General features: G+C 60.5%; 196 protein-coding genes, 1 tRNA gene and 5 pseudogenes (1 of these 202 cut by a window edge). 104 read left to right on the forward strand and 98 right to left on the reverse strand.

The genetic code is table 11. The features are described 5' to 3' along the window. Positions 1–75 precede the first annotated feature (75 nt). The 10 genes from QRN61_RS07645 to QRN61_RS07690 form a co-directional block, all read right to left on the reverse strand. Positions 76–3,102 carry a multidrug efflux RND transporter permease subunit gene (locus tag QRN61_RS07645; protein ID WP_096795129.1) on the reverse strand — a complete coding sequence of 1,009 codons (3,027 nt, stop codon included), beginning with the start codon at positions 3,100–3,102 and terminating at the stop codon, positions 76–78. Between the two features lie 13 nt (positions 3,103–3,115). Beyond that, a complete protein-coding gene (locus QRN61_RS07650; RefSeq protein ID WP_285373506.1) occupies positions 3,116–4,264 on the reverse strand; it encodes an efflux RND transporter periplasmic adaptor subunit in 1,149 nt (382 codons plus the stop codon). Positions 4,265–4,547: 283 nt separating this feature from the next. After that, complete coding sequence (locus QRN61_RS07655; RefSeq protein ID WP_285373507.1) at positions 4,548–5,648, reverse strand: DUF1513 domain-containing protein; 1,101 nt, start codon at positions 5,646–5,648, stop codon at positions 4,548–4,550. A 14-nt stretch (positions 5,649–5,662) separates the two neighbouring features. Continuing rightward, positions 5,663–6,727 carry an imelysin family protein gene (locus QRN61_RS07660; RefSeq protein ID WP_285373508.1) on the reverse strand — a complete coding sequence of 355 codons (1,065 nt, stop codon included), beginning with the start codon at positions 6,725–6,727 and terminating at the stop codon, positions 5,663–5,665. Between the two features lie 26 nt (positions 6,728–6,753). Then, on the reverse strand, positions 6,754–8,181 hold the full coding sequence (locus QRN61_RS07665; RefSeq protein ID WP_285373509.1) for a di-heme oxidoreductase family protein: 1,428 nt from the start codon (positions 8,179–8,181) through the stop codon (positions 6,754–6,756). 317 nt (positions 8,182–8,498) lie between these two features. Continuing rightward, a complete protein-coding gene (locus QRN61_RS07670) occupies positions 8,499–9,842 on the reverse strand; it encodes an imelysin family protein (protein ID WP_134787216.1) in 1,344 nt (447 codons plus the stop codon). A gap of 139 nt (positions 9,843–9,981) precedes the next feature. Further along, positions 9,982–12,033, reverse strand: coding sequence for a putative bifunctional diguanylate cyclase/phosphodiesterase (locus QRN61_RS07675; protein ID WP_096795124.1), 2,052 nt, complete (start codon positions 12,031–12,033; stop codon positions 9,982–9,984). A 354-nt stretch (positions 12,034–12,387) separates the two neighbouring features. After that, positions 12,388–12,984 carry a superoxide dismutase gene (locus QRN61_RS07680; protein ID WP_085745256.1) on the reverse strand — a complete coding sequence of 199 codons (597 nt, stop codon included), beginning with the start codon at positions 12,982–12,984 and terminating at the stop codon, positions 12,388–12,390. Positions 12,985–13,160: 176 nt separating this feature from the next. Further along, positions 13,161–13,763, reverse strand: coding sequence for a LysE/ArgO family amino acid transporter (locus QRN61_RS07685; protein ID WP_027612476.1), 603 nt, complete (start codon positions 13,761–13,763; stop codon positions 13,161–13,163). A gap of 5 nt (positions 13,764–13,768) precedes the next feature. After that, positions 13,769–14,170 (reverse strand): ACT domain-containing protein, encoded by a 402-nt coding sequence (locus tag QRN61_RS07690; RefSeq protein ID WP_027612477.1) that lies wholly within the window; start codon positions 14,168–14,170, stop codon positions 13,769–13,771. Between the two features lie 96 nt (positions 14,171–14,266). On the opposite strand from QRN61_RS07690, the gene QRN61_RS07695 reads away from it, so the two are divergent. From QRN61_RS07695 to QRN61_RS07710, 4 genes are all read left to right on the forward strand, one after another. Further along, positions 14,267–15,160: a LysR family transcriptional regulator ArgP gene (locus QRN61_RS07695; protein WP_095136979.1), complete on the forward strand. Its 894-nt coding sequence runs from the start codon at positions 14,267–14,269 to the stop codon at positions 15,158–15,160. Positions 15,161–15,213: 53 nt separating this feature from the next. Next, on the forward strand, positions 15,214–16,206 hold the full coding sequence (locus tag QRN61_RS07700) for an NAD-dependent epimerase/dehydratase family protein (RefSeq protein ID WP_285373510.1): 993 nt from the start codon (positions 15,214–15,216) through the stop codon (positions 16,204–16,206). A 116-nt stretch (positions 16,207–16,322) separates the two neighbouring features. After that, positions 16,323–17,177 carry an ATPase gene (locus QRN61_RS07705; protein ID WP_285373511.1) on the forward strand — a complete coding sequence of 285 codons (855 nt, stop codon included), beginning with the start codon at positions 16,323–16,325 and terminating at the stop codon, positions 17,175–17,177. A gap of 230 nt (positions 17,178–17,407) precedes the next feature. After that, positions 17,408–18,256, forward strand: a complete 849-nt coding sequence (locus QRN61_RS07710) for a cache domain-containing protein (protein WP_096795121.1) — start codon at positions 17,408–17,410, stop codon at positions 18,254–18,256. 127 nt (positions 18,257–18,383) lie between these two features. Here the strand turns inward: QRN61_RS07710 and QRN61_RS07715 are convergent, their stop codons facing one another. Then, a complete protein-coding gene (locus tag QRN61_RS07715) occupies positions 18,384–19,901 on the reverse strand; it encodes an MDR family MFS transporter (RefSeq protein ID WP_225136145.1) in 1,518 nt (505 codons plus the stop codon). A 79-nt stretch (positions 19,902–19,980) separates the two neighbouring features. After that, positions 19,981–21,174: a 4-hydroxybenzoate 3-monooxygenase gene (gene pobA, locus QRN61_RS07720; protein ID WP_285373512.1), complete on the reverse strand. Its 1,194-nt coding sequence runs from the start codon at positions 21,172–21,174 to the stop codon at positions 19,981–19,983. 177 nt (positions 21,175–21,351) lie between these two features. Between pobA and QRN61_RS07725 the strand changes: the two genes are divergently transcribed. Continuing rightward, on the forward strand, positions 21,352–22,236 hold the full coding sequence (locus QRN61_RS07725) for a helix-turn-helix domain-containing protein (RefSeq protein ID WP_139054289.1): 885 nt from the start codon (positions 21,352–21,354) through the stop codon (positions 22,234–22,236). Between the two features lie 136 nt (positions 22,237–22,372). Here the strand turns inward: QRN61_RS07725 and QRN61_RS07730 are convergent, their stop codons facing one another. Both QRN61_RS07730 and QRN61_RS07735 read right to left on the reverse strand, forming a co-directional pair. Continuing rightward, complete coding sequence (locus tag QRN61_RS07730) at positions 22,373–22,549, reverse strand: hypothetical protein (protein ID WP_007964044.1); 177 nt, start codon at positions 22,547–22,549, stop codon at positions 22,373–22,375. Positions 22,550–22,750: 201 nt separating this feature from the next. Further along, positions 22,751–23,656: a LysR family transcriptional regulator gene (locus QRN61_RS07735; RefSeq protein ID WP_218274154.1), complete on the reverse strand. Its 906-nt coding sequence runs from the start codon at positions 23,654–23,656 to the stop codon at positions 22,751–22,753. Between the two features lie 114 nt (positions 23,657–23,770). Between QRN61_RS07735 and QRN61_RS07740 the strand changes: the two genes are divergently transcribed. Next, on the forward strand, positions 23,771–24,649 hold the full coding sequence (locus tag QRN61_RS07740; RefSeq protein WP_096795117.1) for an MBL fold metallo-hydrolase: 879 nt from the start codon (positions 23,771–23,773) through the stop codon (positions 24,647–24,649). Between the two features lie 45 nt (positions 24,650–24,694). After that, positions 24,695–25,309, forward strand: coding sequence for an NAD(P)-dependent oxidoreductase (locus tag QRN61_RS07745; RefSeq protein ID WP_285373513.1), 615 nt, complete (start codon positions 24,695–24,697; stop codon positions 25,307–25,309). A gap of 123 nt (positions 25,310–25,432) precedes the next feature. On the opposite strand, the gene QRN61_RS07750 is transcribed toward QRN61_RS07745, so the two are convergent. Continuing rightward, positions 25,433–26,314: a LysR substrate-binding domain-containing protein gene (locus tag QRN61_RS07750; protein WP_183784042.1), complete on the reverse strand. Its 882-nt coding sequence runs from the start codon at positions 26,312–26,314 to the stop codon at positions 25,433–25,435. Positions 26,315–26,540: 226 nt separating this feature from the next. Here QRN61_RS07750 and QRN61_RS07755 point away from each other — a divergent pair, with 226 nt between their 5' ends. The 6 genes from QRN61_RS07755 (at position 26,541) to QRN61_RS07780 (ending at position 34,014) form a co-directional block, all read left to right on the forward strand. Beyond that, the gene (locus QRN61_RS07755; RefSeq protein ID WP_285373514.1) at positions 26,541–28,178 is read left to right on the forward strand and encodes a 5-guanidino-2-oxopentanoate decarboxylase; all 1,638 of its coding nucleotides are present in this window, start codon (positions 26,541–26,543) and stop codon (positions 28,176–28,178) included. After that, on the forward strand, positions 28,175–29,626 hold the full coding sequence (locus QRN61_RS07760; protein ID WP_097086001.1) for an aldehyde dehydrogenase family protein: 1,452 nt from the start codon (positions 28,175–28,177) through the stop codon (positions 29,624–29,626). Before QRN61_RS07755 ends, QRN61_RS07760 begins: the two co-directional genes overlap by 4 nt. 217 nt (positions 29,627–29,843) lie before the next feature. After that, positions 29,844–30,947, forward strand: a complete 1,104-nt coding sequence (locus tag QRN61_RS07765; RefSeq protein ID WP_123588622.1) for an ABC transporter substrate-binding protein — start codon at positions 29,844–29,846, stop codon at positions 30,945–30,947. 244 nt (positions 30,948–31,191) lie between these two features. Continuing rightward, a complete protein-coding gene (locus tag QRN61_RS07770) occupies positions 31,192–32,100 on the forward strand; it encodes an ABC transporter permease (protein WP_285373515.1) in 909 nt (302 codons plus the stop codon). Next, on the forward strand, positions 32,097–32,945 hold the full coding sequence (locus QRN61_RS07775) for an ABC transporter permease (protein WP_095668437.1): 849 nt from the start codon (positions 32,097–32,099) through the stop codon (positions 32,943–32,945). The genes QRN61_RS07770 and QRN61_RS07775 overlap by 4 nt, the downstream gene beginning before the upstream one ends. Before the next feature lie 13 nt (positions 32,946–32,958). Next, on the forward strand, positions 32,959–34,014 hold the full coding sequence (locus QRN61_RS07780; protein WP_285373516.1) for an ABC transporter ATP-binding protein: 1,056 nt from the start codon (positions 32,959–32,961) through the stop codon (positions 34,012–34,014). Positions 34,015–34,140: 126 nt separating this feature from the next. Here QRN61_RS07780 and QRN61_RS07785 read toward each other — a convergent pair whose 3' ends face one another. Beyond that, a complete protein-coding gene (locus tag QRN61_RS07785) occupies positions 34,141–35,070 on the reverse strand; it encodes an AraC family transcriptional regulator (RefSeq protein WP_027612494.1) in 930 nt (309 codons plus the stop codon). Positions 35,071–35,500: 430 nt separating this feature from the next. Here QRN61_RS07785 and QRN61_RS07790 point away from each other — a divergent pair, with 430 nt between their 5' ends. Beyond that, the gene (locus tag QRN61_RS07790; protein WP_095136993.1) at positions 35,501–35,854 is read left to right on the forward strand and encodes an antibiotic biosynthesis monooxygenase family protein; all 354 of its coding nucleotides are present in this window, start codon (positions 35,501–35,503) and stop codon (positions 35,852–35,854) included. A gap of 43 nt (positions 35,855–35,897) precedes the next feature. Next, positions 35,898–36,140: a hypothetical protein gene (locus tag QRN61_RS07795; RefSeq protein ID WP_007965872.1), complete on the forward strand. Its 243-nt coding sequence runs from the start codon at positions 35,898–35,900 to the stop codon at positions 36,138–36,140. A gap of 6 nt (positions 36,141–36,146) precedes the next feature. On the opposite strand, the gene QRN61_RS07800 is transcribed toward QRN61_RS07795, so the two are convergent. Together QRN61_RS07800 and QRN61_RS07805 are read right to left on the reverse strand one after the other, a co-directional pair. Further along, positions 36,147–36,776, reverse strand: a complete 630-nt coding sequence (locus QRN61_RS07800) for a flavin reductase family protein (RefSeq protein WP_027612497.1) — start codon at positions 36,774–36,776, stop codon at positions 36,147–36,149. A gap of 259 nt (positions 36,777–37,035) precedes the next feature. Further along, positions 37,036–37,329 (reverse strand): hypothetical protein, encoded by a 294-nt coding sequence (locus QRN61_RS07805; protein ID WP_097085995.1) that lies wholly within the window; start codon positions 37,327–37,329, stop codon positions 37,036–37,038. A 343-nt stretch (positions 37,330–37,672) separates the two neighbouring features. Between QRN61_RS07805 and QRN61_RS07810 the strand changes: the two genes are divergently transcribed. After that, positions 37,673–38,428, forward strand: a complete 756-nt coding sequence (locus QRN61_RS07810; RefSeq protein ID WP_027612499.1) for a COG4705 family protein — start codon at positions 37,673–37,675, stop codon at positions 38,426–38,428. Positions 38,429–38,559: 131 nt separating this feature from the next. Here QRN61_RS07810 and QRN61_RS07815 read toward each other — a convergent pair whose 3' ends face one another. From QRN61_RS07815 to QRN61_RS07850, 8 genes are all read right to left on the reverse strand, one after another. Beyond that, on the reverse strand, positions 38,560–39,879 hold the full coding sequence (locus QRN61_RS07815; protein ID WP_007965880.1) for an MFS transporter: 1,320 nt from the start codon (positions 39,877–39,879) through the stop codon (positions 38,560–38,562). Positions 39,880–40,183: 304 nt separating this feature from the next. Beyond that, complete coding sequence (mifR, locus tag QRN61_RS07820; RefSeq protein ID WP_150368579.1) at positions 40,184–41,515, reverse strand: two-component system response regulator MifR; 1,332 nt, start codon at positions 41,513–41,515, stop codon at positions 40,184–40,186. Next, positions 41,515–43,275, reverse strand: coding sequence for a sensor histidine kinase (locus tag QRN61_RS07825; protein ID WP_285373517.1), 1,761 nt, complete (start codon positions 43,273–43,275; stop codon positions 41,515–41,517). Before QRN61_RS07825 ends, mifR begins: the two co-directional genes overlap by 1 nt. A gap of 83 nt (positions 43,276–43,358) precedes the next feature. Then, positions 43,359–46,040: an RHS repeat-associated core domain-containing protein gene (locus QRN61_RS07830; protein ID WP_285373518.1), complete on the reverse strand. Its 2,682-nt coding sequence runs from the start codon at positions 46,038–46,040 to the stop codon at positions 43,359–43,361. A gap of 23 nt (positions 46,041–46,063) precedes the next feature. Further along, entirely contained in the window at positions 46,064–48,787 is a 2,724-nt protein-coding gene (locus QRN61_RS07835; protein WP_285373519.1) for an RHS repeat domain-containing protein, read from the reverse strand. A gap of 27 nt (positions 48,788–48,814) precedes the next feature. Beyond that, positions 48,815–51,529 carry an RHS repeat domain-containing protein gene (locus tag QRN61_RS07840; RefSeq protein WP_285373586.1) on the reverse strand — a complete coding sequence of 905 codons (2,715 nt, stop codon included), beginning with the start codon at positions 51,527–51,529 and terminating at the stop codon, positions 48,815–48,817. Then, on the reverse strand, positions 51,529–56,061 hold the full coding sequence (locus QRN61_RS07845) for a SpvB/TcaC N-terminal domain-containing protein (protein ID WP_285373520.1): 4,533 nt from the start codon (positions 56,059–56,061) through the stop codon (positions 51,529–51,531). The genes QRN61_RS07840 and QRN61_RS07845 overlap by 1 nt, the downstream gene beginning before the upstream one ends. 192 nt (positions 56,062–56,253) lie before the next feature. After that, positions 56,254–57,777, reverse strand: a complete 1,524-nt coding sequence (locus QRN61_RS07850; RefSeq protein ID WP_027612504.1) for a fumarate hydratase — start codon at positions 57,775–57,777, stop codon at positions 56,254–56,256. Between the two features lie 520 nt (positions 57,778–58,297). Between QRN61_RS07850 and QRN61_RS07855 the strand changes: the two genes are divergently transcribed. The 3 genes from QRN61_RS07855 to QRN61_RS07865 all read left to right on the forward strand — a co-directional run bounded on the left by QRN61_RS07855 (position 58,298) and on the right by QRN61_RS07865 (position 61,262). Further along, entirely contained in the window at positions 58,298–59,404 is a 1,107-nt protein-coding gene (locus tag QRN61_RS07855; RefSeq protein WP_115989017.1) for a GGDEF domain-containing protein, read from the forward strand. After that, the gene (locus QRN61_RS07860) at positions 59,397–60,332 is read left to right on the forward strand and encodes an iron-sulfur-binding ferredoxin reductase (protein WP_285373521.1); all 936 of its coding nucleotides are present in this window, start codon (positions 59,397–59,399) and stop codon (positions 60,330–60,332) included. The genes QRN61_RS07855 and QRN61_RS07860 overlap by 8 nt, the downstream gene beginning before the upstream one ends. 180 nt (positions 60,333–60,512) lie before the next feature. Continuing rightward, positions 60,513–61,262: an enoyl-CoA hydratase-related protein gene (locus QRN61_RS07865; protein WP_285373522.1), complete on the forward strand. Its 750-nt coding sequence runs from the start codon at positions 60,513–60,515 to the stop codon at positions 61,260–61,262. 178 nt (positions 61,263–61,440) lie between these two features. Here the strand turns inward: QRN61_RS07865 and pyk are convergent, their stop codons facing one another. Continuing rightward, complete coding sequence (gene pyk / locus QRN61_RS07870; RefSeq protein WP_003227610.1) at positions 61,441–62,892, reverse strand: pyruvate kinase; 1,452 nt, start codon at positions 62,890–62,892, stop codon at positions 61,441–61,443. Positions 62,893–63,066: 174 nt separating this feature from the next. Between pyk and QRN61_RS07875 the strand changes: the two genes are divergently transcribed. Then, positions 63,067–63,453 carry a tetratricopeptide repeat protein gene (locus tag QRN61_RS07875; RefSeq protein WP_095137006.1) on the forward strand — a complete coding sequence of 129 codons (387 nt, stop codon included), beginning with the start codon at positions 63,067–63,069 and terminating at the stop codon, positions 63,451–63,453. Positions 63,454–63,681: 228 nt separating this feature from the next. Beyond that, positions 63,682–64,041 carry a PilZ domain-containing protein gene (locus QRN61_RS07880; protein ID WP_095137007.1) on the forward strand — a complete coding sequence of 120 codons (360 nt, stop codon included), beginning with the start codon at positions 63,682–63,684 and terminating at the stop codon, positions 64,039–64,041. Positions 64,042–64,188: 147 nt separating this feature from the next. Here the strand turns inward: QRN61_RS07880 and QRN61_RS07885 are convergent, their stop codons facing one another. Beyond that, positions 64,189–64,557, reverse strand: a complete 369-nt coding sequence (locus QRN61_RS07885) for a DUF6124 family protein (RefSeq protein WP_285373523.1) — start codon at positions 64,555–64,557, stop codon at positions 64,189–64,191. Positions 64,558–65,047: 490 nt separating this feature from the next. Here QRN61_RS07885 and QRN61_RS07890 point away from each other — a divergent pair, with 490 nt between their 5' ends. From QRN61_RS07890 to QRN61_RS07905, 4 genes are read left to right on the forward strand one after another with little or no spacing between them, the layout of a single operon-like run. After that, positions 65,048–68,575 (forward strand): hypothetical protein, encoded by a 3,528-nt coding sequence (locus QRN61_RS07890; protein ID WP_285373524.1) that lies wholly within the window; start codon positions 65,048–65,050, stop codon positions 68,573–68,575. Then, positions 68,572–72,204 carry a Tc toxin subunit A gene (locus tag QRN61_RS07895; RefSeq protein WP_285373525.1) on the forward strand — a complete coding sequence of 1,211 codons (3,633 nt, stop codon included), beginning with the start codon at positions 68,572–68,574 and terminating at the stop codon, positions 72,202–72,204. Before QRN61_RS07890 ends, QRN61_RS07895 begins: the two co-directional genes overlap by 4 nt. 46 nt (positions 72,205–72,250) lie before the next feature. Further along, the gene (locus QRN61_RS07900; protein WP_285373526.1) at positions 72,251–76,321 is read left to right on the forward strand and encodes a Tc toxin subunit A-related protein; all 4,071 of its coding nucleotides are present in this window, start codon (positions 72,251–72,253) and stop codon (positions 76,319–76,321) included. Further along, the gene (locus tag QRN61_RS07905; RefSeq protein ID WP_285373527.1) at positions 76,314–80,588 is read left to right on the forward strand and encodes an Ig-like domain-containing protein; all 4,275 of its coding nucleotides are present in this window, start codon (positions 76,314–76,316) and stop codon (positions 80,586–80,588) included. Before QRN61_RS07900 ends, QRN61_RS07905 begins: the two co-directional genes overlap by 8 nt. A 26-nt stretch (positions 80,589–80,614) precedes the next feature. Here QRN61_RS07905 and QRN61_RS07910 read toward each other — a convergent pair whose 3' ends face one another. Genes QRN61_RS07910 through QRN61_RS07935 form a run of 6 tightly spaced genes read right to left on the reverse strand, consistent with a single transcriptional unit; the run spans position 80,615 to position 87,334 of the window. Further along, positions 80,615–81,946 carry a DUF58 domain-containing protein gene (locus tag QRN61_RS07910; protein WP_285373528.1) on the reverse strand — a complete coding sequence of 444 codons (1,332 nt, stop codon included), beginning with the start codon at positions 81,944–81,946 and terminating at the stop codon, positions 80,615–80,617. Continuing rightward, positions 81,943–82,944 (reverse strand): AAA family ATPase, encoded by a 1,002-nt coding sequence (locus QRN61_RS07915; RefSeq protein WP_097085980.1) that lies wholly within the window; start codon positions 82,942–82,944, stop codon positions 81,943–81,945. The genes QRN61_RS07910 and QRN61_RS07915 overlap by 4 nt, the downstream gene beginning before the upstream one ends. Then, entirely contained in the window at positions 82,941–84,104 is a 1,164-nt protein-coding gene (locus QRN61_RS07920) for a DUF4350 domain-containing protein (RefSeq protein WP_285373529.1), read from the reverse strand. Before QRN61_RS07920 ends, QRN61_RS07915 begins: the two co-directional genes overlap by 4 nt. Continuing rightward, entirely contained in the window at positions 84,101–85,648 is a 1,548-nt protein-coding gene (locus QRN61_RS07925; RefSeq protein WP_285373530.1) for a DUF4129 domain-containing protein, read from the reverse strand. Before QRN61_RS07925 ends, QRN61_RS07920 begins: the two co-directional genes overlap by 4 nt. Then, positions 85,635–86,612: a stage II sporulation protein M gene (locus tag QRN61_RS07930; RefSeq protein ID WP_285373531.1), complete on the reverse strand. Its 978-nt coding sequence runs from the start codon at positions 86,610–86,612 to the stop codon at positions 85,635–85,637. Before QRN61_RS07930 ends, QRN61_RS07925 begins: the two co-directional genes overlap by 14 nt. Beyond that, complete coding sequence (locus QRN61_RS07935) at positions 86,609–87,334, reverse strand: RDD family protein (RefSeq protein WP_027612514.1); 726 nt, start codon at positions 87,332–87,334, stop codon at positions 86,609–86,611. The genes QRN61_RS07930 and QRN61_RS07935 overlap by 4 nt, the downstream gene beginning before the upstream one ends. A 181-nt stretch (positions 87,335–87,515) precedes the next feature. Between QRN61_RS07935 and sbcB the strand changes: the two genes are divergently transcribed. After that, positions 87,516–88,946 carry an exodeoxyribonuclease I gene (sbcB, locus tag QRN61_RS07940; RefSeq protein WP_285373532.1) on the forward strand — a complete coding sequence of 477 codons (1,431 nt, stop codon included), beginning with the start codon at positions 87,516–87,518 and terminating at the stop codon, positions 88,944–88,946. A gap of 103 nt (positions 88,947–89,049) precedes the next feature. Here the strand turns inward: sbcB and mvaT are convergent, their stop codons facing one another. Continuing rightward, entirely contained in the window at positions 89,050–89,427 is a 378-nt protein-coding gene (mvaT, locus tag QRN61_RS07945) for a histone-like nucleoid-structuring protein MvaT (RefSeq protein WP_003227581.1), read from the reverse strand. A 338-nt stretch (positions 89,428–89,765) separates the two neighbouring features. Here mvaT and purU point away from each other — a divergent pair, with 338 nt between their 5' ends. Together purU and QRN61_RS07955 are read left to right on the forward strand one after the other, a co-directional pair. Continuing rightward, positions 89,766–90,614: a formyltetrahydrofolate deformylase gene (gene purU / locus QRN61_RS07950; protein ID WP_003227580.1), complete on the forward strand. Its 849-nt coding sequence runs from the start codon at positions 89,766–89,768 to the stop codon at positions 90,612–90,614. Positions 90,615–90,702: 88 nt separating this feature from the next. After that, complete coding sequence (locus QRN61_RS07955; RefSeq protein WP_167797083.1) at positions 90,703–90,879, forward strand: hypothetical protein; 177 nt, start codon at positions 90,703–90,705, stop codon at positions 90,877–90,879. On the opposite strand, the gene gpgF is transcribed toward QRN61_RS07955, so the two are convergent. The 5 genes and pseudogenes from gpgF to QRN61_RS27690 all read right to left on the reverse strand — a co-directional run. Beyond that, positions 90,842–91,861, reverse strand: coding sequence for a glucosaminyl phosphatidylglycerol flippase (gene gpgF / locus QRN61_RS07960; protein WP_285373533.1), 1,020 nt, complete (start codon positions 91,859–91,861; stop codon positions 90,842–90,844). The two genes, QRN61_RS07955 and gpgF, sit on opposite strands and share 38 nt — an antisense overlap. Further along, positions 91,858–92,634, reverse strand: coding sequence for an N-acetylglucosaminyl phosphatidylglycerol deacetylase (gene gpgD / locus QRN61_RS07965; protein ID WP_285373534.1), 777 nt, complete (start codon positions 92,632–92,634; stop codon positions 91,858–91,860). Before gpgD ends, gpgF begins: the two co-directional genes overlap by 4 nt. Beyond that, on the reverse strand, positions 92,627–93,748 hold the full coding sequence (gpgS, locus tag QRN61_RS07970) for an N-acetylglucosaminyl phosphatidylglycerol synthase (protein ID WP_502942580.1): 1,122 nt from the start codon (positions 93,746–93,748) through the stop codon (positions 92,627–92,629). The genes gpgD and gpgS overlap by 8 nt, the downstream gene beginning before the upstream one ends. Positions 93,749–94,003: 255 nt before the next feature. Next, positions 94,004–94,768, reverse strand: coding sequence for a methyl-accepting chemotaxis protein (locus tag QRN61_RS27685; protein WP_371917795.1), 765 nt, complete (start codon positions 94,766–94,768; stop codon positions 94,004–94,006). A 93-nt stretch (positions 94,769–94,861) separates the two neighbouring features. Then, positions 94,862–95,893: pseudogene (locus QRN61_RS27690) on the reverse strand (HAMP domain-containing protein); the annotation flags it as partial. Positions 95,894–96,079: 186 nt separating this feature from the next. Here QRN61_RS27690 and QRN61_RS07980 point away from each other — a divergent pair. Beyond that, positions 96,080–97,567, forward strand: coding sequence for a helicase HerA-like domain-containing protein (locus QRN61_RS07980; protein WP_103367417.1), 1,488 nt, complete (start codon positions 96,080–96,082; stop codon positions 97,565–97,567). Between the two features lie 127 nt (positions 97,568–97,694). Here the strand turns inward: QRN61_RS07980 and QRN61_RS07985 are convergent, their stop codons facing one another. Continuing rightward, complete coding sequence (locus tag QRN61_RS07985; RefSeq protein ID WP_285373536.1) at positions 97,695–98,150, reverse strand: DUF721 domain-containing protein; 456 nt, start codon at positions 98,148–98,150, stop codon at positions 97,695–97,697. A 307-nt stretch (positions 98,151–98,457) separates the two neighbouring features. Between QRN61_RS07985 and secA the strand changes: the two genes are divergently transcribed. The 4 genes from secA to QRN61_RS08005 all read left to right on the forward strand — a co-directional run bounded on the left by secA (position 98,458) and on the right by QRN61_RS08005 (position 104,287). Further along, on the forward strand, positions 98,458–101,193 hold the full coding sequence (gene secA, locus QRN61_RS07990; RefSeq protein WP_027612522.1) for a preprotein translocase subunit SecA: 2,736 nt from the start codon (positions 98,458–98,460) through the stop codon (positions 101,191–101,193). Positions 101,194–101,315: 122 nt separating this feature from the next. Next, on the forward strand, positions 101,316–102,533 hold the full coding sequence (gene argJ / locus QRN61_RS07995; RefSeq protein WP_103367418.1) for a bifunctional glutamate N-acetyltransferase/amino-acid acetyltransferase ArgJ: 1,218 nt from the start codon (positions 101,316–101,318) through the stop codon (positions 102,531–102,533). 180 nt (positions 102,534–102,713) lie between these two features. After that, on the forward strand, positions 102,714–103,346 hold the full coding sequence (locus QRN61_RS08000; protein ID WP_150368601.1) for a glutathione S-transferase family protein: 633 nt from the start codon (positions 102,714–102,716) through the stop codon (positions 103,344–103,346). Continuing rightward, entirely contained in the window at positions 103,343–104,287 is a 945-nt protein-coding gene (locus QRN61_RS08005) for a Nudix family hydrolase (RefSeq protein ID WP_285373537.1), read from the forward strand. Before QRN61_RS08000 ends, QRN61_RS08005 begins: the two co-directional genes overlap by 4 nt. A 130-nt stretch (positions 104,288–104,417) precedes the next feature. Here QRN61_RS08005 and QRN61_RS08010 read toward each other — a convergent pair whose 3' ends face one another. The 3 genes from QRN61_RS08010 to QRN61_RS08020 are packed head-to-tail and all read right to left on the reverse strand — an operon-like array spanning position 104,418 to position 108,005. Then, positions 104,418–105,002 carry a cob(I)yrinic acid a,c-diamide adenosyltransferase gene (locus tag QRN61_RS08010; protein ID WP_285373538.1) on the reverse strand — a complete coding sequence of 195 codons (585 nt, stop codon included), beginning with the start codon at positions 105,000–105,002 and terminating at the stop codon, positions 104,418–104,420. Between the two features lie 3 nt (positions 105,003–105,005). Continuing rightward, entirely contained in the window at positions 105,006–107,042 is a 2,037-nt protein-coding gene (locus tag QRN61_RS08015; protein ID WP_096795093.1) for a sensor histidine kinase, read from the reverse strand. Between the two features lie 45 nt (positions 107,043–107,087). Beyond that, on the reverse strand, positions 107,088–108,005 hold the full coding sequence (locus QRN61_RS08020) for a putative 2-dehydropantoate 2-reductase (RefSeq protein WP_285373539.1): 918 nt from the start codon (positions 108,003–108,005) through the stop codon (positions 107,088–107,090). Between the two features lie 140 nt (positions 108,006–108,145). Between QRN61_RS08020 and QRN61_RS08025 the strand changes: the two genes are divergently transcribed. After that, positions 108,146–108,631 (forward strand): YajQ family cyclic di-GMP-binding protein, encoded by a 486-nt coding sequence (locus QRN61_RS08025; RefSeq protein WP_003227548.1) that lies wholly within the window; start codon positions 108,146–108,148, stop codon positions 108,629–108,631. A gap of 184 nt (positions 108,632–108,815) precedes the next feature. Then, positions 108,816–109,658, forward strand: a complete 843-nt coding sequence (locus QRN61_RS08030) for a mechanosensitive ion channel family protein (protein WP_096795091.1) — start codon at positions 108,816–108,818, stop codon at positions 109,656–109,658. Between the two features lie 218 nt (positions 109,659–109,876). Here the strand turns inward: QRN61_RS08030 and QRN61_RS08035 are convergent, their stop codons facing one another. Then, complete coding sequence (locus tag QRN61_RS08035; RefSeq protein WP_096795090.1) at positions 109,877–111,175, reverse strand: OprD family porin; 1,299 nt, start codon at positions 111,173–111,175, stop codon at positions 109,877–109,879. An 897-nt stretch (positions 111,176–112,072) separates the two neighbouring features. Here QRN61_RS08035 and QRN61_RS08040 point away from each other — a divergent pair. Together QRN61_RS08040 and QRN61_RS08045 are read left to right on the forward strand one after the other, a co-directional pair. Then, entirely contained in the window at positions 112,073–112,498 is a 426-nt protein-coding gene (locus QRN61_RS08040) for an HIT family protein (RefSeq protein ID WP_027612530.1), read from the forward strand. A 3-nt stretch (positions 112,499–112,501) separates the two neighbouring features. Next, the gene (locus QRN61_RS08045; RefSeq protein ID WP_007962092.1) at positions 112,502–112,708 is read left to right on the forward strand and encodes a SlyX family protein; all 207 of its coding nucleotides are present in this window, start codon (positions 112,502–112,504) and stop codon (positions 112,706–112,708) included. Positions 112,709–112,780: 72 nt separating this feature from the next. Here the strand turns inward: QRN61_RS08045 and QRN61_RS08050 are convergent, their stop codons facing one another. Beyond that, entirely contained in the window at positions 112,781–113,383 is a 603-nt protein-coding gene (locus QRN61_RS08050) for a cold-shock protein (protein WP_096795089.1), read from the reverse strand. A 310-nt stretch (positions 113,384–113,693) separates the two neighbouring features. On the opposite strand from QRN61_RS08050, the gene QRN61_RS08055 reads away from it, so the two are divergent. The 19 genes from QRN61_RS08055 (at position 113,694) to nadA (ending at position 128,761) form a co-directional block, all read left to right on the forward strand. Then, entirely contained in the window at positions 113,694–114,164 is a 471-nt protein-coding gene (locus tag QRN61_RS08055) for a Dps family protein (RefSeq protein WP_007912745.1), read from the forward strand. A 186-nt stretch (positions 114,165–114,350) separates the two neighbouring features. After that, positions 114,351–114,686, forward strand: a complete 336-nt coding sequence (locus QRN61_RS08060; protein WP_096795088.1) for a ribbon-helix-helix domain-containing protein — start codon at positions 114,351–114,353, stop codon at positions 114,684–114,686. A 133-nt stretch (positions 114,687–114,819) separates the two neighbouring features. After that, entirely contained in the window at positions 114,820–115,041 is a 222-nt protein-coding gene (locus QRN61_RS08065) for an FmdB family zinc ribbon protein (RefSeq protein WP_003227532.1), read from the forward strand. Positions 115,042–115,141: 100 nt separating this feature from the next. Then, positions 115,142–116,917 (forward strand): aspartate--tRNA ligase, encoded by a 1,776-nt coding sequence (gene aspS, locus QRN61_RS08070; RefSeq protein WP_003227530.1) that lies wholly within the window; start codon positions 115,142–115,144, stop codon positions 116,915–116,917. 127 nt (positions 116,918–117,044) lie between these two features. Next, positions 117,045–117,791, forward strand: coding sequence for a YebC/PmpR family DNA-binding transcriptional regulator (locus QRN61_RS08075; protein ID WP_003227527.1), 747 nt, complete (start codon positions 117,045–117,047; stop codon positions 117,789–117,791). Positions 117,792–117,949: 158 nt separating this feature from the next. Then, positions 117,950–118,477 carry a crossover junction endodeoxyribonuclease RuvC gene (gene ruvC, locus QRN61_RS08080; RefSeq protein ID WP_007962095.1) on the forward strand — a complete coding sequence of 176 codons (528 nt, stop codon included), beginning with the start codon at positions 117,950–117,952 and terminating at the stop codon, positions 118,475–118,477. Between the two features lie 114 nt (positions 118,478–118,591). Then, a complete protein-coding gene (gene ruvA, locus QRN61_RS08085; RefSeq protein WP_003227522.1) occupies positions 118,592–119,200 on the forward strand; it encodes a Holliday junction branch migration protein RuvA in 609 nt (202 codons plus the stop codon). After that, on the forward strand, positions 119,201–120,262 hold the full coding sequence (ruvB, locus tag QRN61_RS08090; RefSeq protein ID WP_007962024.1) for a Holliday junction branch migration DNA helicase RuvB: 1,062 nt from the start codon (positions 119,201–119,203) through the stop codon (positions 120,260–120,262). It begins immediately after the preceding gene. Positions 120,263–120,389: 127 nt separating this feature from the next. Then, complete coding sequence (gene ybgC, locus QRN61_RS08095) at positions 120,390–120,857, forward strand: tol-pal system-associated acyl-CoA thioesterase (RefSeq protein WP_027612533.1); 468 nt, start codon at positions 120,390–120,392, stop codon at positions 120,855–120,857. Continuing rightward, entirely contained in the window at positions 120,847–121,542 is a 696-nt protein-coding gene (gene tolQ, locus QRN61_RS08100) for a protein TolQ (RefSeq protein WP_007912733.1), read from the forward strand. The genes ybgC and tolQ overlap by 11 nt, the downstream gene beginning before the upstream one ends. Positions 121,543–121,565: 23 nt before the next feature. Continuing rightward, positions 121,566–122,018, forward strand: coding sequence for a protein TolR (tolR, locus tag QRN61_RS08105; RefSeq protein ID WP_161794900.1), 453 nt, complete (start codon positions 121,566–121,568; stop codon positions 122,016–122,018). Then, positions 122,018–123,094, forward strand: a complete 1,077-nt coding sequence (tolA, locus tag QRN61_RS08110; RefSeq protein WP_041068568.1) for a cell envelope integrity protein TolA — start codon at positions 122,018–122,020, stop codon at positions 123,092–123,094. Before tolR ends, tolA begins: the two co-directional genes overlap by 1 nt. Positions 123,095–123,111: 17 nt before the next feature. Further along, complete coding sequence (gene tolB, locus QRN61_RS08115; RefSeq protein ID WP_164747834.1) at positions 123,112–124,392, forward strand: Tol-Pal system beta propeller repeat protein TolB; 1,281 nt, start codon at positions 123,112–123,114, stop codon at positions 124,390–124,392. A 52-nt stretch (positions 124,393–124,444) separates the two neighbouring features. After that, on the forward strand, positions 124,445–124,942 hold the full coding sequence (gene pal / locus QRN61_RS08120) for a peptidoglycan-associated lipoprotein Pal (protein ID WP_003178634.1): 498 nt from the start codon (positions 124,445–124,447) through the stop codon (positions 124,940–124,942). 6 nt (positions 124,943–124,948) lie between these two features. After that, complete coding sequence (gene ybgF, locus QRN61_RS08125) at positions 124,949–125,785, forward strand: tol-pal system protein YbgF (protein WP_047296035.1); 837 nt, start codon at positions 124,949–124,951, stop codon at positions 125,783–125,785. A gap of 166 nt (positions 125,786–125,951) precedes the next feature. Beyond that, complete coding sequence (gene queE, locus QRN61_RS08130) at positions 125,952–126,599, forward strand: 7-carboxy-7-deazaguanine synthase QueE (protein ID WP_027612537.1); 648 nt, start codon at positions 125,952–125,954, stop codon at positions 126,597–126,599. Between the two features lies 1 nt (position 126,600). After that, positions 126,601–127,314, forward strand: a complete 714-nt coding sequence (gene queC / locus QRN61_RS08135) for a 7-cyano-7-deazaguanine synthase QueC (RefSeq protein ID WP_285373540.1) — start codon at positions 126,601–126,603, stop codon at positions 127,312–127,314. A gap of 41 nt (positions 127,315–127,355) precedes the next feature. Then, positions 127,356–127,431, forward strand: a tRNA-Lys gene (locus tag QRN61_RS08140). 271 nt (positions 127,432–127,702) lie between these two features. After that, entirely contained in the window at positions 127,703–128,761 is a 1,059-nt protein-coding gene (gene nadA / locus QRN61_RS08145) for a quinolinate synthase NadA (protein ID WP_003227499.1), read from the forward strand. Between the two features lie 136 nt (positions 128,762–128,897). Here nadA and QRN61_RS08150 read toward each other — a convergent pair whose 3' ends face one another. The 12 genes from QRN61_RS08150 to arcD (QRN61_RS08205) all read right to left on the reverse strand — a co-directional run bounded on the left by QRN61_RS08150 (position 128,898) and on the right by arcD (QRN61_RS08205) (position 143,687). Continuing rightward, positions 128,898–129,386: an RDD family protein gene (locus tag QRN61_RS08150; protein WP_027612539.1), complete on the reverse strand. Its 489-nt coding sequence runs from the start codon at positions 129,384–129,386 to the stop codon at positions 128,898–128,900. Positions 129,387–129,483: 97 nt separating this feature from the next. Further along, positions 129,484–129,696, reverse strand: coding sequence for a cold-shock protein (locus QRN61_RS08155; RefSeq protein WP_007934683.1), 213 nt, complete (start codon positions 129,694–129,696; stop codon positions 129,484–129,486). Positions 129,697–130,099: 403 nt separating this feature from the next. Further along, complete coding sequence (gene gcvT, locus QRN61_RS08160) at positions 130,100–131,224, reverse strand: glycine cleavage system aminomethyltransferase GcvT (RefSeq protein ID WP_285373541.1); 1,125 nt, start codon at positions 131,222–131,224, stop codon at positions 130,100–130,102. A 135-nt stretch (positions 131,225–131,359) separates the two neighbouring features. After that, positions 131,360–132,736: an L-serine ammonia-lyase gene (locus QRN61_RS08165; RefSeq protein ID WP_285373542.1), complete on the reverse strand. Its 1,377-nt coding sequence runs from the start codon at positions 132,734–132,736 to the stop codon at positions 131,360–131,362. Between the two features lie 207 nt (positions 132,737–132,943). Beyond that, complete coding sequence (gcvP, locus tag QRN61_RS08170; RefSeq protein ID WP_502942578.1) at positions 132,944–135,796, reverse strand: aminomethyl-transferring glycine dehydrogenase; 2,853 nt, start codon at positions 135,794–135,796, stop codon at positions 132,944–132,946. 11 nt (positions 135,797–135,807) lie between these two features. Then, on the reverse strand, positions 135,808–136,191 hold the full coding sequence (gene gcvH, locus QRN61_RS08175) for a glycine cleavage system protein GcvH (RefSeq protein WP_027612543.1): 384 nt from the start codon (positions 136,189–136,191) through the stop codon (positions 135,808–135,810). Between the two features lie 435 nt (positions 136,192–136,626). Continuing rightward, on the reverse strand, positions 136,627–138,135 hold the full coding sequence (gene gcsR / locus QRN61_RS08180) for a transcriptional regulator GcsR (RefSeq protein ID WP_096795080.1): 1,509 nt from the start codon (positions 138,133–138,135) through the stop codon (positions 136,627–136,629). A 212-nt stretch (positions 138,136–138,347) separates the two neighbouring features. Next, the gene (locus tag QRN61_RS08185; protein ID WP_285373543.1) at positions 138,348–138,710 is read right to left on the reverse strand and encodes a DUF5064 family protein; all 363 of its coding nucleotides are present in this window, start codon (positions 138,708–138,710) and stop codon (positions 138,348–138,350) included. Between the two features lie 62 nt (positions 138,711–138,772). Further along, on the reverse strand, positions 138,773–139,702 hold the full coding sequence (gene arcC / locus QRN61_RS08190; protein WP_096795079.1) for a carbamate kinase: 930 nt from the start codon (positions 139,700–139,702) through the stop codon (positions 138,773–138,775). A 189-nt stretch (positions 139,703–139,891) separates the two neighbouring features. After that, complete coding sequence (locus tag QRN61_RS08195) at positions 139,892–140,902, reverse strand: ornithine carbamoyltransferase (RefSeq protein WP_003227481.1); 1,011 nt, start codon at positions 140,900–140,902, stop codon at positions 139,892–139,894. Between the two features lie 69 nt (positions 140,903–140,971). Next, positions 140,972–142,228 (reverse strand): arginine deiminase, encoded by a 1,257-nt coding sequence (arcA, locus tag QRN61_RS08200; protein WP_150368611.1) that lies wholly within the window; start codon positions 142,226–142,228, stop codon positions 140,972–140,974. Between the two features lie 31 nt (positions 142,229–142,259). Beyond that, on the reverse strand, positions 142,260–143,687 hold the full coding sequence (gene arcD, locus QRN61_RS08205; protein ID WP_183784099.1) for an arginine-ornithine antiporter: 1,428 nt from the start codon (positions 143,685–143,687) through the stop codon (positions 142,260–142,262). A 423-nt stretch (positions 143,688–144,110) separates the two neighbouring features. Here arcD (QRN61_RS08205) and arcD (QRN61_RS08210) point away from each other — a divergent pair, with 423 nt between their 5' ends. Next, entirely contained in the window at positions 144,111–145,538 is a 1,428-nt protein-coding gene (gene arcD, locus QRN61_RS08210; RefSeq protein ID WP_027612550.1) for an arginine-ornithine antiporter, read from the forward strand. 121 nt (positions 145,539–145,659) lie between these two features. Here arcD (QRN61_RS08210) and QRN61_RS08215 read toward each other — a convergent pair whose 3' ends face one another. The 9 genes and pseudogenes from QRN61_RS08215 to gap all read right to left on the reverse strand — a co-directional run bounded on the left by QRN61_RS08215 (position 145,660) and on the right by gap (position 156,521). Continuing rightward, positions 145,660–147,006 carry a CoA transferase gene (locus QRN61_RS08215; protein ID WP_096795077.1) on the reverse strand — a complete coding sequence of 449 codons (1,347 nt, stop codon included), beginning with the start codon at positions 147,004–147,006 and terminating at the stop codon, positions 145,660–145,662. 189 nt (positions 147,007–147,195) lie between these two features. Continuing rightward, a complete protein-coding gene (locus tag QRN61_RS27695) occupies positions 147,196–147,951 on the reverse strand; it encodes a methyl-accepting chemotaxis protein (RefSeq protein ID WP_371917867.1) in 756 nt (251 codons plus the stop codon). Positions 147,952–148,053: 102 nt separating this feature from the next. After that, a pseudogene (locus QRN61_RS27700) lies at positions 148,054–149,409 on the reverse strand (methyl-accepting chemotaxis protein); the annotation flags it as partial. A 331-nt stretch (positions 149,410–149,740) separates the two neighbouring features. Continuing rightward, a complete protein-coding gene (locus QRN61_RS08225; protein WP_027612553.1) occupies positions 149,741–150,136 on the reverse strand; it encodes a YbaN family protein in 396 nt (131 codons plus the stop codon). A 166-nt stretch (positions 150,137–150,302) separates the two neighbouring features. Beyond that, complete coding sequence (locus QRN61_RS08230) at positions 150,303–150,899, reverse strand: biliverdin-producing heme oxygenase (protein WP_103367431.1); 597 nt, start codon at positions 150,897–150,899, stop codon at positions 150,303–150,305. 112 nt (positions 150,900–151,011) lie between these two features. After that, positions 151,012–153,597 carry a TonB-dependent receptor gene (locus tag QRN61_RS08235; RefSeq protein WP_285373545.1) on the reverse strand — a complete coding sequence of 862 codons (2,586 nt, stop codon included), beginning with the start codon at positions 153,595–153,597 and terminating at the stop codon, positions 151,012–151,014. A gap of 122 nt (positions 153,598–153,719) precedes the next feature. After that, entirely contained in the window at positions 153,720–154,685 is a 966-nt protein-coding gene (locus tag QRN61_RS08240) for a FecR family protein (RefSeq protein ID WP_285373546.1), read from the reverse strand. 124 nt (positions 154,686–154,809) lie between these two features. Beyond that, on the reverse strand, positions 154,810–155,328 hold the full coding sequence (locus tag QRN61_RS08245) for an RNA polymerase sigma factor (protein ID WP_285373547.1): 519 nt from the start codon (positions 155,326–155,328) through the stop codon (positions 154,810–154,812). A gap of 191 nt (positions 155,329–155,519) precedes the next feature. Further along, positions 155,520–156,521, reverse strand: coding sequence for a type I glyceraldehyde-3-phosphate dehydrogenase (gap, locus tag QRN61_RS08250; RefSeq protein WP_285373548.1), 1,002 nt, complete (start codon positions 156,519–156,521; stop codon positions 155,520–155,522). Positions 156,522–156,741: 220 nt separating this feature from the next. On the opposite strand from gap, the gene edd reads away from it, so the two are divergent. The 11 genes from edd (at position 156,742) to QRN61_RS08305 (ending at position 170,440) form a co-directional block, all read left to right on the forward strand. Next, the gene (gene edd, locus QRN61_RS08255; protein WP_285373549.1) at positions 156,742–158,568 is read left to right on the forward strand and encodes a phosphogluconate dehydratase; all 1,827 of its coding nucleotides are present in this window, start codon (positions 156,742–156,744) and stop codon (positions 158,566–158,568) included. After that, positions 158,565–159,515, forward strand: coding sequence for a glucokinase (locus tag QRN61_RS08260; RefSeq protein ID WP_285373550.1), 951 nt, complete (start codon positions 158,565–158,567; stop codon positions 159,513–159,515). Before edd ends, QRN61_RS08260 begins: the two co-directional genes overlap by 4 nt. A gap of 177 nt (positions 159,516–159,692) precedes the next feature. Beyond that, the gene (locus QRN61_RS08265; RefSeq protein WP_007917879.1) at positions 159,693–160,424 is read left to right on the forward strand and encodes a response regulator; all 732 of its coding nucleotides are present in this window, start codon (positions 159,693–159,695) and stop codon (positions 160,422–160,424) included. Further along, entirely contained in the window at positions 160,414–161,883 is a 1,470-nt protein-coding gene (locus QRN61_RS08270) for an ATP-binding protein (RefSeq protein ID WP_027612561.1), read from the forward strand. Before QRN61_RS08265 ends, QRN61_RS08270 begins: the two co-directional genes overlap by 11 nt. A gap of 225 nt (positions 161,884–162,108) precedes the next feature. Further along, positions 162,109–163,368: a D-mannose isomerase gene (locus tag QRN61_RS08275; RefSeq protein WP_285373551.1), complete on the forward strand. Its 1,260-nt coding sequence runs from the start codon at positions 162,109–162,111 to the stop codon at positions 163,366–163,368. Between the two features lie 118 nt (positions 163,369–163,486). Then, a complete protein-coding gene (locus QRN61_RS08280; RefSeq protein ID WP_027612563.1) occupies positions 163,487–164,788 on the forward strand; it encodes an ABC transporter substrate-binding protein in 1,302 nt (433 codons plus the stop codon). 231 nt (positions 164,789–165,019) lie between these two features. Further along, a complete protein-coding gene (locus QRN61_RS08285) occupies positions 165,020–165,928 on the forward strand; it encodes a carbohydrate ABC transporter permease (RefSeq protein WP_007917874.1) in 909 nt (302 codons plus the stop codon). Continuing rightward, positions 165,921–166,766, forward strand: a complete 846-nt coding sequence (locus tag QRN61_RS08290) for a carbohydrate ABC transporter permease (RefSeq protein ID WP_007969317.1) — start codon at positions 165,921–165,923, stop codon at positions 166,764–166,766. Before QRN61_RS08285 ends, QRN61_RS08290 begins: the two co-directional genes overlap by 8 nt. A gap of 2 nt (positions 166,767–166,768) precedes the next feature. Continuing rightward, positions 166,769–167,929 carry an ABC transporter ATP-binding protein gene (locus QRN61_RS08295; protein WP_097085915.1) on the forward strand — a complete coding sequence of 387 codons (1,161 nt, stop codon included), beginning with the start codon at positions 166,769–166,771 and terminating at the stop codon, positions 167,927–167,929. Positions 167,930–168,123: 194 nt separating this feature from the next. Next, positions 168,124–169,473 carry a carbohydrate porin gene (locus QRN61_RS08300; RefSeq protein WP_096795066.1) on the forward strand — a complete coding sequence of 450 codons (1,350 nt, stop codon included), beginning with the start codon at positions 168,124–168,126 and terminating at the stop codon, positions 169,471–169,473. Positions 169,474–169,585: 112 nt separating this feature from the next. Further along, on the forward strand, positions 169,586–170,440 hold the full coding sequence (locus QRN61_RS08305) for a D-hexose-6-phosphate mutarotase (protein WP_007969321.1): 855 nt from the start codon (positions 169,586–169,588) through the stop codon (positions 170,438–170,440). A gap of 137 nt (positions 170,441–170,577) precedes the next feature. Here QRN61_RS08305 and QRN61_RS08310 read toward each other — a convergent pair whose 3' ends face one another. Beyond that, the gene (locus QRN61_RS08310) at positions 170,578–171,438 is read right to left on the reverse strand and encodes a MurR/RpiR family transcriptional regulator (RefSeq protein WP_169842436.1); all 861 of its coding nucleotides are present in this window, start codon (positions 171,436–171,438) and stop codon (positions 170,578–170,580) included. A 226-nt stretch (positions 171,439–171,664) separates the two neighbouring features. Between QRN61_RS08310 and zwf the strand changes: the two genes are divergently transcribed. From zwf to QRN61_RS08330, 4 genes are all read left to right on the forward strand, one after another. Continuing rightward, positions 171,665–173,131, forward strand: a complete 1,467-nt coding sequence (gene zwf / locus QRN61_RS08315; RefSeq protein ID WP_097085913.1) for a glucose-6-phosphate dehydrogenase — start codon at positions 171,665–171,667, stop codon at positions 173,129–173,131. Next, entirely contained in the window at positions 173,118–173,831 is a 714-nt protein-coding gene (pgl, locus tag QRN61_RS08320; RefSeq protein ID WP_097085911.1) for a 6-phosphogluconolactonase, read from the forward strand. The genes zwf and pgl overlap by 14 nt, the downstream gene beginning before the upstream one ends. 17 nt (positions 173,832–173,848) lie before the next feature. Beyond that, positions 173,849–174,514: a bifunctional 4-hydroxy-2-oxoglutarate aldolase/2-dehydro-3-deoxy-phosphogluconate aldolase gene (locus tag QRN61_RS08325; protein WP_003227433.1), complete on the forward strand. Its 666-nt coding sequence runs from the start codon at positions 173,849–173,851 to the stop codon at positions 174,512–174,514. A gap of 175 nt (positions 174,515–174,689) precedes the next feature. Then, entirely contained in the window at positions 174,690–175,415 is a 726-nt protein-coding gene (locus QRN61_RS08330; RefSeq protein WP_285373552.1) for an intradiol ring-cleavage dioxygenase, read from the forward strand. A 5-nt stretch (positions 175,416–175,420) separates the two neighbouring features. On the opposite strand, the gene QRN61_RS08335 is transcribed toward QRN61_RS08330, so the two are convergent. Together QRN61_RS08335 and QRN61_RS08340 are read right to left on the reverse strand one after the other, a co-directional pair. Next, positions 175,421–176,602 carry an aminotransferase class V-fold PLP-dependent enzyme gene (locus QRN61_RS08335; RefSeq protein ID WP_183784117.1) on the reverse strand — a complete coding sequence of 394 codons (1,182 nt, stop codon included), beginning with the start codon at positions 176,600–176,602 and terminating at the stop codon, positions 175,421–175,423. A 27-nt stretch (positions 176,603–176,629) separates the two neighbouring features. Further along, on the reverse strand, positions 176,630–176,866 hold the full coding sequence (locus QRN61_RS08340; RefSeq protein WP_003227425.1) for a DUF3820 family protein: 237 nt from the start codon (positions 176,864–176,866) through the stop codon (positions 176,630–176,632). 2 nt (positions 176,867–176,868) lie between these two features. On the opposite strand from QRN61_RS08340, the gene QRN61_RS08345 reads away from it, so the two are divergent. After that, a complete protein-coding gene (locus QRN61_RS08345) occupies positions 176,869–177,036 on the forward strand; it encodes a hypothetical protein (RefSeq protein ID WP_285373553.1) in 168 nt (55 codons plus the stop codon). A gap of 36 nt (positions 177,037–177,072) precedes the next feature. After that, complete coding sequence (locus QRN61_RS08350; RefSeq protein WP_003227422.1) at positions 177,073–177,540, forward strand: ferritin-like domain-containing protein; 468 nt, start codon at positions 177,073–177,075, stop codon at positions 177,538–177,540. A 124-nt stretch (positions 177,541–177,664) separates the two neighbouring features. Here the strand turns inward: QRN61_RS08350 and QRN61_RS08355 are convergent, their stop codons facing one another. Together QRN61_RS08355 and QRN61_RS08360 are read right to left on the reverse strand one after the other, a co-directional pair. Further along, on the reverse strand, positions 177,665–178,135 hold the full coding sequence (locus QRN61_RS08355; RefSeq protein ID WP_003227420.1) for a MaoC family dehydratase: 471 nt from the start codon (positions 178,133–178,135) through the stop codon (positions 177,665–177,667). A gap of 43 nt (positions 178,136–178,178) precedes the next feature. Further along, entirely contained in the window at positions 178,179–179,123 is a 945-nt protein-coding gene (locus QRN61_RS08360) for an alpha/beta hydrolase (RefSeq protein ID WP_285373554.1), read from the reverse strand. Positions 179,124–179,364: 241 nt separating this feature from the next. On the opposite strand from QRN61_RS08360, the gene fadD2 reads away from it, so the two are divergent. Then, positions 179,365–181,053 carry a long-chain-fatty-acid--CoA ligase FadD2 gene (fadD2, locus tag QRN61_RS08365; RefSeq protein WP_027612572.1) on the forward strand — a complete coding sequence of 563 codons (1,689 nt, stop codon included), beginning with the start codon at positions 179,365–179,367 and terminating at the stop codon, positions 181,051–181,053. A gap of 362 nt (positions 181,054–181,415) precedes the next feature. After that, positions 181,416–183,113, forward strand: a complete 1,698-nt coding sequence (fadD1, locus tag QRN61_RS08370) for a long-chain-fatty-acid--CoA ligase FadD1 (protein ID WP_003227414.1) — start codon at positions 181,416–181,418, stop codon at positions 183,111–183,113. A 164-nt stretch (positions 183,114–183,277) separates the two neighbouring features. Here fadD1 and QRN61_RS08375 read toward each other — a convergent pair whose 3' ends face one another. Beyond that, positions 183,278–183,655, reverse strand: coding sequence for a hypothetical protein (locus QRN61_RS08375; RefSeq protein WP_007969330.1), 378 nt, complete (start codon positions 183,653–183,655; stop codon positions 183,278–183,280). Between the two features lie 196 nt (positions 183,656–183,851). On the opposite strand from QRN61_RS08375, the gene QRN61_RS08380 reads away from it, so the two are divergent. The 3 genes from QRN61_RS08380 (at position 183,852) to def (ending at position 185,699) form a co-directional block, all read left to right on the forward strand. Beyond that, on the forward strand, positions 183,852–184,043 hold the full coding sequence (locus QRN61_RS08380) for a CsbD family protein (RefSeq protein ID WP_027612573.1): 192 nt from the start codon (positions 183,852–183,854) through the stop codon (positions 184,041–184,043). A gap of 163 nt (positions 184,044–184,206) precedes the next feature. Beyond that, positions 184,207–185,163 (forward strand): YihY/virulence factor BrkB family protein, encoded by a 957-nt coding sequence (locus tag QRN61_RS08385; RefSeq protein WP_285373555.1) that lies wholly within the window; start codon positions 184,207–184,209, stop codon positions 185,161–185,163. Continuing rightward, complete coding sequence (gene def, locus QRN61_RS08390) at positions 185,160–185,699, forward strand: peptide deformylase (protein ID WP_103522058.1); 540 nt, start codon at positions 185,160–185,162, stop codon at positions 185,697–185,699. The genes QRN61_RS08385 and def overlap by 4 nt, the downstream gene beginning before the upstream one ends. Before the next feature lie 129 nt (positions 185,700–185,828). Here def and QRN61_RS08395 read toward each other — a convergent pair whose 3' ends face one another. Then, positions 185,829–186,248, reverse strand: coding sequence for a GNAT family N-acetyltransferase (locus tag QRN61_RS08395; protein WP_115989054.1), 420 nt, complete (start codon positions 186,246–186,248; stop codon positions 185,829–185,831). 324 nt (positions 186,249–186,572) lie between these two features. Here QRN61_RS08395 and QRN61_RS08400 point away from each other — a divergent pair, with 324 nt between their 5' ends. The 4 genes from QRN61_RS08400 to QRN61_RS08415 all read left to right on the forward strand — a co-directional run bounded on the left by QRN61_RS08400 (position 186,573) and on the right by QRN61_RS08415 (position 190,110). Beyond that, entirely contained in the window at positions 186,573–187,514 is a 942-nt protein-coding gene (locus QRN61_RS08400) for a fatty acid desaturase (protein ID WP_285373589.1), read from the forward strand. A 142-nt stretch (positions 187,515–187,656) separates the two neighbouring features. Further along, positions 187,657–188,448, forward strand: a complete 792-nt coding sequence (locus QRN61_RS08405; protein WP_285373556.1) for a phosphate/phosphite/phosphonate ABC transporter substrate-binding protein — start codon at positions 187,657–187,659, stop codon at positions 188,446–188,448. A 124-nt stretch (positions 188,449–188,572) separates the two neighbouring features. Beyond that, a complete protein-coding gene (locus tag QRN61_RS08410; RefSeq protein ID WP_285373557.1) occupies positions 188,573–189,100 on the forward strand; it encodes a sigma-70 family RNA polymerase sigma factor in 528 nt (175 codons plus the stop codon). After that, a complete protein-coding gene (locus tag QRN61_RS08415; RefSeq protein WP_027612580.1) occupies positions 189,097–190,110 on the forward strand; it encodes an ABC transporter substrate-binding protein in 1,014 nt (337 codons plus the stop codon). Before QRN61_RS08410 ends, QRN61_RS08415 begins: the two co-directional genes overlap by 4 nt. 125 nt (positions 190,111–190,235) lie before the next feature. On the opposite strand, the gene gstA is transcribed toward QRN61_RS08415, so the two are convergent. Then, the gene (gene gstA / locus QRN61_RS08420) at positions 190,236–190,829 is read right to left on the reverse strand and encodes a glutathione transferase GstA (RefSeq protein WP_096795055.1); all 594 of its coding nucleotides are present in this window, start codon (positions 190,827–190,829) and stop codon (positions 190,236–190,238) included. A gap of 99 nt (positions 190,830–190,928) precedes the next feature. On the opposite strand from gstA, the gene QRN61_RS08425 reads away from it, so the two are divergent. From QRN61_RS08425 to QRN61_RS27710, 3 genes and pseudogenes are all read left to right on the forward strand, one after another. Then, entirely contained in the window at positions 190,929–191,819 is an 891-nt protein-coding gene (locus QRN61_RS08425; protein ID WP_285373558.1) for a LysR family transcriptional regulator, read from the forward strand. 406 nt (positions 191,820–192,225) lie between these two features. After that, positions 192,226–193,002, forward strand: a pseudogene (locus QRN61_RS27705) (PAS domain-containing protein); the annotation flags it as partial. A 114-nt stretch (positions 193,003–193,116) separates the two neighbouring features. Further along, positions 193,117–193,545, forward strand: a pseudogene (locus tag QRN61_RS27710) (methyl-accepting chemotaxis protein); the annotation flags it as partial. Between the two features lie 126 nt (positions 193,546–193,671). Here the strand turns inward: QRN61_RS27710 and QRN61_RS08435 are convergent. The 3 genes from QRN61_RS08435 to QRN61_RS08445 all read right to left on the reverse strand — a co-directional run bounded on the left by QRN61_RS08435 (position 193,672) and on the right by QRN61_RS08445 (position 196,378). Then, complete coding sequence (locus tag QRN61_RS08435; protein ID WP_027612584.1) at positions 193,672–194,232, reverse strand: hypothetical protein; 561 nt, start codon at positions 194,230–194,232, stop codon at positions 193,672–193,674. Positions 194,233–194,387: 155 nt separating this feature from the next. Continuing rightward, positions 194,388–195,812 (reverse strand): MFS transporter, encoded by a 1,425-nt coding sequence (locus QRN61_RS08440; protein ID WP_285373559.1) that lies wholly within the window; start codon positions 195,810–195,812, stop codon positions 194,388–194,390. A 125-nt stretch (positions 195,813–195,937) separates the two neighbouring features. Beyond that, on the reverse strand, positions 195,938–196,378 hold the full coding sequence (locus QRN61_RS08445) for a PACE efflux transporter (RefSeq protein WP_027612586.1): 441 nt from the start codon (positions 196,376–196,378) through the stop codon (positions 195,938–195,940). Between the two features lie 121 nt (positions 196,379–196,499). Between QRN61_RS08445 and QRN61_RS08450 the strand changes: the two genes are divergently transcribed. Further along, positions 196,500–197,372, forward strand: a complete 873-nt coding sequence (locus tag QRN61_RS08450; protein ID WP_285373560.1) for a LysR family transcriptional regulator — start codon at positions 196,500–196,502, stop codon at positions 197,370–197,372. A 147-nt stretch (positions 197,373–197,519) separates the two neighbouring features. Here QRN61_RS08450 and gntR read toward each other — a convergent pair whose 3' ends face one another. Further along, entirely contained in the window at positions 197,520–198,551 is a 1,032-nt protein-coding gene (gene gntR, locus QRN61_RS08455; protein WP_047295927.1) for an HTH-type transcriptional regulator GntR, read from the reverse strand. 216 nt (positions 198,552–198,767) lie between these two features. Here gntR and QRN61_RS08460 point away from each other — a divergent pair, with 216 nt between their 5' ends. Continuing rightward, positions 198,768–199,301 (forward strand): gluconokinase, encoded by a 534-nt coding sequence (locus tag QRN61_RS08460; protein ID WP_285373562.1) that lies wholly within the window; start codon positions 198,768–198,770, stop codon positions 199,299–199,301. An 82-nt stretch (positions 199,302–199,383) separates the two neighbouring features. Further along, positions 199,384–200,739: a GntP family permease gene (locus QRN61_RS08465; protein ID WP_097085886.1), complete on the forward strand. Its 1,356-nt coding sequence runs from the start codon at positions 199,384–199,386 to the stop codon at positions 200,737–200,739. Between the two features lie 179 nt (positions 200,740–200,918). Here the strand turns inward: QRN61_RS08465 and alaC are convergent, their stop codons facing one another. Beyond that, positions 200,919–202,136: an alanine transaminase gene (alaC, locus tag QRN61_RS08470; protein WP_285373563.1), complete on the reverse strand. Its 1,218-nt coding sequence runs from the start codon at positions 202,134–202,136 to the stop codon at positions 200,919–200,921. A 139-nt stretch (positions 202,137–202,275) separates the two neighbouring features. Between alaC and QRN61_RS08475 the strand changes: the two genes are divergently transcribed. The 3 genes from QRN61_RS08475 to QRN61_RS08485 all read left to right on the forward strand — a co-directional run bounded on the left by QRN61_RS08475 (position 202,276) and on the right by QRN61_RS08485 (position 204,314). Beyond that, on the forward strand, positions 202,276–202,938 hold the full coding sequence (locus QRN61_RS08475) for a LysE family translocator (RefSeq protein ID WP_285373564.1): 663 nt from the start codon (positions 202,276–202,278) through the stop codon (positions 202,936–202,938). Between the two features lie 68 nt (positions 202,939–203,006). After that, the gene (locus tag QRN61_RS08480; RefSeq protein WP_027612592.1) at positions 203,007–203,501 is read left to right on the forward strand and encodes a GyrI-like domain-containing protein; all 495 of its coding nucleotides are present in this window, start codon (positions 203,007–203,009) and stop codon (positions 203,499–203,501) included. A gap of 324 nt (positions 203,502–203,825) precedes the next feature. Then, entirely contained in the window at positions 203,826–204,314 is a 489-nt protein-coding gene (locus QRN61_RS08485) for a GNAT family N-acetyltransferase (protein WP_097085884.1), read from the forward strand. Positions 204,315–204,449: 135 nt separating this feature from the next. Here QRN61_RS08485 and QRN61_RS08490 read toward each other — a convergent pair whose 3' ends face one another. Both QRN61_RS08490 and QRN61_RS08495 read right to left on the reverse strand, forming a co-directional pair. Then, positions 204,450–205,055: a pyridoxamine 5'-phosphate oxidase family protein gene (locus QRN61_RS08490; RefSeq protein WP_097085881.1), complete on the reverse strand. Its 606-nt coding sequence runs from the start codon at positions 205,053–205,055 to the stop codon at positions 204,450–204,452. A gap of 18 nt (positions 205,056–205,073) precedes the next feature. Continuing rightward, positions 205,074–205,559, reverse strand: a complete 486-nt coding sequence (locus QRN61_RS08495) for a GNAT family N-acetyltransferase (RefSeq protein ID WP_097085879.1) — start codon at positions 205,557–205,559, stop codon at positions 205,074–205,076. 141 nt (positions 205,560–205,700) lie between these two features. Between QRN61_RS08495 and QRN61_RS08500 the strand changes: the two genes are divergently transcribed. Genes QRN61_RS08500 through QRN61_RS08510 form a run of 3 tightly spaced genes read left to right on the forward strand, consistent with a single transcriptional unit; the run spans position 205,701 to position 207,733 of the window. After that, positions 205,701–206,126, forward strand: a complete 426-nt coding sequence (locus QRN61_RS08500; RefSeq protein WP_097085877.1) for a YybH family protein — start codon at positions 205,701–205,703, stop codon at positions 206,124–206,126. A gap of 40 nt (positions 206,127–206,166) precedes the next feature. Further along, positions 206,167–206,511, forward strand: coding sequence for a YciI family protein (locus tag QRN61_RS08505; protein ID WP_007969364.1), 345 nt, complete (start codon positions 206,167–206,169; stop codon positions 206,509–206,511). Further along, positions 206,504–207,733: an RNA polymerase sigma factor gene (locus QRN61_RS08510; protein ID WP_285373565.1), complete on the forward strand. Its 1,230-nt coding sequence runs from the start codon at positions 206,504–206,506 to the stop codon at positions 207,731–207,733. The genes QRN61_RS08505 and QRN61_RS08510 overlap by 8 nt, the downstream gene beginning before the upstream one ends. Positions 207,734–207,901: 168 nt before the next feature. Here the strand turns inward: QRN61_RS08510 and QRN61_RS08515 are convergent, their stop codons facing one another. Further along, the gene (locus QRN61_RS08515; RefSeq protein WP_285373566.1) at positions 207,902–208,756 is read right to left on the reverse strand and encodes a LysR family transcriptional regulator; all 855 of its coding nucleotides are present in this window, start codon (positions 208,754–208,756) and stop codon (positions 207,902–207,904) included. Between the two features lie 89 nt (positions 208,757–208,845). Between QRN61_RS08515 and QRN61_RS08520 the strand changes: the two genes are divergently transcribed. After that, positions 208,846–209,283, forward strand: a complete 438-nt coding sequence (locus QRN61_RS08520) for a multidrug/biocide efflux PACE transporter (RefSeq protein WP_285373567.1) — start codon at positions 208,846–208,848, stop codon at positions 209,281–209,283. A gap of 170 nt (positions 209,284–209,453) precedes the next feature. Here the strand turns inward: QRN61_RS08520 and QRN61_RS08525 are convergent, their stop codons facing one another. Then, entirely contained in the window at positions 209,454–210,209 is a 756-nt protein-coding gene (locus tag QRN61_RS08525; RefSeq protein ID WP_096795043.1) for an SDR family NAD(P)-dependent oxidoreductase, read from the reverse strand. A gap of 120 nt (positions 210,210–210,329) precedes the next feature. Here QRN61_RS08525 and QRN61_RS08530 point away from each other — a divergent pair, with 120 nt between their 5' ends. Then, positions 210,330–211,226: a LysR family transcriptional regulator gene (locus tag QRN61_RS08530; RefSeq protein ID WP_285373568.1), complete on the forward strand. Its 897-nt coding sequence runs from the start codon at positions 210,330–210,332 to the stop codon at positions 211,224–211,226. A 121-nt stretch (positions 211,227–211,347) separates the two neighbouring features. On the opposite strand, the gene QRN61_RS08535 is transcribed toward QRN61_RS08530, so the two are convergent. After that, a complete protein-coding gene (locus tag QRN61_RS08535; protein WP_115989069.1) occupies positions 211,348–212,964 on the reverse strand; it encodes an inorganic phosphate transporter in 1,617 nt (538 codons plus the stop codon). Positions 212,965–213,213: 249 nt separating this feature from the next. Next, a complete protein-coding gene (locus QRN61_RS08540; protein ID WP_027612604.1) occupies positions 213,214–214,236 on the reverse strand; it encodes a transporter in 1,023 nt (340 codons plus the stop codon). 510 nt (positions 214,237–214,746) lie between these two features. On the opposite strand from QRN61_RS08540, the gene QRN61_RS08545 reads away from it, so the two are divergent. Continuing rightward, positions 214,747–215,193, forward strand: a complete 447-nt coding sequence (locus QRN61_RS08545; protein WP_096795042.1) for a hypothetical protein — start codon at positions 214,747–214,749, stop codon at positions 215,191–215,193. Between the two features lie 123 nt (positions 215,194–215,316). Here the strand turns inward: QRN61_RS08545 and QRN61_RS08550 are convergent, their stop codons facing one another. The 3 genes from QRN61_RS08550 to QRN61_RS08560 all read right to left on the reverse strand — a co-directional run bounded on the left by QRN61_RS08550 (position 215,317) and on the right by QRN61_RS08560 (position 218,221). Beyond that, entirely contained in the window at positions 215,317–216,492 is a 1,176-nt protein-coding gene (locus QRN61_RS08550; RefSeq protein WP_285373569.1) for a GAF domain-containing sensor histidine kinase, read from the reverse strand. Between the two features lie 160 nt (positions 216,493–216,652). Then, positions 216,653–216,958 (reverse strand): PepSY domain-containing protein, encoded by a 306-nt coding sequence (locus tag QRN61_RS08555; protein ID WP_007917758.1) that lies wholly within the window; start codon positions 216,956–216,958, stop codon positions 216,653–216,655. A 138-nt stretch (positions 216,959–217,096) separates the two neighbouring features. Further along, complete coding sequence (locus tag QRN61_RS08560) at positions 217,097–218,221, reverse strand: glycerophosphodiester phosphodiesterase (RefSeq protein WP_285373570.1); 1,125 nt, start codon at positions 218,219–218,221, stop codon at positions 217,097–217,099. A gap of 222 nt (positions 218,222–218,443) precedes the next feature. Between QRN61_RS08560 and QRN61_RS08565 the strand changes: the two genes are divergently transcribed. After that, positions 218,444–218,770 carry a DUF2025 family protein gene (locus QRN61_RS08565; protein ID WP_096795039.1) on the forward strand — a complete coding sequence of 109 codons (327 nt, stop codon included), beginning with the start codon at positions 218,444–218,446 and terminating at the stop codon, positions 218,768–218,770. Positions 218,771–218,966: 196 nt separating this feature from the next. On the opposite strand, the gene QRN61_RS08570 is transcribed toward QRN61_RS08565, so the two are convergent. Together QRN61_RS08570 and QRN61_RS08575 are read right to left on the reverse strand one after the other, a co-directional pair. Next, on the reverse strand, positions 218,967–219,281 hold the full coding sequence (locus QRN61_RS08570) for an antibiotic biosynthesis monooxygenase family protein (RefSeq protein WP_096795038.1): 315 nt from the start codon (positions 219,279–219,281) through the stop codon (positions 218,967–218,969). Continuing rightward, entirely contained in the window at positions 219,278–219,979 is a 702-nt protein-coding gene (locus QRN61_RS08575; RefSeq protein WP_285373571.1) for a CTP synthase C-terminal region-related (seleno)protein, read from the reverse strand. The genes QRN61_RS08570 and QRN61_RS08575 overlap by 4 nt, the downstream gene beginning before the upstream one ends. A gap of 51 nt (positions 219,980–220,030) precedes the next feature. Between QRN61_RS08575 and QRN61_RS08580 the strand changes: the two genes are divergently transcribed. Continuing rightward, on the forward strand, positions 220,031–220,972 hold the full coding sequence (locus QRN61_RS08580; RefSeq protein ID WP_285373590.1) for a LysR family transcriptional regulator: 942 nt from the start codon (positions 220,031–220,033) through the stop codon (positions 220,970–220,972). Here QRN61_RS08580 and QRN61_RS08585 read toward each other — a convergent pair whose 3' ends face one another. From QRN61_RS08585 to QRN61_RS08600, 5 genes and pseudogenes are all read right to left on the reverse strand, one after another. Further along, positions 220,973–221,506 (reverse strand): DUF1003 domain-containing protein, encoded by a 534-nt coding sequence (locus tag QRN61_RS08585; RefSeq protein ID WP_285373572.1) that lies wholly within the window; start codon positions 221,504–221,506, stop codon positions 220,973–220,975. 144 nt (positions 221,507–221,650) lie between these two features. Beyond that, positions 221,651–222,145: a methyl-accepting chemotaxis protein gene (locus QRN61_RS27715; protein ID WP_371260358.1), complete on the reverse strand. Its 495-nt coding sequence runs from the start codon at positions 222,143–222,145 to the stop codon at positions 221,651–221,653. Positions 222,146–222,196: 51 nt separating this feature from the next. Further along, positions 222,197–223,057, reverse strand: a pseudogene (locus QRN61_RS27720) (PAS domain-containing protein); the annotation flags it as partial. A 125-nt stretch (positions 223,058–223,182) separates the two neighbouring features. Continuing rightward, complete coding sequence (locus tag QRN61_RS08595) at positions 223,183–224,232, reverse strand: diguanylate cyclase (protein ID WP_027612614.1); 1,050 nt, start codon at positions 224,230–224,232, stop codon at positions 223,183–223,185. Positions 224,233–224,388: 156 nt separating this feature from the next. Next, positions 224,389–224,997: a TetR/AcrR family transcriptional regulator gene (locus QRN61_RS08600; RefSeq protein WP_096795036.1), complete on the reverse strand. Its 609-nt coding sequence runs from the start codon at positions 224,995–224,997 to the stop codon at positions 224,389–224,391. 216 nt (positions 224,998–225,213) lie between these two features. On the opposite strand from QRN61_RS08600, the gene QRN61_RS08605 reads away from it, so the two are divergent. Together QRN61_RS08605 and QRN61_RS08610 are read left to right on the forward strand one after the other, a co-directional pair. Then, entirely contained in the window at positions 225,214–226,290 is a 1,077-nt protein-coding gene (locus tag QRN61_RS08605) for an MBL fold metallo-hydrolase (RefSeq protein ID WP_285373573.1), read from the forward strand. 112 nt (positions 226,291–226,402) lie between these two features. Continuing rightward, complete coding sequence (locus QRN61_RS08610; RefSeq protein ID WP_285373575.1) at positions 226,403–227,920, forward strand: amidase family protein; 1,518 nt, start codon at positions 226,403–226,405, stop codon at positions 227,918–227,920. 9 nt (positions 227,921–227,929) lie between these two features. On the opposite strand, the gene QRN61_RS08615 is transcribed toward QRN61_RS08610, so the two are convergent. Together QRN61_RS08615 and QRN61_RS08620 are read right to left on the reverse strand one after the other, a co-directional pair. Beyond that, the gene (locus QRN61_RS08615; RefSeq protein WP_027612618.1) at positions 227,930–228,238 is read right to left on the reverse strand and encodes a helix-turn-helix domain-containing protein; all 309 of its coding nucleotides are present in this window, start codon (positions 228,236–228,238) and stop codon (positions 227,930–227,932) included. Positions 228,239–228,331: 93 nt separating this feature from the next. Beyond that, on the reverse strand, positions 228,332–229,099 hold the full coding sequence (locus QRN61_RS08620; RefSeq protein WP_285373576.1) for an AraC family transcriptional regulator: 768 nt from the start codon (positions 229,097–229,099) through the stop codon (positions 228,332–228,334). A 112-nt stretch (positions 229,100–229,211) separates the two neighbouring features. Here QRN61_RS08620 and QRN61_RS08625 point away from each other — a divergent pair, with 112 nt between their 5' ends. Both QRN61_RS08625 and QRN61_RS08630 read left to right on the forward strand, forming a co-directional pair. Beyond that, complete coding sequence (locus QRN61_RS08625; RefSeq protein ID WP_285373577.1) at positions 229,212–230,027, forward strand: sulfite exporter TauE/SafE family protein; 816 nt, start codon at positions 229,212–229,214, stop codon at positions 230,025–230,027. A 63-nt stretch (positions 230,028–230,090) separates the two neighbouring features. Next, positions 230,091–230,686, forward strand: partial view of a hypothetical protein gene (locus QRN61_RS08630; protein ID WP_285373578.1) — the 5' portion only. It continues 541 nt past the right edge of the window; the window shows 596 of its 1,137 coding nt (coding positions 1–596); it begins with the start codon at positions 230,091–230,093; the stop codon falls past the right edge of the window.

A 230,686-nucleotide genomic window follows, 5' to 3' on the forward strand; every position in this document is an offset into this window, starting at 1 on the left:
CGGCACATTCAGCATTGCTGTTGACTGACCCGACGCTTTCGCGAGCAAGCCCGCTGCCACAAAGGTAAATCGCTGTTATTTCGGATCGGGTTTCGCCAATAGGGTGTAGATGCACGGCAGCACAAACAGCGTAAACAGGGTGCCGATCGACATCCCCGTTGCAATCACGGTGCCGATATCGAACCGGCTCACGGCGCCCGCACCGGTCGCCAGAATCAACGGCACCATGCCGAACACCATCGCCGCCGTGGTCATCAACACCGGGCGCAAGCGGATTGCCGCCGCTTCCTCGACCGCTTCGCGCGCGGTCAGGCCCTTGTCCTTGCGCAGTTGGTTGGCGAACTCGACGATCAGGATCCCGTGCTTGCTGATCAGCCCGATCAGGGTTACCAGCCCGACTTGGGTGTAGATGTTCATGCTTGACCAGCCAAGGAACAGCGGAATCAACGCACCACAGATCGACAGCGGCACCGTCACCAGAATCACCAGCGGATCACGGAAGCTCTCGAACTGCGCCGCCAGCACCAGGAAAATGATCGCCAGCGCCAGGGCGAAGGTTACCCACAGGGCGCTGCCTTCCTGCACGTACTGGCGCGAGGCGCCGCCATAGTCGAAGGCAAACCCGGCTGGCGCTTCCTCCCGGGCGATCTGCAGCACGGTGTCGATGGCCTCGCCCATGCTGACCAACGGGAATCCGGAAATCTTCGCCGCGTTGAGTTGCTGGAACTGGTTGAGCTGGCGCGGTCGCGCCCGGTCGCTGACCTTGATCAGGGTCGACAGCGGCAGCAGCTCGCCCTGGGTGTTCTTCACGTAGTAGTTGTTCAGCCAGCCGGGGTTTTCGCGGTACGGTCGCTCGACTTGGGCAATCACTTTGTAACTGCGGCCTTCGATGGTGAAACGGTTGATTTCCGCCTCACCCAGCAGCGTCGCCAGGGTGCCGCCCAGATCCTGCATCGACACGCCCATCTGCGCGGCTTTGGCACGGTCGATATCGACCACCACTTCCGGTTTGTCGAACGCCAGATCGAGGTCGACGAAGGCGAATTTTCCGGACTCCATCGCACGTTTCTTGATCCGGTCGGCCACTTGCAGCAGCAATTCGTAGTCGTTGGCGGTATTGACCACGAATTCGAACGGCAAACCTTCACCGGTGCCGGGCAAGGAGGGCAGGTTGAAACCGAAAATCTGCAGGCCGGGGATACTCGCCAGTTTGCCTTGCACCTCGGGCAGGATCTGCATCTGCGTGCGGCTGCGCTCGTTCCATGGCTTGAGCAGGAAGCCACCGATGCCCGCCTGCACGCCGTTGTAGCCGTTGATCTGGAACGAGGAGTAGTACTCCGGAAACTCCTTGAAGATCTTGATGAATTCGTCGGTGTAAGTGCTCAGGTAATCGAGGTTGGTCGGCTGGGGGGCCGTGGCCATCATGAAGATGATGCCCTGATCCTCGTCCGGCGCCAGTTCCGACTTGGTGAACTTGAGAAACACCGGGATCAGGCACAACACGATCACCGCGAACACCAGCACCACCGGCCGCGTGTTCAATGTGCCGTGGAGCATGCTCTGGTAGCGGCGCTTGAGACCGTCGAAAATGCGGTCGAGGCGGTGCGCCAGGCCACTGGGGTTTTCTTCGTGGCGCAACAGCAGGGCGCACATCATCGGCGACAGGGTCAGGGCGACGATCCCGGAGATCACCACGGCGCCGGCCAGGGTCAGGGCGAACTCCTTGAACAAGGCCCCGGTCAGCCCGGTGAGGAAGCCGATCGGCGCATACACCGCCGCCAGGGTGATGGTCATCGACACCACCGGCATGGCGATTTCCCGCGCACCTTCCAGTGCGGCCTCCAGCGGCGTCTTGCCTTCCTCGATGTGTCGGTGAATGTTCTCCACCACCACAATCGCGTCATCTACCACCAGACCGATGGCCAGCACCATCGCCAGCAGGGTCAGGAGGTTGATCGAGTAGCCCATCATCTGCATGAAGAACATCACGCCGATCATCGACAGCGGGATGGTCACCACCGGGATCACCACCGAGCGCAACGCGCCGAGGAACAGGAACACCACCACGATCACGATCAGCACCGCTTCGAACAGGGTTTTCACCACTTCGTCGATCGAGGCCTGAATGAACTGGGTGGCGTCGTAGGCAATCTCGCTCTTGAGGTTGGGCGGCAATTGCGCTTCCAGCTCCGGCATCAGCTTGCGCACTTCCTTGATCACGTCCAGCGGGTTGGCCCCCGGTGTGGCCTTGATGCCGATGTACACCGACGGCGTGCCGCCGAACGAGCTGATCGAGTCGTAGTTTTCCGCGCCCATCTCGACCCGCGCGACATCGCTGAGCAGCACGCGGCTGTCGCCACTGACCTTGAGCGGAATCGCCGCGAAGGCTTCGGCGGATTTCAGTTCGGTGTTGGCGTTGATGCTGGTGACCACATATTCGCCCTTCACCTCGCCAGCGGCGGAGAGGAAGTTGTACTGGCGCACGGCGTTGGTCACGTCGCTGGCGCTGAGGCCGAAACCGGCGAGCTTCACCGGGTCGAGCCACAGGCGCATGGCGAATACCTGATTACCGAGAATCTCCGCCTCGGCCATGCCCGGCAGGGTCGCCAGTTTCGGCTGGATCACCCGCGACAGGTAGTCGGTGATCTGCGGGTTGCTCAAGTCCTTGCTGAAGAAACTGATGTACATCAGCGCCGAGGCGTCGGCCGATTCCTTGCTCAGCACCGGGTCTTCGGCGTCCTGTGGCAGCTTGTTCTTGACCTCGTTGGCCTTGGCCAGCAGTTCGGTGAACAGACGGTCGGTGTTGGAACCGATGCGCGCGTAGATCGAAATCACCGAGAAGTTCTGGCGACTGACCGAGGTCATGTAGTCGATGCCCTCGGCGCTGGCCAGGCTCTGCTGCATCGGCTGGGTGATGTAACCCTGAATGGTTTCGGCGTTGGCCCCGGGGTAGGCGGTGGTCACCGTGATCAGAGCGTTTTCCATTTGCGGGTACTGGCGCAGCGGCAGCTTGCTCCAGGCCTGGAAACCCAGCAGCACAATCAGCAGGCTGACCACGGTGGCGAGCACCGGGCGGCGGATGAACGGATCGGTAAAAGCCATGGGGATTCCTTGATCAGTCGGCGCGAGGCGGACTGTTCTGCTCGCCGAGGGTCTTGTCGTCGCTGATGGCAATGTGTGCGCCGTTGTCCAGTTTGATCTGGCCGGCGGTTACCACTTGTTCGCCGCTCTGTACGCCCTTGTTGATCATCACCAGGCCATCGCGGCGCTCACCGGTCTCGATGAAGCGACGTTCGGCGATCAGTACCGGTTGGCCCTTGTCGTCTTTTTCGACGCTGCCGTCCTCGGCCTTTTTCTGCCCGACCACGTACAGCGAGTTGCCGTAGAGGGTGTAGGTGATCGCGCTTTCCGGCACCACGACGTGTTTCTGCGGATCGGGCAGCAACACGTTGAGGCTGGCGAACATCCCCGGCAGCAATTTGCCGTCGGGGTTGGCCAGGGTCGCGCGCACCAGAATATTGCGCGTGGTGCTCTCGACAATCGGGTTGATCGCGCTGATGGCGCCGGGGAAGTTCTGCCCGGGATAGGCTGCGACACCAATCTGCACCGGTTGCCCGATGGCCAGTTTCGGCACCGATTGCTCCGGCACATAGAAATCGGCGTAGAGGCTGCTCAGATCCTGCAGGGTAGCGATTTTGCTGCCGCTGGCGAGGTAGTCGCCGACATCCACCTGACGGATGCCGATGGTGCCGCTGAACGGCGCAAGGATGCGTTTTTTCGCCAGCGAAGCGTTGAGCTGATTGACCGTGGCCTTGTTCTTTTGCAATACGGCGGAGAGACGGTCGTACTCGCCTTTGGAGATCGCGCGGCTGTCGACCAGTTGGCTGCCACGGCCGAAGTCCAGTTGTGCCAGTCCCAAGTCAGCCTTGGCGGTTTCCAGCAGGGCGGTCTCGACCGCGCTGTCGAGTTGCAGCAGCGGTTGCCCGGCCTTGACCTTCTGTCCGGATTCGAATTTGAGTTCGGTGACGGTGCCGGCGACTTCCAGACTCAGCTCGACGCCTTGCAAGGCCTTCAGCGAGCCGACGGTGGGCAAACGCATCTGCCACGGCTGTTCGCTGGCGCGGGCCACGGCGACGCTGATCGGCGGTTTTGGTTTGGAGAAGCCCTGGATCATGGTGTAGATCGAAAAGGCTTTGTACCCGCCCAATACCAGGACGACCAGCAAGACAACACCCAACATGATCAGCATGCGGCGACGCAGCATATTTCCAGTTCCTTGGATAAATCAGGTGAGACAGGCGGGCACATTACTCCGAGTCAGGTAGGGATTCCAACTGGCAGTTATTACAGGGGAGGACGGAGTGAGGAAGTCTAAACACTGAACCTGTGGTGAGGGGATTCATCCCCAATGGGTGGCGAAGCCGCCCCAAAACCTGAAACCGCGGTCTGTCAATTGAACCGTGTGCGATGGTTTTGCGACTGCTGCGCAGCCGATCGGGGATAAATCCCCTCGCTACAGGTTATGAGTCGTACTCAGAACAGGTGGGTTATGCGATCAAATGCAGATGGTTATCCCAGAGCCCCGCCGGCAATTCCAGCGGCTTGGCCAGCAGCTCATCCTGGCGGCAATCGTAGTAGCGGCAACGGCCCTGACCCGAGGTCACGACGAAGCCGTCCTGCACCGCACCAACACCGGCGCAATCGGGCAGCGGCGCGTCGAGACGCACTTCGCCGCTGTCCAGGTCCCAGATGAAGAAGCGATTGCCACGCGGCGCGGTCAGCGCCACCAACCGCAGTTCGCTGTGCACTGCGACGCTGGCGGTGTAATGCCCCATCGACTGCAACTGATGCTCCGGCACCGGGAATGCCACGAAGGGCTGGCCCGGACGCTTGATCGCCAACAGCTCGGAGCGCTCATGCGAGGCGCCCATGAACTGCTGGCCGGCGACGATGGTGCCGTCGCTGGCAATGCCCAGATGACGCACGCTGTTCATCTGCTGGGAAAGGGTTTCCTTGCTCAGCAGGGTGCCGTCGCGCTGCATCAGCACCAGGCTCGGTTCCATGGCGTTGAGGTTCATGTCGACGCGGCTTTCGGCCTCGGTGCGGATCCCGCCGTTGGCCACCACCAGAGTTTCGCCATCGGGCATCCACGATACCTGATGCGGGCCGAGGCCATGGGTGGAAATCTCGCCGCTGTGTACCAGCCGCTCGCCTTCGAACTTGTACACCCCGAGCAGGCCACGCCCCGGATCTGTGGTGTCGTTCTCGGTGGCGTACAGGTATTCGCCGTCCTTGTGCACCACGGCGTGACCGTAGAAATGCCGGTTCGGCTGCGAAGTCACGGTTTGCAGCAAGGTCCCGTCGCGCAGATTGATCAGGTAGCTCTCGGTGCCCGGGCGGCGGGCGACGAACAGCGCGATCGGCAGTGTCGGGTGGTTGATGATGTCGTGGCAGCGCTGGCCGACCTCGGTGGCGAACACCCGCGTACCGTCCAGCCGATAACCGACGGCGTAATGCTTGCCGTCGGTGTCGTCGCGCGCCGAGAGCAACAGCGGGCTCTGATCCTTGCGCTTGAACAGCGTCCAGCCGCCCAGTGTCACTGCTCCCAGCAGCAAACTACCTAAAGTCAGAGCCTGGCGTCGCAGCATGGCACTTGCCCTCATCAGTCACCGTCGTTGGCGTTGAAGCCCAGTTGGATGCCCAGCGCCTTGGCCAGTTCGCCTTCGTGCAGGCGATGGACGACGTTGAGGCTGTCGTAGAGATCGTTGAGTTGTTGACGACCGGCGTCGTCCTGGAGCATTTCGGTCAGCGAGCGCTGGCTGCTGTCGAACAGTTTCAGCGACGCGGCGTAAGCGGCGTCGATCTTGTCCGCCAACGGTTTCTGCTCGGCCGGCAGCAGACCACGCAGGCCTTTGTTGTCGACGCCTTCCCAGACGGTTTTGGCTGCAGCGAGGCTGGCTTCCAGCGCGGTCAACGACGACTGGCTGCGCCACGCATCGGCCTGGAACGGTTGCGGCACGCCTTTGCTCTGGCGGCCCATCGGCGTACCGAGTTTTTTCTTCAGGGTGTCGAGTGCGGTGACCTGCACACGCAGCAGATCGGCGATCGCTTCGTGGGAGTCGGCGTAGCGCTGGTTAGGGAATTTGCTCATCTGCGCGAGCATGCCGTCGGTGTTGTTCCAGCTCTGCAGAATCTCTTCGGCCAGTTGCTTCTGGCGCTCGCCGATGGCGATCAGCAGTGGGCAGTATTTGGCCTTCTGATCAGCGTTGGCGACGTCAGGCTTTTCATCGAACAGGATGTACTCGTAAGCCGACAGACCCTGCACCACGACGCTGGATTTGGCCAGGGCGGCGGCGTCGATCTGCGGCTGGGCGATCACCAGTTGCTCGACCTGACGGCCGACGAGGTTTTTCTTGTCCGGCCAGAACTGCACCTGCCACGAACGGTTGCCCTCGGCCAATGGGCCGATCAGCAGCGGTTGCAGCTCGGCCCAGGCTTTCTGCGCGTGCAGGAAGTCGGCGCGGGCGGTTTCCAGGGTTTCCTTGCCCTGGCAGTAGGCGAGGGCGCTGACCGCCAGTTGCTTGTCGGCTTCGACCCAACGGGTGTAGGTCGGCAGGATCACCGATTTGGCGATGGCCGCCGACGTGACCGCTTGCGGGTCCTGCGGCGAGCAGGCGCCGAGGGCGAGTGCGGCAAGGCTGGTGAACAACAACTTGGGACGGAACATGTCGGGCTCCCGATTCTTTTAAGTGTTTAAAGTGAGTTCAAGAACGCCAGCAGCGCGGCACGCTGCTCGGCGTTGAAAGACAAAACCTGTTGCTGCGCCTTCTCCGCTTCGCCGCCATGCCAGAGCACGGCTTCGAGCAAGTTGCGGGCGCGGCCGTCATGCAGAAACTGAGTGTGACCACTGACTGCCTGCGTCAGACCGATCCCCCACAATGGCGGAGTGCGCCAGTCGCGGCCGGAGGCCTGGAATTCAGTGCGGTTGTCGGCCAGTCCATCGCCCATGTCATGCAGCAGCAGATCGCTGTACGGGCGAATCACTTGATTGGCCAGTTCAGTCTCGGCCGCGTTGGCGGCGGTGGTGTATTTCGGTGTGTGGCAGGACTGGCAGCCAGCCTGGAAGAACAGGTTCTTGCCGGCCAGCACTTGTTCGTCGTTGACGCCACGACGCGCCGGCACTGCGAGGTTGCGTGTGTAGAACAGCACCAGACGCAGGATGTTGTCGCTGACTTCCGGCTCGCCGTCCTGGCCATTGCCGTTCGGCGCCTGCTTGCACGCGGTTTGCGCGTCGGTGCAGTCATCGAAGGGTCTCAGGCTGGTGGTCAGGCCCATGTCTCCAGAAAACGCGTGGACATTCTGCTGATTGAGATTCGGTTGTCCGGCTTTCCAGCCAAAACGGCCGGCCACGGTTTTCTGTAACTCATCGTCCCAGACCCGATTTACGCGACCCTTAATGCCGTTGTTCTCTTTGGCCTGTGCGGCGGCGTTGGCGAGGATCGCTTCCTCCGGGATCGCTTCGAGCAGGCCGAGGCCGATCATCGGCGGTGCGACGCGGGCCGAGAAACGCGTGTCCGGGTGCATCGGGCCGTAGCCCAACTGGGTGAATTGCAGAACCGGTTTGCGCAGCTCCACTTCGGTGCCGTCCTTGAAACGAATCGGCACCGGGGTGTACTCGACGCGCACCTTGCCTTCCGGGGTGACCCCGGGCACGGCCATGTCCTGGAACTGGCCGCCGTAGACCGGCTCGGGCACCACGCCGACTTGCTCGATGACTTTGGCATAGGCCGGTGAATCAGGGATCGACAGACGCACCAGCATCGACACCGCGTTCGCCGCATCCGGCGTTGGCGGATGTCCGCGACCGTCCTTGATGTGGCAGTTCTGGCAGGCGTTGGTATTGAACAACGGGCCGAGGCCATCGCGGGCGGTGGTGGTTGAAGGGGCGATCACCCACGGACTGCGGAAGAAGCTGTTGCCGACGCTGAAGTCGACCCGGCGCGATGGCGGCAGATTGGCCGAAGGTAGCGAGAACGCATTCTGATCGGTCTTGCGCACAGTCGCCGCCCCGCCCGAACGCGCTTCACCCGGCTCAGCCTTGGTAAAACGCGGGGCGTCATCGCAGGCACTCAGGCCCAGGGCCAGAAACAGTGCGGACAAGCGAAGCGGCAGCGAGGGCATCAGACATCCTGCGGACGGGCGAAAACAAAGGCGCAAAGTCTAACAGGGCGAGAGAGTTTGAATAAGAGGAATTATCGTTTGCTTGATATGGCGCAAGCCTTGAAACTCATGCAAACCCTGTGGGAGCGAGCCTGCTCGCGAAAGCGGTGTCCGCCGCGCTGACGATGTTGCACCAGATGACGCCTTCGCGAGCAGGCTCGCTCCCACAGGATTTGGTGGTGTACCTGATATCGAACACACCATGGAGCAGGGTTTTGTGTACGGCAGGCATGAAAAAGGCGACCCGCAGGTCGCCTTTTTCAGTCGAACGCGCGTGATCAGAACTCGTGATCAGCGTTGTCCGGGTTCAGGTCGCTGATGCCCAGCTTGCCGGCGGCGGCTTCGATCGAGCCGGTCTGCTTGACCAGTGCGGCGATGGCGTCACGCACGATCTGGTTGCCGGCGGTGTTGCCGGCTGCGATCAACTGGTCGTAGTGCTCACCCTTGTTGGCGTGATCGACCATGACCTGGATCTTCGCTTCGGTAGCGGCCAGATCGGCTTTCAGCGCGGTGTCGGCAGCCGGGTCGGCCTTGGCCACCAGCGACGACAGGCTGGCACCGGTCATTTTGGTGCCGTCGGTGCGGGTGTACTCGCCCAGGTACACGTTACGAATGCCTTTGGCATCGTAGAAGTGCGAGTTGTGGGTGTTGTCGCTGAAGCAATCCTGTTCGTCTTCCGGGGAGTTGGCCTCCAGGGAAACCTTCATGCGCTCGCCCGCCAGTTCGCCCAGGGACAGGCTGCCCATGCCGAAGAGCATTTTGCGCAGGCCGCTTTCAGCCGGCTCGGCTTCCAGAGTGGCGCGGTAGTTGTCAGCCACGTTCGGCTTCCAGTTGCCGACCATTTCTTCCAGGTCGCTGACCAGCAGTTGGGTCACGGCTTTGAGATAGGCACGGCGACGATCATTGTGACCGCCGGTGGCGCCAGCGCCTTCCAGGTAGTCCGACGCCGGACGGTTGCCGGCGCCCGGGCCGGTGCCGTTCAGGTCCTGGCCCCAGAGCAGGAATTCGATGGCGTGGTAGCCGGTGGCAACGTTGGCTTCGGAACCGCCCAGCTCGTTGAGGCTGGCGAGTTTTTCCGGGGTGATGTCCTTCACGTCGACCTTGTCTTCGCCGACCTGCACTTCAGTGTTGGCGATGATATTGGCGGTGGCACCCGGGTTGCCCAGCGCGTGCTCGTAGGATTTGTCGACGTAGTCGATCAGGCCTTCGTCCAGCGGCCAGGCGTTCACCTGACCTTCCCAGTCGTCGATGATGGTGTTGCCGAAGCGGAACACTTCGCTCTGCAGGTAAGGCACGCGCGCAGCGACCCAGGCAGCCTTGGCGGCTTTCAGGGTATCGGCGTTCGGCTTGGCGAGGAACGCGTCGACCGCGGTTTGCAGGGTTTTCGCAGTGGATTCGGCATCGCTGTAGACGGCGAAGACCATGTCGGCGTAGTGCGCGACCACAGCCTTGGCGGCGGCTTCATCGACTTTACCGGCAGCGGCAGGTGCTGGAGCGGCGGCGGTGCTGGCGGCCGGCGTCGGCGCGGCCGGGGCGGCAGCCTTGTCTTTGCCTTCGCCGCAACCGGCGAGGGAAATAGCGATGGCCAGCAGACTGGCGGTAGCCAGAGGCATACGAATCATGGCGAACATCCTGCTTCGGTAATGGAATGGACAGGGCGCGGGGGTGCGCAAAGCTGCGACATAATGCAAATCTTTCGCATTATGTGTAAAGGGCTGTGGCTGGAAATATTTCTTATTTAGCCGGTTGTTATGCGCGGCATCAAAGGATCGCCGCGTTGCTACGCTGCGCCTGCTTGAGGTAGGCCGTCAGCTCCCGGGCAGGCAGCGGCTTGCTGTAGTGGTAGCCCTGACCTTCGTGACAGCCTTCGGAGATGATGTAGGACTCTTGCTCGGCGGTTTCCACGCCTTCGGCGATCACCTGCATGCCCAGGCTCTTGCCCAGCTGGATGATCGCGCGAACGATGGTCGCATCATCGTCGTCATCCAGCAGATCCTGGACGAAGCTCTTGTCGATCTTGATCTTGTCCAGCGGCAGGCTTTTCAGATAACTCAGCGATGAGTAGCCGGTGCCGAAGTCGTCGATGGCGATCAGCGCCCCGGAACGACGCAGGCTCAGCAGATGCTGGGCGGCGGTGCTGATGTCTTCCATCAGGCCGGTTTCGGTGACTTCCAGCTCCAGGCTGCGCGGCGGCAGGCGGTAGATCTGCAGCAGGTTGTTGACCACCCGCGGCAACTCGGCGTGGTGCAGTTGCACGGTGGACAGGTTGACCGCCATGCGCAGATCGACAAAGCCCTGATCATGCCATTCGCGCAATTGCTTGCAGGCCTGATCCAGCACCCATTCGCCGATGGCGATGATCGTGCCGTTCTGTTCGGCCAGCGGAATGAACAGGTCGGGCGGCACCAGACCGTGTTCCGGATGCTGCCAGCGAATCAGCGCTTCGACCCCGACCACGCGGTGATCGCGGTAGCTGATCTGCGGCTGATAGACGAGGTAGAACTGGTCGCGAATCAGTGCGTCGCGCAGGTCTTTTTCCAGTTCGCGACGGCGGCGCATCTCGCTGTCGACGCTGGCGATGTAGAACTGATAGCGGTTGCGCGAGCGGGTCTTGGCCAGCGTCATGGTCTGCTCGGCCTTCTGCAACAGCTTCTCGGTGCTGTCGCCGTCCTCGGGGAACAGGGTGATGCCGATGGTCGCGCGCAGGCGGATTTCCTGATGGTCGAGGGCGAACGCCGCTTCCAGATCATCGAGGATGCTCTGCGCCAGCTCTGCCGCTTCGTAAGGTTGTTCGATATCGGCCTGCACCAGCGCAAACTGGTCGCCACCCAGACGGGCGAGGGCGCCGAGGCGACCGCTGTGGGCGCGCAGGCGGTCGGCCAGCGCCAGCAGCAACTGGTCGCCGGTCTGGTAGCTGAACTGCTCGTTGATTCCTTTGAAATCATCCAGCCCCACACACAACACCGCGACCCGGCGTTGCAGCTTGCCGGCGTCGACCAGAATCTTGTCCAGTTGCTGCTGCAATTGCTGGCGGTTCGGCAGGCCGGTGAGGAAGTCGTACTGGGCCATGCGCAGCAGGCTGTTTTCCGCTTCGTGGCGCAGATGGGTATTGCGTTCTATCGATTCGAGCAACTGGTTGGCGGTGTTGATCCAGATGCCGAGTTCATTTTTTTCGTGACCCTTGAGCTGTGGAATCTTGTGCTCGCTGGGGCGATCGGGATTGATTTCGGTCAGGTGCTCGATGATCCGCGACAGAGGCTTGGTCAGCAGCCAGTGATAAACCAGATACAACACCAGGCCCATGGCCAGGGCGCGCAAGACGCCGGAAATGAAAATAATCACCGAACTGACGATGAAACTCTCGCCATAGGTGGCGGTGTCGAGGGTGATGCTCAGGTCGCCGTAATACTCGCTGTAGGGACCGCGACCGACCAATTGGGTGGTGAAGGTGCGTTCCTGACCGAGAATCAGGTCAGTCAGCCAGCGGCTGTTGGAGTGCTGCAACTCACGGGACTTCTGCGCGAGCATCGCCTCGTTGGGATGACCGATGGAAGCCTGGCGCACCGCGTCGTCCTGGAACAGGCCTTCGATCACCTGCATGCCCATTTCCCGGTCCAGGCTGTAGACCGCCTGAGTCGAGGGATCACGGAACATGTCGAGGATACGCTGAGCGTCGCCGGCCACCGCCTGGCGGGTTTTATAGGCATCGAAAACAATCTGGGCGCAGCTCAAGACCACGCCGACGATCAATGCCGAAAGGAGCACGACCCGGAGCAACTTCACCGACAAGCTGTTCTTGAGTTCCAGCTTCAAAGGGTTATTCCTTGTTCCGTGCGGGTAGCGTCAAGTTGCCATGAGTATTGGCAATCCCGTGTTGGCAGTCAAAGGGACAATCAAGCCTCGGAACATTTGCCCGTGGCCTTGGCCGAAATACTGCTGTCTGGAGTCTCAGCTCTATTTGTACTGTGTCGGTAGTTTCGGCCCTCAACTTGAGCAGTCTGAAACAAATTTTCGCTGATTTGATGGTAGCCCGCTACGGCGCGGCGGCAAGAGGGCGAAGGCTGCTTTAGTTGTGGGAAAACGGCCTGAATGGAATTCGATGCGGTGCGGCATTTTTCGGGCATAAAAAAACCCGGCCGTAGCCGGGTTTTTTATCTGGCGCGCAGCTTAAGCGGTGAAGGTTTTGCCTTCGAACTGCTCAGCGACGAACTTCCAGTTGACCAGGTTCCAGAACGCTTCAACGTACTTCGGACGCAGGTTGCGGTAGTCGATGTAGTAAGCGTGTTCCCAGACGTCGCAGGTCAGTAGCGGGATGTCGCCGCTGGTCAGCGGGTTGCCGGCGCCGATGGTGCTGGCCAGAGCCAGGGAACCGTCAGCCTTTTTCACCAGCCAGCCCCAGCCGGAACCGAAGGTGCCGATCGAGGTTTTGCTGAACTCTTCCTTGAACTTGTCGAACGAACCGAAGGCTGCGTTGATCGCTTCAGCCAGTGCGCCGGTTGGTTGACCGCCGGCGTTTGGCGCCAGGCAGTTCCAGTAGAAAGTGTGGTTCCAGACCTGAGCGGCGTTGTTGAAGATGCCGCCCGAGGAAGTCTTGACGATCTCTTCCAGGGTCTTGCCTTCGAACTCGGTGCCTGGCACCAGGTTGTTCAGGTTCACGACATAGGTGTTGTGGTGCTTGTCGTGGTGAAATTCCAGGGTTTCCTTGGAAATGTGCGGCTGCAGGGCATCGTGTGCGTAAGGCAGCGGCGGCAATTCGAAAGCCATGATGATTCTCCTAATCAGGTCTGTTGCGGTGAGCGCAAGGCCGATCACGGGCGGCCAGAAATGCACCGACGAGTTTTTACTCTTTGCGGCGCAGGGTTCGGATCATAGCACCGGGGTCAAGGCTTAACCACGCAACAACTGTGTGGGATAGAGGTTCCAGAGCCTTTTGGAATAAATCAGTTGGCGATAATCAATTGGCCCGCCACCGTGAACATCATCACTGCCACCAGAAGATCAAGAATCCGCCAGGTACTCGGCCGCGCCAGCCACGGTGCAAGCCATGCCGCACCAAGGGCGAGGGTGAAAAACCACAGCAGCGACGCGCTCGCGGCGCCCACGACATAAGCGCCCGGCACTGACTGTTGCGCACCGAGCGAGCCGATCAGCAACACCGTGTCCAGATAAACGTGCGGATTGAGCAGCGTCACCGCCAGCGCGCTGAGCATCACCGCGCGCAACGAGCGTACGGTGTGGTTTTCACCCTGATCCAGACTCTGTTTCGAGAACGCCCTTCGCAGCGCCTGGCTGCCATACCAGATCAGAAAGACCGCGCCGCCCCAGCGTGCCACCGCGAGCAATGTCGGGTTCTGCGCCAACACGGTGGCCAAGCCAAACACCCCGGCCGCCACCAGCAGCGCATCGCACGCCACACACAACGCCGCCACCGGCAGGTGATGTTCGCGGCGCAGACTCTGCGCCAGCACAAAAGCGTTCTGGGTGCCGATCGCCATGATCAGCCCCAAGGCCACCAGCAGGCCGTTCACATAGCTTTGCCACATAAGATTTACTCCGCGTTGGCTGCCAGATCGCGCAGCACGTGCATGGCGCGCTCGGCGTCGGCCTGACCGACAAACAAATGGTCGTGGTAATAACCGGCGATCACGTTGCAACTGATTCCGGCCTTGCCCAATGCGCTGGCGAACGCGGCGGTCAGGCCAACGGCTTCGAGCGCCGAATGCACATTGAGGGTGATCCACGCCGCCACATAATCAAAAGCGAACCCGGCACGTTCAGCCTGGGAGCGCTCCAGAATCACGGTCAGGCCTTCCTGCTCGCGGAAGCTGCCGACAATCTCCACGCCGCTCGGCAACTGGCCGTCACGCAGGGTGCAGAACACGTATTCGCCGGCATTGAGCTGCGGGCTCATGCTGCGCAGCAGAGTTGTGAGTGAGGTTTCGCCAGCCATTGCCGTGTTCCTTGATAAAGAGTGCTTGCTGGCTATTCTCCGGTCGAAAGCGGTATAAGAAAAACCAATAGTGCTGATCGCTCATTAGGAAAACTGATGTTCGACTACAAATTGCTTTCCGCTCTGGCCGCCGTGGTCGAGCAGGCTGGATTCGAGCGCGCCGCGCAGGTGCTGGGCTTGTCGCAATCGGCGATCTCCCAGCGGATCAAATTGCTGGAAGCGCGGGTCGGCCAACCGGTGCTGGTACGCGGCACGCCGCCATCGCCGACCGAGATTGGCCGGCGGCTGCTCAACCATGTCCAGCAGGTGCGCCTGCTCGAACGTGACTTGCAGACCCTGGTGCCGGCGCTCGACGAAGAAGGCCTGCCGGAGCGTTTGCGCATCGCCATCAACGCCGACAGCCTCGCCACCTGGTGGGCCGAAGCCGTGGGCGATTTCTGCGCGGAGCAGCATTTATTGCTGGATCTGGTGGTGGAAGATCAGACCGTCGGCCTCAAGCGCATGCGTGCCGGGGAAGTGGCGGCGTGTGTCTGCGCCAGCGAGCGCCCGGTGGCCGGTGCGCGTAGCGTGTTGCTCGGGGCGATGCGCTATCGGGCGCTGGCCAGTCCGGCGTTTATCGAGCGGCATTTCCCCGACGGGGTGCGCGCCGAGCAGCTGCCGCGCACCCCGGCGCTGGTGTTCGGCCCGGACGATTTTCTCCAGCATCGCTACCTCGCATCGCTCGGTGTCGATGGTGGTTTCGAGCATCATTTGTGCCCGTCCTCCGAAGGTTTTGTGCGTCTGACCGAAGCCGGGTTTGGTTGGGGCCTGGTGCCGGAACTGCAAGTGCGCGATCAACTGCAACGCGGCGTATTGCGCGAACTGTTGCCAGATAAACCGATCGATGTGCCGTTGTACTGGCATCATTGGCGCAATGGCGGTCAGCTGCTGGCCTTGCTGACCGAGCAATTGCTACGTTCTTCACCGCGCTGGCTGGTGCCCTTGGGCTGATGGTCGGCGTCAAGACAGACGTATCAGGTAAACGAAAGACATCGGAGCGTTACATGAAAATTCTGGTCACCGGCGCAAGCGGCTTCATTGGCGGACGCTTTGCGCGTTTCGCCCTGGAGCAGGGCCTGGATGTGCGGGTCAACGGTCGCCGGGCCGAAAGCGTCGAGCATCTGGTGCGCCGTGGCGCCGAGTTCGTCCCGGGCGATCTCACCGATGCGGATCTGGTGCGCGAGCTCTGTGCCGACGTCGAAGCCGTGGTGCACTGCGCCGGCGCCGTCGGCTTGTGGGGGCGCTATCAGGACTTTCATCAGGGCAACGTGCAGGTCACCGAAAACGTCGTCGAAGCCTGCCTCAAGCAGCGCGTGCGGCGGCTGGTGCATCTGTCGTCGCCGTCGATCTATTTCGATGGCCGCGATCACCTCGGCCTGACCGAAGAGCAAATGCCCAAGCGCTTCAAACATCACTACGCGGCGACCAAATACCTGGCCGAGCAAAAGGTCTTTGGCGCACAGGAATTCGGTCTGGAAACCATCGCCCTGCGCCCGCGTTTCGTCACTGGCGCCGGCGACATGAGCATCTTCCCGCGCCTGCTGAACATGCAGCGCAAGGGGCGTCTGGCGATCATCGGCGACGGCCTGAACAAGGTCGATTTCACCAGCGTGCAGAACCTCAACGAAGCGCTGCTCAGCAGCCTGCTGGCGGCCGGTTCCGCGTTGGGCAAGGCCTACAACATCAGCAATGGCGCGCCGGTGCCGCTGTGGGATGTGGTCAATTATGTGATGCGCAAAATGGAAGTGCCGCAGGTCAGCAAATACCGCTCGTACGGTCTGGCCTACAGCGTTGCTGCGCTCAACGAAGGCGTGTGCAAACTCTGGCCGGGCCGCCCGGAGCCGACCCTGTCGCGGTTGGGCATGCAAGTCATGAAGAAAAATTTCACCCTCGACATCAGTCGCGCCCGGCATTATCTGGACTACGATCCGAAAGTCAGCCTGTGGTCGGCCCTCGACGAGTTCTGTGGCTGGTGGAAAGCCCAGGACATCCGTTGATACAAGTCGCCCGGCCGGCAATGAACCGCACTGCCGCTTGAGGGTCAATCCCTGCGGCTGCGGCGGTTATACTTCGCAGCATTTAGCCATCACCGCGTTCCACAAAGGTTGCCTCAATGTCCATGCGTAACGATGCCAACGACGATTTCGACGATGTACCGAGCCTGCGGGCCGACACCTTTGACGACGATGACATTCCGCCCTCCGCTCGCACCTCGGTGCACTCGCGCACGCCGCCGGTGGTCAAGGTCAAGGCTGCGAGTACCGGGCCGCTGTGGGCACTGGTCGGCGCGTTGTTCTTCGCCTTCATCGGTCTGGCCTGGTGGAGCTTCCAGCAGATTTCGCTGATGGAGCAGCAATTGGTCGCGACCCAGGAAAGCTTTGCGCGCATCAGCGAGGAAGCGGCGGGGCGCCTGCAGGACATTTCCGGCAAGGTCGTCGCCAGCCAGAGCAACGTCAACAGCGACAGCGAAGCGTTGAAGCTGCAGATCAAACAGCTGGAAACCCAGTTGCTGGATCAGAGCAAACAGCAGCAAGGCGTGGTCGGTCAGACCAGTGATCTGGACAAGCGTCTGGCACAGATGACCGCGCAGACCACCGAGCAACAGAACGCCAATACCCAGTTGCAGGCTCAGGTCAAAGCCTTGAGCGCCGAACTGGCGACCTTGAAAAGCGCCCCGGCCGACACCGGTAAGGTCGATGCGCAGCTCAAGAGTTATGACGCCCAACTGAAAAGCCTCGGCGCTGATATCGCTGCGCTGAAAAAGCAAGGCAATCCGAGCGCGGCGATCGAGCGTCTGGAGCAGGAAATCGTCGTTCTCAAGAGTGAACAGGACAACCGTCCGGCCGCTGCGCAGGGTGGCGGCAATACCGCCGAGTTCGACGCATTCCGGGGGCAGATGACCCGCAACCTCAACACCCTGCAGGCGCAGATTCAGAACCTGCAGCAGCAGATCAATGCCCGGCCGTAGGGCCTGGTGAACTGTAGCCAGGGACCTTTGTGGTGAGGGGATTCATCCCCGATGGGGCTGCGCAGCAGCTCCCAAACCATCAGCTCGGTGTGTCAGAAAATATGTGTTCTCTCCATCAGGGCTGCTGCGCAGCCCATCGGGGATAAATCCCCTCGCTACAGGATTCGGCGCTCCGTCCGACCCCAAGCCGTCTACGCTCTTGAAACACCAACAAGAACGAGGGATGCGTTATGGGGTTTTTGCATAAAGTGGCGTGGCTCGGGGTGATGCTTTTTGTGGGGGCAGGGCAGGTCAACGCCGCCACCGCGCAGAAGGACGACAGCAAGGCCGCCATTGCGCTGCTGGAAAAGGCGCTGGCCTATTACCACGACAATGGCGACAAGGCCTTCGCCGCGTTCAGCCGTCAGGGCGAGTTCGTCGACAAGGATCGCTACGTGTTCGTGGTCGACACCAAAGGCGTGATGCTCGCCAGCGGCGGGCCGTCCTCAGCCTTGATCGGCCGTGACGTCAGCGAAGTGCTTGCGCCGGATTTGCAGAAGGCCTTCAAGGACGCCTTGCTAGTGCCGGAAGGCAACGGCATTCAACAGGCCGAATACCGCTGGCAGAACTGGGCGGACGGCAAGGTCGAGCGCAAACATGTGTATTACCAGCGCATCGGTCAGCGCATTCTGGCCGTCGGTTATTACCTGCCGCGTGCTTCAGCCGAGCAGGCCAAGGCACTTCTCGACAAGGCTGCTACCGATCTGGGGAAAAACGAGAAGGGCACGCTGACGGCCATCAACTCGCTCAAGGGCGGTTATCTGCAGGATGACCTGTATGTGTTCGTGGTCGATCTGGACACCCAACGCTACGTTGCCCACGGCACCAACCTGCGCTTGATCAACACCGATTTCAGCAAGATCAAGGACCCGGAAGGCAAACCGGTGGGCGAGCCGATTCTGGCGCTGATCGCCAAACAGGACGACGGCGAATACGAATACCGCTGGAAAAACCCGGTGACCGGCAAGGTCGAGGACAAGCATGCCTACCTGAAGAAGGTCGGGCATTTTCTGGTGGCGGTGGGTTACTACAGTCCTTGAAAACACCTTTGCCCCCCTGTGGGAGCGAGCCTGCTCGCGAAGGCATAGTGTCAGCTGACATCACAGTTGAATGACACACCGCTTTCGCGAGCAGGCTCGCTCCCACAGGTTTTCATGGCACCTGTGCCTATTTGGCGCCGTGCTCGCGCCCGCGCAGCAACTTGTTCGGCATCGCAATTGCCGCCGCCAGCCCCAGCAGCGATACCGCCGTACTCACCCACAGCAGATGCCGGAACGTCACCGAAAGTTCGGCGCGCAAGGCGTTCTGCGCATCGCCCGGTGCGGCGTTCAAACCGTCGAGCAGCACGTTGCCCGAATGCCCCTCGCTGAGCAGCGAGTTGCTCGCCAGGTGGGCAAAACTCGAGTCCTGCAACAACGCCAGCAACAGCGCCGACATCAACGCCACACCCACCGCGCCGCCCAGCGAACGGAACAGATTGGTGGTGCTGGTGGCGACGCCGATGTCGCGTTGCTCCACCGAGTTCTGCGTACCCACCAGTGAAGTCGGGAACTGCATGCCGCCGGCAATCCCGCTGAGCAGCATGAACAGGCTGCTGACCAGCGTCGCATCGGGTGGGCTGAACGCCATGCCGAGAATCGAGATCGGCATCAACAGTGCGCCGGTCAGAATCTGTGGTTTGTAGCGTCCGGTCACCGAAGTACGGCGTCCGGCGAAATAAGCGCCGATCGGCAGCCCCATCGCCAGCGGCAGCAAGTGCAACGCCGCCGCATCCGCTCCGGCACCGGTGACGCTCTGGAAGCGCAGCGGCATCAACACGATCAGCGAAATCGCCTGAAAACTGGTGAAGAAAATCGTGCACCAGCACAGCAACGCGTTGCGGTTGGTGAACAAGTGCATCGGCAGCAGCGGCTCACGCGCCCGGCGTTCATGCCAGACGAACACCGCCAGCACCAGCACCGCGCAGGCGAACAAACCGAGCACTTCACTGCTGCGCCACGAATGACCCTGACCGACCTGGGTGATGGCCAGCAGCAGCGCGGTTAAACCGATGATCATCAACAGTGTGCCGAGGTAGTCGATGATCGGTTTGCGCTGCGGAATCGGCAGCCCGCGTAGATTGCGATTGGCAACCCACCAGGCGCCCAGCCCCAGTGGCAGATTGATCAGAAACACCCAACGCCACGACAGGTATTCGGTCATGTAGCCGCCGAGCACCGGCCCGGCGACGCTGGCCACCGCGTACATGCTGCTGAAATAACCCTGATAACGCCCGCGTTCGCGGGGCGGGACGATGTCGCCGATGATTGCCTGACTGACCGAAATCATTCCGCCGGCACCGATGCCCTGGAGAATCCGCGCCAGCACCAGTTGTTCCATGCTTTGCGCCATGCCGCAAAACAGCGAGGCGAGGGTGAACAGGCCCATGCCGAACAGCATCAGTTTGCGTCGCCCGTACAAATCGCCGAGTTTGCCGTAGATCGGCACCGCCACGGTCATTGCCACCATGTACCCGGAAATCACCCAGGCCAGCAGGCTGACGTCCTTGAACTGTGCGGAGATGGCGGGCATCGAGACGGCGACGATGGTCTGGTCCAGCGCGCCGAGAAAAATCGCCATCATCAACGCGACCAGCACGCTGCGAATGGCTGGTTTGGGCGTTTCAGGGTGATTGAGATTGGTCACGGGCGAGCCTGCGGGCAGTGATGGACCCGCACGGCCATTGCGCGCGGGTGGATGCTCGCCAGTGTAAGTCGGTAGCAGGCTATTCGATAGCCTCGTACGGAAGTCCGACGTAATTTTCTGCAATGGTTTTTCGACCCGCTTCTGAACTGACAAAGTAGTCCAGTTCCGAGGCGCTGATCCGTTGGCTGAAATCATCATGCTCGTCGAAGCGGTGCAGCATCGAGGTCATCCACCAGGAGAAACGTTCGGCTTTCCATACCCGGCGCAGGCAGATCTCCGAGTATTTCTCCAGCAGATCGGTGCGCCCTTCGCGATAAACCTTCAGCAGAATGTTGAACAGCGTACTGACATCGCTGGCGGCCAGGTTCAGGCCCTTGGCGCCGGTGGGCGGCACAATGTGCGCAGCATCGCCGAGCAGAAACATCCGTCCGTACTGCATCGGCTCGACGACAAAACTGCGCAGCGGCGCGATGCTTTTTTCAATCGACGGGCCAGTCACCAGTTTCTCGGCAAGCGCGGCGGGCAGACGTGTTTTCAGCTCAGCCCAAAAGCGCTCGTCGGACCAGTCGGCAACGTTCTCCTCGGCCGGCACTTGCAGGTAATAACGGGTACGGGTGGCCGAACGCATGCTGCACAGGGCGAAGCCGCGTTCGTGCCGGGCGTAGACCAGCTCTTCGTGCACCGGCGGGGTGTCGGCGAGAATCCCCAGCCAGCCGAACGGATAGACCCGTTCGAAGGTCTTCAGGCAGTCCTCGGGAATCGACTGCCGGGCCACGCCATGGAAGCCGTCGCAACCGGCGATGTAATCGCAATCGACGCGCCAGGTTTCGCCGTCCTTTTCGAAGGTGACAAAAGCCTCGTCGCTTTTCATGCCGTGAGGAGCGACATGGCTCACTTCATAAAACGACAGTGCGCCAGCCTCCCGACGAGCGGCCATCAGGTCGCGCGTGACTTCGGTCTGACCGTAAACCATGACGGTTTTGCCGCCGGTCAAACCCTGCAGATCGATGTGTGCCAGACGCCCATCCAGTGCCAGATCGAAGCCGGCGTGCACCAGCCCTTCGGCATCCATGCGCGCGCCTACGCCGGCCTGGCGCAACAGCTCTACCATGCCTTGTTCAAGCACGCCGGCGCGAATTCGTCCGAGGACATAGTCGGGTGTCTGGCGTTCGAGAATCAGGGTGTCGATGCCGGCGTTGTGCAGCAACTGACCGAGGAGCAATCCGGACGGACCGGCGCCAATGATGGCGACTTGGGTTTTCAGCGTTTTCATTGTTTTTATGACTCGCAAGCTTCACGCGACAGGCGCCGGTGAATGATTTTTATGGATCGAGTGCTTGCATTTTTCCCTTGCGGGTCTGTCAATTGAAGGTGAAAACTGAGCCGATACCTGTACATTCTGCCAATCGGTGCGATTATCGCCCGCAACCTCGAGGCCTGGATTGAAGTGATGAACAAGCCTGACCTGCCTTCGATTCCGGTGTTCAAGCTCTACGGTGAAAGCCTGGACTGGCCGACCCCTGACTTGCTGCACTGTGAAACCATTTCCAAACGCAGCCGCGAACATCAATGGGAAATCAAACCCCACCGCCACGCCGATTTGTGCCAGTTGCTCTTCGTCTTCAAAGGTCAGGCAGAGCTTGAAATCGAAGGTCAACGCACGCAGCTCAACCAACCCGCGATTCAAGTCCTGCCACCGTTGTCGGTGCATGGCTTTCGCTTTTCCGAGGACGTCGAAGGATTCGTCGTCACCCTCGCCAATCCGCTGATCAATCACCTGCAGGCGCAACTGGGCAGTTCGGTGCACGCACTGGCCCAGGCCGAGCACTACCCGGCGGGCAAGGACGCGGAGTACCTGAACAGTCTGTTTTCAGCGTTGCAGGCCGAGTACAACGGCCATCAACCCGCGCGGGAAATGCTCATGCATTCGCTGGTCAGCGTGATCATGGTCTGGGTCAGCCGTCAGGCGCTCGTGCGCCATAACGCCAGCCAGCGGCCGCAACGCCAGCGCGAATACCTCAACGGGTTCATTCAATTGGTGGAGGAGACGTACCGCCAGCATGTGAAGGTCGAAGACCTCGCCCATCGTCTGGGGATTTCGGTGTCACACCTCAACGGCACCTGCCGCGAACTGGCAGGGCAGCCAGCGCTGCAGATCATGCACGAACGCCAGTTACTGGAAGCCAAACGTTTGCTGACCTACACCAGCATGACCATTTATGAGATGTCGGAGTTGTTGGGGTTTTCCGATCCGACCAACTTCACGCGCCTGTTCCGGCGCAGGGTGGGCATTTCGCCAAAAGCGTTTCGTGACCGGCTGAAGGCCGATCAGTGATCCTGTAAACCTGGCGATATCCTGTGGGAGGGGGCTTGCTCCCGAAAGCGGTCTATCAGTGTGCATCAATGCTGAATGGCACACCGCATTCGGGAGCAAGCCCCCTCCCACAGGATTGCATGCCAGCTCAGATCATTCAGCGCAGCGCATTAAGCGTCGCGTTATGCGGAATACAGCGCTCGAAATTGCAGCTGGCGTATTCGCGCGGCAGTTGTCGCAGTTGCTCGACCCGCCAGGCCGCGGTGCCGTACAGCGCCAGCGTGGCAGCGCAGGTGATGAAAATCGCGAAGTACCTTCTTGTTCTGATGTTCATGGCGTAGACCTCTGAACGCATACCCTGCGGTATTACTTTCAGCATAGGTCAGCGGCATAGAGTTGCCAGCCACGGATTCGGCCTATGTGACATCCCCCCTGTGGGAGCGGGCTTGCTCGCGAAGGCGTGGTGTCAGTCGATGACAATCCAGACTGATACACCGCCTTCGCGAGCAAGCCCGCTCCCACAGGGGCATCGGATTTACAGGCCCATATCCCATTCGGGATTTTCCGGGAATCGTTCGACGAGAAAATCCAGCATGCTGCGCAACGCCGCCGGCATGTGCTTGCGTGAGGCGTACACCGCGTAGATGTTCATCTGCCGTGGCTCTGCATCCGGCAGCAGGCGCACCAGTTCACCGGCATGCACATGCACCCCGGCCTGATAGGTCGGCAGCATCGCCACGCCCGCACCGGCCAGGGTTGCGCGCAGCAGGGTGCTGGCCTCGTTGGCGCTGATGTTGCCCTGCACCGGCACCGACACGGGCTCGCCGTCCTCCTCGAAATGCCACAGGCTCTTGCCGAAGTAGGAGTGGGTCAGGCAGTTGTGCCGGCTCAGGTCCTCGACCCGCTGCGGTGGCGGGTTGTCGCGCAAATAAGCCGGTGCGGCGCAGACCACCGAGCGGCACACGGTCAGGCGCCGGGCGATCAGGTTCGGATCGAGGTCATTGCTGGTGCGGATCGCCAGATCGATGCGCTCATCCACCAGATTCACCGTGCGGTCGAGCATCTGCAGATCGATGCTGACCCCGGGGTAGCGCTTGACGTACGCCGCCATGGCATCGGCCAGTTGCGCCTGACCGAACGAGGTACTGACACTGATGCGCAGCAGTCCGCGCGGTGCCTCGTCGGGTTCGCTGACGGCGGCCTGCATGTCGGTCGAGAGTTCGAGCATTTGCCGGCAGCGCGGCAGGATTTCACTGCCGGCGGCGGTCAGGCTCAATTTACGTGTGGTGCGGTGCATCAGGCGCGCGCCGACCCAGTCTTCCAGCTCCGCCAGATAACGCGACACCACTGGCCGTGACAGGTCCAGATGATCGGCCGCCGCCGACTGGCTGCCCAGATCGACCACCGTGACAAACACGCGCATTGCTTGAAGACGATCCATGATTTGCCCGCTTTCAGAAACAAACTATGTCCAAGCATCGCATTTTTTGTACCGAGTCAGGCAACTAAGCTCTGTCCCATCGCCAAACACGGCATTCGGATCACGGAGCAACAGATGATCGGCTTCACTACCCTCAAGCGCGTTTTGCTGGCCACCGCCACCCTCGGTTTCGCGGCCCACGCCGCTGCCGCCAATCTGACCCTGGATGTCTACAACCCAGGCACCCACGCGATCTTCCCGGTGACCTCGGTGCTGGTCAGCGGCGAGAAAGACGCGATTCTGGTCGATGCACAATTCGGCAAGGCCCAGGCCGAGCAGGTGGTGGAAAAGATCCGCGCCAGCGGCAAGCACCTGACCACCATTTACATCAGCCACGGTGACCCGGATTACTACTTCGGCCTCGACACCCTGACCCAGGCTTTCCCCGACGCCGAAGTGCTGGCCTCGCAGCCGACCGTGGATCACATCAACAAAACCGTCGCCGGCAAACTCGCCTTCTGGGGCCCGAAAATGGGCGGCGACGTACCGGCCAAAACCATCGTGCCGGGCGTGCTCAAGGGCGACAGCCTGATGCTCGAAGGGCAGAAGTTGCAGGTGGTCGGTCTTGAAGGCAAACAACCGGATCGCAGCTTCGTGTGGATTCCGTCGCTCAAGGCTGTGGTCGGTGGCGTCGTGGTCGCCGAGAACATTCATGTGTGGATGGCCGATACCCAGACCGCGCAATCCCACGCCGACTGGCTGCAAACCCTACACTCGATCGAAACCCTGAAGCCGAAAACCGTGGTGCCGGGTCACTACCTGGGCGAGAGCAGCCGCTCTTTGGCCAGCGTGAAATTCACCGCCGACTACATTAAGGCTTTCGACGAAGAAACCGCCAAGGCCAAGGATTCCGCTGCACTGATCAAGGCCATGCACAAGCGCTACCCGAAACTCGGCGAAGAAAGCTCGCTGGAGCTGAGCGCCAAAGTCGCCAAGGGCGAGATGAAGTGGTAACCCGATTCTGAAAACGCAGCACTCTCAAGCCAACTGGAGAATGTCATGAGCAAGATCGCAATCATTGGTGCCACCGGCCGTGCCGGTAGCCAATTGCTGGAAGAAGCCCTGCGTCGCGGGCATAGCGTCACTGCCATCGCCCGCGACACCTCGAAGATCGGCGCGCGTGGCGGTGTGGTCAGCAAGAATGTCGATGTGCTGGATTCGACGGCGCTGCAAGCGGCAGTGGCCGGTCACGACGTGGTGATCAGCGCCGCGCACTTCGCCACGGTACCGGCCAGTGCCTTGGTCGGCCCGGTGAAGCAGGCGGGTGTGAAGCGTCTGCTGGTGGTTGGCGGTGCCGGTTCGCTGTTGCTGCCGGACGAAACCCGAGTGATCGACAGCGCCGGTTTCCCCGCTGAGTACAAAACCGAGGCCAGCGCTGGCGCGGCGTTTCTTGATGCCTTGCGTCAGGAGAAGGATCTGGACTGGACTTTCCTCTCGCCATCGGCAGAGTTCGTCGAAGGTGAGCGCACCGGCACCTTCCGCGTTGGCAAGGATCATTTGCTGTTCAGTGCTGAAGGTCGCAGCTGGATCACTTTCGCCGATTACGCGATTGCGCTGATTGACGAAGTGGAAACGCCGAAGCATTCGCGTCAGCGGTTTACGGTCGGGTATTAAGCAACGACGCAGACCCAATGTGGGAGCGGGCTTGCTCGCGAATGCAGTGTGTCAGTCACTTAAAATGTCGCTGACACTCCGCTTTCGCGAGCAAGCCCGCTCCCACAGGGGGATCTGTGTACTTCAGCGGGTATGCGCCTGCTCCACCAGCCAGATCATCAACTCCTCCAGCTGCGGCGACGCTTCCCCGCCCTGCGGCATCACCACGTAGTAGCCCAGCCCCGTTTTCACCTTCAGCTCAAACGGCATCACCAGCCGCCCCGCGCGCAGGTCATCGCCGATCAGCGACCAGTCGCCAATCGCCACACCCGTCCCATGCGACGCCATCGACATCGCCTGATCCAGCGTCTCGAAATGCTGCCCCATGTTGACGTTGCTCAACTGCAATTCGGCGGCGGTCAGCCACACCGTCCAGTCCTGGGTGTCGCGGGTCGGATGCAGCAGCAGATGCTGTTGCAGGTCGGCCGGTTCGCTCAGCGCCGGTGGGCCTTTCAATAATGCTGGCGAGCAGACCGGTGTCAGCTGTTCATCAAACAGATGCAGCGCGGTCGAGGAGTTGTCCGGCGGCGTGCCGTAGATCACCGCCGCATCGAATTGCTCGCGCTGAAAGTCGACGCCATGGGCCAGTGTAGTGGTCAGTTTGACCGGCACGTCCGGGCGCTCCTTTTGCCATTGCAGCAGGCGCGGCACCAGCCAGCGCATCACGCAGCTTGGCGCCTTGAGCTGCAGGGTTTGCCGCTTGCGCCCGATCTGCTCGGTGGCCTCGCTGATCAGGCCGAAGATCTTTTCCACCCGTGGCAGCCATTCGCGTCCTTCGGCGGTCAGTTCCAGGCCTCGGGCCAGACGGATGAACAACTCATACCCCAGATGAGCTTCCAGCCCGGCAATCTGCCGGCTCACCGCGCCCTGAGTGATGTGCAACTGCTCGGCCGCCCGGGTGAAGTTGCAGCACTGCGCAGTAATCAGAAACGTGTGCAGGGCGGGCAGGGGAGGCAGTCGTTTCATGTGGATCCAAGGTATGACGTGAGGACATGGCTAGTATGACTTTTAATCGATTGTTGCCGCTACCTGCCGCCCGTTCAATGAGCCCATTCAAGGGCTCTTTGTAGGAGTGAGCCTGCTCGCGATTGCGATGTGTCAGTCACTGCGATGTTGAATGCACCGAAGTCATCGCGAGCAGGCTCACTCCTACACGGGATCTGTGTTTTCAGCTGACAAAAGGGCAATCGACATGGCGACGTGTGGCGAAGTACTGGTCAAGTTACTCGAGGATTACGGGGTCGAGCAGGTGTTCGGCATCCCCGGGGTGCACACCGTGGAACTGTATCGCGGGCTGGCCCGTTCGAGCATCAACCACGTCACTCCACGGCACGAGCAGGGCGCCGGATTCATGGCTGACGGCTATGCGCGCACCAGCGGCAAACCGGGTGTGTGCTTCATCATCACCGGCCCGGGCATGACCAACATCACCACCGCGATGGGCCAGGCCTACGCCGACTCGATCCCGATGCTGGTGATCTCCAGCGTGCAGACCCGCAGCCAGTTGGGTGGCGGTCGCGGCAAACTCCATGAGTTGCCGAACCAGAGCGCGCTGGTCGGTGGCGTCGCGGCGTTCTCCCACACCCTGATGTCGGCGGCGGAATTGCCCGGCGTGCTGGCCCGTGCTTTCGCGCTGTTTCAGGCGGGGCGTCCGCGTCCGGTGCACATCGAGATTCCGCTGGATGTTTTGGTAGAAGAGGCTGATGAGCTGCTCGCCAGCGTTCCGGTGCACATCGACCGCGCCGGGGCTGCACCGGCTGCAGTACGGCGCATGACTGAGTTGCTGGCCGGCGCTCAACGTCCGCTGATTCTCGCCGGTGGTGGCGCCATCGATGCCGCCGCCGAACTCACCGAACTGGCCGAACTGCTCGACGCCCCGGTGGCGTTGACCATCAACGCCAAAGGCATGTTGCCCTCCAGCCATCCGCTGCTGATCGGCTCGACGCAAAGCCTGGTCGCCACTCGCGCACTGGTGGCCGATGCCGACGTGGTGCTGGCGATCGGTACCGAACTGGCCGAAACCGATTACGACGTGACCTTCGCCGGCGGCTTTGAAATCCCCGGCAAGCTGTTGCGCATCGACATCGATGCCGATCAGACCGTGCGCAACTATCCGCCGCACCTGGCCTTGGTCGCCGACTCGCGCAACGCCGCGCAAGTGCTGCTCGGCGCACTGTCGCAGCAGGCGCTGGCCGAGCGGCGCAACGATTGGGGCCAGGTGCGGGCAGCGCGTCTGCGCGATGAGCTGGCCGCGACCTGGGACGCGCCAACCCTGGCCCAGACCCGTTTTCTGGAAACCGTTCTGCACGAGTTGCCGGACGCAGTATTCGTCGGCGACTCCACACAACCGGTGTACACCGGCAACCTCACGTTCAACCCGGAACGTCCACGGCGCTGGTTCAACTCGTCCACCGGCTACGGCACCCTCGGTTACGCCCTGCCGGCGGCGATTGGCGCGTGGCTCGGCGGTAGCGTCGAGGACGGTGCTCGTCCGCCAGTGGTGTGCCTGATCGGCGACGGTGGCTTGCAGTTCACCCTGCCGGAACTGGCCAGCGCGGTTGAAGCGCGTACGCCGGTGATCATCCTGCTGTGGAATAACCAGGGTTACGAAGAGATCAAAAAATACATGGTCAACCGCGCCATCGAACCGGTCGGCGTCGATATCTACACCCCGGATTTCATCGGCGTGGCCAAGGCCCTGGGCTGCGCCGCCGAGGCGATCAGCTCGGTCGAACAATTGCGCGGCGCGCTGCGTGCTGCCACCGATCGTCAGGGCCCGACCCTGATCGAAATCGACCAGACCCAGTGGATGCAGGCGGTGGCCCAATGATCAATTTCCCAACCACACTCGATGGCCTGTACATCAACGGTCAATGGTCGGCCGGACGTGAGCATCTGCGGGTGATCAACCCGGCCACCGAAGCGCTGCTGACCACGGTCAATGGCGGCGATGAACGCGCGGTTGATCTGGCCGTCAGCGCCGCCACTGAAGCGTTCAAGCGCTGGTCGAAAACCACTGGCGCCGAGCGTGGCGCGATTCTGCGCAACATCGCCAACGGCGTGCGCAACGGTCGTGACCACTTGATGAAGTTGCAGTCGAGCAACAACGGCAAACCGCAATTCGAAGCGGCGATCGATGTCGATGATGTGATCGCCACGTTCGAGTATTACGCCGAATTGGCCGAAGGCCTCGACGCACAACTCGACAGCAACGTGGCGCTGCCCAGCGATGACTTCAGCGCGCGTCTGCGTCGTGAACCGTGCGGTGTGGTCGGGCTGATCGTGCCGTGGAATTTCCCGATGGTCACCACCGCGTGGAAACTTGCGCCTGCCTTGGCCGCCGGTTGCTGCGTGGTGCTCAAACCGTCGGAAGTCACGCCGCTGCCGGAGCTGGAACTGGCGGCGATCATTGCCGAGTCCGGCTTGCCCGACGGTGTGTTCAACTTGGTGTGCGGCACCGGTCTGGCGGTCGGTGCACCGCTGTCGGCGGACCCGCGCATCGCCAAGATTTCCTTCACCGGCAGCAATGCCGTCGGCGTGCAGGTGATGCAGCGCGCCGCCGAAACGGTGAAGGGCGTGAGCCTGGAACTGGGCGGCAAATCTTCGCTGCTGGTGCTTGAAGATGCCGATTTGGAACTGGCGGTGGAACTGGCCTGCGGCGGCGGTTTCTTCAACGCCGGGCAGATGTGCTCGGCCACCAGCCGGGTGCTGGTCGCCGATGAGCTGGCCGATGAGTTTCTTGAGCGTCTGCAAAAGCGCGCACAAGCGATTCGCGTGGCCGATCCGTTCGACCCGGACGTGGAGATGGGCGCGCTGGTCAATCAGGCGCAATACCAGCGCGTGCTCGGCCACATCGACCGCGGTTTGAGTGCCGGGGCGAAGCTGGTGTGCGGCGGTAATCGTCCGGCGCATCTGCCACGCGGCTATTTTTTGCAGCCGACAGTGTTCACCGACGTGCCCCTCGACAGTGCGTTGTGGTGTGAAGAGATTTTCGGCCCGGTGCTCTGCGTGCGCAGTTTCAGCAGCGAAGCCGAGGCGATTGCCCTGGCCAACGACAGCCAGTTCGGGCTGGTCGCCAGTGTGGTGACGCGTAACGCCGAGACCGCCGACCGCGTCGCCAACGCCCTGCAGGCGGGGCTTGTATGGCTCAACGCGCCGCAAGTGATCTTCCCGCAGACGGCGTGGGGCGGTTACAAGCAGAGCAGCATCGGTCGTGAATTGGGGCCGTGGGGCCTGGCTGCGTTTCAAGAAATCAAACACGTGATCCGGGCGCTCTGAGCGCCCGAAAACGGTGAGCGCATGCCTCGCAACGAGGCATGCGTCGGTGTCATGGCTTCGATGAGTTTTTATCGATAGTCAGGTGTATTGCACGACCTCAGGATGAACCCGTCGGCAGCGCTGCAGGCCTTGTAATACAAGGCCTGCAGCGGATCCGGCCGCGCGGATGCAACGGTTGCGACCAACCTCATACTTAAAAGAACAAAGGGAGTCCTTCATGGGCGAGCATGATCTGAACAGGCGTCAATTCATTAAAACCGTCGGCGTCGCCTCGGTAGCGGCGGCGGCCCTGAGCATGCCCTTCATCCGGGCCAGCGCCAGCGACACGCGGTTCGCCGGCAAGACCCTGCGCTTGTTGACCTGGTCGGATGACACCGGCCTCGCCGCACTGCGCAACATCGCCGCCACCTTCGAGGCCAAGACCGGCGCCAAGGTCATCGCCGACCGCACCGGCAGCACCTCGGAAATGGTCGCCAAACTCAAGGCCGGCGGTGACCGTCCGCAGTACGACATCATCACCCTGGCCGGGGTCGGCGCCGAAGGTCTGGCCGCCGCCGGGCTGCTGGAAAAACCCGACCTCAACCGGATTCCCAACCTGATCGACGTACCGGAAAAATACCGCACCGGCGCCAACGGCCACGGCATCGGTTACCTGCTGTGGTGCAACAGTCTGGTCTACAGCACCCGCACCCTCAAACAGGCACCGGACAGTTATGCCGCGCTGTGGGATGCCGATCTGGCGCCGAACATTTTCCTGCCGCCGCCGAACTGGACCGAGGCCATGGACCTGATCATCATCGCCGCGAAACTCGCAGGCGGTGACGAACACAACATCGAGCCGGGCTTCAAGAAACTCGCCGAGCTGAAGGAGCGTGTGGTCACCCTCGGCGAGAATCCGAACCAGATCGCCGAACTGTTCCGCACCGGTTCCCTGGACATGGGCGGCTTGTACGCCCCGGCATTTTTCCCCAAGCAGATTCGCGATCCGAACTACGGCCTCGGTGCCACGTTCGGCATGAAGGAAGGTTTCTACACCGACCTGATGCTCTCGGTGATGCCGAAGAACCGTCCGGGCGACACCGACCTGGCCTACGCCTTCATCGACCACTCTCTCGACCCGCTGGTGCAGGGCAAGATGGCCGAAGACATCTTCAACGGCCCGGTCAACGCCAAGGCGATCATCTCCGCCGAAGCGCGCAAGAGCCCGTACATCCTCACACCGGAGCAGATTGCCGAGAAGGCGATCATGCACGACAACGCCTTCCTGGCGACCGTGCATGACCAATGGATTCGTCGCTATACGGAAATTTTTTCTTCCTGACGCCGGCCTCCCGAACACCATGGGCCCCCTGTGGGAGCGAGTCCTGTGGTGAGGGGATTTATCCCCGATGGGCAGCGTAGCTGCCCCAAGATCAGCAAATACGGTGCATCAAATGTACCGCGCACGATGGTTTTGCGACTGCTTCGCAGCCGGTCGGGGATAAATCCCCTCACCACAAAAAAATGACTCCCACAGGAGATTGAGGTGTTTGCGAGATTAGCTTTCCATTGACGAGATCATTGCTATGGAACATCAATCCCTGACCCAACCGGTCGGCGCCGCTGACGTGCGCCCGCCGCGGGGTATTTCGCCGACGGCGCGGGCGTGGTTTTTCCTCACGCCGTCGATGCTGTTTCTCGGTGTGCTGATTGCCGCCAGCCTGCTGGTGCTGCGCATGAGCGTCGGCACTAAAGGCGCGGAATGGAGCGGATTCAGCCTCGCCAGCTACGCGCAATTGCTCGAACCCTATTACCTCAAATCCCTGCTGCTGACCCTGCGTCTGGCGCTGATCAGTGCAGTGATCGCGGTGCTGCTGGCGATCCCGGTGGCGTACACCATGTCACGGCTGACCTCGCCGTTCGTGCGGCGGATTTTCCTCGCGGCGGTGCTGTTACCGCTGCTGGTCAACCTGCTGCTGCAAAGCTACGGCTGGCTGGTGATTCTCGGCCCGGGCGGGATGCTCAACCAGACGCTGATGGGCCTGGGCCTGATCAAGCGCCCGATCATGCTGCTGTACAACCAGAACGGCGTGCTGATGGGGCTTGTGCAGACCGCGTTTCCTTTGGCCGTGCTGCCGATTGCCAGCGCCATGCGCGGTGTTGCGCGTACCTACGAAGAGGCGGCGGCGACACTGGGCGCCAGTCGTTTTCAAGTGTTCCGTCAGGTGCTGTTGCCGATGAGTCTGCCGGGGATCATCACCGGGGCGACGCTGGTGTTCGCCTACAACGCCAGCAGTTTTGTCGTGCCGTTGCTGCTCGGTGGCCGCCGTGTGCCGATGCTCGCGGTGATGGTGCATGACCAGATCGCGCCGCTGATGAACTGGCCCGCGGCATCCGCTGCCGGGGTGGTGCTGATCGTCACCACGCTGGCGATCATGACCCTGTCTGAATACATCACCGGCCGTCGTCGGCGTCTGCTGGAGGCTTCGCAATGAGTACCCTGATCAACAAGCGCATGGCGCTGCTGCCTGGCGACACCGGCAAGTTCGCCGGAATCCTCTCCGGGTTCATTCTGCTGCTGGCGGTGTTGCCGATCCTGACCATGATCGTCATGTCGTTCAGCGGTGCGTCGAACCTCGACTTCCCGCCGAGCAGCTACAGCCTGCAATGGTACAAGGCGGCCTGGCACACCTTCGTCTCGCCAGACGCCAGCGACGTGCTGAGTCTCGGTCAGGCCATGGCTACCAGCCTGCTGGTGTCGTGCCTGACCATGGTTTTCGCCACGCTGATCGCGGTGCCTGCCGCCTATGCGCTGACCCGTTGCGAGTTCCGTGGCAAAGCCGTGGCGCTGCAACTGATGTCGTTGCCGCTGGTGTTTCCCATGGTGGTGTTGGGACTGGCGTTGCTGCTGGTGTTCGACAGCCTGCCGTTCCACCTGACCACTTCGCGGCTAGTGATTGCCCACGTGATTCTGGCGCTGCCGTTCGTGGTGAAAAACTGCACCGCCGCCATGCTCTCCATCGGCAGTGAAGTCGAGGAAGCCGCGCGGATGCTCGGCGCTTCACCGCTGCGGGCGATTGTCGACGTGGTGGTGCCGTTGATGAAGTCGGGGATTCTGGCGGGGATGCTGCTGGCGTTCATCGTCTCGTTCAACGAATTCACCGTGACCTATTTCCTCTACACCATCGACGTCATGACCGTGCCGATCTGGATGTACAGCCGCACCGTGTCATCGCTCGACCCCACCGTGTTCTCGTTTGCCGTGCTGATCGTGCTGATCGACTTCGTCCTGATCTGGGCGCTGGAGAAGCTGGTGGGCGAGGGCGGCGTTTCCTTTTGATTTGAGGTGCAACATGACTGGTCTGATTCTGGAAAACGTCGAGAAATTCTACGGCTCGGCTTGCGCGGTACAGGAGGTCAATCTGCATTTGCCGGAAGGCAAACTGGTGTGTTTTCTCGGCCCGTCGGGCTGCGGCAAAACCACCTTGCTGCGGATGATCGCCGGGCTGGAAACTCTCACCGGCGGCGAGATTCGCCTGGATGGCGAGAACATCGGCCACACCCCGGCGCACCTGCGCAACTTCGGCATGGTGTTCCAGTCGCTGGCGCTGTTCCCGCACATGACCGTCGGCGAGAACATCGCCTACCCGCTGAAACTGCGCGGCGTGAGCAAGGCCGAGCAGCAGGCGCGGGTGGTGGAATTGCTGGAGTTGATCCAGTTGCAGGCGATGATCGACCGACCGGTGGCGAAACTCTCCGGCGGGCAACGGCAGCGGGTGGCGATTGCCCGGGCCATCGCCTCGCGGCCGAAAATCCTCCTGCTCGACGAACCGTTGTCGGCGCTGGACGCCAAGCTGCGCGAGTCGATGCAGGTGGAAATCCGCCAGTTGCAGCAGAGTTTGAACATCACCACGATCATGGTCACCCACGACCAGCGCGAAGCCATGACCATGGCAGACATTGTCGTAGTGCTGGGCGAGCACAAGGTGCAGCAGGTGGGCACGCCGATCGAAATCTATCGGCACCCGGCCAACGAATTCGTCGCCGACTTCATCGGTTCGGGCAACATTTTTCCGGCCACGGCGCTGGGTGACGGCAAGGTCAGTTTGCCGGGCGGTGATGCGCTGCAAGTGCCGATCTGCAGCAGCATCGAAGTGGGGCAGAAGGTGAAGATGCTGATTCGTCCGGAGGATCTGCAACTGTCCGCGCCACAAGCCACGGCGGGCAATCGCTTGCTCGGCAAGGTGACGTTCGTGCGCGATATCGGCGCGACCATCGAGACCACGGTGGAGTGTTCCGGGGTGACGTTCACGGCGCTGAGCACGCCGTGTCAGGGGATCGGTTTGGGGATCGGGCATCCGGTGTCGGTGACGTTGCCGAGCGAGGCGTGTCGTGTGTTGGGGGCTTGATCCGGATTTGATGTTGGCCTCGCTGGCCTCTTCGCGAGCAGGCTCGCTCTCACATTTGGAAATGCGTTCCTCTGTGGGAGCGAGCCTGCTCGCGAAAGCGCCAGATGCAGCAACGCCAAGTCCGGATCAGACCGACTGCCGCAACCGCGCCAGATCCCGCAACGGCGGTGCACCAAACAAACGGCTGTACTCGCGGCTGAACTGCGACGGGCTTTCATAGCCCACGCGATAGCCCGCCGCCGACGCTTCCAGCCCTTCGGCCAGCATCAGGCGCCGCGCTTCCTGCAGGCGCAATTGCTTCTGATACTGCAACGGACTCATCGCCGTCATCGCCTTGAAACGGTGATGCAAGGTCGAGACGCTGAGGTTCACCTCTTTCGCCAGATCATCGATGCGCAGCGGCTGTTCGAAGTTGCCGTTGAGCCATTTGATCGCCTGGCTGATGCGGTGGCTCTGGCTGTTGGCAATCGCGATTTCATACAAGCGATGGCCCTGCGGACTGCGCAGCAGGCGATAGAGAATCTCCCGGCGAATCAGTGGCGCGAGCATGGCGATGTCTTTCGGCGCATCCAGCAGTCGCGCCAGACGCAACACCGCGTCGAGCATCGCGCTGTCGATCTTTTCCACATACAGGCCGCGCCCGGTCGGTCGGGTCGGCACGCCCATGGGGCCGGCGTCGGCGATCAGTGCGGTGATTTCCGCCGGGTCGATGTCCAGGCGCACGGCAAGAATCGGATCCTCCGGCGAGACATTCACTACCCGCCCGCTGAGCGGCATCGAGACCGAGACCACCAGATAATTCAGCGGGTCGTAATTGAAGAACTCATCGGCCAGGCGCACCTCTTTGCGGCCCTGAGCCATGATGCACAGCGCCGGTTGCGCAAGTACCGGGGCGAAGTCATGGGACTGGGTATGGCGCGACATGAACAGCGAGCCGATGGCGGTCTGATAACTGCCGTCGTCCGTGGTGTTGCGGCGGATGATCGCCGCGAGTTCTGCACGCTGTTTTTCCATGTCGGCATCGGGCGGAGACTGGAAACGATCGAATGACGTCATGCACGGCATCCTCGGCAAGGAATCTGGAATGGGGCAGAGCATATGTTTGTGCAAGCGCCAGCGGTAGACACATCCTGTCAAATGCTTGCCTGATTCTGCATGGGCTGCTTTTGCGTGCCGGCCATCAGCCCGCGACCGCCACCTTACCCCTTGGGTCGAAGACCCCTGTAGGAGCTGCCGAAGGCTGCGATCTTTTGATTTTAAAAACAAAAGTCAAAAGATCGCAGCCTTCGGCAGCTCCTACACAAAAGCGTTGTGACAGCGGTGTGACAGGTTTCTACCCATCGATGCGGGGCGTTTGTGCAGTCTCGCAGGATTGTGCAACGCAGCGGCAGGAATCGACTAACGGCACCTTGCGCCCGGCCCTTAACCTTTGATCCTGTCGCAGCCCGTCCCCCGGCTGCCACGCGACTCCCTGGGAGGGTTGAACATGTCCAAGCAGATTCCCGTCAGTCATATGGCCTTCGTTCGAGCGCGCGCCGGACGCTCCGCCGAACTGGGTGTACGCCTCAGTGCCTTGATCGAACCGTCACGCAACGCCCCCGGTTGCCTGAACTTTGCCCTGCAGCATTCGCAATGCGATCCGGACCTGTGGCTGGTCTCCGGTTTCTGGAGCCATCAACAGGCAATGACCGCGTATTTCAACAGCCCGTCGATGCAGATCTTTGCCGAATTGGTCCAGGACCTGGTGGTCAACAGCCTGGATTTCCACACCTTCAAAGAGGTGTCGGCAGCGCAGGCGCTCGGACAATGTCCGGCACCGATACACAAACTCGCCGGTTGAGGGTTTAATGTCCGGCTTATTCATCTGAGCCAGGATGTGTGCCATGGCACGTAAAGAGTTTGAACACTTCGAAGCAGTCTCCGCAGTCGTCCCTGTCGAGTTGGGCGGCAACAAGGGTTACCACGCGGCAATCGCGGTCAAGGCCCTGGTCGATGGCGGTGCGCCACGCTTCCACAAACTGCTGGGTGATCAGGTTTTCCCCGGCGCCATCGCTGCCGATGAGGCTGCCATCAATGAGCTGGACCGCCTCAAGGGCGTCACTGATGACGCCGAGCTGATCTGGTAACTGCGCTTACTTGTCCGCCCCCGGGCGCCACATCTTGAACAGGGCTTCAGGCCCCAACTGGAAATAATCCGCCGGCCCGCCGCCGCGCAGAATCGGTTCTGCCGCGGCGGTGTCGTAGATCCCGTCCTTCAACAGCCATTTGGCGATATGCACGGCGACCACTTCGCCGAGAATCAGCCAGCTCGGCACGGTTTCGCCATCGGCGCGCTGCAACTGGATGATCTGCGTGACCTTGCACTCGAAGGACACCGGGCTTTCGGCTACCCGTGGTACCGCAATCACCTTCGACGCCACTGACGTCAGCCCGGCCAATTCAAACTCGTTGACCTCAGGCGCGACCATCGCGCAGCTCTGGTTCATCTGCTCGGCCAGCGGCCGGGTGGCGAGGTTCCAGGCGAACTCGCCGGTCTGCTCGATGTTGTTCAGGCTGTCTTTGCGCCCGATGCTGGAGAAACCAATGATCGGCGGAATGTAGTTGAACGCGTTGAAGAAACTGTAAGGCGCAAGATTCAGCTGGCCGTCGGCATCCTGCGAAGAAATCCAGCCGATGGGACGCGGGCCGACGATGGCGTTGAACGGATCGTGGGGCAGGCCGTGGCCGTTGGCGGGTTCGTAGAAGTGGATGTCATCGGACATGGCTGGAGGTTCCTGGAGGGCGTTTGTAGGAGGCAATAGTGCAAGTCTGAAACAGCATTTTCCAGTCACACAAAGATATTCCAGTTGATGCAATCCCCTTTGTGGCAGCGGGTTGCTCGCGAATGCAATCTTTCAGTTGCCACAGTGGTTGACTGACCCGGCGCTTTCGCGAGCAAGCCCGCTCCCACAGGGGATATTTGCCATGCCCCAGAAATGACTAAGCCCGGCCGAAGCCGGGCTGTGCGCTTTACGACTGCAATCAGCTGATCGAAGCGGATTGGGTGCGGTCGTAGCCGTCAGCGGCGAAGGCAGCCGAACCGGTGCGGTCGTAACCGTCTTCAGCAAAGGTCGCCGAACCGGTGCGGTCGTAGCCGTCTTCAGCAAAGGTCGCCGAACCGGTGCGGTCGTAGCCATCCTCGGCGACAGTTGCCGAGCCAGTGCGGTCATAACCATCGGCAGCGACGGCCGAGCCAGTGCGATCAAAACCGTCGGCAGCAAAGGTGTTGGCGGCCATTACGGACAAGGCGAAAGCGAGGATCAGTTTGGTTTTCATGTGAGTGACTCCAGATTCGTTGGCGGGTGTGTCTTGCATGGGTTTAATGCTACGCCAACTAAATTGATAAAAAAGCGCAAATAAATGCTAAAAACAATCGATTAACTTGATATTAAGGGCGGCGCATTGAATGGGCTTCCACTGTCGGGAGCGAACGCCGCGCGGGTCATCGATCAGGTAGTGGCAGGATGCCGGGGCAGCATTAATGGGGGATTAATCGCTGTTTTTCGCGATATGACGGATTTTTCATCTGTTGCCGACCGGTTTTTCACCGGTGCGACGCCAGTCTGCCCACGGCCAGAAAACCAAGAACCGGCCGTCCCACACTGGAGCTTTGCTTGCGATGAACAAACTGCCTCAAATCACCCTGGCGTTCTGGGTCATGAAAATCTGCGCGACGACCCTGGGGGAAACCGCGGGGGACTTGCTGTCGATGACCCTCAACGTCGGGTACGCCCTCAGCTCGCTGATCCTGATCAGCGTGTTCGTGCTGACCCTGATCAGCCAACTGATGGCCAAGACCTACAAGCCGCTGCTGTACTGGATCGTGATTCTGTCGACCAGCACCGCCGGCACCACCATGTCCGACTTCATGGACCGCACCCTTGAACTGGGCTACGCCACCGGGTCGATGATCCTGATTGCGATTCTATTGGCGATCTTCACGGCCTGGCGTCTGAGCGGCGACTCGTTGAACGTCAGCAAGGTGCAGACCTTCCGTGGCGAGATGTTCTACTGGATGGCGATTCTGTTTTCCAACACCCTGGGCACGGCGCTCGGTGACTACCTGGCCGATGATTCGGGCCTGGGTTTTGCCGGTGGCGCGCTGCTGATCGGCTCGACCATTGCCGTGGTCGTGGCGCTCAAATACTTCACGAAGATTTCGTCGGTGCTGTTGTTCTGGGTGGCGTTCGTGCTGACCCGGCCGTTCGGTGCGACCCTGGGCGACCTGATGACCAAGTCCCATGAAAAGGGCGGCCTGGACTTCGGCACCATCGGCTCGTCGGCGGTGTTGGCGGGGATTCTGCTGGTGATGATTGTCGGCGCGTCGTATGCGCAGAAGCGTTATGGCAAGCCGCCGGTTGCCGAGTTGACTTGATACCGAGTCGCCTCATTCGCGAGCAGGCTCGCTCCCACAGGGGACTTGTGTCGATCACGATCCAATGTGGGAGCGAGCCTGCTCGCGAAGGGGCCACCACAGCCACCGTTGCAGTGGCTGTGAAAACCCGATCAGTCAGTCACGATCCGCGAGTGTTTCTGCGTGTCTTTCATGGTGATGTACACCAGCAGCGACACCGCAATGCACGCGGTCACGTACCAGTAGTAACCGGTTTCCATGCCGATGCTCTTGAACCACAGCGCGATGTATTCGGCGGTGCCGCCGAAGATCGACACGGTCAGTGCGTACGGCAGGCCGACGCCCAGCGCGCGGATTTCGGTCGGGAACAGTTCGGCTTTCACCACGGCGTTGATCGAGGTGTAGCCGCTGACGATGATCAGTGCCGCCATGATCAGGAAGAACGCGCCCCACCAGGTCTGGATGGTGTGCAGGGTCATCAGGATCGGCACGGTGAAGATCGTCCCGAGTACGCCGAAGGCGATCAGGATCGGACGCCGACCGATCTTGTCCGACAGGCCACCGATGATCGGCTGCAGGCACATGAACAGGAACAGCGTGGCGGCAGAAATGGTGGTCGAGTCGGAGATGCTCATGCCGACGGTATTCACCAGGTATTTCTGCATGTAGGTGGTGTAGGTGTAGAACGCCAGCGTGCCGCCCATGGTCAGGCCGACCACGGTCAGCAGTTCTTTCGGGTGGCGCATCAAGGTGCGCATCGCGCTTTCCTTGGACTTCTCTTTCTTGGTGAACGACTCGGTCTCTTCCATGCCGCGACGCAGGTACAACGCAACGATCGCGCACAGTGCGCCGATGGCGAACGGAATACGCCAGCCCCACGCGTACAGCTGTTCGGTGGTCAGCATGTTCTGCAGCACGATCAGCACGCCCAGCGCGATGAGCTGGCCGGAGATCAGGGTCACGTACTGGAAGCTGGAGAAGAAACCGCGACGCTCCCTGGTCGCCATCTCCGACAGGTAGGTGGCCGAGGTGCCGTACTCGCCGCCGACCGACAGACCCTGCAGCAAGCGGGCGAAGACCAGCAGGATCGGCGCGCCGATGCCGATGGTTTCGTAGTTCGGGCTGAGGGCGATCAGCAAGGAGCCGAAGCACATCAGGTAGACCGAGGCCATCAAGGCTTTCTTGCGACCGACCTTGTCGGCATAGAGACCCATCAGCCAGCCACCGATCGGACGCATCAGGAAGCCCACGGCGAAGATTGCGGCGGTGTTCATCAGTTGCGCGGTGGTGGAACCGGCGGGGAAGAAGGTCTTGGCGAAGTACAGCGAGAAAGCGGCGTAGACGTACCAGTCGTACCACTCGACCATGTTGCCGACCGAGCCGCTGAAGATCGATTTGATCCGGCTGGCGGTGGTTCTTTCTTTGGCGGGCGCGGCAGCCGACCCAAGGGGCAGGGCGTTGGAGTTATCCATTGAAGGATCCTTCGTTTAATTGTTTTTGTGGAGCGCGTTGGAACGCAGCCTGCCTGGGCTATAGCAGGAGCTGTGCCAACGGGGAGAGGGCCGGTTTAGAGGGGGGCTTAAGATTTAATGAGCGGAAATCCGCTTATTGCCTGATTTGATTGAGCGGAAAATCGCTCATTAGAGTGGATATTTGCTGCTGCTCAACGGGCCCCTTCGCGAGCAGGCTCGCTCCCACAGAGGAAGACGCGGCGAGCACAAATCCCATGTGGGAGCGAGCCTGCTCGCGAAGTGGCCACTAGCGGCAATCAATAAATCAGCTGCCCGGAACAAACATCTCCCGGCTCAACCCATGCCGCTGCAGCTTTTCATTGAAGGTCCGGCGCGGCAGTTGCAACTCTTCCAGCACCGCTTTCACATCGCCCTTGTGCCGGGTCAGCGCCGCGCGCAGGCATTGCGCTTCAAAGGCTTCCTGCTGCGCGGCGAGAGACTGGCCCGGATCGATGCCCTGCACCGGCTCATCCAGGCCCAGCACCTGGCGCTCGGCGACGTTCGCCAGTTCGCGCACGTTGCCCGGCCAGTCGTGGCTGAGCAGGTGGCTCAATTGCGCTCCGCTCAACGGCGGGAACGTGCGGCCCAGACGCTGGGCGGCGCTGAAGGCGAACGATTCGAACAGCAGCGGAATGTCTTCGCGGCGATCGCGCAGCGGCGGCAGGCGCAGTTCGGCGACGTTAAGGCGATACGCCAGGTCTTCGCGAAAACGTCCGGCCCGGGCCTCATCCAGCAGATCAGGCTTGGTCGCGGCGACGATACGCAGATCCACGCGAATGCTCTGGTTCGAACCGAGGCGCTCCAGCTTCTGCTCCTGCAACACCCGCAGCAGTTTCACTTGCTGAGCCAGCGGCATGCTTTCGATTTCATCGAGAAACAGCGTGCCGCCGTCGGCGTATTCCAGTTTGCCGATGCGCTTGCCGGACGCGCCGGTGAACGCGCCACTTTCATGACCGAACAGCTCGGCTTCGAACAACTGCTCGGGAATCGCCGCGCAGTTCAGCGCCACGAAGGGCTTGGCGGCGCGCGGGCCGAAATCATGCAGGCAGCGGGCGATCAGTTCCTTGCCGCTGCCGGTTTCGCCACGGATCAACACGTTGACCGGCAGCGCCGCCAGATCCAGCACTTGCCGGCGCAAGGTCTGCATGCCACGGGACACGCCGAGCAGCGTCGCATCGAGGCGGGCGCGGTGGTCGGCCTGCTCGTGCAGGGCGCGGTTTTCCAATACCAGTCGCCGCTTGTCGAGTGCCCGGCGCAGGCTGCCGAGCAGGGTTTCCGGGCTGAACGGCTTTTCCAGAAAGTCGTAGGCGCCGTCACGCATGGCTTCGACCGCCATCGGCACATCGCCGTGACCGGTCAGCAGTATCACCGGCAAATCGCTGTCACGGCGCTGCACTTCGGCCAGCAACTGCAGACCACTGAGCCCGGGCATGCGCACATCGCTGAGGATCACCCCGGGGAAGTGGCTGGGCAGTGCGGCGAGGCAATCCTCGGCGCGGCTGAACAGCTGCACCGTGAACCCCGACAGGCTCAGCCATTGCTCGACAGCGCTGCGAATGCTGCTTTCGTCATCGACCACCATCACCGAGTTGAGCATCAGATGTGTGCCTCCAGATCGATCGGCAGGGTCAGGCTGAACACCGCGCCGGCCTCGCCATTTTCCACGCTCAGACGCCCGCCGGATTCATGCACGATGGCAAAGGATACCGCCAGCCCCAGACCCAGACCGTCGCCCACCGGTTTGGTGGTGAAGAACGGGTCAAACACCTGGTTCAGGTGCTGTTCGGCAATCCCGCCGCCATTGTCGATCACGCTCAGGCGCCACAGTTGTTCGTCCACCTCCAGGCGAATTTCCAGGCGCTTGCACGGTTTGCCCTGCATTGCATCGAGGGCATTGCGCAGCAGATTGATCAGCACCTGTTCGAGGCGTATTGCATCACCACGCACCCAGGCCGGACGCGTCAGGTGCAGCACCAGACTGACCTGTTCGTCGCGTAGGCGCGCATCGAGCAGTTGCAGCGACTGATCGACCACGGTCGCCAGATCCAGCCGTTCGCGCAGGCCGCTGGGGCTCTTGCGGGCGAAGGTTTTCAGATGGCCGGTGAGCGATGCCATGCGCGTGAGCATGTCGTCCACCGGTTTGAGCGCCTTGTACGCATCATCGACGCGGCCATGTTCGAGCAGCAGGCGCAGCGTCGCCAACTGCATGCGTTGCGCGGTCAGTGGTTGATTGATCTCGTGGGCCAGTGCGGCGGACATCTGCCCCAGCGCCGCGAGCTTGGCCGATTGCACCAGACCGTCCTGCGCGGTGCGCAGATCGCGGGTGCGTTCTTCGACCAGTTGTTCGAGTTCCTCGCGATTGCGCTGACGGACTTTCGACAGGCGCCAGCGCTGATTGAGGAACAACAGCAGGAACACCAGCGCCAGCCACACTCCTGCGGCGGCCAGCCCGGCGTTGCGCAAGTCTTCGAAGGCCACTTGCGGGCGCCGCAACAGGTGCAGGGTCCAGCCTTCGGTGGCCAGCGGCAGCGATTCCCACAAGTAGTCCGCCGTTCCGTCCGGGCCTTCGACCCGGCGCAGGTCGCTGTTGTCGTCGAAGTGACGCAGCGACAAATGCGTCAGCGGGATCAGCGATTGTTTGTCGTACTGGCGCGTGCGCTTGATCTCGTCCATGTCGCGGCTGTCCAGCGGCCGCAACGAGCGGTAGCGCCAGCCGGGCTGGTTGGCGATGAAGATGATCCCGCGTGCATCGCTGACCAGCAGCGTGTCGCTGCCCTGGCTCCATTCGCGCTCAAGCTCGGGGAACTCCAGTTTGACTACCATCGCGCCAAGGAACTCGGCGTTGTCGCCGAGCACCGCGCTGGACAGAAAATAGCCGGGGATGCCGCTGGTCACCCCCACCGCATAAAAGCGCCCGCTGCCCTGAGTGCGGGTCTGGCTGAAGTACGGACGAAAACCGTAGTTGTGGCCGACGTAACTGCTCGGCAGGCGCCAGTTGCTGGCGGCCACCGCGAGGCCGCTGTGATCGAGCAGTTCGAGGGTCGAGGACTGCGCCGCGCCGTTGATCTGCTCCAGCTTCAGATTCAGCACATTCTGTTGTTCCGCGCCCGCCGGCCCGGCCAGCGCGCTGCGCAATTGCGGGTCCAGCGCCAGCACGGCGGGCAGGGCGCGATAGCGGTCGATCAGGGTGTGCAATGAGTTGGCATACAGCGCCAATTGCTGGCTGGCACGGGTCGCGTCTTCCTCCAGCGCTTGGCGTTCGGCGTGGCGGATGGCAAGGGTCGCGGCGATGGCCGCGCCGGCAATGATCAGCAGGGTGTACAACGACAGGCGCAAAGTACGGGAAGTCGGCAGCATGCTGGGCTAATGGATAGAGGGACGGGCGGGCACGATAGCATGCGCCGAAGTGGCTCGGCGCACTGTTCGAACGGCCTTCGACGTCACACGTACGTTTCGCCGGCAGAGACCCGCTGAATGTATTTCGTCCGGGGCTTGGGGATGGGTTTAAGCCTTGAATTCTCAGTGACTTTGCTCTGCAGTTGTTGCAGGCGATTGTTCACGTCTGCGCCGATGTCGGGGGCGTCATCCATGACCGCTTGGGCCGTCTCCAGCACCTTGCTGATGGCGTCGAACGGGTCGAGTCCGCTTCTTATGAGTTTGATGACCTCGCGTTGTTTGTCACCGGCAAGGGTCTCCAACTGGTCGTGGAACAGCGCCTGTGTCCGCTTGTGATATGCGTTGAGGGTATTGGTCATGTTTTTGATGCTTTCCACCACCTCCGTGCCGCCATTGAGCAGATCAGTGGCGCCATCAACCACGCGGGTGACGGTATCACTGACGGTTTGCAGGCCATTCCTGAGTTCCTGGGTGCGCAGCGTTTGCGCGAGTTTCAAGCCTTTCTTGAAAAAGTAATAGCGCAGCAACGGGAAAACGACCATGCCCGCCAGCGTCCCCACACCACTGCCGATGGCATTGCCAACTCCTGGTAGCGCCGTGCCTATAAGTCCACCGATGGCGAGCCCTTTCCCCGCACCGTAAAGAGCCGATTTGATGCCCTGGCGGGACTTGAGAAATTTGCCGAACGTCATGGTTTTGCGCAGGTCTTCGATGTCTGCGCCTTCGGGGATCAAATCGTCGAACTCGCGACTCAGGTTGTGTAATTGATCGGCCGCTGTTTCGGCTTTGTCGAGCAGGCCGACCGCGCGTTTGGCCAGATCGAAAATAACCTTGTAGTTGCCCCTCCGGTCGACATGAATCGCCGGGTTGTTGCCGACAAAAGCGTAAAGGTTCAGTCCGTCCACATCCCGGGCCGGATCGGCGCTGATCCAGCGTTGCAGCCATGGCGCGTAGTACCGCGCGCCGTAGTAGTACAAACCGCTGGCATCCATTTCCTTGCCCGAGTAACGGATCGTTTTGTAATCCGCTTCCACGGCTGAACGGGCTGCCCACCAGGCCGTGCCGCCGAATGCGTAATAGTGCTCCAGGCTGATCACGCCAGCGTGGCGGTCCAGTTCCAGCGAGCAGGATCCGAGGTGATCGTCGAGGCTGAAGCGCAGTTGATCGGCCTCGATATCCGCCGGTTGACCGCTGAGCCAATGCAGGCAACGGGCGCCGGGCAGCACGATGACATGCAGTTGCTGGCCGTCGCTGCGGCTGTGGATTTCCAGACCTGGCAGGTAACGTACCTCGCGGCGATCGGTGATCGACGGCGTATGCCTCAGCGTGCATTTGTAAACGCGCTGACCCTGGCAGTAGCGATAGATTTCATCGTCGTCGGGCAGGCCGTTGCTGTGTTGCAGCAGGGTGACGCGGGCCAGTTGATCGTAACTGTCCCACGCCAGAGGCAGGCCGCCGTGCTGCAGTTTCAGCTGGTTGCCGTGGCGGTCAAAGTAGTCGCCGAACACCGGTTCGGGGTCAGCGGGTTGGCAGCGCAGCCCCCGATTGCTGTCAGGGGCGATTTTCATCTGTTGCGTGAAGTTGTGGCCCTTGCGCACATGCACCAGTTCAACGAGGTTATTTCCCGCGTCGTAGTGATATTGCTCGCTGTAGTTGAAGCGCCGCCCCGGGTCGATGGGTTCGATCAGTTGCGGCAAACCTGGCGACTGTTGCGGGATCTGGCCTTCGAAGCCGCGACTTTCGCTCAGCCGATACAGCGAGTCGTAGACAAAATGACGATCACCATCGACGCGCTGATTGGCGAAATACACCGTGGCCAGGGTGCGATCCTCGATACGCAGGACATTGCCGACCGGGTCATAGGTGTAGTGCAAGTCCTGCAGCGGTTTTTCCTGATCCTTGCAGGCCAACTGATTCAGCAGGCGACCGTCAGCGGGATCGTACACGCGGCGGCTGCGCACACCATTGCCAGCCCGTTGTTCGAGCAGTTGGCCGGAGGCGTTGTACGTGGCAGCGTCGACCACCGGTTGTGCCGCGTCAGCCCCGGCTATCCACAGCGATACCTGATGTAACTGGCCGGCGACATCGTAGCTCGAGCGTTGCCGGTGACCACCGGCGTCGGTGACTTGCACCACATTGCCGTGCGCGTCGAAATCCGTACGAGTGATGAAAGCCGCCGTCTCGCCAGACAGCGTACGGGTTTCACTCACTGCCTTGCCCTGCAGGCTGTAGCCGTCGACCACCACCGTGGCGCCCGGGTCGGCGCTTTCGCTCAGTTCACCGCGCAGGTTATGCCCGGGGTCGGCATTGTGGTCGGCATAGACATAACGCTCGACATCGACTTGCGCATTTTCAGTGACGGCGATCACTCGCAGCGACAGGTCGTGTTCATACTGCCAGTGGTTGCCGCGCTGGTCCCAGCGCTGCTGTTCCTCACCCGCGAGACCGGGCAACATCAGTCGCCAGCCGGCGTCCACGCTGTCGATGCGTAGCGGTTGAGTATCCAGCCTGTAGATCGTTTGCAGATTGGGCTGCGATGCATTGTCGAGAAGGCGCGGGTCGCGCTGCGTCACCACCCGCCCAGCAGGATCATACTGATGCTGGCTGATGAGGGCCTGTGCCGGTTCACCTGCGATCTGGCGCAAGTATTCCACCTGGCGCACCAGCAAGAGCCGAGGGTCATGGCTGCGCAGGCTTGGGGTGTGGTGAAACAGCGACGCTGCCATTGTTTACTCCCAGTAGTCCAGCGCTATGCCGCCTGTTGTTTCTGCACCAGATAGGCTGATACCCGGCCCAACAGATTTCTGGCGTGCTTGATGGTGCCGCGAGCAACGGTTATTTGCTGTTGCAGGTGAGCCAGATCGTTGTTGGTGCGCTCCGGCATCTGGGCGATACCGATCAGTTTCACCGGCGTGGGCACTGCATCGGTCTGCGTATCGAAGTGTTCCTGAAGGCTGGCTTGCTGGCTGTCGAGGTAACCGGTCAACTCATCCAGCCGCGCGTTGAGAAGGTCCAGATCTCCCTGCCCCCATGAGCCGTTGAGCGCTTCCGTGAGTTGGGCCATCTGGCGGGCGATGTTCAGGGACTGTTTCAGGTAGGGAATCTTGAGGTGTTTGCCCAGAACCCGAGCGGTGGTTTCCAGACCGATCTTCACCAGACCCCCGGAGGTCTGTGGGTTGAAACTTTCGAGGGTACCTTTGAGCGAGTTCGGTGAAGCTTTGGCTTTGCTTTGCAGGCTTTTCACCGAGAGCGCGGCCTGATCCGGCATGATCGAATAGCCGAGCGTGGTTTCTTCGCCGATCTTGTCCATGATCTTGCCGGACGCCTCTGCGGCAAAAATGGCCCCTACCGCTGACGCCACGGGCACCACAACGGGCGCGGCGGGGCCGCTCAGGCTGCCGATGCCGGCACCGACGGTGCTCCCCAGTGCCCCGGCCTTGATCGCCACGGCAAACGTTGCCATGCTGAACATGAGTTTTTTTGCGGCGGTCTTGTAGATGTCGCGAGTACGCGTGAGGTTGTAGAGCTGATAGTTGACCTTCTGCAATTCACTGGTCATGTGGGTCAGCACGTTGGAAAACTCGCTGATTTTCTGCAGCGCTTCACTGGGCGTCTGCTCCGTGCCGCCGTTATCGGCGTAGCGCAACGGGTTGTTGCTGACCATCGCGTACAGGTTCAGCCCGTCGACATCGCCTGCCGGATCGGCGCTGATCCAGCGCTGCAGCCACGCGGCGAAGTAACGGGCGCCGTAGTAGTAAAGGCCGCTGACATCCATTTCCTTGCCTGAATAGCGGATGAACCGGTAACTCACTTCGATTTCCGAGCGCGTGGCCATCCATGCCGTGGCGCCAAACGGGTAATAACCTTCGTGGCTGATCACTTGCGCCTGTTGATCAAGCTCCAGCGAGCAGGAGCCCAGATGATCGTTGAGGCTGTAGCGGATTTCGTCAGGTTTTTGCTGTGCCCAATGCAGGCACCGGACGTGGCCGATACCGATGTCCAGTTGAATGACGTGCAACACTTCACCTTTGTCATTCGAGCGGACTTCCAGCCCGGGCAAGTAGCGGGTCTGCTGGAAATGCTCGCCACGAGGGGTGAAGGTATTGTGGCGCTTGAACACCCGCTCGCCCCGGCTGTAACGGTAGTGCTCGGCATCGTGCCGGCCGTCCTCGCGGTGAATCAGGATAACGCTGGCCAGCTCGTCACGAGCATTCCAGTGCAAGGTTTGCCCCGGTTGCAATGCTTGCAGGTTGCCGTGACGGTCGAACAATTGGTCGAATACCGGATCGGGATCGCCAGGCGTCCAGCGCACGCCACGGTTGCTCTTCGGGTCGATCAGCATCTGGCGCGTCTGGCAGGCACCCGCTCGCATATGTTGCAGTTTGATCAGGTTGCCGCCAGCGTTGTACGCGTAGGTCTGGGTGTAGTTGAGGCGGTTGTTCGGGTCGCTCGGCTGTGGCAGTCCCGGAATGTCGGAGAGGGGCGCGTCGTCATGACCGGTCGCGCGGGTCAAACGGTATAACGAGTCATAACCAAAGGTGCGCTGGCCGTCGATCAACTGGTTGGCGAAGTAAACCGGCTGAAAACAATGGTCGTCGATGCGTACGATATTGCCGACGCGGTCGTGGAAATATTCGAAGCTTTGCAGCATCGCACCGGCGTCCTTGCGGCAGATATGGGTGCGTAACCGACCGTCGGCCGGGTCATACGTCCAGAGGCTGCGCACGTGGTTGCCGAGTAGCTGTTCGATGATCTGACTGGCCGCGTTGTATTGCGCCTCGATCAATACCGATTGCCACTCGGTGTGACCCTTGAGTTGCAGGCGAACCTGCTGGAGTTGTCCGGCCAGACCGTACTGTGACTGCTGTCGATGCTGACCGGCATTCGTCTGCTCCAGCACTGCACCCAGCGGACTGAAAACGCGTTGGCTGGTGAACACCTCGCCGTCGTGAAAGGTGCGTGTTTCAGTCTGTGACTGGCCGGGCAGGGCGTAGCTGTCAGTACGTAGCGTGCCGGCGTGATCCTTGTGTCCGAGCAACTGGCCGCGCAAATTGTGCCCGGCATCGGCCGTGGCGTCGGCGTAGGTCAGTACCTCGATATCGGCCGCGTTTTCCTCGACCGACATCAAGCGTAATTGCGTGTCATAGCTCATGTGCCAGTGGCTGCCTCGGGCGTCCCAGCGCTGCAGAGTTTGACTGCCAGGTCCTGGCAGGCTCAGGCGCCAGCCGGCGTCGACGCTGTCGATTTTCAACGCCTCGCCATTCAGCCGGTAAACAGTGGTCAGACAAGGCACGGGGAGGCGCGGGTCCCATTGTTCGATCAGGCGGCCGTTGGAATCGTGGCGTTGACAGTTGATCTGGCATTCGACTTCGGCGCCCACCACCGCCCGCAGATAAGCAACGTTTCTGACCGGCAGCCCCCTGGGATCGTGAGCCGACAGAGCAGGAGTACGCCAATGCACTGAAGGATTCATGCGCGCACCTGCGTGCAGTGATTCATTTCAGGCCGCTCTTTTCTGTTGCATGTGGGAAGACACTCTAGGCAGTAACTCAAGGACACGATTCATCTTGCCCAGCACGGCGGTTTCACTCTGCGCGAGACGGTAGCGGGTGCCCTGTGCCGTGGCTATGTTTTCTCGACCGAGACCTTCCAGGTCTTCCAGTGCCTGGTCCGACAGTACCTTGCGGGAATTGAGGTAGTCGGCGACCAGTTCGATACCTTGTTCAACCAGATCCAGGTCGCGTTGCCCCAGCGAGTCATTGAGTGCTTCGGTCACTTCGACACTGAGACGGAAGAAGGCCAGAAATTTTTCCAGATGAGTGCCGCCCGTTAATACATCAGCGGCTCCTATGCCGCCTGCAATCAATATTTCCTTGTTTCCGTCGATGCTGTCCGGGGCATATTTTGAGAACACGGATTTGATTCTCGACATCCAGCTTTTGGGTTTGGCTTCCATGTTCAGACGACCCATGTCGTAATCTGCACTATCGGGCAAAAGTGCATAGCCAAACGAGTTATCCTCGCCGAGTTTGTCGATCTGTGCGCCTGTAATGTCAGCGGCCAGTGCTGCGGTGCCTACACCAATGGCGATGCCTGTGACCGGGTTTAACGTCAGAAATGTTCCGGCGGCCGTACCGGCGGTAAACGCTGTAGCTGCGGTGAGGGAGGAGGCCAGAACATTGAGCAGGGTCAGGGCAGCCTTCTTGCCACTGGAGAGGTAGATATCCTTGACGGAGTTCAAGTGGTTGAATTGATAGATCGATTTATCCAGTTTGGTTGTGACGGTGGCGAGCAAATTTTCATAGTCCGCCACGACTGTTAATAGCTCGGATGAGGTTCGCTGGTGCCCCTGCGCATCGAAATAGCGCAGCGGATTATTGCCAACGAATTCAAACAGATTCAGCCCGTCCACATCCCACGCCGGATCCGCACTGACCCAGCGTTGCAACCACGGCGCGTAATACCGCGCACCGTAGTAATACAAACCGCTGACATCCATTTCCTTGCCTGAATAACGCAGTGTCTTGTAGTCAACCTCGACAGCCGAGTCGGCACTCATCCACGCGGTCGCGCCGAACGGGTAATAGCCTTCGTGACTGATCAGGCGTGCCTGCTGGTCCAGTTCCATCACGCATGAGCCCAGGTGATCATCGAGGGTGTAACGCAACTGGTTGTCGGCGATGCCCGGCGGTTTGTCGCTGAGCCAATGCAGGCAACTGACATGGCCTGCGCCGGCGGCGAGGCTGATGACGTGCAGCTCCTCGCCGTTGTCCTTGCTGCGGATCTCCAGTCCGGGCAGGTAGCGCACCTCGTGGAAATGCCGGTTGGAACCGCTGTAGGTTTCATGGCGTTTGTAGACGCGCGCGCCCTGGCTGTAGTGATAGAACTCCGCGTCATCCAGGCCGTTTTCGCGATGAACCAGGATCACCGAGGCCAGTTGATCGCGGGCGTCCCAGCGCAGTGCCTGTCCCGGTTGCAGGGACATCAGATTGCCGTGGCGGTCGAATAGCTGATCGAAATCCGGTGCGGGATCACCTTGTTTCCAGCGCACACCGCGATTGCTTGCAGGGTCGATACACATCTGACGGGTCTGACAGGCGCCGTCGCGCACATGGCACAGTTGCATCAGGTTGCCGCCGTGATCGTAGCGGTAGGTCTGCAGGTAATTGCGCCGGTCGTTGGGGTCGCTCGGTTGCGGTCGGCCGGGGAGGTCGCTGGGGGCCGCGTCGTCGTAACCGCTGGCGCTGGTCAGCCGATACAGCGAGTCGTAACGGAACGCACGTTCTCCGTCGACCCGCTGGTTGGCGAAGTGGCTGGGCGTGAACACGTGGTCGAGGATGCGTGTCGGGTTGCCGACCGGATCGTACTCATAGCTCATGTCCTGCAGGGGCGGCTGCGCACCCTTTTGCGCCCATTGCCGCTGCAGGCGCCCAGTGGTTGGTTCGTAGTCCCAGTAGCTGGCAATGCCATTGCCGGTCTGTTGTTCGATGATTTGTCCGACGGCGTTGAAGTGCGAGTCGAGCAATACGTCCTGCCAGTCGTGGTCGCCGGCCAGCTGCAGTTGCAACTGCTTGAGCTGACCGGCGACGTCGTAGCGCGATTGCTGGCGGTGGCCGCCGGCGTCGGTCTGCTCCAGCATCGCGCCCAACGGACTGAAAATGCGCTGACTGACAAACACCCGGGCATCGGCAAAAGTGCGGCTTTCGCGCAGTGGCTGTCCGGCCAGGCTGTAGCTGTCCAGGTGCAGGCTGCCCGACGGGTCGAACTGTTCCACTAATTGGCCGCGCTGATTGTGATCGGCCGGGGCACTGGCATCGGCATAGGTGAAGGTGTCGCTGAGCGGGTCGACGCTGTTGCTGATCGCCAGCAGGCGTAGCAACTCATCGTAGCGGCTGCTCCAGTGCACACCGCGCGCATCCCAGCGTTGCAAGGTTTGCCCGGCCAGCCCGGGCAGGCTCAGGCGCCAGCCGGCATCGACGCTGCTGACCTTGAGTGGCTGGCCGTTGAGATCGTAAACATGGGTGGTACTCGGGTCGCTCAGGCGTGGATCGAACTGCGCCACCAGACGCCCGGCAATGTCATGCTGTTGGCGAGTCACCAAGGCTTCGGCAGGGTCTTCGGCCAGCACGCGCAGATAGGCAATCTGACGCAGTGGCAAGCTGCGACTGTCGATCACGACGAGCGACGGTGTACGCCGATGCAGGTTGGCGCTCATCAGTGCAGCAACCATGGTGATGTCGATTCCGGCTCAGCGGATTCATCGGTGTCGTTGAAGTCTTCGCTGGCCTGATACCACGGATGATAGGTCTCGCGGGAAAAATAGCCCTTGGCATTGATCAGCTTGACCACACGCCCGAGCGGGTCATAGAACAGTTGATCGAAGTAGCCATAGCGTTGCAGAGACTGGTCATTGACGTAGCCATGGGTGTCGGCAAAAAACGGCCGGAACTGCCGCACCGCCAGACCTTTGTTGTTGTACTCGACCCGTGCACTGACCCGCCAGCGCGACTCGGCATGTTCCTCGCGCAGCTGTCCGCGATCGACGATCAGCGACCCATCGGCAGCCACCGCATAGGCGATTCCTGGCTCGACCCGTTGCAGGGTTTGCAACGCGCGGCCAAAGCCGTCCACGTAGCTGATGATGATCTGCACCAATGCCGCAATCGGATCATTCGGGTAACGGTCGGCACTCAGCGCCACGCTGTGCACCGGTTTGCGTGCAACCGTGCTGATGAGTTCGCGCAGGGCCTGTTCGGCGGGAGTCGGCGACGTCAATTGCGCCAGCCTCCGTCGCGCGCTGGCGCGAATGTGCAGGCTCGGCAACACATCGCCGCTGGCCAGCCATTGCTCAAGCAGCTGCGGTGTTGCGTTGACCGCCGCAGGCAGCTGTCCCATCCAGCTGAACAAATCCTTGCGCAAGGTGCTGGCGGCTTTTTGCACGGCCGCTTGCGGGTCGGCAATGGCCGCGTCCGGGCGTGGATCTACCGGGCGAAGGTATTCGCTGAGTGGGCGGAAGCCGGCGGCAATGCCATTTTCGGTACCGTGGAAACTGGTCGCCAACGGTTGGCCCGAGGGTTCGTAAAGCGCTTCCTGTATGTTTTCGTTGGCATCGATGATGCACCACGGCGCAAGGGCGCAGTAGTCGTATTCGCAGCGGGTGATGCAGCCATCCGGCAGTTCGACGCTGATGATCAGCAGGTGGTACTCGTCGTACTGCGCCTTGGTCCAGCCGTGGCTCAGGGTTTCGCGGTATTCAAGTACCCGGAAGAAACCCTTGGCATCGGCGTACTTCGCGTAGTTGTAATGCGCGGACCACAGGCTTTCTGCGTCCGCGTTTACTGCCGTGTCTTCGAATAGCAGCGCCATCAGTGTGTAACCGATGTTCGCCAGCTCCTGCAGGATATCGAACGGCGGCGGCAGAATGTCGTAGGCAGCGAGGGCCGTCTTGTCGAAGCTTGCCATTTCCAGCGGCCCTTTCAGTGCTTCGAATTGCGCCGAACCGTCGGGCAGCAGACTGCCGTCCTCTTTGTTGATATAGCGCTGCACGGTTTGCCCGGTCAGTACCCGGAGAGCGTTCCACTCGGGCGAGCGAACATGCTCCTTGAGTAAATCCCATGTCATCTGTTGCGGATTGAGGCCCGACGGCAGATCACCTTTGGGCAGCATCAGGGCATTGCTGCGCTGTTGTGAGGGCAGGCCCAGCCGCCATTGTTGGCAGTCCTTCAGATCAATTGCACGTGCGCGGGTTTCGTTGAGATAAAAAAAACGCTGCGCCATGTCATGCGCGTCCCGCCACCACTGTTGTTCGTCGGGGTCGCTGAAAGGCGGAGGATCGCCGGGCAGGCGCCGTCGCGCGTAACTGATGGTCAGGGTGTGAGTGGCGTGGCCGTATTCGCTGCTGGCGAGCAAGACTTCATGGCGGCATAACGGGTCGTCAATGAAACCATCGTACTGATAGCTGATTTTTTCCAGGGTCTGTACCAGCAGCACGCTCGCCGGCTCTCGCAAGTTGGCGGGCCGGACATCACGCACCAGGTAACGAAATTCTTCTACAGCGTAGAGCCGTGCATTGGCTGGCTCGTCAGTGGCGGTCCAGGTTTCGATGCGGGCGACGGCGCCGACCAGCGCGCGAGCGATTTTATAGCGTACGTCTTCGTCGTCTGGCGTGACCGGTTCATCGCATTCATCACTGTCGTGATAGCGGCTGAATACGGTTGGTCGCAAGTCAACGGCCTCACTGTCACCGTCGAAGTAGCCATGTCTTGGCCGATCCATCGCCTGCCCGGTCAGGTACCAGGTACAGACGCGCACCGGTGCTGTAAAGCCGAGCTCGTCATCGCCCGTGGCACTTTCGCTGTCGGTCTGTTCCCGGTAACCGAAACCCCGAAACTCACGCTCGATGCTGTCGTAGACGCCTTCGCGATAGAAGCATGATTGCGTCAGGCAATTGCCGGTTATTTCATCCAGCTGGCGTTGCCGGGCGACGACTTGAACCGCGAACGGTAGATGGCACACCGGCGTTTCGTCGGGATGATCGGTAAGCCATTGCTGTTTTTCATCCAGCCATTCCTGTGCAGAGCTGCGATAGACCACCTGCGTGGCGCAGCCCATGTTGTTGTTGGTAGCGGTCAGCAAGTAAGGCTTGGCCGCGACAAAGTCGTAGCGCCAGTGCTCGGGGGTCATGTGCGGTACCGTCAGGATCAGGCTGGCACAACCCAGGCCTTGCAGGTCGGCGAAACTGACCTGACACAGGCGGTCGTAGCTCACGCCTTCCGGCCACGGCACGAAGACAGGCGTCTGTTCCAGGCCATTGCCCCCACGATTGAGATAGATCTCGAAGCCTGAAGGTTTCAGGCACAGCAAGGCCGGCGCGCCGGAGCCGTCGATATCGGCGATCCGGATGTGCTCTGCGTTGAATTGGTCATACCGGAAGGGCAGGGCACTGATGACCCGACCTTTGCCGAATTTGCCATGCCCCAGATTGGGCCAGCATTTGATTTCGTTGTACCGGATCCGGCACAGCTCGCTCATGTCACTGCCGAGCATGTTGCCCAGAAACACCAGCTCTGTGGGGGCGTTGCCGAACAGCGGCAAGCTGTCCTCATCGTCTTCGCGAGGCACGTCTTCGGCGCCGGAAAAACCCTGTTCCCGTTGGTTGGCATACAAGCGCACCGCGCGCGGACCGATCATTGCCAGCGAGTTGAGGCCGTCACCCATCAGGTCGCCGAGCTGCGAAAGAGTGTTGAAAAATTCCAGCGGCATGCCGGTAAACGCGATGAACGGCGCCCAGCTGCGGTCAGCATTCAACGTGCGATACCCGCTGCTGCCCGGTAGGGCCGCGATCCAGTCCAGCCGCCCGTTACCGGTCAGGTCGAGCAAGAACTGCTGGGCGGCGTCGTGCCTGGCCACCGGGATCTGCTCAAGCTCGGTCCAGGAAGCGTAGGTGATGGCGTCTGACCCCGACGTTGCACGCAGGGGTTCGCGGTAATACCAACACTGATCGTAGCGGCAGAGAAATCCCGGTACACCTTCGCCGTACAGATCGACGCACTGGTAAAACTGTCCATCCTCAAGGCCCGGCATGGTGTCTTCGGCGAACATCCGTGACGGGGTTTTATTGATCTCGAAGGGTGAGTAATCAAACTCCACCGGCGGTGTCGTCTCCAGCGCGCCGCTGGCATCGAAGGCCTGATAGTGGGCGGCGGTGATCCGGTTGTAAGTCCACGGATCAGAGGGCGACGGGTATTCCAGCAGCAGCCGCCGCACCAGCAGCGGATCCTCTCCGGCAGGCCGCGAGAAGTTATGGAACATCAGGATTTGCCGGCACAGCCGCCGCGTGCCCAGTTCGAAACCCTGACCGAAGGTGGAAAACGGATCCCGGCGTTTATCCCAGACTGCCAGGCTGTCGCCACCGTACACCGGGGCCTCTGTCAGTGAACGGGTGCGCTCGCCGTAATCGAACAGCAGATGGAAATGCCAATCCAGTTCGGCTGGATCATCCACGGTCCAGCTGTACAAATGCTGGCTGGCAGTGACGTTGCCATAGAACACTGCGCGTACGTAGCGCTGGGCTCGGTAGTCGTGAATAGGGTCGGGGTCCTGATCATCGGCCAGGTAGGCGAAGCAGATGTGCTCGCCATACGGGTTCATGCTCTCGCACAGCAGCCAGCTGTAGACGCGAAGTGCATCGTCCGGATCAGCCCGGCGCGACGCGCTGGTCTTGCCGTATACCTGCAGTGAGCCGTCTGCGCCGTGGATCAGCCAGAAGGGTGGCCCCTCAGGTTTACCGTCCGCACTGACGGGCTGCCAGCGTTCGCGCAGGGTAAAATCGCTCTCTACCCGTGGCCAGAAGCGCACCACGTGATGAGCGCCGACGGAAATTGCGTTGTAGCTGTCTTCGGGACGCGACTTCGGTGTGCCATCACTGTTCAGTTCTGGATGCCACACTTCACCATCATCACCGATGATTTCATCGAGATCGCTATACCGCGGCACGCCTTTTTGGGTACGACGGCTGATCTGTCCGATACCCAGGCTCCAGCCGATACCAAACGGCCCGTTGCCGGCCTGATTGCTGTAACTCAGTGACAGCCGTGGATCCCAGCCACGTCCGGCGGACAGGGACAGTGGCAGTTCAAATGAAGCCGCGCCAGTGGCGCCAACCGCCCCCCAGCTTTTGCCGATCGTGGTGATCGAGGCGCTGCTGGCGATGGACGGGGTGATGATGCTCAGCTCTTGATCAGCCATGGTCGGATCCATTTCACACGCGAAGCACGTGCGTGGACAGACGCTACCAACAAGTGGAGATCTCGTAACCTGTCAGATCTGACAGGTGCCAAAGAGCCATTAATGTGCAGGGTGCCCCGCACGGACAGGCGGGCACAAAAAAAGCCGGCCCGTCATATGACGGGCCGGCCTTTTTTTCCAGCTGCGAAACGCTTACTGCACTTCTACCGCCAGGCTTTCGGCGATCTTCTGTTGCCAGATCGCCGGGCCGGTGATGTGTACCGACTCACCGTTGCTGTCCACCGCGACGGTGACCGGCATGTCCTTGACCTCGAACTCGTAGATCGCTTCCATGCCCAGCTCGGCGAAGGCCAGCACCTTGGACTTCTTGATGGCCTGGGCCACCAGGTAAGCGGCGCCGCCCACGGCCATCAGGTACACGGCCTTGTTGTCCTTGATCGCTTCGATCGCGGTCGGGCCACGCTCGGATTTGCCGATCATGCCCAGCAGGCCGGTCTGCTCAAGGATCTGACGGGTGAACTTGTCCATCCGCGTCGCGGTGGTCGGGCCAGCCGGGCCAACCACTTCGTCACCGACCGGATCAACCGGGCCGACGTAGTAGATAAAGCGACCTTTCAGATCCACCGGCAGGGTTTCACCCTTGTTCAGCATCTCGACCATGCGCTTGTGCGCCGCGTCGCGACCGGTGAGCATCTTGCCGTTGAGCAGGACGGTTTCGCCCGGCTTCCAGCTCTGCACTTCTTCCGGGGTCAGGGTGTCGAGGTTGACGCGACGGGCCGACGGGCCGGCTTCCCAGACGATTTCCGGGTAGGCATCCAGCGATGGCGCTTCCAGCGAGGCCGGGCCAGAACCGTCGAGCACGAAGTGCGCGTGACGGGTGGCGGCGCAGTTCGGGATCATGCACACCGGCAGCGAGGCGGCGTGGGTCGGGTAGTCCATGATCTTCACGTCGAGCACGGTGGTCAGGCCACCGAGGCCCTGGGCGCCGATGCCCAGTTGGTTGACCTTCTCGAACAGCTCCAGACGGATCTCTTCGATACGGTTCTGCGGGCCACGGGCTTTCAGTTCGTGAATGTCGATGGATTCCATCAACACTTCCTTGGCCATCACTGCGGCTTTCTCGGCGGTGCCGCCGATACCGATGCCCAGCATGCCCGGTGGGCACCAGCCGGCGCCCATGGTCGGAACGGTCTTGAGCACCCAGTCAACGATCGAGTCGGACGGGTTGAGCATGGCCATTTTCGACTTGTTCTCGGAACCGCCGCCCTTGGCCGCCACGTCCACTTCCACGGTGTTGCCCGGGACGATGGAGTAGTGGATGACCGCCGGGGTGTTGTCCTTGGTGTTTTTGCGAGCGCCCGCCGGGTCGGCGAGGATCGAGGCACGCAGGACGTTTTCCGGCAGGTTGTAGGCGCGGCGCACGCCTTCGTTGATCATGTCGTCCAGGCTCATGGTCGCGCCATCCCAACGTACGTCCATGCCCACACGCACGAACACGGTGACGATGCCGGTGTCCTGGCAGATCGGCCGGTGGCCGGTGGCGCACATGCGCGAGTTGATCAGGATCTGCGCGATCGAATCACGGGCCGCTGGCGATTCTTCGCGCAGGTAGGCTTCGTGCATCGCCTGGATGAAATCCACGGGGTGGTAATAGGAAATGAACTGCAGGGCGTCGGCAACGCTCTGAATCAGGTCGTCTTGCTTGATCACGGTCATGAGTCGCGCTCCTCTAAAAGACGGGAACATTCAATAAGGTGCTTGCAGCTTGGGTGCATCGGTCGGTCGCAAGCACCTTTCAAGGCACGCCGGGGCTGCTGGCGCGACGCTAAAAAGGCGCGGCAGTATACCGCGCCTCTTCGGGGCATACACGCGTCGGCAGTCATTCGTTGGTCGCATGGTTGGGCGAATATCGAACATCGGGTTTGCACTTCAATACCCACCCCCTCACCCCAGCCCTCTCCCCCAAGGGGGCGAGGGGGGAAGGGAGCCGATTTGTGGCGAATTCAAAACCTGAGTTCGGCATGATGTATCAGGTCGGCGTATCTCAAATAAACAATGCGGTCAGTTCCCTCTCCCTCGGGGAGAGGGCTAGGTGAGGGGCTTTTGAGGCCACACTTTTGACGTCAATTTTCGAGCCCGAAAATCGGTGGTCATTTATCGACCGCCCCTCTAAAGTGGCATCCGGTCTGTAGAGTAGGACACTCGGTCAGCCTCCTATCGCACGGTGAGTCAACGATTGACCCATAACGCCATTCAACGTCTTCTGCTCAAGCGCTTTGCCCTCGCCGCAGCCACCTATGGATTGGCTTTGCTGCTGCTGTGGCTGGCGTTTTTCACCGGGCATTACCCGCAATCATTGAACAGCGTGGCCATCGGCAGCGCGCTGGTGGTGATCTGCCAGGCCACGTTGTTTACGCTGTTCTGGTCCGGGCGCAACCAGCGCTTTGCCGACCCCAGCCTGACCGAAGCGCAAGTGCTGCTCGGGCTCGGCTGGCAGACCTGGCTGATCGCCCATCTGGATGAAGCACGCGGCGCGTTTCTGGTGTTCTACGTGCTGATCCTGCTGTTCGGCCTGTTTCATTTAACCCGGCGCGCGTTCATTCGTTGCGCGCTGCTGGTGTTCTTCAGTTTCTGTGCGATCACCCTCTGGGACGGCTACCACTTCCGTCTGCCGGATCCGGCGCTGGCGGCGTTGCAGGTGTGCATTCTGGCGATGGTGCTGGCGTGGCTGGTGATTTATGCACGCTTCGTCCAGGTTTCACGGCAACGCATGCGCCAGCGCCGGTTTGCCTTGCAGGCGCATCAGGACACCCTGCGCGGGATGATGCGCCAACTCGAAGATCTGGTGGCCACCGATGAACTGACCGGACTGTTCAATCGCCGGCATTTTCTGCGTCTGGCCTCACGGGAGCTGGCGGAGATGGAACCAGGCGTGGTGCATGGTCTGGCGCTGATCGACCTCGACCACTTCAAGCGCATCAACGACCTGCACGGCCATGCCGCCGGCGATCAGGTGTTGCAGGCGTTCGCCGGCGTGGCGGGTGCCTGCCTGCGTGACGGCGACGTGCTGGCGCGTTACGGTGGCGAGGAATTCGTAGTGTTGCTGCCCGACTGCGATGCCGAACGCCTGACGGCCTGTTGTGAACGTCTGCGCATCGCGTTCACCGACGTCGAACTGCTGGGCCTGAATGTGCGCAGCCTGAGCCTGTCGGCAGGCATGACCCTGCTGGAACTGGGTGATGATCTGGACGACGCCTTGCAGCGTGCCGATCAGGCGCTGTACCGGGCCAAGCGCGACGGGCGCAATCGTTGTGCAGCGGCATGGGAGAATGTGGATGCCTGAACTTCGCGTCGGTGATCGGCAATGGTCGGTGGCGGCGGGCAGCAATTTGCTCGACGCGCTGAATCAGCACGGCGTCGCGGTGCCTTACAGCTGCCGCGCCGGCAGTTGCCATGCCTGTCTGGTGCAGTGTGTTCAGGGTTCGCCCGTCGACAGTCGCCCGGATGCCTTGAGCGCCGAACAGCGCCAGCAAGGCTGGCGGCTGGCTTGTCAGTGTCAGGTCACGGAAGATTTGCAGGTACACACCTTCGACCCCGTCACCGACGGGCGCCCGGCGGTGGTCGAGGCGCTGGACTGGCTCAGTGACAACGTCCTGCGTTTGCGCCTGACCCCGCAGCGACCGCTGCGCTACAGCGCCGGGCAGCATCTGGTGTTGTGGATCAATCACATCGCCCGGCCGTATTCGCTGGCGAGCCTGCCGCAGGAAGACCGTTTTCTCGAATTCCACCTCGACTGCCGCCAGCCCGGCGAATTCAGCGATGCGGCGCGGCGCCTGCAGATCGGCGACCCGATCCGCCTCGGCGAGCTGCGCGGCGGCGCGTTGCATTACGACCCGGACTGGCACTCGCGCCCGCTGTGGCTGCTGGCGGCCGGCACCGGGCTGGGCCCATTGTTCGGCGTGCTGCGCGAAGCCTTGCGCCAGGATCATCAGGGCGCCATCCGCGTCATTCACCAGGCCCATGACGAACGCGAGCACTATCTGGCCAAACCCCTGGCGGCGCTTGCCGCGCAGCGCGAAAACCTCAGCGTCGAGCTGTGGACGGCGGCCGAGTCAGCCGCCGCTTTGGCGCAACTGCGCCTTGTTTCCCGGCAAACCCTGGCCTTAGTCTGCGGCTCAACTGCCAGCGTCGATGCGTTTGCCAAGCGTCTGTACCTGGCCGGACTGCCGCGCAATCAACTGCTGGCCGATGTGTTTTTGTCCCGCAGTTAAGCGCTGAATCTCGTGTGAAGGTGAACTCCTGTGGCGAGGGGATTTATCCCCGATGGGCTGCGCAGCGGCCCCGGGATTTTGTGAGTGCTGCGCACTCAATCGGGGATAAATCCCCTCACCACAGAAGTTTTGCCTCACCAAAAGAACTTTGTCAGCCCTTTTAAATGTTGAGTAACGCTGATGACCGAAGCCATCCTGCTCGAACGCGAACGCGGTTTGCTCACCCTGCGCCTCAATCGCCCGGACAAGAAAAACGCCCTGACCCGTGCGATGTACAGCCACCTCGCCGAGGCCTTGAGGCTGGCCGACAACGATCCTGACATCAACGCCGTGCTGATCACCGGTAGCGCCGATTGCTTCACCGCCGGCAACGACATCGCCGACTTCATCCAGCAACCGCCGAGCGACCTCGACAGCCCGGTGTTCCACTTCATGCTCAACCTGCTCGAATGCCGCAAACCGGTGATCGCCGCTGTGGCCGGCGCAGCGGTGGGCATCGGTACCACGTTGTTGCTGCATTGCGATCTGGTCTACGTCAGCCGCGATGCCCGGTTGCGCATGCCGTTCGTCAACCTCGGGCTGTGCCCGGAGTTCGGTTCCAGCCTGATCCTGCCGCGTTTGCTCGGACACGCGAAAGCGGCGGAGCTGTTGCTGCTCGGCGAAGGATTCAGCGGTGAGCAGGCGGCGCAGTGGGGCATTGCCACTGAGGCGTTGGGCAGTGGCGAAGCGGCGCTGAACAAGGCGCGGGAGATGGCGTTGCGTTTCGATGAACTGCCAGTAGATGCAGTGCGCATCAGCAAGCAATTGATGAAGGCGCCGGATCGCGAGCTGATCCGTAAAGTAATCGAGGAGGAGGGCGCGTTGTTCACTCAGCGACTGCGCTCGCCGGAGGCGTTGACGGCGTTGACCGGGTTTATCAAACGGCATTGAGTCTTCGGTGGCTGTACTGCCCTCATCGCGAGCAGGCTCACTCCTACAGGGGAACGCACTTCAAATGTAGGAGTGAGCCTGCTCGCGATAGCATTGGATCAGCCAACACATCTTCAGGATCAGAATACAAAAAGCCCCGGCACTCACATGCCGGGGCTTTGTTTTTTCAGCGAATCACTCAGACCTGCGGGTCACCCACGTGCAGGATCTTCATGCCGTTGGTGCCACCGGTGGTGTGGTAGCTGTCGCCCTTGGTCAGGATGACCCAGTCGCCTTTTTCCACAACGCCGCGCTTGACCAGCTCGTCGATCGCTTTCTGGCTGACTTCGTTCGGGGCCAGCGAGGCCGGGTCGAACGGCACGGTGTACACGCCGCGGAACATCGCTGCGCGAGCCTGGGCTTCGCGGTGCGGGGTGAACGCGTAGATCGGCACCGAAGAACGGATACGCGACATGATCAGCGGGGTGTAGCCGCTTTCAGTCAGGGCGATGATCGCTTTCACGCCCGGGAAGTGGTTGGCGGTGTACATGGTCGCCAGGGCGATGCTTTCGTCGCAGCGCTCGAATTCCTTGCCGATACGGTGGCTGGACGTCTTGCTGGTCGGGTGCTTTTCAGCGCCGACGCAGATGCGCGCCATCGCCTGAACGGCTTCCAGCGGGTAGAGGCCGGCAGCGGATTCGGCCGAGAGCATCACGGCGTCGGTGTAGTCGAGCACGGCGTTGGCCACGTCGGACACTTCGGCGCGGGTCGGCATCGGGTTCTGGATCATCGACTCCATCATCTGGGTCGCGACGATCACCGCCTTGTTGTGGCGGCGTGCGTGCAGAATGATCTTCTTCTGAATGCCCACCAGCTCGGCGTCGCCGATTTCCACACCGAGGTCGCCACGGGCAACCATCACTGCGTCAGACGCCTTGATCAGGCCGTCGAGGGTTTCGTCGTCGGCCACGGCTTCGGCGCGTTCGATTTTCGCCACCAGCCAGGCAGTGCCGCCGGCTTCGTCGCGCAGTTGACGGGCGTAGTTCATGTCAGCCGCGTCACGCGGGAAGGACACGGCGAGATAGTCGACTTCCATTTCGGCGGCGAGCTTGATGTCGGCCTTGTCTTTTTCGGTCAGGGCTGGTGCGGTCAGGCCGCCACCGCGACGGTTGATGCCTTTGTGGTCGGACAGCGGGCCGCCGATGGTCACCACGCAGTGCAGCTCGGTAGCAGTGGCGGTTTCGACGCGCATCACTACGCGGCCGTCGTCGAGCAGCAGCTCGTCGCCCACGCCGCAGTCTTTCACCAGATCCGGGTAGTCGATGCCGACCACTTGCTGGTTGCCTTCGGTCAGCGGATGGCTGGTGGAAAAGGTGAACTTGTCACCGATCTTCAGCTCAATGCGCTTGTTGGCGAATTTGGCGATACGGATTTTCGGGCCTTGCAGGTCACCCAGCAGGGCGACGAAACGGCCGTGCTTGGCGGCGAGGTCACGCACCAGCTTCGCGCGAGCCTTGTGCTCGTCGGGGGTGCCGTGGGAGAAGTTCAGACGGGCAACGTCCAGACCAGCCAGAATCAGCTGTTCGAGAACTTCCGGCGAGTTACTGGCCGGGCCAAGGGTAGCGACGATTTTGGTACGACGGACGGACATGCAAAGACTCCTGAGTTCAAGCGCTAGCAGAGGCTACTATGCTCTTGGGGTGTAGTCATTGTTCGTTTGCACTACTTATTGTTTTCTTTATTGAACGTGGCAACTTTGGGACAAACGCGCCTGAAGATTTACGACCAGGGGTCGATACAGAGCTCAAGACAGGAGAACCTCCCCATGCGATTGTTGCCCATTGCCGCCCTTGCCCTCAGCGTCCTCGCCGTCACGGGCTGCACCCGTTGGTCGATGAACCATCATTTGAACAACGCCTACAGCGCCTACGACCGGGGCAATTGCGAGCAGGTGATGCTCGAACTGTCCAAGGTCGAACGCGCCAGCCGGGCCCGTCCGTATGTGTGGCCGGAAGTGTCGATGATGCGCGGCCAGTGCCTGGAACGGCAAAAAATGTACATCGACGCGGCGCAGACCTACCAGTTCATCATCGCCTCGTACCCCAACAGCGAATACGCCTTCCGCGCGCGCGCCCGCCTGGAAACCCTGCAGAGCCTGGGACATTACCCGACTCGCAGCGCAGCGGCAGTACCAAGTCCGCAACGTTTCTGATGCTGGTTGTCATACAAACGCTGGCCGACTGTACAAGCTGAGCTATAGTCCAGTGATCCGGTTCAGAGCCTGATTTTGGGCCGGGGCAACACCTGCGACTGGTAGAGGTTGAGGTGATGGCGTATTGGCGACCGTCACACCGGAAGCGGGGAGAGCGCGTCTGCAGGGCAGGCACGTTCCGAAGCAAAGGTGCGGCTCTGTGATGGAGCCTTGCATGGCGTACTGCGCATGTTTACCGATCGTCGAATTGAACGGCACCAGTTGCCGTACTTCCTGCGGGTGTACAACAGCGTCACCGACAAACCCATCGGTTTTCTGGGCAACGTGTCCGAGGACGGGCTGATGCTCATCAGCCAGTTGCCGATGATGATCGGCGTCGATTTCAGTCTGCGTCTCAAACTGCCATTCAGCGACGGCTGTCAGCAGGTCATCGACCTCACGGCGTGCTGCCTGTGGTGCCACGAAGACGCGACGCCCCTGCATTACGACGCCGGGTTCAGCCTGCAGCGCCCGCCCCCGGAGTATGCGCAACTGGTCGAGGCGTTGCGTCAGTACTTCAGCTTCCAGCCATTGCCGGCCTCTGCCTGACTTCGGCGACGCTCGCATGATTGCTATCGCGGGCAAGCCCGCTCCCACAGTGTCCGGAGTTGATCAAAGCATTTGTGCACACCACAAATCCCTGTGGGAGCGGGCTTGCCCGCGAAGGCATCAGCCCGGACAACGCTTCTCCAAAGGCTAACCCACAGCAATCGCCCGCTCACTGTCCAGCGTCTTCTCCGCCAGCAATAACCCCATCTCGCTCAATTGATAAATCGCCATCGCCAGATGCCGTGGTTTGTCTTCCAGGCTGTCCGCCAGATCCAGCAGCAGAATGCTCACCGACGAAAAGGTTTCGTAGGTCTGGATGGCGATCGCTTCGGGATTGATGTCGGGCGCGACCCGGAACATCTGCATGCCACGATCCACGGAATTGCGCGAGGGCGGTTCAGGTTTGAGGTAGTGATCGAGGGCACGCTCGGCGGCTTCGTGGAGCTTTTTTGAATCGGAGGATTGATAGGGGGAAACGGTATCGGTTTCGGGTGGATTCGGAGTCGGTTTGAACATGATCGTAGATCCTCTGATGAAGCGGCCACCGTCTCGCGACTAAACGAGGGGTGGCGGCTGGACGCAGGTTAGTCGACCGGGAGGACTACGAAAAAACCGGCGCGCCCGAGGGCGCCCTGCGCACAGCCACCATTGAGTGCGGGGATAGGGAATACCCGACTTAATGACACTTATGCACCTTTCGCAGTATCTCCCGGGCGACTAAACCCGACCACTGATTGGCAGCGGCACGGACCACGTTACGGGGCATCGGCAAAGCGCACAAGCCGGCGGATTCTGGCGGATCTGTAGGCAAAGGCGCAAGGCGTTGTAGTTTGCTGCGCGTGTCGAAGTAGGGCGTGGAAAGACTTAGCTGTTCTAGTAATCAAGCAATGTTTTTTTAGATGAATTGGATCTTTTGGACTGTCAGTTCTGACAGTGGTCGCGTGCAATGAGCACACGTATGTTAATCCCACAACGTGAGCGACCCATTGCCCGGAGCATTGCCGACATGAACGAAACCGTCGAGGACGACGAGAAAGGACGAGCCTGGCTTGATACCGAAAAGGTTCAGACCTCTGTCGCTCAGGTCACGAAACTGGCAGACGGATCACTCAAGGAACTGGGCGACGGAGCGCAGTTTTCCGAGGTGTTCTGGGCGGATGCGGTCGAAACATCGCTTTACCAGACACACCCCAGAGTGCCGCAGCTGCAAACTCAAATGGTGTGCCGGTACAAGTTCGAATCAGGCCGCATCTATGTGAAGACCTTGCGTTACAAGATGACCACGCGCTCCGGGAACTGGAATCGCGCCAATATAGATGTGGGTCTTCAAGCTCGTAACTGGGTTCGCAAGGACTCCCCTGACTCCATGCTTCAGGACAACCAATGGCACGCTTACGAAATTTTTCTCGACTCCCCGCTCGGTCCTCCTGATTTTGGCGTGTCGCTGGCAATCCGGGTTAACTACGACGGAACCAACAACGATGTTGAACCCCACGAAGGGTGGGGCCTTGATATCTATCCAGCACAGAAACCGATTATCGAGGTTCCCACTTCCGGAACCGAGATCGATGTCGAGAAGCCGTTCACTGTATCCGGTAGCAACGGGCTTGTCCCCGGCACAATTCATTTGAGGTGGCAGTTTAACAATGCTGAAATTTCATTGGGTACTGCTCCTGTCCAGAACAACGGGAGGTGGAATACCTCCATCGTGTTGCCGCCCGGCTTTTTGGATTTCTACGCCGTACAAATCATTGGCAACCAGAACTCCGGTAAGTCCAATACCGTTACCCTCAAGCCAAGGTACGTGGCACCACGTATCGACTCTCCGGCAAACAGTGCGGTACTCAAGTCGGCCAGCGGATTGCTGATCAAAGGCCGAGGTACGCCAGGCAAAGTCATCGATGTGATGACCCCGGGGGGCGGCGTGTTACACGCCACGACAACCGTCAAGCCTGACGATACGTGGGAAGCATCATTCAACCAGTCCAACTACCCTGACGGCGGTCGCGTCGATATCACGGCTGGCCACAGAGGCATGGATGATTGGACCGCTCAACAATTCTTCACCTTGCTTCTGCAGCCGACAATCACGACGCCATCCGAATCAACGGAGACCGATCCGAGAGGTCCGATAGAAGGGGGGAGGGCTGTTTCAGGTGCGACCGTCGAAGTCCTCAAGGATCTCGAACATTCATTCAAGGTCGGCCAGGGCATTGCTGATGCCAACGGAAGATGGAGGGTTACAACGTTCACCCGCGACATACCGCCGGGCCGCTTTACGGTTGTGGCGCAGCAAACGGTATCTGGCGTCCCTTCGGAAGTGAGTGTGGCCCGTTCGTTCAAAGTCCGCCCCCCAATACCGAGCACAATCAACTTCACCTACCCGTCCCTCACCACCATCGAGTTTTCCGGCGCAGGTTTTACCGGCGCCACGGTCGAGATCACGATTGTCCGAGGTCCGATAGGAGCTACGCCGCCATCTGCCGTTGTCGTGACCGCAGGCAGTTGGAGAACGACTTCACAGTACTGGCCCATCGGCGACTACGATCTGAAGGTCGTGCAGAAAGTTGACGACAATGCTGGTGGCTGGATTCCCTCGCATGAATACCATTTCAAGGCTTCATCGAAACTTCCACCACCCTCTGCAGTGAGATACACCAATGACCTCTACACGCCGACATTCATCGGCGAAGGTATTGCAGGGGCATCTGTCGAGGTCACCGACAAGGCGACCGGCGCTGCGCTCGCGCCATCGACGCAGGTCACGAATCAGGGCTGGTTGACCCGTGCCTTCGAGGCGTGGGCACCGGGTTCGACCCGCACCGCGCGTGTGGTGCAGAAGCTCGGTGCGGCGGTGTCGGACGCTGTTGAGCTGGTCATCAATATCGACCGTTTCCCACCGCCGACCGAGCTGGCTTTTACCATTGTCGACTACAAGCCGCGTGTCACTGGCAGAGGGATAGCCGGCGCCACAGTGCAAGTGACGGACAAGCAGACCGGCGCCGCCATTGCACCACCCGCGCCCGTGACGGGCCAGGGCTGGACGGCAGAGGCATCGACACCCTGGCAGCCGAATACCAGCAGAATCGTCCTGGTGGTGCAGTCCAAAGACGCTTTCGCCTCCGATCCGGTGGAAATGACCATCACCGTGCCGCTGCTGGCACCCATCATCACTGCCGTCGAAGACGATGGACTCTCGCCGAAAATCTCCGGCACCTGCTGGCCCGGCGCGACACTGAGCCTGAAGTACAGCGACAGTGCGACCGAGCACAAACCTGATGGAAGCAGTGGCACATGGACCTTCAAACGCGACGCCGGGTTTGCTCCGGACGAGCAGCACACCGTGACGGTGATCCAGACCGTCGCCGGGCATCCGTCGCCGCCAGCCTCGCAAACGTTCTCGGTCAGTCCGGAGAAACCGGTGATCACCGCGCCGGAGGAAAACGCAGACACCCACTACGACATGAAAGTGCACGGCATCAACGCCTATAAGGGTGCCACATTGCAACTGCGGGACGCGCAATTCGGCTGGAGTCTGGGTGAGCCGAAACGGCTGACCGCTCATGGCGACTGGTTCATCGAGCTGAAAAAACTCGAGTTCCGCAAATACCAGATCGATGCCGTGCAAACCATCGCCGGCAGACCCTCTCTGCCCAGCGCCGTGCGCAGTTTTTTTGTGGTGCTGGTGCCGCCGGTCATCACGGTGCCGGAGGAGCATCAATCGCTGGCGCGCACCTCGACGCTTCGTGGCACCGGCGAACCCCTTGGCCGCGTGACGATCTGGCGTGAAAGTCCGAGCGAAATCCTGCTCGATAAAGTCTCGATAGACGCCAAGGGCGATTGGTTTGCCGACGTAACGTTGCCGGTCGGCAACTACAAGGTGAAGGCCCGGCAATTCTTCGACAATCATGAGTCGAAGGAAAGTCTTGTGCGCAGTTTCAAAGTGGTGCCCGCCGCGCCGGTTATTGAAAGCCCCGGGCGAGGTGTGCACGTCGGTCGTCGGGTTGTTGTGTCCGGCTTCGGCTATCCCGGTGACACAGTGCTGGTGACGCTGACGGGCAGCAAGGGCTCGGTACGCGCAAGCGCTCCGGTGCTCGAGGATCGTACCTGGTCGCTGACGCTTGAAACGGGGCAGTCCGTTGGCACTGCGCAGTTGGTGGCGGTGTCTTCGTGTGATGGCTTCGAGTCTGCCCCCTCGGCTGCACATCCAGTGGAGCTCGGCACTTACCTGCCCGAGATTGATGAGCCGGCGCCGGGACGCTGGGTCGAAAATCCGCTGCGCTTCGTCGGTAAGGGCCGCACGGGCGTGGGGCGCGTGGTGACCTGGCACGACCCTGATCAAGTCTTGAGCGAAGACATTGCCGTCACCGATCAAGGCTGGCGCGGCGAGGCATCGCACGCCTTGCGCCCAGGCGGCCAGTGGTACCGATTCCAACAGACCATCACCGACGCTGCGGATGGCTCGACCCTTTCCGACTGGATTGAAAGCGAGCGTTCCGAGGTGACTTCGACTCCACCGGGAGCAAGACCATGACCGAGCCTGTGATCCGTCCAGTGCAGCAGTTGCTGAGGCAAGTGTTCAGCGATCAACAGCGCGAAACCTATACCGATTTTTGCAATTACCTCGAAAACGGCGGTTCGATTTTTCCGCTGGTCGAGCAAGGCGTTCAGGGGCTGGTCAGCCATTACCGGATGAATCCCGACGACGCGCGGGCCTTTTTACGCAGGGCCAATAGCCTGGCGGTGTTTGTCCGGCGCCAGTTCATCGAACACTCGTTGCGCGGTTCGCAGGCCCGGGTCACGCGCCCCGACAGCGGTCTGTTGTCGATGGTCGCGGGACCGAGCTACGAGAGTTTGTTCTCGACCAATTTCGATGGGTTGTGCCCACCGCAAGCCCTGGAGTCAATCGCATCTCCGGTGGCTTACCTGATCGAGTTGTTGCGCTGGATCGAGGACAGAATCCACGCCATTGGCGGCGAGCAAAAGCTCGATTTGCATGAGCGCCGTCAGGATCTGAAAAAGCTGCTGGTCGACTTCAATGCCGTGCATCAGGCAGTGTCGGCGCTGGACATCATCGTCCCGGTGCTCGAAACGTTTATCGAAGAAAACGATAGCGCTCCGGACTTCGAAGAGGCACTGATCCAGACCCGTTACCCCAATGGCCTGCCGTATTACCAGCATTGGGTCACGCTTGATTTTGTCGCCCGTGAACATGGCCTGTCGGTGGGCAATATCGCTCACATGGTGGATCTGGCCTATCCCTATTTCCTGCAGCCCGAGGCATGGGACAACGATGCCGGGCGCGCCTTTACCCATGCGTCGCGGCTGGGGCCTTATCAGCGTAAATTGCTGACGGAGGCTCCGATAAAACCTGGTGATACCGACGCAAGGGACGACTATTACCAATGCAACTTTGGAGCGCCTGGGACCGACTGGCTAAATCTCAATCAGGTGAAATTCTTTGGCGAGCGAACGGGGCTGGACACCCGGGATATCGAGGCGTTGCTGTCGATTCGCGAATTCGCCCCGACGCGTTCGGCCAACGTCAGCGTGTATGACAGCGAGCAACCGGGCGCTGACGAGAGCCAGCGATCCGGCTCCGTCTATCTAAACGCCGCGACCATCCCGGCCCTGAGCATTGATTACAGGGAGGTCGGCAAAGAGTTCCTGCACCGTTTTACGCAAGCCCCGGAAATTATTGACCGCTACGAACGAATGAATCGCAAGTTGCGCCTGGATCGATGGCTGGAGTTACCGAGCGAGCAGGTGGATGCGTTGTTGACGGCGGCGATCAGGGCAGAGGCCCGTCATGCGATACCAGCAAATCCGTGGTGGATTTCCACCCATCAGGTGCATGCGCTGGGCCTGTTTCAGTCGCTGCGTGAACGCTATGGCTGTTCGGCAGAGGATTTCGCGGCATTTATCGATGAAATCTCGATTTACGGTCGTGCCAATGTGTTGTCACTGTTCGATCGCACTTTCAACAGCCAGGGCAATTATCGCCAGCCCCTGCTGCTGGACGGCGCAACGTTTGCGACGCTGCCGGTGCAGGGTGTCGCGGAGCTGACGATCAGCCAGTTGTGCAGCGGATTGGGCATCGATCTGCAGACTTATGCTTACCTTGCGGTCGCAATCGAACGGGCGCACGGGTTCAGCGGCACGCTGGAGCGCACCACGGCAGTCATATCGAGTTTCTACCGGTTGGTGAAGTTGCCACGGCTGCTGGGGATTACCCCGGTCGAAGGCGTGCTGATGCTGACGCTGTTGGGCGGTGAGAGCTGGGTTGACGGCCTGGCAGGCTTGCCGCAGGTACACGCACGGCTCAATAGCGAAACCACACCGGACGTGCTCAATCTGATTTACGCCCTGCACTCCTGCGTGTCCTGGTGCAAGGATCGCGAGATTCCTGTGCTGTGGATGCTACAGCAAGTGGCACCGCTGCAGGCCCTGGCGGTTGCCACGCAGGCTGAGCAGCAGTTGTTCGAGCAGATCCGCAACCTGCTGCCTGCGGCGCTGTTCAACAATGCCGGGCTATCGATGGCTGGCGTTCCCTCACTGGAGGGGCTGGACTGGCTGCGATTGTTGACCGAACTGGTCGACCCGGCGGGTCTGGTCATCGACCTGCAATTACCCGAGACCGACTACCTGAACCGTGCCCGGGTAAGGTTCGACCAGGCAATCAGAGAAGGGCTGGGCGAGAACGACGCCAGTGTGCGGGGCGTTCTTGTCGAGCGCATGCTCGGCGTGCTGTTGCAGGCGCGGGAGGCGCAGGTCTCGGTCGCCCGTGAGTGTCTGGCGGTGTACACCGGCCTTGATACCGAACGCGGGTTGCTCATGCTGACCTGGGCGCAGTCCACGGTTTATCAGTTGTTGTCGCAGGTCAGCGCGCGTGCCGATCGTGATGCAACTGAGACACCCAGTCCCGCTGGACGCGCCGCAGAGCAACCCGACCCGCTGCTGAGCTTGCTGGCTGATGTGCGACGGCGCAGTGCGGTGGCGAGCAAGCTGGAACTGTCTGCGGTATTGCTCGAAGACTTTCTGCGATATGGCCACAAGGCCTGGATGGCTCAGGACGATCGGCACCTGCTGTCGATCCGCACCCTGTATTACCTGAGCGCGCTGGGACGGGCCTTCGAGTTGAGCGAGCAACCGGCCGGCAAACTGCTCGACTACCTGCGTCAGGTCAACGCATTGCCCACGCCCCTGTCATCCCATGCGCTGCGGCTGGCACAGGACGCGGCAGCGTTGCGGCTGGCGGCGTTTTTCGACTGGAGCGTGCAAGAAGTGCGTGAGTGTGTCAGCCGCATCGACCCTGCGCTGAAGATCCTCAAGACTCTGCCCCAGCTCGATTTGCTGATGCGCATCCGCGTGTTGGCCCGGCACAGCGGCATGGACGCCCTGACTATTTTTCTCGTGGGAAATCTGCCGGAGGAAGTAGACAAGGACAAGTATCGATTCGCCGCCGAGCGCGCGCTGCTCAGCCTTTCAGCCACCCGTGAATCGGTGGTTGCCTTTGCCGATGAAGTGACTCAACCGCTGGTCACCATGACCTGTGTCGTGGACAAGACCGAGGTGGTGGCCGGTAAAACCGGCGAGAAAGTCCTGTTGACCGTGACCCTCAAGGACGCCGACAACCAGCCATTAAGTGGCGTCAATGTGTACTGGCAAGTGAGCCTCGGTACGATTGTGGCCAAGGCCACTGAATTCGATGGAACGGTGACGGTCGAGTATCTGCCGGGCAAGGTCATGGGGCAGGAAACGCCACTGTTCTGGCTTGACCTGATCGACGCGCAACAGGCTCCGACCATCAATATCTCCGATGACGGCGAGACGCTGTTCTTCCCCGCACCATTAACTGCCCAGGTGCCGCTGGAACCGGTTCCGGCGGGGCAGGAAGTCGAGCTGTACGCCACGCTGCGCGACGAATATCAAAACCCCGGGCGCAACCGTCTGGTGCGCTGGTCCGTCGAACCTGCGAGCGGCAGTAGCGGCTCGGCGGTGATCCGCCCCGGGCAGAATTACGCCGACTTCGAGGGTGTTACACGGGTTTACGTGTCGAGTTCCTCCGGCGGCAAGTTCATTTTCAGCGCGCATTGCGATGCCAGTGAAAGAGAAACAGTTTTTGAACACATCACCTTCAACGAAGCACTGACTCACCAATGACCGTGTTGGTTGACGCAGCGTTCACCTCAGGATGCAGGACAAGACCATGACTCAACGCAATCTGGCTCCATTGTTGGAAAAACGCCGCGCAGCACTGGTCGATTACTGCATCGGTCAGGCTGCCAGGACCCACTACTCCTTTGTAAAAACGCCGCAGGATCTGTTCGAGCTGTTGCGCATGGACCCGCTGGACAACTACCCGGTGCAAAGTTCGTGGGTCGCCGAGGCGACCAGTTGCGCGCAGCAATTCATTCATGCGGCGTATCGCAAGCTTGAGCCGGGCTATAAAAACACGGCTTTTCCGGCGCAGGACCTGAAACTCTGGGAGTTGTACAGCAATTACCCCGACTGGGCGGCGCTGGCGTTGATCGCGGTCTATCCGGAAAACTTCATCAACCCCTTCGTGCGGCAGCGCAAGACCCGCCTGTTCAAGGCACTGGAAAATGACTTGAATCAGGCGCGGCTGACCGGCGATTCGGTGCAGCGTGCCTCGCAGCAATACCTCAAGGCATTCGAGCAGACCTGCAACCTGGATGTCATCAGCGCCTGTCTGGACGGCGATTCGGCAAGCGATGCCACTTACTATTTTGTCGGCCGGCAGCGGGTGCAGCCGTTTCAGTATTTCTGGCGCAAGGCCGACATCGAGCTCACCGCTTCCGGCAATCCGGTCAACCCGGCGGCATGGAGTGAATGGCAACCTGTCGACATTCCGGTGGGGAATAGAGTCCTGGATATGCGGCCGCTGTTCTGGGGCGGGCGTTTGTGTCTGGTGTGGGCTGAGTGGCGCGACCCGGTGGGTATCAAGGGGAGCGAGGGCTATTTGGCCCCCAGACTGGATATCAACCTGGCGTTCATGAGCCAGAACGCAGAATGGTCGGCACCGCTGAGCTTGTATAGCGCTGACCAGAACAGCGACAACAGCGCGGGTGCCCGGTTGCTCGCGACGACGTTGGCCGATGACCTCATTCACCCCAAGGGACGGCTGGGTGTATTGCTCATCAGCCCGACGGGTCTGAGGGTGCGAGCATCCCGAGATGTGCTCTTCCGGCCGATGGCCGAAGACGACGGCAGTTGGCTCGATCATCTAGCTATTCATCGCTTCAACGATGTCCTGACCTTGCAGCATGCACTGACGCCGAAAAATCAGCCGGTGGTCGAGATCAAGAGTGAGACCTCGGGGGATCTGACGGCTTATTACGGGCTGCAGGCGGTGTTTTCGGAGGTAGAAACAGACGACTATCTGTGGGTTAGAGGCCTGTGCCGGGCGCGGTCTCCGGTTGGAGATGAGAAGGTCGATTTTACCTTGAAGCTGAACAATCCGGCCGGGGATGACCCGACAGAAACCAAAGGCCAGCAGCCCGTCGCGGGTGGTTGGGCTACTGAGTGGATGAAACTGCAACGCCCGAAAGGCGGATTTACCGGGCTGGCCGAATTTACCTTGAGCGGCACGGGCCAAGGCAGCAAGACCTTTACCGTCTCACTCACCAAGATCACCCGTTTCGAACCGCCGACTCTGGAAAAGAACGCGCTGGATGCAGCGCAGTTCATCGGTTTCAGGCAGCCCGGAATGTTGCAGCGCGCGCGCTTGAGCTCGCTGTTCGGCCCGGAGCTGGTGCAACTGAGCAATATTTCCATGGATGCCGTACTCGACTGGGAGACCCAGTTCCTGACGGAACCGCCTCCAGACGGGGGGGCGATCGCCGAGCCGAACGGGGCGTTCGACGGGGCCAACGGTCTGTATTTCTGGGAGCTGTTTTTTCATCTGCCGCATCTGGTGGCGGCCCGTCTGCGGGCCGAGGATCGCTACCTGGAAGCGCAAAGCTGGTCCCATTACGTGTTCGATCCGCAAGATTCGCGAGACCCGGAAAAACCAGGGAATGCGCCGCCGAGGCCTGAATACTGGCGTTGCCGGCCTTTGGCCGGTGTGGGGAATGTGGGCGTCGAAGCCTTGCTGCCGACCGATCCGGATGCGATTGCCTATGCCGCACCCCAGCACTACCAGATTCTGGTGTTCACCGAGTATGTGAAGAACCTGGTGGCGTGGGGCGACTGGTATTACCGCCAGCTCACCCGCGATGCGCTGGTGGCGGCAAAACTGTGTTACGTGCAGGCGCAGTTTCTGATGGGCAAGCCACCTTCCGCCCGGGCAGTAACCCGTTGGCAAACGCAGACGGTAGAAGCCTTGCTGGACCAGAGCACGAGCCGCCCGGCGCTTGAGCAGTTCGAGCAGGAGCTGCAGTTTTCCCTGGCTGACATTCCTCCAGCCGCCGAAGCGTCACCGTTGATGGGCCTGCTGGCGAACGAGTCGTTCAAACTGCCGATCAATGAGCAGTTGCTTGAGCTGTTCGACTTGCCGGGGCAGCGCCTGAGCAACTTGCGCAACAACCTGACCCTTGACGGTAAACCACTGGACGTTCCGCTGTTCAGCCCGCCCACCGATCCCAATCAATTGTTGCGCGATCTGGCCGCTGGCGGAGTCGGCATGCCGCGGCCGATGGGCGGACGTCTGGTGGTGGGGGCCTTTCGCTGGCGCGTCAGCTACGAGGCGGCGTTGCGCGCCGTGCAGACACTGCAGGAGTACGGCAGCCAGGTATTGCGTCTGCTGGAACAGCGCGACCGGGCGGAACAGGAAGAACTGCAGCAAGAGCACCTCAAGGAGCTGGGCGACTACGCCCGCGCGGTTCAAGAGCAATCCATTGCCCAGCTTGAAGCCAGCCTCACGGCCCTCGGCCAGAGTCAGGCCATGGCCCAGCAACGGGCCGATCGATACAAAGCCTGGCACTACGAACACATCAGCGATGCCGAATATCAGATCATGGACAAACTGGCGATGGTCAAAGGGATCAACACCGGGCTGCACGCGATCAAGTCTGTAGGCGCGGCATTGGCGGCTCCACCGAACATTGGCGGCGCGGCTGTCGGTGGGCATCGTTTGGAAAAAGCTGCGGATGCTGTGGTCTTTGGTCTGGAAATCAGCGCGATGCTGTTGCAGATCGACGCGGATAAACAAGCCATCACCGAAAGCTACCGCCTGCGCCGCAGAGAGTGGGAGTTGCAACGAGATCAGGCACTGGCCGAGGTCGGGGCAATCGCCGAGCAGATCACTGCGCAGACATTCGCCCTCGATGCCGCCAGAACGAGTCTGGAGCAAACCCTGCGGGCCAACGGTCAGGCACTGGCGCTCTACAACTACCTGAAGAAACGCGCGACCAACGCAGAATTGTTCGGCTGGCTGCTGGGCCAGCTCAAGGCCTTGCACTACCAGGCTTACGATGCGGTGGTCAGTCTGTGCCTGAGTGCCCGGTCGTCATTGAGTGCTGAAACCGGCGATTACGAAACCGCTGAGGCGTTGCCGCAGGTCTGGCTGGACAACCGTCATGGACTGACTGCCGGTGAACACTTGCGCGAGTACCTGCTGCGCATGGATCGCCTGTACCTGCAAAGCCATGAGCGCCGTCTGGAGCGGGTCAAGACCATTTCGCTGCGACGGCTGTTCGATGACAAGGTTGATCCGCAGACGGGATTCTCCGACTGGACCCACGCGCTGGCCGAGTTGATCAAAAAGGGCGTGCTGGAGTTCCAGCTGACGCAGTTGTCATTCGATCGCGATCACCCGGGCGAGTATTGCCGGCTGCTCAATCTGGTCGAGGTCGACCTGCCCGTACTGCTCGGACCTTATCAGGATGTACAGGCGACGCTGCTGCAGGTCGGCAGCATGACCGCTACCCAGGCCTCGGCGCGCTCGGTCGAGTACCTGCATCAGCCGGCGGGCAAGGTGGCGCCGGTCGAGGTGCTGTTCAATCTGCGCAGTGGCCAGCAAATCGGTTTATCCGTGGGGATCGCCGACACCGGCATGAACGCCGGCAAACCGGATGAAGGCTTGCTCAACCCGTTCGAGAACACCGGTGCGGTCTCGCGCTGGCAGTTGCACTTTCCCTGGCCCGAGTGCGAGCCGCAAGCGCCGATGCTCAAATCACTCACCGACATCATTCTGCGCGTCCGATACACGGCCAAGGCCGGTGAGCCGACGTTTACCCTTGCCGTCAAAGACCTGGTCACCCGGGCGCTGACGTCCCGCCAGTCAGGCAATATCAAAGGAGCAGGCCATCATGGTTGAACCCGTCATTCAGGCTAATGAAAGTCTGGTGCGCAATGGTGATTTCCGTGAGGCCTTGAGCCATTGGGAAAAGGGGCCGGTTAACGGCCGCTGGGTTTCGGTCGTGGGCGAGCCGTACGAAGGCACACAGATCAGGATGCTTTCAGTAGCAAACCTTGCCTCTGCCTTTCAGGAAATGTCCGTACCTGTAACGCCGAGCGCCGGAGCCAGGTATGTGCTGATTTTCCTGTATGAAACGCGGCATACCGAAGCGGGCCGCATGATGTTCACTGATGAAGGTGGAACCATCCTTAGAGAAATCCCGTTGCCGCCCGGCAGCCCTCGTAACCTTGAAGAGGACCAGGCACGGATCACTCAAGGGTTGCCGCTGGAATTCAGACCGCTCAAGTACAACGCCGAGCTCGATTTGCCGTTGCAGCGCCAGGACAAGATTTACGTCACAGTGGTCGCTCCGGGTAATGATCCCGAGGACGATAACTCTCAGGTTTTGATCACTCGGATTCGCCTGGACTTGCAACTTGAGCCCGCGCGAATGCAGACGGTGAAGGTAGACGCGGAGCAATCGTCATCCGGCAAGCTGGTTCACCTCTGCCTGGGCGCGGACGGGAGCTTCCAGCACCAGCTTGCGTTCGTACCCGACCCCGACAGCCCCTGGCTGCACACCAAAGCTGCATTGGTGAGCGATGACAATCCACAAGGCGCGGTTATCGCAACGCCTGACTGGGGCGTCGATCAACCGCTGGATTTGCCGTGGAACCTGCAGTGCCCGCTGATCGGTGATCAGGATCCTTACCTGTTCACGATGCAACTGGTGAACCAGTACACCGCCGAGCCGTATTCGATGCAGGTCTCGCTGGGGCATCACCGGCTGGTGTTCCGTGAGGTGCTGGAGGCCGCGTATTTCCCGGTGCTGGAGTTGACGCAATCGGTGCGTCTGGGGGTGCGAGTGGCCTCCTGGTACACCGGTCAGTTTCTGGCCGGGCGCACGGTGACCTGGACCACCGAAGGGCTGGGGGTGCTGAGCACGACACCGACCGACGCCGAGGGCTGGGCATATTTTGAGTATCTGCCAACGGCTGCTGGAAAACTTGCTATCCAGGCTTCGGTGGCAAGCCCCTACTATTCCAGTGGGGTGGAAACCACGACGCTGGACGTTCAGGTGCTGGCGACCGATCCATGGAAGGACGTTCTGGCGGTGGTAGACAGCAACGCCTTGCCCTGGGCGCAGAAGACCGGCTATCCCAACCGTGGCTCGACCTATCAACTGAGCGTGCGGGTGCCTGAAGTGTTACGTGGCTCCACGATGGCATTGCATTGGGAAGGCGATAGCGCCGCACAGTTGGGCGTGCAACTGCGCCCGGAGCTTGAAGCCTCGATACCTGTAGGCACAACAGACCTGAACTGGGATTTGATCTGCCAGGACAAACTCGACGGTCGCTTCCACTTGCAGTTGCTGTGTTCGAAGCTGCTGTTGCCCTCCAGCAGAAAACCGATGTCACTGGCACGCAATCTAGTGCGCATTGGCGACGTTCAGGAGGCCAACAAATTTCCCGTTGTGGACGAAGGCGAAAGTGTTCTGTTGCGGGTGCAGGTGATGCATGTGGTCACCGGCGGCAACGGCGATCCGGTCAACAATGCACGGGTGGACTGGCAGACTCCCGAAGGCACGATTGCCACCCGATCGGGGATCGGTGGCTGGGCCAGCGTGTTGTATCAACCGAGCCGTGACGGTGAGCTGGTGGTGACCGCCCGCGTGCGGGCGCATGACGAAGCGGTGCCGGTGGAGCGACCGTTTGCGGTCAAGGCACTGCAGAGCAGTCCCTGGAAAAGCAAAATCAACATCCTGTTTGACGGCAATGAGGTTGACCTGACCGAATTGGGCCTGCTGTGCTGGCGCGGTGAGCCGCACACCTTGCGGATAGAAATCACGCCCGGCAGTACGCTGGATGGAGAGATGGTCACACTGCAATGGCGTGGCGAGCCGCCGGGGAACGGCTTGATCGTCTCGGATATCGACAAGCCGTTGAGGCTTGGGCCATTGGGGCTGGAATGGCGCTTCAGTTCACAGATCGCGTCGAGTACCAGCAGCCTGTTCAGTCTGGCCTTGAAGACCCCGGGGCTTACCGCGCCCCGGGAGTTGTTCGGTCGGCTGATCTCCACAGAGCTTATGGATGAACTGACGTTGATGCTGGATCAGGTGACTGCGACAAGCGCCAGTCAGAAAATGTTTCCCTGCATCGGGGCCACGCACACCTTGCGCTATCTGCCCAATGCCTTGAGCCCGCTGGTGGGCCTGCAGGCAACGCTGGTGTGGCAAGGCACCCCGGCTGATGACCTGGAAGCGAGCATTGAACCGCCACTCGATCAAGCTCAAAAAATCAGTGACGGTGGTGTTGGCTGGAGTCTGGATTTCACCTCGAGCAAGGTCTCCGGCGCCTTTAGTGTGGGGCTTTTCTTGTCTGCCCTGGATCGCTCTATGAGCACCAATCCGATGCAGCTCGCTCACAACAAGCTGCGAATCGAAGACTGGCGTGAGTCAGCGGTTGACGCCGTCATCGGCAAGGATAAAGCCTGGAGCTGGGTCAGGGTGGTTTCGGCATTCACCGGGCAAGCGGTGGCGCAGGTGGCGGTGCAGTGGAAATCCGCTGACAGTTCAGACAGCGTCGTCAGCGACGAACTGGGCTGGTCCGGGTTTGGCCTGGTGCCGAGCAGTCACGGTCAGCAGAACGTCGTGGCCAATGTGCACAGCCCGTTCGATGGCTACGAAGAGCAACGTGCCCTGCCCTTTACGGCGCTTGCCCGTAACCCTTGGGAGGATGTGCGGGTGCGTTTCGATGGGCATGATGAACATCCATGGGGCAGTCACACGTACTTTCCGCGACGCAATGGCTCACATGCCATCGAAGTACTGCTTCCGGATGGCAGCCCGTTGTTCGACCAGGAACTGACCTTGGGCTTGACCGGCACCGGCCCTGCGGAACTGGGTCTGAGTTTCGAACCTGCGCTCGGCGCATCGCGCCGGCCCTCGGCAATCGGTTTGCGCTATTCCCTGCGTTGCGCCGACCTGAAGGACGGTGGCTTCGCGCTGCGCTTGGGGGCGGAGCGCCTCGCCAGCCTGTCACCGGCCAATGCGATGTCGCTGGGGGAGGGCGTGCAGGTATTGAAATTTGCTGCCAGTAGCAGCCTCCAGCATGTGCTGGAGTGGGGGCAGGAACTGGTCGAGCAGGTCACCGTGGTTTCGTCCATCACCGGTAAGGGCATCGCGGGGGTGGTCGTCACCTGGCGCAACAACGACTTGGGTACAGTCACCAGCCAGACCGACTTTTATGGTTTGGCCCGTGTACGGTTCAAGCCCCAGACCCCGGGTGCGGCGGTGGTCACGGCTACGTTGGAGGACGCCGCGTATCTGGAGTCAGTCGAGTTGCCGTATACCTTGCAGGAGCCGCGGGAAATTATTGAGCTGATCATGATTCGCTCCGCCAATTATCCGGGCGCTGAAGTGGAAGCCCAAGTGACGGTCGTGTCGGCAATTGACCGGCACCCGCTTGGCGGCGTTGAAGTCATGTGGGACCTTGATGCTGTGGCACTTCCATCGGCGGTTACCGATGCAATGGGCAAGGCGACTGTGCGGTTCGACCTCGCCAGCTCAGGCGAGCTGATTTTGTCCGCTGTGGTACGCGGTGGCTTGGGTGGATGGGACAGCGCGTTGCTCGCGTTGGATGTCGAGATCGGGCCGGTCATTGACAGATTTGCAGTTGGCCCGGCAGTGGTTTATCCCAATGATTATGTTTCAGGCCAAGTGACAATTGTCAGTTCGAGCGACAGTCTAGGTTGGGGCGGGTTGACCGTCGATTGGAATGTCAACGGCGAAATCAGATCGACTGTTACCAGCCCTGCGGGTGTGTCCACTTTGAATAACGTGCGTATGCATGAATCGGGAATCTTTCCTATGACGTGCTCGGTCGTCGGTTATCCGCAATCACGCTCGTTCGATATCGAAGTCGTAGGGCCAGAAGCACCGCGAATCAGCAATATCGTGAGACCTCGGCCAGATCTTTTTGAAGTGTTCATCACCGATGGCCGGCAGGTGCCGCTTGAGCGAAAAACTGTGTTCTGGCGCCTCGACGATACCGAATATGAACCGACAATCACCGGACCGGATGGCAAAACCATAAAAGTATTCAACTTTGTCAGCGGTCGCAGAGTTTATGTGGGTATCGAAATTGGTATGAGCGGTCGCTTGTATGAAAGGGCTATCGATTTCTAAGCCGTCAGAGTGCTACGGGCGGATGGTTACATGACCCCAGCGCGCTTCCAGTTGAGGTAGCGGTTAACCAGCCCGGTGCTCAATTCGTCGGGTCGCACATCCAGCACCTGAACTGCATGAGCATTCAACTGCTCATGCAGCTCGGCCCGGGCATTGAGGTAATCCACCGTGCCGCAATAGGCCAGTGCTTCGGGCAGTGTTTGTACCGGGGCATTGCGCACGCGGTCGAGGGCTTCCTCGCGCAGGCTGACCACCAGCACTTGATGCTGCTGGCTCAGACGTTTGACGCTGGCGAGCAGGTCCTCGGCGTCCTCGTCACGCAGGTTGGTCAACAGCACGATCAGCGCCCGGCGCTTCTGCCGGGCCAACAGCTGGCTGGTCGCGGTCGAATAGTCGGCAGGACGCTGACTGCTGTCCAGATCATAAACGGCGTTGAGCAGGACCTTGAGCTGACTGGAACCCTTGATCGGCGCGAGAAAACGCGGTTGCGCGACGGCGAAGGTGCTCAGCCCCACGGCATCGCCCTGACGCAGCGCGACATGGCTCAGCAGCAGACACGCATTCAGCGCATGGTCGAAATGCGACAGCTCGCCATCCTGGCTGCGCATTTGCCGCCCGCAATCGAGCATGAACATGATCTGTTGATCACGCTCGTCTTCATACTCGCGGGCAATCGGCGTGCGCTGGCGGGCGGTGGCTTTCCAGTCGATCTGGCGCAGGCTGTCGCCCTCGCGAAATTCGCGCAACTGATGAAATTCCTGACCCTGCCCGCGACGCTGGCGCTGGCGCACACCGAGCTGGCTGAGCCAGTTGTCCACCGCCAACAACTGCCCACCGTAGAGCTTTGCGAAGTCCGGGTAGACGCGGATCTCGCCGCTCACGGCGAGCAGGCGTTTGCCTGTCCACAGACCGAACGGGCTGGGCAGGTTGATTTCGCAATGCTCGAAGCTGAAGTGCCCGCGCTTGAGCGGGCGCAGGCGATAGCCGACCGCGCTGAATTGCCCGGGTTGCAGTTCAATCGCCAGCGGCAGGTTTTCGAAGCTCAGGCCCTGTGGCACGTGGTCGAAAAGCTCCACCGCGACCGGCTCGATGAAGTCATGGCTGAGCTGCAGCCGCACCTCGCTCCAACGGCCGAGTGCCAGGCTGCCGGGCATCTGCCGCTGGATGCGCGGCGAGGGCAGGTTGTTCAGGCGCAGCGAATCGATGATCGCCAGCACCAGCAGGGCCAGGAGCAAGCCCCAGTTGATCGACAACAGCGTGGCGGGCACGGCGATGTCGAGGGCTTGCAGCGTGCCCAGCAGCGTGCCGACGGCCAGCAGAATCGCGAGCCAGATCAGCAGCAGGCGTGACGGTTTCACAAGCGCGGCGCCGGCACTTGGTCGAGCAATTGTTGCAGCACCTGATCGACCTGCAGACCTTCGATGTCCAGCTCCGGCGCCACCCGCACCCGATGGCGCAGCACCGAGAGCGCGCAACCCTTGATGTCATCGGGAATCACGAACTCGCCGCCGCGCAGCAATGCACGGGCGCGGGCGCAACGCACCAGCGCAATCGAGGCGCGCGGCCCGGCGCCGAGGGTCAGGCCGGGCCAGGAGCGGGTGCTGCGCGCCAGCCGCACGGCGTAATCGAGCACCTGATCGTCGATCGGCAGGTCACTGGCGATGCGTTGCAAGGCCTGCACGTCCTTGGCTTGCAGGACCGTGCGCAACGGCTGCACGTCGAGCATGTCGGCGCGGGTCGAGCGGCTGACCTGACGCACCATGTTCAGCTCTTGCTCGGCCTCCGGGTAATCCATGCGCACTTTGAGCATGAAGCGGTCAAGTTCGGCCTCCGGCAGTGGATAAGTGCCTTCCTGCTCGATCGGGTTCTGGGTGGCGAGCACCATGAACGGCTGGGCGATCGGCAGCGCCCGACCTTCGAGGGTGACCTGGCGCTCCTGCATCGCTTCGAGCAACGCCGCCTGGGTTTTCGCCGGTGCGCGGTTGATCTCGTCGGCCAGCAGCAGGTTGGTGAACAGCGGCCCCTTGCGCAGCTTGAACTGCTCGGTGTGCAGGTCGTACACCGCGTGGCCGGTGACGTCGCTGGGCATCAGGTCCGGGGTGAACTGGATGCGCGCGAACTCGCCGCCGAAGCAGCGCGCCAGCGCCCGCACCAGCAAGGTCTTGCCCAGCCCCGGAACGCCCTCAAGCAGCACGTGACCGCCGGCGATCAGCGCGGTCAGCACATCGTCGATCACGCTGTTCTGGCCGATCAGGGCCTTCTGCAATTCTCCGCGCAGCGCTTGCGCCAACTGGCTGGCACGCTGGCGTTGCTGGGCGGTGTGGCTGGCGCTACCGGGCTCGATCTGTTCACTCATAGCGTGTTCCTCAAGGTTTGCAGGTGGGCCACCTGGCGACTGAAATCGGCGCTGCTCATGCGCTGTTTCGGCACCGGGCTGAGGGCCTGACTGATGGCGCGGGTCGGCTGGCGGGTCAGGCGCGACAGCACCAGCCATTGCTCGGCCACGTTCAATTGGTCGAAGCCGGGATGACGGCGGCGGGCACGGCGCAGTACGTCCTGCTGCAGGGCTTGCAACAGCGTGTGCTGACCGTTGTGGCGCAGGATGAAATCGGCACTGGCGCGCAGGTGTTCCTGCAACTGCCGGCGGCCACTCGGGGCGGGTGCCTGCAGTGGTCCATGGCGCGCAGCAACGTGCCACAGGCCGAGGCCGATCAGCGCCAGCAGGGCGACGATGGCTTGCGGGAAGTAACGCCAGAGCAAGGTCAGCAGACCATCGTGCGCCGTGTTGAAAATCAGCGTGACGTCGGTGTCGGCGCTCAGGTACCAGAGCAGCCATGCGTTGTCATGCTTGCTGATGGCCGGGGTTTTCCACAGTTCGGCATCGGTGACCACGGTGATCGAGCCGAGGCCGTACGGCAGCTGCATCATGTGCGTGGCCTTGGCGCTGTTGGCCCAGGCCTGGGCGAGATTGTTCGGATCGTCCAGATGGAACGCGGTGTCGAAACCGGCGTAGGCGGGAGCGTCCTCATCTTCCAGGTAGAGCTTGGTCAGATTCGGGTACGGATCATCGGCCAGCTCCGCCGGCGGCTCCTTGAGGTCCTTGCTCAGGGACTGGTGCAACTGCACCCGATCCAGCAACAGATCATCGCTTTGTCTGGCCTGCTTGTCCCACAGCGCTTCGGCCACGAACACCAGGCGCCCACCGGCGCGGGCCCAGTTCAACACCTGATCGACCTGCCGCGGGGTCATGCGCGAACGTTCGCCGAACAACAGCAGGGTGTGCCGACGCGGATCAATTTCCGGCAGCACCGCCAGCGTTTCGGCCTGGCCGACGTTGAGGCCGCGCTCGCGCAAAAACAGTTCTGCCGCCAGATAAGGATTGGCCTGCGCCTGAGGCGAGGGGCCGTGATCGATCACTTCCTGATAGGGCCGCGCCTTGAGGTACAGATAAACGCTCAACGCCGCGAGCAGGGCGACCATCAGCCCGCCGAGCAGCCACGCGTTGCGCCGGTTCAAGCGCGCGCTCCATGGTCGAACAAGGCGCGCCAGCCGTCACACAGTTCCTGTTGCAGATGCGCCGCCGGCACGCGATGCCCGTAGGCCATGTTCTGCCAGTGCTGTGTCAGGCTGCGACTGAACGCCAGCAGTTCCGGGCGCTGCAATTGCTCGACCCGCAGCAGCACCTGATGCTCGGTGTCGGCGGGTTTCAAAGTCAGGGCAAAATCGTGCAGCAGACGGCTGAGCAACCCGCGATAGAGCAGACCCAGCGCGGCGCGCGGCTGGGTTTGCCAGAGTTGTTCGGCACTGGCGGCGATGTCGTCGGGCAAGGATTGCGGGTTCAGATCCAGACCAAATGCCTTCTGCGGTGCAGGTGGCCTGATGCGGGCGGGCAACTTCGGCCGGCGACTGACGAAGGTGCTCAGGAACTCCCGGTAGCGCCAGATCAGCCAGCCCACAGCGGCGATCAACGCTCCCCACAACAACACTTCAATCAGGCCGGCCAGCGCATTGAAGCGCTGACTGTCCAGCCAGCCGAGCAGGGTTTTCAGCCATTGCGGCGCCTCACCGGGTTTGGCTTCGGACGGGGCTGCCGGATCGTCGCCAAAGCGATAGCGGGTCACGCTTTCCTTGTTCTTGAACGGTGGTTGTTCGAGCAGCGCCTTGATGCTGTCGTGCGCAGCCTGACTGGTCAGCGGTTGGTGCAACAGGCGGGGTGCCTCCGGTGCGCTGGCGGGATCGGCTGCAGCCCATACGGGTGGCACCGCCGGCAGCAAAAGACAGACCGCCAACAGCAAACCCAGAGCGCTGCTGTTCAAACGCTGGCGCAAACGACGGAATACCAACTCGATGTCCCACGCTTCCAGTGCGGTGCGCCGGTTCAGATACAGGCTGAAACCGCAGGCGACATAAATCGGTTCCCAGACCACCAGCACCAGGGCGTAGAAGGCGTTGGTCAGGTGTTCCAGCCAACGCCAATGGTGATCGGCGTCGAGGATCAGCGATTGCCAGTCCCAGTCGGTTTCAATCTGCTGCGGCAGCAGCATGTAGAACAGCACCATCAGGCCGATCCACAGTGCGGTCTCCAGATGCATGCCGATGATCGTCAGCCATTGCGCGGCGCCGGCATTGCGTTGCAGCAACACTTGCAAGCGTTGCTGGCGAGCGGTGCCGTCGAGGCCTTCGAGTTGCACCACCGGCAGCAGGAAGCTGCGACTCAGGCTCAGCCGGCGCCAGGTCAGGCTGGCCAGCCATTGTGGTTTGAGCAGTCGAGGAAATTCGCGCAGGGCCTGTTTCAGTGTCGGTGTTTCGCCGAACAGGGCTTTGGACAGGATGTACAGCGGCAGGCGTTCGTACGCCGGTTTCAGCCACCAGAAAATGAATACCGCCAGCGACGGCGAATCCCATAGCAACAACGTCAGCACCGCGAACAGCGGCAGGGTGACGATGGCCCAACTGGTCATCAGCAGGCGTCGATGCTGCTGGCTCATGAGCACGCCCAGGTCCATGGCTTCCCAGGTGCTGCGCGGGCGGATCGCCACGGTGGCATCACTCAGGCGCATGGCGTGTCCTTCCGGCGAACAGCAGATAGGCCGCCACTGCGAGCCACAATGCGGCACCGACCGCATATTTGATCGGCGGTGTGACCCCGGTCTTCGACGACCAATACGCTTCGATGAACGCTGCGATCAGCAGGAACAGCGTGACCCCACACACCAGCAGCACGCTTTTGCGCGCCGCCTCCACCAGTGCTTCACCACGGGTCAGCCGTCCCGGTGCAATCACTGCCCAGCCGAGCTTTAGCCCCGCCGCGCCCGCCAGGGCAATGGCGCTCAGCTCGAAGGCGCCGTGGCCGATCACGAACGACCAGAACGTCTGGCCAAAACCGATTTCGGTCAGGTGCCCGGCCACCGCGCCGATGATCAAGCCGTTATAGAACAGGAAGAACGCGCTACCGACGCCCAGCAGCAAACCGCTGGCGAAAGTCTGAAAGGCGATGCCAATGTTGTGCATCACGTAATAGCCGAACATCACCCAGTCTTCGCTGGCCGCCCGTTCGGCCGAGCGCCCGAGGTGCCCGGCCACCGGGTCGTACATGCTCTGCATGTCGCGCACCTGTTCGGCGGGGATCAGGTTGTAGATCAGTTCGGGAAAGGCATACACCAGCGAGGCAAAGCCGATCAGGCTGCCGAAAAACATCAGACCAGCGGCCAGCACAAACGGCCATTCGGCACGCACCAGTCGAGGAAAGTCAGCGAGGATGAAACCCAGGAGGTTGGCGCCGAATCGACTGCGGTGCCGATACAGCTGCTGGTGGCCGCGCAACACCAGTTGTTGCAGCGAGTCGATCAGAAAACTGCTGTAACCGCGCTCCTGCGCCAGCGCCAGATGCTGGCAGAGGCGTCGATAAGCCTTGGGGAAACTGGCTGCCTGCGAGGTGTCCTTGCCATGTTCGAGGCGTTCGAGGGCCAGGGTGAAGCGCTCCCATTCGGCCTTGTGACGAGCTTCGAAAAGACTCTGCTTCATGTCGGACCCAACAAGCCGCGGGCGATGCCATTGAGTTCGCTGACCGCTTTGGGCGCCGAGATGTGCAGCGGTTGGGCGAGCAGCGCGGCCAGCTCATTGACCCGCGCCGGCGACAGTTCAGCCTGACGTTCGGCGAAGGCGAGCAAGGCGCGTTGTTCGCCGAGGTTGAGCGGCACGGGCGAGCTGCGTGGCTGGGCGTCAGGTAATTGCGGGCGGAGCAGGGCGCGTTCGCTGTAGACCACCAGCGTGCCGGCGGCGATGTCGCCCAGGCGTTTGAAGGTCGGGTGTTGCAGGCAACTGATGGCACCGAGGAAATAGCCGAACGGCAGCAGATCGACAAAACGCAGCAGGTTACGCAGCAGCGAGGCCGACCAGCCGATCGGTGTGCCGTCATCGTGGATCACCCGCAGGCCCATCCATTGCTTGCCCGGCGAACGGCCCTGACGTAACACTTCGAACAGCACCATGTACCACCAGCTGACGGCAAACAGCAGCAGCGAACCCAGACCCATGCCGAGCTGGCCGAGAAACGCCAGCAGCAGAAACAGCACGCCGAGGATGGCCCCGCGAATGCCCAGGTCGATGCCGAAAGCGAGGCTGCGCACCATCAGACCGGCCGGGCGCAACGGCAGGTCGATGCCCTCCGGGGTTTCCACTTGATAGCGGGTATCGAGTGGCGGTTTCAGCGGTGCTTTCCGTGGCAGTGCTGTGTTCTCGAGCATGGGCTACCTGATGGGGCCGGATCGGGATGCGAAGTCGGTCCGATGCTAGCAGCCTCTTGGGGGAAAACGACATAACTATGTATTGCACATCGTGTGATGCGCGGTGGTTGAATGACACAGCGCTGGCCGCAACCGCGGTTCAACGCCTAGACTTTGCCGATCTTCAGTTCAGGAACCGCCCGTGACTTCAATCTTCTGGTACGACTACGAGACCACCGGCATCAATCCGCGCAACGACCGTCCGCTGCAGGTCGCCGGGATTCGCACCGACCACGACCTCAATGAAATCGACGAACCGGTCAACCTCTACTGCCAGCCCAGCGAAGACATCCTGCCGCACCCGGCGGCGTGCGCCATTACCGGTATCACCCCGAGCTGTCTCGCCGAACAGGGTTTGAGCGAAGCCGACTTCATGACCCGCGTACACGCGCAACTGGCGGCGCCCGGCACTTGCGGTGCGGGTTACAACACCTTGCGTTTCGACGACGAGATGACCCGCTACAGCCTGTACCGCAATTTTTTCGACCCCTACGCCCGTGAATGGCAGGGCGGCAACAGTCGCTGGGACCTGATCGATGTGGTGCGCGCCGCGTATGCGTTGCGCCCGGATGGCCTGGTCTGGCCGACCGACGACGAAGGCAAGGTCACCCTCAAGCTCGAACGCCTGACGGCGGCCAACCACATCGACCATGGGCATGCGCACGAAGCGCTCTCGGACGTGCGCGCCACCATTGCGCTGGCGCGGTTGATCCGCGAGAAACAGCCGAAGTTGTATGACTGGCTGTTTCAATTGCGCAGCAAACAGAAGGTCATGGATCAGATTCGCCTGCTGCAACCGCTGGTGCATATCTCCGGACGCTTCTCGGCGGCGCGGCACTATGTCGGTGTGGTGCTGCCATTGGCCTGGCATCCGCGCAATCGCAATGCGCTGATCGTCTGTGACCTGCACCTTGATCCGCAAGGCTTGCTGGACCTGGACGCCGAAACCCTGCGCCGGCGCCTGTACACCCGCCGCGACGACCTCGCCGAGGGTGAACTGCCGGTGCCGCTGAAACTGATTCACATCAATCGCTGCCCGGTGGTGGCGCCGTTGTCGGTGTTGCGTGCCGACGATCAGCAGCGTCTGGGCCTGGACATGGCGCTGTATCAGGCACGTGCACTGCGGCTAAGTGACGCACAACAAGTTTGGAAAGATAAAGTCGCGGCGATTTACGCCAGCGAAGACTTCACGCCCAGCGAAGATCCGGAACAGCAGTTGTACGATGGATTTATCGGTGATCGCGATCGGCGTCTATGCGAGCAAGTGAGAACGGCGGATCCGGCGCAATTAGCGCAAGAGCACTGGCCGTTCGATGATGAACGTCTGCCGGAATTACTCTTTCGATATCGCGCACGCAACTTTCCCGACACGTTGAATTTCGAGGAGCAAGAACGCTGGAGAATATTCTGTCAGCAGCGTTTGTCCGAGCCGCAAATGGGCGCGCCTAATACCCTGCAATCTTTTGCCGAGGCCGCGCAGCAATGGGCGCTTAGTGCTACGCCGATACAGAATCAAGTGCTCAATGAGTGGCAGAATTATGTCCATGCATTGCGCAAACGTTTGAATCTTTGAAATCGAACATAGTGTGCCCATGAAATGCCGGGCATAAAAAAACGCCAGCGTATGCTGGCGTTTTTCATGGGCCGCAGAATCAGTCTGCGACAGGCGTTGCGGCTTAGCCCAGCAGGGTAGCCCAGCCTTCAACCACGTCACCGCCCCACTTGGCTTTCCACTCTTTCAGAGTCTTGTGGTTGCCACCTTTGGTTTCGATGACTTCGCCGTTATGCGGGTTTTTGTATTGTTTAACTTTGCGCGCGCGCTTGGTGCCGGTAGTTTTTACTGCGGCGCCACGGGTGCCTTTGGTTTTCGATTCCGGATCCAGCAGGGCGATGATGTCGCGCAGGGACTTGGAGTATTCGCCCATCAGGGTGCGCAGTTTGCCTTCGAATTCCAGCTCGGCTTGCAGTTTGTCGTCTTGCGACAGGTTCTTCAAACGCGCTTGCAGCTCTTTGATTGCTTCTTCGGTGGCGCGATATTCGTTGATCAAGGACATGGTAACTACCTTATGCAGATGTGTTGAATGGCAGGGGACAGTGCCGCAATAATAGTCAGGCTGTTTCATCAAGTAAACATTTAACCGGTTTTTTTATTTGAATTAGTTGCAAGGAATAACCGGTAAATTGAATGGTCATTTAAATAATGTGATGCAGTCATCACGAATATTCACAATTATCTGGCCGAACAGCTTCACTGCAGGACTATCGTTTCGCCGCGCGTGGCGTCAGGCGTCGCTAATCGGGCCTGCCTGCGGACATGTGGTCATCAATACTGCAGTTTCCGCGCACAGTCGCTAGAATGGCCGCCTTTGCGAAGTTCTGGAGTTTTCCCCCCATGCGCACCTTTCGGTTGGTGATTTCCTGCCCTGACCGCGTTGGCATCGTTGCCAAAGTCAGTAACTTTCTGGCATCCCACAACGGCTGGATCACCGAAGCGAGCCACCACTCGGATAATCAGAACGGCTGGTTCTTCATGCGTCACGAGATCCGCGCCGATTCGCTGCCGTTCGGTATTGAAGTGCTGCGCGAGAAGTTTGCGCCGATCGCCGAAGAGTTCTCGATGGACTGGCGCATCACCGACACCGAGCAGAAGAAACGCGTGGTGCTGATGGCCAGCCGCGAATCCCACTGCCTGGCCGACTTGCTGCACCGCTGGCACAGCGACGAGCTCGATTGCGAAATCTCCTGCGTGATTTCCAACCACAATGACCTGCGCAGCATGGTCGAGTGGCACGGCATTCCTTATTACCATGTCCCGGTCAATCCGCAGGACAAGGAGCCGGCGTTCGCCGAAGTCTCGCGTCTGGTCAAACAGCACGATGCCGAAGTGGTGGTGCTGGCGCGCTACATGCAGATCCTGCCGCCGGCCCTGTGCCGCGAATACGCGCACAAGGTGATCAACATTCACCACAGCTTCCTGCCGTCGTTCGTCGGCGCCAAGCCGTACCATCAGGCGTCGCTGCGCGGCGTGAAGCTGATCGGCGCGACTTGCCACTACGTGACCGAAGAGCTGGACGCCGGTCCGATCATCGAGCAGGACGTGGTGCGTGTCAGCCACAGCGACAGCATCGAAGACATGGTGCGTTTCGGCCGTGACGTCGAGAAGATGGTGTTGGCCCGAGGCTTGCGTTATCACCTCGAAGACCGTGTGCTGGTGCACGGCAACAAGACCGTGGTGTTCTGATCGAACCTGCGCGTACTTGAATAAAGAAGGGCTTGGGCGTTCAATCGTCCCAGGCCCTTTTTTCGTTTCAGCCCTTGAGGAACTGCCCGTGAGCGACCCATTGGACAAAGCCACTTCGAAAGCGCCTGCCACCCTGGGGGAGGGCTGTTTGAGCCGCTACGACCCGGATGACCTGAGCCCGGAGGACGGCACCGAGTTTCCCGGCGCCGCCGAGCTGTGGGAGCAGCTCAAGGAGCAGGCGGACGAACCTGAGAAGCCTGCCTGATCTTCAACAGCTTCTTGAGCAGCGGCCGCCCGAGCATCAATAGAAACACCGGGCCGCCCACCACCAGATAGAAATAGAACGTCACCACCCGCCAGATCAGAATCGCTGCCGCCGCAGTGGATTTGCCGACCATCGGCGCCAGCAGCGCCGCCGAGGTCAGCTCTGCGGCGCCCGCACCACCGGGCAACAGACTCATTTGACCAGCCCCCAGCGATAGCATCTGCACCAGAAAACTCCAGGCCCACTGCAGATCGGCGCCCAGTCCGCGCAGGGCCAGATACAACACGCTGTAGCGCAGCAGCCAGTGCATGCAGGTCAGGGCGAACACCTTGACCAGGGTTTGCCACGGCAACTTGAGGGTGTCGATAAACGCGTCGAGAAAATGCAGCAGCTTGCGCGCCCAGCGCCGACGCGTGGCCGGTTGCACGTTGAGGCGGGCAAGCAGGCGTCCACTCACAAGGATCAGGCGGCGGTGGTAGCGCGCCAGCAGCACGCAACTGAACAGCCCACCGAACAGCGACACGGCGCTGACCATCAGCAACCACTCCAGGCGGTCACTGAGATGCTGAAACAACGCGTAAATCAGAATCCCGCTCAGGGCGCAGAGAAAGAACAGCAGATCGCTCAACTGATCCATGGCAAACACTGCGCTGCCACGGGCCGGGCGTACGCCGCAACGGGCGAGCAGGGCCATAATGGTCAGCGGGCCACCACTGCCGCCGGGGGTGGCGCAATAGGCGAATTCGGCGGCCATGACCACGCCGAGGCTTTTCAGCGGCGTTACCTGATCGCGCTGATCACCCAGCAGCAGGCGCAGACGCAGGGTGTTGATGCCCCAGCAGAGCAGAATCATGCCGAACATGATCAGCAGCCATTGCAGGGGGAAACTTTGCAGGCGCGCACCGATCTCGCCGCCGCCGAGCAACACCGGGATCAGTACAGCAGCGAGCAGGCCGATCAACAACACAATGCCGCGACTCATGCAGCGCGCTCCATTCGCTCGCGTTGCTCGGCGAGCCAGTCGATTTTGGTCATGGGCGTGCGTCCTTCTGCCAGCAGCCGTTCAAGGGTTCGTAGCCAGTAATCACGCGCGAAGGCGTGGCGCATGTCTACCGGGTGCAAGCCTAGACGAATCACCGCGGCGTCGCGCCACTGCTGTTCGCGTTGTTCGCTGACGAGTTTTGACAGACCCCGGCGCCAGGCGCTGCGCGCACTCCACACCAGACCCGGGGCGTTGATGGCGGTGAAATCCGGTAATTGATAAAGATGTTGCGGGTCGCTGGTGTAGCTCAATGGTGTTTCGCGAAGGGCCTGGCGCGTGCCCTCGCTCATCAACCAGGCCGGGGCGACGAAGCCGTGCAACGGCCAGTCATTGCGCCGGAACAGTTCGATGCCGTCGCGCAGTCGCGCCAGGGCGGCTTCGCGGGACAGGCGATAAAACTCCCCTTCGTGGGTGTAGATTCGGCGCATGAACCAGTCGCGGGGTGTGGCTGGCGCTGGCTCGCGGTCGTCATGGTAATAGCCGTGCAAGGCCAGTTCATCGCCACGGGCCAGCCGCTCGCCGAGCATTCGGCAAAACGCGGGATGATCCTCAAGCGCGTCGTGGCCATGGAAATCCGGAACGACCAGCCAGGTCATCGGCACGCCGCCCATTGCACCGACCGCCTCGACAAATGGTCGATAATCCGCCCAGGTCGACGGTGCCACGTCGTGCAGCACCAGCAGCACTGCGCGGTCATTCAAGGAATCAGCCATTGGCCACCCTTGGCAGCGAGTGACCGAGCACCGCGTGATAGTGACCGAGCAGGCTATCGACCACGCTGTCCCAGGAATAACGCCGTTCGACGTGTTGCCGCGCCTGTTGGCCGAGTTTCACACAGCCGCGACTGAACAGCTCGCGCACGGCATTGGCCATGGCTTGCGGGTTGTTCGGCGCACAAAGCAAGCCGCAGTCGTCGGCGACGATCTCTTCAAACGCCCCGGCCGCCACCGCGACCACCGGAATCCCGCAGGCCATGGCTTCGAGGATCACCAGGCCGAAAGTTTCCTGGTCACCGGCATGCAGCAGGGCGTCGGCGCTGGCCATCAACCGGGCCACGGTGGGCGCCGGGCAGAACCCGTCGATCACGCTGACATTGTCCGGGACCACGGCCGGCATCGACGAGCCAACCAGCAGCAGGTGATAGCGTGGGCCGAGGCGCTGCATGCATTTGAGCAGCACCGGCAGGTTCTTCTCTTTGGAACCGCGCCCGGCAAAGATCAGCAGGCGCGTGTCTTCGGCAATTCCCAGTTCGGCGCGCAGGCCGTTGTCGCGGGCGTCAGGGTGAAAGGTTTGCAGATCCACGCCCAATGGCTGCACGAATACATTGCGCACCCCCAAACCGGTGAGCTTGTCGGCCATCACCTGGCTGGGCGCCAGCACTCGATCGAAGTTGCCATAGAGCTTGGTGACGTACGCCTCGACGTTCGGCGTGACCCAATGGCCCATGCGATTGCCGACCAGCAGCGGCAGGTCCGAGTGATAAAAGCCGATCACCGGCACGTCCAGTTGCCGTCGCGCGTCCAGCGCCGCCCACGCGGTGAGGTACGGGTCGCCGACTTCGATCAGATCCGGCTGCAAACCCTGCAGGACATTGCGCCATGGCGCGAGGCGCAGCGGGAAGCGATAGCCTTTGCCGAAGGGCAGGGCGGGGGCGGGCACGGTGTAGATACCGTCTTTATCACCGAAATGTGCGCCGGGAATCAGCAGGCTATGACGAATGCCCGTTTTGCCCCCCAACCGTCGATGCTTGGCATCCAGATAGGTGCGTACGCCTCCGCTGGCCGGGGCGTAGAACATGGTGATGTCGGCGATATGCACAGTGATCAACCCTCCGCTGCGTTGCACTCCCTTGGTTGACCTTTATCCAGAATAGATGTTCGGTCGGGAATACGCGGTAGAGCTGAAACGCCCCTCACCCTAACCCTCTCCCTGAGGGAGAGGGGACTGACCGTGGTGTTTTGGCTTGATACATCGACCTGAAAGTCGGAGTCGAACTCAGGTCTTGAAAAGCTTGAAGATCGGCTCCCTTTCCCCTCGCCCCTTGGGGGGAGAGGGTTGGGGTGAGGGGGGAGGCTTTTGATCTTAGATGCGGAAACTGCCGACCAGTTGCTTCAGACGCGCAGCCTGCTGCTCCAGATCCGAACAGGCTCGCAACGTCGCCTGCAGGTTCTCGACGCCTTCCTGGTTCAGCGTATTGATCTCGGTGATGTCGACGTTGATGGATTCCACCACCGCGGTCTGCTCCTCGGTCGCTGTTGCCACCGACTGGTTCATCCCGTCGATTTCGCCGATACGCTGGGTCACGCTGTTGAGGCGTTCGCCGGCGAGGTTGGCGATTTCCACGCTGTCCTGGCTGTGGCGCTGGCTGTCGCTCATGGTGCTCACCGATTCACGGGCGCCGACTTGCAGCTCCTCGATCATGGTTTGCACCTGCTGCGCCGATTCCTGAGTGCGGTGCGCCAGGTTGCGCACTTCGTCGGCGACCACGGCAAAACCGCGTCCGGCCTCACCGGCACGCGCCGCTTCGATGGCGGCATTGAGCGCCAGCAGATTGGTCTGCTGGGAGATGCTGGTGATCACTTCGAGGATCTGCCCGATGTTCACGGTTTTGCTGTTCAGCGACTCGATGTTGCTGCTGGAGGCGCTGAGCATGCTCGACAGTTGATTCATCGCCTTGATGCTGCGATCCACCACTTGCTGGCCGTCTTCGGCGAGGCCGCGGGCATCACTGGCCTGGTTCGAGGCTTGCGCGGCGTTGCGGGCGATTTCCTGGGCGGCGGCGCCCAGTTGATTGATCGCGGCGGCGACGCTGCTGGTGCGCGAGGCCTGCTGGTCGGAGTTGTACATCGACGAGTTGGACGCCGCGACCACGCGCAGCGCGACCTCGTTGACTTGCCCTGTGGCCGACGACACTTCGCGGATCGAGCCGTGAATACGCTCGACGAAACGGTTGAATGCGGTACCCAGCACGCCAAACTCATCGTTATTGACGATGGTCAGGCGCTTGGTCAGGTCGCCTTCACCGTCGGCGATGTCTTCCATGGCGCGGGTCATGACGTGCAGTGGCTGGATCAGCAGGCGAATCAGCATGCCCAGCAACGCGATGATGATCACCACCGCAATCACCGTGGCAATCACCGCCGAGGTGCGGAACTCACTGAGCATCGAGAAGGCTTTGTCCTTGTCCACCGACAGCCCGATGTACCAGTTGACCGACGGCAGGCCTTTGATCGGCGCGAAGCTGACGATGCGGGTCTTGCCATCGACGGTGATTTCACTGAAGTCGCTGCTGATGCGCGGGGTGTCCTGCGGATAGGCTTCTTTCAGCGACTTCATCACCAGTGCCTTGTCCGGGTGCACGAGGATCTTGCCGTCGGCGCTGACCAGGAAGGCGTAGCCCATGCCGGAGAAGTCCCGGGCGGTGAGGGTGTCGACCAGGGTTTGCAGGCTCAGGTCGCCGCCCACCACGCCGACGCTCTGACCGGCCTTTTTCGAGGCGGTGGCGATGGAGATGATCAACTGCCCGGTGGCGGCGTCGATGTACGGTTCGGTCAGGGTCGACGCGCTGCTGCTCTCGGCCCCTTTGTACCAAGGGCGCACCCGTGGATCGAAGCCGTCCGGCATCTTCACGTCCGGACGGATGGTGAAGTGACCGGTGGCATCGCCCAGGTAAGTGGCCATGAACGTCGAGGTCAGGGATTTCTGTTCCAGCAGGCTGGCGACGTTGGCCGGTTCCGGATTGATGGCGATGTTCTGGGCTGCGTTCTCGACCAGCAGAATGCGCCCGTTGAGCCAGGTCTGGATGTTGTCGGCGGTGACTTCGCCCATCTCGTTGAGATAGTTGTTCAGGTCATCGCGGATCGCGTTGCGTTGCAGCCAGTCGTTGTACAGCGTGAACGAGGCGAAAGCGGCGATGACGATGAGGGCGGCGGCAAGCAAAATTTTATGGCTGAAGCGCAGGTTTTTGTTCATGGCTTGGGGTTCCGCTAAGGTCTTAATGTCCTGGGCGTGCTTTTATAAAGACGCGCAAAATGGGCAAGGGTGAAACAAACTGATATTTCCGACTCTCCTTAGGGAAATGTCCGACCGACTTTTCAGTCAGGTTCTCGCCCTTATCTATCGGCCACAGCGGATTAAAGATTAACCATAGGTGACAAAATGCCTGACACATCGCAACTCGTTATCGGCGCTGATCTGGCGGGGCAACCGATTGCTCAGGCCATGCGCCTGGCCAACCGCCACGGACTGATCGCCGGTGCGACCGGGACCGGCAAGACCGTGACTTTGCAACGCCTTGCCGAAGCATTCAGTGACGCCGGCGTGGCGGTGTTCGCCGCCGACATCAAGGGCGATCTGTGCGGCCTGGGCGCCGCCGGCAATCCGCAGGGCAAGGTCGCCGAGCGCATCGCCGGGATGCCCTGGCTCAACCACAAGCCGCAGGCTTATCCGGTGACGCTGTGGGACATTCACGGTGAATCCGGTCATCCGTTGCGCACCACGTTGAGTGAAATGGGCCCGTTGCTGATCGGCAGCCTGCTGGAACTGACCGACAGCCAGCAGTCGGCGCTGTACGCGGCGTTTAAAGTGGCCGATCGCGAAGGCCTGTTGCTGCTGGATCTGAAAGACCTCAAGGCGCTGCTCAATCACCTCAAGGACAACCCGCAACTGTTGGGCGAAGACGCCGCGCTGATGACCACCGGTTCCAGTCAGGCACTATTGCGCCGGCTGGCGACTCTGGAGCAGCAGGGCGCTGAAGCGTTGTTCGGCGAACCGGCGCTGCAACTGGAAGACATTCTGCAACCGTCCGCCGATGGCCGTGGGCGCATTCATTTGCTTGATGCCAGCCGTCTGGTACACGAGGCGCCGAAGGTCTACGCGACGTTCCTGCTGTGGCTGCTGGCCGAGCTGTTCGAGCAGTTGCCGGAGCGCGGCGATGCCGACAAACCGTTGCTGGCGTTGTTTTTTGATGAAGCGCATTTGCTGTTCGGCGATACGCCCAAGGCGTTGCAGGAGCGTTTGGAACAGGTGGTGCGGCTGATCCGCTCGAAAGGTGTCGGCGTGTATTTTGTCACCCAGTCGCCGGGCGACCTGCCGGATGACGTGCTTGCGCAACTTGGCCTGCGGATCCAGCACGGCTTGCGTGCGTTCACCGCCAAGGAACAGAAATCCCTGCGAGCGGTAGCCGATGGCTTCCGGCCAAATCCGGCGTTCGACACCTTGTCGGTACTGACCGAGCTGGGCATCGGTGAAGCACTGGTCGGGACGCTGCAGGAAAAAGGCACGCCGGAGATGGTCCAGCGGGTGCTGGTGGCGCCGCCACAGTCGCGGATCGGGCCGTTGAGCGAAACCGAACGCACGATGCTGATCGCCGGGTCGCCGTTCAAGGGGCGTTATGACAAGCCGATTGATCGTGAGTCGGCATATGAAATCCTGATGGGCCGCAAGGATCTGGCGCCGGAGGCGGATGCGCCAGCGGGTAAGCCGGCAGCCGAAGAGCCGAGCCTGGCTGATCGTGCCGGAGAGTTTCTGGGCACGGCGGCGGGGCAGGCGTTGAAGTCAGCCATGCGTCAGGCGGCCAATAATCTGGGTAAACAACTGGTGCGCGGCTTGATGGGGTCGTTGCTCGGTGGCAGCAAACGGCGTTGATCCAAGCTGTGGGGGCGGGCTTGCTCGCGAAAGCGGTCTGCCAGTCAACAATAATGTTGCCTGAAAGGACGCCTTCGCGAGCAAGCCCGCTCCCACATTGGATAAGTGGCAGTTTTCTGGATTGAGATCAGGATTTGTCTTTGGCGTGTGCCGCCAGGCGCTCAAGTGCCGCACGCAGAGCGGGATCGCTGATCCCGTCGGCCGTGGACTGAATGGTCGCCGCCGCATCGCTCGACAGGTCCATCGTGTGCCCGACAGCCCCAGGCTGGACGATCGGTGGTCGCACACTGAATTTGATTCGCGTCAGGTTGGCGAACTCTTCGAACAGCTGCAATTGCCGTTGCAGGCGTTTTTGCTGGTAGCGCAGGCGTGTCGCCCAATGGCCGTCGGTGACCACCAGCGACAGTTCGCCTTCACGCCACTTGGCCACATGACAATGTGCGCGGGCGGCAGGTTGCAGCTGGCTTTCAAGCAGGCGTTGCAGATGAGCGAGGCGTTGGGCATGACCAAGAATGGCTTTGAGCGGCTTGGCTTCGCGTAGCAGAACGGCGGGCGCTCTGGCTGTAAGGGGGCGAAATGCCATGATCGAACACCTGAAGTAACAGAAGCGCCATGTTAGCAGAAAGCAACGGAACCACTCGCCCATTGCTTTTGTCCCTGCTTTACCCATTAAATCAACAACTAACTTCTTGCCTTGATGGGTTGAAGTTGAGCAAAACGCCCTTATTTTAAGTGAGCCCCGTCAAAGCGCAGTGCCAGCATCGTGGAATATCGCCACTTTCCTCACCACCGTTTCCGGGTAGAATGCTCGTTCGCATGCGGCCATGAGGGCTGCACGGGCGACTCACGGGGCCGCCCTCCATCCCTTTAGTGTGGAAGATCCTGCCGATATGTTTGCGCCTTTGTTAAAGAAACTTTTTGGAAGCAAGAACGAGCGTGAAGTCAAACGCATGCTCAAGACGGTGCAGCTCGTCAATGCCTTCGAAGAGCAAATGGTGGCCCTTTCGGACGATCAATTGCGCGCCAAGACCAATGAGTTCAAGGCCCGTATCGCCAAAGGGGAATCCCTCGACAAGCTGTTGCCTGAAGCCTTCGCGGTCGCCCGTGAAGCCGGCAAGCGCGTCATGGGCATGCGCCACTTCGACGTCCAGTTGATCGGCGGCATGACCCTGCATGAAGGCATGATTGCCGAAATGCGTACCGGTGAGGGTAAAACCCTCGTAGCGACCCTGGGCGTTTACCTCAACGCGCTGTCCGGCAAGGGCGTGCACGTTGTAACCGTGAACGACTACCTGGCCCGCCGTGACGCCAACTGGATGCGCCCGCTGTATGAATTCCTCGGCCTGACCGTCGGCGTCGTGACGCCGTTCCAGCCGCCGGAAGAGAAGCGCGCCGCCTACGCTGCCGACATCACCTACGGTACCAACAACGAATTCGGGTTCGACTACCTGCGCGACAACATGGCGTTCAGCATGGAAGAGAAATTCCAGCGCGAACTCAATTTTGCCGTGATCGACGAAGTCGACTCCATCCTCATCGACGAAGCCCGTACCCCGCTGATCATTTCCGGTCAGGCCGAGGACAGTTCCAAGCTGTACATGGAGATCAACAAACTGATCCCGCAGCTGGAACTGCACGTCGAAGAAGTCGAAGGCCAGGTCACCAAGGCCGGTCACTACACCATCGACGAGAAGACCCGTCAGGTCGAACTCAACGAAGCCGGTCACCAGTACATCGAAGAAATGCTCACCGGCGTCGGCTTGCTGGCCGAAGGCGAGAGCCTGTACTCGGCGCATAACCTGGGCCTGCTGACCCACGTCTATTCGGGTCTGCGTGCGCACAAGCTGTTCCACCGCAACGTCGAATACATCGTGCAGGACGGTCAGGTCGTACTGGTCGACGAACACACCGGTCGTACCATGCCGGGTCGTCGTCTGTCCGAAGGCCTGCACCAGGCCATCGAAGCCAAGGAAGGTCTGAACATTCAGGCCGAGAGCCAGACTCTGGCTTCGACCACGTTCCAGAACTACTTCCGTCTGTACACCAAGCTGTCCGGCATGACCGGTACCGCCGACACCGAAGCGTTCGAATTCCACCAGATCTATGGCTTGCAGGTCATGGTGATTCCGCCGAACAAGCCGTTGGCGCGTAAAGATTTCAACGACCTGGTGTTCCTGACCGCCGAAGAGAAATACGCGGCGATCATCAATGACATCAAGGAAGGCATGGCCCAGGGCCGTCCGATCCTGGTGGGCACCGCGACCATCGAAACTTCCGAGCATGTGTCCAACCTGCTCAACAAGGAAGGCATCGAACACAAGGTGCTGAACGCCAAGTTCCACGAAAAAGAAGCCGAGATCATCGCGCAAGCCGGTCGTCCGGGCGCCCTGACCATCGCCACCAACATGGCCGGTCGTGGTACCGACATCCTGTTGGGCGGTAACTGGGAAGTGGAAGTCGCGGCGCTGGAAAACCCGAGCCCCGAGCAGATCGCCCAGATCAAGGCTGACTGGCAGAAGCGTCACCAGCAAGTGCTGGAGTCCGGCGGTCTGCAGGTGATCGCCTCTGAGCGTCACGAATCCCGTCGTATCGACAACCAGTTGCGTGGCCGTGCCGGGCGTCAGGGTGATGCCGGTTCCAGCCGCTTCTACCTGTCGCTGGAAGACAGCCTGATGCGCATCTTCGCCTCTGACCGGGTGAAGAACTTCATGAAAGCCCTGGGCATGCAGCCGGGCGAAGCGATCGAGCACCGCATGGTGACCAACGCGATCGAGAAGGCGCAGCGCAAGGTGGAAGGTCGCAACTTCGACATCCGTAAACAACTGCTCGAGTTCGACGACGTCAACAACGAACAGCGTAAAGTGATCTATCACATGCGTAACACGTTGCTGGCCGCCGACAACATCGGTGAAACCATCGCCGATTTCCGTCAGGACGTGCTCAACGCCACCGTCAGCGCGCACATTCCACCGCAATCGCTGCCAGAGCAGTGGGACGTGGCCGGTCTGGAAGCGTCGATTGCCAGCGACTTCGGGGTGAAACTGCCGATCCAGCAATGGCTCGACGAAGATGATCACCTGTACGAAGAGACCCTGCGCGAGAAGCTGATGGTCGAGCTGATGGCGGCGTACAACGAGAAAGAAGATCAGGCCGGTGCCGAAGCACTGCGCTCGTTCGAGAAACAAATCGTTCTGCGCGTGCTCGACGACCTGTGGAAAGACCACCTGTCGACCATGGATCACCTGCGTCACGGCATCCACCTGCGTGGCTACGCCCAGAAGAACCCGAAGCAGGAATACAAGCGCGAGTCGTTCACGCTGTTCTCCGAGCTGCTGGATTCGATCAAGCGCGACTCGATTCGTGTGCTGTCGCACGTTCAGGTGCGCCGCGAAGATCCGGAAGCCGAAGAGCAACGCCTGCGTGAGGAAGCCGAAGCACTGGCCGCGCGCATGCAGTTCGAACACGCCGAGGCCCCTGGTCTGGAGCAGCCGGAAGTATTGGGTGAAGAGGTCGATGTCGCCCTCGCCACCGCGCCGGTGCGCAACGAGCAGAAGCTGGGTCGCAACGAACTGTGCTACTGCGGTTCGGGCAAGAAATTCAAGCATTGCCACGGGCAGATCCAGTAACCCCCGTTTCAATCGCTGAAATACCCGCGCCGCGACCGGCTCCTGCCGTCGCGGCGTTTTGCCATTTACACCACCGCCATCCCTGTGAGCGGTGCTGACATCATTGAGTAAGGAGCGCATTCATGGCTGTTGGTCTTGGTCCTTTGCCAACGTTGCACCCGGTTGCCGGTTTTGAACTCGGTATTGCCTCGGCCGGCATCAAGCGCCCCGGGCGCAAGGATGTGGTAGTGATGCGCTGCGCCGAAGGTTCGACCGTGGCCGGTGTGTTCACGTTGAACGCCTTTTGCGCCGCGCCGGTGATCCTGGCGAAAAAACGCGTGCACAACGACGTGCGTTACCTGCTGACCAACACCGGCAATGCCAACGCCGGTACCGGTGAGCCGGGTCTGGCGGCTGCCGAGCGCACCACCGCCAAACTGGCCGAGCTGACAGGTGTCGATGCCAGCCAGATCCTGCCGTACTCCACCGGCGTGATCGGTGAGCCGCTGCCGGTCGAGAAGATCGAAGGCGCGCTGCAGGCCGCACTGGATGATCTGTCGGAAAACAACTGGGAAGCTGCCGCCACTGGCATCATGACCACCGACACCCTGCCCAAGGGTGCCAGCCGCCAGTTCGAGCATGATGGCGTGACCATTACCGTCACCGGCATCAGCAAAGGTGCAGGCATGATTCGCCCGAACATGGCGACCATGCTCGGCTACATCGCCACCGATGCCAAAGTTTCCCGCGACGTACTGCACAACCTGATGCTCGACGGCGCGAACAAGTCGTTCAACCGCATCACCATCGACGGCGACACCTCGACCAACGACTGCTGCATGCTGATTGCCACCGGCAAGGCTGCACTGCCGGAAATCACTCGCGCCGAAGGCGAGCTGTTCAACAAGCTGAAACAGGCTGTGTTCGAAGTGTGCATGGACGTGGCCCAGGCCATCGTGCGTGACGGCGAAGGCGCGACCAAGTTCGTCACCGTTGAAGTCAACGGCGGCGGCAATCATCAGGAATGCCTCGATGTCGGTTACACCGTGGCCCACTCGCCGCTGATCAAGACCGCGCTGTTTGCTTCCGACCCGAACTGGGGCCGTATTCTGGCCGCTGTCGGCCGTGCCGGCGTGCCGAATCTGGATGTGAGCAAGATCGACGTGTTCCTCGGCGACGTGTGCATCGCCAGCCGTGGCGCACGCGCAGCGACCTACACTGAGGCACAGGGTTCGGCGGTGATGCAGCAGGAAGAGATCACCATCCGTATCGAACTGGGTCGCGGTGATTGCAGCGAAACCATCTGGACCACCGACCTGTCGCATGAATACGTGAAGATCAACGCCGAGTACCGCACCTGATCCAAAGGGTGAGGGTGGGCTGCCGGCCTCTTCGCGGGCAAGCCCGCTCCCACAGGGTTCTGCGGTGTACACAACCTTTGTGAACGACCGAAACTACTGTGGGAGCGGGCTTGCCCGCGAAAGCGTCGGCCCAGTCACCACAAGTCTTGAAGCTTTCCACTGACGAAAAGGCGCCACACCATGTCCCTGCACCTGATCATCGGCGACAAACTGCTTTCTTCCTGGTCCTTGCGCGCCGCTCTGGCGCTGGAACTGACCGGCGCTCCCTACAGCGAAGAATTGATCAAACTCGGCAAGCCCGACACCCGCGAGCGTCTGCTCAAGCATTCGCCGACCGCCAAGGTGCCATTGCTGCAAACCTCTCGCGGCACCATCGCCGACTCTTTGGCGATCGCCGAATACCTGGCCGAGCAGTTCCCGTCCGAACAGCTCTGGCCAACCGACCTGTTCGCCCGTGCCCAGGCGCGATCCGCCTGCGCGCAGATGCACAGTGGCTTTTTCGCCATGCGCAATCACATGCCGTTCAACCTGAGCCATGACGCACCGCTCAACCCGGTGCCGCCAGAGGTGAAGGTCGATATCGAACGCATGCTCGCGCTGTGGGCTGAATGCCGTGCTGCCGCCACGGAGCCTGGGCCGTATCTGTTTGGCCGGGTGAGCCTGGCTGACGCGTTCTTCGCCCCGATTGCCGTGCGCCTGCGGACTTACCAGGTGCAGTTGCCGGCGGTTGATCAAGCCTATGTTGAAACCGTCTACCAATGGCCCGCCTTCAAGGCGTGGCAAAAGGCTGGACTGGAGGAATTGAATCCGTGAAACGTGTACACGTCGCGGCTGCCGTCATTCGGGACGACAGCGGCAAAATCCTCATCGCCCGCCGTGCCGACACCCAGCATCAGGGCGGCTTGTGGGAATTTCCCGGCGGCAAGGTCGAGGCTGACGAATCGGTCGAAAGCGCACTGGCTCGCGAGTTGCAGGAAGAGCTGGGTATTGTCGTTGGCGCCGCTCGTCCACTGATCAAGGTGCGCCACGATTACCCGGACAAGCAGGTACTGCTGGATGTCTGGGAAGTGTCGAGCTTCAGCGGTGAGCCGCACGGTGCCGAAGGTCAGCCACTGGCCTGGGTGACCGCCAAGGATCTGCTGAACTACGAGTTCCCGGCGGCCAATCAGCCGATCGTGGCCGCGGCGCGCCTGCCCGGCGAATACCTGATCACGCCGGACGATCTGGAAGCCCCGGCCCTGCTGCGCGGCATTCAGAAGGCGATTGCCGGCGGGATCAAACTGATCCAGCTGCGCGCGCCGAACGGCTATGACCCCAAATACCGCGATCTGGCGGTGGATGCAGCCGGTCTGTGTGCCGGCAAGGCGCAGTTGATGATCAAGGGGCCGTTCGAATGGCTCGGCGATTTCCCGTCGGCCGGTTGGCACATCACGTCCGCGCAACTGCGCAAATACGCCGAGGCGGGGCGACCGCTGCCAGCTGAGCGCTGGTTGGCGGCGTCCTGCCATAACGCTGAAGAACTGGCGCTGGCCGAGCAGATGGGGGTGGATTTCGTCACCTTGTCGCCGGTTCAACCAACCTTGACCCATCCGGATGCGCAGCCGTTGGGTTGGGAGCAGGCGTCGACGTTGATTGAGGGCTTCAGCAAGCCGGTGTTCTTGCTCGGCGGTGTTGGTCCGGTGGAGCGCGAGAAGGCTTGGGGTGTTGGCGCTCAGGGTGTAGCGGGGATTCGCGCGTTCTGGCCGGAAGCTTGATTATGTGCTGAGGCCACTGGCCTCATCGCTGGCAAGCCAGCTCCCACAGGTATTGGGTGCACCGCAAATGCGGAGAACGACACAAAACCTTGTGGGAGCTGGCTTGCCAGCGATGGCGGCCGATCAAACACTACGTTCCTGAAGGCTTCGCCGCTGGCTGCCAAAGAATCTCCGCAATCCCCTGCCGCCGCGCAATCAACCTTGCGGCCACAAAAAGCAAATCCGACAACCGATTGATGTACGCCAACCCCACCCCGGCCAGCGGCTCGATCGCATTCAAATGCTGACAGCGCCGCTCGGCACTGCGCGCCAGGCTGCGGCACACATGGGCCTGGGCAATCAGCATCGAACCGCCGGGCAGAATGAAATTCTCCAGCGGCCCCAATTCCTCATTCCATACATCAATCGCCGCTTCCAGGCGCTCGATTTCTGCCGTGTTCAGCGCCTGATACTCCGGCATCGCCAGCTCACCGCCCAGATCGAACAAACGATGCTGGCAAGGCGCGAGCACCTCGATCAGTTCATTCAGATCGGGGAACGCCTCGCGCTCGGCGATCAGCCCGGCCAGCAGCACGCCGACCTGACTGTTCAGCGTATCGACTTCGCCAATCGCTTCGATCCGCGGGTGATCCTTGGGGACGCGGCGGCCATCGCCCAGGCCGGTTTCGCCGGTGTCGCCGGTGCGGGTGTAGATCTTCGACAAGCGAAAGCCCATGGGTTACCTCGGTAGTTGATTGGTTTCGGCGGCGATGGCCGCCGGTTGGGTCAGTGGCAGGCGCAAGGTGAAGCAGGTGCCCTGGCCCGGCGCCGATTGCACTTCCATCTGCCCTTTGTGGTTGTTGGTGATGATGAAGTACGACACCGACAGCCCCAGCCCTGTGCCCTGGCCGATTTCCTTGGTGGTGAAGAACGGCTCGAAGGTGCGCTTGCGCACGCTCTCGCTCATGCCGATGCCGTTGTCCTCGACCTGGATCTCGGCCCATGGCGGATTGAGTTTGGTGCGCAGGATGATCCGCCCCGGCTCGCTGTCGTCTTCGCGCTGGTGAATGGCTTGCGCGGCGTTTTTCAGCAAGTTGAGCAGCACTTGTTCCAGTTCGTTGGCGGTGCCCGGCACCGGGCCGAGCGCCGGGTCGAACTGGCGGATGATCGCCTGGCCCTTGAAGTCGAAACCGATTGCCAGATCGAAGTCGTTACCGGCAATTTCCACCGCCTGATCAATCAGCGCCGGCAGATCGCAGGGGGCCATTTGCCTAGTGCTGCGGCGGCTGAAACTGAGCATGTGCGTGACGATTTTTGCCGCCCGCGCGCCGGCCTGCTGGATGCCGTCGAGCAGTTTCGGCACTTCGCGGCTTTGCAGGTAACGGTTGACCGTGTCCAGTTCGATGCCGAGCTGTTCGGCGGTTTCGAGGTTCTTCGGCAGATCCGCCGACAGCCGCCGGCGAATGTTCTGCACGTTGTGCAGGATCGCGCCGAGCGGGTTGTTGATCTCATGGGCCATGCCGGCGGCGAGGCCACCGACCGAGAGCATTTTTTCCGACTGCACCATCATTTCTTCCAGCGACAGGCGCTGGGTGATGTCGTCGATACGGATCACCACACCACGCCCGGCACCGCCCATCAGCGGATAAAAGGTCAGGGCGTAGTGCTTGGGTTCGTCATCCTTGAACCAGGTCACCCGTTCGATCTTCGCCACCGTGTGTTCTTCGACCGTTTGCTTCAGTTGTGGCAGAAACGGCTTGAGCGGTTCGAAGGCGAGGAAGATCGGTTGGTTCAGCGCCTCATCCAGGCGCGTGCCGGAGAGGGCGCTGGCCTCTTGGTTCCACTGGGTCACGTAGAGCTGCTCGTCGAGGGCGATCAGCGCTGAGGGCATGGAGTCGATGATGCTGTTGAGGTAGTTCTGGAATCCGGTGAGCTTCTTCTCGATCTTGCTCCGAACCTGGACTTCCAGCTCCAGTTTGCGGTTGGTGTGACGGGTTTCTTCGGCCAGGCCCTGGGCCTGATCGTAGGCGGCCTGCGAGTCATCGCGGGCGCGCTTGAGCTGCTGTTCGCGGGCTTCGATGCGCGAGAGCATGGTGTTGAACGCCTCGGCGAGGCTGCCGATTTCATCGTGGTTGCCGCGTGAGGCGCGCAGGGCATAGTTCTCTTCACGGGTGACCTGACGCGAGAGCTCTTCCAGTTCATGGATCGGCCGAGTGATCAGGCGTTTGATCTGCCGCGCAATCACCAGCCACAGCAGCACACTGAAAATCAGGATGCCGAGACTGGCAGTCAGGGTGCCGGTGTAGAACGCCATCGGCAGTTCACTGCTGGCGACCAGCAGCAAGTGCCCGGGCGCGGTGCCGGGGCGGGGCAGGGTGATCAACTGATTGCTGCGAAACTCGGTGAGCTGCCAGGCTTCGACGTGTCGATAGCGTTCCGGCAGATTGAGCTTGTCGCCACGCTGCACTTGGGCGATGCGGTCACCCTTGCCGTCATACAACGCGGCGGCGCGCAGTGGCGAATAGCTGTCGAGTTCCTTGAGCAGGCGTTCGGCGCTCTGGGGCGACTCGAGGGCTTGTGCGACCAGACTAGGGTTGGAGATCAGTCGGCCGATGGTCTGCAAAGCTTGCGGCGCCATGCTTTCCTGGGAGATGTAATAGGCGGCGCTGATAAAGGTCAGGTTGGCGACCAGCAGGACGGTGGTCAACAACACCAGCAGGGCGGCCAGCAGTTTCTGGCCGACCGGCAGGTTTTCAAGGCGCTGGCGCAATGGCATCAGGTTTATCGCAGCAAAGGAACAAGTGGCCAGCGTAGCCGCTGCTCAGTCGCTGGGCAATCCAAGGCTGCGCAGATGGCCGACCAGACGTTGCTGCAACTGAGTGAGGTGCGGCAGGTTCAGTTGATGACGGCTGGCGACTTTGCAGGCGTGGCCCAGCAGATAGCTGATTTCGGTGCGGCGGCGGTTGGCCACGTCCTGATACATCGACGAGTAATTGGCCGCCGTGGCGTGAATCACCCGTTCGACTTCCTGTTGCAGATTGACCGCGGCTGCCGGTTGACCGCAACGCTCCAGCAACTCGGCCAATTCGCTGCACAACGTGGCGACTTCGCATTGATGCTGTTCCAGCCCGCCGTTACGGCAATCGTGGAGCACGGTCAGCGGATTGATCGCGCAATTGAGTGCCAGCTTGCGCCACAACCGGGTGAGGATGTCGGTGCTCCATTCATGGGGGATTTTCGCCGCCTCAAGATCGTCCAGCCAGATCGGCGCCACCGGATGGCCGGCATCGCCTAACCAGGTGAAACCGTGGCCGGCAAACACCACGCGCCAGTCGCCGTCGCGGAACGCGCCTTCGGTGCTGGAGGCGCTGATGCAGCGTGCCTGCGGAACCACCGCTGCGACCGCGTCCTGACTGCCGAGACCGTTCTGCAGCAGGATCAGCTCGGCATCTGCGCTCAGGCGCGGGGCGAGGCGGGCGACGGCGTTTTCGGCGTCATAGGCTTTGCAGGCGACCAGCAGGCGGCGGATCGGCTCCGGGTCGTCCGCCGTTTGCGCAGGGACGGCATAGGTCGTGGCTGCGCCGTGTTCGACCAGCGTCAGACCACCGGCCGCCTGATAGCTGCGCAAGCGCTCGGCATCCCGCACGATCAGCCGCACCGGCAGACCGGCCCGCGCCAGACGCGTGGCCCACAGGGTGCCGAGGCTGCCGGCGCCAAGAACGTGCCAAGGGGTGGACATCAGTTTTTCACTCGGTAAGGTACTGGCATGCAAGGCTCGCCGTATCGGTGGGAAAAGACCCGTTATAATGAGCCGGATTTTAACCGCAAGCCAAGCGCGCTCCCTCCTTATCGAGCGCGCCTTTTTATTGGAGAGATTACATGCCGTCGTTCGACGTGGTATCCGAACTGGACAAACACGAGCTGACCAACGCGGTCGAGAACGCCGTGAAGGAACTTGATCGTCGCTATGACCTGAAAGGCAAAGGCAGCTTCGAGTTCAAGGAAAAGGACCTGACCGTCAATCTGACCGCTGAAGCCGGGTTCCAGCTGGAAGCGATGATCGAGATCCTCAAGCTGGCTCTGACCAAGCGCAAGATTGATGTGCAGTGCCTTGAAGTCAAAGACGCTTACGCCTCGGGCAAGCTGATGAAGCAGGACGCCATTCTCAAAGAAGGCATCGACAAGGAGTTGGCGAAGAAAATCGTCGCTCACATCAAGGACGCCAAGCTCAAGGTGCAGGCCGCCATTCAGGGCGAGCAGGTGCGGGTGACCGGCAAGAAGCGCGATGACCTGCAGGAAGCCATCGCGGCTCTGCGCGCCAAGGAATTCGGCATGCCACTGCAGTTCAACAACTTCCGCGACTAAGCTCGGTCAGAAGATTTGTGGGAGCGAGCCTGCTCGCGAAGGCGGCGTGTCAGTCAACCTCCTGGCTGAATGACACACCGCCTTCGCGAGTAGGCTCGCTCCCACATTTGATTTATGTGCACCCCGGCGGGTTTCTGCCGCTTATCTTTCGCGTGCCGAATGGCCGGAAATCAGGAGATGGAAGATGGATTTGAATGCTGAGGTAGACAACCTGGTCAAGGCGTCCCAGGCGTGGATTCCGATGATCATGGAATACGGCAGCCGCGTGCTGCTGGCGGTGATTACCCTGGCCATTGGCTGGTGGCTGATCAACAAGGTCACGCAAAAACTCGGCGGTCTGCTGGCCCTGCGTAATGCCGACCTGGCGCTGCAAGGCTTCATCAGCAGTCTGGCGAACATCATTCTCAAGGTGCTGCTGATCGTCAGCGTGGCCTCGATGATCGGCGTGGAAACCACCTCGTTCGTGGCCGCGATTGGTGCTGCCGGCCTGGCCATCGGTCTGGCGTTGCAGGGCAGCCTGGCGAATTTCGCCGGCGGCGTGTTGATTCTGCTGTTCCGTCCGTTCCGTATCGGTGACTGGATCGAAGCGCAAGGTGTGGCGGGTACGGTCGACAGCATCCAGATTTTCCACACCGTGCTGCGTACCGGTGACAACAAGACCATCATCGTCCCGAACGGCAATCTGTCGAACGGCATCATCACCAACACCAACCGTCAACCAACCCGTAAAGTGGTGTTTGACGTGGGTGTGGATTACGAAGCTGATCTGCAAAAGGCCCGTCAGGTGCTGCTGGATCTGGCCAAGGATGAGCGCGTATTGCAGGACCCTGCGCCACAAGCGGTCATTTCGACGTTGGGTGACAGTTCGATCACTGTTTCCCTGCGTGTGTGGGTTAAAACTGCAGACTATTGGGACGTGATGTTCATGTTTAACGAACAGTCGCGTGACCGTTTGAAAACTGCCGGTATTGATATTCCGTTTCCACAGCGTGTGATTCGTGTTGTGCAGGAAGGCGCTACCCAGTAACAACATTGATTTCTGGCCAGAGGGTCAGTTAGTTGTTATCAGACCCAAGAGATGTGCTCCGCTCTTGGGTTTTTTGGCGGTTTCAAAGTTTGCAGGCTAATTGATAGTTGGCTAATTTTATTCCAAGGAAATTATGAGCGAAAAAAAACCGCCCACCTGCTTCAGGTGGGCGGTTTTTTTTGAGCGCTGCTCTGGAGTAACGCGAATTTACATCCCAATTACAGGATGTGCAGCGGATACTCAACGATTACACGCACGTCATTGTTGTCTGCGGTGTAGTCAGCATTGTACGCACCGTTTGCGCGATAGATCGCGCTACGCAGGCGGAACGACAGATCCTTGGCTGGACCTTCCTGCAGTACGTATTTGGTTTCAAAGTTGAACTCGTTTTCCTTGCCTTCGGTGTCAGCCGTGGTCTTGATGTTGTCGCCTTTGACGTAACGTGCCATGAAGCTCAGGCCAGGAACGCCGTAGGTCTTCATGTTCAGGTCGTAGCGAGCCTGCCAGGAACGTTCGTCGCGACCGATAAAGTCGGAGATCTGGATGGAGTTGGCTACGAAGATCGTGCTGTTACCGTCCACGCCGTACAGGTAGTTGGTGTCGCCAGTGGAGCGCTGGTGAGCGATGGTGAATTTGTGCGCACCGATGCTATAAGCTGCCGCAAGGCTCCATAGCTTGTTGTCGAGCTTGCCGTAAAGCGCCTGACCCTGATCCTTGGTGCGATAACCGTTGAAGTCGATGTTCAGCGATTGATCGTCTGCGATCGGGAAGGTGTAGTTGGCGTTGATGTATTGCTTCTTGAAGTAGTCGTCAACGTCAGATGCAGCGACACCGGCAACGAAGTTATCGGTGAACTGGTAGGTTGCGCCAGCGATGTCGGCGCTGGTCAAGCCTGGAGTGTGCTTGCCGTTGATGCTGTCCTTGCCCATCCCGGTTTGCGAGCTCAGCGCGGTAAAGCGACCAGCGGTCAGTTCCAGACCTTTGATCTCTTTGCTGGTGATCAAGGTACCCTCGGCAACTTCAGGCAGCAAACGGCTGTCGTCGGTAGCGAACACTGGGCTGGCAACGAATTGACGGCCGTACTTCAGAGTAGTGTCGGAGAGGCGGAACTTCACCGCTGCGCCGGTTTTGCCCTGCGATTTTTCTGGTTCATTATCGCTATCACGGGCAAACAGACCGTTGCCCGAACGACCCTCACCACCATCCAGCTTCACGGTACCCATGGCCATCGCGTCGAGACCAAAACCGATGGTGCCTTGAGTGAAGCCCGATTCGTAGGTCAGCAGTTGGCTGATCCCGGTGTCCTGGCGATAACCGCTCTTGTATGTCGTTGGACCTGTCTGGATGTTACCGGCACCATTACGGAAGTCGCGGTTCATGTATTCCATACGGGTTTTCAGATTCAGACTCTGGTCTTCCAGGAACCCTTTGGCGTCATCCTGCGAAGATGCCATTGCGAACTGCGAGGTGCCTGCTGCAACAGCCAGGGCGATCATGCTCCACTTCATCACGCGCATCGTGATTTGCTCCTTTGGTTTTTAGAAGAGTACTGCCGTCCCACCTGTTTTATTATCTGGGCGGCTCTTTCTTTTTGTGTCGGCGCAAACTTATATCACGCCGACATTGTTGGCGATACTTGCTAATCCAACCTTTCACCTTCTTTACGACGCTGTCGCAGATGGCTTTGTAGATGTCGCAAATTCACAGTACCGATGCAATCGGATCGACAACTTTCTCGCTGTTTTTCTAGCCTTTTGCATCGCTAAAAAAGAGTCCCTGGCAAAACACTTGAATCTCCATCGGGCAACCCTGCCACTGTTTTTGTTGGGCCTAAGGCTCCCACTTCCCGTGGTGCGCTTATAGTCCATATGGGTACGAATGCAACAAGCGTGCACAAACCGCTTTCTCTATGCGGTTATTTTTCTGAACACTCGTCACTCGCTGTAAAAACCTCATAAATACTGGGCCTCAAGCCCTTCTTTATCAGGGCTTGACGCCATCCCTCGCTTGGTGTTGTCGAGCAGGTTCGTGCGCGCGACAACGAAAAACGTTACCGGTTCACCCCGCCGGTGAGTATTCGGCGGATGCCCGACGCACTGAGCGTAGACGCGCTGTGCGGTTTTGGTGCAAAAATTTTTCCAGTTGTTCCGGATTCATACAGTTTGAGCGGGAGCAGGGGATGAACGCTTTGGGCTTTTCTGGTCATTTCATTGTGCTGCACCGCGCAGTCGGTTCCGTCATGGTGCGTGCCGCCCGAAAATGTCGCATGCAGGAGCGTTGAGCAATGTCTGTCCTGGCACGCTCATCGTGAAGCCCGGCGCATTCGCAGGTATGCTGCCTGCCTGTCGCTTGGCGTCATGCCTGTCTGGATGGCCGCTAAGCTGAATTGTGTAGATCAGCCGGGAGTGCACGCAGTGTTTGCTTTAGATTCACGACTTCAACAGGACACCCTGACCATCGGCGATTTCCCGCTCTGCCGGCTGCTGCTGTCCAACGATGCCAATTACCCGTGGTTCATCCTGGTGCCTCGTCGCGACGATATCAGCGAGTTGTTTCAGTTGGATGTCGCCGACCAGCAGCAGTTGTGGCAGGAAACCACGGCGCTGGCCGAGTTGCTCAAGGACTTGTTCGATGCCGACAAGCTGAACGTCGCGACGCTGGGCAACGTTGTCAGCCAGTTGCATATGCATGTGATCGTGCGCAAGCGTGACGACGCGGCATGGCCGGCGCCGGTCTGGGGCAAACACCCGGCCAAACCCTACAGCGCCGAGCAGGTCGCGAGCATTCGTGAGCGGTTGCGTCTGGTGCTGACCGAACACTTCACGTTTCTGGAGGGTTGAACCATGAACCTTGAAGAACGCGTCACCGATCTGGAAAGCCGTCTGGCTTTTCAGGATGACACCATTCAGGCGTTGAACGACGAACTGGTGGCGCAGCAGCGGGTGATCGAGCGCCTGCAGTTGCAAATGGCGGCGTTGCTCAAGCGTCAGGAGGAGATGGTCGGGCAGTTCGATTCTTTCGAGGAAGAGGCGCCACCACCGCATTACTGATGCCAACACCTTTATGCAGGCGTAAAAAAACCGCGAGCAGCCTGGCTGTTCGCGGTTTTTTATTGCCTTGGATCAGCGACGCGGCAGGGCGGCGATCACGTCCTCGGCTTGCAGGCCTTTATCCCGGTTCATCACCGAGAACTCAACGCGCTGGCCTTCGACCAGTACGCGGTGGCCTTCGCCACGGATTGCACGAAAGTGCACGAAAATATCATCGCCGGAATCCCGGGAGATAAAGCCGAAGCCTTTGGACGTGTTGAACCACTTGACGGTACCGGTATCGCGGTTGCTCATGTCATAGCTGACAGGTGCGGCAGTCGGTGAAGATTTGTAGAAGCTCACCGCCAGATGCACAACCACGGCAACCAGAGCGATCACCAGGCTGAACAGCACGGCCGGTTGACCGGCGATGACAGGCATCGGTGCGATCAGGGTCAGGGTTTGCAGGACGACAGTCAGCACGAGAAGAGCGCTGACCAGATTTTGCAGATGCTGGCGCGGGCCTTTGTTCCAGTAAGGAATCACTGGAGCGATGACCAGATTCAGCAGGCCGAAAAAGGCCAGGTAAAGTGCATCGGGTTGTTGCAGGTAAGGAACGGCTTCGGATTTCAAGCTAGGTATGAACGACAGCAGCAAGGCCGCTGCGCCCATTAGCAGGTGGACGATTTTCAACATTTTGATTGGCTCACGTTATGACGGCTCACAAGGAAGAGCTGAAGGCGCACGGTTCGCTTCGGAAAAATAAAGAGGCGTTGGACACGTGCCCGGCATCAGCCTATGCGCGACACCCCCGAAAAATGGGGCGTAGCGACACACTGCCTATTTAACAGCAAAGCCTGCAGCTACTCAAATTACCCCGGCCAGCGGCACGTGCCCGGTCGATTTGTCGCATGGCGAGTGAAGATTGTCGGCTGCGAGGTGGCGGCTGCCTTGCTAGAGTGGGTCTGCACCTGTTGGATGAATTCAATCGCCTTAGGGGGTAAACATGGCAATCGATATCGGTATCAGTGAAGAAGATCGCAAGTCCATCGTCGAGGGGCTGTCGCGGCTGCTGTCGGACACCTACGTGCTGTATCTGAAAACCCATAACTTCCACTGGAACGTCACCGGTCCCATGTTCAGGACCCTGCATCTGATGTTCGAAGAGCAATACAACGAGCTGGCGCTGGCGGTGGATCTGATCGCCGAGCGTATCCGCGCTCTGGGTTTTCCTGCGCCGGGTGCCTACGCGACTTACGCGCGTCTCTCCTCTATTAAAGAAGAAGTCGGGGTGCCAAGTGCCGAGGACATGATCAAGCAGTTGGTCGATGGCCAGGAAGCGGTCACTCGCACCGCTCGCGGCATCTTCCCGCTGTTGGACAAGGTCAGTGACGAGCCGACGGCCGACTTGCTGACCCAGCGCATGCAGGTGCATGAGAAGACCGCGTGGATGTTGCGCGCGTTGCTCGAGGCCTGATAGTTCGGTGCGCGGACGTCCGCAGGTGTGGATGTCCGCATACTGTTTCAAATCTTACTGAACATGTCGGCTTATCCTACGCTGCTGGGCAACTAGTCATCTGGCGCTGACTTTGCGTCTGCGTTTTTATGAAGGCACAGGATGTTGTCTTTATAAAAGCAGCGATGACAAAGGAGTGTCAGCGATATGGTAGGTGGAGACAGGCGATGCGAGCATGTCGGTTCGCAACGGGAAATGAAGGTCGATCCGTTTGTCAGCGATTTCGATTTTGAGCTGATCCGGCCGCTGGCCAGATCAGTGCGTTTGAACGGCTTTGCCACTTGCTTGAGGCTCGAGCAGGTTTACTGGAACATTCTTGGTGACATGGCCGGGCACAACGGCTGTTCGGTCAGCACGCTGCTGTCACATGTGGACCGCGAAGTGCACCTGCGCCACGGCGGGGTGAAAAACTTCAGTGGTCTGGTACGGGTGGTGTGCGTGATGAATGGCCTGCGCGATACTCCGGCGGCCTTCATGCCCTGAACGGGCAATACTTGAAATGACGTGGCGGGCTGTGCAGTCTTACGGCTGCACAGCCCGCATTTAATGGATATAATCCCGCTCTTTCGCCGCAAAGCCCTGCGCGCGGTGGCAATCTGATCGCCGAGACACCCCCATGCCGATGTACGATTATCAATGTGCTTCCTGTGGTCATCAGTTGGAAGCCATTCAAAAGATCAGCGAGGCACCGCTGGTCGACTGCCCTGCCTGTCAGGCGCCAGAGCTCAAGAAACAGCTGTCCATGCCGGGTTTTCGCCTCAGCGGCAGCGGTTGGTACGAAACCGATTTCAAGACCGGAGCCAAGAAGAATCTGGCCGGTGGCGACAAATCTGACTAGGGTTCAGGCCCAGGTCGAACGACACGCGTGAGATTTCGCAGTGCTTGAGTGCGACGGGATCTCCACCGAATTTCGAATTACGAGAAGCGAAACCACTACCATGATGCGCAGCCATTATTGCGGCCAACTGAACGAAAGCCTGGAAGGCCAGGAAATTACCCTTTGCGGATGGGTTCACCGTCGTCGCGACCACGGCGGGGTGATTTTCCTCGATATCCGTGATCGTGATGGTCTGGCTCAGGTGGTGTTCGATCCGGATCGCGCCGAGAGCTTCGCCGCCGCCGATCGCGTGCGCAGCGAATACGTCGTGAAAATCACCGGTAAGGTGCGTCTGCGTCCGGCCGGTGCGACCAACGCCAACATGGCGTCGGGCATGATCGAAGTGTTGGGCTACGAGCTGGAAGTGCTGAACGAGTCGGAAACCCCGCCGTTCCCGCTCAACGAATACTCCGACGTCGGCGAAGAAACCCGCCTGCGCTACCGCTTCCTGGACCTGCGTCGTCCGGAAATGGCCGAGAAGCTGCGTCTGCGTTCGCGCATGACCACCAGCATCCGTCGCTTCCTCGACGAGAACGGCTTCCTCGACGTGGAAACGCCGATTCTGACCCGTGCTACCCCGGAAGGCGCCCGCGACTACCTGGTGCCGAGCCGTACTCACGCCGGTTCGTTCTTCGCGCTGCCGCAATCGCCTCAGCTGTTCAAGCAACTGCTGATGGTTGCCGGTTTCGACCGTTACTACCAGATCGCCAAATGCTTCCGCGACGAAGACCTGCGTGCCGACCGTCAACCTGAGTTCACTCAGATCGACATCGAGACCAGCTTCCTCGACGAAAAAGACATCATGGGCCTGACCGAAGGCATGATCCGCAACCTGTTCAAGGAAGTGCTGGATCTGGAATTCGGCGAATTCCCGCACATGACCTTTGAAGAAGCCATGCGTCGTTACGGTTCCGACAAGCCGGACCTGCGTAACCCGCTGGAACTGGTCGACGTTGCCGATCAACTCAAAGAAGTCGAATTCAAGGTGTTCAGCGGCCCGGCCAATGATCCGAAATGCCGTATCGCTGCACTGCGCGTTCCAGGCGGGGCGAGCATGCCGCGCAAGCAGATCGACGACTACACCAAGTTCGTCGGCATCTACGGTGCCAAGGGCCTGGCGTACATCAAGGTCAACGAGCGCGCTGCCGGTGTTGAAGGTCTGCAATCGCCGATCGTGAAAAACATCCCTGAAGCCAACCTCAACGTGATCCTCGATCGCGTCGGCGCGGTTGACGGCGACATCGTGTTCTTCGGCGCCGACAAGGCCAAGATCGTCAGCGAAGCCCTGGGCGCGCTGCGTATCAAGCTGGGCCACGACCTCGACCTGCTGACCTGCAAGTGGGCGCCAATGTGGGTCGTCGACTTCCCGATGTTCGAAGAGAACGACGACGGCAGCTTCTCGGCGCTGCACCACCCGTTCACCGCACCGAAGTGCTCCCCTGAAGAGCTGGAAGCCAATCCGGCCGGCGCCCTGTCCCGCGCCTACGACATGGTGCTGAACGGTACCGAGCTGGGTGGCGGTTCGATCCGTATCCATCGCAAGGAAATGCAACAAGCGGTGTTCCGCCTGCTGGGTATCAATGAAGCGGAACAGGAAGAGAAGTTCGGCTTCCTGCTCGACGCGCTGAAGTACGGTGCACCGCCGCACGGTGGTCTGGCCTTCGGTCTGGACCGTCTGGTGATGCTGATGACCGGCGCCCAGTCGATCCGTGAAGTGATTGCTTTCCCGAAAACCCAGAGTGCTGCGGACGTCATGACGCAAGCGCCGGGTGTGGTGGATGCCAAGGCGCTGCGCGAGCTGCACATTCGTTTGCGCGAAACGCCAAAGGCTGAGTAAGACGGGCCTGAAGGCGCATCTTCGGATGCGCCTTTTTTCTTTCTATAGAGAGCAGGTCGAGATTTTTTGTTTGCTGGCTGCTGCATGAGCAGGGCGGGCAACGTTTCAAGAGAATTCGGAGCGAGTTATGGCAGGTCATTCCAAGTGGGCGAACATCAAGCACCGCAAAGAACGTCAGGATGCCAAGAGAGGCAAGATCTTCACCAAGTGGATCCGTGAACTGACCGTTGCGGCCCGTCAGGGCGGCGGCGATCCGGGTTCCAACCCGCGTCTGCGCCTGGCCCTGGACAAGGCCCTCGGTGCGAACATGAGCCGCGACATCATCGACCGCGCCGTTGCGCGTGGCGCCGGTGCGACCGAAGCGGACAACGTTGAAGAGCTGACCTATGAAGGTTACGGCCCGGGCGGCGTGGCGGTGATGGTCGAGTGCATGACCGACAACCGCAACCGTACCGCAGCTGCCGTGCGCCATGCGTTCAGCAAATGTGGCGGCAACCTCGGTACCGACGGTTCGGTTGCGTACCTGTTCGAACGCAAAGGGCAGATCAGCTTCGCCCCGGGCGTCGACGAAGACGCCCTGACCGAGGCGGCGCTGGAAGCCGATGCCGACGACGTGGTCAGCCATGAAGACGGCTCGATCGATGTGTTCACCTCGTTCACCAGCTTCTATGCGGTGCGTAACGCGTTGGAAGCGGCCGGGTTCAAGGGTGACGACGCAGAAATCGTCATGCAGCCGACCACCAGTGCCGAACTGGATCTGGAAGGCGCGGAGAAGGTGCTCAAGCTGATCGACATGCTCGAGGATCTGGATGACGTGCAGAACGTCTACTCCAACGCGGACATTCCGGAAGACGTGGCCGCTCAGCTCGGTTAAGAGCGACTAGGCTTCAATGTGGGAGCGGGCTTGCTCGCGAAGGCGGCGTATCAGCAAGCATCAATGCTGAATGACACACCACCTTCGCGAGCAAGCCCGCTCCCACATTGGATATTCGCTGTTTTGAATTTCTTGTTTTTACCGACTCCGCAGGCGTTATGACTTTAATTCTGGGTATCGACCCCGGCTCGCGCATCACCGGTTACGGGATTGTTCGCGATACCGGCCGCGGCGGCTGCATCTATGTGGCCTCGGGCTGCATTCGTACCGGCGCCGGTGAGTTGCATGAGCGGCTGCAGATCGTTTATCGCGGCGTGCGTGAAATCATTCAGACCTATGGCCCGGTGACCATGGGCATCGAAAAAGTGTTCATGGCGAAAAACGCCGACTCGGCCCTCAAGCTCGGCCAGGCTCGCGGCGCCGCCATTGTGGCTGGCGCTGAAGAGTGCCTGGAGATTGCCGAATACACCGCCACCCAGGTCAAGCAAGCCGTGGTCGGCACCGGCGCCGCCAATAAAGAACAGGTGCAGATGATGGTCATGCACATGCTCAAGCTGACCAGCAAACCGCAGATCGATGCCTCGGATGCCCTGGCCATCGCGATTTGTCACGCGCACACCCGTTCCAGCCTGCTGCCGCATGGCCTGGGAACCGCACGCAGTCGTGGCGGGCGCCTGCGTCTCTGATAGCATCAGCAATCATTTTTGCGGAATGCGGATTTCGCGCCTGGGTCGTCGGCCCGATTCCCGCCTTCCATCTGTCGCCAGCCCCCGGCTGGCCAACGCTCAAGGATCTGAAACGTGATTGGACGCTTGCGCGGCACCCTGGCTGAGAAACAGCCGCCGCACCTGATTCTGGATGTAAACGGCCTCGGGTATGAGCTGGAAGTGCCCATGACCACCCTTTATCGCTTGCCGTCGGTCGGTGAACCGCTGACGCTGCACACCCATTTGGTCGTACGCGAAGACGCGCAGTTACTCTATGGCTTTGCCGGCAAGCGTGAGCGAGACTTTTTTCGCGAGTTGATCCGTCTCAATGGTGTCGGGCCGAAACTGGCCCTGGCCTTGATGTCGAGCCTGGAAGTCGATGAACTGATTCGCTGCGTGCAATCCCAGGACACCTCGGCGCTGACCAAGGTCCCGGGGGTCGGCAAGAAAACCGCTGAGCGCCTGCTGGTTGAACTGAAGGATCGCTTCAAGGCCTGGGAAACCTCGCCGGCCATGTTCGCCCTGGTGCCGAATCAGCCGGACGGCCCGGCGCCGGTCAACACCGCTGAAAACGATGCGGTCAGCGCGCTGATTTCCCTGGGCTACAAGCCGCAGGAAGCGAGCAAGGCGATTACCGCCATCAAGGACAAGAATTTGAGCAGTGAAGACCTGATCCGCCGCGCCCTGAAGGGAATGATTTAAGTGATTGAAGCTGATCGTCTGATCGCCGCCGCGCACAGCCCGCGCGAGCGCGAAGAAGTCCAGGATCGGGCCATTCGCCCGGTCAGTCTGGCCGACTATATTGGCCAGCCGACCGTGCGCGAGCAGATGGAACTGTTCATCCAGGCGGCGCGGGGGCGCAGTGAATCGCTGGATCACACGCTGATCTTCGGCCCGCCGGGTCTGGGTAAAACCACGCTGGCCAACATCATTGCCCAGGAAATGGGCGTGTCGATCAAGAGCACGTCCGGTCCGGTGCTTGAGCGTCCGGGGGATCTGGCAGCGTTGCTGACCAACCTTGAGCCGCACGACGTGTTGTTCATCGACGAAATCCATCGTCTGTCGCCCATCGTTGAAGAAGTGCTGTACCCGGCGATGGAAGATTTCCAGCTCGACATTATGATCGGCGAAGGGCCGGCGGCGCGCTCGATCAAGCTTGATCTGCCACCGTTCACTCTCGTTGGCGCCACGACCCGTGCCGGCATGCTGACCAACCCATTGCGTGACCGCTTCGGTATCGTCCAGCGTCTTGAGTTCTACAGCACAGCGGATCTGGCGACGATTGTCAGTCGGTCGGCGGCGATTCTCGGTCTGCCGCTGGATCCGGAGGGTTCTTTCGAAATCGCTCGTCGTGCCCGTGGTACGCCGCGAATCGCCAATCGTCTGCTGCGTCGGGTGCGCGATTTTGCCGAAGTGCGCGCCAAGGGCCATATCACCAAGTCGGTGGCCGATCTGGCGTTGAACCTGCTGGACGTCGATGAACACGGTTTCGACCATCAGGACCGGCGCCTGCTGCTGACCATGATCGAGAAGTTCGATGGCGGCCCGGTGGGGATCGACAGTCTGGCGGCTGCCATCAGTGAGGAACGCCATACCATCGAAGACGTGCTGGAGCCGTACCTGATTCAGCAGGGTTACATCATGCGTACGCCACGGGGCAGGGTGGTGACACGGCATGCGTACCTGCATTTCGGTTTAAACATTCCGTCACGAATGGGTGAAATGCCCGTGGCAGACGAGTTTCTCGATGCCGTGGACGATTGATACACATTTTTTGGCGATTTATTCAGCGTTTGTACTGTCACAGGACGGTACTTTTGCGGTAAAGCCTTAAACACTGAAAAAACAGTTGCCTGGCCGGATTGGCAACCCGAGGAGTAAGCACTAGAGTATGCGCGCGCAAAACGGGCTTGAGCCGTTCGCACATCGTTGTCGCGTTTATTACGAGGACACCGATGCGGGCGGCATCGTGTATTACGTTAATTACCTCAAGTTTATGGAACGGGCTCGAACCGAGCGGCTCCGGACGCTGGGCTTTGCCCAGTCGGAACTGGCCGGGGAGGACCTGTTGTTTGTCGTGCATTCCAGCGAAGCGCGCTACCACGCGCCGGCGCGACTGGACGACGAACTGCTGGTAAGCGCTGATGTAATCGAATTGAACCGTGCCAGCCTGCGCTTTAAACAGCAGGTCAGGCGGGCCACGGATAATGTGCTGCTCTGTGAAGGGCAGTTTCTGGTGGCCTGCGTGCGCACCGACAGTTTGAAACCCCGGGCCATGCCCGAATCCTTGCGTGCGGCCTTTGCCGACGCGGGCGGCACGGGTACACACTCAAAGCAGGAGATAAAGCGTGGAAGCTAACGTCGTCGACCATTCCTCCATGTGGAGCCTGGTCAGCAATGCCAGCATCGTGGTGCAGTTGGTAATGTTGACCCTGGTGGCCGCATCGGTGACCTCATGGATCATGATCTTTCAACGCAGCAATCTGCTGCGTGCCGGTCGACGCGCCCTGGAGAGCTTCGAAGAGCGCTTCTGGTCGGGTATCGATCTGTCCAAGCTGTACCGTCAGGCCGGCAGCAACCCGGATCCGGATTCGGGTGTGGAGCAGATCTTCCGTGCCGGTTTCAAGGAATTCTCCCGTCTGCGTCAGCAGCCAGGGGTTGACCCGGAAGCGGTGATGGAAGGTGTGGCGCGGGCCATGCGCGTTGCCATCTCCCGTGAGGAAGAGAAGCTGGAGCAGAGCCTGCCGTTCCTCGCCACCGTTGGTTCGGTCAGCCCGTACATCGGTCTGTTCGGTACCGTGTGGGGCATCATGAACTCCTTCCGCGGTCTGGCCAGCGCCCAGCAGGCGACCCTGGCCACCGTGGCCCCGGGTATCGCCGAAGCCCTGATCGCCACCGCGATCGGCCTGTTCGCCGCGATCCCGGCCGTTATCGCTTACAACCGTTTCTCTGCCCGCAGCGAAACCTTGCTGAGCCGCTACTACACCTTCGCCGATGAGTTCCAGGCGATCCTGCACCGCAAAGTGCACACCAGCGAAGAATAAGCAGGTATTTCCCGATGGCTTTAATCGCTCGAGCCCGAAACAAGCGCAAGCCGGTCGCCGAGATGAACGTGGTGCCATACATCGACGTGATGCTGGTGCTGCTGGTTATCTTCATGGTGACCGCGCCGATGCTCAATCAGGGCGTGAAAGTGGATCTGCCCAAGGTTTCCAGCGAAGCCTTGCCGCAGGACAATAACACTCAGGTGCTGACCATTTCGATCAAGGCTGACAAGACCTACTACTGGAACCTTGGCAGCGAAGTCGATACCGAAAAGCAGCAGGACAGGGCAATGACCCTGCCGCAGATGACTGACGCGGTGACCAAGATCATTCGCGCCGGCACTGAAGGCGGCAAGCGTACCCAGGTCTTTATCCGAGGCGACAAGTCGGTCGACTACGGCGCCGTGATGGGTGCCATGGGCGGGTTGCAGAAAGCCGGGGTCGGTAATGTTGGTTTGATTACCGAGGCCCCCTGATGCAGCAACAGCGAGAGCCGTCCGCCTCGGAAAGCTACTTCTGGCCTAGTGTTCTGGCGATTGTCCTGCACGTGCTGGTGTTCGGCATGCTGTTCGTCAGTTTCGCCTTCACACCCGAGTTGCCGCCGGCCAAGCCGATTGTCCAGGCGACCCTGTACCAGCTGAAATCGAAAAGTCAGGCAACCACCCAGACCAATCAGAAGATTGCGGGTGAGGCGAAGAAATCCGCCGCGCGCCAGACCGAAGTCGAGCAGATGGAACAGAAAAAGGTCGAGCAGGAAGCGGTGAAGGCTGCGGAACAAAAGAAAGAAGAAGCGGCTCAAAAGGCCGAGGAAGCCAAGAAGGCCGACGAGGCGAAGAAAGCGGACGAGGCGAAAAAGGCTGATGAAGCCAAGAAAGCCGACGATGCGAAGAAAGCCGAGGCCAAGAAGGCAGAAGAGAAACAATTGGCTGATATAGCCAAGAAGAAAGCCGAAGAAGAAGCCAAGAAGGCGGCTGAAGAAGAGGCCAAGAAAGCGGCCGCTGAAGAAGCCAAGAAGAAGATCGTCGAAGACGCGAAGAAGAAAGCCGCCGAAGACGCCAAGAAAAAAGCTGAAGCTGAAGAGGCGAAGAAGAAAGTCGCCGACGAAGCGAAGAAGAAAGCTGCTGCCGATGCTGCGAAGAAGAAATCGCAGGAAGCGGCACGTAAATCCGCTGAAGAGAAAAAGGCTCAGGCCCTGGCAGATTTGCTTTCCGACACGCCACAGCGTCAGCAGGCCTTGGCCGATGAACAGGGTGACGAAGTCGCGGGCAGTTTCGATGACCTGATTCGTGCGCGAGCAGCGGAAGGTTGGGCGCGTCCGCCTTCGGCACGCAAAGGCATGACGGTCGTGCTGCAAATTGGCATGTTGCCGGACGGTACGGTGACTTCGGTCAGCGTGGCCAAGTCCAGTGGCGATGGTCCGTTCGATGCGTCGGCAGTTGCGGCAGTGAAGAATATTGGACGTTTGACAGAAATGCAGGGAATGAAGCCGAGCGATTTCGCTCCGTATCGTTCATTCAAGATGACATTCACACCTGAGGATCTAGCCTTGTGAGAAACCTTCTTCGAGGAATGCTGGTCGTGATCTGCTGCATGGCAGGGATCGCGATGGCTGATGAAAAGAACATTCTGGTCACCAGCGGCAGCGATCGGGCCACCCCGATCGCCGTCGTACCGTTCGGTATGCAGGGCGGTGCGGTGCTGCCGGACGATATGGCTGAAATCATTGGTAACGATTTGCGGAACTCGGGCTACTACTCGCCGATTCCAAAGCAAAACATGATCAGCCAGCCAAGCCAGCCGAGCGAAATCATCTTCCGTGACTGGAAGGCGGTGGGTGCTCAATACATGATGGTCGGCAGCATTGCTCCTGCGGGCGGTCGTCTGCAGGTGCAATGGGCACTGTTCAACGTGGCCACCGAGCAGAAAGTGGCTGACGGCAGTGTTTCCGGTACCACCGAGCAACTGCGTGACATGGCGCACTTCATCTCTGACCAGTCGTTCGAAAAACTCACCGGTATCAAAGGTGCGTTTTCGACCCGTCTGCTGTACGTGACAGCCGAGCGTTTCTCCGAGAAGAACACTCGCTACACCCTGCAGCGTTCGGACTACGACGGTGCCCGTGCCGTGACTCTGCTGCAATCGCGCGAGCCGATCCTGTCGCCGCGTTTCGCCCCGGATGGCAAGCGCATCGCCTACGTGTCGTTCGAGCAGAAGCGTCCACGGATCTTCATGCAGAACATCGACACCGGTCGCCGTGAGCAGATCACCAACTTCGAAGGCCTGAACGGCGCTCCAGCCTGGTCGCCGGATGGCAATCGCCTGGCTTTCGTACTGTCGAAAGACGGCAACCCGGACATCTATGTGATGAACCTGGGTTCGCGTCAGATCACTCGTGTGACGGCAGGTCCTGGCATCAACACCGAACCGTACTGGGGCAAGGATGGTTCGACCATCTACTTCACCTCGGACCGTGGCGGCAAGCCGCAGATCTACAAAACCAGCGCCAGCGGCGGTGGTGCCGAGCGTGTGACCTTCATTGGCAACTACAACGCCAACCCGAAGCTTTCGGCTGATGAAAAGACGCTGGTGATGATTCATCGCCAGGATGGTTTCACCAATTTCAAGGTGGCGGCCCAGGATTTGCAGCGAGGTAGTGTAAAGATCCTCACTGATAGCACTCTGGACGAGTCACCTACTGTTGCGCCCAACGGCACCATGGTAATCTACGCCACCCGCCAGCAGGGCCGGGGAGTCTTGATGCTCGTGTCCATTAATGGACGCGTGAGGCTCCCGCTTCCTACCGCACAAGGCGAAGTCAGAGAACCGTCCTGGTCCCCTTACCTGAACTGACGCGGCGCTTTACGTTTTACTTAACACACTGGGGTTCATTAGGAGTTTCACGATGGAAATGCTGAAGTTTGGTAAATTTGCTGCGCTGGCTCTGGCCATGGCTGTAGCTGTAGGTTGCTCGTCCAAAGGCGGCGACAACGCCGGTGAAGGCGCTGTTGATCCAAACGCTGGTTACGGCGCAAACACTGGTGCCGTTGACGGTTCCCTGAGCGAAGAAGCTGCTCTGCGCGCAATCACCACCTTCTACTTCGAATACGACAGCTCGGACCTGAAGCCAGAAGCCATGCGCGCTCTGGACGTTCACGCCAAAGACCTGAAAGCAAACGGCGCTCGCGTTGTTCTGGAAGGCAACACCGACGAACGTGGTACTCGTGAGTACAACATGGCACTGGGCGAGCGTCGTGCGAAAGCCGTTCAGCGCTACCTGGTACTGCAAGGTGTTTCCCCAGCTCAGCTGGAACTGGTTTCCTACGGCGAAGAGCGTCCAGTTGCTACCGGCAACGACGAGCAGTCCTGGGCTCAAAACCGTCGCGTCGAACTGCGTAAGTAATTCGATATGCGAACGTGCCGTCGTGCTGTAACTGTTCTGGCTCTCAGCCTCGCGCCGCTTGCGGCGTGGGCTGCGGTTCCTGTGGTCGATGACAACTCCGGTTATAACAATAGCGGGAGCAGTTATCCGCCTGCGGGTTACGGTACGAACGGCGCCTATGCCGGGGGAGCGGCTTCGGCCCCTGCCTCGGCACAGGGCATGCTGTTCAACCAACTGCAACAGATGCAGGATCAGATATCGCGCCAGCAAGGTGTGATCGAAGAACTGCAGAATCAGGTTGCGCGCATGAAACAGGAATCCCTGGAGCGATACCAGGATCTTGATCGGCGCATAGGATCCGGTGTTGCACCTGCCGCGACTCCTGAGAATTCTTCTGCCGGTGGCGATGCAAGTGCTGCTGCCGGTGCTGCCGCTGGCGCCGGGGCTGCTGCCGCCCAGGCACCTGCTGCAAGTAGCGAACCGGGTGATCCGGCCAAGGAAAAGCTGTATTACGATGCCGCTTTCGACCTGATCAAAGCCAAGGATTTCGACAAGGCCAGCCAGGCTTTCTCGGCATTCCTGCGCAAATACCCGAACAGCCAATACGCGGGCAATGCCCAGTACTGGTTGGGCGAAGTGAACCTGGCCAAGGGCGATCTGCAAGGTGCAGGTCAGGCTTTCGCCAAGGTGTCGCAGCTTTATCCCAAGCACGCCAAAGTGCCGGATTCGCTGTACAAGCTGGCTGATGTAGAGCGCCGCCTCGGTCACACCGACAAGGTCAAAGGCATTTTGCAACAGGTGGTTTCCCAATACCCGGGGACCTCCGCTGCTCAGTTGGCCCAACGCGATCTGCAACGCATGTAAGTGTGTTTGACCCGTTTGGAAGAAACCCGCGCTTGTCGCGGGTTTATTCGTTAGAATTCACGCCCTTTTTCTGAAACACGCTTCTGGTGATCTACGCGTTGGCGGGGTTGCCTGAAGTGCCTGACGGAGGCGGACAGCCTGTTTAGCTGTTACGCCCGTGGCGACTATGCAAGACACATTGAGAATTACCGAAGTTTTCTACTCGTTGCAGGGGGAAACGCGGACTGCCGGGCTGCCCACGGTTTTTGTGCGCCTGACCGGTTGCCCATTGCGTTGCCAATACTGCGACAGCGCCTACGCGTTCAGCGGCGGTACGATCCGCACCCTCGACGATATCCTCGAACAAGTGGCCGGGTTTCGCCCGCGCTACGTCTGCGTGACCGGCGGTGAACCGCTGGCGCAGCCCAATGCCATCCCGTTGCTCAAGCAATTGTGTGATGCCGGTTACGAAGTGTCACTGGAAACCAGTGGTGCACTCGATATCTCGGCGGTAGATTCGCGCGTCAGTCGCGTAGTCGACTTGAAGACGCCGGACTCCAAGGAGGCGCACCGCAACCGCTACGAAAACATCGAACTGTTGACGCCCAACGATCAGGTGAAGTTTGTCATCTGCTCGCGGGACGACTATGACTGGGCGGTTTCCAAACTGATCCAGTACGGTCTCGATCAACGTGCGGGTGAAGTGCTGTTTTCCCCAAGTCATCATGACCTCAATGCCAGGGATCTGGCGGACTGGGTGGTGGCAGACAACCTGCCGGTGCGGTTGCAATTGCAGCTGCATAAATATCTATGGAATGACGAGCCAGGGCGCTGATATGACTGAACAACTGAACACTCACGAAAAACGTGCAGTAATCCTGCTGTCGGGTGGCCTCGATTCGGCTACTGTGGTCGCGATGGCCCGGGCTGAAGGCTACGCCTGCTACACCATGAGTTTCGATTACGGCCAGCGCTCTCATGCGGAGCTGCATGCCGCAGCGCGCGTCGCTCGCGATCTGGGTGTGGTCGAGCACAAAGTGATCGGCCTGAACCTGAACGGTATGGGCGGCTCCGCGCTGACCGACACCAGCATCGATATCCCGGAAGAGCTGGGCGAGGGCATCCCGGTGACCTACGTGCCGGCGCGCAACACGGTGTTCCTGTCACTGGCGCTGGGCTGGGCTGAAGTGCTTGGCGCGCGTGACATCTTTATCGGGGTCAACGCGGTGGACTATTCCGGTTACCCGGATTGCCGTCCGGAGTTCATCGAGTCGTTCGAGCGCATGGCCAATCTGGCGACCAAGGCGGGCGTGGAAGGCAACGGTTTCCGCATCCAGGCACCGCTGCAGAACCTGAGCAAGGCGCAGATCGTCCAGGCGGGCGTGAAGCTGGGCGTGGATTACGGCCTGACCGTTTCCTGCTATCAGGCGGACGATGAAGGCCGCGCGTGCGGCAAATGCGACAGCTGCCGCCTGCGTGCAGAAGGCTTCGCAGCGGCCGGTGTAAGCGATCCAACACCTTATTTTTTATTTTTTTCAAAAAGGTGTTGAATAGTCCTTAAAAATCAGTATTATACGCGCCACCACACAGCGGGTCGTTAGCTCAGTTGGTAGAGCAGTTGGCTTTTAACCAATTGGTCGTAGGTTCGAATCCCACACGACCCACCATATTTGGCGGTTTAGAAAATCCGGAAGGCCCACGAAAGTGAGGATTTCCGGGTTTTTTTTTGCCTGCGATTCGGGCACCGCTCTGTTCATCGTTGCCTGTGCTGACACAGGTCAGAATCATCTTTTGTATCAACGGGATATTCTGTAGCCTTGCGCAGCTTCAACGCTGTCCGTGCCTGATAATACTCACTCTCCCGGCGGTACCCTCAAGTGGTCCGGAGCCGGGTGTATACTCGACTTTCGCGCGAAAGCGCCTGCAGGTCTTGCGAACATGACGCAGATTTCCGAACGCCTTCTGGTTCAAGCCCACCTCGATGCCAAACAGCCCAAACCGCTGACTGCCGAGGAAGAGGCCTACTACCGTTCCGCCATCGCCGCCGAGCTCAAGGCTCAGGACGCGGTGCTGGTGGCCCACTTCTATTGCGATCCGGTGATTCAGGCCCTGGCCGAAGAAACCGGCGGCTGTGTGTCCGACTCCCTCGAAATGGCGCGCTTCGGCAACGCTCACCCGGCCAAGACCGTGGTGGTCGCCGGCGTAAAGTTCATGGGCGAGACCGCGAAGATCCTCAACCCGGAAAAACGCGTGCTGATGCCGACCCTGGACGCGACCTGCTCGCTGGACCTCGGTTGCCCGGTGGACGAGTTCTCGGCATTCTGCGATCAGCACCCGGAGCGCACGGTGGTGGTGTACGCCAACACCTCGGCCGCGGTCAAAGCCCGGGCTGACTGGGTGGTAACGTCGAGCTGCGCACTGGAGATCGTCGAAAGCCTGATGGACAACGGCGAGACCATCATCTGGGGCCCGGACAAGCACCTGGGCACTTACATCCAGCGCAAGACCGGCGCTGACATGCTGCTGTGGGACGGTGCCTGCATCGTCCACGAAGAGTTCAAGTCCAAGCAGCTCGAAGACATGAAGGCGCTGTATCCGGACGCCGCGATTCTGGTGCATCCGGAGTCGCCGACCTCGGTGATCGAACTGGCAGACGCCGTCGGTTCCACCAGTCAGTTGATCGCTGCTGCGCAAAGCCTCCCGAACAAGACCCTGATCGTCGCCACCGACCGTGGCATCTTCTACAAGATGCAGCAGCTGTGCCCGGACAAGGTCTTCATCGAGGCGCCAACCGCCGGTAACGGCGCCGCGTGCCGCAGTTGCGCACATTGCCCGTGGATGGCCATGAACACCCTTGAGCGCACGCTCAAGAGCCTGAAGGAAGGGACGAACGAGATCTTTGTCGATCCGGCGCTGATTCCGCAGGCGATCCGTCCGTTGAAGCGCATGCTGGATTTCACCCAGGCGGCGCGGATGAAGCTGGCGGGTAACGCCTGAGGTCCTTCAGAAACAGCGCAAAACCTGTGGGAGCGAGCCTGCTCGCGAAGGCGGTGAATCAGCAAATATAAATGTCGGCTGATACTACGCTTTCGCGAGCAGGCTCGCTCCCACAGTGGTATTCGGTGTCTGGAAACTATTTGGTCTTCTTCGGAATCCGCACCACGCGGGTATCGGAGTAGATGTCGTGCCAGGTGCGCTTCTGCTTGTCGTACAGCGACCAGAGGAAGCCTAGCCCCACACACAGCCACGAAGCGATCGACACCATGAAGCGCAGCAGCGCCTGCCACAGGCTGATCGCGCTGCCATCGACGTTCTGTACGCGTATGCCCCATACCTGCATGCCCAGTGTCTGCCCGCCGTGGGTCCAGAACTTGGCGAAAAATGCGAACAGCACCAGCAGTAACACCGTGGAATACAGCGGATCGCCATCCATTTTTCCGGCGTCGGTCAGCACGCGCAGGCGTTCTTCACCGATGATCGCTGCCTGGATCAACTTGTAGACGAATCCGGTGACGATCAGCAGGGCAGTGCACAACAGGAAGTCATAGAACATCGCGGCCAGGCGCCGGCCGAGGCCAACAGCAGGAAAGTCGCCCTGGGGAGTGAGCAGGTTCTTCGACATGGCAGCCTCTGGACGCAAAATGAAGCGCCATTTTACGGATTCGCGCGCACAAAAAAGCCCCTGATATCAATATCAGGGGCTTTTTCGTTACAGAAGATTAACCTTCTGCTTGTACTTCATCAGCCTGCATGCCTTTCTGGCCTTGCACAGCAACGAAGGTCACTTTCTGGCCTTCTTTCAGGCTCTTGAAGCCGTTGCCCTGAATAGCGCGGAAATGCACGAACAGATCCGGACCGCTTTCTGGAGTGATAAAACCAAAACCTTTCTCGTCGTTAAACCACTTGACGGTACCGCTCTGACGTTGGGACATTTCTTATTTCCTTTGACGCATAAATTGATGACAGCCTCTTTCTCATGAAAGAGTACTGGGGCTGGTTGCAGGAGAGTAAGAAGACGTCGAGCGGGATGTAGCTAACTTGTAGGCTACTGCCCAGGTCACGATTCCAAGCTGACCCATGCAAACACAGTGGACAAACTCTACGCCAACTACGGGAGAAAAAACAAGCCCCGCGAAGGCCCCGGTTTTACTGTCCCTGCTGGCAGTTAGTCAGTCTGCTAGTGCGGCTTAGACGATTAGCTTGTTCAAAAGTTTTCGAACGTTATAAGTAAAGTTCATAATCGAATCAAATGTTAGAAAATGCACTTTTTTGTGGCGATTGCGTTACACATTAGTGCACGCATAACGCAATCGCGTTACTTATAGAAACAGTCAATCAACCACGATAGTAGCGTTGTGGAACAAATGGCATTTTGCTTACAAGCATTTGCACCTTTTTCCCACGAACGATGGCCCAGACTGGCGTATCCAGGGTGACATAAGCGCTGTCGAGGTAACCCATTGCCAACGGCCCGCCCAAGGTCGGACCGAAGCCGCCGCTGCACACGCTGCCGATGATTTCGCCCGCGTCGTTGACGATTTCTGCGCCTTCACGCACCGGCGTACGTTCCTGTGGCAGCAGACCGACGCGTTTGCGCGCGACGCCATTCTGCTGCTGAGCAAAAACTGTCTCTGCCCCCGGGAAACCACCGGCCCGTGCGCCGTCGGCACGACGTGGCTTGGAGATTGCCCACAACAGGCTGGCTTCGATCGGCGTGGTCTCGGTGTTCATGTCGTGCCCGTACAGGCACAGGCCGGCTTCCAGGCGCAGCGAGTCGCGGGCGCCGAGGCCGATGGCCTGAACTTCCGGTTCGGCCAGCAGGGCGCGGGCGAGTTTTTCTGCATCGGCGGCGGGCACCGAGATTTCGAAACCGTCTTCACCGGTGTAGCCCGAACGGCTGACGAAGCAATCCACGTCCAGCAGTTGCACGCGATTGAACTGCATGAACGTCATCTTCGCCACCTCTGGCGCAAGACGCGCCAGCACGGTGACCGCAGCCGGGCCTTGCAACGCCAGCAGCGCGCGCGCTTCGAACAGCTCCGTAATGGTGCACTGATCGCCAATGTGTTGTTGCAGATGCGCCAGATCCTGATCCTTGCACGCGGCGTTGACCACCAGGAACAGCTCGTCGTTACCGAGATTGGCGACCATCAGGTCGTCGAGGATGCCGCCGTTGTCGTTGGTGAACATTGCGTAGCGCTGCATGCCCACCGGCAGGTCGATGATATCCACCGGCACCAGGGTTTCCAGAGCCTTGGCGGCATTGGCGCCGGTCAGGCGGATCTGGCCCATGTGCGAGACATCGAACAGCCCGGCCTGTTCACGGGTGTGCTGGTGTTCTTTCATCACGCCCAGCGGGTATTGCACCGGCATGTCGTAGCCGGCGAACGGCACCATGCGGGCGCCGAGTTCGATGTGCAGAGCGTGCAGCGGGGTTTTCGACAGTTGTTCGGTGGACATGCGTGGCTCCTTGAAAGTTTGAGTTTGGGGGCATGGGGCTAGATTTAGATCAAGATCAAAAGCCCCTCACCCCAGCCCTCTCCCGGAGGGAGAGGGGGCTAAGTGCGGTCCTCTACCAAAAGGAGAGGACATAAATCAGCATTCGATGATGTTGACTGCCAGACCGCCGCGGGCGGTCTCTTTGTATTTGCTTTTCATGTCGGCGCCGGTCTGGCGCATGGTGCGGATGACTTTGTCGAGGGAGACGAAGTGTTGCCCGTCGCCGCGCATGGCCATGCGCACCGCGTTGATCGCTTTCACCGAGCCCATGGCATTGCGCTCGATGCACGGCACCTGCACCAGCCCGCCAATCGGGTCGCAGGTCAGGCCGAGGTTGTGTTCCATGCCGATTTCCGCCGCGTTCTCGACTTGCTGCACGCTGCCGCCAAGCACTTCACACAGCGCGCCGGCGGCCATCGAGCAAGCCACGCCGACCTCGCCCTGACAGCCGACTTCGGCGCCGGAGATCGAGGCGTTTTCCTTGTACAGAATGCCGATCGCGGCGGCGGTCAGCAGAAAGCGCACCACGCCGTCATCGTTCGCACCCGGGATAAAGCGCATGTAGTAATGCAGCACCGCGGGGATGATGCCCGCCGCGCCGTTGGTGGGCGCGGTGACCACGCGGCCGCCGTTGGCGTTTTCTTCGTTGACGGCGAGGGCGTACAGGTTGACCCAGTCCAGCACCGACAGCGGATCACGCAGCGCTGATTCCGGGTTCTTGCACAGTTGCCGATGCAATGCCGCCGCCCGGCGTTTGACCTTCAGCCCGCCCGGCAGAATGCCTTCGTTGCGACAGCCAGCGGCGACGCAGTCCTGCATCACTTGCCAGATTTTCAGCAGACCGGCGCGGGTTTCCGCCTCCGGGCGCCAGGCGCTTTCATTGGTCAGCATCACCTGACTGATCGACAGACCGTAGGTGGCGCAATGGCCGAGCAAGTCCTTGGCACTTTTGAACGGGAAGGTCAGCGGTGTCGCGTCTTCGACGATTCGGTCGGCACCGGCCGCATCTTCATCAACGACGAAACCACCACCGACCGAGTAGTACTCGCGGCTGCGGATCTGAATACCGGCAGCATCGAAGGCACGAAAGATCATGCCGTTGGGGTGATAGGCCAACGGTTTGCGGATCATCGCCAGGTGTTCTTTCTCGTTGAACGCAATGCTGTGTTCTCCGAGCAGATTCAGCCGGCCATTGCCGCGAATATCCTGCAGGCGTGCGGCGACGGTTTCGGTATCGACGGTGTCCGGGTGTTCACCTTCAAGGCCAAGCAGCACGGCTTTGTCGCTGCCGTGCCCCTTGCCGGTGGCGCCGAGCGAGCCGTACAGCTCGACTTTAATGGTGCTGGTGGCCGCCAGCAGGTCATCGCGGCGCAGGCCTTCGGCGAAGCGCGCAGCGGCACGCATCGGGCCGACGGTGTGGGAGCTGGAAGGGCCGATGCCAATCTTGAACAGGTCGAACACGCTTAACGACATGAGTGGTTCTCCGGTTTCTTGTTATAGGAATTGGCGCAAGCTCGAGGCTGGACACAAATCCCCTGTGGGAGCGGGCTTGCTCGCGAATGCGGTGTGTCAGGCAACATTGATGGCGATTGATACACCGCATTCGCGAGCAAGCCCGCTCCCACATTGGGATCTATGGTGTTGCTGAAAATCGGGGCAGGTGACCTGCCCCTCATCCGCTTAAGCGTAGCTTTCGATCGACGGGCAGGCGCAGACCAGGTTGCGGTCGCCGAAGACGTTGTCGACGCGACCGACCGGCGGCCAGTATTTGCGTTCGACCAACGACGCCACCGGATACACCGCTTGCTCGCGGCTGTACGGGTGGGTCCACTCGCCAACCAGCTCCGCCGCTGTGTGTGGTGCGTTCTTCAGTGGGTTGTCGTCCTTGTCCAGCGTGCCGTTTTCCACTGCGCGGATTTCTTCGCGGATGCGGATCATGGCGTCGCAGAAGCGGTCCAGTTCTTCCTTGGATTCGCTTTCGGTCGGCTCGATCATCAGCGTGCCGGCGACCGGGAACGACATGGTCGGGGCGTGGAAGCCGAAGTCGATCAGACGCTTGGCGACGTCATCGACGCTGATGCCGCTGCTGTCTTTCAGTGGACGCAGATCGAGGATGCATTCGTGCGCCACCAGCCCGTTGCTGCCGGTGTACAGCACTGGATAGTGCTCTTCGAGGCGACGGGAAATGTAGTTGGCATTGAGGATCGCCAGTTGCGAAGCACGCTTGAGACCGGCGCCGCCCATCATGCGAATGTACATCCAGGTGATCGGCAGAATGCTTGCGCTGCCGAACGGTGCTGCGCAGACCGCGCCTTCCTTGCGTGCCATCTGGCCGTGACCCGGCAGGAACGGGGTCAGGTGCGACTTGACGCCAATCGGGCCGACGCCCGGGCCGCCACCGCCGTGCGGAATACAGAAGGTTTTGTGCAGGTTCAGGTGCGACACGTCGCCGCCGAACTTGCCTGGCGCGCAGAGGCCGACCATCGCGTTCATGTTGGCGCCGTCGATGTACACCTGGCCGCCGTTGTCGTGAATGATTCCGCAGATTTCGCGGATGCCTTCTTCGAACACGCCGTGGGTCGACGGGTAGGTGATCATCAGCGCCGCGAGGTGTTCGCGGTGCTCGATGGCTTTGGCGCGCAGGTCTTCGATATCGACGTTGCCACGCGCATCGCACGCGGTCACCACCACGCGCATGCCGGCCATGTTGGCGGTGGCCGGGTTGGTGCCGTGGGCCGACGACGGGATCAGGCAGATGTCGCGGCGCTCGTCGCCACGGCTCTGGTGGTAAGCGCGAATCGCCAGCAGGCCTGCGTACTCACCTTGCGAACCGGCGTTCGGTTGCAGCGAGATCGCGTCGTAACCGGTGGCGGCGCAGAGCATCGCTTCCAGTTCGTCGGTCAATTGCTGATAACCGGCGCTTTGTGCGGCCGGGGCGAACGGGTGCAGGGCGCCGAATTCGGCCCAGGTCACCGGGATCATTTCGCTCGCGGCGTTGAGTTTCATGGTGCACGAGCCCAACGGGATCATGGTGCGATCCAGTGCCAGGTCCTTGTCCGCCAGTTTGCGCAGGTAGCGCATCAGCTCGGTTTCCGAGTGATAACGGTTGAACACCGGGTGGCTGAGGATTGGCGACTGACGTACCAGCGCCGCCGGGATGGTGCTTTGCACCGACGCGGCCAGCGCAGCGAAGTCCGGCAGGGCCTTGCCGTCGGCGAACAGGCCCCACAGGGTTTCGATGTCAGCCTGAGTGGTGGTTTCGTCCACCGACAGGCCCAGACGCTGGGCATCGATGACTCGCAGGTTGATCTGCGCGGCGTGTGCCTTGTCGTGCAGCGTGGCGGTGTGTGCGCCGGTGGCTACGGTCAGGGTGTCGAAGAAGCTTGTCTGCTCGACGGTCTGGCCCAGTGCGCTCAGGCCCTTGGCCAGAATCGCGGTCAGGTGATGCACGCGGTTGGCGATCTGGGTCAGGCCTTTCGGGCCGTGATACACGGCGTACATGCTGGCGATGTTGGCCAACAGCACCTGCGCGGTGCAGATGTTCGACGTGGCCTTCTCGCGGCGGATGTGTTGCTCGCGGGTCTGCATCGCCAGACGCAGGGCCGGCTTGCCGAAACGGTCAACCGAAACACCGACCAGACGGCCCGGCATGTCACGCTTGAACGCATCCTTGGTGGAGAAGTAAGCCGCGTGCGGGCCACCGAAGCCCAGCGGCACGCCGAAGCGTTGCGCGGAACCGATGGCGACGTCGGCGCCGAACTCGCCCGGGGCGGTCAGCAAAGTCAGGGCCAGCAGATCGGCAGCCACGGCCACCAACGCGTTGGCGGCGTGGAAGCGCTCGGTCAGTTCGCGGTAGTCGAACACATCACCGTTGCTCGCCGGGTATTGCAGCAGCGCGCCGAAAAACGGCGTGACGTCGCTCAGTTCACGCTCATCGCCAACCACCACGTCAATGCCCAGCGGCTCGGCACGGGTGCGCAGCACGTCGAGGGTTTGCGGGTGGCTGTGGATCGAGGCGAAGAACTGGTGGCTGCCCTTGTTTTTGCTCAGGCGTTTGCAGAAGGTCATGGCTTCGGCAGCGGCGGTGGCTTCGTCGAGCAGCGAGGCGTTGGCGATCGGCAGGCCGGTGAGGTCGCTGATCAGGGTCTGGAAGTTCAGCAGCGCTTCGAGACGGCCCTGGGAAATTTCCGGCTGGTACGGGGTGTAAGCGGTGTACCAGGCCGGGTTTTCCAACAGGTTGCGCAGGATCGGCGACGGCGTGTGGCAGTTGTAGTAGCCCTGGCCGATGTAGGTCTTGAACAGTTGGTTTTTGCCGGCGATCGATTTGATCATAGCCAGTGCATCGGCTTCGCTCAGGCCGTCGTCCAGGCCGAGCACGCTGGTGCCCTTGATGCTTTCCGGGATGACGCTGGCGCTCAGCGCTTCGAGCGAGTCGAAGCCGAGGCTGTTGAGCATGGCTTGCTCGTCACCGGCGCGTGGGCCGATGTGACGGGCGATGAATTCGTTGGCAGTGCCGAGGTTTACTTGGGTCATGTCGTTACTCCTCAGGCTTCGGCTTGGGCTTTGATCAGGCGGTCGTAGGCGTCTTGATCGAGCAGTTTGCCGACAGCGGCGGCGTCGCTTGGCTGGAAACGGAAGAACCAGCCTTCGCCCAGCGGATCTTCGTTGACCAGTTCCGGGCTGCCGTCCAATGCCGGGTTGACTTCCACAACTTCACCATCGAGCGGCATGTACACGCCGCTGGCGGCTTTCACCGATTCCACGGTGGCGGCTTCGGCGCCTTTTTCGTAAGCCTGCAGCTCAGGCAGTTGCACGAACACCACGTCGCCCAAAGCGTTCTGCGCGAAAGCGGTGATGCCGACAGTAACGCTGCCGTCAGCTTCGGTGCGCAGCCATTCGTGATCTTCAGTAAAACGCAACTCGCTCATGGAAACTCCTAAGGGGCCAGACTCGTCTGGTGGACGCGGTGGAAGGCTTGGGCGGGAAAGCCCTGGTTTTATGAGCGGTTACTTAGCAAGAACGCGGCCAGATTGTATTTATCTATATAAATCAAATGGTTATGTGTTTCTGGTTGTGATGGGTGTGGGGCTTCTGTAGCGAAATCGCTACAGCTTGGGGCGGGGAGAAAAGCTGAAGCGGATCAAAGCCTTGCGCAGCGGTGATCGGAGGAGGGTGTAGCGATATCGTTCCGCTGTAGCGCTTTCAGTACAGATGGAGGTCGGTTTTGAACGGATTTCGAATCCACCACATAACTCTGTGGGAGCTGGCTTGCCAGCGATAGCGGTGGATCAGTCACCACCATTGGTGCATGTGCCGACGTCATCGCTGGCAAGCCAGCTCCCACAGGAGAATTTACGGTGAGTTTAAGACTTGCCCGGAATGCCGTATTTGCGCAATCGATGGGCGATTGCCGTGTGCGAGGTCTGCAGGCGGCTGGCCAGTTGGCGGGTCGAGGGGTAGCTGACGTAGAGTTTTTCCAGCAGCGATTTTTCGAAGGACTCGACGGCCTGTTCGAGGCTGTCGACGTCGCTGTCGGTCTGCCGCGCCACCGAGGTGCCGGCGATGTCGAGATCACCGATATCGACCAGGCTGCTTTCGCAGATCGCCGCGGCGCGGAAGATCACGTTCTGCAACTGGCGCACGTTGCCCGGCCAGCGGTTGCCGAGCAGCGCTGGATAAGTCCCCGGTGCCAGGCGACACACCGGACGCTGAATCTGCGCACAGGCCTGCTGCATGAAGTAACGCGCCAGCAGCAGAATGTCCTGACCGCGCTCACGCAGCGGCGGCACTTCGACGTTGAGCACGTTGAGACGGTAGAACAGGTCTTCGCGGAACAGGCCTTCGCTGACCATTTTTTCCAGGTCGCGGTGGGTCGCGCTGAGGATCCGCACGTTGACCTTCACTTCACGATCGCCGCCCACTCGACGGAAGCTACCGTCGTTCAAAAAGCGCAGCAGTTTGGCTTGCAAGTACGGCGACATCTCGCCGATCTCGTCGAGAAATACCGTGCCCTGGTTGGCCAGTTCCATCAGCCCCGGTTTGCCGCCACGTTGCGCGCCGGTAAAGGCACCGGGGGCGTAGCCGAACAGTTCGCTCTCGGCGAGGTTCTCCGGCAGGGCCGCGCAGTTCAAGGCGAGAAACGGCGCACTGTGCCGCGCACTGATCGCGTGGCAAGCGCGGGCCACCAGTTCTTTACCGGTGCCGGTTTCGCCTTGAATCAGCAGCGGTGCGTCGAGGGCTGCGACTCGTTGCGCGCGGGCCTTCAGTGTGCGGATTGCGGGGGATTCGCCGAGCAGTGCATCGAAACCTTCGGCATGGTCATGGTGCAACGCCGAGAGCTGTTCGCCGATACGGTTTGGCTGATACAGGGTCAGCAGCGCACCGGCGTCGGTGATCGGCGTGGCGTCCAGCAGCAGGGTCTGGCCATTGACGGTGATCTCGCGCAGCGGCAGGCGGAAGCCTTGCTCGAGCAGGGTTTCCAACAGGCCGGGATCGTTGAACAGTTCCGAGACACTTTCCCCCGCCGGTTCACGCCCGTACAGCGCGATCAGTGCCGGGTTGGCCAGCAGCACCTTGCCGGCGCTATCGAGGGCCAGTACCGGATCGGTCATCGCCGCGAGCAGTGCATCAAGCTGCAAGTGCCGCCGCTGGCCGGGGAGGATGTCGACCACCACCACGGCCTCCACGCCGCGCACCCGGAACAACGCATCTTTGAGCTCTTCGAGCACTTGCGGGCTCAAGGTCGGTGCATCGATGTAGACGTTGGGCGGAATCATCTCCACCGCATCCAGATTGAGATTGCGCCCACCGAGGATAGCCAGGACTTCCTGGGTGATGCCGACGCGGTCGATGAAGCTGACGTGGATACGCATGGGGGCGGTTCAGTGTTCTGGAATGCGGAGGGGGGCAAGTATGCCTTGGGGCGGGGCAATGGTGAAATCTGCAACGATTGTCAGCGCTACACGGATACCTTGTGGGAGCGGGCTTGCTCGCGAAGGCGCCAGGTCAGACAGCATAAATGGTGACTGACCTGGCGCCTTCGCGAGCAAGCCCGCTCCCACAGGAGGAATGTGCTGGGTTCGGGTTATTCGAGGTGTTCCGGTTTGACCGGATCCCCGGACTTCATATTCAACTGCACCCGCACATCCTCGAACATCAGGTCGTAATGTTTGTGCTGCGAGCCGATGCTGCTGTGAGTTTTGGGAATGCCGTACTTTTCGGCAATCTTGGTCACGTTGCTGGCGAAGTTGTAGGCCTGGTCCTTGGGCAGGAAGAAGGTTTCCTTCATGTCCTTGCCCTGGATATTGCCGTGCAGGGTGAACTGCATCCCTTTGCCTTCTTTGGGATCGGTGAACACTTGGTAGTCGAGGCACAGGTCGTAATCGACATCGTCCTTGGTCAACGCGTGCCGCTCAATATGCAAATGACCGGGTTCAAACTGGGCCATGGGTTTCTCCTTTCAAGGCATGGGAGAAGGGCAGCCCCCTGGGCCTGCCCTTGAGTTTCTAATTATCGATAGCTGATGCCCGGCTTCGCCGTGCTGACGCGTGTGCCGGCAGTGCCCTGGACGATCGCTTCGATGTCCGCCAGCGAACCGATCACCGCGACCTTGCCAGTATGGCGCGCGAATTCGCAGGCTGCCTGCACCTTCGGTCCCATGGAGCCAGCGGCGAAACCGAGGCGTTCCAGTTCATCCGGGTGGGCTTCGGCGATGGCTTTCTGCGACGGCTTGCCGTAGTCGATGAACGCCGCGTTGACGTCGGTGGCGATCACCAGCAAGTCAGCTTCCAGTTGCTCGGCGAGCAGCGACGAGCACAGATCCTTGTCGATCACCGCCTCGATGCCCTTGAGGTTGCGGTGCTCGTCGTACATGGTCGGAATCCCGCCGCCACCCGCACAAATCACGATGCTGCCCTTGTCCAGCAGCCACTTGATCGGACGGATCTCGAAGATGCGTTTCGGCCGTGGACTGGCCACCACACGACGGAACTTGTCGCCGTCCGGAGCGATGGCCCAACCTTTCTCGGCGGCGAGTTTTTCCGCTTCGGCTTTGTCGTAGACCGGGCCGATCGGTTTGGTCGGATTCTGGAAGGCCGGGTCCTTGGCGTCGACTTCAACCTGGGTCAGCAGGGTGGCGAACGGCACTTCGAAGTCCAGCAGGTTGCCCAGTTCCTGTTCGATGATGTAGCCAATCATGCCTTCGGTTTCGGCACCGAGCACGTCCAGCGGGTAAGGGGTGACGGAGGTGTAGGCCGCTGCCTGCAGCGACAGCAGGCCGACTTGCGGGCCATTGCCGTGGGCGATGACCAGTTGATTGCCGGGATGGATCTTGGCGATTTGCTCGGTGGCGATGCGGATGTTGGCGCGCTGGTTGTCAGCGGTCATCGGCTCGCCACGACGGAGCAGGGCGTTACCGCCCAGAGCTACGACGATACGCATGGTGCAATCCTTTCAGCAGAGAAATGGCAAACGACTCGGTTTCCCTGTCGGAACCGGAATTCCATGTGGGAGGGGGCTTGCTCCCGAAGGCGGCGGATCAGTCGACATGGCTGTTGAATGACACACCGCTTTCGCGAGCAAGCCCGCTCCCACATTTGGAGCCGGTTCTTTCAGTGGGAGCTATTCCGGTTACAGATCAGCCAGGGTCGAGACCAGGATCGCCTTGATCGTGTGCATGCGGTTTTCCGCTTGCTCGAAGGCGATGCAGGCGGGCGACTCGAACACGTCGTCGGTGACTTCGATGCCGTTGGCCAGGTGCGGATACTGTTCGGCAATCTGTTTGCCGACCTTGGTATCGCTGTTGTGAAACGCCGGCAGGCAGTGCATGAACTTGGTGCGCGGGTTGCCGGTGGCTTTCATCAGCTCTTTGTTGACCTGGTACGGCAGCAGTTGCTGGATACGTTCGGCCCAGGCTTCAACCGGCTCGCCCATCGACACCCAGACGTCGGTGTGGATGAAATCGACGCCTTTGACTGCGGCTTTCGGGTCTTCGGTGAGGGTGATGCGCGCGCCGGATTCTTCCGCGTATTTCTTGCAGCGATCGACCAGATCGTCATGCGGCCACAGGGCTTTCGGCGCGCAGATGCGCACGTCCATGCCGAGCTTGGCGCCGACCAGCAGCAGCGAGTTGCCCATGTTGTTGCGCGCGTCGCCGAGGTAGGCGTAGCTGATTTCGTGGATCGGCTTGTCGGCGTGTTCACGCATGGTCAGCACGTCGGCGATCATTTGCGTTGGGTGATATTCGTCGGTCAGGCCGTTGAACACCGGCACCCCGGCGAACTTCGCCAGCTCTTCGACAATTTCCTGTTTGAAACCACGGTATTCGATGGCGTCGTACATGCGACCCAGCACGCGGGCCGTGTCTTTCATGCTTTCCTTGTGGCCGATCTGCGATGAGTTCGGGTCGATGTAGGTGACGTTGGCGCCTTGGTCGTAGGCCGCCACTTCGAACGCGCAACGGGTGCGGGTCGAGGTTTTTTCGAAGATCAGGGCGATGTTGTTGCCCTTGAGGTGTTGCTGCTCGGTGCCGGTGTACTTGGCGCGTTTCAGATCGCGGGACAGGTCGAGCAGATAACGCAGCTCACGTGGGGTGTGGTGTTCCAGGCTGAGCAGGTTACGGTTGTGGATGTTAAAAGCCATGATGGATCTCCTTCGGTGTCGGTTATCCCCCTGGCCGCGCTTTGTAAGTCGCGGCCAAGGCTCAGAGGTTTAGTAATCGATTGGATCGCGGATGATCGGGCAGGTCATGCAGTGGCCGCCGCCACGGCCTCGGCCCAGTTCGCCGGCGCTGATGGTGATGACCTCCACGCCGGCCTTGCGCAGCAGGGTGTTGGTGTAGGTGTTGCGGTCGTAGCCGATGACCACGCCCGGTTCCACGGCCACCACGTTGTTGCCGTCGTCCCATTGCTCGCGTTCGGCGGCGAAGCTGTTGCCGCCGGTTTCCACCACGCGCAGTTTCGGCAGGTTGAGGGCTTTGGCCACGGTGTCGAGGAAGCTGCCTTCTTCGCGGCGGATGTCGATGCCGCCCTGTTTGCTTTCGTCAGGACGCAGGGTGAAGGCGACGATCTGGTTGACCACTTCCGGGAAAATCGTCACCAGGTCGCGATCGCAGAAACTGAACACGGTGTCCAGGTGCATCGCGGCGCGGGACTTCGGCAGGCCGGCGACGATGACTTTTTCCACGGCCTTGTTCTTGAACAGGTTCAGCGCCAGTTGGCCGATCGCCTGTCGCGACGAGCGTTCGCCCATGCCGATCAACACCACGCCATTGCCGATCGGCATCACGTCGCCGCCCTCGAGGGTCGAGCTGCCGTGATCCTTGTCCGGATCGCCGTACCAGATTTCGAAATCGGCGTTGGTGAACTGCGGGTGGAATTTGTAGATGGCGGTGGTCAGCAGGGTTTCCTGACGTCGCGCCGGCCAGTACATCGGGTTCAGCGTCACGCCACCGTAGATCCAGCAGGTGGTGTCGCGGGTGAACTGGGTGTTCGGCAGCGGCGGCAGGATAAAGCTGGAGTGGCCGAGGAAGTCGCGGAACATCTGGATGGTCTTGCCACCGAAGCTGTCCGGCAGATCATCGGCGGATACGCCACCAATCAGGTATTCGGCGATGTGTCGCGGCTCAAGGCTTTTCAGCCAGGATTTGACTTCGCTGATCAGGCCTAGGCCCACCGAGTCGGCGGTAACCTTGCGCTCGAGAATCCAGTCCAGCGCTTCAGGGATGGCGACGATGTCGGTCAGCAGGTTGTGCATTTCCAGCACGTCGATCCCGCGTTCACGCATCTTGGTCACGAAGTCGAAGTGGTCGCGCTTGGCCTGGGCGACCCAGAGCACGTCGTCGAACAGCAGTTCATCGCAGTTGTTCGGGGTCAGGCGCTGGTGGGCCAGACCTGGGGAGCAAACCATGACTTTGCGCAGTTTGCCGGCTTCGGAGTGGACGCCGTACTTAACTTTTTCCGTGGTCATTGCAGTGATCCTCCAGATTACAAATCAAGGGTTACAAGGTCAGGAAGCCGTCGTAGAGACCGTAGGCAGCCACCAGGGCACCCACAACCACTGCGGCGAAAATCAGCTTCTCGACGTTAGTGAAAATCGGTTGGTTGAGTTCCAGCTTGGCCTTGGCGAACAGGATCGCGCCGGGTGCGTAGAGCAGGGCCGAGAGCAGCAGATACTTGACCCCGCCGGCATACAGCAGCCACACCGCGTAGATCAGCGCGATGCCGCCGATAATCAGATCCTTGCGTCGTTCGGCCGCGAAGCCCTCGTAGCTTTCGCCGCGCACCGCCAGCAGCAGGGCATAGGCCGCCGACCACAGGTACGGCACCAGAATCATCGAAGTGGCGAGGTAGATCAGCGACAGGTAAGTGCTGGCCGAAAACAGGGTGATGATCAGGAACAGCTGGACCATCGCGTTGGTCAGCCACAGGGCGTTGACCGGTACGTGGTTGGCGTTTTCCTTGCGCAGAAACTCGGGCATGGTGTGGTCTTTGGCGGCGGCGAACATGATCTCCGCACACAGCAGCACCCACGACAGCAGCGCGCCCAGCAGCGAGATGATCAGGCCGACGCTGATCAGCACCGCGCCCCAATGACCGACCACGTGCTCAAGCACGGCGGCCATCGACGGGTTCTGCAGTTTGGCCAGTTCCGGCTGGGTCATGATGCCCAGCGACAGCACGTTGACCAGCACCAGGAACAGCAGCACGGTGATGAAACCGATGACGGTGGCCTTGCCGACGTCCGAGCGTTTTTCCGCCCGCGCCGAGAAGATGCTCGCGCCCTCGATGCCGATGAACACCCACACGGTAACCAGCATCATGTTGCGCACCTGGTTCATTACGCTGCCCAGATCCGGGTTTTTCACACCCCAGATGTCGGCGGTGAAGATGTCCAGTTTGAAGGCGAAGATCGCGATCAGCACGAACAGCAGCAATGGCACGACCTTGGCGACGGTGGTCACGAGGTTGATGAACGCCGCTTCCTTGATCCCGCGCAGTACCAGAAAGTGCACGGCCCACAGCAGCACCGAGGCGCCGATCACCGCCGCCACCGTGTTGCCTTCACCGAAAACCGGAAAGAAATACCCGAGGGTGCTGAACAACAGAACAAAGTAGCCAACGTTGCCCAGCCAGGCACTGATCCAGTAACCCCAGGCGGACGAGAAACCCATGTAGTCGCCAAATCCGGCCTTGGCGTAGGCGTAGACACCGCCGTCCAGGTCAGGCTTGCGATTGGCGAGGGTTTGAAAGACAAAAGCGAGGGTGAGCATGCCGACAGCGGTGATGGCCCAACCAATCAATACCGCGCCGACGTCGGCGCTAGCGGCCATGTTTTGTGGCAAAGAGAATATCCCGCCACCAATCATTGAGCCGACTACCAAGGCAACCAGTGCACCGAGTCGTAGTTTTCCGGGAGCTTCAGACATTGCATGACTCCATTGCAGGAGAGAAGAGTTCACAGCGTAGATCTGTTGTCTGTTCAATCAGCTGACATAGATCAGTGCATGGCCACATTCCATTGTTAATGAATGACTTATGAAACAACTGGAGGCATAACGCTATCGCCTGGAAAGCCCGTCCTAGAGGCTTTTGCCTGATGTGGTTGGGAATTGGTCTTATTACTTTAGAGTTATCACGCTAGTTGTTTTTCAGCTTTTGGCAAATTTTCAGCATCTGTTTTCAGTACAGAATTGATTTATTAGGATTCGCGCACAAAACTGTCTTAGCGTGCTAGGCGTTAGCGTCAGTCGCTATATATAAACGAGTGTTTCTCGGTATTACCTGATAAACGTCGTCTGGTATCAGGCGTTTAGTTAATAGTTGTTACAAATGAATGAAGGGAGACAAGAATGTCGCAACCGACGCAAAAGCTGCGACTGGGTGCGTTGATCGCCCTGGTGGTGGGTTCGATGATTGGCGGGGGGATTTTTTCCCTGCCGCAGAACATGGCGGCCCGCGCCGATGCCGGGGCAATCCTGATCGGCTGGGGGATCACCGCCATCGGCATGCTAACCCTGGCGTTCGTGTTCCAGACCCTGGCCAACCGCAAGCCCGAGCTGGACTCGGGGGTCTATGCCTACGCCAAGGCCGGGTTTGGCGATTACATGGGTTTCTCATCCGCCTGGGGCTACTGGATCAGCGCGTGGCTGGGCAACGTCGGTTATTTCGTGTTGCTGTTCAGCACCCTCGGTTACTTCTTTCCGGTATTCGGTCAGGGCAACACGCCAATCGCCATCGGCTGCGCATCGGTGCTGCTGTGGGCGGTGCATTTTCTGGTGATGCGCGGGATCAAGGAGGCGGCGTTCATCAATCAGGTGACCACGGTCGCCAAGATCGTGCCGCTGATCATGTTCATCGTGATTGCCGCCGTGGCGTTCAAGGCCGACATTTTCACCCGCGACATCTGGGGCCGCAGCAACCCGAGCTTCGGCGGGGTGATGGATCAGGTGCGCAACATGATGCTGGTGACGGTGTTCGTGTTCATCGGCATCGAGGGCGCCAGCGTGTATTCGGCACGGGCGGAGAAACGCAGCGACGTCGGGCGCGCCACGGTGATCGGCTTCCTCGGTGTGCTGGCGCTGCTGGTGCTGGTCAACGTGCTGTCGCTGGGGATCATGAGCCAGCCCGAACTCGCGACTTTGCAGAACCCGTCGCTGGCGGCGGTGCTGGAGCACATCGTCGGGCCGTGGGGCGCATTGCTGATCAGCCTCGGTCTGGCGGTTTCCTTGCTCGGCGCGTTGTTGTCGTGGGCGCTGCTGTGCGCGGAGATCCTGTTTGCCACGGCCCGGGACAAGACCATGCCGGCGTTCCTGAAAAAGGAAAACGCCAACCATGTGCCGGTCAATGCGCTGTGGCTGACCAACGTGATGATCCAGATTTTTCTGCTGATCACGCTGTTTTCCGCCGGTACCTACACCAGCCTGATCTACCTCGCCTCGTCGATGATTCTGGTGCCGTACCTGTGGTCGGCGGCGTATGCGGTGCTGCTTAGCGGACGTGGCGAAACCTATGAACATGCCTCGGCCGAACGTACCAAGGATCTGCTGATTGGCGGGATTGCTCTGTGTTATGCGGTGTGGTTGTTGTATGCCGGCGGGGTGAAATACCTGCTGCTGTCGGCGCTGCTGTATGCGCCGGGGGTGGTCCTGTTCGCCAAGGCCAAGCATGAGCAGGGCGAGCCGCTGTTCACCCCTGTCGAGAAAGGTATTTTTGCCTGTGTGCTGATCGGCGCGGGGCTGGCGGCGTATGGTTTGTACAGTGGGGTGTTGTCGCTGTAGGTGGATTGATTGTGCATCGGTGGTGTCAGTGCGGGCCTCTTCGCGAGCAAGCCCGCTCCCACATTTGAAATGCATTCCCCCTGTGGGAGCGGGCTTGCTCGCGAAGGGGCCCGAATGATCATCACCACTGCGCGCGATGCGAACCCAATTCAGTAGCCGGCAACGCCCACTGCAGCGGCGTCCCGCTGATCGTCACCGGTGCCAGCAACCGGTGCGCCGGCCCCCACGGGGTCTGCTCCACCCGTGAGTTCTGATCCTGTTTAGCCTCGACGCGCAACGCTTCGCTCGTTCCCGGTCCGTGCTCGATCAGCAACTTGGCGGTGCGCGCCAGTGACAAGCGTGCAGAACCGCCGCGACCGCTGCGCAAACGTTTAGTGAGCAATGTGATCGCACTCGCCGCCATCAGATACCCGGTCGCGTGATCCAGCCCCTGCACCGGCAGCGGCGTCGGCTTGTCAGCCTGTTTCCAGCGCTGTCCGGCCTCGGCGATGCCGCTGCTCATTTGCACCAGGCTGTCGAAACCCCGCCGGTTGCGCCACGGGCCGCTCCAGCCGTAGGCATTGAGACAGACGTCGATCAGCCCCGGCGCCAGTTGTCGGCGGCGTTCGGCGCCGAAACCGAGGTATTCCAGGGCATCGGCACGGTAGCCATGTATGAGCATGTCGGCGTCCTTCAACAGGTTTTCGAACACCGCGCGATCGTCCGGTTGCTGCAGATTCAGCCGTGCGCAGCGTTTGCCCAGGGTGACTTCCGGCACCACGCCCGGCTCGTTCCAGCTCGGCGGATCGATGCGCAGCACGTTGGCACCGAGGCCCGCGAGAAAACGGCTGGCGGTGGGGCCGGCGAGCACGCGGGTCAGGTCGAGCACCTTGAGCCCGGCCAGCGGTTGCTCCACGGAGCCTTGCCACGCGTTGGCCTTTTCATCCTGTGAATCGATGAAATGCACCAGCGGCTCGGCATTCACTGCCAATCCCTGCGGATGCTGTTGCCACTGCGCCCAACTGCGCATTTCGGCGGCGCAGCCCTTGGCCTCGACCACCGCTTGCTCCAGATCGGCGCTGCGCCATTGCGCGACTTTCGCCGCCATTGCAGCGCGGTCGGCGCAGGTACCGAGCACGCTTTCAGCCGCAGCACGGTGATGTGGGGCGTTGGTGTGCAGGCGGATCCAGCCGTCCTTGGTTGCGTAGTCACCAGCGACCGGATCCCACAGCGGCGGGACTTCCCAGCCGATCGGCCGCAACGAGGTGGCAAACCAGAACGACGCCAGACGCCGATCCACTTCCACCGCGGGCAAGTGCCCGCTCTGTTGCCGGAGCAGTTCGCTGACGGCCTGACCGGCAGCGCCGATGCTGGCGCAGGCCAGGTCGCTGACGGCGAACGCCGAGGGCAGGGCGCCACTGGCGGTGAACGGAATCGGCGTGTGGGGCAAGCCGAGTGCGGCTTGAATGGACGTGAGTAAATCAGTCATCGAAGGCCCTCCGGGAGAGAGGGCGATGATAGTGCAAAAAAATCTCGGGCCAGATGAAATTCCGGCAGGTGAACACTTACCCCTGTGGGAGCGAGCCTGCTCGCGAAAGCGGTGGATCAGTCACTTTGATGTTGAATGTGCTGCCGTCTTCGCGAGCAGGCTCGCTCCCACAGGGATTTTTGCAGTTTGCTAGACGCGGAACTGATCCATCAGCTTCATCTGCTGGCTCGCCAGCGCATTGAGCTGGCTGCTGATCGCCGCCGACTCGGTAGCTTGCTCGGTCAGGGTTTCAGTCACGGTGCGAATTGCCGAGACGTTGCGGTTGACCTCTTCGGCCACGGCGCTCTGCTGTTCGGCGGCGCTGGCGATCTGCAGGTTCATGTCGCTGATCACGGTGACCGCGTCGCTGATCTTGCCCAGCGCGTCCACCGCCTGACGGATCTGCCCGGCGTTGTTGTGCGCCTGGGTCTGGCTCGAATGCATGGTCGCGACCACGCCACGGGTGCCGGTCTGGATACGTTCGATGACGATGCGGATTTCTTCCACCGAATCCTGAGTGCGCTTGGCGAGGTTGCGCACCTCGTCGGCTACCACCGCGAAACCACGACCGCTTTCCCCGGCGCGGGCCGCTTCGATGGCGGCGTTGAGCGCCAGCAGGTTGGTCTGTTCGGCGATGCTGCGGATCACTTCCAGCACCGAACCGATCTGCTCGCTGTTGACCGCCAGCGCTTCGACTTCGGTCACCGCTTTGCTGACTTCATCGGCCAGTTGATTGATGTCGCGGGTGCTGCGCTCGATGATCGACAGGCCGTCCCTGGCCGACTGATCGGCGCCCTTGGCGGCGTTGGCCGCGTTCGACGCGCTGTTGGCGACGTCGTGGGCGGTGGCGCTCATTTCATTGGAGGCGGTGGCGACCTGATCGATTTCGCGGAACTGCACCTGCATGCCTTCGCTGGTCTGGCGAGCGATTTCCGATGACTGATCAGCAGTGCCACGCGCTTCAGTGATGCTCTGTTTGATCTGGGCGATGGTCGGTTGCAGCTTGTCGAGGAAGCGGTTGAACCAGTTCACCAGTTCGCCCAGTTCATCTTTCTTGCTGTAGTTCAGGCGCTGGGTCAGATCGCCTTCACCGCTGGCGATGTTCTTCAGCATCTCGGCGACGCTGTTGATCGGGCGTGTGACGCCGGAAGCCGTCAGCCAGATCAGCAACAAGCCAATCAGCCCGGCGACGACAGCCACCGCCAGCGCCGTGATCACGCCGGTTTCCTGCGCGTCGTCGAGGACCGCTTGCAGCTTCACCGAGTCGGCCAGCAGCACCTGTTTCGGCAGGTCGATGACCACGCCCCAGGCCCGCGAGTTGCCAATCGGATCCACCGGGTACACCGCGCGAATCAGCTCGCCCTGTTCGAGAATCTTCGGCGTGCCGCTGCTGACCAGTTGCAGCAGATCCTTGCCGTCGGCACCGAGGGTATCGCTGATCTTTTTACCGACCTTGGTCGCATCGGAACTGTCGGCAGCGAGCACGCCGCTGCCGGAGACGATCAGCATGTGCCCGGCGTTGTTGAACAGGTTGCGCTGGGAATCCACCGCCGCTGCTTGCAGGGCATCGAGGGCGATGTCGACACCGACCACGCCGATGGCCTTGCCGTCGACGATCAACGGCACGGAAATGGTGGTCATCAACATTTCCTTCCCGCCCACGGTGTCGGCATACGGGTCGAGCAGGCAAGTACGCTTGTTGTCACGAGGGCAGGTGTACCAGCTGTTGTACGGCGTGCCGCTGACGCTGAGGGTGGTCTTGGTCATGTCTTCTTCGACCATGATCGTGTTCAGCGCCGAGCCGGCAGCGCGGCTCCAGTAGCTCGCAAAACGCCCGGCTTCGTTGGACTGGCGCGCGGCGTCGTTGACGAACTCGCTGTCCTTGCCGTCGAGGCCGTTGGGTTCGAAGGCGAGCCAGATGCCGAGCACCTTGTTGTTGCGCTCGAACGCGGTTTTCAGGCTCTGGTTCAATTCTTCACGCAGGGCCCCGGCGTCCAGCGAACGCTTGGCGGCCAGTGCGCGCATGTCCTTGATCTGATCGGCCAGCGCGGTGATCACCGTCAGGCTTTCGCCAAAGGTCTTCTGCACCCGCACTGCTTGCTCGGCGGCTTTGGCCTGCAACAGGTTCTGCACACTGGCAGTGAGCAACTGGTTGCTGGAGTTGCTGACCAGTTCGTCGTTCTGGTTGGTCTGGTAGATGTTCATGCCGACGATCAGCGCAACCACACCCAGCAGGCACAGGCCGGAGAGCAGGACGATTTTCAGGCGAATGGAGAGAGAGTCGAACATGGGGCGATCTCGTGAATGAATGAGCAGGTGGCCACGGGATGAACTACCCGGTTCGCCAAATCCATTCAGCGCCATGCATTGCTCATCGGCGCGCAGCGAGAGGGCATGAGCCGCTTGCCGACGAACGGTCAGCGCTAAACGTTTGCGCAGGGGAATGTGCTGAAAAGGCGATTAATTACAGGGAAGTTTCAGCCGGATGAACGCTGAGGAAATGCTGGTGATGAGGCTTTGTGGTGAGGGGATTTATCCCCGATTGGCTGCGCAGCAGCCACTAATCAGGCATCCGCAGCGTGTCAGTTAAAACTGGTTTTCTGGTTTTGGACCTGCTGCGCAGTCCATCGGGGCGGTGCGACGTTTCGCTAAATCCCCTCACCACACAAGCTTATTTGCCAAAAATAGCGGGCGGTCAGGCGGAGGGCGGAATCGCTTCCGGACGTGACCAGATCCACAGATTGCCCAGACTCATCCCGGCAATCGCCAGATACACCGGCCAGCCGTGATCGAGCATTACCAGCATCAACGTCGCGCACAGCAGCATGCTGATGGTGGCGCTGACCTTGGCTTTGCGCGCGATGATCTTGCCGTTGCGCCAGTTGCTCAGGATCGGCCCGAACAGCCGATGGTTTTCCAGCCAGGCGCTCAGGCGCGGCGAGCTGCGAGTCGCGGCCCAGGCGGCGAGCAGGATGAACTCGGTGGTCGGCAGGCCGGGCACGACGATGGCGATCAGGCCAATGCCGAGGCTGACGTAGGCCAGCAGGCCGAACAGCAGACGGGCGAGTTTTGAGGTGGCGGGTTGCGGCATGGGCTCAGCGGTTGCTTCTGAAGCGGGACGGGAATCTTACAGGCTTACACCGTTCCCCTGTAGGAGTGAGCCTGCTCGCGATGGCATCCGGTCATTCAACATTAATGTCGACTGATACACCGCCATCGCGAGCAGGCTCGCTCCCACAAGGGGAATTTGCTGTGTATCAGGCCGGTTCGGCTTCTGTGGCGTAAGCCTGTTCCAGCAGCACGGTGAAACGGTTGAACGCGTCGATCGCGCCTTGCTCGACCTCGGCTTCCTCTTCGGCGGTGAACGGCAGGGAATCGAGGGTGCGCACGAAGCTTTTCCAGCCTTCGGCACGTCCGCCTTCCGGTTCACCCAAGTGACGGGCGCCGAAGGTTTCGCTCAGCTCCAGCGCCACCGCACGTTTGATCAGGAACGCAGCGCCGAGCTTCGAACCTTCGGAGACAAAGATCCAGCCCAGTGCACGGGCCTTGCTTGGGTTTTTCACCGCGCCAGCCACAGGCGCCGGCACTTCAGTTTCCAGATCCGCCAAATCTGCCTTCGCGGCTTCGGCGCGGCAACGGGCCGGCAGATCCGGGACGATGGCAGTCAGTTCGGCATTGTTATAGAGATCGACCAGTTCCGACTGGAACAGGTATTGCGCAACCACAAAGCGGGCGAAGTTGGCGCGGGTTTCGAACGGCGCGTGGGCCTTGACCAAGGCGTCGAGCTTGCTGTGCGGCTCGTGGGTGATCTGGTTCAGGCGTTGTGAACGCAGGGCTTTTTCCGAAGTGGTCATGGGGGTGTCCTTGATAAAAGAGGCGCTTGATAACGAGACGAACGGGCAGCTGCCAAACCGTAAAAAAAGCCCCGCGACGCGCTGATCAATGCGCGTCGCAGGGCCGTGCGGTTCAGATGTCCCAGACCAGATTGATCGCGAAGTTGCGGCCCGGCTGGGTCAGGCGATCGAGGTTGGCCGGTTGCGTCACCGAGGCTTCGCCGACGCTGTCGTAACCGCGCACGTCATCCCACAGCCAGTACTTCTTGTCGGTCAGGTTGTAGATGCCGCCGCTGACGGTGACGTCGTCGGTGACTTTGTAATAGCCGGCCAGATCGAGAATGCCGAAGCCCGGGGTCTTGAACTGGCTGCTGACGCCATCCGGCGACTTGAAGTTGCTGTCGTCGACGCGATCCTTTTTCTTCACCACGGTCCAGCTCAGCAGGCCGCCGTAGTTGTCCTGGTCGTAACCCAGACCGAATACGCCGGTCAGCGGATTGACGCTGTTGAGCGGCTCGCCGTTGTCGTTGTTGCGACCGTAGGCGTAAGCGATCGAGCCTTGGGTGTAGAGGCCCTGCGGCGCGCCGAACGCATCGAGGTTCAGGCGACCTTTGACTTCGGCGCCCTTGATGGTCGCGTGCTTGATGTTGCTCGACTGGAAGGTCAGCTCGTCGTAACCGGGAGTGACCGCGTCTTCGTTGATGAAATCGCGGTACTTGTTGTAGAACACCGCCACGTCGAACGAGCCTTGTTCGAAGTTGCCGCGCAGACCGGTTTCATAGCTTTTGCTTTTCTCCGGTTCCAGGTTCGGGTTGGGCGCCACGTTGTAGCCGGTGGTGCTGTTTTCAAAGCGTCCGTACAGCGCTTTCGCGGTCGGCGTGCGGAAACCTTCGGCGTACTGGCCGTACCAGGTGTAATTGTCGGTCAGGGCGTAGGTCAGGCCGAATTTGGGCGAGACTTTGTGCCAGCTCTTGTTCGCGTCGCTGACCGTGCCGTTGCCGTCGGCGGCCACGGTGTTGAGGAATTCCTGGGTGATGTGCGGCTTGAGCTGGGTGTGGTCGTAGCGCAGGCCCGGCAGGAAGGTCCACTGGTTCCAGCTGATCTGATCCTGGGCGAACAGGCTGTAGGTGTTGATGGTCGGGTCCGGGAAGTCGCTGGATTTTTTCAGCACATCCGCCGCGCTGGTGGCGCCGATGGCGGTGCAACCACGCCCGACTGCCAGGCACTTGCCGTCGCCGCTGCGCGAGCCGGTGACCTTCTGTTGCTTGATCGTGGTGCCGTAGGTCAGCACGTGATCGGTGTCACCGATGGCGAAGGCCTTGTCCAGTTGCGCATCGAATACCCACTGTTTTTCCTCGTAGACCGTGTCGCGGGTGCGCAGCACTTTACGGGTCATCGGATAGTAGAACTCTTCGGTGCTCTGATCGGTTTTGGCGATCTGGTGATTGAGGCTCCACTTCACGTTATCGGCCAGCAGGCTGTCGAGGGCGAAGCTGTGCTCGAGGCCGAAACGCTCGCGGGTGATGGTGTCGTTGCCGGTACGCCACTGGTACATGCCGCCGGGCAGCATGCTGTTGGGGATGGTCGGCGCGCCGTTGAAGTACGGTCCGCCGTAGGCACTTTTCTGATCGGTGTCGCGATCGTCCTTGTACTTCTCGTAGGTCAGGCCCAGACGCGAATCGTCGTTGTAGTTCCAGCCGATCTTCGCCAGGACGTTGGTGGCCTTGACATCTTCCGGGTTGGCAGCGGTGCGCGCCAGGCCAGTGCCGTTGTTGCTGCCGTAGGAATCGGTTTCGTGACCGTCGCGCTGGCTGAAGTGCAGCAAGCCGTCGAACTGCTCGGCACGCCCGGCGACGGTGGCGGATTTCAGCCAGCTCTCATCGGCGGAGCTGTAACCGGTTTTGAGGCGAGCGCCGACGTCTTTGCCGGGCTTGATGATGTCGTCCGGGTCGAGGGTGTAGTAGCTGACGGCGCCGCCAATGGCGTTGCTGCCGTACAGCACCGAGGCCGGGCCACGGAGGATTTCCACGCGTTTGACGATTTCCGGGTCGACGTAATTGCGCTGGGTCTTGGCGTACGGGCCGTTGAAGAAACCGTCCGGCACTTCGACGCCGTCGACCTGCGTCAGGATGCGGTCGCCGTCGATGCCGCGGATGTTATAGCCGCTGATACCGCCACGCTGGCCGGCGCCGCCGACGGACACGCCCGGCTCGTAGCGCACCAGATCCTTGATGGTGTTGACGTTGTTGCGATCCAGATCCTGGCGGGTCTGCACAGTGACGGTGGCCGGCACGCTATTGACCGACTGTTCCTGGCGGGTGGCGCTGATGGTCACCTGATCCAGATTGAGTGCGCCGCTGGTGGCGCGCTTCTCCAGCACCACATTGTTGTTGCTCAGCTTGCGGAAGCTCAGGTTGGTCCCCACCAACAGGCGCTCCAGGGCTTTTTCCGGCGGCAGCGAACCGCGCACACCCGGCGACGACACGCCTTGACCCAGTTCTGCCGGTAAACCGACCTGCCAGCCGGTCACACTGGTGAAGGCATTGAGCGCCGACACCAGCGGTTGCTGGCCGATCGAGAACGAATAATCACCCATGTTGCGCGCCGGCTGTTCGCTGGCAGCCATCAACGGTGCGGTGCCGGCCATAAGGATGGCGGCCGTCAGCAGCGACAATACGCGGGAAGGGGAAGCAGTCTGGCGGGTAAGGCGAGAGGACATCGATAGCGCTCCGTGTCGCACGAATCTTTATAGGTGCTGATTCGCCTCCGAAGATGCGAATCAATTGCATTGGCTATAACGAGACGAACGGGCTTTGGCTATCGAGTAAAAATAATTCTCATTTAGTTCAGGATCACCAGCGCCGGGAATTCCTGCAGGCGCGCCGAGGTGATGTGGGCGAGGGAGCGCACCACGTCCAGCGGTTGGTCGAGGCGGTAGTTGCCGGTGACGTTGACGTCGGCCAACTGCTCGTTGGTGTTGATGATCCAGCCCGGGTAGTAGCGGCGCAATTCGGCCAGCACCTGATTCAACGGGCAGTTCTCGAACACCAGTCGGCCCTGGACCCAGGCCAGATCAGTCGCGGCATCGAGCTTGGCCGGACGATCGAAACCGTTGGGGCCGATGCGAATGCTTTCGCCGGCGCTCAAACGCACTCGCGCGTCGTTGTGCGTGGCGCGCAGATCGACATCACCGCGTTGCACATTGACTTGCGCGACGCCGTCCAGATAGCGCACGGCGAACGCGGTGTCGCGCACGCTGGCCTGCACCGGGCCGGCATCGATTTGCAGCGGCTGGCCACGGTTGGCGGCCACTTCGAAAAACGCTTCGCCCTGATACAGCCGCGCCACGCGCTGCCGGTCATTGATGGTGCTGGAGAATGCCGAGTTGGTATTGAGCAGCACCTTGGAGCCATCCTCCAGTTGCAGGCGCTGACGCTCGCCGACCACGGTCAGGTGATCGGCCTGAATGCGCATCGGCAGATTGCTGAAACTGAACAGGCCCAGAATCAGCACCGCAGCGGTGGCCAACGGTTTCCAGTGCGGACGCAACCGCTTGAGAACGGTGACTTTCGCCGGTTTGGCCGCGAGGCTTTGCGCGCACTGGGCGACTTGCGGCCCGTCCCAGATCGCCTGCGCCTTGGCGAACGCCTCGGCATTCAACGGATCGGCCGCCAGCCAGGCATGGAACCGCCGGGTCTGTTCCTCGTCCGGGCTGCCGAGCACAATGAGCCAGTCCAGAGCCTGATCCATTGCGTTGGCAGCGTCCTGCGCCGAATCCGGCGAAGGCGAGCGGTGGGTGTCCGTCACGGTGTTTCCTCGGCAGTGTCTGTGCACGGCTGTTTTTTAAGTGAAGCGTAAAAGTCGGCCAAGGGTAACAAAGCCCAATGATCAGTGCAGTCGATCCTGACACTTACAGAAAAGCCCTACGACTTCAGTCGCCATTCAGACGTTCGGCGACGCCAATACAAATGGTCATGATCAGCTTCAGCTCCTTTTGCACGGTGCTGAGGGAAACATTCAGTTCGTCGGCGATTTCCTGATAGCTGTGCCCGTGCAGGCGGCTGAGAATGAAAATCTGCTGCTGACGCGGGCTGAGTTGACTGAGGCTCACGTTCAGGCGCTCCAGCAATTGTTCGGCGTGGGCGGCGTCTTCGGCGCTGCTGGCGGGTGCGGCGACGCTGTGCACCACGTCCTGTGGCACGTCGTCGACCATGGTCCGCGAATGGATCTTGCGCGCACGCAGGTGATCCAGCGCCAGGTTGCGCGCGGTCTGGAACACGAAGGGTTCAAGGTGATTGATGGCGCGCTCGCTCAGCGCCCGCGTGACGCGCAGGTAGGTCTCCTGCAACAGGTCTTCGGCGGTGCTGTGGTTGTTGACCATCCGCTCGATCGTGCGCAGCAGGGATGTGCGCTGAGAGAGGAAGACATGATTGAAGCGCGATTGACTCACGGGGGAACCTGATCCATTTCGAGCGAATGATAATGCTTATCATCCAGCCGAGTGGTCAAGTGTTGATTTCAGATTGAAATCAAAAACCTGTGGGAGCGGGCTTGCTCGCGAATGTGGTGAGTCAGTCGATACATCAATTGCCTGACACGACGCCTTCGCGAGCAAGCCCGCTCCCACATGGGAGGAGGGAATTACTCCGCGTTGCAGAGCGCCAGGCAGTTATCCAGCATGCGGTTGGAGAAGCCCCATTCGTTGTCGTACCAGGCCAGCACCTTCAGCAGTTTGCCGCTGGCTTTGGTGTGGTTGGCATCGAAGATCGACGACAGCGGGTTGTGGTTGAAGTCGCTGGAAACCAGCGGCAACGTGTTGTAACCCAAAATTTTCGAATGCTGGCTGGCCGCCTTCATCAGCGCGTTGACCTCGTCGGCCGTGGCTTCCTTCTTCAGATGCACAGTCAGATCCACCAGCGACACATTGATCACCGGCACCCGCACGGCCATGCCGGTCAGTTTGCCCGCCAGTTCCGGCAGCACCAGGCCTACCGCTTCAGCGGCGCCGGTCTTGCTCGGGATCATGTTCTGCGTGGCCGAACGCGCGCGGTACGGGTCGGTGTGGTAGACGTCGGTGAGGTTCTGGTCGTTGGTGTAGGCATGAATCGTGGTCATCAGACCGCTTTCGATCCCCAACTCGCGGTGCAGGACCTGTGCCACCGGCGCCAGGCAGTTGGTGGTGCACGAAGCGTTGGAGATGATCTGGTGCGACTGGCGCAGAATGTCGTGGTTCACGCCGTAAACCACAGTGGCGTCGGCGCCTTTGGCCGGGGCCGAGATGATGACTTTGCGCGCGCCGGCAGTAAGATGCGCAGCCGCTTTGGCGCGGTCGGTGAACAGACCGGTGCATTCGAACACCACGTCGATCTTTTCCGCCGCCCATGGCAGCTCGGCCGGGTTGCGAATGGCGCTGACCGCAATGCGGTCGCCATTGACCGTAAGGCTCTCATTGTCATGGGCCACTTCGGCGTCGAATGTGCCGTGAACGGTGTCGTATTTGAGCAGATGGGCATTGATGGCGCTGTCGCCCAGATCGTTGATGGCGACGATCTGCAAATCCTGTCGATAGCCTTGGGTATACAGTGCGCGCAGGACATTACGGCCGATGCGGCCAAAACCATTGATTGCGATTCGAAGAGTCATTGAACAGCGCCGCCGTCGTTTTGTTGTTGGAATTACAAGATTATTCGCATAAAAATAGAAAACAAGCCTTTTTAGTGGCAATATTTTGTTTTATCTACAACGAGTGACCTGAATCAACTGGTCCGAATGATCAAAAAAGCCGTCTGTCATTCCAACAACAACGGCGTTTGATCAGCATAGACAATCAGGTCGCCACATCCGTTAGCCTGGAGTTCTACACATGCATCCCCGCGTTCTTGAGGTCACCGAACGGCTTATCGCCCGCAGCCGCGCCACGCGTCAGGCTTACCTTGCACTGATTCGCGGCGCCGCCACCGACGGGCCGATGCGCGGCAAGCTGCAATGCGCCAACTTCGCCCACGGCGTGGCCGGGTGCGGCAGCGAAGACAAGCACAGCTTGCGGATGATGAACTCGGCGAACATCGCCATTGTTTCTTCGTATAACGACATGCTCTCGGCGCACCAGCCGTACGAAGTCTTTCCCCAGCAGATCAAAAACGCCTTGCGCGAAATCGGCTCGGTTGGCCAGTTCGCCGGTGGTACGCCGGCGATGTGCGATGGCGTGACCCAGGGCGAGCCAGGCATGGAGTTGAGCCTGCCGAGCCGCGAAGTGATCGCCATGTCCACGGCGGTGGCGCTGTCGCACAACATGTTCGACGGCGCGCTGATGCTCGGCATCTGCGACAAGATCGTGCCGGGGCTGATGATGGGTTCGCTGCGCTTCGGCCATCTGCCGACGATCTTCGTCCCGGGCGGGCCGATGGTCTCGGGGATTTCCAACAAGGAAAAAGCCGACGTGCGGCAGAAGTACGCCGAAGGCAAGGCGACCCGCGAAGAGCTGCTGGAATCGGAGATGAAGTCCTACCACAGCCCGGGTACCTGCACCTTCTACGGCACCGCCAACACCAACCAATTGCTGATGGAAGTCATGGGCCTGCACTTGCCGGGCGCGTCGTTCGTCAACCCGAACACCCCGCTGCGTGATGCCCTGACCCGCGAAGCCGCGCATCAGGTGACGCGCCTGACCAAGCAGAACGGCAACTTCATGCCGATCGGCGAAATCGTCGACGAGAAGGCGCTGGTCAACTCGATCGTCGCGCTGCACGCCACCGGCGGCTCGACCAACCACACCCTGCACATGCCGGCCATCGCCATGGCTGCGGGCATTCAATTGACCTGGCAGGACATGGCCGACCTCTCCGAAGTCGTGCCGACCCTGAGCCACGTCTACCCGAACGGTAAAGCCGACATCAACCACTTCCAGGCTGCTGGCGGTATGTCGTTCCTGATCCGCGAACTGCTCGAAGCCGGCCTGCTGCACGAAGACGTCAACACCGTGCTCGGCCATGGCCTGAGCCGTTACACCAAAGAGCCGTTCCTCGATAACGGTGAGCTGGTGTGGCGCGAAGGCCCGATAGAAAGCCTCGACGAAAACATCCTGCGCCCGGTCGCCCGTGCATTCTCGCCGGAGGGAGGTCTGCGGGTGATGGAAGGCAACCTCGGTCGCGGTGTGATGAAGGTTTCTGCGGTGGCATTGGAAAACCAGATCGTCGAAGCACCGGCCATGGTGTTCCAGGATCAGCAGGACTTGGCCGACGCGTTCAAGGCCGGTTTGCTGGAGAAAGATTTTGTCGCGGTGATGCGCTTCCAGGGCCCGCGCTCCAATGGCATGCCCGAGCTGCACAAGATGACGCCGTTCCTCGGCGTGCTGCAGGATCGCGGCTTCAAAGTCGCGCTGGTCACCGACGGGCGCATGTCCGGCGCGTCGGGGAAAATCCCGGCGGCGATTCACGTAAGTCCTGAAGCTTATGTCGGTGGTGCTTTGGCGCGGGTGCAAGAGGGCGATATCATCCGCGTCGATGGCGTCAAAGGCACTTTGGAACTCAAGGTCGACGCCGACGAATTTGCAGCGCGTGAACCTGCCAAAGGCCTGTTGGGCAACAACATCGGCAGCGGTCGCGAACTGTTTGGCTTCATGCGTTTGGCCTTCAGCTCGGCGGAGCAGGGCGCCAGCGCCTTCACTTCTGCCCTGGAGACGCTTAATTGAAACTGGCTTTGGTCGGTGATATCGGAGGCACCAACGCGCGGTTCGCGTTGTGGAAAAACCAGCAACTGCAATCGGTTCAGGTGCTGGCGACAGCCGACCACGCCAGCCCGGAAGAGGCGATCAGCCTGTACCTGAGCGGCCTCGGTCTGGCGCCGGGTTCGATCGGTTCGGTGTGCCTGTCGGTAGCAGGGCCGGTGAGTGGTGATGAATTCAAGTTCACCAACAACCACTGGCGCCTGAGCCGCGCGGCGTTCTGCCAGACCTTGCAGGTCGAGCAACTGCTGCTGATCAACGACTTCTCGGCGATGGCGCTGGGCATGACCCGTTTGCAGCCCGGCGAATTCCGTGTGGTCTGCGAAGGCACGCCGGAGCCGTTGCGCCCGGCGGTGGTGATCGGCCCGGGCACTGGCCTGGGCGTCGGCACCTTGCTCGATCTCGGCGAAGGCCGGTTTGCCGCGTTGCCGGGGGAGGGCGGTCACGTTGATCTGCCGCTGAGCAGCCCGCGTGAAACCCAGCTCTGGCAGCACATCCACAACGAGATTGGCCACGTCAGCGCCGAGACTGCGTTGAGCGGCGGCGGCTTGCCTCGTGTGTACCGGGCGATCTGTGCGGTGGACGGACATGAACCAAAGCTTGATACGCCGGAAGCGATCACCGCGGCCGGTCTGGCTGGCGATCCGATCGCGCTGGAAGTGCTGGAGCAGTTCTGCTGCTGGCTCGGCCGCGTGGCCGGCAACAACGTGCTGACCACCGGTGGGCGTGGCGGCGTGTACATCGTTGGCGGGGTGATTCCGCGCTTTGCCGATTTCTTCGTCGAAAGCGGCTTCGCCCGCAGCTTTGCCGACAAGGGCTGCATGAGCGATTACTTCAATGGCATTCCGGTGTGGCTGGTGACGGCGCCGTATTCCGGGCTTGTCGGCGCTGGTGTGGCACTCGAACAGGCTTGAGACCGAGTCGCTTTCATCGCTGGCAAGCCAGCTCCCACAGGATTGAAGACAATCTCAGGATGTGTACAAGACCTTGTGGGAGCTGGCTTGCCAGCGATGAGGCCAGAACAGGCAACAAATTTCCAAGGTTCATCAGGCATAATCCGCCCCAATTCCAACAACAAGGATGCCTTCGAAGTGAGCTCAGTCAACAAGTCGATATTGTTGGTCGATGACGACCAGGAAATACGCGAGTTGCTGGAAACCTACCTGACCCGCGCCGGGTTTCAGGTGCGGGCCACGGCCGATGGCGCCAGTTTCCGCCAGGCCCTCAACGAGGCGCCCAGCGATCTGGTGATCCTCGATGTGATGCTGCCCGACGAAGACGGTTTCAGCCTGTGCCGCTGGGTGCGTCAGCATCCGCGTCAGGCGCAGGTGCCGATCATCATGCTCACCGCCAGTTCCGACGAAGCCGACCGCGTGATCGGGCTGGAGCTCGGCGCTGATGACTACCTCGGCAAACCCTTCAGCCCTCGTGAACTGCAAGCCCGAATCAAGGCGCTGTTGCGACGTGCGCAGTTCGGTCAAGAGCGCAGCGGCAGCGACGTACTGGCCTTCGACGAGTGGCGGCTGGACATGGTCAGTCATCGACTGTTCCATACCGACGGCGAAGAAGTGATTCTCTCCGGTGCCGACTTCGCGCTGCTGAAGCTGTTTCTCGATCATCCGCAGGAAATTCTCGACCGCGACACCATCGGCAACGCCACCCGTGGCCGTGACCTGATGCCGCTCGACCGGATTGTCGACATGGCCGTCAGCCGCTTGCGCCAGCGTCTGCGCGACACGGAAAAACCGCCACGACTGATCCGCACCGTGCGCGGCAGTGGCTACCAACTGGCAGCCAATGTGGTTGCCGGCAATGCTCACTGAGTCGCTGCGCCGGCTCGCCAGCAAAGTGCCGGTGCCGCGTTCGCTGCTCGGGCGGATGCTGCTGCTGACCTTGTTGGCGGTGTTGTTTGCGCAGACGTTGTCGAGCGTGATCTGGGTCTCGCAACTGCGTGCCACCCAGCTTGAAGGCCTGGTCACCAGCGCCCGCAGCCTTGCCCATTCGATGACCGCCAGCGTCAGCTATTTCCGTTCGCTGCCGGTGGCTTACCGGCCGCTGGTGCTCGACCAGTTGCGCAGCATGGGCGGCACCCGTTTCGTGGTGACGCTCAACGACAAACCGCTGGGTATGGACGTGCTGCCGATCACTCCGCGAAAGGCCGCGGTGATTCAAGCGGTGGATGAAGTGCTGCGCCAGTCGCTGGGCCATGACACTGATATCTCGGTGACCTTCGTCAGCCCCGAGGATCTGCGGATCTTCAATGCCGGGCTGAAGCTTGATGAGCTGCCGCGCTCGTGGGCGCATTACGCGCTGACGCTGGAACCGGTGAATCCGCCGGTGCTGGTCACGCAGATTCAGATGGCCCCAGGCGAATGGCTGTACATCGCCTCGTTGCTGCCCGAGCCCTACACCAGTCTCGAAGAGCAAGGCCTGCCGGCACAGCAGGTGTGGTTCATCGTCCTCACCAGCGGCTTTTTGCTGCTGTTCATCGGCCTGCTGGTGCACTGGCAGAGCCGGCCGCTCAAGCGTCTGGCGCGGGCGGCGCGGGATCTGTCGCTGGGTGCCGATGTCGAGCCGGTTGCCGAGGGCGGCGGCAGTGAAGTGGTGGAAGTGGGCCGTGCGTTCAACACCATGCGCGAACGCATCAGCCGTTACCTGACCGAACGCAGCCAGTTGTTCAGCGCGATTTCCCATGACCTGCGCACGCCGATCACCCGTCTGCGCTTGCGTGTCGAACTGCTGGAAGACGAGAAACTGCAAGCCAAGTTCGGTCGCGATCTGGATGAACTGGAGTTGCTGGTCAAAGGCGCGCTGCAGTGCGTGAAAGACACCGACATCCACGAGAACATCGAGCCGGTGGATCTCAATCATGTGCTCGACTGCCTGGTGGAGCCGTATCTGGCGCCCAACGGCAATGGCCGCGTGACCCAGCAGGGCAAGGCGCTGGCGGCGTATCCGGGCAAGCCTCTGGCGTTGAAGCGCTGCATCGGCAACCTGATCGACAACGCGTTGAAGTACGGGCAGAACGCGCACCTGCACATCGATGACGATGAGCGCGCGTTTGTCCTGCACGTCGACGACGAAGGCCCGGGCGTACCGGAGCAGCGGTTGGAGCAGGTGTTCGAGCCGCACTTTCGCTTGGCCGGGCAGCAGCAGGGTTATGGTCTCGGCTTGGGCATTGCGCGCAACATTGCCCACAGCCATGGCGGTGAGGTGACGTTGCAGAATTTGCGTGAGGGCGGGTTGCGGGTGACGTTGCAGTTGCCGCGCAGTGTTGATTAGTCAGACCGAGTTATCGTTCTTCGCGAGCAGGCTCGCTCCCACAAGTTGATTGCGTTTCAACTGAAGGAACGCAGTCGAATGTGGGAGCGAGCCTGCTCGCGAAGGCGTCGGTCCATCCAACATAAATGTCACGAGCTGGTGACAAAACCCGCCCCCTTCGTTACAAGCCCACCCCGGCCCGTTGTTTAGACTGCCCGCAGTCATAACAACAAAAAAGGGCCACTCATGGACACCTTTCACCCAGACTTCAGCAGTTGGCTGAATGCCCCTGCCCACCAGCAATGGCTCGCCGACGAAGGTCTGCGCCTGCTTGCATTCGCCAAGGCTTCCAGACTGCCCGAGGGTTTCGGCAATCTCGACGAACGCGGCCATCTGCCGGCGCACGCGCAAGCCGAAACCATGAACACTGCACGCATGACCCACAGTTTCGCCATGGCTCACATTCAGGGTCTGCCGGGGTTCGCGGAGCTGGTCGATCACGGCATTGCGGCGCTGCGGGGGCCGTTGCGGGATGCGCTGCATGGCGGCTGGTTTGCGGTCGCCGAACACCGCGATGGCAACACCGGCAAGAACGCCTATCTGCATGCCTTTGTCGCGCTCGCGGCCAGCTCGGCAGTGGTCGCGCAGCGTCCCGGCGCCCAGGCGCTGCTGGATGATGCGATCGACATCATCGACACGTATTTCTGGAGCGAAGAAGAGGGCGCCATGCGCGAATTCTTCAATCGCGACTGGCGCGAAGAAGAGGCCTATCGCGGCGCCAACAGCAACATGCACGCCACCGAAGCGTTCCTCGCGCTGGCCGATGTCACTGAAGATCCGCGCTGGCTGGTACGTGCGCAGCGCATCGTCGAGCGGGTGATCCACGGTCACGCCGCCGCCAACGGCTACATGGTCATCGAGCATTTCGACCGCGACTGGCAACCGCTGCGCGAGTACAACCACGACAATCCCGCTGACGGCTTCCGCCCTTACGGCACCACCCCGGGCCACGGTTTCGAGTGGGCGCGGCTGCTGTTGCACCTCGAAGCGGCGCGGGTTCAGGCCGGGATGCTCACGCCGGGCTGGCTGGCGACCGATGCGCAAAAACTCTTCGAACAGAACTGCCGCAACGGCTGGGACGTCGATGGCGCGCCGGGGATCGTTTACACCCTCGACTGGGGCAACAAAGCCGTGGTGCGTCATCGCTTGCACTGGACCCATGCTGAAGCCAGCGCGGCGGCCAGCGCCTTGCTCAAACGCACCGGTGATGCGCAATACGAAACCTGGTACCGGCTGTTCTGGGAATTCTGCGAGATGTATTTCATCGATCGCTGCGACGGCAGCTGGCATCACGAACTCGATCCGCAAAACCGTCCGAGCGCTGACATCTGGCCGGGCAAACCCGATCTGTATCATGCCTGGCAGGCGGTATTGATCCCTCGTCTACCCTTGTCACCGAGTATGGCGACAGCTCTGGCGCAAATATCCCGGGCTGTTCCTGTGTAACCATGTGGTGACATTTGCGCGTCCCTTCGTTACCTGCGAAGGGAATCGCCCTGTTTAAACTCCTGTGCAGCGCAAGCACCAGACTTGCATGCATAACAACAAGAAAGGTACATCTCAGATGAATGCGATTTCTCGCCTCGCTACTGTCATTTCTGTCGCCTCCCTGTTCCCGCTCGCAATTCTGCCTCTCAGTGTTTCCGCTGCCGAATCCAAAGGTTCGGTCGAAGTCGTGCACTGGTGGACGTCCGGTGGCGAAAAAGCCGCCGTTGATGTGCTCAAGGCGCAAGTCGAAAAAGACGGTTTCACCTGGAAAGACGGCGCTGTCGCCGGCGGTGGCGGTGCCACGGCGATGACCGTGCTGAAAAGCCGCGCCGTTGCCGGCAACCCACCAGGTGTCGCCCAGATCAAGGGCCCGGACATCCAGGAGTGGGCTTCCACCGGTCTGCTCGACACCGACGTCCTGAAGGACGTGGCCAAAGAAGAGAAGTGGGACAGCCTGCTCGACAAGAAAGTCTCCGATACCGTGAAGTACGACGGTGATTACGTGGCCGTACCGGTGAACATTCACCGGGTGAACTGGCTGTGGATCAACCCGGAAGTCTTCAAAAAGGCCGGCATCACCAAGAACCCGACCACCCTCGAAGAATTCTACGCCGCCGGCGACAAGCTCAAGGCTGCGGGCTTCATCCCGCTGGCCCACGGCGGTCAGCCTTGGCAGGACAGCACCGTGTTCGAAGCCGTGGTGCTCTCGGTCATGGGCGTTGATGGTTACAAGAAAGCCCTGGTCGACCTGGACAACAAAGCGCTGACCGGTCCGGAAATGGTCAAGGCGCTGACCGAGCTGAAGAAAGTCGCGACCTACATGGACCAGGACGGCAAGGGTCAGGACTGGAACCTGGAAGCGGCCAAGGTCATCAATGGCAAGGCTGGCATGCAGATCATGGGTGACTGGGCCAAGTCCGAATGGACCGCCGCCAAGAAAGTCGCCGGCAAGGACTACGAGTGCGTAGCGTTCCCTGGCACCGACAAGGCGTTCACCTACAACATCGACTCCCTGGCGGTGTTCAAGCAGAAAGACAAAGGCACTGCGGCCGGTCAGCAGGACATCGCCAAAGTCGTGCTGGGTGAAAACTTCCAGAAAGTCTTCAGCATCAACAAAGGCTCGATCCCGGTACGTAACGACATGTTGAACAACATGGACAAACTCGGTTTCGACTCCTGCGCGCAGACCGCTGCCAAGGACTTCCTGGCAGACGCCAAGTCCGGTGGTCTGCAGCCGAGCATGGCGCACAACATGGCGACCACGCTGGCGGTGCAGGGCGCGTTCTTTGATGTCGTGACCAACTACATCAACGACCCGAAAGCCGACCCGGCCGATGCGGCCAAGAAACTGGGTGCGGCGGTTCAGTCGGCCAAGTAACCGTCGGTAGCGCAGGCCCCTCTTTGTGGGAGCGGGCTTTGTGGTGAGGGGATTTATCCCCGATGGGTCGCGCAGCGGCCCCAGAAAGTTGCAGCGGTGGAGTAACAGAAAGACCGCGTGCAAAGCTTTTGCGACTGCTTCGCAGCCGATCGGGGATAAATCCCCTCGCCACAGAGCTCGCTCCCACAAGGGATCTCACTGTAGTTTTTATTCCCTGTACTGGATTTCCCCATGAGTTCTGTTGCTGTGTTCAGCAAGGCCTCGCCGTTCGATGCACTGCAGCGCTGGCTACCGAAACTGGTGCTGGCGCCGAGCATGTTCATTGTGCTGGTGGGCTTCTATGGCTACATCCTGTGGACGTTCGTGCTGTCGTTCACCACCTCGACGTTCCTGCCCAACTACAAGTGGGCCGGCCTGGCGCAATACGCGCGGTTGTTCGACAACGATCGCTGGTGGGTGGCGAGCAAGAACCTCGCGGTGTTCGGTGGCATGTTCATCGGCATCACCCTGGTGATCGGTGTGCTGCTGGCAGTGTTCCTCGACCAGCGCATCCGTCGCGAAGGCTTTATCCGCACCATTTACCTGTACCCGATGGCGCTCTCGATGATCGTCACCGGTACCGCGTGGAAATGGCTGCTCAACCCGGGCATGGGCCTGGACAAATTGTTGCGTGACTGGGGCTGGGAAGGCTTCCGTCTGGACTGGCTGATCGACCCGGATCGCGTGGTCTACTGCCTGGTGATCGCCGCTGTGTGGCAAGCCTCGGGCTTCATCATGGCGATGTTCCTCGCCGGCCTGCGCGGGGTTGATCAGTCGATCATCCGTGCCGCGCAGATCGATGGCGCGAGCATGCCGACCATCTACTGGAAAGTCGTACTGCCAAGCCTGCGTCCGGTGTTCTTCAGTGCGGTGATGATCCTCGCCCACATCGCGATCAAGAGCTTCGACCTGGTCGCGGCGATGACGGCGGGTGGCCCGGGTTATTCCTCCGACCTGCCGGCGATGTTCATGTACTCCTTCACCTTCAGTCGCGGCCAGATGGGCATGGGCTCGGCCAGTGCGATTCTGATGCTCGGTGCGATTCTCGCGATCATCGTGCCTTACCTGTACTCCGAGCTGAGGACCAAGCGTAATGACTAGTCTCGCTGCCAAACCCGCTTTCAGCCTGAGTCGCGTCGCGATCTACGCGGTGCTGATCCTCGCGGTCCTGCTGTACCTGATTCCGCTGGTGGTGATGCTGCTGACCAGCTTCAAGACCCCGGAAGACATCAGCACCGGCAACCTGCTCAGTTGGCCGACCGTGGTCAGCGGCATCGGCTGGGTCAAGGCCTGGGCCACGGTTGACGGTTACTTCTGGAACTCGATCAAGATCACCGTGCCGGCCGTGGTCATCTCCACCGCCATCGGCGCGTTGAACGGCTACGTGCTGTCGTTCTGGCGCTTCCGCGGTTCGCAGCTGTTCTTCGGTCTGCTGCTGTTCGGCTGCTTCCTGCCGTTCCAGACCGTGCTGCTGCCGGCCTCGTTCACCCTCGGCAAGATGGGCCTGGCGAGCACCACCACCGGCCTGGTCTTCGTCCACGTGGTCTACGGTCTGGCGTTTACCACGCTGTTTTTCCGTAACTACTACGTGAGCATTCCCGATGCGCTGATCAAGGCTGCACGGCTGGATGGCGCGGGTTTCTTCACGATCTTCCGGCAGATCATTCTGCCGATGTCGACCCCGATCATCATGGTTTGCCTGATCTGGCAGTTCACCCAGATCTGGAACGACTTCCTGTTCGGTGTGGTGTTCTCCAGCGGTGATTCGCAACCGATCACGGTGGCGCTGAACAACCTGGTCAACACCAGCACCGGGGCCAAGGAATACAACGTGGATATGGCAGCGGCGATGATCGCCGGCCTGCCGACCCTGCTGGTCTATGTGGTCGCAGGCAAGTATTTCGTGCGCGGGCTGACGGCCGGCGCAGTCAAGGGGTAATCATGGCAACGCTCGAACTTCGCAACGTCAACAAGACCTACGGTGCCGGCCTGCCGGACACCCTGAAGAACATCGAACTGTCGATCAAGGACGGTGAGTTCCTGATCCTGGTCGGCCCGTCGGGCTGCGGCAAATCGACCCTGATGAATTGCATCGCCGGCCTCGAGACCATCACCGGTGGCGCGATCATGATCGGCGATCAGGATGTCAGCGGCATGAGCCCGAAGGATCGTGACATCGCCATGGTGTTCCAGTCCTACGCGCTGTACCCGACCATGAGCGTGCGCGAGAACATCGAGTTCGGTCTGAAAATTCGCAAGATGAGCCAGTCGGCGATCGACGAAGAAGTCGCGCGCGTGGCCAAGCTGCTGCAGATCGAACACTTGCTCAACCGCAAGCCGGGCCAGCTCTCCGGTGGTCAGCAACAGCGCGTGGCGATGGGCCGTGCGTTGGCGCGTCGGCCGAAGATCTATCTGTTCGACGAACCGCTGTCCAACCTCGACGCCAAGCTGCGCGTCGAGATGCGCACCGAAATGAAACTGATGCACCAGCGCCTGAAAACCACCACGGTCTACGTGACCCACGACCAGATCGAAGCGATGACCCTGGGCGACAAAGTGGCGGTGATGAAGGACGGGATCATTCAGCAGTTCGGCACGCCGAAAGAGATCTACAACGATCCGGCCAACCTGTTCGTCGCGAGCTTCATCGGTTCGCCGCCGATGAACTTCATTCCGCTGCGTCTGCAACGCAAGGACGGTCGTCTGCTGGCACTGCTTGACAGCGGCCAGGCGCGTTGCGAGTTGCCGATGAGCATGCAGGATGCAGGGCTGGAAGATCGCGAAGTGATCCTCGGCCTGCGCCCGGAACAGATTGTTCTGGCGAACGGCGAGGGCAATGGCCTGCCGAGCATCAAGGCCGAAGTGCAGGTCACCGAGCCGACCGGTCCGGACACGCTGGTGTTCGTCAACCTCAATGAAACCAAGGTCTGCTGTCGTCTAGCACCGGACGTGGCACCGCAGGTGGGCGAGACCCTGACCCTGCAATTCGATCCGTCGAAAGTGTTGTTGTTCGATGCCAAGACTGGCGAGCGTCTGGGCACTGCCGGCCAACCGAAGACCGAAGCGCACGGCGCCAACGTCGCCCAGTTCAAGGGGCGCTGAAGATCAAAAATGTGGGAGCGGGCTTGCTCGCGAAAAAGGAGTGTCAGGCAGCACACATGGCGACTGACATGACGCCTTCGCGAGCAAGCCCGCTCCCACAGGGGAAAAGTGGTGTTCGGCCTGTCGAGCATCGCAATTTATGTAAACCGCGTTGGAAAAAAACAGTTAATAACAATAAAGACGAGGATGTAGGGATGAAAAAGAAACACGTCAATGCCCGGTTGATCTGCCAAGTGTCAGCTGCGGCGGCATTGGTGCTGGCCGGTAACGCCATGGCGGCGGATGCCTTCAGCTCCGACTCGAAATGGATGACCGGTGACTGGGGTGGCGAGCGGACCAAGCTGATCGAGCAAGGTATCGACATCAAGGCTGACTACGTTGGGGAAATGGGCGCCAACCTGCATGGCGGCTACAACGACGACAAGACCGGTCGCTACAGCGATCAGTTCGGTCTGGGCGTGGCGCTGGACCTGCAAAAACTCTGGGGCTGGGACAACACTCAGGCCAAGATCCAGCTGACCAACCGTAACGGGCAAAACATCTCCAACGACCGCGTTGGCGATCCGCGTGCCGGCACTCTGTCGTCTTCGCAGGAAGTCTACGGTCGTGGCCACATGGTGCGTCTGACCCAGTTGTGGATTCAGCACCAGTTCTTCGACAACAAGCTGGACGTCAAGGCCGGTTACTTCGGTGAAGGCGAAGACTTCAACACCTTCCCGTGCGACTTCCAGAACCTGGCGTTCTGCGGCTCCCAAGTGGGTAACTGGGCGACCAACATCTGGTACAACTGGCCCGTCAGCCAGGCCGCGATCCGTGTGAAATACAACATCAACGACGAGCTCTACGCGCAGATCGGTGCGTACAACCAGAACCCGTCGCAGCTGGAACACGGCAACGGCTTCAAGCTCAGCGGCAGCGGCACCAAAGGGACTGTTCTGCCAGTCGAACTGGTCTGGTCGCCGAAGGTCAACAGCCTGCCGGGCGAATACCGCGTCGGTTACTACAAGAGCACGGCTGACGCCAATGACGTCCGTGAAGACGTCAACGGCTTCGACGCTGCAACCACTGGCGACGCGTACAAGACCCACAGCAGCAAACACGGCTACTGGTTCGTCGCGCAGCAGCAACTCACCAGCCACAACGGTGATGCTACTCGCGGTCTGAACATCGCCGCCAACGCGACCTTCCACGACAAGGACACCAACTTCATCGACAACTACCAGTCGGTGATGTTTGTCTACAAAGGCCCGTTCGACGCGCGTCCTAAAGATGACGTCGGTATCGGTGCGGCCCGTATTCATGTCAACGATGACGTGAAGAAAAACGCCGAGTTCCTGAATGCGTCCAACGGTGTTTCGGACTACGACAATCCGGTGTTCTCGCCAATTCGTGAAACCGAATACAACTACGAGATCAACTACGGCTTCCACGTCACCAACTGGCTGACCGTACGCCCTAACCTGCAATACATCACTCACCCGGGTGGTGTGGATGAAGTGGACAACGCATTGGTCGCTGGCCTGAAAATTCAGTCTACGTTCTGACGTTGTTGCGATAAGCTCCTCTCTATGTGCGCATATTTGCGGACAGCCAAGGCTGTCCGCTTTTTTTTGAGGGTGGCGCAACCCATGACAGTCGAATTCGGAACCGTGGCCAATGCATGAGCATCCGCTGCAACGCTTCTTCAAATCCCTGCGCGAGCGACCGGTGTTTGCCTGGGAGCGCTATCAGATGCGCGATGTGCTGGTGATCGATCATCCGCTGTGTCAGGCGGTGTTCAGTCGGCAGGGTGCGCAGTTGTTGCACTTTCAGCCACGCGGGCAGAAACCGTGGTTGTGGTGTGCGGCGAAGTGGCCCCACGTTGGCGCCATTCGTGGTGGCGTGCCGGTGTGCTGGCCGTGGTATGGCCGCCATCCGAGCGAAAATGCCTGGCCATCCCATGGCTGGGCACGACTGCTCGACTGGAAATTGCTCGACAGCAGCAGCGCCGAGGATGGCGTGCGACTGCACTGGCAATTGCAGTTGTGCGACTGGCAGGTTGACCTGCATGCGCACCTCGGTGAACGAATGGAATTACGCCTGAGCACCGAGCATCAGGACGACATGCCGTGCCAATTGAGCCAGGCTTTGCACGCTTACTGGCGTATTGGTGATGTCGGTGAGATAGCGCTGTCTGGGCTTGAAGGTGCGCAGGGTTATGACCAACTGAGCCGCCAGTCCTGTCAGCAGGAAGGCGAGTTGCGCGTCGATGGCGGCTGTCAGCGGGTGTTCCAGCACGACGGCGAATTACAGCTCAAGGATCACGCCTGGCAGCGCGAGTTGTGCATCGATACCGGTGATAGCGGCGATACCGTGGTCTGGCATCCTGGCTCGCGCCCCCTGTTGGGCGTGAGCTGGGATGAAGTGACGGAGTTCGTTTGTGTCGAAGCGGCGGCGGGCGGTACCGACAGCCTGCATCTGGCGCCGGGGGAGAAGGCGCATTTGAGTTTGCAGGCGTGGGCGGCGGCCTAGATTTGCGGTGAGTCGACTGGCGCCTTCGCGAGCAAGCCCGCTCCCACAGTAGATGGCATTCCAATTGAAGGAACCCGATCACCTGTGGGAGCGGGCTTGCTCGCGAAGAGGCCGGATCAATCAGCCTAAATTCTGGATCAGTTGAACTCATCACCCACCGGATACCGGCTGGCATTCAAGCTCTCTTTGATCTTGCGCAGATGCGGCTGGAAGTCCACCCCGCGACGCAGCGTCATGCCGGTCGCCAGCACATCCAGCACCGTCAACTGAATGATCCGCGAGGTCATCGGCATATAGATGTCGGTGTCTTCCGGCAGCGGAATGTTCAGGCTCAGGGTACTGGCTTTGGCCAGCGGTGAATTCTCGGCGGTCAGGCCCAGCACCGAAGCGCCGTTCTCCCGGGCGATGCGCGCCACTTCCACCAGTTCGCGGGTGCGGCCGGTGTAGGAAATGATCACGAACAGTTCACCGGTATGCGCCACCGAAGCAATCATTCGCTGCATCAGCACATCGGCATGCGCGGTGACGGCGAGGTTGAAACGGAAAAATTTGTGCTGCGCATCCAAAGCCACAGGCGCTGAGGCACCGAGGCCGAAGAAGTGGATCTGCCGGGCCTGAATCAACAGGTCGACGGCGCGGCTGATCAGGTTCGGATCGAGCGCCTGACAAGCGCTGTCAAGCGAGGCGATGGCGCTGCCGAAAATCTTCTGCGTGTACGCCTCGGGATTGTCATCGGCCTCCACCGCGCGGCTGACATACGCCGCGCCACTGGCCAGGCTTTGCGCCAGTTGCAGCTTGAGTTCAGGGTAGCCGCTGACACCGAACGAACGGCAGAAACGGTTGACCGTCGGCTCGCTCACCGATGCGGCCTGGGCGAGGGCGGCGATGCTGAAGCGGGTGGCCTGCTGCGGGTTGAGCAGGATCACCTCGGCGACTTTGCGTTCGGCCTTGTTCAGCTCTTCAAGGCGACTCTGGATCTGTTCCAGTAAATTTCGCACGCGGTCCATATGGAATTCCTAATTCACCTGCGCAAAGGTGCGCCGGGCTATGCAAATTGGGCCTTTGATGTGGCCCGTAACGGTGGCCTATCCTACTGGTGGCTCCGACCGACCACCACTCGGAATCTGTATTTTGCGAAAATGTTGTGGTTATTACTACATTTTCCCTTGAGTGATGCCTTGAAAAAAGGTATTTGTAGCTTAACTTGATAAAAGAACAAACATCATGCCTTCGATTACGGTTGAACCGTGCACCTTTGCCTTGTTCGGCGCTCTGGGCGATCTGGCCCTGCGCAAGCTGTTTCCTGCCCTTTATCACCTCGATGGCGCCGACCTGTTGCACGAGGACACGCGCATCATCGCGCTGGCCCGTGAACCCGGCTCCGAGCAGCAGCACATGGCGTTCATCGCCGCCGAATTGCGCCGTTACGTCGGCAAAGAGCTGGACGAGGCCGTGGCCGAGCGCTTTCTGGCGCGCCTGAGCTACCTGCACGTCGACTTCCTCAAGGCTGAAGACTATGTGGCGCTGGCCGAAGCGGCCGGCAGCGCGCAACGCATGATTGCCTACTTCGCCACACCAGCAGCGGTGTACGGCGCGATCTGTGAGAACCTGGCAAAAGTCGGTCTGGCAGAAAACACCCGCGTGGTCCTGGAAAAGCCGATCGGCTCCGATCTGGAATCCTCGCGCAAGGTGAACGACGCCGTGGCGCAGTTCTTCCCGGAGAACCGCACCTATCGCATCGACCACTACCTGGGCAAAGAGACCGTCCAGAACCTGATCGCGCTGCGTTTCGCCAACAGCCTGTTCGAAACCCAGTGGAACCAGAATTACATCTCCCACGTGGAAATCACCGTGGCCGAGAAGGTCGGCATCGAAGGCCGGTGGGGCTACTTCGACAAGGCCGGCCAGCTGCGCGACATGATCCAGAATCACCTGTTGCAGCTGCTGTGCCTGATTGCGATGGACCCGCCAGCCGACCTGTCCGCCGACAGCATCCGTGACGAAAAGGTGAAAGTGCTCAAGGCCCTGGCGCCGATCAGCCCGGAAGGCCTGACCACCCAAGTGGTGCGCGGTCAGTACATCGCCGGGCACAGCGAAGGCAAGTCCGTGCCGGGCTACCTCGAAGAGCCGAATTCCAACACCCAGAGCGACACCGAAACCTTCGTCGCCTTGCGTGCCGACATCCGCAACTGGCGCTGGGCCGGCGTGCCGTTCTACCTGCGTACCGGCAAGCGCATGCCGCAAAAGCTGTCGCAGATCGTTATCCACTTCAAGGAACCGTCGCACTACATTTTCGCGCCGGAACAGCGCCTGCAGATCAGCAACAAGCTGATCATCCGTCTGCAACCGGACGAAGGCATTTCCTTGCGTGTGATGACCAAGGAGCAGGGCCTGGACAAAGGCATGCAACTGCGCAGCGGCCCGCTGCAACTGAATTTCTCCGACACCTGGCGCAGCGCACGGATCCCCGATGCCTACGAGCGGTTGTTGCTGGAAGTGATGAACGGCAATCAGAACCTGTTTGTCCGTAAAGATGAAATCGAAGCCGCGTGGAAGTGGTGTGACCAGTTGATCGCCGGCTGGAAGAAGTCCGGTGACGCGCCCAAGCCGTATGCGGCCGGGTCGTGGGGGCCGATGAGCTCGATTGCACTGATCACGCGGGACGGGAGGTCGTGGTATGGCGATATCTGATGTGAAACTGCCCGCGGGCGTGAATGCCCACGAATTCAAGAGCCCGGTGCTGTTGGCCGAAGGTCTGGCGCTGAACGTCGCCAAGCAGTTGAGCGATGCCATCGCTGCACGCGGCAACGCGGTGCTGGTGGTCTCAGGCGGTCGCAGCCCGGTGGCGTTTTTTCAGCACCTGGCCAAGCAGGAGCTGGATTGGTCGAAGGTCGTCGTGACCCTCGCCGACGAACGCTGGGTACCGGTCGAACACGCCGACAGCAACGCCGGCCTGCTCAAGCAGTACCTGCTCAAAGGCCCGGCCGCCAAGGCGCAGCTCCTCAGCCTCTACAGCGCGGCGGCCAACGTCGAGCAGGCTGCGGAACAGGCCGACCGTCTGCTCGCGGAATTGCCGCCGATCGACGTGCTGGTGCTGGGCATGGGCGATGACGGTCACACCGCGTCGCTGTTCCCCGACAGCCCGAACCTGACTGAAGCCTTGCAGGCTGACGGCAGCCGTCGCTGCTGGCCGATGCTGGCGCCGAGTGTGCCGCGTCAACGTCTGACCATGAGCCGTGCGCTGCTGGCTTCGGCGAAGCACAAGATTCTGTCGATTTCCGGTCAGTCGAAACTGACCACTCTGAATGCCGCACTGGCATCCGACGACGTCGCGGCCATGCCGGTGCGCGCGTTTCTGCAACCTACGTTAGAGATTTACTGGTGCCCATGAGCCAAGGATCAGCCGCTATGAAAAATCCATCCCCGACCGTTTCCATGGCGGACAAAGTTGCCCTGATCGACAGCCTCTGCGCCAAGGCGCGGATCCTGCCAGTGATCACCATCGCCCGTGAACAGGACGTGCTGCCACTGGCCGACGCTCTGGCCGCCGGTGGCCTGACCGCGCTGGAAGTGACCCTGCGTTCGCAGTTCGGTCTCAAGGCGATCCAGATCCTGCGTGAGCAGCGTCCGGAGCTGGTGACCGGTGCCGGCACCGTGCTTGATCGCAACATGCTTGCAGCAGCGGAAGCGGCGGGTTCGCAATTCATCGTCACCCCGGGCATCACTCGTGACCTGCTCGAAGCCAGCGTCGACAGCCCGATTCCGCTGCTGCCGGGCATCAGCAACGCCTCTGGCATCATGGAAGGCTATGGCCTGGGCTATCGCCGCTTCAAGCTGTTCCCGGCGGAAGTCAGCGGTGGCGTGGCAGCGATCAAGGCCCTCGGCGGCCCGTTCGGCGAAGTGAAATTCTGCCCGACCGGTGGCGTCGGCCCGGCCAACATCAAGAGCTATATGGCGCTGAAAAACGTCATGTGCGTGGGCGGTAGCTGGATGCTCGATCCCGAATGGATCAAGAACGGCGACTGGGCGCGCATTCAGGAATGCACCGCCGAGGCCCTGGCGCTGCTGGACTAAACGTTTTACCTGACACTTCGTTGTGTGTTCTACGGCTTTACGGTGCGCTTGGTCGGTGCACCGTTTTTTTTTGCCCGGCAAAAATACTCATGGAAACGGCGCGACACATAGTTACCGCACCGCGGGGCTCGTGCGCCGTTAATCTGCGTTCATCTTATGGAAAAGAGAACGCGTCATGGAACGAGACACTTCAACCGCATCGTCACCATCAATCTATCAGTTGGCCCCCGAGCAGATCGCCGGGCCGTACTTTCGCAATCCCAAATTGCTGCGGCGCAACATCAGCGAAGGCGCTGAAGGCCTGCCCTTGCTGCTGCGCCTGAGCATTGTCGATGCGATGACCGGTCAACCGGTGAGCGGAGCATTGGTGGACATCTGGCACTGCAATGCACGAGGCGCCTATTCAGGGTGGAGCCGGATCAATCCGGATCTGGAGGTCGACTCCGATGCCATCGGCTCAGTGCCGCGCACCGACGATGACACCTATCTGCGTGGCAGCCAGTTCTGCGATCAGCAGGGGCGGGTGCGCTTCACCACCATCTATCCGGGCTTCTATGCCGGTCGGGCGCTGCACATTCATGTGGCGGTGCGCATGGTCAGCGGCAGTGAATATCTGGAGGAGCGCAACGTGGCCTGGGTCGGTCAGCTGTATTTCCCCGAAGTGGTGTCACGCGCGGTGCTCAATGCCCGTGACTATCGCGGGCGAGCCTCGACACCCTTGAACAATGCCGATGACAGCTACTACAGCAACATGCGCGGCGAAGATTCGACCCTGACCGTGTGGCCGATCGGCCGCGACTCTCACGAGGACGGTTTCTTCGGCCACCTGACCATCGGCATCGACACCTTCGCCGCCTCGTCGCAGATCAAACCCGAGGACTTCGACAAGTACACCGTGTGAACCGATCAACGCAGCTCGTTGAGTGCACGGGTCAGCAACTGCATGTCAGCCGCAGTGGTGGTCAGCCCCGGCGTGATGCGAATGCTCGGCCCGCTCGCTGCGCCGTTGCGTACCACGGTGAACAGGTTGTACTCGTTGAGCAGGCGCTCGACCATTGCCTGTTGATCGGCGTGGCGAGTGAAACGCATCGAGGTGATTCCGCAATACAGGCGCGGATCGTCCGGGGTCATCACCTCGATCCCCGGCAGGTGCCGCACCGCGCTGACCCACAGGTTGCGCAGGTAATTGAGCCGGGCGCTTTTGGCCGCAGCGCCGCCGAGCGAGCGGTGCTCCTCGAGCGCCAGCGGCAGCGACATCAGCGCCGGAATGTTCGGCGTGCTGTACGGCGTGCGCGCGCGGATGTCGCTGGCCGGAAAGTGCATTTCGCCCATGTCCGGATCGATGTCGGCCAGGCGCTGCGGGGCGATGTACAGAAAGCCCAGGGTCAATGGCGCGCCAATCCACTTGTGCAGGTTAAAACCGGCGAAGGCGATGCCCATCGCTTCCAGATTGAACTCGATCTGGCCAAGGGCGTGAGCGCCGTCGAGGATGATGTCCACGCCATGCTGTTTCGCCAGTTCGGCGATGGCCTGCACCGGCATCACCAGACCGGTGCGGTGGGTGACATGGGTCAGGGCCATCAGTTTGAGTTTCGGATAGCGGATGAAGGCTTCGCGGTAACTGTCCAGCAGGCTGTCGAAACTGGCCGGGTGAGTGTGGTTGATCTCGATCACGTCGACGCCGCGATGGCGTGACAGCCAGCGCATGGCACCTTTGACCGTGTCGTATTCCAGGTCGCTGATCAGCACCTGATCGCCCGGAAGCAGGCGATTGTAATTGCGGATCAGCGATTGCAGCGCATCACTGGCGTTGCGCGTGAAAGCCACGCTCTGCGCGCGCACACCGATGGTCTCGGCCAGTTGCGCACGGATCTCCAGGCTGTCGTGCTGTTCGAAACGCTGGCGCACGTACACCGAGTTGTTGGTGTTGATCAGCTCGATATTGCGCTGATAGTCCTCGATCACTGTGCGCGACATGCGCCCGAAGTAACCGTTCTCCAGGTTCAGTGGGCCGGTTTGCGCTTCGTAACGATCGGCGAAGGTTTGCCAGAACGCTTCGTCACGGGCACGGCGGGTGTTATCAGGCATGGTCGAGGCTCTAGGGAGGAGGGCGCTTCAGTGGCGCGGGGCAGGTTTGCCGTGTTTGGCGCGTAGTGGTTCGAGCAGATCCGACAGGCCGTTATGGTCGATTTCCTGCATCAGCGCCAGCAGTCCGCCGAGTTCGCCGTGAGGAAAACCCTCGCGGGCGAACCAGTTGAGGTAAGGCCCCGGCAGGTCGGCAATGATCCGGCCCTTGTACTTGCCGAAGGGCATTTCACGGGTGATCAACAGCTCAAGCTTTTCAGGATTCATCAGTGGCAATCATCTGGATTCAGAACAGTCAGGAAAATACAGGCATTCTGCATGCAGGCCAAATGACAGATCATGCAAATAACCGTGATACAGATAGTTCAAATATCTTTAACTTATTGAAAAATAACGATTTATTTTTGAATGAAAAACTGGCACGCACACTGCAATAACCCTTGCATCTTCAACCAACCGCAAGGAATTGAAAAATGACTGACATGAATAAAGAAGCGATCTCTGTACTCAACGACCTGATCGAAACCTGCAAGGACGGCCAGGAAGGGTTCAAGACTTGCGCTGAAGACATCAAGCATCCAGAACTCAAAACCCTGTTCGTGACCCGTTCTGCCGATTGCGCGACTGCCGCCGCTGAACTGCAGGCTGAAGTGCGTAAACTGGGCGGTGATCCGGAAACTTCTACCAGCGTCAGCGGTGACCTGCACCGTCGCTGGGTCGACGTCAAAGCCATGTTCACCGGCAAGGACGAAGAGGCTGTGCTGAACGAGGCCGAGCGCGGTGAAGACCACGCCCTGAAGGCTTACCGTGAAGCCATCGAGAAAATCAACAAGCACGGCTTGGTCGGCATTCGTGACCTGGTTGAGCGTCAGTACCACGGCGTACAACGCAATCACGACCAGGTGAAAGCCCTGCGTAACCAGGCTCGCGCTCGTTCGTAAGCCACGCTAAAAAACTGTGGGAGCGGGCTTGCTCGCGAAGCGGTGTGTCATGCAACGATGCTGTTGCTGACACGACCCCTTCGCGAGCAAGCCCGCTCCCACTTTTGTTTTGTGTACCTGATGATCAGCCGATGCTGATCGCCGGCAACGTCGGCAAGGTCACGGTCTGCTGCTTGCGCGGTGCCAGAATCTCGGCCTCGCCATCCACCACCAGCTCATCACGCTGGTTGAACACGCGAGTGGCGATGCGCACGCGAAACTTCGGCAGCTTCTCGAGGATTTCCAGGCGCACGGTCAGGGTGTCGCCAATCTTCACCGGCTTCTGAAAGCTCATCTGCTGACCGATGTAGATGGTGCCCGGCCCAGGCAGCTCGCACGCCACGGCCGCGCTGATCAGTGCACCGCTGAACATGCCGTGGGCGATGCGTTCCTTGAACATGCTGGCGGCGGCGAACTCGGCATCCAGGTGCACCGGGTTGTGGTCGCCCGACATTGCGGCGAACAGCTGAATGTCGCGCTCTTCGACAGTCTTGCTGTAGCTGGCGGTCTGGCCGACTTCGAGGGCTTCGTAAGGGATGTTGGTAACCTGGGTCATCGGTCTTGATTCCTGTGACGGATTAAAGTGAATCCACAAAAAATTATTCGCTGCGATGCGGACGGCGATGGCTCAGCGCCTGGTCGATCCAGGTCAGCACATCGGCAACCACTTCGTCGCGATTGGTTTCATTGAACAATTCGTGCCGCGCCTGCGGGTAGATCTTCAGTTGCAGATTCTGGCTGCCGGCCGAGCGCAACGCTTCGGCCAGATCTGTCAGACGCTTGCCTTCGCTCACCGGATCACATTCACCGCCGATCACCAGCAGCGGCAGGCCCGGGTCGATCTGGGCGAGATTGGACGCTTTGCTGATCTGCTGCAAGCCGCCGAGCAAGTCGATCCACAATTGATTGGTGCAGCGGAAGCCACACAACGGGTCGTTGGCATACAGATCGACCTCGGCCGGGTCACGGCTCAGCCAGTCGAACGGCGTGCGCGCCGGTTTGAATTTTTTGTTGAACGAGCCGAACGACAACCATTCGATCAGCGCACTGCGGCCCTTGCCACCCTGACGCAGTTTTTCGAAACGGGCGATTTGTCGCGCCGCGCCGTAAAGCGCCACCGGCTGGAAATTCGAACCGCTGAGTATCGCCCCGTGCAGGCTGGCGCTGTGATGCAGCAGGTAACCCTGAGCGAGGTAGCTGCCCATGCTGTGCCCGAGTAGGATGATCGGTACCTCGGGATGCTGCTGGCCGATGTGCTGATTGAGATTGGCCAGATCGCCGATCACCTTGCACCAACCGTCGTCATCGGCGAAATGCCCGAGTGTCCCGTGTTCGGCGGTTTTGCCATGGCCGCGCAGATCCGGGGCGTACACCCCGTAACCTTGTTCGCAGAACGCATTTGCCAGCCGCTCGTAGCGCGCGCTGTGTTCGGCCATGCCGTGGGCCAGCAGGATCAGCGCTTTCAAGGGCGCAGCCGGCAGCCACTGGTTGACGAACAGGCGGCTGCGGTCACTCGCGTCCAGCCAAAAGCCTCGGTGGATCATGGCAATTCCTTTTTATCGAGCGGTATCGGCCCGCAGTCGTTGCATTGTATAGCGCGTCCGATCAGCTCACGCCACGGCAGGAAGATTCATACGATCAATGTCGCCATCGCCCATATTTGCCTCAATGGCCATAGCTGCTAGTGTCCGTGAAGCTCCGCTTTTTGCTTTGTGCCCTCAGGGATCAGCGCGAAACCACAGAAAAGCGGCTCCCGGATCGATTCAGGTAAAGAGGACAAGAACAATGCAACCTGATTTCTGGAATGACAAACGCCCCGCCGGCGTACCACTGGACATCGACATGGGCGAGTTCAAGTCGGTGATCGAGGTGTTTGAGCGTTCCTGCAAGAAATTCGCGGACCGTCCGGCCTTCAGCAATATGGGCGTGACCCTGACCTACGCTGAACTCGAGCGCTACAGCGCGGCGTTCGCCGGTTACCTGCAAGCCCACACCGATCTGGTGCCGGGGGATCGCATCGCGGTGCAGATGCCCAATGTGCTGCAATATCCGATTGCCGTGTTCGGCGCCTTGCGCGCCGGGCTGATCGTGGTCAACACCAACCCGCTGTACACCGCGCGCGAGATGCGCCACCAGTTCAAGGATTCCGGCGCCCGCGCGCTGGTGTACCTGAACATGTTCGGGCAGAAGGTTCAGGAAGTGCTGCCGGACACTGACATCCAATACCTGATCGAAGCGAAGATGGGCGACATGATGCCCACCGCCAAGGGCTGGCTGATCAACACCGTGGTCAGCAAAGTGAAGAAAATGGTCCCGGACTATTCGCTGCCGCAGGCGATCTCGCTCAAGAGTGCGCTGCGCCTGGGCCGTGGTCTGGGGATCAAGCCGTTGAAAGTCGGTCTCGACGACATCGCCGTGTTGCAATACACCGGCGGCACCACCGGCCTGGCCAAGGGCGCGATGCTGACCCACGGCAACCTCGTGGCGAACATGCAGCAGGTGCGCGCGTGTCTTGCGCAATTGGGGCCAGACGGTCAGCCGCTGCTGCGCGAAGGGCAGGAGGTGATGGTGGCGCCACTGCCGCTGTACCACATCTATGCCTTCACCGCGAATTGCATGTGCATGATGGTATCGGGCAACCACAACGTGCTGATCACCAATCCGCGCGACATCGCAGGCTTCATCAAAGAGCTGAAGAACTGGCGCTTCTCGGCGTTGCTCGGCCTGAATACGTTGTTCGTGGCGCTGATGGAGCACCCGGACTTCAAGACCCTGGATTTCTCCAGCCTCAAGCTGACCAACTCCGGCGGTACCGCGCTGGTCAAGGCCACCGCCGAGCGCTGGGAGCAGATCACCGGTTGCCGCATCACCGAGGGTTACGGCCTCACGGAAACGTCGCCGGTGGCCTGCACCAACCCGTATGGCGACAAGTCGCGTCTGGGCACGGTCGGTCTGCCGGTGCCGGGGACGCTGCTGAAAGTCATCGATGATGAAGGTGTCGAGCAGCCGATGGGCGAGCGCGGTGAGCTGTGCATCAAAGGCCCGCAGATCATGAAAGGCTACTGGCACAAACCCGAAGCCACCGCCGAAGTGCTGGACGCCGACGGCTGGTTCAAATCCGGTGATATTGCGGTGATCGACCCGGACGGTTTTGTGCGCATCGTCGATCGCAAGAAGGACATGATCATCGTCTCCGGTTTCAACGTGTATCCCAATGAGATCGAAGACGTGGTGATGGCCCACCCGAAAGTCGCCAACTGCGCGGTGATCGGCGTGCCGGACGAGCGTTCGGGCGAAGCGGTGAAGCTGTTTGTGGTGGCGCGGGAAACCGGGGTCAGCCTCGAAGAACTGAAGGCTTATTGCAAAGAGAATTTCACCGCTTACAAAGTGCCGAAACACATTGTGCTGCGCGAGTCGTTGCCGATGACGCCGGTCGGGAAGATTCTGCGGCGGGAGTTGCGCGATATCGCCTGATCGGTGAATGGCCGCGCGTGGCGCGGATCGCGGGCAAGCCACGCTCCCACAGGGATCTCCACCAACCTTGTGGGAGCGGGCTTGCCCGCGATGCTTTTTTGGGGGGGAAGGCCCGGAAAACCGGGGCTTTCAGGGGTGTATAGGATTTTTGCTCTAAAATGACTGCTGGAAAGTCTTGAGTCACTAAAGTGACCATGGAGGCCGCTTTTGGCTCTAGTCGGCCCTCGGCAAAGCTGCTACTCTCGGCGCGCTTTGTGACTTCTCGGCCTGTAGAAAAGCCAGATTCACCAATACAAAACACACACCAATAATAATCGCATCAAATGCGGTGAAGAATTCGCGTTGCTGAGGAGTGGGCTTCCATGATCGAAGACTTTTGGAAGGATAAATACCCGGCTGGAATTGCTGCCGACATCAATCCAGACGAGTACCCGAATATTCAGGCAGTGTTGAAGCAATCCTGCCAACGCTTCGCCAACAAGCCGGCTTTCAGCAACCTGGGCAAGACAATCACCTACGGTGAACTGTACGAATTGTCCGGTGCGTTTGCCGCGTATCTGCAACAGCATACCGACTTGCAGCCCGGTGATCGAATCGCCGTGCAACTGCCCAACGTTCTGCAGTACCCGGTGGCCGTCTTCGGTGCGATCCGCGCCGGGCTGATCGTGGTCAACACCAACCCGCTGTACACCGCGCGGGAAATGGAACACCAATTCAATGACTCCGGCGCCAAAGCCCTGGTGTGCCTGGCCAACATGGCGCACCTGGCGGAAGCCGTGGTGCCAAAAACCGGGGTCAAGCACGTCATCGTCACCGAAGTCGCCGACCTGCTGCCGCCGGTCAAGCGCCTGCTGATCAACAGCGTGATCAAGTACGTGAAGAAGATGGTCCCGGCTTATCACCTGCCCAAAGCCGTCAAGTTCAACGACGTGCTGAGCAAGGGCCAGGGCCAGCCTGTGGCCGAAGCCAATCCGCACAGCAGCGATGTCGCGGTGTTGCAGTACACCGGCGGCACCACCGGCGTGGCCAAAGGCGCGATGCTGACCCATCGCAACCTCGTCGCCAACATGCTGCAGTGCAAGGCGCTGATGGGCTCCAACCTCAATGAAGGTTGCGAGATCCTGATCACCCCTCTGCCGCTGTACCACATCTATGCGTTCACCTTTCATTGCATGGCGATGATGCTGATCGGCAACCACAACATCCTGATCAGCAACCCGCGCGACCTGCCGGCGATGGTCAAGGAACTGTCGAAGTGGAAGTTCAGCGGTTTTGTCGGCCTGAACACGCTGTTCGTCGCGCTGTGCAACAACGAAGGTTTCCGCAAGCTGGATTTCTCCAATCTGAAAGTCACCCTGTCCGGCGGCATGGCCCTGCAACTGGCCGCCGCCGAGCGCTGGAAAGCAGTGACCGGTTGCTCGATCTGCGAAGGTTACGGCATGACCGAAACCAGCCCGGTGGCCACGGTCAACCCGATCCAGAACATTCAGATCGGCACCATCGGCATTCCGGTGCCGTCGACCCTGTGCAAAGTCATTGACGATGCCGGTGTCGAGCAGCCTATGGGCGAAATCGGCGAGCTGTGCGTCAAGGGCCCGCAAGTGATGAAGGGCTACTGGCAGCGTCAGGAAGCCACCGACGAGATCCTCGACAGCGAAGGCTGGCTGAAGACCGGTGACATCGCGCTGATCCAGCCCGATGGCTACATGCGCATCGTTGATCGCAAGAAAGACATGATTCTGGTCTCCGGTTTCAACGTTTACCCGAACGAACTGGAAGACGTGCTGGCGACCCTGCCGGGTGTGTTGCAGTGCGCGGCCATCGGCGTGCCGGACGAGAAGTCGGGCGAGGCGATCAAGATCTTCATCGTGGCCAAGCCGGGCGTGACCCTGACCAAGGAAACCGTGATGGAGCACATGCGCGCCAACGTCACCGGTTACAAGGTGCCGCGTTCGGTGGAGTTCCGCGATGCGCTGCCGACCACCAACGTCGGCAAGATCCTGCGTCGTGAGTTGCGTGATGAAGAGCTGAAGAAGATCAAGGCCAAGTCCGCCGCCTGAAGCAAAAAGCCCCGCAGATGCGGGGCTTTTTGTTGGAGTAGGTGGTGGATCTGTAGTGACTGTGATGCCGCCTTCGCGAGCAAGCCCGCTCCCACATTCAACCGCGTTCCTCCAGTTGGAATACAGTCAAATGTGGGAGCGGGCTTGCTCGCGAAGCTTTTCGGTTACTGCCGGAACGGCGCGAAATTCACGTTGGTTCCCGCCGGACGCATGTCCTGCAGATACGAATCCTTGTCTGCACTCAATTCCAGGCTCAACGCCGCCTTGCGCTTGCCTTCGTTGCGAATCACCAGGCCTTCGAGCTTTTCCCGCAGGAACACCGTCGGCACTTTCAGGTGCAGCAGTTCGTCGGTGGCCGGGGTGTGCATCAGCAGGTGAATCCACTCGTACTGACCGACGGCGAGGCGCGTCACCGGCAGGTCGAACCACCAGATGTTGCGGTTGCGGTTCAATTCGGCGAAGTGGCAGTTGTTGGTGCCGAGCACAGCGCCGCCCAGTTCCTGGTTGCGACGGGCAATGGCCTGCTTTTTATCGAGTTTCATAACATTCCTGCGGGATCTGATCGTTGGCGCACGGCGCCCATAGGTGCGCATTCTCGGGGCTTGCGGGGCAAACATAAAGCCCAACCTGCATGGCACGACGAAATGAAGGGCAAAAATAAATGAAACTCGTGGCAAACCCGGCCAGTCAATCATTACGTACTGACTTTTCCCCTTCAATGCACCAAGGAGAAACACCATGAGTAGCACTGGCGATAAAGTAAAAGGCATGGCTAACGAAGCAGTCGGCAACGTCAAGCAAGGCGTCGGCAAAGCAACCGACAACACCAAGCTGCAAGCCGAAGGCAAACTGCAAGAGAAAAAAGGCGAAGCCCAGCAAGCTGTCGGCAAAGCCAAAGACGCCATCAAGAAAGGTGTCGACAAGGCGTAATTCCGCCTTGAACGAAACACACGAGCGGCCATCCAAGGATGGCCGTTTTTGTGTCAAAAACCGACAGCCATCCACGAAGGTCGCCAAGTAGGCTACCGTGATGTAGAAAACGGCCCCTGAGTCGCCACGACTTCAACCTGTAATGCGGCGAAAGGAGACGCGAATGATTTTTCCAGACATGAAAGGTCTGCCACTGCACCGGGTGATGGTGCGCACGGTCACTGAATTCGTCGACGACGAGATGTCGACCTACGCCTCGGCACTGGCCTACCAGATGCTGTTCTCGCTGTTCCCGTTCATTCTGTTCCTGATTGCCCTGATCGGTTTCCTGCACCTGCCGGACTTCTTCACCTGGTTGCGCCTGCAGTCGGAACTGGTGCTGCCACCGCAGGCGCTGGAACAGGTCAACCCGGTGATCGATCAATTGCAGCAGTCCAAGGGCGGCTTGCTTTCGGTCGGTATCGTCATCGCCCTGTACACCGCATCTGCCGGTGTGCGCTTGATGATGAGTGCGATGAACGCCGCTTACGACGTGGTCGAGGGCCGGCCGATCTGGAAGCGTTTTCCGCTGTCGGTGTTCTACACCGTCGGCATTGCCGGCATGTTGCTGGTGGCGGCCGCACTGATGGTGCTCGGGCCGCAAGTGATGGGCTGGATTGCCGCGCAGGTGGGGCTGGAAGACTTCATCGTCACCGTGTGGACGATTGCGCGCTGGCCGGTGATCGTGTTTCTGATGATGGTCGCGGTGGCGCTGATCTATTACGTGATGCCCGACGTCAAACAGGAATTCCGTTTCATCACCCCCGGCTCGGTACTCGCCGTGGTGGTGTGGATCATCGCCTCACTGGGCTTTGCGTTCTACGTCAAAACCTTCGCCAACTACAACGCGATGTATGGCAGCATCGGGGCGATCATCGTGCTGTTGCTGTATTTCTACATTTCCTCGGCGGTGCTGCTGCTCGGCGCCGAGATGAATGCGGTGATCGAACACATGTCCAGCGAGGGCAAGGACGAGGGCGAGAAAGTCCCCGGCGAACTCGATGAACATCCCAAACAACATGTCTCTGGCCTGGGGCGCGACCACTCGCTCAAGCCGGACACTGACGAAGCCCGATCATGATTCGTGAAATCCTCAAAATGGGCGACGAACGCCTGCTGCGCATCGCTCCACCGGTGCCGCCGGAAATGTTCGACAGCCCCGAGCTGTGGCAACTGATCGATGACATGTTCCAGACCATGGAAAGTGTCGGTGGCGTCGGCCTCGCCGCGCCGCAGATCGGCGTCGACCTGCAACTGGTGATCTTCGGTTTCGAGCACAGCGAACGTTATCCGGACGCCGAAGCGGTGCCGCAGACGATCCTGATCAATCCGCTGATCACGCCGCTGAGTCCGCTGACCGAGGAGGGCTTTGAGGGCTGTCTGTCGGTGCCCGGCCTGCGCGGTGCGGTGGATCGTTATCAGCAGATTCGCTACGAAGGCTTTGATCCCAAGGGCGAGCCGATCGTACGCGTGGCGTCAGGCTTCCATGCGCGGGTAGTGCAGCACGAATGCGATCACCTGATCGGCCGCTTGTATCCGTCGCGGATTACCGATTTCAGCAAGTTCGGCTTTACCGAAGTGATGTTCCCGGATCTGGATCCCGCAGCCGACGACTGATCCTGAGACTACCTTCACTTTCCAATGTGGTAGCGAGCCTGCTCGCGAATGTGCTCGATCAGTGATCAATTTGGTGACTGACACACCGTTTTCGCGAGCAAGCTCGCTCCCACAAGGGTATCTGTGATCTTAGATTGAATGTGGTTCCAGCCCCAGCGCAATCATCGGCTTGCTCCGCGCATACCGGCTCAACCGCTCGGCCAGTGCGTAGGGCAGGGCGGGATCGAAAATGAAACCGCGCCGCTCGTAAAACCCGCGCAAGTCCGGATGACAGAACAGCCACACCGGCTCCTGCAAATCCTTCACCGCCGCCGTGATCAACTCTCCGGCGATCCCTTGCTCACGGCAACCCGGATCAACAAACAATCCGGTCAACCAGTACCCGCCCGCCACCGGCCGCAAGCACAATGCGGCAACGATGTCCTCTCGACGGGCCACCCATAACTGCGCATCGCGCACCGCCTTCATCGACGATTGGTGGCGGCGGTAAAACTTGTTCATCAACGGCCACAAAGGCTCGTCGAGCAGGACGTATCGGGTATCGGGCATGGGATCGGACTGGCGGCGGGCAAAGCGCCGATTATAAAAGAACGCGCGCCGCGCGATAGGTGTATACCTGAGCCTACATCCCTGTGAGTGGAGTACGCATCATGTCCAAAGGTATGGATTCAAAGAAAGCCGCGAAGAAGAAACCGGTGAAGACGGCGATTGAAAAGCGTGCAGAGAAGAAAGCCAAGAAGGTCGATATTTTCGGTCATTGATCACGTCCTTCGGGAGCCCGTCCCCCGGGCTCCCGTTTCAGCGCAAAAATAATCTGCAAGATTGCTCGGCTTCGTTGCACAGAAGGGGATGATTCCCGTTCCGAGCCACGCCATGCCGAATTACTTCGACGCCGACCATCGCCAGCAGATCGAAACCCTGCGCCAGCGCTTCACTGCCCGCACCGAGTGGCCGACGTGGCTGCTGCTGATCGGCGTGTATGGCGGCTGGTTCGCAATCATCCTCAACAGCCACTGGCTCGGTCGCGGCTTGAGCACATTGCTGCTCATTCCGCTGCTGGTGCTGTGGTTGTCAGTGCAGCATGAATTGCTGCATGGGCACCCGACCCGCTCGGTGCTTTTCAATAAAATCCTCGGCTACGCACCTTTTGCGGTGTGGTACCCGTATACCTTGTATCGCGACAGCCACCTGCTGCATCACCGCGATGAACACCTGACTGTGCCCGGTATCGATCCGGAAAGCCGTTATCTGACGGCCGTGCGTTGGCAGGGCAGTTCCTTGTTCGAACGCAGCCTGCACTGGCTGAATAAAACCGTAATCGGCCGCTTCATCATTGGTGCGCCGCTGGGATTGATCGCGCTCGCTGCCGAAGAACTGCAACGCCTGAAAAACCGCGAGCGTCAGGCCTGGTTGATGTGGCTGACCCACGGTGCGTTCAGCGTGTTGATGCTGTGGTTTATCGCGCGCTTCAGCGTGTTGCCGGTCTGGCATTACCTGCTGCTGATCAGTGTGCCGGCACTGTCGATCGCGATGATCCGCTCCTACTATGAACACCGCCCGCACGTTCAGCCGGAGCAGCGCACCGTGCTTAACGAAGCCGGCTGGCCGTGGCGCTGGCTGTTTCTGAATCTGAATTTTCATCTGGTGCATCACGACCTGCCGGGGCTGGCGTGGTACGACTTGCCGGCGGCCTACCGGATGCGCCGCGAACAATGGGTAGCGCGCAGTGGCGGGTTTCTGGTGCAGGGTTATGGGCAGTTGTGGCGGCAGCACGGTTTGAAGCCGATCGACAGTCCGCAACATCCTTACCACTAACCTCAAAAACACCACAAAACCCCTGTGGGAGCGGGCTTGCTCGCGAAAGCGGTGTGTCAATAACGCATATGGAGGCTGACACACCGCATTCGCGAGCAGGCGAAGGCCTACAGTGGAAATCTGTTGTCCGGGAATAATGTGTATGACCCAACACCACCTCGAACTGCTGATGTACACCGCCCCCGAGCCCATTCGCGCGGCCAACGAACGCTGGATCGCCCGCATTCTTGAACACCTCGGCCATTCCCGCCTCAACGCCGCAAGCCTGTCGCTCCCCGAGCTTTGGTTATCCCCGGATCTGCTGCTGACCCAGACCTGCGGCTATCCCTTGATGACCTTGCTGCGCGGTCAGGTACGCATCGTCGGTCGCCCGCGCTACGAATTGCCCGACTCCACTGCCGGCAATCACTGCAGCCTGATCCTCAGCCGTGCAGACGATACGCGCAAAACCCTGGCGGATTTTCGTGGCAGTCGCGGGGTGATCAACAGTGACGACTCCAACAGCGGCATGAACCTGTTGCGCCAGCGTCTGGCGCCCTTACACCGCGACGGGCAGTTTTTCGCCACGGTCGGCATCAGTGGGGCGCACCGTGAAAGTCTGCGTTGGTTGCGTGAAGCGCGCGCCGATCTGGCGGCGATCGACAGCGTGACTTATGCCTACCTCGCCCGGCATACGCCTGAAGAAGTGAGTGGATTGCGGGTTGTGGCGCGTAGTGCGTTCAGCCCGACGTTGCCGTTTATCACCGGCGCTACTGCCACGGACGAGCAGATCGAACAGTTGCGCCGGGTAATGAATCAGGCGTTGCGTGAATTGCCTGATGTGGCGCAGATCCTCGGCTTGCCTGAAGTGTTGCCCGCCAGCGAAAGCGATTATCAGATCTTGCTCGACTATCAACGTGAGGCTGAAGAGTTGGGCTACGGCCGCTTGCGCTGAACAGCCTTATATCGCCAAAAAGAATATAAGGATGAAATATAAATATTATTAATGCATAAGGCGCCTTGCTACGATCGCGCCACCGGATCACCGGACATTCAGCGACCCTTACCCAGGAGCCCTCATGTCCGGCGCCGACACCGCTCACCGCAATCATCTCGACGCTCTGTTCCGCGCCCACTACCGCTGGCTGTGCACTTACCTGAGCCGACATCTGCACGACTCCGCAGGCGCGGAAGACATAGCCGCCGAAACCTTCGCGCAATTGCTTCAGGCGCCCAGTATCACGGCGATTCGCGAACCCCGCGCGATGCTCACCACGATTGCTCAGCGCTTGCTTTATCAGCGCTGGCGCCGGGCGGATCTGGAGCGCCGGCATGCGCAGCAGATCGACGTCGAGGTCGCTATCTCGCCTGAAGACCTCGCGCAACTGAGCCAGACCCTCAAGCGCCTCGACCGCAGCCTGCAACGCCTGCCGGGCAAAGTCCGCTCGACCTTTCTGCTGGCGCGGATCGATGGCCTGACCTACCCGCAAATCGCCGCCGAACTGGGCATCTCTCAGCGTTCGGTCAGCGTTTACATGAGCCGGTCCCAAGCCCTGTGCGACCGCCACAGCGCCAACCAAATCCTGACAGACAAGAGGTCCGCATGAGATCAATCAAAACCCTGCTCGGCCGTTCGTTGCTGGCGCTGAGCCTGAGCGTCGGCGCTGTTTCGGCGGCGGAAAAAACCGCACCGATCCACTTCGGTGACATCACCTGGGAAAGCGGCAGTTTCATCACCGAAGTGCTGCGCCTGATCGTCGAAAAAGGTTACGGGTACCCGACCGACACGCTGCCGGGCAGCACCGTCAGCCTGGAAGCGGCGCTGGCGAAAAACGATATTCAGGTGATCGGCGAGGAATGGGCCGGGCGCAGTCCGGCGTGGGTCAAGGCGGCCAATGAAGGCAAGGTGTTCGGCCTTGGCGATACGGTCAAGGGCGCGACCGAGGGCTGGTGGGTGCCGGAATACGTGATAAAGGGCGACCCCGAACGCGGGATCAAACCGCTGGCCCCGGAGCTGAAATCGGTGGCCGACCTGCCGCGCTACAAGGACGTGTTCCGCGACCCGGAAGACCCGCGCCGTGGACGCTTCCTCAACAGCCCGACCGGCTGGACTTCGGAGATCGTCAACAGCCAGAAGCTCAAGGCCTATGCGCTGACCGACAGCTACGTCAACTTTCGCACCGGCTCCGGCGCGGCGCTGGATGCCGAGGTGGCGTCGTCGATCAAACGCGGCAAACCGGTGCTGTTCTATTACTGGTCGCCGACGCCGCTGCTCGGGCGCTTCAAACTGGTGAAGCTCGAAGAGCCGCCGTTCGATGCTGAAGCCTGGAAAACCCTGGCCGATGCCAACAACCCGAATCCCAAGGGCACCCGCTCGATGCCGGCCAGCCTGGCGATTGGCGTGTCGGCGCCGTTCAAGGCGCAATACCCGGAGCTGGTGTCGTTCTTCGAGAAAGTCGATTTGCCGATTGATCTGCTGAACCAGACGCTGGCCGGGATGAGCGAAAAACGCCAGCCACCACGGCAGGTAGCCGAAGCATTTTTACGCGATCAGCCGCAGGTGTGGAGGGCGTGGGTACCGGGGGAGGTGGCGAGCAAGGTGACGGCGGGGCTTTGAGTTTCTGCCGGTTGATCGGTGTTGTTTGAACTGATGCCTTCGCGAGCAGGCTCGCTCCCACACTGGATTTTTGACGTGCACAAAACCCCTGTGGGAGCGAGCCTGCTCGCGAATGATCTAAAGACTTACGCCGCTTCCGCAGCCAACGCCGCCGCCACGGTCGGCCGCTGCTCAATCCGCGCCTGAAACCGCGCCAGTGCCGGCCACTGCGCCAGCTCAATCCCGAACAACCCGGCCCAACGCAACACCACAAACAACAAGGCATCCGCCACGCTGAAGCCGCTCGGCAACAGATACTCCTGCTGCTCCAGCACCGCGACCAACACCGCAAAACGCTTGAACAACTTCTCCTTGATCACCTCGGCCGGCAACCGCTCATCGAACAGCGCACCAAGCCCGCCGTGGACTTCGCTCGAAATGAAATTCAGCCACTCCTGCAAACGCAGCCTTTCAAAACTGCCGGGTGCTGGCGCCAGTCCCGATTGTGGTTGCAGATCCGCCAGATATTGCAGGATCACCGGGCCTTCGGTCAGTACCGCGCCGTCGTCCAGTTGCAGGGCCGCGACGTACCCCTTGGGATTGATCGCGAGAAAGTCTTCACCGCTGGCCGTGCGCTTGCTGCGATTGTCGACGCGGATCAGCACGAAGGGCAGCTTCAGTTCGCGCAACACAATGTGCGGCGCCAGCGAACAGGCTTGCGGGGCGTAATACAGCTTCATCGGCAGCTCTCTGGTGAGGAATTGGCGCCAGTGTCATAGTGCGCCGCACCCTCGGTAAAATTAATCTTTCAGAAACCTGCCATAAGGACAGCTACTGGCATGATGAACCTGATGCATTGGCGGCTGGTGGTCGCCATCGCCGATCACGGCAACATCACCCGCGCGGCCGAGCGGGTCGGCATGACTCAATCCGGCGCGAGCCAGGCCTTGGCGCTGATGGAAGAAACCCTTGGCGTGCAGCTGTTCAGCCGCGAAAGCCGACAGACCTTGCCCACCGCCATCGGCCTGCCGGTGATCGAGCAGGCGCGGCTGATGCTCGGTGCGTTGGAGACCATTCGCCAGACCGTCGACAGCGTGCGCCCGATGCTGCGCGGGACGATCCGCCTGGCGAGTTTTCCCATGGTGCTGGCGAGTTTTCTGCCACCGCTGCTGCGCCAGTTCAATCGGCTGTATCCGGGGATCGAAGTGGTGGCGCTGGAGGTCAGCGACGATGAGGTGGAAACCCTGCTCGCGGCCGGGCTGGTGGATGTCGGCGTGGTGCTCAACCCGGCACCCGAGCGCAACGCCGGGCCATTGGGTCGCGACGCATGGGTGGCGGTCGTTCCCGCAGGGCATCCGCTGGCGCTGCGTGGAACCGAGCAAGGCGTGAGCCTGCCAGAACTGACGGCGCTGCCTTTTGTGCTGGCCACCGGCGGTTGCTCGACCAATGCCCGCAGCCTCGCCGCCGAGGCCGGGTTGCAGTTGCAGGATGTGCGAGTCGAAGTGCGCGAATGGAGCAGCGCCTTCACTCTGGTGCGGGAAAATCTCGGCGTGACCCTGGTGCCGGAAATGACCTTGCCGGCCGAGCGCCAGGGCTTGCGCGTGATTGCCCTGCAGCCACGTATCGAACGGGTCTTTTCGCTGGTGCTGCCTGCGGGGCAGACGCCGCCAGCGACGGTGCAGGCGTTGCTGGATCTGGTGGCGGAGACGGCGGGCTCGACGGCTCGCTGAACCGTTTCTTGTGCAAAAAGTGCCAGATACTGGCCGACTAGTGGCCTTGCGCACGGCATGGCGATGGCTATGCTAGCTGTAACTAACTATGTCGACCGTCATCTGTTAGCCGTGATTTCAACGCTGCCAGAGTGCGCAACCCAAGGCACCGGACACTGAACCAACAAGGAGCAAGTTGTACATGGAAGTTTTCTGCACGTTAGGGCTGGCCCGCTGCTGGGCTATCAAGAGAAGGATGTCTTGATTAGAGCGTCGCTGCATGGACCCTCGGATTAAACATCATTTATCACCTGACAACTTCCTCCCGTGGAGGAATGCGTGTGCCTGTTCTGTGGAACGTAGTGGTGGATGCTGAAAGACCTGAACTTTCATCAAATCAAAAGACCGCGCGGAAGGTGATACAACCATGTTCAACCTACATCACAAGGCTGACCTGCAGGAAATCGAGCGTTTCAGCTGCGCCTTGACCGAAGCCAACGCCAAGCTCGAAGCGATCAGCCGCTCCATGGCGATGATCGAATTTACCCCCGAAGGCATTGTTCTGGATGCCAACGAAAACTTCTGCAAGACCATGGGTTACAGCGCCGAGGAAGTGCGTGGCAAACATCACCGGGTGTTTTGCGAAGAAGCGTTTTACCGCAGCGAGGAGTACGCCAGATTGTGGCGCGACCTGGCCCGGGGTGAGCCGATCAGCGGCACGTTTCTGCGCTTGAACAAGTCCGGCAAGGAGATCTGGCTCGAAGCCAGTTACATGCCGGTGTACGGCCCGGACAAACAAGTCAAAAGTGTGATCAAAGTGGCGTCGGACATCACCGCCCGGGTCAACAAAGAGCACGAAGAAGAAAGCATGCTGGCGGCGATCAGCCGTTCGATGGCGGTGATCGAGTTCACCCCGGACGGCAACGTGATTACCGCCAACGACAACTTTCTGAAAACCATGCAGTACTCGCTCAACGAAATCGTTGGCCATCACCACAGCATGTTCTGTCACCGTTCCGAATCCGAATCGGCGCAGTACAAGGCGTTCTGGGCGTCGCTCAATCGCGGTGAATATCACTCGCACCGTTTCGAACGCAAGAACAAGTCCGGGCAGATGGTTTATCTCGAAGCCTCGTACAACCCGCTGTTCGATACCAAGGGCCGTTTGTACAAGGTGGTGAAGTTCGCCAGCGACATCACCCAACAAATGACTACGCTGCAGAACGCCGCGGAATCGGCCCACAGCACCTCGGTACAGAACGACGCCTGCGCGCAAAAGGGCTCACAGGTGGTGCAGCAGACGGTGCAGATCATTCAGGACATTTCCCGCGACCTCAACGAAGCGGCGCTGAGCATTGATGCCGTCAGCAAGCAGTCGGACATCATCGGCACCATCGTCCAGACCATTCGCGGGATCGCCGATCAGACCAACCTGCTGGCGCTCAACGCAGCCATCGAAGCGGCCCGGGCCGGTGAGCACGGGCGCGGGTTTGCGGTGGTGGCGGACGAGGTGCGCAGTCTTGCGGCGCGTACCAGTCAGGCGACTCTGGAGATTGTCGAAGTGGTACGCAAAAACCATGACCTGTCGCTGAGCGCGGTGTCGAGCATGCAGTCGAGCCTGAGCCGCACCGGGCTGGGTGTGGAACTGGCGAATGAGGCGGGGGAGGTGATTCTGGAAATTCAGCAGGGATCGCGACATGTGGTGGATGCGATCGGGCAGTTCAATGCGACGTTGCAACTAAACTGACACCCATCAACAACTGTAGGAGTGAGCCTGCTCGCGATTGCGGTGCGTCAGTCACTGGATAAGTAACTGATGTATCGCTATCGCGAGCAGGCTCACTCCTACATTGGTTTCTAAGCAACTTTCAGATCAAAGCGCCGCGAGAAACTTGTCCGCCAGTTTGTCGCTGTCTTTGACGTCATTGACGTTGTCTTTTTCCGCTTGCGCCAGCTTCATCTTGTCCTGCAGACGCTCGGCGATCTCTTTGCCGATGGCCAGTTGTTTCTCCGGCGGCATGGCTTTGATGTCGTCTTCGGTGATGCCCATGCTCTGAAGGATACTGTCGCGCAGGCGCTGTTCCGGCGACTTGCTCATGTAGTCCTTGAACGCGTCAGTGGCCGAGGTCCCGATGGTGGTGCCGGCCGCCGTGGCGTCGGTGGTTTGCAGGCCGACACGGGTCTTGGCGAACGCTTCGTCGACGTTATCGCTGATGCGCGTGGCGGCGGCCACTTGCTGGGTGGCGATCTGCGTGGCCGAATCCTCAACCTTGGAGGTCGCGTCGGTCGCCTGCGACTGGGCCTGGTTCTGCAGCGATTGCAGCATGGCGCCGTGCAGGCCGCTTTGCAGACCGGCAGCGGCGGTCGTGGTCGCGTCATCCGCCAGCCGCTTGGGCAGGTGAATGAGCTGCTGCTGTTTGGCACTGACCAACATCATGATGGAGCCCTATGGATAATTGCTGACGGGCCTGAAGCAGCAATTACCGTGCCTTCGCGCAAAAACACATGATTTCAACGAGTTACGCAACTTGTGCGCCGAACAAAGCGGTCATCCCTTGCCGTCGGGCGGCAGAGGATGACCGTGTGGCCTCAGCGGTGGGCAATGTTTTCCAGCGCCAGATTGCGCGTGCGCGGGCCGAACCAGCCGATGGTCAGCATCACGATCAGCATGCTGCTGACAATGAACGCGAGCACCCCGGGCGTGCCGAAGTTGTCGAGGAACAGCCCGATCAACAGGCTGCTGAACACCGTCGACAAGCGACTGAACGAATAACAGAAGCCCACCGCCCGGGCGCGGATGTTGGTCGGGAACAGTTCGCTCTGGTACGAGTGATAACTGAAACTCAGCCACGCATTGCAAAAGGTGATCATCACTCCGCAGACGATCAGGCCGAAGGCGCTGGTCTGCAACGCGAACAAAGTGCCGAAAGTCATCGCGCCAAGGGCCGAGCCGACGATCTGCCACTTGTTCTCGAAACGGTTGGCAAACTTCACGAACAGCAACGGCCCGAGCGGGTAGGCGAGGGTGATGATGAACGCATACATAAGGCTGTGGGTGACACTCACACCCTGGCCGGAAAGCAACGCCGGCAGCCAGTTACCAAAACCGAAGAAACCGATCGCCTGGAACACGTGAAACACGATCAGCATCAATGCGCGACGCCGATATGGCGGCTGCCAGATGTCGGCGAAGCGACCCTTGCCCTCGACATCCACGGGCACCGTTTCCGGAGCGTCCAGCGGTTGGCGGTGATCCTTCTCGCAGCGGGCTTCGATGTCATCGAGAATCCTGTTCGCTTCATCGAACCGCCCATGCTGCGCCAGCCAGCGCGGCGACTCCGGCAGGCGCTTGCGCAGCCACCAGATGAACAGCGCAAACACCGCACTCGCCAGCACCACCCAACGCCAGCCCGACACGCCGAACGGCGCCTGCGGCACCAGCCACCAGGACATGAGTGCCACCGCCGGCACCGAGAGAAACTGCACGAAAAACGCGAAGGCAAACGCCGAACTGCGCATGCGTTTGGGCACCAGCTCCGAGAGGTAGGCGTCGATGGTCACCAGCTCGATCCCGAGGCCGATGCCCACCAGAAAACGCATGCAGATAATGCCCAGCGCCGAGCTTTGAACGCCCATCAGCACCGTGGCCACGGTGTACCAGACCAGCGCAAAAGTGAAGATTGCGCGGCGGCCGAAACGGTCAGCCAACGGACTGAGCAGGCTCGCGCCGAGGAACAGGCCGAGGAAGGTCGCGGAAGCGAACGCCGCCTGATCGGAGAAACCGAACACGCCCTGATTGCCGGTGGCGAAGATCCCGTCACGGATCAGCCCCGGACTGATGTAGGCGGTCTGGAACAAATCGTAGAGTTCGAAGAAACCGCCAATCGACAACAGCGCCACCAGTCGCCAGATGGTGGCGACGGCGGGCAGGCGGTCGATGCGGGCGGAAATCTCGGCGGCGCGTATCGGGTCGATGCCGTCGCGTTGCGCGGCGGCGGGGGCGTGAGCAGTCATCGGCGGATCCATTTTTTATTGATGGAAAAGCTTAGCCTGCTATCGGAGTTCACGGATTGTGAATTTCGGCGGTTAGCCCCGGAGAACCGCCGATTTCTTGCAATAACTACTTACCAATTAACGATTTATGCCGCAGCGGTCGAATCGGGCAGCGCCGACGCCGGCAAGCCGAAAATGCGATCGAACAGCCAGTTGAAGGCGAACGTGTAGCACGGGATGAAGATGATCAGTGCCAGATCCAGCAGGAACGCCTGCACCAGACTGATGTTCATCCACCAGGCAATCAGCGGAATCAGGAACACTATCAGCGTCAGTTGAAAACCCACTGCATGAGCGATGCGCCGTTTGACCGTGCGGGTGCGTGACTGCTGGCGGCTTTCCCAGTGCTCGAACAGCGAGGTGTAGATGAAATTCCAGGTCACCGCGATGGTGGTGATGATCACCGCCAGTGGGCCAGTGCTGCCGGGCGAAGTGCCGGATAACAGCGCCAGGCCGAGGGCGGAGAAGGTCATGCCGATCACTTCGTAGAGCGACACGTAGACCAGTTTGCGTTTGACGCCTTGCATGGAGATTTGCCTCTTTCTTGCAACGTGTTGGCCAGCGAGACTGGCGAAGACGGCAAAAGATAGCTTCAATAGGCGTGACAGAAAAAGTCAGTAGCTTTCAGTTTTGGTGATAGGTGGTGTTTTGAATTTCAACAGCGACAGCATCGAACTATTCCTCGCAGTGATCGAGCGTGGCTCGTTTTCCGCTGCTGCCCGCGCTTTGGGGCGGGTGCCGTCGGCGGTGAGCATGGCTATCGGCAATCTGGAGGCGGAGCTTGGCTACGCCTTGTTCGACCGCAGCCATCGCGAGCCGCAGCCGACAGCGATGGCACTGTCACTGGTGCCCCACGCGCGGCTGATCGCCGAGCAGCTCAAGCAACTGCAAGTGCACGCGGTGGAGTTGTCGCTGGGGCTGGAGAGCAGGCTGTCGATAGGCGTGGTCGCGGACATCGACCGTCGCCGCTTGCTCGCCGCGATCAAGGTGATTGCCGAGCGTCATCCGCTGCTCGACATTGAAGTGCTGAGCGCGCCGCAGGACGATGTGCTGGCAATGCTGCACAGTGGCCGCGTCAGCGTGTGTCTGGCGTTTGCCGGGTTGAGCATGAACGTGCTGGAGCGTTTTCAGTTTGTCGGCAGCGAACGGATGATCGCCACGCTCGCGGCGGACAGTCCGTTGTTGCAGGGGCAGGATCTGTTTCTCGAAGACCTGGTACATGTGCGGCAGATCTTCGTCGCCAGCCGCGACTTGCCGATCAGCGAAACCCGGCCGCTGGTGGCCGAATCGCATTGGCGCACCGACACGCTGGAGACCGCGTTGGAGATGGTCGAGGCGGGGCTGGGCTGGGGCAATTTCCCGTTGTCGGTGGTGCAGCCGTGGCTGGACAGCGGGCGCTTGAAGCGACTGAATTTTCGCAACATCGAAAACGGCCTGGTACTGCCGGTGCACGCGGTGTGGCTCAAGAGCCAGCCGTTGCAGAAGGGCGCGCTGGCGCTCGTCGAACTGCTCAGCCACTGATACATGCATAGGGTGGGTGTACCAAAAAACTGTGGGAGCTGGCTTGCCAGCGATTGCGGTGTATCAGTCAACACTGTATCGACTGGCCTGACGCCGTCGCTGGCAAGCCAGCTCCCACAGGAAGTGCTTCCGACAGGATTTCAGAGCTCAGGTACTCTCGCGAATCTTCAATTCAAAACCCATATCCTCAACGGGCCGCGCCACGCTGTTGCCCGCCATCAACGTCAACATCTGCTCCGCCGCGCGCCGGCCGATCGCTTCACGCGGGGTGTTAATGCTGCTCAGGCGCGGGACCATGTGTTCGGACATCGGCAAGTCGTTGAAGCCGAGGATCGCCACCTGCTCGGGGATCTTGATCCCGTTGCGCAGCGCCTCCAGCAGCGCACCCTGCGCCAGGTCGTCGTTGCCGAAGAAGATCGCATCCACATCCGGATGCGCCGCCAGCAGTTGCAGGAACAGTTCACCGCCCAGGCCCACGGACGAGGAGCGCGGGGTCAGCACTTCCAGATCCGGGTCGTAGCGCCCGGCCTTCTGCAGGGCTTTGCGGAAACCTTCACCGCGCAACAAGGTGCGCTGATCCAGTTGCGCACCGATGTAGGCCAGACGCTTGCGACCGCGCGAGAGCAAATGTTCGGCCGCGGTTTCGCCGGCGCTGAGCTGCGAGAAACCCACGCAATTCACTCCGGCGGCGCTGTCGAGTTCCATCATGTACACGCAGGGAATATTGCTGGCCTCGATCATCCGCCGCGAACTTTCCGTGCGATCAAACCCGGTCAGCAGCAAACCACGCGGCTGATAAGCCATGTAGTTGCGCAGCAGGTTCTCTTCTTCATCGCGCGAATAGTGGAAGTTGCCGATCAGCACTTCGAAGCCCTTGGGTGTCAGCACCCGATGAATGGCTTCCAGCGTATCGATGAACAACAGGTTGGACAGCGATGGCACCAGCACCACCACTGAATGGCTCTGCGCCGAGGCCAATGCGCGGGCGGCAGGGTTGACCACGTAGTTGAGTTCAAGCGCGGCTTTCTGCACTTTTTCCACCAGTTCCGTGGCGACCGTGCTGACCCCGCGCAAGGCGCGGGAGGCGGTAATCGGGCTCACGCCGGCGAGGCGGGCAACTTCATTAAGGGTGGGACGGCCGGTGGTGCGAGTGTTTTTATCGTTTTTAGGGGTGGTCATCGGGCGGCTTGCCAAACAAAAATCAAGGCACTAAGGTAGCGCTGTCCTGATGCAGCTGCAAATGCGTAAGCGAGGTCCTGCCTGATCTTCGCTTTTTGGCGTTGGGAACAAACCTGCTGCAACCCAAAAAAACGACAAGAAGGCGTCGGCAACTTCTGCCTGTGCACTAGAGTCATAGCTAGCAAAGGTAGCGCTGTCTGCGCGCTGAGGTGTTATATGAGTCATCCCATCACCGCCCTGGTCATCATGGGCGTTGCCGGTTGCGGCAAGACGTGCGTCAGCCAGGCCCTGTGCCAATTGAGCGGCGCCACTGCCATTGAAGGCGATACTTTTCATCCGGCCGCCAACATCGAAAAGATGAGCGCGGGGATCCCCCTGAACGACGACGACCGTGCCGGCTGGCTCGACAGCCTGTGCGATGAACTGCGTCGCGTCGATGCATCGGGTAAACGCCCGGTGCTGACCTGCTCTGCCCTTAAACACAGTTATCGCGAAGTGCTACGCAGTGCCTTGCCGGGCCTGGGCTTCGTGTTTCTTGAGCTGACCCCTGAAGTCGCCGCCGACCGTGTGTCCCATCGTCCGGGCCACTTTATGCCGGCAACGTTGATCGAAAGCCAGTTCGCCACCCTCGAATCGCCGGTAGGTGAGCCGTTGACCCTGGCGCTGAATGCTTCGATCCACAGCGTTGAAGAACTGGCGGCCCAGGCGCACGTCTGGTGGCAGGCCCACGGTTTGAAACAGGCGGTATGAGTGTGTTGAAAGAGCTAGCGCTGTCCTCACGAATTCTGTTTAACCCGCTTTAATAACAACAACAAGCCAGGAGACACCCCCAATGTTTGGCATGTCCCACGACGCCTACCTGCTGCTCGATGCAGTGGTCACGGTAATCGGCCTGATTATCCTGATCACCAAATTCAAAATTCACCCCTTTATCTCGCTGACCATCGCGGCCGCGTTCCTCGGCCTGACGTCCGGCATGCCGATCGGCACCATCATCAAGGCGTTCCAGGACGGCTTCGGTGGTGTACTCGGTTTCGTCGGCATCATCCTCGCGCTGGGCACCATGCTCGGCAAAATGATGGCCGAATCCGGCGGGGCGGATCAGATCGCCCAGACCCTGATCCGCGCGTTCGGCAAGGACAAAGTGCAGTGGGCGATGATGTTCGCCGCGTTCCTCGTCGGTATCCCGCTGTTCTTCGAAATCGGCTTCGTGCTGCTGATTCCGCTGGTGTTCATCGTTGCCCGCCGCACCGGTGTGTCGATCATCAAGATCGGTATCCCGCTGCTCGCCGGCCTGTCCGCTGTACACGGTCTGGTGCCGCCGCACCCGGGCCCGCTGCTGGCGATCGGCGTGTTCGGCGCCGACATCGGCAAGACCATCCTCTACGGTCTGATCGTTGCGCTGCCGACCGCCATCATCGCCGGTCCGATCTTCGGTACCTTCATCGCCAAGCACATTCCCGGCACGCCGAATCAGGAGCTGGTCGATCAACTGGCCCGTGAAAGCGACGACTCAACCAAGTTGCCGAGCTTCAGCATCACCCTGATCACCGTGCTGCTGCCGGTGTTCCTGATGCTGCTGAAAACCTTTGCTGACGTGGCGCTGCCGGACGGTCACTTCTTCCGCACCTGGATGGACATGATCGGTCACCCGATCTCGGCCCTGCTGCTGGCCTTGCTGCTGTCGCTGTACACCTTCGGTCACAAGCAGGGCATCGGTTCGCAGCAGATGCTCAAGTGGCTGGACGCGAGCCTGGCGCCAACCGCCGCGATCATCCTGATCATCGGTGCCGGTGGTGGCTTCAAGCAGATGCTGGTGACCAGTGGTGTGGGCGACGTGATCGGCCACATGGCAGTCAGCGCGCAGATCTCGCCGATCCTGCTGGCATGGCTGGTGGCGGCGGTGATTCGTATCGCCACCGGTTCGGCCACCGTGGCGACCATCACGGGCGCCGGCATCGTGGTGCCGGTGGTGGGGATGATCCCGGGCGTCAACCGTGAGCTGCTGGTGCTGGCCACCGGTGCCGGTTCGTTGATCCTGTCCCATGTGAACGACGCCGGCTTCTGGCTGGTGAAGCAGTACTTCAACATGACCGTGGCCGAAACCTTCAAGACCTGGACCGCGATGGAAACCATCCTGTCGGTGGTGGGCCTGGGCTTTATCCTGCTGTTGTCGCTGTTCGTGTAAGCGGCGCTTTGCAGACACAAAAAAACCGCAGCGATGCGGTTTTTTTGTGCGCTGATTTTAGGGTTCACCCAAAACCAGTGTGGGAGCGAGCCTGCTCGCGAAGAGGCCATGTCAGACAACCAATATGTTGACTGATAGACCGCTTTCGCGAGCAGGCTCGCTCCCACAGGGGGCAGGTGTCAGGCGCCAGTTTTGGCGACTAGGCCATCCGCCCGGAACATCCCGCGAATCCCGCGCACCGCCTGACGAATCCGGTCCTGGTTTTCAATCAGCGCGAAGCGCACGTGATCATCGCCATACTCACCAAAGCCAACCCCCGGCGAGACGCAGACCTTGGCCTCGGCCAGCAGCTTCTTGGCGAATTCCAGCGAACCCAGATGCGCGTACGCCTCGGGAATCTTCGCCCAGACATACATCGAAGCCTTCGGATTCTCGACCATCCAGCCCAGTTCATGCAGGCCTTTGACCAGCACGTTACGACGCTGGCGATACTGCTCGGCGATGTCGCGCACGCATTGCTGATCGCCTTCCAGCGCGGCAATCGCCGCCACTTGCAGCGGAGTGAAGGTGCCGTAGTCGTGATAACTCTTGATCCGCGCCAGGGCGTTGACCAGCTCCGGGTTGCCGACCATGAAACCGATGCGCCAGCCAGCCATGTTGTAGCTCTTGGACAGGGTGAAAAACTCCACCGCGATGTCCTTGGCGCCGGGCACCTGCATGATCGACGGGGCTTTCCAGCCGTCGTAGACGATATCGGCGTAGGCCAGGTCGTGAATCACCAGTACGTCGTACTGCTTGGCGAGGGCGATCACCCGTTCGAAGAAATCCAGCTCCACGCATTGTGCGGTAGGGTTGGACGGGAAACCGAGGATCATCATTTTCGGCTTGGGGATCGAACCGCGAATCGCCCGCTCCAGTTCATCGAAGAAGTCCACGCCCGGCACCAGCGGTACCGAACGCACCTGGGCGCCGGCAATCACTGCGCCGTAGATGTGAATCGGGTAGCTCGGGTTCGGCACCAGCACCGTGTCGCCCTGATCCAGGGTGGCCAGCATCAAATGCGCCAGGCCTTCCTTGGAACCGATGGTGACGATGGCTTCGCTTTCCGGGTCGATATCGACCGCGTAGCGTTGCTTGTACCAGTTGGAAATCGCCCGGCGCAGGCGCGGAATGCCCTTGGACGTGGAGTAACCGTGGGTGTCTTCACGTTGGGCAACTTGTACGAGTTTTTCGACGATGTGCGGCGGTGTGGCCCCGTCGGGATTGCCCATGCTCAAGTCGATGATGTCTTCACCACGACGCCGCGCGGCCATCTTCAGCTCGGCGGTGATGTTGAAAACGTAAGGGGGGAGTCGATCAATGCGCGCAAAGCGGCGCGGCGAACCTTGTTCAGCCATTGTTGCCTCGGATAACGTAAGCGCCCGGAACCGTCCGAGCGACGCTGGTCACTGCGGTGACCTGTGGCGGAAGATAAGGGCTGTGATGGCAGGCTGTCCAGCCTGCATGCAAACAAATTTTTCCCAAGGAAATCGGTAGATGGAATTCACCAGTGGCTTCTTGCTGAGCCTTTCGCTGTGCCTGGACATCGGCGTGGCCAACATCGCAATGATCACCCTGGCGATGCAGCGCGGTTACTTTCAGGGCTTCGCGCTGGGCCTCGGCACCTGCGTCGGCGACCTGATCTACGCAGTGCTGGCACTGGCCGGGATGACCGTGTTGCTGCAGTACGAAAGCGTGCGCTGGGTGCTGTGGATCGGCGGGTCGGCGCTGCTGATCTACTTTGCGGCGAAGATGATCTATTCGGCGATTCACCACGAAGCGCAGTTGGCGGCGACGGCGGAGGTGGGGCAGAACTCGCATCGCAAGGAATTCTTCCGAGGGATCTTCCTCGCCATGTCCTCGCCTAGCGCGATTCTGTGGTTCGCCGCGGTTGGCGGCACCCTGATCGCCCGTTCCGGTGGCGGCTGCCCGCTCAGCTCGGCGCTGTTTCTCGGCGGTTTTCTCTGCGCCGGCCTGCTGTGGTCGGCCGGTCTGTGCTTTGCCGCGAGCCACGGCGGCAAGTTACTCGGCGACAAGCTGTTGCGCTACTCCTACATGGCATCGGCGGCGATCTTCTGCTATTTCGCGGTCTACGTGATCGTATCCGGTTATAACGAGTTCGTCGGCTCCGGGGCTGCCGACCAGTTGCACGCCTTGTGACATTGCGAATCGGGTTTGGCTTCTATACTCAGCAGCCGAACCCCTACTTTTGTTCCAGGAGTCGAGTCATGGATGAGCAAAAACGCGTCGAAGTGGCGGAACCTCGCTTCGAACATGGACACTTCCTGCTGATCGCGGGATTTCGTGGTCGATTCACTCAGGACACTGCCAAGGACATCCCCGCGCTGTGGGAAAAGTTCTTGCCGCACCTGGGAAAGATACAGGGACAAAAAAACGAAGTGACCTACGGCGTCTGCAGCAATTTCGACGGCAAGGGTGGCTTCGACTACATCGCCGGGGTAGAAATCAGCAAGCTCGATGACCTCGACCAGAAGGTCTATCAGTGGGTCGAAGTGCTGCCCCGGCAGTACGCGGTGTTCGAGCACAAGGGACCGCTCGACCAGTTGCCGCAAACCCTGCAATACATCTACAAGACCTGGCTACCGACTTCCCATTACGTGGAACTGAATGCCCCGGAACTGGAACGCTACAGCGCCGATTTCAATCCGCGACTGCACACCGGCAAACTGGAAATCTGCGTGCCGGTCGACAGCAAAGCCTGAGCCCATGACGATGAGGCGGATCACTGATCCGCCTCATGCTGTTCAACCGCGTTTACCCTTGCCCAGCCGTCGCGCCCGCAACAGGTCGATGCCCAGGGTGATAAAGCCGAACGTACTGATGCCCAACACCATCAACAGGCCGATTTCAACGCTGCTCATAAGCGGTTACCCCCAAGGGTGATCAGAGACACACCGCAGGAATAGCCCGTCAGCGGCACGAAGAAAAGCGCTTATACGCAGGCTTTACGCCCCCCGCGCGGATCGATATGAACACCTTATTCCTTTATGCTTTGCGCACTTTTCTCCGTTGATTTTCGAGCTGCCATGAACACCGTCATCCGCAACGTCACCGCCGCCGACCTGGATCGCTGCTACGCGATCGAAACCGTTGCCTACGAAGGCGATGAAGCCGCCACTCGCGAGAAGATCGCCACGCGCATCGCTACTTGGCCGGAGGGCTTTATCGTCGCCGAAGTGGACGGCGTAGTCGCCGGGTTCATCAACTCGGGTGCGGCGTTTGATGTGCAAATGTCCGACGAGGCGTTCAAGGAGCTGATCGGTCACGATCCGCAAGGGCCGAACGTGGTGATCATGTCGGTGGTGGTGCACCCGGACTATCAGGGCCAGGGTTTGGCCAAGCGACTGATGGCCGAGTTCATCGAGCGCATGCGCGGGATGGACAAGGCGACGATTCATCTGATGTGCAAGGAGAAGCATATTCCGCTGTACGCCGGGTTCGGCTTTGCCTACATCAAGCCGTCGGAGTCGGATCACGGCGGGATGGCGTGGCACGAGATGATTCTTACTCTCTGATTCAACCCGTTCAAAACTGTGGGAGCGAGCCTGCTCGCGAAGAGGGCGTGTCAACCAACCAATTTGTTGACTGATATGACGCTTTCGCGAGCAGGCTCGCTCCCACAGAGGGTTGTGGCGTTTTGAGTTCCCCGTTCAGTAGAGAGTGTCGCTTACTCTTTTCGGTGCTTCGCGGTCGTAGGTCTCGGCGTCAAACTGCCCGTCGTTCAGGCGCTTGTGGAAGGCGCCGGCAGAGGGCAGGGCCGAGCGCGGCAGGTGGGTTTCCGGGTTCCAGGCGTCAGAGCGTACAAAGGCTTTCGAGCAGTGGAAAAACGCCGCCTCTACCGTCACCAGCAACACCGTTTTCGCCGGTTTGTCGTTCACCGCAAAGCTTTCCAGCAGCTCAGGATCGGCGCTGATGGTCGCGGTGCCATTGACCCGCAAGGTCTCGCCAATGCCCGGAATGATGAACAGCAACGACACCCGTGGATCGTGCAGCACATTGCGCAGGGTATCGATGCGGTTGTTGCCCGGGCGGTCCGGCAGAGCCAGGGTGTTTTGGTCAATGACCCGCACGAACCCGGCTTTGTCACCGCGCGGCGAATTGTCGAGACCGTCGGCGCCCACCGAGCTGACGATCACCAGCGGCGACAGGCGCACCATCGCCTGATAATCCTCGTTGAGAAAACCGATCTGCTTGCGCACCGCGCGGTCGTGGGGCAGGCCGTAAATAGCTTCCAGTGCTTCGATTGAATCGATCATCGTGCATCCCTCGATGATTTAGAAAAACAGTCCCATACGCCGTTCGTAACCGACCCGGCCCTTGTACGCTTCGCCGCTGTCGACGAAACCGTGTTTGGCGTACAGCGCGATGGCGGCATCGTTATCGGCATCCACCGACAGTTCCAGCCCCTTGATCTCCGGCCATGCTTCACGCGCCACCTCGGGCAGCGCCTGCAGGCAAGCCTTGCCGTAACCTTTGCCCTGCGCCCGGTGGTCGACCTGCAGGGCGTGCAGGGTGGCGCTGTGTTCATTGGCCCAGGCCGGCAACACGGGCGGGCGCTTGAGCAGCAGGAACGCCACCGGCACCTGGTCTGCCAGCAGGGCAAAGCCTTTGACGCCGGGATCAGGTTTGGACAGCAGCGTGTGCAGCGCGCCGTGAATGTCGCCGGAGAACTTGATCTGCTCGGGATGGATTTCAATCGCCTCGACCTGCTGACGCTGCAACGCGTTCAGGCTGTCGTACGGCACGAGTTGGGCTGACACGGGAATTTCCTTTTTCCTACAAAGATGAGCCTCGGATTCTAGCGATTTTGTGTTCGGCGGAAATTTTTTGTTTCGACTGTCGATCTGCCCGATGGCCGAACGACTAAAGGTGTCTTCACAACAAAAACCACGGAGAACACCATGAGCGCACAGACTGAAATCCAAGCCCTGATCAACACCTACCGCGAAGCGGTGATGACCAAGGACGTCGACAAAGTCATGGCGTTGTATGCCGATGACATCCTCTCTTTCGACGCGATCAAGGCCCTGCAATTCAAGGGCAAAGCGGCCTACCGTGCCCACTGGGAAGCCTGCATGGAGATGTGTTCCGGCCCGCACGTTTTCGAGTTTCACGAGATAGCCATCGAGACCGCCAACAACCTCGCCTTCGCCCATTGGGTGACGCATTGCGGCGGCACCAACGACAAGGGCGAAACCCAGAGCTGCTGGATGCGCGCCACCGCGTGCTATCGGCAGGTCGGCGGGACGTGGAAGATCGCTCACGAGCACTGGTCGGCACCGTTCGATCCGATGAGCGGCAGCACGCTGTTCGATGTGCAGCCCTGATCTTCAGCCATAGTTGATCCGTTCGATTCAGGAGAAAACCATGAAGTATTTATGCTTGGTCTACAGCGATGAGCGCCTGCTGCACACCTCGCCCGACAGCCCGGAAGACGCCGAGTGCTGGGCCTACGCCGAGTCGATTCAGGGCAGCGGGCGGATGGTCGCGGCCGAAGCGCTGGAGTCGGTGCAGACCGCGACCACGGTGCGCATGCGCAACGGCAAGCTGTCGATCACAGATGGCCCGTTCGCTGAAACCAAGGAGCAACTGGCCGGTTTCTACCTGATCGATGCCAAGGATCTCAACGAAGCGATTCAGGTCGCCGGTAACATTCCGGCGGCCCGGGTCGGCAGCGTTGAAGTGCGTCCGGTGCGGCAGTTGAATGTCTGAAGTCCGGGCGCGGGTCGAGCAGGTCTATCGCGAAGACTCGCGGCGGATTCTGGCGACCCTGATTCGTCTGCTCGGGGATTTCGACCTCGCCGAAGAAGCCTTGCACGAGGCGTTCTTCGTCGCGGTCGAGCGCTGGCAGCGCGATGGCGTGCCGGACAACCCGCGCACCTGGCTGGTGTCTACCGGGCGCTTCAAGGCCATCGATGTGTTGCGCCGGCGCGCCCGGTTCAAGGCCTCGCAGCCGCTGTTGCTGGCGCAGCTCGAAGAATTGGAACAGGCCGACTGGAGTGGCGAAGACGTGGAAGACGACCGCCTGCGGCTGATCTTCACCTGCTGTCACCCGGCGCTGGCGGCGGATGCGCAAGTGCCGCTGACCCTGCGTGAAGTCTGTGACCTGACCACCGAGGAAATCGCCCGCGCGTTTCTCTCGGCACCGGCGGCGATTGCCCAGCGCATCGTCCGTGCCAAGGCGAAGATTCGCGACGCCAGAATTCCTTATCAAGTCCCCAGCCTGAGCGAACTGCCCGAGCGCCTCGACAGCGTGTTGCGGGTGATTTATCTGGTGTTCAACGAAGGTTATTCGGCGTCTATGGGCGCCGAACTGACCCGCGAAGATCTGACCCGCGAGGCGATTCGGCTTGGGCGGTTGCTGATGGAGCTGCTGCCGGAACCGGAGGTCATGGGCCTGCTGGCGTTGATGCTGTTGCACGAATCACGTCGGCCGGCGCGCACTTCGCCCAGTGGTGAACTGGTGCTGCTGGATGACCAGGATCGCTCGCGCTGGGATGCCGGGCTGATCGCCGAAGGTTGTGCGCTGGTGGAGCGGGCGCTGACCACCCGAAGGTTCGGGCCGTATTGCCTGCAAGCGGCGATTGCCGCGGTGCATGCCGAAGCGCCGTCAGCGGCGGAAACCGATTGGCAGCAGATCGTCGGGCTGTATGACGTGCTGTTGCGCGCGGTACCGTCGCCGGTGATCGAGTTGAACCGCGCGGTGGCAGTGGCCAAGCGCGATGGCGCGTTGGCGGGGCTGACGCTGATCGAGGGGATTCTGGATCGCGGTGAGTTGCAGGATTACCACCTGGCGCATTCGGCGCGGGCGGAGTTTTGTCGGCAGTTGGGTCGGGTGGAGCAGGCGCGGGCGGCGTACCTCCGAGCACTGGAACTGACCCGGCAAGAGCCGGAGCGGCGGTTTATCGAGGGGCGGCTGAGCGAACTGGATTGATCCGGGGAATTCATTGGCAGTGCCGGCCTCATCGCTGGCAAGCCAGCTCCCACAGTGTCTGCGCCGTACACAAAGTTAATGAGCACCTCAGTATTTGTGCGCCGTGCACAAAGTTAATGAACACCTCGGTACTTGTGGGAGCTGGCTTGCCAGCGATTGGCGGCGCCGCTATTCCAGCATCTTGCTCAGTAACCAGCTCCCCGCCGGCCCCGGCGGATAAATCCGCGACCACAACGCATCGACATACACCGGCCGCGGCCAGCCGCGCACCGTCAGTTCCACCAGCGAGCCATTACCGAAACGCGCCACCAGCCAGCGCGGCAGCGCCGCCCAGCCAAAGCCCATCTCCGCCATTTCCATCAGCATCAGGTAACTCGGCGCCGACCACACCCGGCCCTTTGCCCGGCTGTCGTAGGGATTGACGATGGTCGCCAGGCGCAACTCGCGATGCTGCTCCAGCACCTGCTGGTCGACCCGTTCGACACGGGTCAGCACATGATCATCTTTGACGAACAGCGCCAGGTCAGTGCGCTCGGCGACGGTCGAGGTCACCAGATCCGGTGGATAGGTGTCCTGCATTTCGGCAAACGCCAAGTGTGCGCGGCCACGCTGGACCAACTCGATCAGGTCGTCACACTCGGCGATCAAGCATTCCAGTTCCAGGTCCGGATAACGCTGCTCGAAGCCGACCAGTGCCGCTTCAAATCGCGCTGACTGGTAGGTGTCGGAAATCGCCACGGTCAGCTTCGGCTCGACGCCTTGTGCCAGTTGCCGGGCGCTCATTTCCATACGACTGGTGGCCGCCAGAATCGCCTCGGCCCGTTGCAGCATCACATGGCCGGCCGGAGTCAGGGTCGGTTTGCGGCTGCTGCGGTCGAACAGAATCAGATCCAGATCGATCTCCAGGCTGGCCACTGCGGCACTGATGGTCGACTGACTGCGCCCCAGCTTGCGCGCCGCTGCCGAAAACGAACCCTGAGTGGCCGCTTGCACGAACGCCAACAGCACTTCTTGCGAAGCCATGAACTATCGCCTTGATCGATGGTTATTGGTTATGAAGTATCGGTATGGTGGCCGATCATGGCAACCCTCTTCACTCAAGGAGTCAGGCCATGACTGCCAACAAATCCATCACTGAACGTATCTTCCAGGCCATCGGTTTCGAGTGTCTGGCGATCCTGATCTGTACCCCGTTGCTGGCGTGGATCATGGACAAACCGCTGCTGGACATGGGCGCGGTGACCGTGCTGATCGCGATGTTGGCGCTGGCGTGGAACGTGCTGTTCAACGGCTTTTTCGACCGCATGCTCAAACGCCTGCACGTCGCGCACAATGCCTGGACGCGTGTGGTTCATGCGCTGCTGTTTGAGGGCGGATTGATCGTGATGGGCGTGCCGCTGATTGCCTGGTGGTTGTCGGTCAGCCTGTGGCAGGCGTTCTTGCTCGACATCGGCGTTCTGCTGTTTTTCCTGCCGTACACCTATGTGTATCACTGGGGCTATGACGTGGTGCGCGAGCGCCTCGTGACCCGCCGGGTATGCGCGGGATAAGCACAACCTGTGGCTAATGCAAAACCTGTGGCGAGGGGATTTATCCCCGATGGGGCGCGTAGCGGCCCTTCTTTTTATCCAGAAAAGAAGGGCCTGCTGCGCAGTCCATCGGGGATAAATCCCCTCGCCACAGAGGCTCTCACCAAGAAAGTTTTTAGTGAATGGGGGATTTAAAGGAACATCCCGCCCGACGCCTCGACCCTCTGCCCGTTGATCCACTGCGCACCCGGCGCCAGCAGCATCGACAGCGCACCCCCAATATCATCCGGTTGCCCGGCGCGCCCCAGTGCGGTGTTGCTCGCAACCATCGCGTTCAACGCGGCGTTGTCGCGCACCGCACCGCCGCCAAAGTCGGTCTCGATGGCGCCCGGTGCCAGTATATTCACGCCGATCTGCCGCGCGCCCAGCTCTTTGGCCTGATAGCGGGTCAGCACTTCCATTGCGCCTTTCATCGCGGCGTAGGCGGCATAACCCGGCAGGCTGAAGCGGGTCAGGCCGCTGGAGATGTTGATGATGCGCCCGCCGTCATTGATCAGCGACAGCAGTTGCTGAGTCAGGAAGAACGGCCCTTTGAGCTGGATATTCATCAGCAGGTCGAACTGTTCCGGGGTGGTCTCGGCGAACGCCGCGTGCACACCGATCCCGGCGTTGTTGATCAGAAAGTCGAAGCGCGGGCGATCAAAGTGCTGCAGCGCCTGCTCCACCCGCGAAGCGAAATCGGCAAAGGTTTCGCTGCGACCGACGTCCAGTTGCAGCATCACGGCTTTGGCGCCGCGTTGTTCCAGTTCAGCGACCAGCGCCTGGGCTTCATCGGCGCGGCTGTTGTAGGTGCCGATGATGTCCACGCCTTCGGCGGCGAGGTGCAGGGCGGCGTTCTTGCCCAGGCCACGGCTGGCACCGGTGATCAATGCGATTTTGCGGCTCATGTGAAATCCTCGATTGCGTTGAGTGGTGATGAGCAAAGTTTATTTATCCGCCATGGGGTGATAAACAGACTGAAACCGGAATCACTGATCGACTCAGCCGAACAATCAACGGGTGTCCTCATGAACAAACTGGAACTGCTGCGCACCTTCGTCCGGGTCAGCGAATTGTCGAGTTTCACCCTGGCCGGCGAAAGTCTCGGGCTGCCGCGTTCGACGGTTTCCGAACACGTCCAGGCCCTGGAAACCCTGCTCGGCACGCGTCTGTTGCAACGCACCACGCGCAAGGTGCAGGCGACTCAGGACGGTCTGGTGTTGTACGAGCGCAGCAAGGATCTGCTGTCACACATGGACGAGATCGAGGGGCTGTTTCGGCAGGATCCGGCCTCGCTGAGCGGGCGGATTCGTGTCGACATGCCGAACATCCTCGCGCGGCGCCTGATCATGCCGCTGCTGCCGGAGTTCATGGCGCGCCACCCGAATCTGGAACTGGAAATCAGCAGCACCGACCGCCGTGTCGATCTGCTCAGCGAGGGTTTCGATTGCGTGGTGCGCATCGGCGCGCAGCCGGATCAATCGGTGGTGGCGCGGCACTTGGGCGACTTCCCGATGATCAACTGCGCCAGCCCGGCGTACCTTCAGCGCTACGGCGTGCCGCAGACGCTGGAGGATCTGGCGCAGCATCGGCTGGTGCACTACGTCGGCGTGCTCGGTTCGCGCTCGGAAGGGTTTGTGTATGAACAGGACGGACAGGTGCGGCGATTGCCGATGGCTGGCAGCGTCACGGTCAACAGCACCGATGCTTACGAGTCGGCGTGCCTGGGTGGCTTTGGCCTGATCCAGGTGCCGCGCACCGGCATGCAACCGCACCTCGAAACTGGCGAGTTGGTGACCGTGCTGCCGCAGTTCACGGCGCCGGCGATGGGCATTTCAATCCTGTATGCGCGGCAACGGCATTTGCCGCTGCGGGTGCGGGTGTTTATGGAGTGGTTGGGCGATGTCATCCGTTCGACGTTGTAACTCGCCGCAGATCAACTGTAGGAGTGAGCCTGCTCGCGATGGCGTGCTGTCAGTCGATGCAGATGTGACTGAAGCGCCGCTATCGCGAGCAGGCTCACTCCTACAGGGGGGGCCGGGTTGTTCAGAAAATCTGGGTGAACAGCCAGTACAGGCTGCCCGACAGCAGAATCGCCGCCGGCAAGGTCAGCACCCACGCCATCAGCAGATTGCGGATGGTCTTCATCTGCAAACCACCGCCATTGGCGACCATGGTGCCGGCCACGCCCGATGACAGCACGTGGGTGGTCGACACCGGCAAACCGAACATGTCCGCCGCGCCGATGGTCAGCATCGCCACGGTTTCCGCCGAGGCGCCTTGGGCATAGGTCAGGTGGGTCTTGCCGATTTTTTCACCGACCGTCACCACAATCCGTTTCCAGCCAACCATGGTGCCGAGGCCCAGGGCGATGGCCACGGCGATCTTCACCCACAGCGGAATAAAGCGTGTGGCGTTGTCGATCTGCTGTTTGAACAGTTGCAGTTTGTCAGTGGTGTCGGCGTCGAAATTGCCGACCTTGTTCTTGTCCATCAGGCGAATGCTTTCGCTGGCCAGGTACATGTCGTTACGTACGTTGCCCATGGCCTCGGCCGGGACTTTCGACAGCGAGCCATAGCCTTTGACCTCTTCGCCAATATGCCCGGTGAGGGCAGCGAGGGCGGGGATCAGTTGCGGCGTTGCTTGCTTGCTGCGCACGTAATCGGACAGTACCGGACGCGGATCCACCGGGGCTGGCAGCGGGGTGTTTTTCACCAGCGCTTGCTGGGTGACTTCGGCGACGGCCGCGAATTGCAGCGCCTGATCGGCGGGCATGGTGCGGTTCAACGCGTAAGCCATCGGCAAGGTGCCAACCAGAATCAGCATGATCAGGCCCATGCCTTTCTGCCCGTCGTTGGAGCCGTGGGCGAAAGACACGCCGGTGCAGGTGGCGATCAGCAAACCGCGAATCCACCACGGTGGCGGGTTGTTGCCTTCCGGCGCCTTGTACAGCGCGCGATTCTTGATGAAGGCGCGCATGGCCAGCAGCAACAGCGCCGCGCAGCCGAAGCCCACCAGTGGCGACAGCAGCAGGGCGTAACCGATCTTGGTCGCCTGCGCCCAGTCCACGCCGCTGGTACCGTCGCGCCCGTGCATCAAGGCATTGGCGACGCCGACGCCGATGATCGAGCCGATCAGTGTGTGGGAAGAGGAGGCCGGCAGGCCCAGCCACCAGGTGCCGAGGTTCCACAGGATCGCCGCGATCAGCAGGGCGAAGATCATCGCGAAACCGGCGGACGAGCCGACCTGCAGAATCAGCTCCACCGGCAGCAGGGCGATGATGCCGAACGCCACCGCGCCACTGGACAGCAATACCCCGAGGAAGTTGAAGAACCCCGACCAGACCACCGCCACATTCGGCGGCAGCGAATGGGTATAGATCACCGTCGCGACCGCGTTGGCGGTGTCGTGGAAACCGTTGACGAACTCGAAGCCCAGCGCAATCAGCAGCGCTACGCCGAGCAGCAGGAACGGGGTCCAGGTGGTGACGGTGGTGCCCAGCTCGTGCATGTCGTGCATCAGGCTGTAAGCGGTGAACAGCATCCCCATCGCGAGCACCGCGAAGAACACCACGTAAGTGAACGGCCCGGGTTTTTTATCAAGTGCCGGCCGGCCGCCGTGGGCGGACGTGGGGCGGGCGGCGGTCAGGGAGGGAGTAGCCATGAGCGGACAATCCTGAGCGAGGGAAGGAGTGTCGGTCATGATCGTTGCTAAATATTACAGAGAGACTGCGGCAGGTCAGTGTTTGGCTGAATAACCAGACCACCGATCTGAAGGTCAATGAGGTCCCCTGTGGGAGCGAGCCTGCTCGCGAAGACGGCGTGTCAGTCACCATCATTGTTGAATGACAGATCGCTTTCGCGAGCAGGCTCGCTCCCACAGGGGAACTGTGCTGGACATCAAGTTTGGTGGTTAATAATCCCCACGCTTACGAAACGCCCAGCGCCCGGCAATCACGGTAAACGTCGCCACCAGCGCCACCAGAATCCAGAACCCTTCCGGATCCGTCGCCAGTGGCACTCCCCCCACGTTCATGCCAAAGAAACCGGCAATGATGTTGATCGGCAACGCCAGCACCGTGACCACGGTCAGGGTGAATAGTGTGCGGTTGCTCTGTTCGTTGAGGTTGGCGGCGATTTCTTCCTGGAGCAGTTTGATCCGCTCGCCGAGGGCGGTGAGGTCGTTGATGATCAGCGCGAACTCCTCGGTGGATTTGCGCAGCTCCTTGACGTCCTCCTTCTGCAGCCACGGCGGCGGACGGTTGAGCAGGCGCAGCAGCGAACCCGGCTCCAGCGCCAGCAGCCGTTGCAGGCGCACCAGTACCCGGCGATTGGCGCCGAGTTCGGCGCGGTTGGTCGACAGCCGTGAGGAGAGCAATTCGTCCTCGACCAGATCGACGCTCATGCTGGTCTTGCGCACGATCTGCGTCAGCACCTCACCCTGATCACGCAGCAGGTGCACCAGCAGCTCCGACGGTGAGCGAAAGCATTCGCCGGCCTTCACCGACGAACGCAATTTGTCCACCGAGTGCAGCGGTTGCAGGCGTGCGCTGACGATCAGTTTGCTGCGCACGCAGACCCACAGCGTCGACACGTCTGAGGAAACCATGCTGCTGAGGTTGAACACCACGTCGTTGACCACTGCCAGCAACGCCGAGTCAACGTGTTCGATGCGCGTCGAGCGCGAACCTTCGTGCAGCGCCTCGAAAAACTCTTCGGGCAATTGCAGATGACTTTTCATCCAGCGCTCGCACGCGGCGTGCGCCAGGTTCAGGTGCAGCCAGAGGAATTCATCACTGTCGCTGTCGTCTTGCAGACAACGCAGGGCGGTCGCCGAATCGACTTCGCGGCCACGTTCACCGGGACGAAAACGAAAGCCGTAAAGCAAACCGAACAAATCAGGATCGCGATGACTGAGGTCGAGGCTGTGGTTCATGGAGGCTCGCTGCGAGGAGGGCGCGTCGGTCGCGGAATGGCAGGTTCACTGAGCCGCATCATCGCAATCGCATGTGACGCTTGCGTGACTGAAAAATGACAGCGACCCGGATCATCCACTGGTAACCCTGTGGGAGGGGGCTTGCTCCCGGATGCGGATGATCATTGAGTGATGATGTGGATGACACACCGCTTTCGCGGGCAAGCCCGCTCCCACCCTGGGACAGGGTCGATCACAGTCTGTCAATTCATCTGCCAATGGTCGGATTCTCTTCAAGAAGCGCTCTGGTACGCCGATCACGCTTGGTTACGTCAGTCATGCAGAGCGCATTCACAGCATCACCCAGATGCGTGGTGAGATTGCCAATGCCGCCACGGTGATCCGTCGCCTGAGCGCCTGACGTCCGCCGACGTGTACCGGTTCGGTTACCGAGTCGGTACACAGTCGATCTCAAATCCGTACGACTGCCGCCGATGGCCGGTTATCTAAAACCGGCATTGGAGCCATCCCATGGTCAGCATCACCTCCGTTTCGATCAATCAGACCGTCAGCACCGCCACCAGCAAAACCAGGATCAGCGACGCGAGTGACGACACCTCGACCCCTGCAACCAGCAGCGCGGGCGTCAGCGCCGATACCAGCAAAGTGGCGGCTGGCGGGGGCGCGGCTCCGGCAGGCGACAGCAGTTCCGACAGCAGCGGTGAATCGGATTCGGTGAAAGAATTGCGCAAGCAGATCGCCGAGCTGCAAAAGCAATTGCAGGAACAGCAGCAGGCGCTGCAAGCGGCTCAGGCCAAGCAGGAAGACGCTGATGCCAAGGCTGCCGACGTGGCGTCCGCCGAGTCGCAAATCTCCAGCACCTCGGCTTCGTTGCAGACGGCGACGGCGGCGTTGTTGCAGGCGTTGCAGGATTCCGGATCGAGCAGCTCGGGCTCGCTGGTCAGCACTTCGGCTTAAGCATCACGCGATTCCCCTGTAGGAGTGAGCCTGCTCGCGATAGCGGTATATCTGCCTTATTCATGGTGACTGACACACCGCTATCGCGAGCAGGCTCACTCCTACAGAGAACTGCGGTGTGTTTCAGAGGGTTGGCAGGCTGAAGGTGAACAGCGTGCCGCTCTGTGCGGTGGACGCCACATGCAAATGCCCGCCATGGGACTGGGCGATCTGGCTGGCGATATACAGCCCCAGACCGAGGCCGGCCTGGGGCGCGCTGCCGGTCGGGCGCGAGTAAGGCTGGAACAGGTGCGGCAGGATCGCCTCGGGAATATGCCCCTGATTCTTCACCCCCAGCATCAGCGCACCGTGCTCGACTTGCGCGATGACCTCAATGTCGCCCTCCGGGTCGCCATGGGCCACGGCATTGGCCAACAGGTTCGACAGCAGTTGAGCAATTCTCGCGCGGTCGCAGGGCACACCCTGCAAGTCGCCGATGGACGCACGAATCGTGCGCTGCGGATGCACGTTGCGAATCTCCATCACCACTTGCTGTACGGCTTCGGTCAAATCCGCGCAGGGCTGGATATCCACTGGAATGCCCTTGCCCAACCGTCCGCGAGCAAAGTCGAGCACGTCATCCACCAACCGCGTCGCCCTTTGCGCACTGCCAAGGATATGGCGTACCCGCATTTCGATGGCCGGATCCGGATGCTTGCGCAGAAGCATTTCGGCGCCGGCGCTGATGGCGAACAACGGGTTGCGCAAGTCGTGGCCGAGCACGGCGATAAACTGTTCGCGCAACTCGGCGGTTTCGCGTTCCTGCAACAACGCGGTTTCGGTGCGCTGCGCGTTTTCCTCGGCTTCGATCTGCAACGCGAGCATCCGCGCGAACGACTCCATGGTGCTTTGGATGCTGCTGGACTTGAGTTGCGCGGGGTTCGGATCGAGCGCGCAGATCGTGCCGAAAAACCGTCCGTCAGTGCGGAACACCGGCACCGAGATATAGCTCTCGAATTTGTACAGGCGCGGGGTGTGATGATCGCGGTAGAGCGGGTCTTCGCTGGCCTTGTCGATCACCACCGAGGTGTGCGCAGCACGGATTTCGTGGCACAGCGTGGTGACCACATCCAGCTCGCCACCAACCTGCAGGCCGAAATCCAGCTGATCGAGGACCGCGCAGGCTGTCCACGAATCCTCGGTAACCCGCGCTACGGCGGCAAAGCGCAGGCCGGTCAGTTCGCGGATCACCTGAAGGATCGCCGGAACCGCGCTGATCCGTCCGATTGTCGCGATGTCTGCTGCCGCTGTCTGCCTCATGCCCATCGTTCTCGGCTGCAATCGTTATCTGATGGTCGCCATACTAGCGGTCTGATGGCGGTTTTGGCATCCCTTCAGGCTGCATCCGCGTGATTCGCCGGGCAACGGACGCAAAAAAGCCGCACGATCGCTGATCGTGCGGCTTTGCGTTGGCGGTGTATCAGGTGTCTTGCTTGTTGCTCAGCACTTTGCCGGTGGTGGCATCGAAGTCGACGTCGAACTCTTTGCCGTCGGCGGTTTTCAGCTCGACTTCGTACTCGTAACCGTTGAAGTGGTTATCCAGATCGGTGTCGGTGATGGTCGCACCCGGGTGCAGTTTCAGTGCCTCGGCGTTCATCGACTCCAGCGACTTGATCTTGCCGGATTTGACCAACTCAGGGATCTGGTCGACACGCACATCGGCTTGGGCCAGGCCAGCAGTCAGGGTCAGGGCTGCGGCGGTAAACAGGGCAGTCAAAGTTTTCATCGGGTCATTCCTTGGGTTGTTCGTTGAAGTGGGCTCAGGTTAACCACCGCAACTTAATTCACCCTTAAAACCCCACATCGCGTGCAGCGCTCTTGTGGGAGCGAGCCTGCTCGCGATGCGGACAACCCGGTCTGCTGATCAGAACCCGTTGTTCTTCAACACCTGATCCACACTGGCACTGGCCGGACGCTTGTAAAACTTCAACAGTTCGCTGGCGCGGTTGGTGAAGATGCCATCAACGCCGGCCGCCATGACTTTCTCGAAATCCACCGGCTCATCGACGGTGTAGACGTGCACCAGCATGCCCTGATCGTGGGTGTACTGGTTCATCCACGGTTGCACCAGATCCGAATAGCTCTGGTCGCCACTCTTGGTCAGCTTCGCCGAAGGGCCGGTGCCGATGGCGCCGTGAGCCTTGGCGAAATCAACCCACTGTTTGAACTCGGCGTCGGACTTCGGCTCCTGCTTGCCGTAGAACACGTTTTTGTCCTTCTCGCCGGACTCGGCAAAGGTCACCTTCGATTTCGGCTCAATGCTGCCTTCGCCGACCCACAGCAGCAGGATTTTCGGCACTTGCGGCATTTCCTTTTGCAGCAGTTCGAGGCTGTTCTTCTCGAAAGTCTGCAGGATCACCTTGCCTTTGCCCTGGCCGACGGCCAACTCGCTTTTCGCCAGTTTCGAACCGGCCGGGCTCAGCCAGCCGCGATCCTGCAGCTTCTCTTTGAGGTCATGCTCGATGCCCGGAAACAGCTGCGGCTCTTTGGTTTCGATGTACAGGCCCGGTTTGTGTTTCGGATTGGCCTGGGCGATGTCGATGATCTCGTCGAGGGTGAGGATTTTCAGCCCGGCGTAGGACGGACGCGCGCGATCCGGGTAAGCCTTGTTGTACCAGCTGCCGGCGTCGAGGGTTTTCAGTTCGGCCATGGTGAAGGCTGTGGCCGGGCTGTCCTTGCGCTCCGGGAACTTGGTCGCGACGTCAGTGGTGCGTTGCAGATTGTTGTCGTGCAGGGCGAACAGCACGCCGTCCTTGCTGCGCTGCAAATCCATTTCCAGGTAGTCGGCGCCGAGGTCGCGGGCCAGTTTGTAGGAGGCAGCGGTGGACTCCGGAGCATCGAAGGACGCGCCACGGTGCGCGATCACGGCTGGATGCGGGATGCCATGGGCGGCGGCCAGTGCGTTGACGTCTGTCTGGGCGGCGTGGGCCTGGCCGAGACCGAGCAGCAGGCTCAGCATGAGGGCGCTTTTGGTGAAAGTGGCGGGCATGTTCGAGTTCCTTTCGCAGGGCATTTTCAAAGACGTACCTTTTAACAACTGAATCGATTGGGTGCTATCGCCAGACCGACATAAACGTATTAAAAGCGATTTTTCCTGCACTTTTGTGGCGCGGTTTGCAGTACGCTTGCCCTCGGCAGACGCTCCGGCAGAGGGCGCGCCGATTTCGTTGCCCTGCGTGTAAACCATCGATGATTTTTCGTGAGGTTTACCATGCGCATCACTTCCCAACTCATCTGTCAGGCCGCCGATGACCTCAAGGGTTTCGTCGGCCTCAACCGCAAAACCGGCCAGTACATTGTGCGTTTCAGCGAAGATTCGTTCGGTATGGACGTGGCGGATGACGGCATCATTCCCACCAGCGAGTTTGTCTGGGCGCCAGCTTCTGAGACGACCATGACCTTGAAGCGCGAGCTGATTCAGTTGCTGCTGGATCAGAACATCGATGAGCGGATCAACATCAGTGAGCCGTTGCGGGTGTACATGAGCAAGGTTGAGGTGCCGGAGATTGTGGCGGTGCGCAGTCTGGTGAAGGGTTGAAGTTTTTGTATTGACGGTACTGGCCTCTTCGCGGGCAAGCCCGCTCCCACATTGGATCTGTGGCGTTCACGAATTCCTGTGGGAGCTGGCTTGCCAGCGATGAGGCCAGTGAAAACACCATCAAATTCAAAGCCCAAACGCTATACCTGTGGGAGCGGGCTTGCTCGCGAAGAGGCCAGTCAGCGCGCCGCCAAAGTCACTGCCCAAACCGGTACTCCCGCTCCACCCGACACACCCGGGTCTGAAACTTCGAATACCACTGCGCCCGCCCGCGCGCCTGAATCACCCGGTGCTCCGGATGCTCGCGCCAGGCCAGAATCGCCGCTTCGCTCTGCCAGTAGGAAATGGTGATCCCGACCCCGTCTTCCCCACGAATCGAATCAATGCCGAGAAACCCCGGTTGCTGGCTGACCAGTTCCATCATCCGTTCCGAGGCCGCCGCATAACCGTTGTCACCCTCGGTGCGGGTCGAGGTGAAAATCACTGCAAAGCAAGGCTCTTTCGGCTTCATGAGCGTCGCACCACACACGCTTCGACGAACGCCCGCACCAATGGCGGAACCTGGCCCTTGAGCGCCGCACGTTCTGGTTGAAACAACGTGGCGACAAAAAACACATGGTCAGTCAATTCGATTGCGCGCAAGTCGCCTGCCGAATCGTGCCCCACGGCGCGTAGCCGATGGGTCAACAACTCTCGTTCGAACTGCGGATTCACCCCGAAGCGGCAGCGATAGCCTTCAAGAATTTCGGACGTTTCGTACGCCTTGGCGATCAACGAACCGGCGACCAGATGAATGCTGTCCACCGCCTCCACCAACGAACAGGTCAGCGGTGTGAGCACGGCTCGCGGTGAATCCGGCGATGTTTCGCCATGCTCGGCGTCGGCCCAGCCCAGCACATTGCGGGAAAACTCCAGCAGCGCATGCTGAAAACCACCGCAGGTGCCGAGGAAAGGGCGCTGTTGTTCGCGGGCAAAACGGATGGCCCTGAGTGCACCGGCCTCACTTTTGTAGGGGCTGGCCGGGACGCACCAGAAGCCGTCAAAGTGATCCAGCGCAGTGTCGGCGTGGATCTGCTCGGTGGGCAGCCATTCGAATTGCACATTGTGGCCGGACTGCTCGGCGATCAGGCCGAGGGCAACGGGGATCGCCTGGTGGGCGGTGACTTGCGGATCGTGATCGCCGATCAGGGCGATGGAAATGGCGTCCATGGGATTTCCTTGATTTGAGTGAGTGATGAACCTCTGGGGGAGGGTGTGCAGTTGTCGATCACCGGGGCTCACTATAGATTGGCGTTTACGCACTCAATATTGGCGTTTCCCCAAGTGATCAATGCAGCGACGCACTATCGACTCGATTACCCGGATCTGGCGCTGATCCTTGCGTTGGTGCGCGGCGGCTCTCTGGCCCGGGCTTCGCAGCTGCTCAAAGTAGACGTGTCGACGGTGTTTCGCGCGGTGCGTCGTCTGGAGTCAGCACTGGGTCAGCAATTGTTCGAAAAGAGTCGCGCCGGGTACCTGCCAACCACCCTCGCGCAGACTCTCGCCGAGCAGGCCGAACGCGCCGAGCAGGCACTGGAAGCGGCGCGGATCGGTGTCGAGCAGGGTGGGGAAGTGGTCAGCGGCACGGTGCGTCTGACCTGTACTGATTCGGTGCTGCAAGGTCTGTTGTTGCCGGCGCTGGCGCAGTTCATGCCGAACTATCCGGCATTGACTCTCGAGCTGAGCACCTCCAACGATTTCGCCAACCTCAACCGCCGCGATGCCGACATCGCCCTGCGCCTGACGCGTACGCCGCCAGAGCATCTGGTCGGACGGCAACTGGCGAAGATTTCCTACCGGGTCTGCGCCAGTGCGCGTTATCTGCAAACCGTCGATGCGACGGATCTGGCGGCGCTGACCTGGATCGCCCCGGACGAGTTTCTGCCGGATCACCCGACCGTCGCCTGGCGTCGCCAGCAGTTGCCCGGCGTGACCCCGGCTTATCGCTGCAACAGCATGCTCTCGGTGACGGAGCTGGTGCGTGGCGGACTCGGGGTGGCGGCGTTGCCGGACTTTCTGATCTGCGAAGATTTGCAGGCCCTCAGCGAACCGCTGCACGGCTACGACACCGCGCTGTGGCTGCTGACCCGCCCGGATTGCCGCGCGTTGCGCTCGGTGGTCACGCTGTTCGATGAACTGGGGCGGGCACTGCGGTTGCCGTGATCAGCGTTGCGGGTTCTGGCAGATGTGCGCATGCAGTTCGCGGGTCAGGCCTTCGATGCGTTCGGTCAGGCTCTTGGTCATTTCGGTGAGGCGGGTGTTCTGCTCCAGCAGTTCGAGCAGTTGCGCGGTGGTCTGCGCGGCCTGCGCCTGGCGCTCGCTGTTGGCCACCGCCAGCGCTTCACGGTGTTGCGCGTCGGCGTCCGATTGCGCCTTGTCCCGCGCGGCTTGCCGGGTTTGTGCCAGCAGGATCAACGGTGCGGCGTAGGCCGATTGCAGGCTGAACGCGAGGTTCAGCAGAATGAACGGGTACACGTCGAAAGTGGTGATACCCGTCGCATTGAGGCACACCCACAACAGCACGATCAGGGTTTGTGCGCCAAGAAAGGTCGGCGTGCCGAAGAACCGCGCGAAGGCCTCGGCGCGCAGGGCGAACGCGTCGTTGCCGAAGGTGGTGTTGAGGTGGGCGTGGGGGCGGTGGAAGCGCAGGTGGTCGACGGGGGCGGGCGCGGGGACGTCGGGTTTTTCTGTGGTCATGATGGGCTCGGCAGGACTTGGGACTGAAGGTCACTATAGTCCTGCATCGAGGCTTATGGCCCTTTCGCGAGCAGGCTCGCTCCTACAGGGGAACGCATTCCAATGTGGGAGCGAGCCTGCTCGCGAAGGCCGCGACGCGGTCTCTCAGCCCGGCGCGCGCTCATTGGCAAACATGCTCACCGCCTGCACCGCTTCACTGGCGCCATCGCGGATCTGCAGAATCACGCTGCCAGCCTGATCCGCCAGTTCAACGCCTTGCGCCGCACGCCCGCGAGTGCCTTCCATGCTCTTGATCGCCTGACGGGTTTCGCTCTGGATCAGGCCGATCATGTTGGAAATCTCCGCCGTTGAGCCGCTGGTGCGCGCTGCCAGTTGCCGCACTTCGTCCGCTACAACGGCGAACCCGCGACCCTGATCACCGGCACGCGCCGCTTCAATCGCTGCGTTGAGCGCCAGCAGATTGGTCTGGTCGGCAATCGCACGGATGGTGTTGACGATCGCCGTGATCTGCTCCGAGCGTTCGCCAAGTTGCGCGATCAGCGTTGATGACTGCGCGATATCGTCAGCGATTTCGCGCATCTCACTGGCCGCCTGCTGGATCACCTGAGTGCCTTGCTCGGCGACTTTCCGGGTTTCCACGGAGATGTGATAAGCAGCGCTGGCGCTGCGCGCATCGTGCTCGTGCTGCTCGACGCGGGCGGTGACGTCCGTGGCGAATTTCACCACTTTGCACAACCGCCCGGCAGCGTCGTACACCGGGTTGTAGTTGGCCTCCAGCCACACACTCTGGCCGCGCTTGTCGACGCGTTCGAACTGACCCTGAAACAACTCACCCTGATTCAACCGCCGCCAGAAATCCTCATAGGCGCTGCTGTTGACCAGCTCCGCGCGGCAGAACAAGCGGTGATGTTTACCCTTCAGTTCAGCGAGCGTGTAACCCATGCGCGTCAGAAAATTCTGGTTGGCGGTGAGAATGCCGCCGTTGAGGTCGAATTCGATCACCGCCATTGCCCGGTCGATCGCCTGCAGCTTGGCGTTGGCCTCGCTTTCCTGCTGGACTTTGGTCGTCACGTCCATGGCGAACTTGACCACTTTGACCACGCGCCCCGACGCATCCTTGATCGGGTTGTAGTTGGCTTCCAGCCAGACCGGCTGGCCTTGGCTGTTGATCCGCTCGAAGGTACCGGACTGGAACTGGCCGTTTTTCAGGCGCGACCACAGTTCGGTGTATTGCGCGCTGCGGCCAAACTCCGGAGTGCAGAACAAGCGATGAGGCTGGCCGATCACCTGTTCGGCGCGGTAGCCCATGGTTTTGAGGAAGTTGTCATTGGCCTTTAACACTACGCCTTCAAGGTCGAACTCGATCACCGCCATGGAGCGATTGATCGCTTCAAGCAGGCCGTTCTGTTCGGTGATGGTGTGTTGAAGGTCGTTGAGTTCGGACTGGTGGCGTTTGAAAAACATAGGGGCAGTACCTGGAAGTAGGGAAAGACGAGGTTTGTGTCCCTGTTTCCGCGCTGGCAGAGCAAATGCTGGATGAGCATTTGTCATTGACTGCAAAGTGCCAGCATCCAGGCTGACGAGCCGATCTTATACAAACTGCGTTGAGTTGTACAAGAAATTGCGAATCAACCTGTTTGCAGCCTTTTCAAGGCTGAGAGAGGGGGGGCGTCTTCTTAGCCCGGACTGCTCAGCGCCACGCTGATGGTGTTGCGCCCCGTGTGTTTGGCGGTGTACAGCGCTTTGTCGGCGTCATCCAGCCAGGCAACCGCGTCGCTGTACGACGGCTGAAACCGGGCCAGACCGATACTCAGGCTGACGCGCAGCTCTGGCACATCCGGGTGCCGATATTGATCCATCGCCTGACGCAATCGTTCCATTTGCGCCTCGGCTTTATTGAGTGGCTGGTCGGGCAGGATCAGGCAAAACTCGTCGCCGCCATAACGACCGGCCCGTTCACCTTCGGCCAGCAGCCCTTTGAGTGCCTGGCTCAACTCGCGCAGCACGGCGTCGCCAACGATGTGCCCATAGTTGTCGTTGATGGTCTTGAAATGATCGATGTCGATCAGCGCCAGAATGTCCTGGGTGTTGTTATCTCGGCAGCGGGTGAAACGCGTATGGAGCAGATCCTTCCAGGCGCCGTGATTGAGCAGCCCGGTGAGGCTGTCGGTGCGGCTCAGGTCTCTGAGTGCACGTTTGTGTTGTGCAAGTTTGATCGCCAGTTGGTAGCTGACCATGCCCAGGGCCAAGGGGTACAAGGTCAGCATCGGCAGGCAGGCCCAAACCTCGATTTGCGTCATCGTCAGGCTGAACTTGAAGCCGAACAATAAACAGCCCAGCAGCACGCCGGCGATTTGGGCGAGAGCGCCCAGCAGGAACAGACGTCGTCCACCAGCGGCGACATTGTTCATGGTCATCATCGACAGGATGGTCACGGTGGTCAGCGGATTGAACTGAAAGCACGCGGTCCAGAACCCCCCGCACAACGAGTCGTACAACAGGTTGCGGCGTTCGGCATGGTAGGGGAAGGTCGAGCGGGTCGAAATCTGGTAGGCCAGATGCGGCCAGATAAAACCGTTGAACACCAGCAGCGCCCAGAGCCAGTTCGGCATGTGCAACGGATACAGCGCGGCCGCGACGCTGAAAAAGCCGACACCCAGACCGATGATCCTGGGCAGATAAATGCGTCTGGCGAATGACAAGCCTTTGCCGCGTTGATTTTCCATGATGTCCTGCGCCAGATTCATCCTGAAATACTTTGAAGTGTTTTTTCAGGTTGACCGTTCGTCGGTCAATTGTCGGACATTGTCATTTATTCCAACGGGAATAATCAGTGTCCTTCCGAGCCATTTAATCGTGGCGGGGCGCAGGAGAGGGCCGGTTTAGAGCTGGTATCTGGACAGAAACATCTCCATGGCCGACTCGGCCACGGCTTTTTGCGTGTCTGCATCCAGCGGCGGCAGGCCCATGGAAATCTGCGGCCAGAAACCGAACGATTTCAACAGCCCTTGCACCTGCTGCGCGGCAAATTCTGCGTTTACGGTTTTCAGCCGACCATCCGCCAGCGCAGCGCGAATCCACACCGTCAGGCCTTCCTCCCGCTCTCCCATGCGCGCCACCATGTCCTGCGCGCGCTCCGGGGAATGGATGGTGGCGGCAATCGCCACCCGTGCCAGCCCGAGAAAGTTGTCATCGGCCATCATCTGCAGTTTAGCCAGCAACATGGGCAGCAGTTGCTCGCGCAGCGGCTGATCCGCGCGATAGGACACGGTTTGCTCGTCGGTAATCCGTGCCCAGAGTTGGTTGAGAATTTCGGCGAACAGCTCTTCCTTGCTGGGAAAGTGGTTGTACACCGTGCGCTTCGACACCCCGGCGGTGGCCGCGATCTTGTCCATGCTGGTGACCTCGAACCCGTTGGCACGGAATTCGGCAATTGCCGCCTGGATGATGGCTTCGCGTTTGCGGTCGGTGAGGCGTTGTGGAGCTGTCATAAGTACGCTTCGGCAGAAAAGGGGTGGAATTACACTTGGCAGTTTACTTGTCATCACGTTTCATGCAACCTAGAAACTACACCGCCCAGTGTAATGTTGCGTTAATCCGCGCAACCTAAAAAACAGACAGTTCGGCTGATGCGTGCGTGCTTTGGCCATTTATCGTCCCACCGTGAAAAACCGTGAATTGCGCGGTTTTTCTGGAGTCTCTCAGTCATGGCCAATCCAGATTTTTCTGCGGATCAAACTTCCACGCCTGAAGCCTCTCGCCAGGATCAAGGGCTGTTCCGTAACCATGCGCCGGTGCAGCGCGAAGGTGGGCGCAAGATGCTGCGGATCATGTGGAACATGATCTTCAACAAGCCGCGCAATACCCGACCGGCCGCCGCGATCCCGGTTCAACCGCTGACCCGTGAAGACCTGCTGGCAGCACCGAATCACAGCGTTTACCGCCTCGGCCACTCGACCCTGCTGCTGAAAATGCGCGACAAATTCTGGATAACTGACCCGGTCTTCGCCGAGCGTGCCTCGCCCGTGCAATGGGCCGGCCCGAAACGTTTTCACCAGCCGCCGATCAGCATCGACCAGTTGCCGCCGATCGAAGCGGTGATCCTGTCGCACAACCATTACGACCACCTCGATTACCAGGCGGTACTGCAACTGGCGGCCAAAACCAACTATTTCCTGACCCCGCTGGGCGTCGGCGACACCCTGATCAAATGGGGCATCGACGCCAGTAAAGTTCGCCAGTACGACTGGTGGCAGGGCACCGAAATCGCCGGCATCCGCTTCGTTGCCACTCCCTCGCAGCACTTCTCCGGCCGCGGCCTGTTCGACAGCAACAGCACCCTGTGGGCCTCGTGGGTGATGATCGATGGCGACACGCGAATCTTCTTCAGCGGCGACAGCGGCTATTTCGACGGCTTCAAACGCATCGGCGAACAATACGGCCCGTTCGACCTGACCCTGATGGAAACCGGCGCTTACAACGTCGAATGGCCACACGTGCACATGCAACCCGAAGAAACCCTGCAGGCGCACCTCGACCTCAAGGGCCGTTGGCTGTTTCCGATCCACAACGGCACCTTCGACCTGGCGATGCACGCCTGGCATGAACCGTTTGACCGGATTCTGGCGCTGGCCTGGGAGCGTAGTGTTTCGATTACCACGCCGCGAATGGGCGAGGCGTTTAATTTGATGCAGCCGCAGCGGGGGCACACGTGGTGGCTGAATATGGAGCAGGATGTGTCGGAAAACGCCCCAATTGCTGGTGGCGGCTACAAGTCGGGATGACTTTTCCTACTGTCGGTAGTCCAGCTGGCTGACAGCTCTTTCCTATGTCCTCGGTAGGCTTGGTCGCGAGTGAATGAATCACTCGTGATTAGCCTAAACAAGGACGATAGACATGACGCATTTCTTCAAACGTCGCGTGAATACGCTGACGAAATCCATATTGGTCGCACTGGCAGCGACAGGAGTCGCTGCCAGTGCCCATTCGGCCACTGATCTTCATTACGCCAGCGTCAGTGAACTCAGCAAAATGATGGCCGACAATGAGCTCACTGCTGTTGAACTGGTTGAACACTTCCATCAGCGAATTGCCGACCTGGACAGGCAAGGCCCTGCTATCCACGCCATCGTCGAACTGAATTCACAAGCCATCGAAATAGCTACCGCGCTGGATAACGAGCGTAACGAGGGGCTGTCGCGTGGTCCGTTGCATGGTATTCCGGTACTGCTCAAAGACAATTTTGATACCGCCGACAGCCTGCAAACCAGCGCCGGCTCCTTGGCCATGGTCGGCCAGCCGGCAGCCAACGATGCTTTTGTGGTTAAACAGCTGCGGGATGCCGGCGCGATTATTCTGGGTAAAGCCAACATGAGTGAATGGGCTTATGTGCGGGAAATGGGTTTGCCCCATGGTTGGAGCGGACGTGGTGGGCAAGGGAAAAACCCACATGCACTGAGCGAGGAGATCTGCGGTTCCAGTTCTGGATCGGCCGCTGCCGTGGCTGCCGGTTTCGCGCCGATCTCCTTGGGCACGGAAACCAACGGTTCGATCACTTGCCCGGCATCGGCCAATGGCGTAATCGGCGTCAAACCCACCTTGAGTCTGTTCAGTCGCACCGGGGTGGTGCCAATCACCCGTCTGCAAGATACCCCTGGTACTTTGACACGTACTGTCCGTGACGCAGCGTTGATGTTCAACGTGTTGCAAGGCACGGATGCGACAGACTCCGCGACATCGATCGCCCCGACAGGAATCGACTACACCGCGTTACTGGCAAACGATGCCCTGCAAGGCAAGCGTATCGGTTATCCCGCCGCTTACGAGGGAACGGACGGCGTGGTTCTGACTCCCGGAGTGGAGTTTCAGAAGGCAATGATCACACTCGAGAAACAAGGTGCGACGCTCGTGCCAGTGACCGTTCGTTTACCTGATATCGATAATTTCGTACCCGGTCTGATGGGCGCGATGAAGTACGAATTGCCTGAATATCTCGTCAGCCGTTCCGGTCTGCCGATCCAGTCGTTGCAGGACCTGATCGACTTCAATCAGCTCAATCCCGGCAAGGAGGGCTATGGGCAGGCCACGCTCGAAGCGATGAATGCGCTGGACATGACTCACGAACAGGCCAGCGGATCGATCTTGAGCATCAGCAAAAACTTCAAGGACGCCATTGACGAGCAACTGCGCGAACACAACCTCGACGCAATGGTTGCCGAAGCGGATGGTTACTCGCAATTTTCTGCCGCAGTGGCTGGTTATCCGGCGGTAACCCTGCCATCGGGCATGAGCGCTAACGGTATACCCACGTCCGTGTTCTTTTTCGGCAAAGCATGGAGCGAGCCGCAATTGTTCGCCATGGCCTACAGCTATGAACAAGCCTCGGCCGAGCTGCGGCACCCTGCGTTCAAGTAATCATTCCACCTAAGCAAAATCCCCACGCTCTGCAACGTTCTGCTGCATGGCCTGGGGATTCAATTTGCGACCCGGCGCAAACCCGGGAAAGAACACCAGCCCCTGTGCCTCAAACCGATAAGCCAACGCCAGCCGCGTCGCATCCGCCACGTCCTGCTGCGCTTCAAACCGCTGGATATCATCCACCGCAACCTCCGCCTCGCGCGACAGTTGTTCCACGCTCCAGCCCAGCATCGCTCGGGCCTGGACGCAGTGCGTCGGGGTGAACTGGAAAAGGGCAATGCGTTCGAGGATGTGGTTCATCGCAAGAGAGGCCATGGTGTGCTCCGGGCTCAAGAGTGCTGATTGAAAATGTACTGTGTTTTTGTACAGTTGTTTTCGGCCGGGATCAAACGCATTTTTTGATTTGCCCTAGTTAGCCGCCTCCAACCAGACGGACGGTGCCTGTCCGAGGATGCGCCGGAACATCGTCGAGAACGCCGCCGGGCTCTCATAACCGAAGTCCAGGGCGATCCGCGTCACCGCTTCACCGGCCGCCAGCCGCGCCAGCGCCAGTACCACGCAAGCCTGTTGCCGCCATTGGCTGAAGCTCAACCCGGTCTGCTGCCGAAACAGTCTGTTGAAGGTGCGCAAGCTTATGTGCAACTGCTCGGCCCAGTGTTGCGGCGACTGATGGGCGTTGGGTTGATGCAGAAAGGTCTGACACAAAGCCAGGAGCTTTCCGTCAGTCGGCAACGGAATGTGCAAGGGCAGGGGTGCACTGCGCGTCAGTTCATGCAGCAACAGCTCGATCAACACGCCGTCGCGTCCTTCGAGGTCATAAGCCAGCGGCACTTCAACTGCTTCCATCAGCAAGTGCCGCATCAACGGCGAAACGCTGATCACCTGGCAGCGCTCGCCCAAATCCACCGCCCCCGACTCGATGTACAAACTGCGCGTACTCACGCCGAGCATCAGCACCTCATGCGCCACTCCCGGCGGAATCCACACTGCCCGTTGCGGCGGTACCACCCAGTTGCCGTCATGGGTGCGAACCTGCATCACCCCGGTCGCGCCGTACAACAATTGCGCCCGTCGATGCGTATGAAATGGCAACAGATGGCCGTGGGAATAATCCGTACCGATCGCCACCACCGGGCGCGGCGTGTCATCCAGCAGATTGATCGAAACATTGCGCATCGAGCGTTTCCCGGTAGTTGGCGTAAACGCAAACATTATTGGCTGAGTTACTGAAGCAGGCCAAGCCGCGTCGTTCTATCGTCGACCGCTCGCCACCACCGGAAGACGTGCCATGTTTTACCTCCTGCTGACTCTCTTCGGCTGCCTGACCGGCATCACCGCCGTCCTGTTCGGCTTCGGCGGCGGCTTCGTCGTCGTGCCGCTGCTCTACCGCATGCTCACCGCCAGTCACGGCGCCGACGACCCCATCGGCCAATCGGCCATGCACATCGCCGTCGCCACCTCGACCTGCGTGATGATCGTCAACGCCCTGATCGCCACCGACAAACACCGCCGCGCCGGCAACCTGATCCGCCATTACCTGTGGCCCCTCGGCGGCTTCATCGCCCTGGGCGCGATCATCGGCGCGATCGCCGCGGTGTGGGTCAGCGGCGAGGTCATCCGCTACGCCTTCATCGCCTACCTCGGCGTGACCATCATCGACTGCCTGCTCAGACGCGGCTTCCTCACCCGCAGCGAAGGCGTCATCCCACGCCGATTGGATCTCAAGGAAATATCCGCCGGCGGTGTAGGCATCGGCGCCATCGCCACGTTCCTCGGTGTAGGAGGAAGCGTCATGACCGTGCCGCTTCTGCGCCGCTGCGGACTGAGCATGTCTCAATCAACGTCCATGGCGAATCCGTTAAGCGTGCCGGTGGCCGTGGCCGGGACGCTGACGTATATGGCACTGGCCGGTTTCAGCGAGACGGATCTGGGCGTGTGGTTTGTCGGGTATGTGGATTTGCTGGCGTTTGCGGTGCTGACGCTGGGGTCCTTGGTCGGGATTCGGTTGGCTACGCCGTGGATCGGGCGGATACCGGATCGGGTGCATGCTTGGGTTTATATCGCGCTGCTGATCATCGTGATGTTGGGCATGCTGCTCAAGTAGAGCCTCGATTCCTACACGCATCCTCTGCATACTTCGCAGCCTCATTCATTCAGGGATCGATCCATGCTCAAGGGACTGCTGCGCCTGGCGCCATACGCTGCGGCGCTGTTTACACTGATTTCCACCGCCCATGCCGAAGATGGCCGACACGTGTTCACCGGTACGCTGGGCAAGATGCCGATTGTGGTGGAGCTCAACACCACGCAGCAGGACGAAGTTACCGGCCGCTACTTCTATGAGAAGTATCACCGCGACCTGGAACTCAGTGGCTCGCTCCAAGACAGCACGTTGAACCTCGTCGAAGGCAACAACCGCTATGGCGACGACAAACCGTTGCCAACCTTGAAGCTGGAAGAAACTGCCAATGGCTGGCAGGGTGAATGGCAAAACCCCAAGGGCAAGAGGCTACCGGTACAACTGACCGAAGCCAAACTTCCTGCGCCGAGCGCAACTACGCTGCCCTTTATTGCCACTCTGCCGAAGAGCGATCCCTACGAGTATTTGCGCTTACAGGGGCTCAAGCTCAAACCGGAGAAGAAAGAAAACTTCATGGGCTACGACCTGCAATGGTGGACGGAGCCTGAGTCGAAGATTTCGCTGTTCAGTGTCGAGTCCGGCTATACGAAAGAAGAGCAGCAGCGGATTAATAACCACCTGCT

It is taken from the genome of Pseudomonas sp. lyk4-TYG-107, from assembly GCF_030209055.1.
Classification (GTDB): Bacteria; Pseudomonadota; Gammaproteobacteria; order Pseudomonadales; family Pseudomonadaceae; genus Aquipseudomonas; species Aquipseudomonas putida_A.

Excerpts from the sequence above, each read along its gene's own strand:
- gpgD (WP_285373534.1), bottom strand. The coding sequence starts at position 92,634 with ATGGCTGATTCCTTGAATGACCGCGCAGTGCTGCTGGTGCTGCACGAC.
- QRN61_RS08290 (WP_007969317.1), top strand. The coding sequence starts at position 165,921 with ATGACTAGTCTCGCTGCCAAACCCGCTTTCAGCCTGAGTCGCGTCGCG.
- QRN61_RS07880 (WP_095137007.1), top strand. The coding sequence starts at position 63,682 with ATGTTTACCGATCGTCGAATTGAACGGCACCAGTTGCCGTACTTCCTG.
- QRN61_RS07980 (WP_103367417.1), top strand. The coding sequence starts at position 96,080 with ATGCCTGACACATCGCAACTCGTTATCGGCGCTGATCTGGCGGGGCAA.
- tolB (WP_164747834.1), top strand. The coding sequence starts at position 123,112 with ATGCTGGTCGTGATCTGCTGCATGGCAGGGATCGCGATGGCTGATGAA.
- QRN61_RS08015 (WP_096795093.1), bottom strand. The coding sequence starts at position 107,042 with ATGCCATTGCGCCAGCGCCTTGAAAACCTGCCGGTCGGCCAGAAACTG.
- QRN61_RS08375 (WP_007969330.1), bottom strand. The coding sequence starts at position 183,655 with ATGAAACTCGATAAAAAGCAGGCCATTGCCCGTCGCAACCAGGAACTG.
- QRN61_RS07840 (WP_285373586.1), bottom strand. The coding sequence starts at position 51,529 with ATGAGCGCCAACCTGCATCGGCGTACACCGTCGCTCGTCGTGATCGAC.
- QRN61_RS07865 (WP_285373522.1), top strand. The coding sequence starts at position 60,513 with ATGACCGAAGCCATCCTGCTCGAACGCGAACGCGGTTTGCTCACCCTG.
- QRN61_RS07670 (WP_134787216.1), bottom strand. The coding sequence starts at position 9,842 with ATGATTCGTATGCCTCTGGCTACCGCCAGTCTGCTGGCCATCGCTATT.
- ybgF (WP_047296035.1), top strand. The coding sequence starts at position 124,949 with ATGCGAACGTGCCGTCGTGCTGTAACTGTTCTGGCTCTCAGCCTCGCG.
- QRN61_RS07985 (WP_285373536.1), bottom strand. The coding sequence starts at position 98,150 with ATGGCATTTCGCCCCCTTACAGCCAGAGCGCCCGCCGTTCTGCTACGC.
- QRN61_RS07835 (WP_285373519.1), bottom strand. The coding sequence starts at position 48,787 with ATGAATCCTTCAGTGCATTGGCGTACTCCTGCTCTGTCGGCTCACGAT.
- QRN61_RS07830 (WP_285373518.1), bottom strand. The coding sequence starts at position 46,040 with ATGGCAGCGTCGCTGTTTCACCACACCCCAAGCCTGCGCAGCCATGAC.
- QRN61_RS08510 (WP_285373565.1), top strand. The coding sequence starts at position 206,504 with ATGTCTGAAGTCCGGGCGCGGGTCGAGCAGGTCTATCGCGAAGACTCG.
- QRN61_RS07685 (WP_027612476.1), bottom strand. The coding sequence starts at position 13,763 with ATGTGGCAAAGCTATGTGAACGGCCTGCTGGTGGCCTTGGGGCTGATC.
- QRN61_RS07790 (WP_095136993.1), top strand. The coding sequence starts at position 35,501 with ATGTCCAAGCAGATTCCCGTCAGTCATATGGCCTTCGTTCGAGCGCGC.
- QRN61_RS08000 (WP_150368601.1), top strand. The coding sequence starts at position 102,714 with ATGTCCCTGCACCTGATCATCGGCGACAAACTGCTTTCTTCCTGGTCC.
- QRN61_RS08025 (WP_003227548.1), top strand. The coding sequence starts at position 108,146 with ATGCCGTCGTTCGACGTGGTATCCGAACTGGACAAACACGAGCTGACC.
- QRN61_RS08485 (WP_097085884.1), top strand. The coding sequence starts at position 203,826 with ATGAACACCGTCATCCGCAACGTCACCGCCGCCGACCTGGATCGCTGC.
- QRN61_RS08340 (WP_003227425.1), bottom strand. The coding sequence starts at position 176,866 with ATGAATCCTGAAAAGCTTGAGCTGTTGATCACCCGTGAAATGCCCTTC.
- QRN61_RS08615 (WP_027612618.1), bottom strand. The coding sequence starts at position 228,238 with ATGGCCTCTCTTGCGATGAACCACATCCTCGAACGCATTGCCCTTTTC.
- QRN61_RS08490 (WP_097085881.1), bottom strand. The coding sequence starts at position 205,055 with ATGATCGATTCAATCGAAGCACTGGAAGCTATTTACGGCCTGCCCCAC.
- QRN61_RS07740 (WP_096795117.1), top strand. The coding sequence starts at position 23,771 with ATGATCGGCTTCACTACCCTCAAGCGCGTTTTGCTGGCCACCGCCACC.
- QRN61_RS08150 (WP_027612539.1), bottom strand. The coding sequence starts at position 129,386 with ATGTCGAAGAACCTGCTCACTCCCCAGGGCGACTTTCCTGCTGTTGGC.
- QRN61_RS07725 (WP_139054289.1), top strand. The coding sequence starts at position 21,352 with ATGAACAAGCCTGACCTGCCTTCGATTCCGGTGTTCAAGCTCTACGGT.
- QRN61_RS07845 (WP_285373520.1), bottom strand. The coding sequence starts at position 56,061 with ATGGCTGATCAAGAGCTGAGCATCATCACCCCGTCCATCGCCAGCAGC.
- QRN61_RS08165 (WP_285373542.1), bottom strand. The coding sequence starts at position 132,736 with ATGTCGTTAAGCGTGTTCGACCTGTTCAAGATTGGCATCGGCCCTTCC.
- QRN61_RS08480 (WP_027612592.1), top strand. The coding sequence starts at position 203,007 with ATGGATGAGCAAAAACGCGTCGAAGTGGCGGAACCTCGCTTCGAACAT.
- QRN61_RS08600 (WP_096795036.1), bottom strand. The coding sequence starts at position 224,997 with ATGACAGCTCCACAACGCCTCACCGACCGCAAACGCGAAGCCATCATC.
- QRN61_RS07850 (WP_027612504.1), bottom strand. The coding sequence starts at position 57,777 with ATGACCGTGATCAAGCAAGACGACCTGATTCAGAGCGTTGCCGACGCC.
- QRN61_RS07665 (WP_285373509.1), bottom strand. The coding sequence starts at position 8,181 with ATGCCCTCGCTGCCGCTTCGCTTGTCCGCACTGTTTCTGGCCCTGGGC.
- QRN61_RS07645 (WP_096795129.1), bottom strand. The coding sequence starts at position 3,102 with ATGGCTTTTACCGATCCGTTCATCCGCCGCCCGGTGCTCGCCACCGTG.
- QRN61_RS08285 (WP_007917874.1), top strand. The coding sequence starts at position 165,020 with ATGAGTTCTGTTGCTGTGTTCAGCAAGGCCTCGCCGTTCGATGCACTG.
- QRN61_RS08435 (WP_027612584.1), bottom strand. The coding sequence starts at position 194,232 with ATGTTGGTCAGTGCCAAACAGCAGCAGCTCATTCACCTGCCCAAGCGG.
- QRN61_RS08530 (WP_285373568.1), top strand. The coding sequence starts at position 210,330 with ATGAACAAACTGGAACTGCTGCGCACCTTCGTCCGGGTCAGCGAATTG.
- alaC (WP_285373563.1), bottom strand. The coding sequence starts at position 202,136 with ATGGCTGAACAAGGTTCGCCGCGCCGCTTTGCGCGCATTGATCGACTC.
- QRN61_RS08395 (WP_115989054.1), bottom strand. The coding sequence starts at position 186,248 with ATGCCCGATACCCGATACGTCCTGCTCGACGAGCCTTTGTGGCCGTTG.
- QRN61_RS08275 (WP_285373551.1), top strand. The coding sequence starts at position 162,109 with ATGGACACCTTTCACCCAGACTTCAGCAGTTGGCTGAATGCCCCTGCC.
- QRN61_RS08215 (WP_096795077.1), bottom strand. The coding sequence starts at position 147,006 with ATGACTGATTTACTCACGTCCATTCAAGCCGCACTCGGCTTGCCCCAC.
- purU (WP_003227580.1), top strand. The coding sequence starts at position 89,766 with ATGCGCACCTTTCGGTTGGTGATTTCCTGCCCTGACCGCGTTGGCATC.
- QRN61_RS07695 (WP_095136979.1), top strand. The coding sequence starts at position 14,267 with ATGTTCGACTACAAATTGCTTTCCGCTCTGGCCGCCGTGGTCGAGCAG.
- QRN61_RS08075 (WP_003227527.1), top strand. The coding sequence starts at position 117,045 with ATGGCAGGTCATTCCAAGTGGGCGAACATCAAGCACCGCAAAGAACGT.
- QRN61_RS07780 (WP_285373516.1), top strand. The coding sequence starts at position 32,959 with ATGACTGGTCTGATTCTGGAAAACGTCGAGAAATTCTACGGCTCGGCT.
- QRN61_RS08445 (WP_027612586.1), bottom strand. The coding sequence starts at position 196,378 with ATGCAAGGCGTCAAACGCAAACTGGTCTACGTGTCGCTCTACGAAGTG.
- QRN61_RS07905 (WP_285373527.1), top strand. The coding sequence starts at position 76,314 with ATGGTTGAACCCGTCATTCAGGCTAATGAAAGTCTGGTGCGCAATGGT.
- queE (WP_027612537.1), top strand. The coding sequence starts at position 125,952 with ATGCAAGACACATTGAGAATTACCGAAGTTTTCTACTCGTTGCAGGGG.
- QRN61_RS07785 (WP_027612494.1), bottom strand. The coding sequence starts at position 35,070 with ATGACGTCATTCGATCGTTTCCAGTCTCCGCCCGATGCCGACATGGAA.
- QRN61_RS08610 (WP_285373575.1), top strand. The coding sequence starts at position 226,403 with ATGACGCATTTCTTCAAACGTCGCGTGAATACGCTGACGAAATCCATA.
- QRN61_RS08400 (WP_285373589.1), top strand. The coding sequence starts at position 186,573 with ATGCCGAATTACTTCGACGCCGACCATCGCCAGCAGATCGAAACCCTG.
- QRN61_RS07710 (WP_096795121.1), top strand. The coding sequence starts at position 17,408 with ATGGGGTTTTTGCATAAAGTGGCGTGGCTCGGGGTGATGCTTTTTGTG.
- mifR (WP_150368579.1), bottom strand. The coding sequence starts at position 41,515 with ATGCTCAACTCGGTGATGGTGGTCGATGACGAAAGCAGCATTCGCAGC.
- QRN61_RS08305 (WP_007969321.1), top strand. The coding sequence starts at position 169,586 with ATGCATGAGCATCCGCTGCAACGCTTCTTCAAATCCCTGCGCGAGCGA.
- QRN61_RS08335 (WP_183784117.1), bottom strand. The coding sequence starts at position 176,602 with ATGCCTGATAACACCCGCCGTGCCCGTGACGAAGCGTTCTGGCAAACC.
- fadD2 (WP_027612572.1), top strand. The coding sequence starts at position 179,365 with ATGCAACCTGATTTCTGGAATGACAAACGCCCCGCCGGCGTACCACTG.
- QRN61_RS27685 (WP_371917795.1), bottom strand. The coding sequence starts at position 94,768 with ATGTACAACTCCGACCAGCAGGCCTCGCGCACCAGCAGCGTCGCCGCC.
- QRN61_RS07750 (WP_183784042.1), bottom strand. The coding sequence starts at position 26,314 with ATGAAACGACTGCCTCCCCTGCCCGCCCTGCACACGTTTCTGATTACT.
- QRN61_RS08225 (WP_027612553.1), bottom strand. The coding sequence starts at position 150,136 with ATGCCGCAACCCGCCACCTCAAAACTCGCCCGTCTGCTGTTCGGCCTG.
- gpgF (WP_285373533.1), bottom strand. The coding sequence starts at position 91,861 with ATGAGTCGCGGCATTGTGTTGTTGATCGGCCTGCTCGCTGCTGTACTG.
- ruvC (WP_007962095.1), top strand. The coding sequence starts at position 117,950 with ATGACTTTAATTCTGGGTATCGACCCCGGCTCGCGCATCACCGGTTAC.
- QRN61_RS08325 (WP_003227433.1), top strand. The coding sequence starts at position 173,849 with ATGAAAAATCCATCCCCGACCGTTTCCATGGCGGACAAAGTTGCCCTG.
- gcsR (WP_096795080.1), bottom strand. The coding sequence starts at position 138,135 with ATGCGTATCCACGTCAGCTTCATCGACCGCGTCGGCATCACCCAGGAA.
- arcC (WP_096795079.1), bottom strand. The coding sequence starts at position 139,702 with ATGCGTATCGTCGTAGCTCTGGGCGGTAACGCCCTGCTCCGTCGTGGC.
- QRN61_RS08280 (WP_027612563.1), top strand. The coding sequence starts at position 163,487 with ATGAATGCGATTTCTCGCCTCGCTACTGTCATTTCTGTCGCCTCCCTG.
- arcA (WP_150368611.1), bottom strand. The coding sequence starts at position 142,228 with ATGACCACGGAAAAAGTTAAGTACGGCGTCCACTCCGAAGCCGGCAAA.
- QRN61_RS08045 (WP_007962092.1), top strand. The coding sequence starts at position 112,502 with ATGAACCTTGAAGAACGCGTCACCGATCTGGAAAGCCGTCTGGCTTTT.
- QRN61_RS07875 (WP_095137006.1), top strand. The coding sequence starts at position 63,067 with ATGCGATTGTTGCCCATTGCCGCCCTTGCCCTCAGCGTCCTCGCCGTC.
- QRN61_RS07815 (WP_007965880.1), bottom strand. The coding sequence starts at position 39,879 with ATGGATAACTCCAACGCCCTGCCCCTTGGGTCGGCTGCCGCGCCCGCC.
- secA (WP_027612522.1), top strand. The coding sequence starts at position 98,458 with ATGTTTGCGCCTTTGTTAAAGAAACTTTTTGGAAGCAAGAACGAGCGT.
- QRN61_RS08330 (WP_285373552.1), top strand. The coding sequence starts at position 174,690 with ATGGAACGAGACACTTCAACCGCATCGTCACCATCAATCTATCAGTTG.
- QRN61_RS07775 (WP_095668437.1), top strand. The coding sequence starts at position 32,097 with ATGAGTACCCTGATCAACAAGCGCATGGCGCTGCTGCCTGGCGACACC.
- QRN61_RS08515 (WP_285373566.1), bottom strand. The coding sequence starts at position 208,756 with ATGGCTTCGCAAGAAGTGCTGTTGGCGTTCGTGCAAGCGGCCACTCAG.
- QRN61_RS08235 (WP_285373545.1), bottom strand. The coding sequence starts at position 153,597 with ATGTCCTCTCGCCTTACCCGCCAGACTGCTTCCCCTTCCCGCGTATTG.
- QRN61_RS08185 (WP_285373543.1), bottom strand. The coding sequence starts at position 138,710 with ATGGCCCAGTTTGAACCCGGTCATTTGCATATTGAGCGGCACGCGTTG.
- QRN61_RS08300 (WP_096795066.1), top strand. The coding sequence starts at position 168,124 with ATGAAAAAGAAACACGTCAATGCCCGGTTGATCTGCCAAGTGTCAGCT.
- QRN61_RS07925 (WP_285373530.1), bottom strand. The coding sequence starts at position 85,648 with ATGCGCCTGAGTGATGCCACCGTGGCGATCCGCCCGCGCAGCACCTGG.
- QRN61_RS08415 (WP_027612580.1), top strand. The coding sequence starts at position 189,097 with ATGAGATCAATCAAAACCCTGCTCGGCCGTTCGTTGCTGGCGCTGAGC.
- QRN61_RS07765 (WP_123588622.1), top strand. The coding sequence starts at position 29,844 with ATGGGCGAGCATGATCTGAACAGGCGTCAATTCATTAAAACCGTCGGC.
- queC (WP_285373540.1), top strand. The coding sequence starts at position 126,601 with ATGACTGAACAACTGAACACTCACGAAAAACGTGCAGTAATCCTGCTG.
- QRN61_RS07705 (WP_285373511.1), top strand. The coding sequence starts at position 16,323 with ATGTCCATGCGTAACGATGCCAACGACGATTTCGACGATGTACCGAGC.
- QRN61_RS07810 (WP_027612499.1), top strand. The coding sequence starts at position 37,673 with ATGAACAAACTGCCTCAAATCACCCTGGCGTTCTGGGTCATGAAAATC.
- arcD (WP_027612550.1), top strand. The coding sequence starts at position 144,111 with ATGTCGCAACCGACGCAAAAGCTGCGACTGGGTGCGTTGATCGCCCTG.
- QRN61_RS07895 (WP_285373525.1), top strand. The coding sequence starts at position 68,572 with ATGACCGAGCCTGTGATCCGTCCAGTGCAGCAGTTGCTGAGGCAAGTG.
- mvaT (WP_003227581.1), bottom strand. The coding sequence starts at position 89,427 with ATGTCCTTGATCAACGAATATCGCGCCACCGAAGAAGCAATCAAAGAG.
- QRN61_RS07730 (WP_007964044.1), bottom strand. The coding sequence starts at position 22,549 with ATGAACATCAGAACAAGAAGGTACTTCGCGATTTTCATCACCTGCGCT.
- QRN61_RS08555 (WP_007917758.1), bottom strand. The coding sequence starts at position 216,958 with ATGAAAACTTTGACTGCCCTGTTTACCGCCGCAGCCCTGACCCTGACT.
- QRN61_RS08380 (WP_027612573.1), top strand. The coding sequence starts at position 183,852 with ATGAGTAGCACTGGCGATAAAGTAAAAGGCATGGCTAACGAAGCAGTC.
- QRN61_RS08020 (WP_285373539.1), bottom strand. The coding sequence starts at position 108,005 with ATGTCCACCCCTTGGCACGTTCTTGGCGCCGGCAGCCTCGGCACCCTG.
- QRN61_RS07690 (WP_027612477.1), bottom strand. The coding sequence starts at position 14,170 with ATGGCTGGCGAAACCTCACTCACAACTCTGCTGCGCAGCATGAGCCCG.
- gap (WP_285373548.1), bottom strand. The coding sequence starts at position 156,521 with ATGACTCTTCGAATCGCAATCAATGGTTTTGGCCGCATCGGCCGTAAT.
- QRN61_RS08010 (WP_285373538.1), bottom strand. The coding sequence starts at position 105,002 with ATGGGCTTTCGCTTGTCGAAGATCTACACCCGCACCGGCGACACCGGC.
- tolA (WP_041068568.1), top strand. The coding sequence starts at position 122,018 with ATGCAGCAACAGCGAGAGCCGTCCGCCTCGGAAAGCTACTTCTGGCCT.
- gstA (WP_096795055.1), bottom strand. The coding sequence starts at position 190,829 with ATGAAGCTGTATTACGCCCCGCAAGCCTGTTCGCTGGCGCCGCACATT.
- ybgC (WP_027612533.1), top strand. The coding sequence starts at position 120,390 with ATGCGCGCGCAAAACGGGCTTGAGCCGTTCGCACATCGTTGTCGCGTT.
- QRN61_RS08460 (WP_285373562.1), top strand. The coding sequence starts at position 198,768 with ATGAGTCATCCCATCACCGCCCTGGTCATCATGGGCGTTGCCGGTTGC.
- gcvT (WP_285373541.1), bottom strand. The coding sequence starts at position 131,224 with ATGTCCACCGAACAACTGTCGAAAACCCCGCTGCACGCTCTGCACATC.
- QRN61_RS08155 (WP_007934683.1), bottom strand. The coding sequence starts at position 129,696 with ATGTCCCAACGTCAGAGCGGTACCGTCAAGTGGTTTAACGACGAGAAA.
- gcvP (WP_502942578.1), bottom strand. The coding sequence starts at position 135,796 with ATGACCCAAGTAAACCTCGGCACTGCCAACGAATTCATCGCCCGTCAC.
- QRN61_RS08050 (WP_096795089.1), bottom strand. The coding sequence starts at position 113,383 with ATGTTGAAAATCGTCCACCTGCTAATGGGCGCAGCGGCCTTGCTGCTG.
- QRN61_RS08295 (WP_097085915.1), top strand. The coding sequence starts at position 166,769 with ATGGCAACGCTCGAACTTCGCAACGTCAACAAGACCTACGGTGCCGGC.
- QRN61_RS08360 (WP_285373554.1), bottom strand. The coding sequence starts at position 179,123 with ATGATCCACCGAGGCTTTTGGCTGGACGCGAGTGACCGCAGCCGCCTG.
- argJ (WP_103367418.1), top strand. The coding sequence starts at position 101,316 with ATGGCTGTTGGTCTTGGTCCTTTGCCAACGTTGCACCCGGTTGCCGGT.
- QRN61_RS07760 (WP_097086001.1), top strand. The coding sequence starts at position 28,175 with ATGATCAATTTCCCAACCACACTCGATGGCCTGTACATCAACGGTCAA.
- fadD1 (WP_003227414.1), top strand. The coding sequence starts at position 181,416 with ATGATCGAAGACTTTTGGAAGGATAAATACCCGGCTGGAATTGCTGCC.
- QRN61_RS08605 (WP_285373573.1), top strand. The coding sequence starts at position 225,214 with ATGGCCAATCCAGATTTTTCTGCGGATCAAACTTCCACGCCTGAAGCC.
- QRN61_RS08500 (WP_097085877.1), top strand. The coding sequence starts at position 205,701 with ATGAGCGCACAGACTGAAATCCAAGCCCTGATCAACACCTACCGCGAA.
- QRN61_RS08595 (WP_027612614.1), bottom strand. The coding sequence starts at position 224,232 with ATGGAAAATCAACGCGGCAAAGGCTTGTCATTCGCCAGACGCATTTAT.
- QRN61_RS07660 (WP_285373508.1), bottom strand. The coding sequence starts at position 6,727 with ATGTTCCGTCCCAAGTTGTTGTTCACCAGCCTTGCCGCACTCGCCCTC.
- QRN61_RS08540 (WP_027612604.1), bottom strand. The coding sequence starts at position 214,236 with ATGAACCACAGCCTCGACCTCAGTCATCGCGATCCTGATTTGTTCGGT.
- QRN61_RS07655 (WP_285373507.1), bottom strand. The coding sequence starts at position 5,648 with ATGCTGCGACGCCAGGCTCTGACTTTAGGTAGTTTGCTGCTGGGAGCA.
- QRN61_RS08465 (WP_097085886.1), top strand. The coding sequence starts at position 199,384 with ATGTTTGGCATGTCCCACGACGCCTACCTGCTGCTCGATGCAGTGGTC.
- QRN61_RS08060 (WP_096795088.1), top strand. The coding sequence starts at position 114,351 with ATGGTAGGTGGAGACAGGCGATGCGAGCATGTCGGTTCGCAACGGGAA.
- QRN61_RS08570 (WP_096795038.1), bottom strand. The coding sequence starts at position 219,281 with ATGAAGCCGAAAGAGCCTTGCTTTGCAGTGATTTTCACCTCGACCCGC.
- QRN61_RS07680 (WP_085745256.1), bottom strand. The coding sequence starts at position 12,984 with ATGGCTTTCGAATTGCCGCCGCTGCCTTACGCACACGATGCCCTGCAG.
- QRN61_RS08065 (WP_003227532.1), top strand. The coding sequence starts at position 114,820 with ATGCCGATGTACGATTATCAATGTGCTTCCTGTGGTCATCAGTTGGAA.
- QRN61_RS07825 (WP_285373517.1), bottom strand. The coding sequence starts at position 43,275 with ATGCTGCCGACTTCCCGTACTTTGCGCCTGTCGTTGTACACCCTGCTG.
- QRN61_RS08560 (WP_285373570.1), bottom strand. The coding sequence starts at position 218,221 with ATGCCCGCCACTTTCACCAAAAGCGCCCTCATGCTGAGCCTGCTGCTC.
- QRN61_RS08230 (WP_103367431.1), bottom strand. The coding sequence starts at position 150,899 with ATGACCACTTCGGAAAAAGCCCTGCGTTCACAACGCCTGAACCAGATC.
- QRN61_RS08575 (WP_285373571.1), bottom strand. The coding sequence starts at position 219,979 with ATGGACGCCATTTCCATCGCCCTGATCGGCGATCACGATCCGCAAGTC.
- QRN61_RS08410 (WP_285373557.1), top strand. The coding sequence starts at position 188,573 with ATGTCCGGCGCCGACACCGCTCACCGCAATCATCTCGACGCTCTGTTC.
- QRN61_RS07650 (WP_285373506.1), bottom strand. The coding sequence starts at position 4,264 with ATGCTGCGTCGCCGCATGCTGATCATGTTGGGTGTTGTCTTGCTGGTC.
- QRN61_RS07800 (WP_027612497.1), bottom strand. The coding sequence starts at position 36,776 with ATGTCCGATGACATCCACTTCTACGAACCCGCCAACGGCCACGGCCTG.
- pgl (WP_097085911.1), top strand. The coding sequence starts at position 173,118 with ATGGCGATATCTGATGTGAAACTGCCCGCGGGCGTGAATGCCCACGAA.
- aspS (WP_003227530.1), top strand. The coding sequence starts at position 115,142 with ATGATGCGCAGCCATTATTGCGGCCAACTGAACGAAAGCCTGGAAGGC.
- QRN61_RS08270 (WP_027612561.1), top strand. The coding sequence starts at position 160,414 with ATGCTCACTGAGTCGCTGCGCCGGCTCGCCAGCAAAGTGCCGGTGCCG.
- pyk (WP_003227610.1), bottom strand. The coding sequence starts at position 62,892 with ATGTCCGTCCGTCGTACCAAAATCGTCGCTACCCTTGGCCCGGCCAGT.
- def (WP_103522058.1), top strand. The coding sequence starts at position 185,160 with ATGATTCGTGAAATCCTCAAAATGGGCGACGAACGCCTGCTGCGCATC.
- QRN61_RS08385 (WP_285373555.1), top strand. The coding sequence starts at position 184,207 with ATGATTTTTCCAGACATGAAAGGTCTGCCACTGCACCGGGTGATGGTG.
- QRN61_RS08425 (WP_285373558.1), top strand. The coding sequence starts at position 190,929 with ATGATGAACCTGATGCATTGGCGGCTGGTGGTCGCCATCGCCGATCAC.
- nadA (WP_003227499.1), top strand. The coding sequence starts at position 127,703 with ATGACGCAGATTTCCGAACGCCTTCTGGTTCAAGCCCACCTCGATGCC.
- QRN61_RS07885 (WP_285373523.1), bottom strand. The coding sequence starts at position 64,557 with ATGTTCAAACCGACTCCGAATCCACCCGAAACCGATACCGTTTCCCCC.
- QRN61_RS08355 (WP_003227420.1), bottom strand. The coding sequence starts at position 178,135 with ATGACCCAGGTTACCAACATCCCTTACGAAGCCCTCGAAGTCGGCCAG.
- QRN61_RS07700 (WP_285373510.1), top strand. The coding sequence starts at position 15,214 with ATGAAAATTCTGGTCACCGGCGCAAGCGGCTTCATTGGCGGACGCTTT.
- QRN61_RS08440 (WP_285373559.1), bottom strand. The coding sequence starts at position 195,812 with ATGACTGCTCACGCCCCCGCCGCCGCGCAACGCGACGGCATCGACCCG.
- gcvH (WP_027612543.1), bottom strand. The coding sequence starts at position 136,191 with ATGAGCGAGTTGCGTTTTACTGAAGATCACGAATGGCTGCGCACCGAA.
- QRN61_RS08350 (WP_003227422.1), top strand. The coding sequence starts at position 177,073 with ATGACTGACATGAATAAAGAAGCGATCTCTGTACTCAACGACCTGATC.
- QRN61_RS08195 (WP_003227481.1), bottom strand. The coding sequence starts at position 140,902 with ATGGCTTTTAACATCCACAACCGTAACCTGCTCAGCCTGGAACACCAC.
- QRN61_RS07745 (WP_285373513.1), top strand. The coding sequence starts at position 24,695 with ATGAGCAAGATCGCAATCATTGGTGCCACCGGCCGTGCCGGTAGCCAA.
- QRN61_RS07805 (WP_097085995.1), bottom strand. The coding sequence starts at position 37,329 with ATGAAAACCAAACTGATCCTCGCTTTCGCCTTGTCCGTAATGGCCGCC.
- QRN61_RS08545 (WP_096795042.1), top strand. The coding sequence starts at position 214,747 with ATGGTCAGCATCACCTCCGTTTCGATCAATCAGACCGTCAGCACCGCC.
- QRN61_RS08035 (WP_096795090.1), bottom strand. The coding sequence starts at position 111,175 with ATGCGCGTGATGAAGTGGAGCATGATCGCCCTGGCTGTTGCAGCAGGC.
- QRN61_RS08475 (WP_285373564.1), top strand. The coding sequence starts at position 202,276 with ATGGAATTCACCAGTGGCTTCTTGCTGAGCCTTTCGCTGTGCCTGGAC.
- QRN61_RS07930 (WP_285373531.1), bottom strand. The coding sequence starts at position 86,612 with ATGAAGCAGAGTCTTTTCGAAGCTCGTCACAAGGCCGAATGGGAGCGC.
- QRN61_RS08625 (WP_285373577.1), top strand. The coding sequence starts at position 229,212 with ATGTTTTACCTCCTGCTGACTCTCTTCGGCTGCCTGACCGGCATCACC.
- zwf (WP_097085913.1), top strand. The coding sequence starts at position 171,665 with ATGCCTTCGATTACGGTTGAACCGTGCACCTTTGCCTTGTTCGGCGCT.
- QRN61_RS08405 (WP_285373556.1), top strand. The coding sequence starts at position 187,657 with ATGACCCAACACCACCTCGAACTGCTGATGTACACCGCCCCCGAGCCC.
- QRN61_RS07755 (WP_285373514.1), top strand. The coding sequence starts at position 26,541 with ATGGCGACGTGTGGCGAAGTACTGGTCAAGTTACTCGAGGATTACGGG.
- edd (WP_285373549.1), top strand. The coding sequence starts at position 156,742 with ATGCATCCCCGCGTTCTTGAGGTCACCGAACGGCTTATCGCCCGCAGC.
- pal (WP_003178634.1), top strand. The coding sequence starts at position 124,445 with ATGGAAATGCTGAAGTTTGGTAAATTTGCTGCGCTGGCTCTGGCCATG.
- QRN61_RS07935 (WP_027612514.1), bottom strand. The coding sequence starts at position 87,334 with ATGCTCGAGAACACAGCACTGCCACGGAAAGCACCGCTGAAACCGCCA.
- QRN61_RS08525 (WP_096795043.1), bottom strand. The coding sequence starts at position 210,209 with ATGAGCCGCAAAATCGCATTGATCACCGGTGCCAGCCGTGGCCTGGGC.
- QRN61_RS07890 (WP_285373524.1), top strand. The coding sequence starts at position 65,048 with ATGAACGAAACCGTCGAGGACGACGAGAAAGGACGAGCCTGGCTTGAT.
- gntR (WP_047295927.1), bottom strand. The coding sequence starts at position 198,551 with ATGACCACCCCTAAAAACGATAAAAACACTCGCACCACCGGCCGTCCC.
- QRN61_RS08055 (WP_007912745.1), top strand. The coding sequence starts at position 113,694 with ATGGCAATCGATATCGGTATCAGTGAAGAAGATCGCAAGTCCATCGTC.
- QRN61_RS08030 (WP_096795091.1), top strand. The coding sequence starts at position 108,816 with ATGGATTTGAATGCTGAGGTAGACAACCTGGTCAAGGCGTCCCAGGCG.
- QRN61_RS08535 (WP_115989069.1), bottom strand. The coding sequence starts at position 212,964 with ATGGCTACTCCCTCCCTGACCGCCGCCCGCCCCACGTCCGCCCACGGC.
- QRN61_RS08585 (WP_285373572.1), bottom strand. The coding sequence starts at position 221,506 with ATGACCACAGAAAAACCCGACGTCCCCGCGCCCGCCCCCGTCGACCAC.
- pobA (WP_285373512.1), bottom strand. The coding sequence starts at position 21,174 with ATGAAAACGCTGAAAACCCAAGTCGCCATCATTGGCGCCGGTCCGTCC.
- QRN61_RS08520 (WP_285373567.1), top strand. The coding sequence starts at position 208,846 with ATGACTGCCAACAAATCCATCACTGAACGTATCTTCCAGGCCATCGGT.
- QRN61_RS07795 (WP_007965872.1), top strand. The coding sequence starts at position 35,898 with ATGGCACGTAAAGAGTTTGAACACTTCGAAGCAGTCTCCGCAGTCGTC.
- QRN61_RS07770 (WP_285373515.1), top strand. The coding sequence starts at position 31,192 with ATGGAACATCAATCCCTGACCCAACCGGTCGGCGCCGCTGACGTGCGC.
- arcD (WP_183784099.1), bottom strand. The coding sequence starts at position 143,687 with ATGTCTGAAGCTCCCGGAAAACTACGACTCGGTGCACTGGTTGCCTTG.
- QRN61_RS07900 (WP_285373526.1), top strand. The coding sequence starts at position 72,251 with ATGACTCAACGCAATCTGGCTCCATTGTTGGAAAAACGCCGCGCAGCA.
- QRN61_RS27695 (WP_371917867.1), bottom strand. The coding sequence starts at position 147,951 with ATGCAGGTGCAGTTCCGCGAAATCGATCAGGTCGCCACCGCCTCCAAT.
- QRN61_RS08565 (WP_096795039.1), top strand. The coding sequence starts at position 218,444 with ATGCGCATCACTTCCCAACTCATCTGTCAGGCCGCCGATGACCTCAAG.
- QRN61_RS08620 (WP_285373576.1), bottom strand. The coding sequence starts at position 229,099 with ATGCGCAATGTTTCGATCAATCTGCTGGATGACACGCCGCGCCCGGTG.
- QRN61_RS07860 (WP_285373521.1), top strand. The coding sequence starts at position 59,397 with ATGCCTGAACTTCGCGTCGGTGATCGGCAATGGTCGGTGGCGGCGGGC.
- QRN61_RS07915 (WP_097085980.1), bottom strand. The coding sequence starts at position 82,944 with ATGAGTGAACAGATCGAGCCCGGTAGCGCCAGCCACACCGCCCAGCAA.
- QRN61_RS08505 (WP_007969364.1), top strand. The coding sequence starts at position 206,167 with ATGAAGTATTTATGCTTGGTCTACAGCGATGAGCGCCTGCTGCACACC.
- QRN61_RS07735 (WP_218274154.1), bottom strand. The coding sequence starts at position 23,656 with ATGGATCGTCTTCAAGCAATGCGCGTGTTTGTCACGGTGGTCGATCTG.
- QRN61_RS08550 (WP_285373569.1), bottom strand. The coding sequence starts at position 216,492 with ATGAGGCAGACAGCGGCAGCAGACATCGCGACAATCGGACGGATCAGC.